At 70.6% G+C, this 213,289-nt stretch carries 206 protein-coding genes, 2 tRNA genes and 1 riboswitch; of the genes, 66 read left to right on the forward strand and 142 right to left on the reverse strand.

The window, feature by feature from the left end; all coding sequences use genetic code 11:
• Positions 1-141 precede the first annotated feature (141 nt).
• The 6 genes from groL to DEI89_RS07385 all read right to left on the reverse strand — a co-directional run bounded on the left by groL (position 142) and on the right by DEI89_RS07385 (position 4,973).
• Entirely contained in the window at positions 142-1,764 is a 1,623-nt protein-coding gene (gene groL, locus DEI89_RS07360; protein ID WP_110903409.1) for a chaperonin GroEL, read from the reverse strand.
• A gap of 238 nt (positions 1,765-2,002) precedes the next feature.
• On the reverse strand, positions 2,003-2,206 hold the full coding sequence (locus DEI89_RS07365) for a cold-shock protein (RefSeq protein WP_056120541.1): 204 nt from the start codon (positions 2,204-2,206) through the stop codon (positions 2,003-2,005).
• A 243-nt stretch (positions 2,207-2,449) separates the two neighbouring features.
• Positions 2,450-3,049 (reverse strand): LytR C-terminal domain-containing protein, encoded by a 600-nt coding sequence (locus tag DEI89_RS07370; RefSeq protein WP_110903410.1) that lies wholly within the window; start codon positions 3,047-3,049, stop codon positions 2,450-2,452.
• Positions 3,046-3,345 (reverse strand): DUF3263 domain-containing protein, encoded by a 300-nt coding sequence (locus DEI89_RS07375; RefSeq protein WP_258366198.1) that lies wholly within the window; start codon positions 3,343-3,345, stop codon positions 3,046-3,048. Before DEI89_RS07375 ends, DEI89_RS07370 begins: the two co-directional genes overlap by 4 nt.
• 96 nt (positions 3,346-3,441) lie before the next feature.
• Positions 3,442-4,497, reverse strand: coding sequence for a DUF2332 family protein (locus DEI89_RS07380; RefSeq protein ID WP_110903412.1), 1,056 nt, complete (start codon positions 4,495-4,497; stop codon positions 3,442-3,444).
• Entirely contained in the window at positions 4,497-4,973 is a 477-nt protein-coding gene (locus DEI89_RS07385) for a GNAT family N-acetyltransferase (protein ID WP_220033144.1), read from the reverse strand. The genes DEI89_RS07380 and DEI89_RS07385 overlap by 1 nt, the downstream gene beginning before the upstream one ends.
• 73 nt (positions 4,974-5,046) lie before the next feature.
• On the opposite strand from DEI89_RS07385, the gene msrB reads away from it, so the two are divergent.
• Positions 5,047-5,448, forward strand: a complete 402-nt coding sequence (msrB, locus tag DEI89_RS07390; RefSeq protein WP_110903414.1) for a peptide-methionine (R)-S-oxide reductase MsrB — start codon at positions 5,047-5,049, stop codon at positions 5,446-5,448.
• 73 nt (positions 5,449-5,521) lie between these two features.
• Positions 5,522-5,594, forward strand: a tRNA-Thr gene (locus DEI89_RS07395).
• Positions 5,595-5,627: 33 nt separating this feature from the next.
• Here the strand turns inward: DEI89_RS07395 and DEI89_RS07400 are convergent.
• The 4 genes from DEI89_RS07400 to DEI89_RS07420 form a co-directional block, all read right to left on the reverse strand.
• Positions 5,628-7,007 carry a hypothetical protein gene (locus DEI89_RS07400; protein ID WP_110903415.1) on the reverse strand — a complete coding sequence of 460 codons (1,380 nt, stop codon included), beginning with the start codon at positions 7,005-7,007 and terminating at the stop codon, positions 5,628-5,630.
• Complete coding sequence (locus DEI89_RS07405; protein ID WP_146236706.1) at positions 6,988-8,322, reverse strand: hypothetical protein; 1,335 nt, start codon at positions 8,320-8,322, stop codon at positions 6,988-6,990. Before DEI89_RS07405 ends, DEI89_RS07400 begins: the two co-directional genes overlap by 20 nt.
• A 274-nt stretch (positions 8,323-8,596) precedes the next feature.
• The gene (locus DEI89_RS07415; protein WP_110903418.1) at positions 8,597-9,628 is read right to left on the reverse strand and encodes an aldo/keto reductase; all 1,032 of its coding nucleotides are present in this window, start codon (positions 9,626-9,628) and stop codon (positions 8,597-8,599) included.
• Positions 9,629-9,729: 101 nt separating this feature from the next.
• A complete protein-coding gene (locus DEI89_RS07420) occupies positions 9,730-10,515 on the reverse strand; it encodes an alpha/beta fold hydrolase (protein WP_110903419.1) in 786 nt (261 codons plus the stop codon).
• Positions 10,516-10,550: 35 nt separating this feature from the next.
• Here DEI89_RS07420 and DEI89_RS07425 point away from each other — a divergent pair, with 35 nt between their 5' ends.
• Positions 10,551-11,315, forward strand: a complete 765-nt coding sequence (locus DEI89_RS07425) for an NAD(P)H-hydrate epimerase (protein ID WP_110903420.1) — start codon at positions 10,551-10,553, stop codon at positions 11,313-11,315.
• A gap of 11 nt (positions 11,316-11,326) precedes the next feature.
• Here DEI89_RS07425 and DEI89_RS07430 read toward each other — a convergent pair whose 3' ends face one another.
• Positions 11,327-12,268: a 2-deoxy-5-keto-D-gluconate 6-phosphate aldolase domain-containing protein gene (locus tag DEI89_RS07430; protein WP_110903421.1), complete on the reverse strand. Its 942-nt coding sequence runs from the start codon at positions 12,266-12,268 to the stop codon at positions 11,327-11,329.
• A 161-nt stretch (positions 12,269-12,429) separates the two neighbouring features.
• Here DEI89_RS07430 and DEI89_RS07435 point away from each other — a divergent pair, with 161 nt between their 5' ends.
• Positions 12,430-13,323: a neutral zinc metallopeptidase gene (locus DEI89_RS07435; protein WP_110903422.1), complete on the forward strand. Its 894-nt coding sequence runs from the start codon at positions 12,430-12,432 to the stop codon at positions 13,321-13,323.
• Between the two features lie 22 nt (positions 13,324-13,345).
• Here the strand turns inward: DEI89_RS07435 and DEI89_RS07440 are convergent, their stop codons facing one another.
• Positions 13,346-14,371, reverse strand: coding sequence for a thioredoxin domain-containing protein (locus DEI89_RS07440; protein ID WP_110903423.1), 1,026 nt, complete (start codon positions 14,369-14,371; stop codon positions 13,346-13,348).
• A gap of 263 nt (positions 14,372-14,634) precedes the next feature.
• Here DEI89_RS07440 and DEI89_RS07445 point away from each other — a divergent pair, with 263 nt between their 5' ends.
• Positions 14,635-15,735 carry an ABC transporter ATP-binding protein gene (locus tag DEI89_RS07445; RefSeq protein WP_110903424.1) on the forward strand — a complete coding sequence of 367 codons (1,101 nt, stop codon included), beginning with the start codon at positions 14,635-14,637 and terminating at the stop codon, positions 15,733-15,735.
• 144 nt (positions 15,736-15,879) lie between these two features.
• Positions 15,880-17,166 (forward strand): DUF4032 domain-containing protein, encoded by a 1,287-nt coding sequence (locus DEI89_RS07450; protein ID WP_110903425.1) that lies wholly within the window; start codon positions 15,880-15,882, stop codon positions 17,164-17,166.
• A gap of 314 nt (positions 17,167-17,480) precedes the next feature.
• Here the strand turns inward: DEI89_RS07450 and rlmB are convergent, their stop codons facing one another.
• The 4 genes from rlmB to DEI89_RS07470 form a co-directional block, all read right to left on the reverse strand.
• Entirely contained in the window at positions 17,481-18,500 is a 1,020-nt protein-coding gene (gene rlmB / locus DEI89_RS07455) for a 23S rRNA (guanosine(2251)-2'-O)-methyltransferase RlmB (protein WP_110903426.1), read from the reverse strand.
• A gap of 28 nt (positions 18,501-18,528) precedes the next feature.
• The gene (cysS, locus tag DEI89_RS07460; RefSeq protein ID WP_110903427.1) at positions 18,529-19,938 is read right to left on the reverse strand and encodes a cysteine--tRNA ligase; all 1,410 of its coding nucleotides are present in this window, start codon (positions 19,936-19,938) and stop codon (positions 18,529-18,531) included.
• A 73-nt stretch (positions 19,939-20,011) separates the two neighbouring features.
• Positions 20,012-21,247, reverse strand: a complete 1,236-nt coding sequence (ispF, locus tag DEI89_RS07465; RefSeq protein ID WP_258368822.1) for a 2-C-methyl-D-erythritol 2,4-cyclodiphosphate synthase — start codon at positions 21,245-21,247, stop codon at positions 20,012-20,014.
• Positions 21,248-21,305: 58 nt separating this feature from the next.
• Entirely contained in the window at positions 21,306-21,788 is a 483-nt protein-coding gene (locus DEI89_RS07470; protein WP_017888066.1) for a CarD family transcriptional regulator, read from the reverse strand.
• Between the two features lie 205 nt (positions 21,789-21,993).
• On the opposite strand from DEI89_RS07470, the gene DEI89_RS07475 reads away from it, so the two are divergent.
• Positions 21,994-22,563, forward strand: a complete 570-nt coding sequence (locus DEI89_RS07475) for a hypothetical protein (RefSeq protein WP_110903428.1) — start codon at positions 21,994-21,996, stop codon at positions 22,561-22,563.
• A gap of 112 nt (positions 22,564-22,675) precedes the next feature.
• Here DEI89_RS07475 and DEI89_RS07480 read toward each other — a convergent pair whose 3' ends face one another.
• The gene (locus DEI89_RS07480; protein WP_110903429.1) at positions 22,676-23,356 is read right to left on the reverse strand and encodes a response regulator transcription factor; all 681 of its coding nucleotides are present in this window, start codon (positions 23,354-23,356) and stop codon (positions 22,676-22,678) included.
• A complete protein-coding gene (locus tag DEI89_RS07485) occupies positions 23,353-24,519 on the reverse strand; it encodes a cell wall metabolism sensor histidine kinase WalK (RefSeq protein WP_110903430.1) in 1,167 nt (388 codons plus the stop codon). Before DEI89_RS07485 ends, DEI89_RS07480 begins: the two co-directional genes overlap by 4 nt.
• 146 nt (positions 24,520-24,665) lie before the next feature.
• On the opposite strand from DEI89_RS07485, the gene phoU reads away from it, so the two are divergent.
• Both phoU and DEI89_RS07495 read left to right on the forward strand, forming a co-directional pair.
• Positions 24,666-25,337 carry a phosphate signaling complex protein PhoU gene (gene phoU / locus DEI89_RS07490; protein WP_110903431.1) on the forward strand — a complete coding sequence of 224 codons (672 nt, stop codon included), beginning with the start codon at positions 24,666-24,668 and terminating at the stop codon, positions 25,335-25,337.
• Positions 25,338-25,457: 120 nt separating this feature from the next.
• A complete protein-coding gene (locus DEI89_RS07495) occupies positions 25,458-26,000 on the forward strand; it encodes an AAA family ATPase (protein ID WP_110903432.1) in 543 nt (180 codons plus the stop codon).
• Positions 26,001-26,057: 57 nt separating this feature from the next.
• On the opposite strand, the gene DEI89_RS07500 is transcribed toward DEI89_RS07495, so the two are convergent.
• Positions 26,058-26,804: a phosphoglyceromutase gene (locus DEI89_RS07500; protein ID WP_110903433.1), complete on the reverse strand. Its 747-nt coding sequence runs from the start codon at positions 26,802-26,804 to the stop codon at positions 26,058-26,060.
• A 44-nt stretch (positions 26,805-26,848) separates the two neighbouring features.
• Here DEI89_RS07500 and DEI89_RS07505 point away from each other — a divergent pair, with 44 nt between their 5' ends.
• The gene (locus tag DEI89_RS07505; RefSeq protein WP_110903434.1) at positions 26,849-27,637 is read left to right on the forward strand and encodes a class I SAM-dependent methyltransferase; all 789 of its coding nucleotides are present in this window, start codon (positions 26,849-26,851) and stop codon (positions 27,635-27,637) included.
• A gap of 169 nt (positions 27,638-27,806) precedes the next feature.
• Here the strand turns inward: DEI89_RS07505 and DEI89_RS07510 are convergent, their stop codons facing one another.
• The 3 genes from DEI89_RS07510 to DEI89_RS07520 all read right to left on the reverse strand — a co-directional run bounded on the left by DEI89_RS07510 (position 27,807) and on the right by DEI89_RS07520 (position 29,944).
• Complete coding sequence (locus DEI89_RS07510; RefSeq protein WP_110903435.1) at positions 27,807-28,883, reverse strand: folate-binding protein YgfZ; 1,077 nt, start codon at positions 28,881-28,883, stop codon at positions 27,807-27,809.
• Entirely contained in the window at positions 28,883-29,485 is a 603-nt protein-coding gene (locus DEI89_RS07515) for an FABP family protein (protein ID WP_110903436.1), read from the reverse strand. Before DEI89_RS07515 ends, DEI89_RS07510 begins: the two co-directional genes overlap by 1 nt.
• A 153-nt stretch (positions 29,486-29,638) precedes the next feature.
• Positions 29,639-29,944: a hypothetical protein gene (locus tag DEI89_RS07520; RefSeq protein ID WP_110903437.1), complete on the reverse strand. Its 306-nt coding sequence runs from the start codon at positions 29,942-29,944 to the stop codon at positions 29,639-29,641.
• Positions 29,945-30,042: 98 nt separating this feature from the next.
• Between DEI89_RS07520 and DEI89_RS18050 the strand changes: the two genes are divergently transcribed.
• The 3 genes from DEI89_RS18050 to DEI89_RS07535 are packed head-to-tail and all read left to right on the forward strand — an operon-like array spanning position 30,043 to position 33,720.
• Positions 30,043-30,723 (forward strand): response regulator transcription factor, encoded by a 681-nt coding sequence (locus tag DEI89_RS18050; protein ID WP_110903438.1) that lies wholly within the window; start codon positions 30,043-30,045, stop codon positions 30,721-30,723.
• Entirely contained in the window at positions 30,723-31,544 is an 822-nt protein-coding gene (gene mshD, locus DEI89_RS18055; protein ID WP_110903439.1) for a mycothiol synthase, read from the forward strand. The genes DEI89_RS18050 and mshD overlap by 1 nt, the downstream gene beginning before the upstream one ends.
• Before the next feature lie 46 nt (positions 31,545-31,590).
• Positions 31,591-33,720: a serine/threonine-protein kinase gene (locus tag DEI89_RS07535; RefSeq protein ID WP_258368815.1), complete on the forward strand. Its 2,130-nt coding sequence runs from the start codon at positions 31,591-31,593 to the stop codon at positions 33,718-33,720.
• A gap of 302 nt (positions 33,721-34,022) precedes the next feature.
• Here the strand turns inward: DEI89_RS07535 and DEI89_RS07540 are convergent, their stop codons facing one another.
• The 9 genes from DEI89_RS07540 to DEI89_RS07575 form a co-directional block, all read right to left on the reverse strand.
• Positions 34,023-38,282, reverse strand: a complete 4,260-nt coding sequence (locus tag DEI89_RS07540) for an FtsK/SpoIIIE domain-containing protein (protein ID WP_110903441.1) — start codon at positions 38,280-38,282, stop codon at positions 34,023-34,025.
• Between the two features lie 69 nt (positions 38,283-38,351).
• Positions 38,352-39,713 carry an ABC transporter substrate-binding protein gene (locus DEI89_RS07545; RefSeq protein WP_110903442.1) on the reverse strand — a complete coding sequence of 454 codons (1,362 nt, stop codon included), beginning with the start codon at positions 39,711-39,713 and terminating at the stop codon, positions 38,352-38,354.
• Positions 39,710-42,463 carry a hypothetical protein gene (locus DEI89_RS07550; RefSeq protein WP_146236708.1) on the reverse strand — a complete coding sequence of 918 codons (2,754 nt, stop codon included), beginning with the start codon at positions 42,461-42,463 and terminating at the stop codon, positions 39,710-39,712. The genes DEI89_RS07545 and DEI89_RS07550 overlap by 4 nt, the downstream gene beginning before the upstream one ends.
• A gap of 178 nt (positions 42,464-42,641) precedes the next feature.
• Positions 42,642-43,091, reverse strand: coding sequence for a hypothetical protein (locus DEI89_RS07555; RefSeq protein WP_146236709.1), 450 nt, complete (start codon positions 43,089-43,091; stop codon positions 42,642-42,644).
• Positions 43,092-43,121: 30 nt separating this feature from the next.
• A complete protein-coding gene (locus tag DEI89_RS07560) occupies positions 43,122-43,523 on the reverse strand; it encodes a hypothetical protein (RefSeq protein WP_146236710.1) in 402 nt (133 codons plus the stop codon).
• A 26-nt stretch (positions 43,524-43,549) separates the two neighbouring features.
• Complete coding sequence (locus DEI89_RS17640; RefSeq protein ID WP_181421548.1) at positions 43,550-43,843, reverse strand: hypothetical protein; 294 nt, start codon at positions 43,841-43,843, stop codon at positions 43,550-43,552.
• Between the two features lie 59 nt (positions 43,844-43,902).
• Complete coding sequence (locus tag DEI89_RS07565; protein WP_146236711.1) at positions 43,903-44,352, reverse strand: hypothetical protein; 450 nt, start codon at positions 44,350-44,352, stop codon at positions 43,903-43,905.
• A 145-nt stretch (positions 44,353-44,497) separates the two neighbouring features.
• Positions 44,498-44,845: a hypothetical protein gene (locus DEI89_RS07570; RefSeq protein WP_146236712.1), complete on the reverse strand. Its 348-nt coding sequence runs from the start codon at positions 44,843-44,845 to the stop codon at positions 44,498-44,500.
• Between the two features lie 132 nt (positions 44,846-44,977).
• A complete protein-coding gene (locus DEI89_RS07575) occupies positions 44,978-50,332 on the reverse strand; it encodes a DUF6531 domain-containing protein (protein WP_181421549.1) in 5,355 nt (1,784 codons plus the stop codon).
• A gap of 228 nt (positions 50,333-50,560) precedes the next feature.
• On the opposite strand from DEI89_RS07575, the gene DEI89_RS07580 reads away from it, so the two are divergent.
• The 6 genes from DEI89_RS07580 (at position 50,561) to pstB (ending at position 58,166) form a co-directional block, all read left to right on the forward strand.
• On the forward strand, positions 50,561-52,726 hold the full coding sequence (locus DEI89_RS07580) for an RNA degradosome polyphosphate kinase (RefSeq protein WP_110903449.1): 2,166 nt from the start codon (positions 50,561-50,563) through the stop codon (positions 52,724-52,726).
• Positions 52,723-53,670 (forward strand): NUDIX domain-containing protein, encoded by a 948-nt coding sequence (locus tag DEI89_RS07585; protein WP_110903450.1) that lies wholly within the window; start codon positions 52,723-52,725, stop codon positions 53,668-53,670. The genes DEI89_RS07580 and DEI89_RS07585 overlap by 4 nt, the downstream gene beginning before the upstream one ends.
• Before the next feature lie 269 nt (positions 53,671-53,939).
• Complete coding sequence (locus DEI89_RS07590) at positions 53,940-55,058, forward strand: phosphate ABC transporter substrate-binding protein PstS (RefSeq protein ID WP_110903451.1); 1,119 nt, start codon at positions 53,940-53,942, stop codon at positions 55,056-55,058.
• Between the two features lie 174 nt (positions 55,059-55,232).
• Positions 55,233-56,183, forward strand: coding sequence for a phosphate ABC transporter permease subunit PstC (pstC, locus tag DEI89_RS07595; protein WP_110903452.1), 951 nt, complete (start codon positions 55,233-55,235; stop codon positions 56,181-56,183).
• An 18-nt stretch (positions 56,184-56,201) separates the two neighbouring features.
• Complete coding sequence (gene pstA / locus DEI89_RS07600; protein ID WP_110903453.1) at positions 56,202-57,287, forward strand: phosphate ABC transporter permease PstA; 1,086 nt, start codon at positions 56,202-56,204, stop codon at positions 57,285-57,287.
• A 99-nt stretch (positions 57,288-57,386) separates the two neighbouring features.
• Entirely contained in the window at positions 57,387-58,166 is a 780-nt protein-coding gene (pstB, locus tag DEI89_RS07605; protein WP_110903454.1) for a phosphate ABC transporter ATP-binding protein PstB, read from the forward strand.
• Between the two features lie 308 nt (positions 58,167-58,474).
• Here the strand turns inward: pstB and DEI89_RS07610 are convergent, their stop codons facing one another.
• The 3 genes from DEI89_RS07610 to DEI89_RS07620 form a co-directional block, all read right to left on the reverse strand.
• Positions 58,475-59,347 (reverse strand): anti-sigma factor, encoded by an 873-nt coding sequence (locus tag DEI89_RS07610; protein WP_258368816.1) that lies wholly within the window; start codon positions 59,345-59,347, stop codon positions 58,475-58,477.
• Positions 59,344-59,943: an ECF RNA polymerase sigma factor SigK gene (sigK, locus tag DEI89_RS07615; RefSeq protein WP_110903455.1), complete on the reverse strand. Its 600-nt coding sequence runs from the start codon at positions 59,941-59,943 to the stop codon at positions 59,344-59,346. The genes DEI89_RS07610 and sigK overlap by 4 nt, the downstream gene beginning before the upstream one ends.
• A gap of 691 nt (positions 59,944-60,634) precedes the next feature.
• Positions 60,635-61,264: a DNA-directed RNA polymerase subunit beta gene (locus DEI89_RS07620; protein WP_110903456.1), complete on the reverse strand. Its 630-nt coding sequence runs from the start codon at positions 61,262-61,264 to the stop codon at positions 60,635-60,637.
• 43 nt (positions 61,265-61,307) lie between these two features.
• Between DEI89_RS07620 and DEI89_RS07625 the strand changes: the two genes are divergently transcribed.
• The 3 genes from DEI89_RS07625 (at position 61,308) to DEI89_RS07635 (ending at position 62,609) form a co-directional block, all read left to right on the forward strand.
• Positions 61,308-61,380, forward strand: a tRNA-Lys gene (locus DEI89_RS07625).
• Between the two features lie 107 nt (positions 61,381-61,487).
• The gene (locus tag DEI89_RS07630; protein WP_110903457.1) at positions 61,488-62,126 is read left to right on the forward strand and encodes a TetR/AcrR family transcriptional regulator; all 639 of its coding nucleotides are present in this window, start codon (positions 61,488-61,490) and stop codon (positions 62,124-62,126) included.
• 162 nt (positions 62,127-62,288) lie between these two features.
• Positions 62,289-62,609, forward strand: a complete 321-nt coding sequence (locus DEI89_RS07635) for a hypothetical protein (protein ID WP_110903458.1) — start codon at positions 62,289-62,291, stop codon at positions 62,607-62,609.
• Positions 62,610-62,648: 39 nt separating this feature from the next.
• Here the strand turns inward: DEI89_RS07635 and DEI89_RS07640 are convergent, their stop codons facing one another.
• Positions 62,649-63,584 (reverse strand): aldose 1-epimerase family protein, encoded by a 936-nt coding sequence (locus tag DEI89_RS07640; RefSeq protein ID WP_110903459.1) that lies wholly within the window; start codon positions 63,582-63,584, stop codon positions 62,649-62,651.
• Positions 63,581-64,426: a DeoR/GlpR family DNA-binding transcription regulator gene (locus DEI89_RS07645; RefSeq protein WP_110903460.1), complete on the reverse strand. Its 846-nt coding sequence runs from the start codon at positions 64,424-64,426 to the stop codon at positions 63,581-63,583. The genes DEI89_RS07640 and DEI89_RS07645 overlap by 4 nt, the downstream gene beginning before the upstream one ends.
• A 63-nt stretch (positions 64,427-64,489) precedes the next feature.
• Between DEI89_RS07645 and galT the strand changes: the two genes are divergently transcribed.
• Together galT and galK are read left to right on the forward strand one after the other, a co-directional pair.
• Complete coding sequence (gene galT, locus DEI89_RS07650; protein WP_110903461.1) at positions 64,490-65,587, forward strand: galactose-1-phosphate uridylyltransferase; 1,098 nt, start codon at positions 64,490-64,492, stop codon at positions 65,585-65,587.
• Entirely contained in the window at positions 65,584-66,726 is a 1,143-nt protein-coding gene (gene galK / locus DEI89_RS07655; protein WP_110903462.1) for a galactokinase, read from the forward strand. The genes galT and galK overlap by 4 nt, the downstream gene beginning before the upstream one ends.
• A 157-nt stretch (positions 66,727-66,883) precedes the next feature.
• Here the strand turns inward: galK and DEI89_RS07660 are convergent, their stop codons facing one another.
• Positions 66,884-67,795 carry a bifunctional methylenetetrahydrofolate dehydrogenase/methenyltetrahydrofolate cyclohydrolase gene (locus DEI89_RS07660; RefSeq protein ID WP_110903581.1) on the reverse strand — a complete coding sequence of 304 codons (912 nt, stop codon included), beginning with the start codon at positions 67,793-67,795 and terminating at the stop codon, positions 66,884-66,886.
• A gap of 17 nt (positions 67,796-67,812) precedes the next feature.
• The gene (glyA, locus tag DEI89_RS07665) at positions 67,813-69,102 is read right to left on the reverse strand and encodes a serine hydroxymethyltransferase (RefSeq protein WP_375537613.1); all 1,290 of its coding nucleotides are present in this window, start codon (positions 69,100-69,102) and stop codon (positions 67,813-67,815) included.
• A gap of 69 nt (positions 69,103-69,171) precedes the next feature.
• Positions 69,172-69,257, reverse strand: a riboswitch (ZMP/ZTP riboswitch).
• Positions 69,258-69,295: 38 nt separating this feature from the next.
• On the opposite strand from glyA, the gene clpS reads away from it, so the two are divergent.
• From clpS to nagA, 5 genes are all read left to right on the forward strand, one after another.
• Positions 69,296-69,583 (forward strand): ATP-dependent Clp protease adapter ClpS, encoded by a 288-nt coding sequence (clpS, locus tag DEI89_RS07670; protein WP_110903463.1) that lies wholly within the window; start codon positions 69,296-69,298, stop codon positions 69,581-69,583.
• Complete coding sequence (locus tag DEI89_RS07675; protein WP_110903464.1) at positions 69,580-70,056, forward strand: DUF2017 family protein; 477 nt, start codon at positions 69,580-69,582, stop codon at positions 70,054-70,056. Before clpS ends, DEI89_RS07675 begins: the two co-directional genes overlap by 4 nt.
• A 151-nt stretch (positions 70,057-70,207) precedes the next feature.
• Positions 70,208-71,077 (forward strand): formyltetrahydrofolate deformylase, encoded by an 870-nt coding sequence (gene purU / locus DEI89_RS07680; protein ID WP_110903465.1) that lies wholly within the window; start codon positions 70,208-70,210, stop codon positions 71,075-71,077.
• Between the two features lie 8 nt (positions 71,078-71,085).
• The gene (locus DEI89_RS07685; RefSeq protein WP_110903466.1) at positions 71,086-71,493 is read left to right on the forward strand and encodes a YrdB family protein; all 408 of its coding nucleotides are present in this window, start codon (positions 71,086-71,088) and stop codon (positions 71,491-71,493) included.
• Positions 71,490-72,641 carry an N-acetylglucosamine-6-phosphate deacetylase gene (gene nagA / locus DEI89_RS07690; RefSeq protein ID WP_181421550.1) on the forward strand — a complete coding sequence of 384 codons (1,152 nt, stop codon included), beginning with the start codon at positions 71,490-71,492 and terminating at the stop codon, positions 72,639-72,641. The genes DEI89_RS07685 and nagA overlap by 4 nt, the downstream gene beginning before the upstream one ends.
• Before the next feature lie 16 nt (positions 72,642-72,657).
• On the opposite strand, the gene DEI89_RS07695 is transcribed toward nagA, so the two are convergent.
• Positions 72,658-73,155, reverse strand: a complete 498-nt coding sequence (locus DEI89_RS07695) for a MarR family winged helix-turn-helix transcriptional regulator (RefSeq protein WP_110903467.1) — start codon at positions 73,153-73,155, stop codon at positions 72,658-72,660.
• 86 nt (positions 73,156-73,241) lie between these two features.
• On the opposite strand from DEI89_RS07695, the gene DEI89_RS07700 reads away from it, so the two are divergent.
• Complete coding sequence (locus DEI89_RS07700) at positions 73,242-74,297, forward strand: LLM class flavin-dependent oxidoreductase (RefSeq protein WP_110903468.1); 1,056 nt, start codon at positions 73,242-73,244, stop codon at positions 74,295-74,297.
• 28 nt (positions 74,298-74,325) lie between these two features.
• On the opposite strand, the gene DEI89_RS07705 is transcribed toward DEI89_RS07700, so the two are convergent.
• A complete protein-coding gene (locus DEI89_RS07705; protein ID WP_110903469.1) occupies positions 74,326-74,808 on the reverse strand; it encodes a MarR family winged helix-turn-helix transcriptional regulator in 483 nt (160 codons plus the stop codon).
• A 70-nt stretch (positions 74,809-74,878) separates the two neighbouring features.
• On the opposite strand from DEI89_RS07705, the gene DEI89_RS07710 reads away from it, so the two are divergent.
• Positions 74,879-75,766: an NmrA/HSCARG family protein gene (locus DEI89_RS07710; protein WP_110903470.1), complete on the forward strand. Its 888-nt coding sequence runs from the start codon at positions 74,879-74,881 to the stop codon at positions 75,764-75,766.
• A 52-nt stretch (positions 75,767-75,818) separates the two neighbouring features.
• A complete protein-coding gene (locus tag DEI89_RS07715; protein ID WP_110903471.1) occupies positions 75,819-76,154 on the forward strand; it encodes a zinc-binding dehydrogenase in 336 nt (111 codons plus the stop codon).
• Between the two features lie 72 nt (positions 76,155-76,226).
• Here the strand turns inward: DEI89_RS07715 and DEI89_RS07720 are convergent, their stop codons facing one another.
• Positions 76,227-76,457 carry a hypothetical protein gene (locus tag DEI89_RS07720; RefSeq protein WP_110903472.1) on the reverse strand — a complete coding sequence of 77 codons (231 nt, stop codon included), beginning with the start codon at positions 76,455-76,457 and terminating at the stop codon, positions 76,227-76,229.
• Between the two features lie 55 nt (positions 76,458-76,512).
• A complete protein-coding gene (locus DEI89_RS07725) occupies positions 76,513-78,969 on the reverse strand; it encodes a GH92 family glycosyl hydrolase (RefSeq protein ID WP_258368817.1) in 2,457 nt (818 codons plus the stop codon).
• A gap of 178 nt (positions 78,970-79,147) precedes the next feature.
• Between DEI89_RS07725 and DEI89_RS07730 the strand changes: the two genes are divergently transcribed.
• On the forward strand, positions 79,148-80,332 hold the full coding sequence (locus tag DEI89_RS07730; protein ID WP_110903473.1) for a MalY/PatB family protein: 1,185 nt from the start codon (positions 79,148-79,150) through the stop codon (positions 80,330-80,332).
• 256 nt (positions 80,333-80,588) lie between these two features.
• Positions 80,589-83,504 (forward strand): NACHT domain-containing NTPase, encoded by a 2,916-nt coding sequence (locus DEI89_RS07735; protein WP_146236713.1) that lies wholly within the window; start codon positions 80,589-80,591, stop codon positions 83,502-83,504.
• Between the two features lie 368 nt (positions 83,505-83,872).
• Here DEI89_RS07735 and nagB read toward each other — a convergent pair whose 3' ends face one another.
• A complete protein-coding gene (gene nagB, locus DEI89_RS07740) occupies positions 83,873-84,658 on the reverse strand; it encodes a glucosamine-6-phosphate deaminase (RefSeq protein WP_110903475.1) in 786 nt (261 codons plus the stop codon).
• Between the two features lie 74 nt (positions 84,659-84,732).
• Between nagB and DEI89_RS07745 the strand changes: the two genes are divergently transcribed.
• Complete coding sequence (locus tag DEI89_RS07745) at positions 84,733-85,212, forward strand: NUDIX domain-containing protein (RefSeq protein WP_110903476.1); 480 nt, start codon at positions 84,733-84,735, stop codon at positions 85,210-85,212.
• 59 nt (positions 85,213-85,271) lie between these two features.
• Here DEI89_RS07745 and DEI89_RS07750 read toward each other — a convergent pair whose 3' ends face one another.
• The 4 genes from DEI89_RS07750 to DEI89_RS07765 all read right to left on the reverse strand — a co-directional run bounded on the left by DEI89_RS07750 (position 85,272) and on the right by DEI89_RS07765 (position 89,417).
• Positions 85,272-86,342, reverse strand: coding sequence for an ABC transporter ATP-binding protein (locus DEI89_RS07750; protein ID WP_110903477.1), 1,071 nt, complete (start codon positions 86,340-86,342; stop codon positions 85,272-85,274).
• Positions 86,339-87,118: an ABC transporter permease gene (locus tag DEI89_RS07755; RefSeq protein WP_258368818.1), complete on the reverse strand. Its 780-nt coding sequence runs from the start codon at positions 87,116-87,118 to the stop codon at positions 86,339-86,341. The genes DEI89_RS07750 and DEI89_RS07755 overlap by 4 nt, the downstream gene beginning before the upstream one ends.
• A gap of 110 nt (positions 87,119-87,228) precedes the next feature.
• Entirely contained in the window at positions 87,229-88,269 is a 1,041-nt protein-coding gene (locus DEI89_RS07760; RefSeq protein WP_258366194.1) for an ABC transporter permease subunit, read from the reverse strand.
• A 5-nt stretch (positions 88,270-88,274) separates the two neighbouring features.
• Positions 88,275-89,417, reverse strand: a complete 1,143-nt coding sequence (locus tag DEI89_RS07765) for an ABC transporter substrate-binding protein (RefSeq protein WP_110903479.1) — start codon at positions 89,415-89,417, stop codon at positions 88,275-88,277.
• 188 nt (positions 89,418-89,605) lie between these two features.
• Here DEI89_RS07765 and DEI89_RS07770 point away from each other — a divergent pair, with 188 nt between their 5' ends.
• Both DEI89_RS07770 and DEI89_RS07775 read left to right on the forward strand, forming a co-directional pair.
• On the forward strand, positions 89,606-90,043 hold the full coding sequence (locus DEI89_RS07770; RefSeq protein ID WP_110903480.1) for a YdeI/OmpD-associated family protein: 438 nt from the start codon (positions 89,606-89,608) through the stop codon (positions 90,041-90,043).
• 26 nt (positions 90,044-90,069) lie between these two features.
• The gene (locus tag DEI89_RS07775) at positions 90,070-90,924 is read left to right on the forward strand and encodes a hypothetical protein (protein ID WP_146236714.1); all 855 of its coding nucleotides are present in this window, start codon (positions 90,070-90,072) and stop codon (positions 90,922-90,924) included.
• A gap of 163 nt (positions 90,925-91,087) precedes the next feature.
• On the opposite strand, the gene DEI89_RS07780 is transcribed toward DEI89_RS07775, so the two are convergent.
• From DEI89_RS07780 to DEI89_RS07815, 8 genes are all read right to left on the reverse strand, one after another.
• On the reverse strand, positions 91,088-91,951 hold the full coding sequence (locus DEI89_RS07780) for an NAD(P)H-hydrate dehydratase (protein WP_110903482.1): 864 nt from the start codon (positions 91,949-91,951) through the stop codon (positions 91,088-91,090).
• Positions 91,944-92,690, reverse strand: a complete 747-nt coding sequence (locus DEI89_RS07785) for a histidine phosphatase family protein (protein WP_110903483.1) — start codon at positions 92,688-92,690, stop codon at positions 91,944-91,946. Before DEI89_RS07785 ends, DEI89_RS07780 begins: the two co-directional genes overlap by 8 nt.
• 144 nt (positions 92,691-92,834) lie before the next feature.
• Positions 92,835-94,151 (reverse strand): ice-binding family protein, encoded by a 1,317-nt coding sequence (locus DEI89_RS07790; RefSeq protein WP_110903484.1) that lies wholly within the window; start codon positions 94,149-94,151, stop codon positions 92,835-92,837.
• A 286-nt stretch (positions 94,152-94,437) separates the two neighbouring features.
• On the reverse strand, positions 94,438-97,491 hold the full coding sequence (locus tag DEI89_RS07795) for a glycoside hydrolase family 38 C-terminal domain-containing protein (RefSeq protein ID WP_110903485.1): 3,054 nt from the start codon (positions 97,489-97,491) through the stop codon (positions 94,438-94,440).
• Between the two features lie 33 nt (positions 97,492-97,524).
• Positions 97,525-98,355, reverse strand: coding sequence for a carbohydrate ABC transporter permease (locus tag DEI89_RS07800; RefSeq protein ID WP_181421559.1), 831 nt, complete (start codon positions 98,353-98,355; stop codon positions 97,525-97,527).
• Positions 98,356-98,423: 68 nt separating this feature from the next.
• A complete protein-coding gene (locus DEI89_RS07805) occupies positions 98,424-99,374 on the reverse strand; it encodes a carbohydrate ABC transporter permease (protein ID WP_110903486.1) in 951 nt (316 codons plus the stop codon).
• Between the two features lie 116 nt (positions 99,375-99,490).
• Positions 99,491-100,849, reverse strand: coding sequence for an extracellular solute-binding protein (locus DEI89_RS07810; RefSeq protein WP_110903487.1), 1,359 nt, complete (start codon positions 100,847-100,849; stop codon positions 99,491-99,493).
• A 181-nt stretch (positions 100,850-101,030) separates the two neighbouring features.
• Positions 101,031-102,317: an ROK family transcriptional regulator gene (locus DEI89_RS07815; protein ID WP_110903488.1), complete on the reverse strand. Its 1,287-nt coding sequence runs from the start codon at positions 102,315-102,317 to the stop codon at positions 101,031-101,033.
• A 106-nt stretch (positions 102,318-102,423) separates the two neighbouring features.
• On the opposite strand from DEI89_RS07815, the gene DEI89_RS07820 reads away from it, so the two are divergent.
• Positions 102,424-102,876: a GNAT family N-acetyltransferase gene (locus tag DEI89_RS07820; RefSeq protein ID WP_110903587.1), complete on the forward strand. Its 453-nt coding sequence runs from the start codon at positions 102,424-102,426 to the stop codon at positions 102,874-102,876.
• Entirely contained in the window at positions 102,876-103,340 is a 465-nt protein-coding gene (locus DEI89_RS18235; protein ID WP_110903489.1) for an MGMT family protein, read from the forward strand. Before DEI89_RS07820 ends, DEI89_RS18235 begins: the two co-directional genes overlap by 1 nt.
• Here the strand turns inward: DEI89_RS18235 and DEI89_RS07830 are convergent.
• From DEI89_RS07830 to purN, 6 genes are all read right to left on the reverse strand, one after another.
• On the reverse strand, positions 103,337-103,792 hold the full coding sequence (locus DEI89_RS07830; RefSeq protein ID WP_110903490.1) for a DUF805 domain-containing protein: 456 nt from the start codon (positions 103,790-103,792) through the stop codon (positions 103,337-103,339). The genes DEI89_RS18235 and DEI89_RS07830 overlap by 4 nt on opposite strands.
• Positions 103,793-103,910: 118 nt before the next feature.
• Positions 103,911-105,719, reverse strand: a complete 1,809-nt coding sequence (locus DEI89_RS07835) for an ABC transporter ATP-binding protein (protein WP_110903588.1) — start codon at positions 105,717-105,719, stop codon at positions 103,911-103,913.
• Positions 105,720-105,844: 125 nt separating this feature from the next.
• The gene (locus DEI89_RS07840) at positions 105,845-107,671 is read right to left on the reverse strand and encodes an ABC transporter ATP-binding protein (protein ID WP_110903491.1); all 1,827 of its coding nucleotides are present in this window, start codon (positions 107,669-107,671) and stop codon (positions 105,845-105,847) included.
• Between the two features lie 198 nt (positions 107,672-107,869).
• On the reverse strand, positions 107,870-108,037 hold the full coding sequence (locus DEI89_RS17645) for a hypothetical protein (protein ID WP_181421552.1): 168 nt from the start codon (positions 108,035-108,037) through the stop codon (positions 107,870-107,872).
• Positions 108,038-108,135: 98 nt separating this feature from the next.
• Positions 108,136-109,776, reverse strand: a complete 1,641-nt coding sequence (gene purH / locus DEI89_RS07845; protein ID WP_110903492.1) for a bifunctional phosphoribosylaminoimidazolecarboxamide formyltransferase/IMP cyclohydrolase — start codon at positions 109,774-109,776, stop codon at positions 108,136-108,138.
• On the reverse strand, positions 109,773-110,366 hold the full coding sequence (purN, locus tag DEI89_RS07850) for a phosphoribosylglycinamide formyltransferase (protein WP_110903493.1): 594 nt from the start codon (positions 110,364-110,366) through the stop codon (positions 109,773-109,775). Before purN ends, purH begins: the two co-directional genes overlap by 4 nt.
• Positions 110,367-110,527: 161 nt before the next feature.
• On the opposite strand from purN, the gene DEI89_RS07855 reads away from it, so the two are divergent.
• Positions 110,528-111,070 carry a hypothetical protein gene (locus tag DEI89_RS07855; RefSeq protein WP_110903494.1) on the forward strand — a complete coding sequence of 181 codons (543 nt, stop codon included), beginning with the start codon at positions 110,528-110,530 and terminating at the stop codon, positions 111,068-111,070.
• Between the two features lie 15 nt (positions 111,071-111,085).
• Here DEI89_RS07855 and DEI89_RS07860 read toward each other — a convergent pair whose 3' ends face one another.
• From DEI89_RS07860 to sucC, 3 genes are all read right to left on the reverse strand, one after another.
• Positions 111,086-113,074, reverse strand: a complete 1,989-nt coding sequence (locus tag DEI89_RS07860; protein WP_110903495.1) for a DUF6350 family protein — start codon at positions 113,072-113,074, stop codon at positions 111,086-111,088.
• 150 nt (positions 113,075-113,224) lie between these two features.
• A complete protein-coding gene (sucD, locus tag DEI89_RS07865) occupies positions 113,225-114,112 on the reverse strand; it encodes a succinate--CoA ligase subunit alpha (RefSeq protein ID WP_110903496.1) in 888 nt (295 codons plus the stop codon).
• An 11-nt stretch (positions 114,113-114,123) separates the two neighbouring features.
• Positions 114,124-115,293: an ADP-forming succinate--CoA ligase subunit beta gene (gene sucC, locus DEI89_RS07870; protein WP_110903497.1), complete on the reverse strand. Its 1,170-nt coding sequence runs from the start codon at positions 115,291-115,293 to the stop codon at positions 114,124-114,126.
• A gap of 232 nt (positions 115,294-115,525) precedes the next feature.
• Here sucC and DEI89_RS07875 point away from each other — a divergent pair, with 232 nt between their 5' ends.
• The 7 genes from DEI89_RS07875 to DEI89_RS07900 all read left to right on the forward strand — a co-directional run bounded on the left by DEI89_RS07875 (position 115,526) and on the right by DEI89_RS07900 (position 121,304).
• Complete coding sequence (locus DEI89_RS07875; RefSeq protein WP_110903498.1) at positions 115,526-117,157, forward strand: RecQ family ATP-dependent DNA helicase; 1,632 nt, start codon at positions 115,526-115,528, stop codon at positions 117,155-117,157.
• A gap of 338 nt (positions 117,158-117,495) precedes the next feature.
• Entirely contained in the window at positions 117,496-117,801 is a 306-nt protein-coding gene (locus tag DEI89_RS17330) for a hypothetical protein (protein ID WP_111195472.1), read from the forward strand.
• A gap of 37 nt (positions 117,802-117,838) precedes the next feature.
• Positions 117,839-118,675 (forward strand): oxygenase MpaB family protein, encoded by an 837-nt coding sequence (locus tag DEI89_RS07880; protein WP_181421554.1) that lies wholly within the window; start codon positions 117,839-117,841, stop codon positions 118,673-118,675.
• Between the two features lie 25 nt (positions 118,676-118,700).
• Complete coding sequence (locus DEI89_RS07885; protein WP_375537769.1) at positions 118,701-119,402, forward strand: hypothetical protein; 702 nt, start codon at positions 118,701-118,703, stop codon at positions 119,400-119,402.
• On the forward strand, positions 119,399-120,091 hold the full coding sequence (locus DEI89_RS07890; protein WP_110903500.1) for an NUDIX hydrolase: 693 nt from the start codon (positions 119,399-119,401) through the stop codon (positions 120,089-120,091). Before DEI89_RS07885 ends, DEI89_RS07890 begins: the two co-directional genes overlap by 4 nt.
• Positions 120,092-120,109: 18 nt before the next feature.
• Complete coding sequence (locus DEI89_RS07895; protein ID WP_110903501.1) at positions 120,110-120,745, forward strand: pyridoxal 5'-phosphate synthase; 636 nt, start codon at positions 120,110-120,112, stop codon at positions 120,743-120,745.
• A 55-nt stretch (positions 120,746-120,800) separates the two neighbouring features.
• Positions 120,801-121,304, forward strand: coding sequence for a GNAT family N-acetyltransferase (locus DEI89_RS07900; RefSeq protein WP_110903502.1), 504 nt, complete (start codon positions 120,801-120,803; stop codon positions 121,302-121,304).
• A gap of 7 nt (positions 121,305-121,311) precedes the next feature.
• On the opposite strand, the gene DEI89_RS07905 is transcribed toward DEI89_RS07900, so the two are convergent.
• Together DEI89_RS07905 and DEI89_RS07910 are read right to left on the reverse strand one after the other, a co-directional pair.
• Positions 121,312-123,777, reverse strand: coding sequence for an ATP-dependent helicase (locus DEI89_RS07905; RefSeq protein WP_110903503.1), 2,466 nt, complete (start codon positions 123,775-123,777; stop codon positions 121,312-121,314).
• Positions 123,778-123,813: 36 nt separating this feature from the next.
• Positions 123,814-124,836: a glycerophosphodiester phosphodiesterase family protein gene (locus tag DEI89_RS07910; protein ID WP_110903504.1), complete on the reverse strand. Its 1,023-nt coding sequence runs from the start codon at positions 124,834-124,836 to the stop codon at positions 123,814-123,816.
• Positions 124,837-125,134: 298 nt separating this feature from the next.
• Between DEI89_RS07910 and DEI89_RS07915 the strand changes: the two genes are divergently transcribed.
• Positions 125,135-126,052, forward strand: a complete 918-nt coding sequence (locus tag DEI89_RS07915; RefSeq protein WP_110903505.1) for a Bax inhibitor-1/YccA family protein — start codon at positions 125,135-125,137, stop codon at positions 126,050-126,052.
• Positions 126,053-126,661: 609 nt separating this feature from the next.
• Here the strand turns inward: DEI89_RS07915 and guaA are convergent.
• The 12 genes from guaA to DEI89_RS07975 all read right to left on the reverse strand — a co-directional run bounded on the left by guaA (position 126,662) and on the right by DEI89_RS07975 (position 139,490).
• On the reverse strand, positions 126,662-128,242 hold the full coding sequence (gene guaA, locus DEI89_RS07920) for a glutamine-hydrolyzing GMP synthase (protein WP_110903506.1): 1,581 nt from the start codon (positions 128,240-128,242) through the stop codon (positions 126,662-126,664).
• A complete protein-coding gene (locus DEI89_RS07925; RefSeq protein ID WP_110903507.1) occupies positions 128,239-128,685 on the reverse strand; it encodes a DUF3817 domain-containing protein in 447 nt (148 codons plus the stop codon). Before DEI89_RS07925 ends, guaA begins: the two co-directional genes overlap by 4 nt.
• Positions 128,686-128,695: 10 nt before the next feature.
• Complete coding sequence (locus tag DEI89_RS07930) at positions 128,696-129,538, reverse strand: SURF1 family cytochrome oxidase biogenesis protein (protein WP_110903508.1); 843 nt, start codon at positions 129,536-129,538, stop codon at positions 128,696-128,698.
• A gap of 5 nt (positions 129,539-129,543) precedes the next feature.
• Positions 129,544-130,971, reverse strand: coding sequence for a cation:proton antiporter (locus DEI89_RS07935; protein ID WP_110903509.1), 1,428 nt, complete (start codon positions 130,969-130,971; stop codon positions 129,544-129,546).
• 3 nt (positions 130,972-130,974) lie between these two features.
• Complete coding sequence (locus DEI89_RS07940) at positions 130,975-131,505, reverse strand: cation:proton antiporter regulatory subunit (protein ID WP_110903510.1); 531 nt, start codon at positions 131,503-131,505, stop codon at positions 130,975-130,977.
• 93 nt (positions 131,506-131,598) lie between these two features.
• Positions 131,599-133,470: a glycerol-3-phosphate dehydrogenase/oxidase gene (locus DEI89_RS07945; RefSeq protein WP_258368820.1), complete on the reverse strand. Its 1,872-nt coding sequence runs from the start codon at positions 133,468-133,470 to the stop codon at positions 131,599-131,601.
• Positions 133,471-133,534: 64 nt separating this feature from the next.
• Positions 133,535-134,653: a GuaB3 family IMP dehydrogenase-related protein gene (locus tag DEI89_RS07950; protein WP_110903511.1), complete on the reverse strand. Its 1,119-nt coding sequence runs from the start codon at positions 134,651-134,653 to the stop codon at positions 133,535-133,537.
• Positions 134,654-134,733: 80 nt separating this feature from the next.
• Positions 134,734-134,922: a hypothetical protein gene (locus tag DEI89_RS07955; protein WP_110903512.1), complete on the reverse strand. Its 189-nt coding sequence runs from the start codon at positions 134,920-134,922 to the stop codon at positions 134,734-134,736.
• 428 nt (positions 134,923-135,350) lie between these two features.
• The gene (locus tag DEI89_RS07960; protein ID WP_110903590.1) at positions 135,351-136,076 is read right to left on the reverse strand and encodes an ABC transporter ATP-binding protein; all 726 of its coding nucleotides are present in this window, start codon (positions 136,074-136,076) and stop codon (positions 135,351-135,353) included.
• Positions 136,077-136,153: 77 nt separating this feature from the next.
• Positions 136,154-137,083 carry an ABC transporter ATP-binding protein gene (locus tag DEI89_RS07965; protein ID WP_110903513.1) on the reverse strand — a complete coding sequence of 310 codons (930 nt, stop codon included), beginning with the start codon at positions 137,081-137,083 and terminating at the stop codon, positions 136,154-136,156.
• Entirely contained in the window at positions 137,076-138,062 is a 987-nt protein-coding gene (locus DEI89_RS07970; protein ID WP_110903514.1) for a branched-chain amino acid ABC transporter permease, read from the reverse strand. The genes DEI89_RS07965 and DEI89_RS07970 overlap by 8 nt, the downstream gene beginning before the upstream one ends.
• A 12-nt stretch (positions 138,063-138,074) precedes the next feature.
• Positions 138,075-139,490: a branched-chain amino acid ABC transporter permease gene (locus DEI89_RS07975; protein ID WP_258366187.1), complete on the reverse strand. Its 1,416-nt coding sequence runs from the start codon at positions 139,488-139,490 to the stop codon at positions 138,075-138,077.
• A 273-nt stretch (positions 139,491-139,763) separates the two neighbouring features.
• Here DEI89_RS07975 and guaB point away from each other — a divergent pair, with 273 nt between their 5' ends.
• Complete coding sequence (gene guaB, locus DEI89_RS07980; RefSeq protein WP_110903515.1) at positions 139,764-141,266, forward strand: IMP dehydrogenase; 1,503 nt, start codon at positions 139,764-139,766, stop codon at positions 141,264-141,266.
• 143 nt (positions 141,267-141,409) lie between these two features.
• On the forward strand, positions 141,410-142,279 hold the full coding sequence (locus DEI89_RS07985) for a hypothetical protein (protein ID WP_146236715.1): 870 nt from the start codon (positions 141,410-141,412) through the stop codon (positions 142,277-142,279).
• A 90-nt stretch (positions 142,280-142,369) separates the two neighbouring features.
• Here the strand turns inward: DEI89_RS07985 and DEI89_RS07990 are convergent, their stop codons facing one another.
• Positions 142,370-143,188, reverse strand: coding sequence for an SDR family oxidoreductase (locus tag DEI89_RS07990; RefSeq protein ID WP_110903517.1), 819 nt, complete (start codon positions 143,186-143,188; stop codon positions 142,370-142,372).
• Between the two features lie 248 nt (positions 143,189-143,436).
• Here DEI89_RS07990 and DEI89_RS07995 point away from each other — a divergent pair, with 248 nt between their 5' ends.
• Positions 143,437-144,774, forward strand: a complete 1,338-nt coding sequence (locus DEI89_RS07995; RefSeq protein WP_110903518.1) for an ABC transporter substrate-binding protein — start codon at positions 143,437-143,439, stop codon at positions 144,772-144,774.
• A 340-nt stretch (positions 144,775-145,114) separates the two neighbouring features.
• On the opposite strand, the gene rarD is transcribed toward DEI89_RS07995, so the two are convergent.
• The gene (rarD, locus tag DEI89_RS08000) at positions 145,115-146,077 is read right to left on the reverse strand and encodes an EamA family transporter RarD (protein ID WP_110903519.1); all 963 of its coding nucleotides are present in this window, start codon (positions 146,075-146,077) and stop codon (positions 145,115-145,117) included.
• A gap of 109 nt (positions 146,078-146,186) precedes the next feature.
• Positions 146,187-146,483: a co-chaperone GroES gene (groES, locus tag DEI89_RS08005; RefSeq protein ID WP_071292506.1), complete on the reverse strand. Its 297-nt coding sequence runs from the start codon at positions 146,481-146,483 to the stop codon at positions 146,187-146,189.
• Between the two features lie 160 nt (positions 146,484-146,643).
• On the opposite strand from groES, the gene DEI89_RS08010 reads away from it, so the two are divergent.
• A complete protein-coding gene (locus DEI89_RS08010; protein ID WP_110903520.1) occupies positions 146,644-147,846 on the forward strand; it encodes an SAM-dependent methyltransferase in 1,203 nt (400 codons plus the stop codon).
• Between the two features lie 79 nt (positions 147,847-147,925).
• Here the strand turns inward: DEI89_RS08010 and DEI89_RS08015 are convergent, their stop codons facing one another.
• The 4 genes from DEI89_RS08015 to tsaB all read right to left on the reverse strand — a co-directional run bounded on the left by DEI89_RS08015 (position 147,926) and on the right by tsaB (position 150,790).
• A complete protein-coding gene (locus tag DEI89_RS08015; protein WP_110903521.1) occupies positions 147,926-148,513 on the reverse strand; it encodes a DUF4190 domain-containing protein in 588 nt (195 codons plus the stop codon).
• Positions 148,514-148,591: 78 nt separating this feature from the next.
• Positions 148,592-149,647, reverse strand: a complete 1,056-nt coding sequence (gene tsaD / locus DEI89_RS08020; protein ID WP_110903522.1) for a tRNA (adenosine(37)-N6)-threonylcarbamoyltransferase complex transferase subunit TsaD — start codon at positions 149,645-149,647, stop codon at positions 148,592-148,594.
• Positions 149,634-150,173 carry a ribosomal protein S18-alanine N-acetyltransferase gene (gene rimI / locus DEI89_RS08025; protein WP_258366185.1) on the reverse strand — a complete coding sequence of 180 codons (540 nt, stop codon included), beginning with the start codon at positions 150,171-150,173 and terminating at the stop codon, positions 149,634-149,636. Before rimI ends, tsaD begins: the two co-directional genes overlap by 14 nt.
• A complete protein-coding gene (tsaB, locus tag DEI89_RS08030; RefSeq protein WP_110903523.1) occupies positions 150,170-150,790 on the reverse strand; it encodes a tRNA (adenosine(37)-N6)-threonylcarbamoyltransferase complex dimerization subunit type 1 TsaB in 621 nt (206 codons plus the stop codon). The genes rimI and tsaB overlap by 4 nt, the downstream gene beginning before the upstream one ends.
• A gap of 45 nt (positions 150,791-150,835) precedes the next feature.
• Here tsaB and DEI89_RS08035 point away from each other — a divergent pair, with 45 nt between their 5' ends.
• The 3 genes from DEI89_RS08035 (at position 150,836) to DEI89_RS08045 (ending at position 153,222) form a co-directional block, all read left to right on the forward strand.
• The gene (locus DEI89_RS08035; protein ID WP_110903593.1) at positions 150,836-151,411 is read left to right on the forward strand and encodes a uridine kinase; all 576 of its coding nucleotides are present in this window, start codon (positions 150,836-150,838) and stop codon (positions 151,409-151,411) included.
• A gap of 199 nt (positions 151,412-151,610) precedes the next feature.
• Positions 151,611-152,156, forward strand: coding sequence for an RNA polymerase sigma factor (locus DEI89_RS08040; protein WP_181421555.1), 546 nt, complete (start codon positions 151,611-151,613; stop codon positions 152,154-152,156).
• Positions 152,149-153,222 (forward strand): CU044_5270 family protein, encoded by a 1,074-nt coding sequence (locus DEI89_RS08045; protein WP_110903525.1) that lies wholly within the window; start codon positions 152,149-152,151, stop codon positions 153,220-153,222. The genes DEI89_RS08040 and DEI89_RS08045 overlap by 8 nt, the downstream gene beginning before the upstream one ends.
• Positions 153,223-153,273: 51 nt before the next feature.
• Here the strand turns inward: DEI89_RS08045 and DEI89_RS08050 are convergent, their stop codons facing one another.
• Together DEI89_RS08050 and DEI89_RS08055 are read right to left on the reverse strand one after the other, a co-directional pair.
• Complete coding sequence (locus DEI89_RS08050; RefSeq protein WP_110903526.1) at positions 153,274-155,892, reverse strand: polynucleotide kinase-phosphatase; 2,619 nt, start codon at positions 155,890-155,892, stop codon at positions 153,274-153,276.
• Positions 155,889-157,382: a 3' terminal RNA ribose 2'-O-methyltransferase Hen1 gene (locus DEI89_RS08055; protein WP_110903527.1), complete on the reverse strand. Its 1,494-nt coding sequence runs from the start codon at positions 157,380-157,382 to the stop codon at positions 155,889-155,891. The genes DEI89_RS08050 and DEI89_RS08055 overlap by 4 nt, the downstream gene beginning before the upstream one ends.
• 188 nt (positions 157,383-157,570) lie before the next feature.
• On the opposite strand from DEI89_RS08055, the gene DEI89_RS08060 reads away from it, so the two are divergent.
• From DEI89_RS08060 to DEI89_RS08070, 4 genes are all read left to right on the forward strand, one after another.
• Positions 157,571-158,182, forward strand: coding sequence for a hypothetical protein (locus tag DEI89_RS08060; RefSeq protein WP_110903528.1), 612 nt, complete (start codon positions 157,571-157,573; stop codon positions 158,180-158,182).
• Between the two features lie 69 nt (positions 158,183-158,251).
• Complete coding sequence (locus DEI89_RS08065) at positions 158,252-158,851, forward strand: dihydrofolate reductase family protein (RefSeq protein WP_110903529.1); 600 nt, start codon at positions 158,252-158,254, stop codon at positions 158,849-158,851.
• Positions 158,848-159,006, forward strand: a complete 159-nt coding sequence (locus DEI89_RS17650) for a hypothetical protein (RefSeq protein ID WP_181421556.1) — start codon at positions 158,848-158,850, stop codon at positions 159,004-159,006. Before DEI89_RS08065 ends, DEI89_RS17650 begins: the two co-directional genes overlap by 4 nt.
• 344 nt (positions 159,007-159,350) lie before the next feature.
• A complete protein-coding gene (locus DEI89_RS08070) occupies positions 159,351-160,679 on the forward strand; it encodes a glycoside hydrolase family 16 protein (protein WP_220034519.1) in 1,329 nt (442 codons plus the stop codon).
• Between the two features lie 65 nt (positions 160,680-160,744).
• On the opposite strand, the gene tsaE is transcribed toward DEI89_RS08070, so the two are convergent.
• From tsaE to glmS, 5 genes are read right to left on the reverse strand one after another with little or no spacing between them, the layout of a single operon-like run.
• A complete protein-coding gene (tsaE, locus tag DEI89_RS08075; RefSeq protein WP_110903594.1) occupies positions 160,745-161,200 on the reverse strand; it encodes a tRNA (adenosine(37)-N6)-threonylcarbamoyltransferase complex ATPase subunit type 1 TsaE in 456 nt (151 codons plus the stop codon).
• A 38-nt stretch (positions 161,201-161,238) separates the two neighbouring features.
• Positions 161,239-162,402: an alanine racemase gene (gene alr, locus DEI89_RS08080; RefSeq protein ID WP_181421557.1), complete on the reverse strand. Its 1,164-nt coding sequence runs from the start codon at positions 162,400-162,402 to the stop codon at positions 161,239-161,241.
• Complete coding sequence (gene alr / locus DEI89_RS08085; protein WP_110903532.1) at positions 162,399-163,502, reverse strand: alanine racemase; 1,104 nt, start codon at positions 163,500-163,502, stop codon at positions 162,399-162,401. The genes alr (DEI89_RS08080) and alr (DEI89_RS08085) overlap by 4 nt, the downstream gene beginning before the upstream one ends.
• Positions 163,499-163,897: a holo-ACP synthase gene (locus tag DEI89_RS08090; protein ID WP_110903533.1), complete on the reverse strand. Its 399-nt coding sequence runs from the start codon at positions 163,895-163,897 to the stop codon at positions 163,499-163,501. Before DEI89_RS08090 ends, alr (DEI89_RS08085) begins: the two co-directional genes overlap by 4 nt.
• Before the next feature lie 6 nt (positions 163,898-163,903).
• Positions 163,904-165,751: a glutamine--fructose-6-phosphate transaminase (isomerizing) gene (glmS, locus tag DEI89_RS08095; RefSeq protein WP_110903534.1), complete on the reverse strand. Its 1,848-nt coding sequence runs from the start codon at positions 165,749-165,751 to the stop codon at positions 163,904-163,906.
• A 70-nt stretch (positions 165,752-165,821) separates the two neighbouring features.
• Between glmS and DEI89_RS08100 the strand changes: the two genes are divergently transcribed.
• Both DEI89_RS08100 and coaA read left to right on the forward strand, forming a co-directional pair.
• A complete protein-coding gene (locus tag DEI89_RS08100) occupies positions 165,822-166,307 on the forward strand; it encodes a glutathione peroxidase (protein WP_110903535.1) in 486 nt (161 codons plus the stop codon).
• A gap of 113 nt (positions 166,308-166,420) precedes the next feature.
• Positions 166,421-167,365 carry a type I pantothenate kinase gene (coaA, locus tag DEI89_RS08105; RefSeq protein ID WP_110903536.1) on the forward strand — a complete coding sequence of 315 codons (945 nt, stop codon included), beginning with the start codon at positions 166,421-166,423 and terminating at the stop codon, positions 167,363-167,365.
• A 163-nt stretch (positions 167,366-167,528) separates the two neighbouring features.
• Here the strand turns inward: coaA and glmM are convergent, their stop codons facing one another.
• From glmM to DEI89_RS08155, 10 genes are all read right to left on the reverse strand, one after another.
• Complete coding sequence (glmM, locus tag DEI89_RS08110; RefSeq protein ID WP_110903537.1) at positions 167,529-168,902, reverse strand: phosphoglucosamine mutase; 1,374 nt, start codon at positions 168,900-168,902, stop codon at positions 167,529-167,531.
• Positions 168,903-168,924: 22 nt separating this feature from the next.
• Positions 168,925-169,410 carry a 30S ribosomal protein S9 gene (rpsI, locus tag DEI89_RS08115; RefSeq protein ID WP_110903538.1) on the reverse strand — a complete coding sequence of 162 codons (486 nt, stop codon included), beginning with the start codon at positions 169,408-169,410 and terminating at the stop codon, positions 168,925-168,927.
• A 38-nt stretch (positions 169,411-169,448) separates the two neighbouring features.
• Positions 169,449-169,895: a 50S ribosomal protein L13 gene (gene rplM, locus DEI89_RS08120; protein WP_110824221.1), complete on the reverse strand. Its 447-nt coding sequence runs from the start codon at positions 169,893-169,895 to the stop codon at positions 169,449-169,451.
• Between the two features lie 350 nt (positions 169,896-170,245).
• Positions 170,246-173,059, reverse strand: coding sequence for an ExeM/NucH family extracellular endonuclease (locus DEI89_RS08125; protein WP_110903539.1), 2,814 nt, complete (start codon positions 173,057-173,059; stop codon positions 170,246-170,248).
• A gap of 149 nt (positions 173,060-173,208) precedes the next feature.
• Positions 173,209-173,466: a hypothetical protein gene (locus DEI89_RS08130; protein ID WP_146236716.1), complete on the reverse strand. Its 258-nt coding sequence runs from the start codon at positions 173,464-173,466 to the stop codon at positions 173,209-173,211.
• Entirely contained in the window at positions 173,463-174,173 is a 711-nt protein-coding gene (locus DEI89_RS08135) for a hypothetical protein (protein WP_110903541.1), read from the reverse strand. The genes DEI89_RS08130 and DEI89_RS08135 overlap by 4 nt, the downstream gene beginning before the upstream one ends.
• On the reverse strand, positions 174,170-175,039 hold the full coding sequence (locus DEI89_RS08140; protein WP_110903542.1) for an ATP-binding cassette domain-containing protein: 870 nt from the start codon (positions 175,037-175,039) through the stop codon (positions 174,170-174,172). The genes DEI89_RS08135 and DEI89_RS08140 overlap by 4 nt, the downstream gene beginning before the upstream one ends.
• Positions 175,040-175,104: 65 nt before the next feature.
• Positions 175,105-175,533 (reverse strand): hypothetical protein, encoded by a 429-nt coding sequence (locus DEI89_RS08145; RefSeq protein ID WP_110903543.1) that lies wholly within the window; start codon positions 175,531-175,533, stop codon positions 175,105-175,107.
• 88 nt (positions 175,534-175,621) lie between these two features.
• Complete coding sequence (locus DEI89_RS08150; protein ID WP_110903544.1) at positions 175,622-176,368, reverse strand: MBL fold metallo-hydrolase; 747 nt, start codon at positions 176,366-176,368, stop codon at positions 175,622-175,624.
• 22 nt (positions 176,369-176,390) lie between these two features.
• Positions 176,391-177,344, reverse strand: coding sequence for a tRNA pseudouridine(38-40) synthase TruA (locus DEI89_RS08155; protein WP_258368821.1), 954 nt, complete (start codon positions 177,342-177,344; stop codon positions 176,391-176,393).
• Between the two features lie 97 nt (positions 177,345-177,441).
• Between DEI89_RS08155 and DEI89_RS08160 the strand changes: the two genes are divergently transcribed.
• On the forward strand, positions 177,442-178,443 hold the full coding sequence (locus DEI89_RS08160) for an ATP-binding cassette domain-containing protein (protein WP_110903545.1): 1,002 nt from the start codon (positions 177,442-177,444) through the stop codon (positions 178,441-178,443).
• A complete protein-coding gene (locus DEI89_RS08165) occupies positions 178,440-179,285 on the forward strand; it encodes an ABC transporter permease (RefSeq protein WP_110903546.1) in 846 nt (281 codons plus the stop codon). The genes DEI89_RS08160 and DEI89_RS08165 overlap by 4 nt, the downstream gene beginning before the upstream one ends.
• Here the strand turns inward: DEI89_RS08165 and DEI89_RS08170 are convergent.
• Positions 179,254-182,529, reverse strand: a complete 3,276-nt coding sequence (locus DEI89_RS08170; RefSeq protein ID WP_110903547.1) for a BTAD domain-containing putative transcriptional regulator — start codon at positions 182,527-182,529, stop codon at positions 179,254-179,256. The two genes, DEI89_RS08165 and DEI89_RS08170, sit on opposite strands and share 32 nt — an antisense overlap.
• Before the next feature lie 83 nt (positions 182,530-182,612).
• Between DEI89_RS08170 and DEI89_RS08175 the strand changes: the two genes are divergently transcribed.
• Positions 182,613-183,791, forward strand: coding sequence for a hypothetical protein (locus tag DEI89_RS08175; protein WP_110903548.1), 1,179 nt, complete (start codon positions 182,613-182,615; stop codon positions 183,789-183,791).
• 5 nt (positions 183,792-183,796) lie between these two features.
• Here the strand turns inward: DEI89_RS08175 and DEI89_RS08180 are convergent, their stop codons facing one another.
• The 7 genes from DEI89_RS08180 to infA all read right to left on the reverse strand — a co-directional run bounded on the left by DEI89_RS08180 (position 183,797) and on the right by infA (position 188,362).
• Entirely contained in the window at positions 183,797-184,987 is a 1,191-nt protein-coding gene (locus tag DEI89_RS08180; RefSeq protein ID WP_110903549.1) for an aromatic acid exporter family protein, read from the reverse strand.
• 136 nt (positions 184,988-185,123) lie between these two features.
• Positions 185,124-185,696, reverse strand: coding sequence for a 50S ribosomal protein L17 (gene rplQ, locus DEI89_RS08185; protein WP_110903550.1), 573 nt, complete (start codon positions 185,694-185,696; stop codon positions 185,124-185,126).
• Between the two features lie 64 nt (positions 185,697-185,760).
• Complete coding sequence (locus DEI89_RS08190; protein ID WP_110903551.1) at positions 185,761-186,756, reverse strand: DNA-directed RNA polymerase subunit alpha; 996 nt, start codon at positions 186,754-186,756, stop codon at positions 185,761-185,763.
• 188 nt (positions 186,757-186,944) lie between these two features.
• On the reverse strand, positions 186,945-187,343 hold the full coding sequence (gene rpsK, locus DEI89_RS08195; protein WP_110824227.1) for a 30S ribosomal protein S11: 399 nt from the start codon (positions 187,341-187,343) through the stop codon (positions 186,945-186,947).
• A 9-nt stretch (positions 187,344-187,352) separates the two neighbouring features.
• Positions 187,353-187,727 carry a 30S ribosomal protein S13 gene (gene rpsM / locus DEI89_RS08200; RefSeq protein WP_110903552.1) on the reverse strand — a complete coding sequence of 125 codons (375 nt, stop codon included), beginning with the start codon at positions 187,725-187,727 and terminating at the stop codon, positions 187,353-187,355.
• 226 nt (positions 187,728-187,953) lie between these two features.
• A complete protein-coding gene (rpmJ, locus tag DEI89_RS08205) occupies positions 187,954-188,070 on the reverse strand; it encodes a 50S ribosomal protein L36 (RefSeq protein WP_022903266.1) in 117 nt (38 codons plus the stop codon).
• 70 nt (positions 188,071-188,140) lie between these two features.
• Positions 188,141-188,362, reverse strand: coding sequence for a translation initiation factor IF-1 (gene infA / locus DEI89_RS08210; protein ID WP_017885509.1), 222 nt, complete (start codon positions 188,360-188,362; stop codon positions 188,141-188,143).
• A 332-nt stretch (positions 188,363-188,694) separates the two neighbouring features.
• Here infA and DEI89_RS08215 point away from each other — a divergent pair, with 332 nt between their 5' ends.
• Positions 188,695-189,969 carry an LCP family protein gene (locus DEI89_RS08215; RefSeq protein ID WP_110903553.1) on the forward strand — a complete coding sequence of 425 codons (1,275 nt, stop codon included), beginning with the start codon at positions 188,695-188,697 and terminating at the stop codon, positions 189,967-189,969.
• Between the two features lie 195 nt (positions 189,970-190,164).
• On the opposite strand, the gene map is transcribed toward DEI89_RS08215, so the two are convergent.
• From map to rpsJ, 23 genes are all read right to left on the reverse strand, one after another.
• A complete protein-coding gene (map, locus tag DEI89_RS08220; RefSeq protein ID WP_375537770.1) occupies positions 190,165-190,944 on the reverse strand; it encodes a type I methionyl aminopeptidase in 780 nt (259 codons plus the stop codon).
• A gap of 59 nt (positions 190,945-191,003) precedes the next feature.
• Positions 191,004-191,594, reverse strand: a complete 591-nt coding sequence (locus tag DEI89_RS08225) for an adenylate kinase (RefSeq protein WP_110903555.1) — start codon at positions 191,592-191,594, stop codon at positions 191,004-191,006.
• Complete coding sequence (gene secY, locus DEI89_RS08230) at positions 191,591-192,913, reverse strand: preprotein translocase subunit SecY (protein ID WP_110824231.1); 1,323 nt, start codon at positions 192,911-192,913, stop codon at positions 191,591-191,593. The genes DEI89_RS08225 and secY overlap by 4 nt, the downstream gene beginning before the upstream one ends.
• Positions 192,914-193,090: 177 nt before the next feature.
• Positions 193,091-193,555: a 50S ribosomal protein L15 gene (rplO, locus tag DEI89_RS08235; protein WP_110903556.1), complete on the reverse strand. Its 465-nt coding sequence runs from the start codon at positions 193,553-193,555 to the stop codon at positions 193,091-193,093.
• Positions 193,552-193,737: a 50S ribosomal protein L30 gene (gene rpmD / locus DEI89_RS08240; RefSeq protein ID WP_022906355.1), complete on the reverse strand. Its 186-nt coding sequence runs from the start codon at positions 193,735-193,737 to the stop codon at positions 193,552-193,554. The genes rplO and rpmD overlap by 4 nt, the downstream gene beginning before the upstream one ends.
• A complete protein-coding gene (gene rpsE, locus DEI89_RS08245; protein ID WP_110903557.1) occupies positions 193,737-194,609 on the reverse strand; it encodes a 30S ribosomal protein S5 in 873 nt (290 codons plus the stop codon). Before rpsE ends, rpmD begins: the two co-directional genes overlap by 1 nt.
• The gene (gene rplR / locus DEI89_RS08250; protein WP_110824233.1) at positions 194,606-194,983 is read right to left on the reverse strand and encodes a 50S ribosomal protein L18; all 378 of its coding nucleotides are present in this window, start codon (positions 194,981-194,983) and stop codon (positions 194,606-194,608) included. The genes rpsE and rplR overlap by 4 nt, the downstream gene beginning before the upstream one ends.
• 2 nt (positions 194,984-194,985) lie before the next feature.
• On the reverse strand, positions 194,986-195,522 hold the full coding sequence (rplF, locus tag DEI89_RS08255) for a 50S ribosomal protein L6 (protein WP_110903558.1): 537 nt from the start codon (positions 195,520-195,522) through the stop codon (positions 194,986-194,988).
• A gap of 6 nt (positions 195,523-195,528) precedes the next feature.
• Positions 195,529-195,927, reverse strand: a complete 399-nt coding sequence (rpsH, locus tag DEI89_RS08260) for a 30S ribosomal protein S8 (RefSeq protein WP_110903559.1) — start codon at positions 195,925-195,927, stop codon at positions 195,529-195,531.
• Positions 195,928-196,085: 158 nt separating this feature from the next.
• Complete coding sequence (gene rplE, locus DEI89_RS08265; protein WP_110903560.1) at positions 196,086-196,676, reverse strand: 50S ribosomal protein L5; 591 nt, start codon at positions 196,674-196,676, stop codon at positions 196,086-196,088.
• Positions 196,676-197,029 carry a 50S ribosomal protein L24 gene (gene rplX / locus DEI89_RS08270; RefSeq protein WP_110903561.1) on the reverse strand — a complete coding sequence of 118 codons (354 nt, stop codon included), beginning with the start codon at positions 197,027-197,029 and terminating at the stop codon, positions 196,676-196,678. The genes rplE and rplX overlap by 1 nt, the downstream gene beginning before the upstream one ends.
• A gap of 3 nt (positions 197,030-197,032) precedes the next feature.
• Positions 197,033-197,401, reverse strand: coding sequence for a 50S ribosomal protein L14 (gene rplN, locus DEI89_RS08275; protein ID WP_110903562.1), 369 nt, complete (start codon positions 197,399-197,401; stop codon positions 197,033-197,035).
• A 31-nt stretch (positions 197,402-197,432) separates the two neighbouring features.
• Complete coding sequence (rpsQ, locus tag DEI89_RS08280) at positions 197,433-197,717, reverse strand: 30S ribosomal protein S17 (protein WP_110903563.1); 285 nt, start codon at positions 197,715-197,717, stop codon at positions 197,433-197,435.
• A complete protein-coding gene (rpmC, locus tag DEI89_RS08285; protein WP_110903564.1) occupies positions 197,717-198,037 on the reverse strand; it encodes a 50S ribosomal protein L29 in 321 nt (106 codons plus the stop codon). The genes rpsQ and rpmC overlap by 1 nt, the downstream gene beginning before the upstream one ends.
• Positions 198,037-198,456 carry a 50S ribosomal protein L16 gene (gene rplP, locus DEI89_RS08290; RefSeq protein ID WP_110903565.1) on the reverse strand — a complete coding sequence of 140 codons (420 nt, stop codon included), beginning with the start codon at positions 198,454-198,456 and terminating at the stop codon, positions 198,037-198,039. Before rplP ends, rpmC begins: the two co-directional genes overlap by 1 nt.
• Before the next feature lie 2 nt (positions 198,457-198,458).
• Positions 198,459-199,271, reverse strand: a complete 813-nt coding sequence (gene rpsC, locus DEI89_RS08295; RefSeq protein WP_110903566.1) for a 30S ribosomal protein S3 — start codon at positions 199,269-199,271, stop codon at positions 198,459-198,461.
• Positions 199,271-199,663 (reverse strand): 50S ribosomal protein L22, encoded by a 393-nt coding sequence (gene rplV / locus DEI89_RS08300; RefSeq protein WP_110903567.1) that lies wholly within the window; start codon positions 199,661-199,663, stop codon positions 199,271-199,273. The genes rpsC and rplV overlap by 1 nt, the downstream gene beginning before the upstream one ends.
• Positions 199,664-199,688: 25 nt before the next feature.
• On the reverse strand, positions 199,689-199,970 hold the full coding sequence (gene rpsS, locus DEI89_RS08305; RefSeq protein WP_017885529.1) for a 30S ribosomal protein S19: 282 nt from the start codon (positions 199,968-199,970) through the stop codon (positions 199,689-199,691).
• A gap of 11 nt (positions 199,971-199,981) precedes the next feature.
• A complete protein-coding gene (gene rplB, locus DEI89_RS08310; protein WP_110903568.1) occupies positions 199,982-200,821 on the reverse strand; it encodes a 50S ribosomal protein L2 in 840 nt (279 codons plus the stop codon).
• An 18-nt stretch (positions 200,822-200,839) separates the two neighbouring features.
• On the reverse strand, positions 200,840-201,139 hold the full coding sequence (gene rplW, locus DEI89_RS08315; protein WP_110824245.1) for a 50S ribosomal protein L23: 300 nt from the start codon (positions 201,137-201,139) through the stop codon (positions 200,840-200,842).
• The gene (gene rplD, locus DEI89_RS08320; RefSeq protein ID WP_110903569.1) at positions 201,136-201,795 is read right to left on the reverse strand and encodes a 50S ribosomal protein L4; all 660 of its coding nucleotides are present in this window, start codon (positions 201,793-201,795) and stop codon (positions 201,136-201,138) included. Before rplD ends, rplW begins: the two co-directional genes overlap by 4 nt.
• A gap of 2 nt (positions 201,796-201,797) precedes the next feature.
• Positions 201,798-202,451 (reverse strand): 50S ribosomal protein L3, encoded by a 654-nt coding sequence (gene rplC, locus DEI89_RS08325; protein WP_110903570.1) that lies wholly within the window; start codon positions 202,449-202,451, stop codon positions 201,798-201,800.
• Positions 202,452-202,465: 14 nt separating this feature from the next.
• Positions 202,466-202,774, reverse strand: a complete 309-nt coding sequence (gene rpsJ / locus DEI89_RS08330; protein WP_110824248.1) for a 30S ribosomal protein S10 — start codon at positions 202,772-202,774, stop codon at positions 202,466-202,468.
• Between the two features lie 501 nt (positions 202,775-203,275).
• Between rpsJ and DEI89_RS08335 the strand changes: the two genes are divergently transcribed.
• Positions 203,276-204,073: a TrmH family RNA methyltransferase gene (locus DEI89_RS08335; RefSeq protein WP_110903571.1), complete on the forward strand. Its 798-nt coding sequence runs from the start codon at positions 203,276-203,278 to the stop codon at positions 204,071-204,073.
• 62 nt (positions 204,074-204,135) lie between these two features.
• Here DEI89_RS08335 and DEI89_RS08340 read toward each other — a convergent pair whose 3' ends face one another.
• The 9 genes from DEI89_RS08340 to DEI89_RS08380 all read right to left on the reverse strand — a co-directional run bounded on the left by DEI89_RS08340 (position 204,136) and on the right by DEI89_RS08380 (position 213,105).
• Positions 204,136-204,933 carry a DarT ssDNA thymidine ADP-ribosyltransferase family protein gene (locus DEI89_RS08340; RefSeq protein WP_110903572.1) on the reverse strand — a complete coding sequence of 266 codons (798 nt, stop codon included), beginning with the start codon at positions 204,931-204,933 and terminating at the stop codon, positions 204,136-204,138.
• A gap of 98 nt (positions 204,934-205,031) precedes the next feature.
• The gene (locus DEI89_RS08345; protein ID WP_110903573.1) at positions 205,032-206,009 is read right to left on the reverse strand and encodes a DNA topoisomerase IB; all 978 of its coding nucleotides are present in this window, start codon (positions 206,007-206,009) and stop codon (positions 205,032-205,034) included.
• 138 nt (positions 206,010-206,147) lie between these two features.
• Positions 206,148-207,335 (reverse strand): elongation factor Tu, encoded by a 1,188-nt coding sequence (gene tuf, locus DEI89_RS08350; protein WP_110903574.1) that lies wholly within the window; start codon positions 207,333-207,335, stop codon positions 206,148-206,150.
• Positions 207,336-207,483: 148 nt separating this feature from the next.
• The gene (gene fusA / locus DEI89_RS08355; protein WP_110903575.1) at positions 207,484-209,598 is read right to left on the reverse strand and encodes an elongation factor G; all 2,115 of its coding nucleotides are present in this window, start codon (positions 209,596-209,598) and stop codon (positions 207,484-207,486) included.
• Between the two features lie 87 nt (positions 209,599-209,685).
• Positions 209,686-210,156, reverse strand: a complete 471-nt coding sequence (gene rpsG / locus DEI89_RS08360; protein WP_110903576.1) for a 30S ribosomal protein S7 — start codon at positions 210,154-210,156, stop codon at positions 209,686-209,688.
• Between the two features lie 5 nt (positions 210,157-210,161).
• Positions 210,162-210,530, reverse strand: a complete 369-nt coding sequence (gene rpsL, locus DEI89_RS08365; RefSeq protein WP_058728453.1) for a 30S ribosomal protein S12 — start codon at positions 210,528-210,530, stop codon at positions 210,162-210,164.
• A gap of 250 nt (positions 210,531-210,780) precedes the next feature.
• The gene (locus DEI89_RS08370) at positions 210,781-211,929 is read right to left on the reverse strand and encodes a hypothetical protein (protein WP_110903577.1); all 1,149 of its coding nucleotides are present in this window, start codon (positions 211,927-211,929) and stop codon (positions 210,781-210,783) included.
• Positions 211,930-212,004: 75 nt separating this feature from the next.
• Positions 212,005-212,460: a DUF6121 family protein gene (locus DEI89_RS08375; RefSeq protein WP_110903578.1), complete on the reverse strand. Its 456-nt coding sequence runs from the start codon at positions 212,458-212,460 to the stop codon at positions 212,005-212,007.
• Positions 212,461-212,502: 42 nt separating this feature from the next.
• The gene (locus DEI89_RS08380) at positions 212,503-213,105 is read right to left on the reverse strand and encodes a hypothetical protein (protein ID WP_146236717.1); all 603 of its coding nucleotides are present in this window, start codon (positions 213,103-213,105) and stop codon (positions 212,503-212,505) included.
• Positions 213,106-213,289 lie beyond the last annotated feature (184 nt).

Consider the following 213,289-nt stretch of genomic DNA (forward strand, 5'->3'; position numbering starts at 1 on the left):
CGAGGACGACGACGAAGACGAAGACGACGTCCCGCCGCCGCCCGCTCGTGGCCCCCGTCGGCCCCGCCGCGCCCGCACCCGCGCACGCGGAAGGGCCCCCGCACGCGAAGCGTACGAGGGCCCTTGCCGAGCAGGTCCGGACTAGAAGTCCATGCCACCCGTGGGGTCGCCGGCCGGCATGGCCGGGTTCTTCTCCGGCTTGTCGGCGACGACGGCCTCGGTCGTGAGGAACAGACCGGCGATCGACGCAGCGTTCTGCAGCGCCGAACGCGTCACCTTGGCGGGGTCGATGATGCCCGTGGCGATCAGGTCGACGTACTCGCCGGTCGCGGCGTTGAGGCCCCAACCGGACTCGAGCTCGCGGACCTTGGCGGCCACGACACCCGGCTCGAGACCGGCGTTGAGCGCGATCTGCTTGAGCGGGGCGTCGATGGCGACGCGGACGATGTTCGCACCGGTCGCCTCGTCACCCTCGAGGGTGAGCGAGTCGAGCGCGACCTTGCCGGCCTGGATGAGGGCGACGCCACCACCGGCGACGATGCCCTCTTCGACGGCTGCCTTCGCGTTGCGAACGGCGTCCTCGATGCGGTGCTTGCGCTCCTTGAGCTCGACCTCGGTCGCGGCACCCGCCTTGATGACTGCGACGCCACCGGCGAGCTTCGCGAGACGCTCCTGGAGCTTCTCGCGGTCGTAGTCGGAGTCGGTCGCCTCGATCTCGGAGCGGATCTGACGGACGCGGCCGGCGATCTGCTCGGCGTCGCCGGCACCCTCGACGATCGTGGTCTCGTCCTTGGTGATGACGACCTTGCGGGCACGACCGAGGAGGTCGAGCGTCGCGTTCTCGAGCTTGAGGCCGACCTCTTCCGAGATGACCTGGCCGCCGGTGAGGATCGCGATGTCCTGCAGCATTGCCTTGCGGCGGTCGCCGAAGCCCGGCGCCTTGACGGCGACGGACTTGAAGATGCCGCGGATCTTGTTCACGACGAGGGTCGCGAGGGCTTCGCCGTCGACGTCCTCGGCGATGATCAGGAGCTGCTTGCCCGCCTGGATCACCTTGTCGACGACCGGCAGGAGGTCCTTGATGTTCGAGATCTTCGAGTTGACGATCAGGATGTAAGCGTCCTCGAAGACGGCTTCCTGACGCTCGGGGTCGGTGACGAAGTACTGCGACAGGTAGCCCTTGTCGAAGCGCATGCCCTCGGTCAGCTCGAGCTCGGTGCCGAAGGTGTTCGACTCCTCGACGGTGACGACACCTTCCTTGCCGACCTTGTCGATGGCCTCGGCGATGAGCGCGCCGATGGTCGGGTCAGCGGCCGAGATCGACGCGGTGGCGGCGATCTGGTCCTTGGTCTCGATCTCCTTGGCGTCGGCGAGCAGCTGGGCCGAGACGGCCTCGACTGCCTTCTCGATGCCGCGCTTCAGGGAGATGGGGTCGGCACCGGCGGCCACGTTGCGGAGGCCTTCGCGGACGAGCGCCTGGGCGAGCACCGTTGCGGTGGTCGTACCGTCACCGGCGACGTCGTCGGTCTTCTTGGCGACCTCCTTGACGAGCTCCGCACCGATCTTCTCGTACGGGTCGTCGAGCTCGATCTCCTTGGCGATGGAGACACCGTCGTTCGTGATCGTGGGGGCGCCCCACTTCTTCTCGAGGACGACGTTGCGGCCGCGCGGGCCGAGCGTCACCTTCACGGCGTCGGCCAGCTGGTTGAGGCCGCGCTCGAGGCCGCGTCGGGCCTCTTCGTTGAAAGCAATGATCTTTGCCATGTGAGTTCTTCGTCCCTCCCGGACGTCGTCATCGGGGTCGTTCTGGCACTCAGTGTGACCGAGTGCCAAGCCCGATTCTGGCACTCGCCACCCGAGAGTGCAACACAGTCGGGAGGCTCGCCCCGCTTCCACAGGTCGGCCCACCCGACACCCGCCCGCGCTGCGACCGGGACGACGGCCGCCAGACGACGAACGCGCCGCCCCGGAGGGACGACGCGTTCGTGAGCGGTTCTGCGACTCAGGCGGGACGGACCGACTCGGCCTGCGGGCCCTTCGACCCGGTCCCGACGTCGAACGTCACTGCCTGGCCCTCCTCGAGGACCTTGTAGCCGTTCATGTCGATGGCCGAGTAGTGCACGAACACGTCCTGGCCCCCTCCATCCACGGTGATGAAGCCGAAGCCCTTCTCGGCGTTGAACCACTTCACGGTTCCGTTGGCCATGTTCCTTGCTCCCTGCGGTACTGCTGGTGCGAACGACGCCACCATCGCAAATGGTGCCGTCGGGTCCGAGGCCGTGTCGCCTCTCCTGATCTCGCGACATCCCCTCTGGAATGAGGACCTGTCGCGACCACGGGATGACCACTCGTGACTCTGACCGAGTGTCACGATTTCGGCAAGGGGTGTGACACGTATTTCACGGAGCGATCCACCATCCGCAACGTGCCGGAAACACAGAGCCCCGGATCAGCCGGTGTAGTCGGCCCCGAGGACGACCGACACGTCGGCGTTCGGGAAGGCCGCCGACTGCTGCACCGCGGAGGTCCCGAGCGACTGCGCGATCCCCTCCGCGAGCGCTGCCTGCGACTCCTGCTGGTAGTAGACGATGGTCTGCGTCGACCCCGTGGTGCCGGCGTCGCCCGTGGAGGTCACCTTCCACCCGGCGCCGGTGAGCTTCGTGGAGGCGTTCGCGGCGAGGCCCGTGGTCGAGGTCCCGTTCAGCACCACGAGGGTCGTCGCGCCCTGGTCCGAGGGGGACGCAGCGGCAGCCGGCGCGGAGCTGGACGCCTCGCCCGACGGCTCCGGACTGGCCGACGCACCGCCGGTCGGGGTCGAGGACGCCGACGACGACGGGGCCGCCGTCGCTCCGCCACTGCCCTCGGTGAACTGGAAACTGCCGTTGGCGAGTGCGAGCACGAGCACACCGACGCCCACGAGGACACCTGTCGCGAGGGCCGCCCACGCGAACACGATCCATCCACCACCCCGACGGGCAGCACCGCGGTGCGCCCCGACCCGGGGGCCGTCGGTGACGTCGTCGAACCGGTCTCGCGGGAATCTCGTCATCGTTCCTCTTCACGTCCTTCGTGGTCGGCCGGGGGCGCGACGAAGCTGCGGGCAGCGCGGGCACTCGTCCGGGCCCGGCGGAGACGCTGCAGCCGGGTGACCAGCTGCGGGTCGTACGCCAGGGCAGCCGGAGAGTCGATCACCCGGTTCAACACCTGGTAGTACCGCGTCGGCGACATGTCGAACTCGACGCGGATCTCCGCTTCCTTCGTCCGGTCGTGCCGTGCCCGCTCGTGCTCGAACGCGAGCACGTGCTTGGCGAGCTCGGTGAGCTCGTCGGTGGGGAGGGCGGTCACTGTGGTTCCGATCGCGGACGGGTTGCAGGTCTCGCACATCGTAGGGGCGCTCGGCAGGTCGACCCTGGCACGGCGCTGGACTGTCGCGGAACCCGCTCAGCGGAGCGTGCGGCCGAACCACCGGACCCGGGTCCCGAAGGCGTCCGACACGGCGAGCGCCCGGCCGTCGAGGGACAGCGTCGCGAACGCGTCCGGGTCCGCGGGGTCCACGTCCTCCGGCAGCGTCGCGGCGACCCCGGCGAGGATGCCGGTCCGCTCCAGCGCCACCCACCGCACGTCGCGTTCACGGAGCCGGTCGACCAAGCGCTGCCGTCCGGCGCCGGGCACGTAGACGAGCGTCCCCGTCGTGAGGACGACCGGTTCGCAGTCGTCCGGCAGCGCATCGAGCGCCCGGTCCAGGTCCTCCGGCACCCTGCCACGGATCCGGACGGGAGGCTCGACCACCGTCGCCCGCAATGCCTCCGCCATCAGGGCGGTCCGGTCCGTCGCCTCGGGCGGGACGGCCTCGGCGAGTCGCTCGAGCGCTCCCGGTGCCGTCGGGTCGATCGGGTTCGGGTCGAGGGCGATGCGCGCACCGATCCGGATCGACGTCGCGGCGGGGTCCGGCGGCGTCCCGGTGACGTCCGCGACGAGGTGCACCGCCGGCCCGGGCACGGCGGTGTGCATCCGGACGAGCGGGTCGAGCGCCCCGGTACGGACGTCGCGCCCCATCACGAGGGGGCGCGACGTCCGTTCCGGGGCGCGTTGCCGGTGGTCGAGCGTCACCCGGTCCGGGATCGAGCAGAGCCCGGCGGCGGCTCCGACGTCGACCAGCCCGAGCGGCCGGTCGGACGCCGCGGCGAGCGCAGCGAGCACCGGGACGACGGGGGCGAGCCGACGCGGGTCGTTGGCCTGCACGGTGGCGGTGGTGAGGGCCGCGACCAGGGCGGGGCGGGCCTCCCGGCCGAGTGCGCGGAGCGAACCGGCGTCCATCGGGTCGGCGCCGAGCCGTCGTGCGACCGCGAATAGCAGTTCCGGCTGACGCTGTGTCTCGGGGACCTCGTCCAGGAGCGCGACGAGGTCGTCGTCCAGGGAGTCGGCCCAGCCGGCGTAGGCGGGCGAGACGGACGCGATCCGGTCCGCGTAGGTGCGGTAGCGCTCGCGGGTGTCCATCAGGACGCCGGGCGGTACATGCCGACGTGGGTGATGCCGGCCTCGTCGTAGGGGACGCCGAAGCGGACGAAGCCGTGGCGTTCGTAGAGCGCGGCGACGTACTGCTGGGCGTGCAGCACGAACGCCTCGTGCCCGTGTTCGGCGAGCGCTGCGGCGACCAACCGGCCGGCGACGCCCTGGCCGCGGTGGTCCGGGTGGGTGGCGACCCGGCCGATCACCCGGGTCGGGGCATCGGTGCCGTCGGGGTGCGGCTCGTCCCCTGCCGGGCGGACCAGGCGGAGGTAGCCGGTGGCCGGCGCGTCCGGGGTGCCGGACCACCAGTGCTCGGTGTCGGGCTCGCGGTCGCGGCCGTCGAAGTCCTCGGCGGTGACCCGTTGTTCGAGGGCGAACACCCGGTTCCGCAGCCGCACGATGTCGTACAGTTCGTCGGTCGTCAGGTGTTCCCAGCGAGCGTGGTGGACGGAATGACCGGACATCCCCCGGAGTTTACTGATCTGACGCACGATGACCGGTGGACACGAGTCCCGGTCGGAACCAGGAGGTACGCACATGGCATACAACGTCGACAAGTCCGACGCCCAGTGGCGCGAGGAGCTCTCGCCGGACCAGTACGCCGTGCTCCGCCAGGCCGGGACGGAGCGCCCGTGGACGGGTGAGCTCCTCGACGAGGAGCGTGCCGGGGTCTACACGTGTGCGGCGTGTGGCGCGGAACTGTTCAAGAGCGGCACGAAGTTCGACTCCGGCTGCGGCTGGCCCTCGTTCTACGAGTCGGTCGACCCGGCAGCGGTGCAGCTCATCGAGGACAAGTCCCTCGGTATGGCGCGCACCGAGGTCCGCTGCGCGAACTGCGGCGGGCACCTCGGCCACGTGTTCCCGGACGGCTTCGGGACCCCTACGGGCGACCGCTACTGCATGAACTCGATCTCGCTCAACTTCTCGGCGGAGGAGTAGCGAACAGGCGACGGCGCCCGGGCTGCGGCTCGGGCGCCGTCGTCGTGTCCTGCCCGGTACGATGGGCGGGTCAGCCGGCATGGCGCAATTGGTAGCGCACCGTACTTGTAATACGGGGGTTGCGGGTTCAAGTCCCGCTGCCGGCCCTCAGGTCCACGCGCGCGGTCCCCGTCCGACGGTCACCGACGCTGCAGGTACCCGCACGTCAGCGTGACGGTCCACGGCGATCGGTCCGGCGACTGTCGGAGCAGTGCGGTCCCCCGTCCGTCGGCGCCGCGGCTCACACACGTGGCGCGCGCGGCGGGCACCTGCGACGTGATCGTCGGGCCGTCGGACCGGGTGGCGTGGCCGGTGTCGTGGACGTTGACCACGAGCGGGACCGCGACCGCCAGGGCGACCACGACGGCCGCGCCGCGACGGATCCATGCCCGGCGCTGGCCCCGATCCGGGACACGAGCACGGGCCGGGCACCACAGCGCGTCGGCGGTGACCACCAGTGCGAGCAGCAGGAACCCGGAGCTCACCGTCGCGTAGCGGATCGTGCCGAAGTGAGCGACGTGGTCCGCCACACCCTCGGTGAACGCGAACCCGCCGGCCGGGGTGACCAGGAGCGCGGCCGACCAGAGCGCCGCCGCCCCGAGGACCGTCGCGGGGACGAGCCACCGGTGCACCACACCACCGCAGACGATGCCCGCCACGGCCACCGCGACGCAGACGACGGTGAGCACGACGATCGGGGTCATCCCCGAGGCGCTGATCAGGCCGCCCACCGACCCGAGCCGGGTGGTCCACACCGTGGTCAGCGGGACGGTGACGAAGCCGACGACGACGTCCGCGAGCGTCACGGGCGTCGCCGACCCGTAGCTGATCGACGGGCGGGGGTACTGCACCGCCGTGACGACCTGCGCGGCGCCGGCCAGGAGGAACGCGGCGGCGACCGGCCACTTCTCGCGTCGGCGGATCCCGGCCAGGAGCAGCGGGGCGAAGAGCAGCGCCTGCGTCTCGCTGAGCACGACGACGGCGACCAGGACGGCGGTCGCGGCCGACGTCCACCAGGACCGCGGCACGACCAGGAGGACGACGGGGACCAGGAGCAGCAGGAACGAGTGCAGGTTGTTCATCGTCCCGAGCGCCTCACGTGGCGCGGTCGGGATCAGCGGGGGCACGGCCGCGAGCAGGAACGTTGCCACCGGGCTCCGCAGCATCGTGCGACCGTACAGGTACAGCAGCGCGCTCACGGCACCGACCACCGCACACGAGAGCAGCGTGACCGTCTGGGCGAGGTGCTCCGGGCGGGCGATCGTGCTGCTGACCGCGGCGACGAGGCGCGGGACGACCTGCAGGTAGCCGCCGAACGGCCGGAAGAGGGTGGCGCCGAACCCGTCGACCATGTCCGCGGAGACGAAGTCCCGGCCGTCCTCTGCCCACAGCGTCGCCCGTTGCACCGGGTCCAGGCGGAACCAGGCGGTGGCCGTCGCGAGCACCAGCACGACCAGTGCGACGACCGCGGCCCGGATCGGGCGGCCGGCTGGGGACGGGCTAGTGCTCGAGCCGAGCACAGGGCACCTCTGCCGTCCACAGGCGCGGACGCGGCGACGCTTCGATGCGCACCGTCCCGTCCGGGTCGGCTGAGCAGACGGCCGCGCCCTGTCGCTGCACCTGGGTGGACCAGACCGGTCCGTCAGCCCGTCGGGTCTCGGCGTGGACGTTGAGGACGCCCGCGGCGACGACGCTCGCGACGAGGACCCAGCCGAGCACCGGCAGCACCACACGGCCGCGGCCGATGCAGACGTCCGCGGCGACGACGACCGCGGCCAGCAGGAACATCGACGCCGCGGCGGCGTACCGGTAGGGGCCGAACCGCTGGAACGAGGCCTCGTTCCACTCCGCGAACATGCTCGGGACGGCGTTCACCCGCAGGGCAGCGACCCAGAGCACGGCGGGCGCGGCGCCGAGCGCGACGATCATCCACCGGCTCGCTCCTCCTCGTCGCACCAGTCCGAGGACGAGCACCGCCAGCACCACGACCGCCGGCACGACGACGACCCACCACCCGAGGTGCACGATCGTGACGCCGACCTCCCGCACGTCCCCGTTCCACGAGCCGGCGACGGGTTGCGCGAGGAACCCCGCGGCGATGTCGAGCGGGCTCGCGTCGCTCGGGGTCCGCGGACGCGGTGCCTGGAGGGTCGTGGCGGCCTGCGCGGCGAGCCCCAGGAACGCGGCGGCCAGGACCGGGACACCCCGGCGGCTCCGGAACCCGAACAGGAAGAGCGGCACGAAGAGGGCCGCCTGTATCTCGGTCAGGGTGATGGCGAGCGCGGCGACGGCCATGCTCGCGCTGCTCCACCAGGACCGCGGCCGGAACGCGAAGACCCAGGGCGCCAGGAAGAGCAGGTACCAGTGCAGGTTCGCGGTGTTGCCGGCGATCTCGACGACACCCATCGGCGCGATCGCGGGCACGACCGCCAGGAGCGCCCGGAGCGGTGCCGACCGGACGACGTCCCGCGCCAGGACGAACACGGTCACGCTGACGATGCCGATCACGCAGCAGGACAGGGCCGTGACGACCATCGCGTAGTCCTCGATCGGCCAGAGCGCGACGGCCGCGTCCACCACGATCCGCGGGACCAGGTGCAGGTAGCCGCTGTACGGGTGGAGCAGCGACGGCACGGCACCGAGCTCCAGCCGCTCGTTGAGGAAGACGCCGGAGTCCTCGGCCCAGGCGATCCCCCGGGTCGGCCAGCCGAGCCGGTGCCACATCCACAGGCTCGAGGCGACAGCGAGCACGGCTGCGACGACCCACGTCAGGATCGGGTGCGTCAGGGCGCGCCGACGACGGACGTCGACCGGGACGGGGGTCGTTTCGAGCACCACAGGACGCTAGCAGCCGCCCGGCCGCGAGGAGCGCCCATGCATGAGCAGCACCCTGGCATGAGCAGAGCCCCGAGCGACCAGGTCGCTCGGGGCTCCGGCGCGGTGGAACACGGATCAGGGGCGTTCCCGGCGCTCGGCGCGGTAACCAGCCGGCCGTGCGTCGATCCTGACATCCGCAGGACCACCGGGTCCACGCCGCCGGACGACATCAGCGGTTTCCCGCATCATCCGGCGGGCAGCACCGCGGATCCGCCCTGCCCGGGGCGCCTGTTCAGCGGCCGCCGCTGATCTTCCGCTCGCGCTGCGCGACGCCGGCCGTGCCGTACGGGTAGTCGTCCACCCGGGGTGCGCTGGCGTCGGTGAGGGCCCGGAGCTCGGCGTCCTCGAGCACCAGGGCCGCTGCACCGAGGTTGTCCTGCAGCTGCTCGACCGTCCGGGCACCGAGGATGACGCTGGTCACGGCCGGGCGGGCGAGCAGCCAAGCGAGGGACACCTGGGATCGCGAGGCACCGTGCGCCTCGGCGACGCCGGACACCACGTCGAGCACCTGCCAGGTGCGCTCGTCGGCGTTGCGGGCCTCCCACGCCTCCATGCCGCGCTTCGGGTCCTCCCCCAGACGCGTCGAGCCGGTCGGGGCCTCGTCACGCTGGTACTTGCCGGACAGCCAGCCACCGGCGAGCGGCGACCACGGCAGCAGGCCGATGCCGGCGTCGAGGCAGGCGGGCACGACCTCGTGCTCGATGTCGCGGACGAGCAGGTTGTACTGCGGCTGCAGGGTGACGGGGGGTGCCCAGCCGTGCGCCTTCGCCTCGTAGACGGCCTTCGTGACCTGGTAGCCGAGGTAGTTCGAGAACCCGTAGGACCCGATCTTGCCGGCCGAGACGGCGTCGTCGAGGAAGCGCAGGGTCTCCTCGATCGGGGTCAGGGCGTCCCACGCGTGCATCTGGTAGAGGTCGATGTGGTCGACGCCGAGCCGCTCCAACGAGGCGTCGAGCGCGACGCGCAGGTGTCGGCGCGACAGGCCGAGGTCGTTCGGACCGTCGCCCTGCGGGAAGCGGCCCTTGGTGGCGAGGACGACCTGCTGCGCCTCGGTGGGGTGTGCCTGGAGCCAGCGGCCGATGATGCGCTCGGACTCGTTGCCCGAGTACACGTCCGCGGTGTCGATGAAGGTGCCGCCGCCGGCCACGAAGGCGTCGATGATGGCGTGGGAGGTGGGTTCGTCGGCTTCGCTGCCGAACGTCATGGTGCCGAGGGTCAGCGATGACACCACTGTCCCGCTGTTGCCGAGGAGTCTGTGTTCCATGCGGCGGACGCTACGCCGCGCGGCCTCCGCAGCGGGAGGGCCCACGAGTACCCGTCAGCTGCCGCCGGACAGGCCGTCGCCCAGGAACGCGATCGCCGGCGTCAGTCCTGTTCCCCCAGGAACGCGATCGCCGCCTCCCGGAAGTGCCGCGACGTCGGGGCGTTGAAGTGGTTCCGCCCCGGGATCTCGAAGAAGGTCGCGTGCGGCGCCGTCTCGGCGAGCCGCAGCGCACTGTCCTTGATGCCGTCCGCACTGCCCGCGGCGAGCAGCAGCGGCTGTGTCGGCGCGTTCTCGGGCGTCGGCTCGATGCTGTCCCGCATCCCCTCGACCATCGCGACGAGCGCGCGGAGGTCGTTGCCCTCGATGCCGGCCGCCATGGTCAGGTACCCGTCGGTGACGCGGTCCGCCACCGGTGTGCCGTCGGTGATGAACGCCCGGGCCTGGTCGACGCGCACGCGCCGCATGGGGTCGGCGTCGGGGATCCCGCCGAGCACGGCGCGCGAGATCCGGTCGCTCATCCGTTCGGCGGTGTGCCAGCCGACGCGGGCGCCGAGCGAGTACCCGAGGAACGCGACGTCGTCGAGCAGGTACGTGTCGATGACGGCGGAGACGTCGTCGACCAGCAGGTCCATCGAGTAGCTGTGCGGCTCGTGTGGCTTCCCGCTGGCGCCGTGGCCGCGCTGGTCGAACGCGATCACCCGGCGTCCGGCGCGGACCAGGTCGCGGGTCCATCCGGAGGCGTGCCAGTTCAGCAGCGCTCCGGAGGCGAATCCGTGCACGGCGACGACCGCTGGCGCGTCCGGGTCACCGAAGTCGTAGGTGGCGAGCGGCAGGCCGTCCGGGGACATGACCACCCGGGGGCGGGGCGCTTCGGGGACGAGTGACATGGCCTGCCCAGGGTACCGGGGGCACAGTGGCTGGCATGGACGGCTACGGCGGCGATCAGATCCGTGCGGCGGAACGACCGCACCTGGAGGCGGGCGAGCCCCTCATGCAGCGGGCCGCGGACGGGTTGGCGACGATCGTCGGCGATCTGCTCGACGACCCGGCGGTGCGTCCGGGTGACGGTCCGGGGTCGGTGCTGGTCCTCGCCGGCAGCGGTGACAACGGCGGGGACGCCCTGTTCGCAGGTGCGCGCCTGGCGACGGCCGGGAGGCGCGTCACGGTCCTGCGCGTCGGCTCACGCGTCCACGAGGCGGGCCTGGCAGCGGCCCGCGAGGCCGGGGCGCACCTCCTGGAGGACCCGGTCGCGGACGGGGCGTCCGGTTCCGCAGCGGGTGCTGCGGACATCCTGCACGCGGCGACGCCCCCGGTCGGTGAGCGGCTGGCGCAGATCGCCCGCGAGGCCGCGCTGGAGGCGGACCTGGTCCTCGACGGCGTCCTGGGCATCGGCGGCGGCGGACCCCTGCGGTCGCCGGCGCGTGAGGTCGTGGCGGGCCTCCGCGAGTTGGCGCGGGAACAGCGGGCGCCGTTCGTGGTGGCGGTGGACGTGCCGAGTGGGATCGACGTGGACACCGGCGGCATCGCGGACGACCACGTGCTGCACGCGGACGTCACCGTCACGTTCGGCGGGGTGAAGGCCGGGCTGCTCCGGGGCCCAGCGGCGACGCTCGCCGGACGGATCGAACTCGTCGATGTCGGGATCGGTGCGGACCTGGCGGCGGTGGAGCCGCTGATCCGCACCTGACCTGTCCCGCGTCAGACCGCGCCGGCGTCGACCCCGTGCTCGACGTCGCCACGGGCCTCCAGCCAGGTGTCGACGAAGTGCCGGTAGTTGGCTGCGATGAGCTGCTCGGCCGCCTCGGTGTCCAGGTGCTCGCGGACCACGTCCTCGAGCGGCTCCTCCCAGTTGCTCCGGCCGATCGCGAACCCGACGAAGCCGTCCACCGGTGCAGCGGTGCGCAACCACGCGTCGAGCTGCTCCTGCGGGGCGTCCCGGCCGAGGACGATGCACTGCACGCTGTCGCGGCCACCGCGGCGGGCGGTCGCGACGACGCGTTCGGCGTCCTCTCGACGGTCCAGGCCCTCGAGCTTCCAGACGTCCGCCTCGACCCCGTGGTCCTGCAGGAACTCGAGCACCTGGACGACGAGGTCCGGGCGGAGGTCACGGTCGTAGTCGTCGACCGATGCCGTCTGCTCGTCGGTGCCCGGCACGAGGAGCTCCACGAGGAACGGGCGACCGGCGTCGTGCAGGGTGGCCGCGACGTCGGCGAGCGCGCGCGCCTGCTGCTCACGGGAGTCGGCGTCGAACGCGGGGTTGTCCCGGACCAGCACCTTCACCCAGTCCGGGTCGAAGGCGTCGACGTGCGCGACCCAGTCGTCGCCGTACTCGAGTTCGAACCACTCGCGGCCGGATCGTTCGATCGGCATGGCGAGCTGCAGCCCGGCTTCCTTGACCAGTCGGGCGACGTCGGCGCCGTACAGCTCATCGACCAGCACGCCGGTGCGCTCCCGGGAGGCTCCTGCGGCGAGGGCGGTGAGGACCCCGCGGTAGACGAGCTGCTTGCCGGCGCGGACCCGTTCGGCCTCGGCCTCGTCCGCGGGCTCACCCGAGTCCTCGTCGTACGTGTGCTTCAGGAGCGAGGACCGCTGGTCCATCGCGAGGAGGAACAGGGGGTGGGTCTCGTCGAGGATCGGCATGTGCCCCGGTCTACTCCGTCGGCGCTCCCCCTCGGTTCGGGTCGGAGTGGTTCCGGGCGGCGTCGTGGTTCCGGGCGGCGTCGTGGTTCCGGGCGGCGTCGTGGTTCCGGGCGGCGTCGTATTTCCGGGCGGCGTCGACCGATCGTCCGTACGTTCGGAGCATGACGTTCAACGACGACACCCGGCTGCAGGGCGGCAAGGTCAAGCGCCGCGGGCGCAACACGGCCATCGGCGGCGGCGCGGCCGGAGTCACCGCGATCGTGGTGTTCCTCATCGCGCAGTTCACCGGCGTCGACATCGGCGGGTTGGTCGGCGGCGGGAGCGGTCTCACCCCGATCCAACAGGGCGGCGTCGAGGCCACACCGATCACCGAGTGCCAGACCGGCCGCGACGCCAACGCCGACGTCGAGTGCCGGATGGAGGGCGCCGCCGAGTCGCTCGATGCCTACTGGAGCTCCGAGTCGCAACAGCTCGGGACGTCGTACTCGACACCCGACTTCTTCCTGTTCGACGGGTCGACCGACACCGGGTGCGGCACCGAGTCGGCGGCGACCGGGCCGTTCTACTGCCCGCCGGACCGGGCGATCTTCCTGGACACCGCGTTCTACGACGACCTGAAGTCGACCTACGGGTCCTCGGGCGGTCCGCTCGCACAGATGTACGTCGTCGCGCACGAGTGGGGCCACCACGTGCAGCAGCTCCAGGGCACCTTCGCCGACACCGACCGGAGCGGCACCGGCGCCTCGTCCGGCAGCGTCCGAGTCGAGCTGCAGGCGGACTGCTACGCCGGGGCGTGGGTCGGGGACGCGGCGACCACGAAGGCGGCCGACGGTTCGACGTTCTTCGAGCCGGTGACCCGCGCCCAGATCGCCGACGCCCTGTCCGCCGCCAGCGCCGTGGGTGACGACAGCATCCAGGAGAAGGCGACCGGACAGGTCGACCCCGACTCGTTCACGCACGGGTCCAGCGCGCAGCGGCAGCGGTGGTTCGAGCGCGGCTACGAGCGCGGGGCGACGAGCTGCGACACCCTGAGCGTCGCCGGCTCGTCGCTCTAGGTCGGGCGGCCGGCCGGGCCGGTCAGTCCGAGGTGGCGGAGGCGGACGGGGTCTCCGACGACGAGCTGCTCGGCGTCGGGGTCGGGGTGGACTCGGTGCTGCCGGCGGCCCCGACCACGAACGTGCGGAACTCGTCGTTCGTCGACGCGGTCGTGTACTGGTACTGCTGACCGTTGACGAGCACCAGCGGGGTCCCCGGGAAGGTCGTCAGATCGGAGCCGGGGATGTCCCCACCGGTCACCGCGGTGGTGCGCTCGTCGACCCACTTGCCGTAGCGCTGGTCGTCGATGCAGGACTCGATCGTGGAGCCGTGCCGGACACCCGGGACGCTCGTGATCACCGAGGCGAGCTGCTCGTCCGTCAGGCCCGGCGTGCCCTCTTCCGGCTGCTTCGCGAACAGGGCCTTGTTCACGGCGAAGAACGAGTCAGGCGACTCCTGCGCCACGCAGGCCGCCGCGTTCGCCGCACGGAGCGAGTACTTCGTGCCCTGCGAACGGTTCGACAGGATCGCGACGGGGTGGATGTCGATCGTCGCGGCCCCCGAGTCGACCAGGCCCTCGATGTACTCGCTGTTCGTCGACTCGAACGCGCCGCAGATCGGGCAGAGGTAGTCGACGTACAGGGTGATCCGCACCGGGTCCGCCGAGGCGGTCTCCCCCGCGGACGGCCCGCTCGACGCGGCGCCCGGGTCGACGGCCTTCAGACCGGTGCTGATGGTGATGCCACCGTCGGCCATCGTGTCCGGGCCGGGGCCGGCGGGACGCGAGGAGTTCACGAGGACGAGCGTCACGATGGTGGCGGCGGCGACGAGCACCACGCCGAGTCCGATCTGCAGCCCCAGTCGGGCACCACGCTGGCGACGCTTCTGCTGGGCTCGGGTGCGCTGGGCTCGCTCGCGGGCAGCGGCACGACGAGCGTTCCGTTCGGCACGAGCGGCACCGGCGCGGTCCTCGCGAGGGCGGTCGTCGCGAGCACGCTCGTCGCGAGCACGGTCATCGCGAGCATCGTCGTCGCGAGCGCGGTCGTCACCTTCAGGGCGGTTGGTCATCGGGCGGCTGTCCTCCTGGTCGGTGTCCGCTCGGCCTCCCCCCGGTCGGCGGACGGACCCGCCGATTGTAGTGGCGGCCGATGGGAACCACCCAACCAGCAGGGAATGCCCGGGGTACCGGCAGCTGCGCACTGGCGCCGGTCCGAGAACTCGTGTTGTATGAGCAGCGATGGTCGACGGCGACCATCCGCCGGCCCTCGCGGGTCGTCGCTTCACTACGGATCGTCCGGCACGTACCTGCCGGTGGAGAGGACCGAACGCTCATGGCGTCCGTCACCTATGACAAGGCAACCCGTCTGTACCCCGGAGGCAACCGCCCCGCGGTGGACTCCCTCGACCTGGACGTCGCCGACGGCGAGTTCCTCGTCCTCGTCGGCCCCTCGGGCTGTGGCAAGTCCACGTCCCTGCGCATGCTCGCCGGCCTCGAAGAGGTCAACTCCGGCGCCATCCGCATCGGCGACCGCGACGTCACGGACGTCCCGCCGAAGGACCGCGACATCGCGATGGTGTTCCAGAACTACGCGCTGTACCCGCACATGACCGTCGCCGAGAACATGGGCTTCGCGCTCAAGATCGCCGGCGTCGGCAAGGAAGAGCGCGCGACCCGCGTGCAGGAGGCAGCCAAGCTGCTGGACCTCGAGCAGTACCTCGGCCGCAAGCCGAAGGCGCTCTCCGGTGGTCAGCGTCAGCGCGTCGCGATGGGCCGCGCGATCGTCCGTCAGCCGCAGGTGTTCCTCATGGACGAGCCGCTGTCGAACCTCGACGCCAAGCTCCGCGTCCAGACCCGCACGCAGATCGCGTCGCTGCAGCGTCGCCTCGGCGTCACCACGGTCTACGTCACGCACGACCAGACCGAGGCGCTGACCATGGGCGACCGCATCGCGGTGCTCAAGGACGGCATCCTGCAGCAGGTCGGCACGCCGCGCGACCTCTACGAGAAGCCGAACAACGTGTTCGTCGCCGGCTTCATCGGCTCGCCGGCCATGAACCTGCTGCCGGCCTCCGTGGTCGAGGGCGGCATCACCTTCGGGTCGCTCAACCACCCGATCGACCGCGACACCCTCTCGAACGCCCGCTCGGGTTCGGTGACGGTGGGCGTCCGCCCCGAGGACATCATCGTGTCCCAGTCCGGTGAGGGCCTGCCCGTCACGGTCGACGTCGTCGAAGAGCTCGGCGCCGACGGCTACCTCTACGGCCACGCCGACGTGAACGGCACGCGCACCGACATCGTCACGCGCGTCGACGGTCGCAACCACCCCTCGATCGGTGACACGATCGTCGTGAGCCCGAAGCAGGGTCACGTGCACGTGTTCGACGCCGAGTCGGGCGAGCGCCTCGACGACAAGGCCGTCATCAGCGCCTGATCCGCACCACCGGGAGCCCGCCAGCCGCCGCACCAGGCGGGTGGCGGGCTCCCGCCGTTCCCCCTGTGGGACGGGAGGCGCGGTGCCGGCCCGCACCGCGCCTCCCGTCCTGCAGACCCACCGCCGAGCACCTGAGGACCCGTCGTGCCCGACTCCATGACCATCACCGCCGCCACCGTCGACCCCGGCCTGCTCGACCTGCCGTGGGACCTGCCCCTCGAGGCCTGGCCGGACGAGACGATCGTCGCGCTGCCGAAGGGCATCTCGCGGCACCTGGTGCGGTTCGTGCACCTCAGCGGCTACGTCGTCGCGGTCAAGGAGACCAGCGCCGAACTCGCGCGCTCCGAGTACGACATGCTCCGCACCCTGCAGCGCATGGACGTCCCGTGCGTCGACCCGGTCGCGGTCATCACGAACCGCGTCGGCCGCGAGGGCGAGGAACTCCAGCCCGTCCTCGTCACCCGGCACCTGCGTTTCTCGCTCCCCTACCGCGCCCTGTACTCGCAGACGTTGCGGCCCGACACCGCCACGCGGCTCGTCGACGCGCTCGCGCTCCTGCTCGTCCGCCTGCACGTCATCGGCTTCTACTGGGGTGACGTCTCGCTGTCGAACACGCTGTTCCGGCGGGACGCCGGCTCGTTCGCGGCCTACCTGGTCGACGCCGAGACCGGCAAGCTCTACCCGGGCGGCCTGTCGAACGGGCAGCGTGAGAACGACCTCGAGGTCGCCCGCGTCAACATCGCCGGGGAGCTGCTGGACCTCGAGGCCGGCGGACGGCTCGACGAGAACGCCGATCCGGTCGACGTGTCGAACCGGATCGTGGCCCAGTACCGCACCCTCTGGACCGAGCTCACCGGCCCGGAGCAGTTCGACGCCGGCGAGCGCTGGCGGATCAACGACCGGGTCGAGCGCTTGAACGCGCTCGGCTTCGACATCGAGGAGTTGTCGATCCGCACGGCCGAGGCCGGCGCCCAGGTCCGCATCCAGCCGAAGGTCGTCGACGCCGGCCACCACCAGCGCCGACTGCTGCGCCTGACCGGGCTCGACGCCGAGGAGAACCAGGCCCGACGACTGCTCAACGACCTGGACGCCTACCGTGCCCGCAACGGCCGCGAGGAACTCGACGAGGAGATGGTCGCGCACGAGTGGGTCTCGCGGGTGTTCGAGCCCGTCGTCCGTGCGATCCCCCGGGACCTGCGTGGGCGACTCGAACCGGCCGAGGTGTTCCACGAGCTGCTCGAGCACCGGTGGTTCATGTCCCAGCAGGAGGAGCGTTCGGTCTCCCTGCCCGAGGCCACCACCGCGTACATCAACGACGTGCTGCGGCACCGCCGGGACGAGCGCACGCTCATCAACCCGCCGACGTCGTCGATCGCGCTGCCCCTGGACGACGACGAGGACGACGTCGACGACTGGCGCGCGTCGGTCTGAGTCGCGGTCGCACGACGTGCCGCCGGTGCAGCGCCGAGGTCGCAGAACGTGCCGCCTGCCGACCGGAGAGACGACAGAACGTGCGACGTCGGCACGCGGCCGTCCCGGGCGAGCCCGAGGTCGCGAGACATGGCGAGCGCTCGCTGCCGAGGTCGCAGAACCTGCCGCCTCCCGGCCCGCCGGGCGGCAGGACGTGCGACTTCGGCGACGGGTTCGCGGGCGACGGGCGGGAGGGCAGACGGGCAGACGGACGGGAGGCCCGGTGCCGGTCTCGTGGACCGGCACCGGGCCTCCCGGGTGTCGTCTGGTGCGCGCTACGCGGAGCGACGGCGCCGCGCGACCTCCCACAGGGTGACGCTCGCGGCGATGCCGGCGTTGAGCGACTCCGTCGCGCTGGAGATCGGGATCGACACGATCGCATCGCACGTCTCGGTGACCAGGCGGGACAGGCCCTTGCCCTCGGAACCGACGACGATGACGATCGGCCGGTCGGCGAGCTCGAGGGCGTCGAGCTCGACGTCGCCGTCCCCGTCGAGTCCGAGCACGAACAGGCCCATCGACTTCAGCGACTTGAGCGTCTGCGTCAGGTTCGGGGCCATCGCGACGGGTGTGCGTGCAGCGGCACCGGCGGAGGTCTTCCACGCCGACGCGGTCACACCGACCGAGCGACGCTGCGGCACGATGACACCGTGCCCGCCGAACGCCGCCGTGGAGCGGATGATCGCTCCGAGGTTGCGCGGGTCGGTGATGCCGTCGAGGGCCACGAGGAGCGGCACCTGGTCGCGGGAGAACGCCCGCTCGACCAGGTCCTCGGACACGGCGTACTCGTACGCCGGCACCTTGAGCGCGACGCCCTGGTGCACGCTGTCGTGCCCGGTGATGCGGTCGAGCTCCGGGCGCATGATCTCCATGATCGGCACACCGCGGTGGTTGGCGAGCGTCAGGATCTCCTTGACGCGGTCGTCGACCTCGATGCGGGCCGCGACGTAGAGCGTCGTCGAGGGCGTCTTCGTACGGAGCGCCTCGAGCACCGAGTTGCGTCCGGTCACGAGCTCGCTGTCGTCGGTCTTCCGCGCGGGCGGACGACCGCCGGTGCGGGTCTGCGGTGCCGAGGCACTGCTGCCGCCGCGACGCGTGCGGGCCGCTTCGAAGCGCTCCTTCGCGGCCTTGCGCTTGCCGGCCGGGTGGTAGGGGCGGTCCTCGGCCTTGGGGGTCGGCTTGCGACCCTCGAGCGCCTGGGCGCCCTGGCCGCCGGAGCCGACCTGCTTGTTGCCCTTGCGGCCGGCACGGACAGCGCCCGGACGACCCTTCTTGCTCCCCGAGACGTTCTTCATGCAGTTCTCCTGTTCGGCACTGCCGTGTTCAGGCGATGCTCCAGCGTGTTCCGGATGGTGTGTCCTCGATCGTGATGCCCGCGCCTGCGAGATCGTCCCGGACGCGGTCGGCCGTGGCGAAGTCCCGTGCGGCCCTGGCGTCGGCGCGCTCCTGTACGAGGCGTTCGACGAGGGCGGCGAGCGGTGCTGCGGAGGTGTCGTGCCCACCACCCGACCAGTGCGGTGCACGCGGGTCGATGCCGAGCACCTCGACCATCGCAGCCACCTGATGGTACGCGACCCCGAGCGCTTCCGCATCGTCGGCGTCGAGTGCGGCGTTGCCGGACCGGACGGTCTCGTGCAGCACTGCCAGCGCCTGGGGCACCGCGAGGTCGTCGTCCATGGCGTCGGCGAACCCCTGCGGAACGGCCGGAGCGTCGCTCAGCCGGACCCCTTCGAGGCGCGTGGCGGCCCGTGACAGGAAGCCGTCGATGCGGTCGAGTGCGGCTTCGGCCTCGGCCAGGGACCCGTCGTGGTGGTCGATCGTCGAGCGGTAGTGCGCGGCACCGAGGAAGTAGCGGACGACGACCGGACGTGCGGACTCGAGGAAGTCGGCGGCGAAGATCGAGTTGCCGAGCGACTTCGACATCTTCTGCCCAGCGACGGACACGAGTCCGTTGTGCAACCAGTACGACGCGAAGGCGTCCCCGGCAGCGGTCGACTGCGCCAGTTCGTTCTCGTGGTGCGGGAAGCGGAGATCGAGGCCACCGCCGTGGATGTCGAACGCGGGCCCGAGGTAGCGCCGGGACATCGCGGAGCACTCGATGTGCCACCCGGGACGACCCGCACCCCACGGGGAGTCCCAGCTCGCGGTCGAGGGCTCCCCCGCCTTGCTGCCCTTCCAGAGTGCGAAGTCCCGGGCATCACGCTTGCCACGGGGATCGGCATCGGTGGCGTCGACCATGTCGTCACGTCGCTGTCGGGTGAGCGCGCCGTACTCCGGCCAGCTCGCGGTGTCGAAGTACACGTCACCACTGCCGTCGGCGGCCGGGTACGCGTGCCCGCGCTCGATGAGCCGCGTGATGATGTCCTGCATCTGCGGGATGCTCGCGGTCGCGCGGGGCTCGTACGTCGGCGGCAGGATGCCGAGTGCCGTGTACGCGGCGGTGAACTCGAGCTCGACGCGGTACGCCCGCGCCCACCAGGGTTCGTCGGTGCCCGCGGCCAGGTCGAGGACCTTGTCGTCGATGTCCGTGACGTTCCGCACCAGGGTCACGCGGTACCCGCGGTGGCTCAGCCAGCGACGCCAGATGTCGTAGACCAGCGCGGACCGGAGGTGCCCGATGTGCGGCGACGACTGCACCGTCGGGCCGCAGACGTAGATGCTGACCTGTCCGTCGACCAGGGGCACGAGGTCGACGACGTCGGCGGCGCGGGAGTCGTACAGGCGAACGGTCACGCGACAAGCCTAGAGGGCCGTACCCGCGGTGACACGGGGCCACCCGGAGCCTGTGGAGAACGAGGCGACGGTCTCAGGGCGCGGGCGCGGATCGTACTACTGCCGTCGCGATCGCGGTCAGCCCCTCACCCCGCCCGGTGAAGCCGAGGCCGTCGGTCGTCGTCCCGGACACCGCCACGGGAGCGCCGACCGCGGCGGCCAGGGCGTCCTGCATCTCGTCACGACGGGCACCGATACGCGGGCGGTTGCCGATCACCTGGACGGTGACGCGGACGGGCTCGAGTCCGGCGCCCTGCAGGAGTGCGACGGCACCCCGCACGAAGACGTCCCCGGCGGCGCCGGCGAAGACCGGGTCGGCGGTGCCGAACCGGCTCCCGATGTCCCCGAGGCCACCGGCCGAGAGCAGGGCGTCGCACACCGCATGGGCGACGGCGTCCCCGTCGCTGTGCCCGGAGAGGCCGGGCTCGCCGGGGAAGTCGAGCATTCCCACACGGCACGGCACGGCGGGGTCGAAGGCGTGCACGTCGACACCCAACCCGACACGCACGTCGGACCCGACCGGGACGTCCGACCCCGCCCGCCCGTCGAGCGTGCGGGCGGCCGCTCGTTCGGCGACGACGGCCTCGGCCCGACCGAGGTCCCACCGCGTGGTGATCTTGAACGCGTCCGGGTCGCCCGGCACGGTGCGGACGACACCGCCGGCCGCCTGGAACACCCCGGCGTCGTCGGTCTCGGCCCGCTCCGCGACGGCGTACGCCCGACGGAGTGCGGCGAGCGGGAAGCCCTGCGGCGTCTGCACCCCGACCAGTGCCGAACGGTCGACGGTCTCGACGACGACGTCCCCGGCGATGCGCTTCACGGTGTCGGTGACCGGAAGCGCCGGCACCACGCCGACACCACCCTGCGCCGGCCCGTCCGCCGAGTCGCCGGCGACCGCGGCGAAGACCCGCTCGAACTGCGACGCCGGCGTGAGGCACCGCGCTGCGTCGTGCACGAGCACGGTCTCGACGGAGTCCGGCAGCACGGCCAGCCCGGCCTGGACCGACGCGTGGCGATCCGCGCCTCCCGGCACGACCGACGTGAACGCCGCAGCCGCACCGGCCACGTCGGCGACGAGGGCACGGCACTCGTCCATCCGGTCGGACGGCGCGACGACGACCACGAGGGTCGGCTCTCGGAGGGTCAGGACGGTCCGCAACGCGCGGACCAGCATGCGCTCCCCGGCGACGGGGACGAACGCCTTCGCGGTGCCGATGCCGAGACGGGTGCCGGACCCTGCCGCAACGACGACGACCGCACGGGCTGCCAGAGCTGGGCTCTGCGCCGGTGCGGTCGTCGTGTCGTTCGTGGTGGTGCGCAAGCGGGCGTCAGGACGCGAGGACCTCGTCGAGGACGGTCGATGCCTTGTCCTCGTCGGTCTTCTCGGCCAGGGCCAGCTCAGAGATGAGGATCTGGCGCGCCTTGGCCAGCATCCGCTTCTCGCCCGCGGAGAGGCCGCGGTCCTGATCGCGGCGCCACAGGTCGCGGACGACCTCGGACACCTTGATGACGTCACCCGAAGCGAGCTTCTCGAGGTTCGCCTTGTAGCGGCGCGACCAGTTGGTGGGCTCTTCCGTGAACGGTGCCCGGAGGACCTCGAACACCTTGTCGAGCCCTTCCTTGCCGATCACGTCGCGGACGCCGACCAGGTCGACGTTGTCCGCCGGGACCTCGATCGTCAGGTCGCCCTGCGTCACCCGAAGCTTCAGGTAGACCTTTTCCTCGCCCTTGATGACGCGAGTCTTGACTTCAGAGATGGTTGCCGCCCCGTGATGGGGGTAGACGACGGTCTCGCCGACCTCGAATTGCATGTATCAGGCTCCGTTCCCAGACATCCAGTTTACCACAGGGGACGTTCGGGTAAGGGGAGCCTGACCCCCGGGCCCGCGCGGGACCCGCCCGGGCGCTGCCCACCCTGACCTCCGGCCCCACCGGGGCCTGGGTAGGATGATCGCCAGGACCGCTCGGTCCGCCATCGTGAACTTCCGGAGGAACCTCTTGCGAGCTCGGGTACTCGTGTCCGTCGCCGTCGCTGCGACCATCGCGTTCGGTGCGACCGGCTGCGAATTCTTGTCGCCGTCCCGCACCCAGGAGATCCGTCAGATCACCGACGGTGTCGATGTGTCCACCGGCACGATCGACGTGCGGAACGCCCTGCTCATCTCCGACAGCGGGAAGGACGCCCGGTTCGTCGGGACGCTGGTCAACACCGGCAACGGCGACCGCACCGTCACGCTCGAGGTGGACGGCGACGACCAGACCGTCGAGGTCGCCGGCAACTCGACGACCGTCCTCGCGGACGACGGCGAGCACGACACGGTCGACTTCGACGACGTCAGCGTGAAGCCCGGCTCGCTCGTGAAGATGTACTTCTCCTACGACGGTGCCGAGGGCGCCTCGGCCACGGTGCCGGTCCTGACGAGCGGGCAGGAGCAGTACCAGACGCTCGCACCGAGCCCCACCCCGACGTCGACGCCGACCTCGCCGTCGAACAGCGGTAGCGAGCCGACCGGCGGCGCCTCGGCTCCGGGCACGCAGAGCGGCTCGCAGACGGACTCCTCCGAAGGCGACAACGGCACGAACTGACCGCAGCGTGCCGTGCACGACCGCGCGGTGCAGCAGCGCCCGACGGGAGGCCCGGGGCCGGTTCCGATGAACCGCCCCCGGGCCTCCCGTCCGTCTGCCGTCCTGGTGGCGGCTACGCCTCGATGCGGTACCCGAGCCCGCGGACGGTGACGAGGACCTCCGGGGTGCTCGGGACGCGCTCGATCTTCGAGCGGATCCGCTTGATGTGCACGTCCAGCGTCTTCGTGTCGCCGAAGTAGTCCGAGCCCCAGACCCGGTCGATGAGCTGCCCACGGGTGAGCACGCGACCGGCGTTGCGGAGCAGCAGCTCGAGGAGCTCGAACTCCTTGAGCGGCATCGGCGTCTCGGACCCGTCGACCGAGACCGTGTGCCGCTCGACGTCCATCCGGATCCCGCCGACCTGCAGGATGCCCATGTCCCCCGGGTCGTCCTCGGTCCGGCGGCGGAGCACCGCACGGATGCGGGCGAGCAGCTCACGCGTCGAGTACGGCTTCGTCACGTAGTCGTCGGCGCCGAGCTCCAGCCCGACGACGATGTCCACCTCGGAGTCCTTCGCGGTGAGCATGATGATCGGGACGTTCGAGCGGGTGCGGATCTGCCGGCAGACCTCGGTGCCGGACAGACCCGGCAGCATCAGGTCCAGCAGGACGAGGTCCGGGTTCTCGGAGTCGAACTTCGACAGGGCGGTGACGCCGTCGGCCGCGACGGCGGTCTCGTACCCTTCCCGCTGCAGCAGGAACTCCAGGGGCTCGCTCAGTGCCGGCTCGTCGTCGACGATGAGGATCTTGGTCACGATGGCTGCTCTTCCATTTGCTCTTCGAGTGCTGTGGTCAGTTCGGGGTCGGCTTCGGGGATGCGGATCGTGAAGGTCGAACCCTTGCCGGGCTGCGACCAGACGCGGACGTCACCGCCGTGGTTGCTGACGATGTGCTTCACGATCGCCAGACCGAGCCCCGTGCCGCCGGTGGCACGGGAGCGGGCCGGGTCGACACGGTAGAACCGTTCGAACACGCGGTCGAGGTCGGCCTCCGGGATGCCGACGCCCTGGTCGGTGATCGCGATCTCCACGAAGCCCTTGGTGCCGCGGACGCCGACGCCGACGCGGGTGTTGTCCGGGGAGTACTTCACGGCGTTCGCGATGAGGTTCGACACCGCCACCTGGAGCAGGCCCGGGTCTCCCATCACGCGGAGCTTCGACTTCTTGGCACGGATCAACTCGATGCCCCGGGCGCGGGCGACGACCTCGTTGCCGTCGATCGCGGCCTGTACGACCTTGTCGATACCGGTCTCCTCGCTGGCCTCGAGCGCGTCGACGGACTGCAGCCGGGACAGCTCGATGATGTCCTTCGTCAGCGCACCCAGCCGTTCCGACTCGGTGACGAGCTGTGCGGCGAACTTCCGGACGTGCGCCGGGTCGTCGGCTGCGATGACGAGGGTCTCGGACAGCAGGCCGATGGCCCCGATCGGGGTCTTGAGCTCGTGCGAGATGTTGGCGACGAAGTCACGCCTGACCTCGTCGATGCGCCGGCTCTCGGTCAGGTCGTCCGCCGTGACGAGCACGTACCGGTTGCCGAGCTGCGCCGCGCGGAAGCTGAGGTAGCCCATCACGTCACCCCGACCGCCGCGGGGCAGTTCGAGGTCCTCGGCGCCCATCTCCCCGCTGCGCCGGACCCGGTCGACCAGAGCCGCCAGTTCGTCGTGCACGAGCTTCCGCCGCACCACCAGACCGACCGCCAGCGCCTGCGGCGACGCGGCGACGACGGTGTTCGAGGGGTCCACCACCACGGCCGGGTTGTGCATGGTGGCGATCACGGCGGCGACCCCGTCCGGCAGGCTCCGTTCCGCCACGTCGGCTGCACGTGCCGTGCGCTCGGCGGTGATGATCAGCACCACGACGCCCGCGCCGAACACACCGCCGAGGAGCATCGACAGTGGCACGAGCCACGCGTTGTCCATGCCGCCAGTGTAGGAGTGGTCACACGCGGTTCGGACGCCGTTCACGCCCCGGAGCAGGCCGGATCGCGAACCGTTCAGCCGCAGGTCACCGACCGTTCACCTGGGCTGACGACACTCGTCCGGTACGCAGAGAGAGGCCCTCCCCCATGCGCGAAGTGTTCCAGCAGGAGCTCCAGGACGTCCAAGAGCGTCTGACCGAGATCGCCGGGCTCGTCGAGTCCGCCATCACCCGAGCCACCGAGGCGTTCAGCGAGTCGGACGTGGCCCTCGCCGAGGAGGTCATCGCCGACGACGCGAAGATCGACGCCGCCGCGTCCGCCCTGGACGAGGTCGCCATCGACATCCTCGCCCGCCAGGCTCCCGTCGCCCGCGACCTCCGGGTCGTCGTCACCGCCCTGCGTGTCAGCTCGTCGCTCGAGCGGATGGGCGACATGGCCGAGCACATCGCCCAGCTCGCGCGTCAGCGCTTCCCCGAGAAGGTCGTCCCGAAGGGCCTGCGCGGCACCTTCAAGCAGATGGGCGCGCACGACGTCGCGATGTCGCAGAAGCTCACGCGGCTGCTCGCGACCGAGGACATCGCCCTGGCCGCCGAGATCCGCGACGAGGACGACGCCGTCGACGAGCTGCACGCCAGCGTCTTCGACTTCGTGCTCGGCGAGGCGTGGAAGGGCGGGCCGGTCGACACGGTCGACGCGACCCTGGCCTCCCGGTACCACGAGCGGTTCGCCGACCACGCGGTCTCGATCGCGAAGAAGGTCGAGTACCTGGCGACTGGCGACTGGGCCGGCGCGGCCAACGTCACGACGTCCCCGGCCTGAGGCCGGCGGGCTGCCCTCAGGGTCGGTCCCGCAACACGCAAGGTGGGCGGTTGCTCGCAGCGGTACTCCGTTGCGGGGAGCCGCCCACCTTGCGTTTCGCGGAGGTGGGAGGATCGAGGCATGGCCCAGGTCGCGATCATCGTCAACGGCATGCCCGGTTCCGGCAAGAGCACGGTGGGCGCCGCCCTCGCCGAGGTGCTCGGCTGTCCCTTCCTGTCGAAGGACCGGGTGAAGGAACCGCTGGCCGACATCGCCGGACCCATGATCCCCTCGCGCACGCTCGGTGGCATCGCCATGGACACGGTCTGGGCGATGGCCGGAGCGGTCGAGAACGGGGTCGTCGTCGACGCCGTCCTGCTGCCGACGCGTGACCGGGCCTTCCTGGAGGCCGGACTCACCGCCGCCGGGTCGCCGCGCGTCGTCGAGGTGTGGTGCGACGTCGACCGTGCGACCGCCGAGGAACGACTCCGCGACCGGTACGAGCCCGGCACGCTGCCGACGCGGCACGAGGTGCACGGGGACCTCGCGGAGATCCTGGCGTTCTGGGACGAGCACGAGGCGTCCGCCGCTCCGGTCGGTGTCGGCCCCGTCGTGCGGATCGACACCGCTCGGCCGTACGACGTCGGCGTCCTGGTGCAGGAGATCGCGTCGCACTTCGCGTGACGACGACGGCCCCGCCCCGCCGAAGGGACGGGACCGTCGTGTCGCGCGGCGCTGCTGTTACTTCTTGGCGCCCTGGGCAGCGACCGCAGCCGCACCGGCAGCGGCGGCCTCGGGGTCGAGGTAGTACGCCGGCTTGGTCGGCCGGAAGTCGTCGTCGAGTTCGTACACGAGCGGGATGCCCGTCGGGATGTTGAGACCCGCGATGTCGTCGTCGGAGATGCCGTCGAGGTGCTTCACGAGTGCCCGCAGCGAGTTGCCGTGCGCCGTGACCAGGACGGTCTTGCCCGCGCCGAGGTCCTTCGTGATGTCCGACTCCCAGTAGGGGAGCAGCCGGTCGATGACGAGCTTCAGCGACTCGGTCCGGGGCAGCTCGTCGCCGAGGTCCGCGTAGCGACGGTCACCGTGCTGCGACCACTCGGCGTCGTCCGCGATGGGGGGCGGCGGGACGTCGAACGAGCGGCGCCACTCCATGAACTGCTGCTCGCCGTACTGTTCGAGCGTCTGGGCCTTGTCCTTGCCCTGCAGGTCGCCGTAGTGCCGCTCGTTGAGGCGCCAGTCGCGCTTGACCGGCAGCCAGGCCAGGTCGGCCTCGAGCAGGGCGATGTCGGCCGTCTGGATCGCCCGGGTCAGCAGCGAGGTGTACAGGACGTCGGGGACGATGCCGGACTCGGCGATGAGACTGCCGGCCCGCTTCGCCTCCTTCTCACCCAGCTCGGAGAGCCGGACGTCGACCCAACCGGTGAACAGGTTCTTCTGGTTCCAGTCACTGTTGCCGTGACGGAGCAGGACGAGCGTGGAGGTCATGCGGCCGAGTCTACCGAGCAGTGCTCCACCCGTACCCTGGTCCCATGCCCGGGAACTCCTCGCCGATCGGCACCGTCACCCGCGGGACGACCGGGCACAACCGGCTCCGCAGGGTGGACCGGTGGATCGCGGCCCTCCCGGTCCTCCGGCGGACCGACGACCCCCTCGTCGCGGACGTCGGCTACGGCGCGAGTCCGACCACGACGCTCGAGCTCCGCGACCGGTTGGCCCAGGTCCGACCCGACGTCGAGGTCACCGGGATCGAGATCGAGCCGTCGCGGGTCGCCCTCGCGAACGCCGGGACGCGGGACGGCGTCGCCTTCCGGCTCGGCGGCTTCGAGACCCCGACGCCGGGCGGCCGACGACCCGCGGTCATCCGGGCCTTCAACGTCCTGCGGCAGTACGACGAGTCCGCCGTCGTCGGGTCCTGGCGGATCATGCAGGACCGGCTGCAACCCGGCGGGCAACTCGTCGAGGGCACCTGCAACGAGGTCGGTCGGGTCGCCTCGTGGGTCACGCTCGACCGGGAGGCCCCGCACACCTTCACCGTCGCGCTGCGGTTGGCCGGACTCGACGTCCCGAGCATCGTCGCCGAACGGCTACCGAAGGCGCTCATCCACCGCAACGTCCCCGGCGAGCGGGTGCACGCGTTCCTCCGCGACCTCGACCTGGCCTGGGCGGTCGCCGCTCCGCTCGGCACCTACGGCCCGCGGCAGCGCTGGATCGCAGCGGTCCGCGGGATGCGCGACCGCGGCTGGCCGGTCCTGCACGGCACGAGCCGCTGGCGGCTGGGCGAGCTCAGCGTCCCCTGGTCGGCGGTCGCTCCCGCCTGACGCACCCGGCTCCGGCGGTCCACATCGCGGCCGGCCGGGAGGCACGGCTGGACACCGGTGTTCGTCGAACGCGCCGCGGACGGTCACGGCGCGACGGACGAACACCGGTGTCTTGCAGCGATCACCAGCCACACGGGGCGCGAACGGAGCGCGGCCAGCGCCGGGTCGGTCAGCCGCGGCGGACGGCCCCGAGCCGCGGGAGCCGCGGCACGTCGGCGGTGGCACCGGCGCCCGGCGGCACGATGACCTGCTGCGCCGCGGTCACGACGACGTCATCGGTGGTCAAGGACAGCACGGCCGACGGGTCCAGGGACCGCTTGACGACCGCCAGCCCGATCGGCCCGAGCTCGTGGTGCGTGGCTGAGGCCATGAGCCGCCCGACCTCGGTGCCGTCCAGCGTCACGGGCGTCCCCGGTGCGGGGACGACCCCGTCGGAGCCATCGAGGTGCAACATCACCAGACGCCGCGGCGGACGTCCGAGGTTGTGCACCTTCGCGACGGTCTCCTGTCCGCGGTAGCAGCCCTTCGACAGGTGCACGGCGGAACGGAGCCAGTCGAGTTCGTGCGGGATCGTCCGCTCGTCCACGTCGGACAGCGACGGACGCCAGGCGGCGATCCGCAGGGCCTCCAGCGCCAGGAGACCCGCGGCGGGCACGTCCGACGCGGCCGCCTGGGCAGCGGTGTCGGGGGTGACCACGGCGATGCGGAGGGTCCAGTCGGTGCCGGGGTGGGCCTCCAGGTCGGCGTAGCCCCACCCACCGGGCGTCACGGACGACCACGGGTCGACCCAGGTGACCAGCGGCGACGCATCGTGCAGCGGGTCGGCGCCGTCGAACCACCCGAGCGTCGCGAACTCGGCCGAACGGTCGGTGACCTCCACCCGGAGCATGAACCGCATCGAGGACAGCCAGGCGGCGAGCGGCTCGGCGTCCTCCGGCTCGGTGAGGAGCCAGGCGGTCTCGCCGTCGTCGACGACCCGTGCGGCGTGCTCCACCCGACCGGAGGCGTCGAGCACCAGCGTCTCGGTGCTCACCCCCGGTGCCAGGCCGAGCAGCAGCTGGGACGTGATCGAGTTCAGCCAGGACAGGCGGTCCGGACCCGACACCGTGACGACACCGAGTCCGAGTTCCACGACCGCGCGACCGCGGGCGAGCAGACGCTGCTCCCCGAGCGGGTTGCCGAAGTGGGCCGCGGGCCCGGCAGCGGAGGCGACGAAACCGTCACGCGCAGTGAACGGCGAGGCCATCAGTCGACCTTCGCGAGCTGCCCCGAGGCGTGCGAGGTGAGCTCACGGCCGAGGGCGGCGATGTCCCACGCCCAGAAGAGCTTGCCCTCGACCAGGCCGTACATTCGCGTCGCAGCCGAGTACTCCTTGGCGTTGGCGGAGCGCATCACGGCGTCGGTGGCGAGGTCGATGCGACCCTGCTTGACGCGACCGACGTAGAGCTCGTTGACGCCCGTCGGGTGGATGATCGCCGCTTCGACGTCGAAGCCGTTCGTCTGGTTCCGCAGGGTCTCGACACTCTGCGTGGTCGAGAACGGCACCGGGCCGTCGCCGAGCAGCAACGCGGGACCGCGGTCGCCCGGTTCGGACGGACGGTCGAGCCGCCAGTAGCCCATCTCAGCAGCGAGCGGCGTGTGGTCGTCGTCGAGCAGCCACGTCGTCGACGAGTAGTTGAGGTACGGCAGACCGTCGTGGCTGAAGCTCACACGCTGCCCGAACTCGTACGTCCGGACGTCGTCGTCCTCACCCACGGGGTACTCGACGACTCCGGTGCCTTCCCAGACGCCGACCAGCCACGACAGCGGGACCAGTTCGGCGGAGAGGCCCTCGGGGAGTTCGATCACCGCTGGCCCTTGAAGAGCTTGACGACGACGGTCACCGAGATGAAGGCGATCGCGAGCGACGCCAGGCCCAGCAGGCCCACGTAGAAGAGCTCGAGCGCAAGCAGCGAATCCATGCCGGAAGTCTACGCGGCCCGGACCGAGAAGCCAGGGACCTCAGCGCACGAGCAGGATCAGCGCCGTCACGAGCACGACCACGAAGGACCCCGACGACGCGATGCTGATCCGCTCCACCAGGCCGTCCTTCGTCTGCGTCGCGAGCTGCAGGACGAAGCTGACGAACACCGCCGCGACGAACACGAGCAGCAGCCAGGCGAACGAGTCCTTCTGCGTCAGGGTCAGGACGAGGACCGCTCCGACGACCGCGAGCAACCACACCGGCACCACCGACGTCAGCCGCAGCCGTCGCTGGCTCGGCACGACCACCGGGTCGGGACCCACGGGGTCCGTCGTCTCACTCACGTCCCCATCATGACAGCCGCGTGCTGCACCGTCCGTCCGGGTCGGTTCCGCGGGCTCACTAGAATGGCGCAACGACGTCATCTGCCTCTGGAGGTCCTGTGGCACAGCTCCTGGTACTCACCTCGGCCGCGCCCGGCGACGTCCTGCCGAGCCTCGGCCTGCTGAGCCACCGGATCCGGCACGTGCCCGCCGAGGCCGCACAGCTCGTCAACGCACCGCAGAGCGACCTGATGTTCGTGGACGCCCGGACCGATCTGGTCAGTGCGAAGGCCCTCTGCAAGATCCTCGCCACGAGCGGCTCGACGACACCCGTCGTGCTGGTGGTGACCGAGGGCGGCCTCACCGCGGTGACCACCGAGTGGAGCATCGACGACGTCGTGCTCGAGTCCGCCGGCCCCGCCGAGGTCGACGCCCGCATCCGCCTCAACGCCGGACGCGCCTCGAAGAACCAGACCGGGTCGAAGATCCAGGCCTCCGGCGTCGTCATCGACGAGGCGAGCTACTCCGCGAAGGTCCGCGGCCGGCCGCTCGACCTGACCTTCAAGGAGTTCGAGCTCCTCCGCTTCTTCGCCACCCACCCGGCCCGGGTGTTCACCCGTGAGCAGCTGCTCAGCGAGGTCTGGGGCTACGACTACTTCGGCGGCACCCGCACGGTCGACGTCCACGTCCGACGACTGCGTGCGAAGCTCGGGGACCTCGAGTCCCTCATCGGCACGGTCCGCAACGTCGGGTACCGCTTCAACGTGCATGACGACGACGACCGCTCGCAGGGCCAGTAGTGCTCGCGATCGTCGAACAGCTCGCCGACGCCGCGATCGCGGACGGCGAGGCTCCCCCCTTCTCCGACCAGACCCTCGTCGACCTGCGTGCCGGCCGCGCCCACGTCCTCGGTGACGACACCGGTGTCGCGGTCGTCCGGGACGGTGAGGTCGAGGTCTTCGTCCGCCGGGAGGCCCGGGGTCGCGGCATCGGCACGCGTCTCGTCGAGCAGGTGCTCGCCCTGGCGGACCCGCCGACGCGGGCCTGGGCACACGGTGACCACCCCGCCGCCCGTGCCCTCGCGGCCCGATCGGGATGGTCGGCGGAGCGGACGCTGCTGCAGCTGCGCGCCCCGGTGCCGACGACGGCGGCCGACCCGGGCCTCCCGGACGGCTACCGACTCGACGCGTTCCGGGCCGGCTCCCCGCGGGACGAGGCCGACTGGCTGGCGCTGAACGCCGCGGCCTTCGCGTCACACCCCGAGCAGGGGCGGATGACGCTCGACGACCTGCGCGCCCGCGAGTCCGACGCGTGGTTCTCCGGCGACGACCTGGTCCTGTTGCGTGACGCCGACGGCGAGCTGGCCGGCTCCTGCTGGCTCAAGGTCGAGGACGGCGTCGGCGAGTACTACGCCGTCGCGGTCCGGCCGGACCTGCAGGGCAGGGGCCTCGGCGGGGTCCTCATGCGCGCCGGCGCCGCGCGACTCGTCGACCGTGACCTGCACGCCGTCGCGCTCTACGTCGAGGGCGACAACGCGCCCGCGCTGGCGCTCTACCGCCGGCAGGGGTTCGTCGACCACACCGTCGACGTCCAGTACGCGGCGCCGACGACCGGCCGGTAACATGGAGCGTCGGTGTCGCACCGACGTTCGTGGGTTCGGGGGATCTGTGACGGAGTACGGGCAGCACGCGCAGCGCTCCCAGTACGGCAAGGGGGAGCCGCTCGGCGCGTCCTACCGGCTGGTCGATCTCCTCGGCACCGGCGCGTCCGGCGAGGTCTGGCGGACCGAGCACACCGCGACCGGTGAGCAGTTCGCGGCGAAGCTGCTGCGGGCGGAACTCGCTGCCGAACCGGACGTCGTCGAACGGTTCGTCCGCGAACGCTCGGTGCTGTTGGCACTCGACCACCCCTCGATCGTCCGGGTCCGGGACCTCGTCGTCGAGGGCGACCGGCTCGCCATCGTCATGGACCTGGTCGGTGGCGGCTCGGCCCGTGACCTGCTGCTCGCCGTCGGCACGCTGCCGCCGAGCGACGCCCTGACCATCACCGCCGAGACGCTCGACGCCCTGGCCGTCGCGCACGAGCGTGACGTCAGCCACCGGGACGTCAAGCCCGACAACGTCCTGCTCGACCACGAGTGGACGGCCGGCAGCACGGGCGACGTGCGGGTGTCCGACTTCGGGATCGCCTCGGTCGTGGCCGAACGGGACCGGAAGACCACCGGACTCCTCGGCACGCCGCAGTACATGGCGCCCGAGTCGATCAGCCAGGGGCGCTCCGGTCCCGCCGCGGACGTGTACGGCGCCGGTGTCATGCTCTACGAACTGCTCTCCGGCCGGACGCCGTTCGCCGGCCCGGGCACGGACTTCGCGGTCGCGTACCGGCACGTGACCTCCACCCCGCCGCGACTCGACGTGCCGGACGCGCTCTGGGCCGCGCTGTCGTCCCTGCTGGCGAAGGAGCCCGCTGCCCGCCCGTCAGCGGTCGACGCCGCCGCGACCCTCCGCCGCCTGGCCCGCTCGCTGCGGGACACCCCGGCCCTGGAGCGGGTCGACGACCCGGACGCGTTCGACGAGGTCGAGCGCCCCGCGACGGTCGTGCGTGGTGGGGTCGGTGCTGTGAGCACCGGGACCGCCGTCGCCGAGACCGGCTCCGGCGGTTCCGGTGGTTCTGCGCTCGTGGCTGCCGAGGACGGGGCGGTCGAACCGGGTCCCGACCTCGGACCCGCCGCCTCCCAGACCGTCATCCGACCGTTGGCTCGCCCGGTCCTGCCCGCCGCACCGGCCGAGGTCGAGAGCACCCGACGCCGCTTCACCCGACCCGACTGGTTGACGAACCGGATGCTGCTGCTCGGGATCGTCGGGATCGTGCTGGTCGTCGTGCTCGTCATCGCGGCCGTCGTCTGGCTGCCCGGTGCCGGGAAGAAACGCCCCGGGGGCAGCGCGACCGGAGCGCAGAGTGCCAGTGCCTACCAGCAGGACCGACCACTGCCGACCGGGTTGACCACCACGCGCAAGGCCGTGGTCGACGCCTCGGCCGGCACCGTCGAGCTCTCGATCACATACGCCGCGCAGACCGCGCCGCTGACCGGGCCCCTGCTCGAGGTGCTGCCGGCCGCGGCGAAGGGCGCCGACTGCCCCGCCGTCACCTGGAGCGGCGAGGGCATCACGGCGAAACGGAACCAGCCGTCGCTGACCGGCGTCGACACCGCCTGTGCGTGGAGCCTGTCGGGCGTCGACGTCGAGGCCGGTGGGTCCGTGACCGTGCAGGCGACGGTGCCCGTGGACGCGATCGAGTCGGGGACCGGGTCCGGGTCCGGGTCCTCTGGCTCCGGTTCTTCGGAGGCCGCCGGTTCCGGGTCGGGTGGCTCGGCGCTGCAGGAGTGGCTCGACGGCGTCGGCGCCGCGACCACCGCCGCCGTGACCGACCAGTCCGTGAGCGGCACCGCGTACCCGGTTCAGCGGTTGCAGGGCATCGACGTCCGCACCCCGGACCGCACGGTCAGCCAGACCGCCCTGCCCGTCACGCTCGTCCCGGTGTGGCCGAGCGGTGCGGACGACCTCAACCCGCTGTACCGCAGCCCGAGCACCGGTCGGCCGTCCGAGATGCTCGTCGACATCGCCGGCGGAGAGTCCGGCGTCCGGTTCGCTGACGGCTGCTCGGGAGCGTTGGCGGTGTCGTCCGACGGGCTCGTCGTGACCGCACTCTCCGTGGCACCCACCTGCACGGTGCGGGCCACCGTGGGGAACTTCACGAACCTCGAGAGCGACCCGTTCGGGATCACCACGCGCGACTGACGTCGGTGGCGGGTCTGGCGAGTCCGGCGGCCGGGAGGCGCGTGGCCGTGCCGCCACGCGCCTCCCGTCCGGCGGTCTGCCCCGCGAAAGCGACAGATCAACGCGGACTGTCGGCGCAGAACTGTCGCTTTCGCACACTGAACCGGCACCCGTGGGCGCGCGCGGGTGAGCCGCCGCCGGCCGGCGGTCTGCCCCGCGAAAGCGACAGATGAGCGCGGACTGTCGGCGCAGATCTGTCGCTTTCGCGTACCGAACCGGCGCCCCTGGGCAGGCGCAGGCGCAGGCGTGCCGCGGACCGGCGGTCAGCTGGCGGCGGAGGCGGTCTGCACGAGGCGGACCGCGCCTCCCGAGGCGGCGTACCCACGGCCGACGGTCAGTGCCACCGGCGATCGGCGCGGCAGGGTCACGCCGAGGAGCTCGCCGTCGTAGTCGACGTCCGGCTGCAGGAGCACCCCGCACCGGGATTTCCGGACCGCCCGCGTCCAGTGGCTGTACATCGAACGGAGGTCGGCGGACCGGCCGGATGCCACGACGCAGAGGCCAGGACGCTCGGTCGACAGCAGCGACGCGATGCTCTGGTCGCCGTCGTCGAACCGTTCGGCGTCGTCGATGAGCAGCAGGACCGGGCCGCGCTCGAGGCGGATGCCCGCGAGGAGCGCCGGGACCTCGTCCGCCCCGACGGCGATGCGGTCGAACGAGCCGGTGGCCAGGGGTGAGCGACGGTCGCAGATCGCCCACACCGACGGTCGGACGCCCTCCGTGTTGCGCGCCGACTCAGCCAGGGCGAGGAGGACCGACGACTTGCCGGAACGTGCCGGGCCTGCGACCAGGACGTGCTCGCCGTCGTACACCTCGAGGACGGCGGTTCCGAGGTCGTCCTCCGCGATCCCGATCGGCATCTGCCACGGTTCGGTGTCGAAGCGAGCGGGGACACCGAGGTCTGCGACCGACACCGCTCCGGGAAGGCGACCGACGGCGCTGGCCTTCGGCGCCGTACCGGGCCAACGCTCGGCGACGGCACGGACGGCCTCAGCCAGGGTCCCGCCCGGGGTGCCGACGTGGGACTGCAACTTGCTGATCGAGTCGATGAAGCGTCCCGGGACCGGCGGCGGGACGTCCTTCGGGCGGACGCCGATCGTCGCGTAGTCGTACGGGTCGGCGAGGCGGAAGAGCCACTTCTGTGTGGTGACCTCGTCCATGGCGGACGGGACGGCCTTCGCACGGGTGGTCGAGACCGCGAACGAGATGCCGAGAGCGGGCCCCTCGGCGTACACGCGGTAGAGGGCGTCGAGGAGTTGCTGGCCCTCGAAGTCCTGGTACTCGTCACGGAGCGCGGCGAGGCCGTCGAGCAGGACGACCGCGCGGCGACCACCGGGGGCCGCACGGCGACGGTCGAGTTCGGTCCGCAGGTAGCGGAGCATCCGGGCCTGCAGCTCACCGGCACCCGCTCCGGAGCCGACGTACGCGCTGGTGTGCGGCAAGTCGGCGAGCGGGGCCAGGTCGCCGGCGCCCATGTCGAGCACCAGGAGGTCGAGGTCCTCAGGGCTCGTGGTCCGTGCGAGTTGCAGTGCGATCGACGCCAGCGCGGTGCTCGTCCCACTGCCGGGGATGCCCATGAGCATGAGGTTGCCCTCGGTCCGGTCCCAGCCGGTGGTGACCTGCCGCTGGTTGTCCGGGTCGTCGGCGAGGGCGACCGGGACCGTGCTCGCTGCGCCTGCGGTGTCCGTCGGGACCAGCGTGTCGAGCGGGACGGACGCGCCCAGGGCCTCCGGCCAGATCGGACGGGGCGGGGCGTACCCGGCCTCGTCGTTCGCAGCCGAGATGGCATCGATGAGGACGTCGAGGTCGGTCAGGTCGGAGGCGGCCGGAGCGGCGAAGGCCACCGGAGCCGGCACGCCGAAGACGTCGGTCGGGCGCACGGTGACCGGCTGCTCGGCGCGGAGGTCGCGAGCGCGGCCGGTGACCAGCGCGGTCTGCACCGGTGTGATGTCGTCCTGCCCGAGCTTCACGTAGGCGCGACCGGTCTGCTGGCGGCCGATGCCGGCTGCCGAGGGGACGCCGATGACGTTCGTCGAGTCCTCACGGCTCTGCACACGGAGTGCGACACGCATGTTGGTGTTCGCGAGGATGTCCTCACTGACGACACCGGCCGGTCGCTGGGTCGCGAGGATCATGTGGACGCCGAGGGTGCGACCGACCGCGGCGATCGCCACGAGCGAGGTCAGGACGTCCGGGAAGTCCTTCGCCAGCATCGCGAACTCGTCCACCACGAAGAGCAGTCGGGGCATCGGCTCCGCCGGCTTCGTCGCCAGGTACGCGTCGAGGTTGTCGATGTCCGCACCCGCGGCGGCGAACACCCGCTGGCGACGACCGAGTTCGGCTTCGAGGGCACGGATCGCCCGGTCGGCGAGCTGCTCGTCGAGGTTGCTGATCGTGCCGATGGTGTGCGGCAGACGCTCGCAGGCGGCGAACGCGGCGCCGCCCTTGAAGTCGACGAGCAGGAAGTTGAGCCGTGTCGGGTCGTTGCGGGCGGCGAGGCCGGCCACGAAGGACCGCAGGAACTCGCTCTTGCCGGAACCCGTCGTGCCACCCACCAGGCCGTGTGGGCCGTCGCGGACCAGGTCGATCTCGAGAACGCCGCTCTCGGACGAGCCGATCGGCGTCGAGAAGCCGGTGCGGGCCTCCCAGGCGGCCCGGATCGCGGCTGCGCCGGAGAGCCCCCCGGCGGTGTCGGCGCTGGTGAGCAGGTCGGGGAGCCGGACGAGCGCTGGCAGCGACGCTCCCGGCACCAGGAGCTCGGGGTCGTCGAAGTGGGCGACGTGGCGGGCGCAGAGCTCGGCGGCCTCGGGCGACAGCCCGGCGAGCACGACGTCCTCGACGCGGGTCCGGTCCTCGGGGCGGTAGACGGTCGCTGCGGCGTCTGCGCTGACCGTGATGATCGTGGTGCAGGCCGCGGGGAGCTGCTGCTCGTTCGTCGCGATGACGATCCCGCTCACCCTGCGCGGACGCTCGCCCGGACGGCGCACCTGCCCGAGGGCACTCCGGCCGTGCCCGAGCAGGCTGCGGGCCGGGGCGTCGCGACCCTCGGTGAGGACCTCGGAGTCGATGAGGACGAGGAGCTCCGGGGTCGGCAGCTCGTCGATGGACTCGCGCAGGCCGCGGAGCACCGCGGCGCCCTGGTCACGCTGCGCCGACATCCACCGCTGGCCGGTGCTGCTGCCCGCCACGCGGGCGTGCGGCAGCCAGGAGGCCCAGGACCAGTCGTCCTCGCGGCCCCGGTCGCAGAAGACGCCGACGGTCAGGTCGGCCGGGCCACAGTGCACGGTCGCCTGGACCAGGAGGCTGCGGGCCAGGGCGAGGGCGCCCTCACGGTCACCCACGATCCCGACCACCCCGGCGTCGCTCAGGTCGGCGACGACGGGCGCGGCGGTGAGCTTGCTCGACTCGATCGCGGCCTTCGCGTCGTCCTCGAGCTTCGTCTGCGTCGCGCGCGAGTCCAGTTCCGGCCGCCACGGTGCGTCACCCGTGCCGGCGTGCAGGCTGAGGAAGTCCACGTCGTCGGCCCGACGCTGCCAGAGCGTCGTGGCCGGCAGGAGCGCGCGCCGCACGACGCTCGCCGGGTCCGGCACGAGTTCCTGCCGGCGCGCTGCCTCGATGGCGGCGGCCGCGGTGATCTCGCCGCTGAAGCCGCGGACCGCCTCGGCGAAGCGCTCGTCCTCTTCCTTGAGGTTCCGCGCCCGCCGGTGCTTCTGCTCGAACCACATGCCGATCGCCGTCACCGGGCTGAGGAGGGCGAAGAGCGCGAACCGGGCGTCTCCGAGCAGGAGCACCATCGCCCCGGCCAGCACCAGCGGAGCCGCGACCGTGATCCAGCTGAACTTCGACGCGGGCGGCACGTCGCGCTTCGTTGGCGGGGACACCGGCTCGACCGCGGTGTTGCGTCCGGGGCGCGGCGGACGGTTGAAGGGAGCCGTCGCCGCCGGGGTCAGGTTCGGCAGGGACCCGGGCGCAGGCACCGGCGTTTCGTGCAGGTCCGGGCGGACGAGCAGGACCGCCCCGCCGACGATGACACTCGTGCCGACGGTGACGAGCACCCCGTCCTCGTCGAGCCGCTCCCCCGCGACCACCGTGCCGTTCGTCGAACCGGCGTCACGGATCCGGACGCCGTCCTCCTCGAGCTCGAGCGTGCAGTGCTCCCACGAGGCGCTCTCGGTGGGCAGGACCAGGTCGGCCTGCGGGGCGCGGCCGACCACGAGCCTCCGGGACCGCGGGACGGACACCACCGCGCCGGTGACGAGGCCTCCCGCCAGGGTGACCGTCCACCCGTCGACCAACTGCGGGCGCTCCTCGGGGGTGCGGGCGATGCGTGAGCCCTCGAGCAGGACCAGGTCACGGAGGGGCGTGTCGACGCTCGTCCGATGCCCGTCGACCGCGAGGGTCGTGCCGGGTTCCAGCGCCAGGCCCGTCGCCGACTCGACCAGCTCACCCAGGCAGCTGGCGTTCGCCCAGCCGTCGACCTCCACCGCTTCACGTCGGTCGTCGAGCTCGATCAGCAGACGCATGCGCGCTCCTCCTCGTCCGTGGGGTGGTGGGGTGTTGCTCGTCCCCGTCGGTCCCGCTGGCCCGGTGGGTCAGCGGGCCGTCGAGTCCTGGAACCAGACGAGCGATGCGGTCTGCTCGGTCGTCGCCGGACGCAGCCCGAGCGTCTGCGAAGAGGCCGCGAGGACGGTCGCATCGGCGCGGAGGGCCTGCTGCTGCCGGAAGTCGAGTGCCGGACCGGCGAGGCCGTCCGACGCATCGAGGCGCAGCGTCGAGAGTGCGTCAGCGACTGCCGACGGCTCGTCGCTGCGCGCGGCGCCGACGGCGCGGACGAGCGCGACGACCGCGTCGTGGCTCCGGGAGTCGGCCGCCCACGCGACCGCGCTGAACGGCTGATCGGCCGTGAGGTTCTGCGCTTCCGCGTCATCGGACAGGACCCGGACCCCGCCGAGGAACGCGGACATCGAACGGCCCTGGGCGTCCGAGGTCAACGCGCGTGCATCGTCCGTCGCGACCCCCGTCGAGACGAAGGTGCCCGACAGGCTGCCGTTCGCCGCGGCGAGGGCGGTGCCGAACGCCGGGCTCGTCGCATCGGGGGTGAGCACGACCGGGACGGTGACGTCGGCGGACTGCAGCGCCGCGACGAACGCACCCTGCCGTGCCGCCGGACCGCTCACCACGACCGCGTCGGAGTCGGGCTTCGTGGCCTCGGTGTCCGTCGTGTCGGCGGTCGCATCCGACGTCGCGGTGGTCATCGGGGCAGCACCGGTCCGCCGGGCCACGGTCGTCGCGAGCGCAGCGTCGTCTGCCGCGTCGTCGGCGTCCATCACGTGGGCGAACCGGATACCGGACGGAGCACCGCCGCCCAGGTCCACGAGCAGCGGGGAGTCAGCGCCGCGGATCGCACGCTGCATCGCCGCGCTGACCGAGGCCCGGGAAGGTGCGGTCGACCAGGACCCCTCCCCGCCGTCGGCGTACGGGAGCACCACGGGGACGCCAGCGTCGGATGCCGCGTCGAGCGCGCCCGAGACGTGCGCCCCGGACGAGGCGACGACGATGCCGGCAACGCCGCTGTCGACGAGCTGCTCGACGGCGCGCTTCGCTCCGCTCGCGCTGCCGCCGTCGTTCCGGGTGACGAGTTCCACGTCGGTCCCACCGAGGGTCAGACGCTTCGCCGCCACGAGGGCTCCCTGCGCGGCTTCGTCCCACTCGGACCCCTCGCCGTCGCCGAGCGTCACGACGACGCCGATCTTCGTGCCGTCGGGCACGTGCGCCACCCGGATCGGCACCGGGACCGTCGCCGGGACGGCTTCGGCAGCCGGGGTGTTCCGGTCGATCACGAAGACCACCACGGCCAGGACCACGGCGATGACGAGGACCGCCAGGGCAACGACGACGAGGGGCTGCCGCGGCCCGCCGGCGCTCTGCTGGTCCTCGACGGCCTGGTGCGTCATCGTGCCGCTCCGATGGTGAAGGCGTACAGCGTGGTGGAGGTCGCGCCCTTCGGCACGTCCATCCGGAACGCGGGCAGGGCGGTCGCGGCGTCGAGCGAGGCCCGGAACTGCTCCTGCTGCAGCAGGATGCCCGCCACGTCCTCGGCGCGGACGTTGGCGTACCCGGCAGCGTTCTGCGATGCGAGGGCCAGCTGGTAGTCGGCAGAGTCCGACTTCGCCGCGCTCGTCGCCATCGCGCCGAGGATGCCGGACCCGTTGACCTTGCGGTCTCCCAGGTCGAGCATCACGCGGTTGAGGTCGCCGGTCAGCAGCGTGCTCGCGCCCTCGACGTCACGGGTCGACGCAGTGGTGCTCGCGTCGATCCGGGCGAGGCTCTGCTTCGTCTGCTCGTCGACGGCGCTCGCCAGGGCGGCGTTCTCACGCTCGAGCTTGCCCTTCTGGCCGTCGATCGTGCCCTTGGCGCCCGCCGTCACGTCCTTCGAGGTGGAGCGGAGGCCGGCGACGGACTGGTCGAACGCCTTGATGACCGCCGCGTTGCTCGCACTTGCGGTCCCCGACACCTTCCGGATCTGAGTATCAATCGCTGCCCGAACTTCCGCCGCAGATTCCGTGCTCGCGGTATCAAAAGCGTCGGTCACAGCTTGCTGCAAAGCCCTCTGCTGCTTGCTCACTTCGACCAGCTTGTCATTGATCGTTCCCGCCCGGACCGACGCGGCATCCACGTCCCGCTTCAGCGCTTCGACCTTGGTGCCAGTCATCGCGTCGTCCTTTTCCAGCGCCTTCCGCACGTCCGACACCGCTGTCTGCACCACTCCTACGTCGTTCCGGAGCTTGCCGAGCGCGCCGCCGATCCCAGTGCTCGATCTCATGTCTGTAGCGGCGATGACCGCGTCCCAACGCTCCGTCTGGTCGGTGAGTCGATCGTCCAACGGGGTATCGAACCCCAGTCCGGGCGCGAGAGTCTCCTCATCAGAAGCGCCAGGGCAAGGCTTTGCCGTCAGGTAACCACGCAGCCGGTTGGCGTCGTCGTCGTCGAGTCGCCCAGTCGCAGCCAGGAGGCAGAGCCGGTCGGCCACGGTCCGATTCTGAGCCTGCATCGACCCGTTGAGGGCGTCACCAGCGTCGCCCACGAAATCGCGGGCGTGCTGCGCATCTTCGTGCACGGACGACACCTGGTCCTCGGTTGTCTGCAAGCTCTGAGTCGTGGTCTCGAGTGCGGCGTCGAGTTGCTGCAAAGCTGCTTCGACCTCAGCCGAATCACTGGCATCGAGTCCGTCGACCTGCGTTGCGATCGCCGCAAGCTGACTTTTCAAGTCGGAGGAGGTTCTGATCGCGTCGTCCGCGAGATCAGGGTTGAGATCGTCCGCGAGCTTCTTGCCCTTTACCACCAGGCCGACGATCGATTCGTTGACGGTGACCGACGACTTGAAAAGTGCGCAGGTCAGGGACGATTCATTCGAGGCAAGCGCGCAACTGGCAGCGTCCGGCTCAACCGGTCCGACCGACTCCGCAAGCTGCGTGCTGACCTGCTGCTTACAGGCCTCGCTCGCTTCGGCGTACCCGGCCAACTGAGCGGACACGCGCAGCAGGTTGCCGTACACGCTGGCGCCGCCCGCAGCGGGCTGCGGCTCTGCGGCACACCCCTGGCCGTCGATCGCCGGGGCTGGTGCAGTGGCAGAGGTGTCACCGAGCAGGCCGTCGAGACTCGTCGTCGTCTCCTGCAGCTGCTGCAATACCGTGGACTGCGTCGCGCTCACCGTCGACCCGAGGTCGCCCTTGAGCGAGCCGAGCTGACCCGAGAGCGACTTCATCGTGCTGGCCAGCGACGAACTGCTCTCCTTGAGCCGCTCGGCCGTGCGGACACCGAGGGTCGCGGAGGTGGTCTCGAGGTTCGAACGGACCTCGGTGATCGTGCCGCCGGCGCGCGCGAGGACCTCGTTGACCTGGGAGATGAGGTCGATGGTCCGTCGCTGCAGCGCCAGCTCGGAGTCGGTGTCGGACCCGAAGGCCGCGTCCACCACACCGGTCGAGGAGAGGTCCGTCGAGATGCCCGGCTGTGCGGCCATGTCGAACGAGGGTGCCGCGAAGTCGTCGACGTTCGCGACGAGGTGCAGGGTCGTGCTGGCGCCGGACGTCGGCGGCGCGAGGAGTCGTCCCCACTGCACGACCGCGTCGCCGTCGCCGTTGGCGCTGACGACACCGTCCGTCGCGGTGGCGTCGTCGGACGTGTCGGTGACGATGTTGCTGGGCTTCGTCCCGGGCAGCACGGTGGACGCCGCGATGCTGAAGGGCGCACCGACGAGAGCCGGAGTCGTCCGGGAGGCGCCTGCCACGTCGTACGTGAGGTTGCGGGATCGAACGGTCAGGTTCTCGACGGTCAGGTCGATCTCGACCCGACCGGAGTAGCCCGCCAGGTCGGCGAGGTCGGTGCCGCTCTTCTTCGCCGTCGTGTACTGCGTCGTCACGCGGAGTGGCAGGTCGGCCGCCGCCTTCGCCGTGTCGTGCTCGGTGACCGCCGACGAGGACCCGTCCGTGCCGACCGAGATCGCGGTGTCGGAGATCGCGGTGATCGACCCGTCTGCCGCCAGCTTCGTGTCGACCGTCTGCAGCACACGCGACGGCTTGTCGACCGTCCGGTCCGACGAGGTGCACCCCGAGAGCACCAGCGCAGCAGCACCTGCCACCGCGACCACGGCGAGCGCGCGGCCGTTCCTCGTTCGTACCCCTGGATGCAGCATGCGCAACGACATTGACGACCGTCCCCCTCAAGAACCGACAAGCCTCTCGATCTTAGCCGGGCAACGTACCGCCCGGGTTCCGTTCTCCACAGGCTCGGGACTCCCCCGTTCGGGCCACGTGGGGCACGAACCATGCTTCGCGGGCCCTCACCGTTGCCGGCGGCGTCCCAGATGCAAAAGGCGCCCTGGTTCAGCGCTGCTCGCTGCACCCGAAGACGACCACTCGCTCACGCACACTGACGAGGACTTCGCGGAAGCGGAACGAAGCCGCGCCGATCTCGCAACGGCTTCGGCCTCCTGCTTCGAGCCGAGCAGCGATCGCTTCCTCGTTCTCAGCCGTGACCCCTCGCCGGAGCACGAGCGGGCCGCATTCCTTCGTCGAGACCTCGACTTGGTCGAACGACGATCCGATCCCCTTGCCGGAGGTGCTCGAACCGACGTCACCCTCGGCAGCTGTCACGGCGCACGCGACGGCGATCACGTGGGACCGGTCGTAGGCCTGCAACGCGTACGACCCACCGAGGACCAGCACCGTGATGAGAGCCATCACGATCAGCGTGAGGACGACGAGGAAGCGACCTCGTCGACGTCCGGGCTTCGCGGCAGATTCGACTCCGGCACTCATGGCGCGCTCAGCCACGCCTCACCTTCCATGATGACCATCGACAGGTCACGCGGCCCGGTACCCGAGCAGTTCCGGAGATGCGCCGAACACTCGCAGCAGACTCCGCATCGTCAGGGATCCGTCACCGACCTCGTGTTCGTACGTAGTTCCACTCTCGAAACTCGATGCGATGTCACCGCTGTTGTCCTTCGTGACTCCTTCACGCAGGACGAACTTGCCACACTCGCGTGACTCGATGACGACCTGTGGTCTCGATGCGCCGACGCCCTTCGTCGAGCGCGAAGATCCGGTGCTCGCTTCCGCGGAAGAGACCATGCAGGCCAACTGCACGCGGTGCGCGTCGTCGTAGGACCGGAGCACCGTGGGCCCGGCGAGGAAGAACGAGCTCACGAAGACGATGACGGCCGCCCACAGCACGAACAACACCCACGCCATGGGCTTCGACATCTTGCGCTTCCGCACACGCATGATGGTCACCGACCTCGCGGAGCTCGCCAGCGGAGGGAACGCAAGTGACCGCCGAGCACCGCGCTTCCGAAGGTACTCGGGATGAAACTCGGTATGCGGATCAGCCATGTCCCACCGATATGACGACTGGTGAAGATCACGGCGAGCATCAGTATCACCAGCACCGGCGACCCGACGCTCGCAGGGCAGAGACAAAGCAATCCGCCGATGATCAGCAGCCCACCAGCAGTACCGATGAGAGCAATGGGCAGAATCCCCGCAACACGGCTTCCGACTGAGACGACCGGAACCTCGTTCATGCCTCTCCCCTCGCGATCGGCTGACGTGCCTGTGGCGTTCGTGCGGGTATCAGATCGGTTCAGTTCCCGCCGTCCGCACGCACGGCGGTGACGTCGGGAGCCACGCCAACAGCTTGGAACAACCCGCGGAGGCGTGCAGAACCTTCACCGATCCGAAACTCATAACGCTCACCTCGGACGATCTCAGCAGCTCTCTCCTCCGCCAGCTCAGCAGTGATCCCTCGGCTCAACACGAGAGTGCCGCAATCTGACGACCGATACTCCACTTGGGGCAACGATGTGCCTCCCCCCTTCAGCGACCGAGTTGAAGCCGAGCCAGCGTAGGCGGCTGTCACCTTGCAACTGATCGTTGTCACGTGCGCCTTGTCGTACCTGGTGAGGATGTCGGGTCCGATCAGAAACACGAAGAGCACGATCGCGAAGAGCGCCAACACCAGCAGCGACGCCACCCACTGCACAGGCCTCGAATACTTCCGTGCGCTCTCACCGTTTTGGTTCAAGGAGTCCACATCTCATCCTGTCGTCATCCCGTTTCCGGCGATCCGGGCCCCCGCTCCGGAGCATCACGCAGCCTGAGGACGTGCTCTTCGGCTGCTGCAGGAAAGGAACATCAGCTGGATGTGGCCAGGCCCGCGGCAGCGACGCAACTCGAACTCACGCGCGTCGGAACTCCTTCACGAACACTGCCTGCCGAATGGTGTTCAGGAAGGGATGCAGCTGGTATGAGCCCGCCCCGACCTCGAACCTCCACGTCGTCCCGGCCGCGAAGCCATCAGCGATGGATTCCTTGTTGTCCGCCGTCACGCCCCAACGCAGCGTGAGCGTCCCGCAGTCCGACGTCTCGATCACGACCTGGTTGCTCGACGAACCGACACCCTTGACCGAGCGCGACGACCCCACACCGGTGTGGGCAGAGCGCACCTCGCAGGTCACCTCGGTGCGGTGGGAGGCGTCGTACGCCTTCAGGGTGATCGGGCCGACGAAGATCACGAGCACCGGCACCAGAACCACCAGCACGAGGATCCCGATCGCGACGAGACGATCCCGACGCTTCGAGCGCCTTGGCTTCGTGCGGGCATCGGTCTTCGATGAGGCCACCGTCATTCTCCTCGTCCTTCCGGTCACTGGCGGGCGTCAGTGCAGCGGACTCGTCGATCCGCCGGCACCGGAGAAGGTGCCGTTGATCCCGTCCTGGAGGTAGTCTCCAGGATCCTTCCCGACGAGGACGTCGTTCACGACGCTGGCCGCTCCACCCGCGACGTGGTCCACGACCCCGTCGACCGCGGTGTTCCAACGAGCGACGTTCGGCGCGATGGCGTGTTCGGCGATCTGCACGTGGCGTCCCGACGGGACCGGGAACCGCGGCTCGATGTCGAGACGGTCGAGAACCGTGCTGCTCGCCTTTCCAGACCCCAAGTTGAAAGCGGCTCCGGTACCGAACCCGACCGCAGCGTTCTGGACGTACCCGCCGACCGTCTGGTTCTCGCCGTTGAAGGCGTAGTCGGTCATGTTGGAGGCTGCACCGGAGGTCCCCGCAGCGATCGTTGATCGTCCCACCGTCGAGAACACCGGCGCCACCGCGCGTTGCACCACCTGCCCTCCGACGCTGCCGGCCGCTGGCGCCAGCTTCGACAGCCCGAGGGCAGCGCCGCCTCCGGCTGCGCCACCGACGCCGCCGATCACCGCGTCGACTCCGGCTTTGCCCCAGTCGACGGAGCCGTTCTGCAGTTTCTGGGTCCCGACCGAGATGCCGCCGGAGATGAAGGCTCCGGACGCCGCCATGAGGGCGACGCCTGCGGGTCCGCCGACACCGGTGCACATGAGGGCAACGCCGACGACGATCGCGGCCCCCGCTATCAACACGGCGTGCTCGTCGGCCCATGTCTTGAGGGACCCCTGGTGCGCATCCCGGTACGCCTGCAGGTCCTTGTCCGTCGCCGGCCGCAACCCCAGCGGGTCGACCGCGTGCAGCGGGTCGTTCCCCGCGTAGGAGTACGGGTTCCCCGCCCAGCCCGCGCCGACGATCGGTGCGAGCGGGTCCGTCGACAGGAAGCCCTTGGCCAACGGGTCGTACACCCGGGCCCCGAGCCACTCCATGCCCCCGATGCTCAGGCTCCCACCGGGGGTCAGCCCGATGCCTGTCGGCAGCTCCGCTCGAACTGCAGCCCCGACCGTCGACGCCAGGAGCGCCCACGGGTCAGCTGAGTCGTTGGCCCGTTCTCCGCGCCATCCCGATGCCGTCCAGTCGCCATCGAGGGCGACGACGCCGCCCGGCAACTCCAGCACGGGCGTGGCCCCGACCGAGGTCAGGGACGGCACACCCGCGGCGGTGTCCCACCAGACCTCGGCCCCGCCCGCCTCGGCGACCTCGCCCAGGGCGTCGGTCCAGACCTCGATCCGGCCGTTCTCGCCGTAGGACGCATCCCGCTCGACGACGCCGGCCAGGAAGCCGAGGTCCGACCACGCGTACTCGGTGGTGGATCCGTCCGGAGCAGTCCGTCGGACGCGACGCCCCAGACCGTCGTGGACGTACTCAGTCCGGGACCCGTCGGCGGTGGTGGTGACGAGCAGCTGCCCGGCAGCGTCGTACTCGTGCCGCTGTCCGGCGCCGTCGACCGTCTCGGCGACGAGACGCCCGGCCGCGTCGTACTGCCAGGTCCGTCCGGAGCCGGTGTCGTCGAGGGCGCTGACGAGTTGCGCCGCCGCGTCGTGACCGTAGACGACGCGACCGTCCGCACCGGCGATCGCGCTGATGCGGTCGTCCACGTCGCGCTCGATCCGGGTCGTCGTGCTGCCGACCGGCGTGGTCACGGTGTGCTCGACGAGCGCCCCGCGCTCGTACGACCACGACTGGATGACGTCACCGGTCGACGCCTGGACGATGCGGCCCAGCGCGTCGGAGGTGAACACAGCCGGGGTGAGGCCGTCCCGCTCCACGGCGACGATCCGGCCCAGGGCGTCCCGACGCCACGTCGTGCGCAGCCCGTCTGGGTCCGTGCGCGCCGTGCGGCGTCCGTCGGGGTCGTACTCCCACGACGTCGCCCGTCCACCGCGGCTCCGCCGGACGAGCAGACCGCGTCGGTCGAAGCAGAGTTCGTGCTCGGTGTCCCGGCCGGGGCCGCGGCTGTGGTCGGTGAGGACGACCGTGCGCCGAACACTGTCGTACGTGGTGTCCGCGATGACGGTGCCGTCCACCGAGAGCTGCTCTTCACGCCCCGCCGCGTCGTACGCCCAGCGGAGCACACGGCCATCCGGGTCGGTCTGCTCGGTCCGGCGGCCGGCGGCGTCGTACCGCGCGGTCGTGCTCCGGCCGAGCGGATCGGTGATCCCGGTCAACCGGCCGGACCGGTCGTAGCCGTACCGGATGATCCCGCCGAGCGGGTCGGTCGCGCCGACCAGGTGCCCGTCGGCGTCGTACGTGTAGGTCGTGACCCCGCCCAGGCCGTTCTCGGCCTCGACGAGCTGACCCGCGGCGTCGTAGCGGAACCGACGTCGGCCGTGACGGGTGTCGTGAACGGAGACGAGCCTCCCGGCCGCGTCCCAGCGGTAGCGAGCCGTTCCCTCTCCCGGTGTGGTCCGCGCGACGACGCGTCCGACGACGTCGTACTCGGTGCGCTCGACGTCACCCGTGGGCAGGGTCCGTGCGATGACGCGCGACTCCGCGTCGTAGGTGACCGTCGTTCGGTTCCCGAGCGCGTCGGTCGCGGCCGACGGACGACCGCAGGCGTCGTACTCGTAGGTCGTCCGCTGGCCGCTCGGTGCGAGGATCGCGACGATCCGACCAGCCAGGTCACGCTCGAGGCGGGTGAGCCCGCCCTCGCCGTCGACCAGCTCGACCGGCCGACCGCAGGCGTCGTAGGTGACGAGCTCGGATCCGGTCTCGTCGGAGGTGACCTCGACGGGGCGTCCGAACTCGTCCGAACGGACGGTCGTGGTCGCGAACGCATCCGCGAGGGTGGCGATGCCGGTGGTCGGGTCGTCGGAGAACTCGCGTCGGACGCCGGTGGGATCGGTCACCGCGCGCAGGTCGCCGTTGACTCCGTACTCCCGCCGCCAGACGGAGCCGGTCGGGTCGACGACGGACTGGAGGCGCGACAAGGCGTCGTGCGCGAACGTCCAGGACGCGCCGCTCGGCAGGGTGACCTGCAGCGAGTTGCCCTGGTCGTCGTACGTCCGGCGCGTCGTCCGACCGAGCGCATCGGTCGTGGCGGCGAGCTCGCCGTCCGCGCCCCAGGCGAGGGCGGTCCGCGCTCCGGTCGGATCGGTGACGGCGCTCACGCGCCCGCCGACGGTGTACTCGGCCGTCCAGGTCGCACCGTCGGGGTCCAGGCGGGCGACGACCTGCCCTGCCGCGTCGTGGCGGTACTCGGTGCGGGCGCCGGTCGGACTGACCGAGGCGACGGCACGGCCGGCGCTGTCCCGCTCGATCCGTGCGGTGTCCCCGACCGCGTTGGTGACCGCGACGAGCTCACCGGCCGTGTCGTGGTCGAGGTCGAGGGTGACGCCCGTGGGGTCGACGACGCGGACGAGCAGGCCGTGCTGCCAGCTCAGCTCGGTGCGGCCGCCCATCGGGTCGATGATGACGGCCGGGTCACGCTCGTCGCCGTCGTACTCGTACGTGACGACGCTGCCGCCCTCGGTGACGACGGTGGTGACCCGGTCGGCGTCGTCGTACCCGTAGGTCAGGTCGCCGCCGGTCGGCGTCACCGTCCGGATGCGTCGCCCCCGCCCGTCGAAGGCGTGCACGGTCACCGAACCGTCGCGTTCCGTCGCGGACACGAGGTTGCCGTGCGGGTCGTAGCTCATCGACTGCCGACGGTCGTCGGAGTCGATGACCCCGACCAGGCGTCCCTTCGGGTCGGCGATCCAGCTGTTCGACCGTGTGCCGTCGTGGTCGGACACCACGGTGACCCGACCGGGCAGGTAGGCGAAGCGGACCCGTCGACCGTGGGGGTTGATCTGCTCGACGACGCGACGGTGCGCGTCGTAGGTGTTGTCGACCTCGAGCACGCCGTCCGCGCTGGTGACCGTCACGACGAGGTCATCGTCGTCCCAGCCGTACGTCCTCGTCCCCAGTGCCGTCGTCGCCGACACCAGTCGGCCCCGGTCGTCGTACCCGTACTCGACCAGGCGTCCGTCGGAGGCACGCAGCACGGCCACACGTCCGTCGACGTACTCGACGTCGACGGAGCGTCCGCGTTCGTGCCACAGTCGGAGGACGGTGTCATCGGCGTCCCGTTCCACGTGGACGGCGGTGCCCGGTCCGGCGCTCTCGCCGAGCCAGAGTCCGGCCGGCGTGAAGTCGATGCGGCCGCCCTCGTTGTCCCGCACGACCAGCAGGCCGTCCTCTGCCGCGAGCCACCGGTTCTCGCCGCCGCCGCGTGCCCAGCCGCCACCGGCCCGGGGGAAGCGGATGAGCCGACCGTCGGCGCCGACGAAGGACGCCCCCTCGTCGTCGAGGAGCAGACGGGTGTCGAGGACGGATGCCCAGCCGGGGCCGAAGAGCCCGACCCGTCGGTCGAGGGAGTTGTACATGCGCGTGAACCGGAGCGACGCGGACGCACCGTCGTGCGCGAGGTCGAGCTCCGGCTCGAGGAAGTTGCCGGTCGTCGTGTTGACCGGGTCCATCGAGTAACCGGTCGTCGGCTGCGCGCCGTAGGCGGTGGGCGGATCGATCTGCAGGTCGGTCCGGTTCGCCGACACGCCCGCGGCCTGCAGGGCTGCGCCGAGCGCTGCGTCGGACACGGTCGAGACCGCGCCTTCACCCCCGGCGGCGGCGAAGGCGTCGGCGATGGTCTTCGCCCAGGCGACGTCCTGGTCGTTGGCTGCAAGCCACCGCTCGAAGCCGGCGACGAGCCCGTCCGCGTTGATCGTGCCCCATGAGCACCGGGACGCGAAGTCGGACAGCTTGCCCCGGAGCACCCCGGGTCTCCCGGACAGCTCCGAGTTCAACGACGTCGAGCCCGTGGCGAAGGAGCGGAGGTCTTCTGGCTTCGCGGACGACGTCCCGCCCCCGCCGCCACCCGGGCCCGGTGACGGCGTCTGCCTCGGCTTCGGCTGCATCTCCGCGGGGCCGAAGGGAGGCGCGGGCTTGTTCTCGATGTCCGGCGGGTTCCCCCAGCCGAAGAAGTCGTCCCGCCACTTCTCGAACCCGTTGCGGTCGGCCTGCTGCTCCTGCCACTCACGGGCCTGGCGACGGCGTTCGCGTTCTTCCGCGGCAGCCGTCTTCATCTGGTCGACCCAGCCGGCAACCGTGCGCATCATGTCGGAGATGGTCGTGCCGTCGCTCTTCGCGACGCTCGCGTTCTCGGTGAACAGCTCCGAGAAGTGGCCGCGGAACTCCTGCGATGCCGTCGACACGTACGACTGACGGCTTCCGACCTGCCCGTCGATCGCACTGGCTGCGCTGCGCATGGCACTGCCGAGCGCATCAGCGGTCGCGACGTCGAACTCGATCGGATCGGTGTTGGCGTGCAGCTGGTCAGCCATGGTGACTCGTCCCCCCGGAGAAGTGGTGCTGGTCGTGATGGTCGACGAGCCTCCGCAGCGGATCCCCCTGGAGGCTGTGACCCCGACCAACATACCGATTCGTCCACCCGCTCGGTGCTGCCTGTGGACACCCGCACCGTCCTCCACATCCCCGCCCGTTCACCGCCCGTCTCCACAGGCGCCACCCGGGCAGCCCCCGGTGCAGGGTGCTGGTGGCAGGATGTGGCCATGGACACCGAACCGCAGCTCGACGGCGACTCCGTCGCGAACGACCTCGACGACTTCGACGAGGTCGTGGAGATCGAGCACGAGTCGCTGCCCTCCGACCGGTACTTCGACCGCGAGCTCAGCTGGCTCCGCTTCAACCAGCGCGTGCTCGAGCTCGGTGAGGACCGGACGCAGCCGCTGCTCGAGCGGGCGAACTTCCTCGCGATCTTCGCCTCGAACCTCGACGAGTTCTTCATGGTGCGGGTCGCGGGCCTGAAGCGCCGCATCGACACCGGCATCGCGGTCCCCACCAACGTCGGTCGAGCGCCGAGTGACGTCCTGCGCGACATCGCGATGAAGGCGCACGAGCTGCAGGAGCGGCACGCGAACGCCTTCATCGGGTCGCTCAAGCCGGACCTCGACGCCGCCGGCATCCACGTCGAGCACTGGTCCGACCTGGGCGAGGACGACCGCCTCCGCATGCGCGAGTACTTCAGCGAGCAGATCTTCCCGGTGCTCATGCCGCTCGCGGTCGACCCGGCGCACCCGTTCCCCTACATCTCCGGCCTGTCACTCAACCTGGCCGTCCGGGTGCGGAACCCGAAGTCGCAGCGTCAAGAGTTCGCGCGCCTCAAGGTGCCGCAGAACTACCCGCGCTTCATCAAGCTGCCGGACGACAACTCCGGGCGGCTGCGCTTCATCCCGCTCGAAGACCTGATCGCGAACCACCTCCCCGATCTGTTCCCGGGGATGGAGGTGCTCGAGCACCACGTGTTCCGCATCACCCGCAACGAAGACGTCGAGATCGAAGAGGACGAGGCAGAGAACCTCATCCAGGCGCTGGAGCGTGAACTCCTCCGTCGTCGCTTCGGTCCGCCGATCCGTCTCGAGATCACCGAGGACATGGACCCGGTGACGCTCGACCTACTGGTCCGCGAACTCGACATCACCGAGCAAGAGGTCTACCGCCTGCCGTCGCCGCTCGACCTCGGCGGACTGTTCGAACTGGCGAAGCTCCCGCGCCCGGACCTGCACTACCCGCGCCACGTGCCGACGACCCCGGTGCAGTTCCAGCCGGGTGAGCCGAACACGAAGCCGGACCTGTTCCGCGCGATCGCCACTCGGGACGTCCTGGTCCACCACCCGTACGAGTCCTTCGCCACCAGCGTGCAGGCGTTCCTCGAGCAGGCCGCCGCAGACCCGAACGTGCTGGCGATCAAGCAGACGCTGTACCGCACCTCGGGTGACTCCCCCATCGTCGAGGCCCTCATCGACGCCGCCGCGGCCGGCAAGCAGGTGCTCGCCCTCGTCGAGATCAAGGCACGGTTCGACGAGCAGAACAACATCACGTGGGCGCGCAAGCTCGAGAAGGCCGGCGTGCACGTCGTGTACGGCCTGGTCGGGCTGAAAACGCACTCCAAGCTCGTGCTCGTCATCCGCCAGGAGGGCGGGACGCTCAAGCACTACAGCCACATCGGCACGGGCAACTACAACCCGAAGACCTCGCGGATCTACGAGGACATGGGGTTGTTCACTGCGGACGACACGGTGGGCAAGGACCTGACGCGTCTGTTCAACGAGCTGTCGGGCTACGCGATCGAGAAGAAGTTCAAGCGCCTGCTGGTCGCGCCGCTGCACCTGCGCAAGGGCCTGGTCAAGCGCATCCAGACGGAGGCGCAGAACGCCCGCGAGGGAAAGCCCTCGGGCATCCGCATCAAGGTGAACTCGATGGTCGACGAGCAGATCATCGACGCGCTGTACCTGGCGAGCCAGGCCGGGGTTCCGGTCGACATCTGGGTCCGGGGGATCTGCTCCTTGAAGCCGGGCCTCGAAGGCGTGAGCGAGACGATCCGGGTCCGCAGTGTGGTCGGGAGGTACCTCGAGCACTCGCGGGCGTTCGCGTTCCACAACGACGGCGACCCCGCGGTGTTCATCGGCAGCGCTGACATGATGCACCGCAACCTCGATCGTCGCGTCGAGGCCCTCGTCCGCCTCACCACCCCGGCGCACATCACCGAGGTGCAGGAGATGTTCGACCTGGCGATGGCCGAGACGACCAGTTCCTGGCACCTCGAGTCCGACGGCGAGTGGAGCCGCCACTCGACGGACGACGACGGACGCCCACTCGACGACGTGCAGAATGTCCTCATGCGGACCATCTCGGCACGGAAGCGTTCCACTCGGTGACCGGTGGGCAGTCGGGCCCGGTCATCGCGGCCGGCGCCGTGGTGTGGCGTGAGCAGGACGGCCAGCCGCTCGTCCTCCTGATCCACCGCGAGCACCACAAGGACGTCTCCTTCCCCAAGGGCAAGGTGGACCCGGGCGAGAGCATCCCCGAGGCCGCCGTACGCGAGATCGACGAGGAGACCGGGTACCGCGTCCACCTCGGCGCTCCCCTGGGCCGGGCGGAGTACGTCCTGCCGAGCGGCCGTGACAAGGTCGTGCACTACTGGTCGGCCCGGGTCTCCCGCAAGGAGGCCGAGCGTGCGGGTCAGTTCCGCCCGAACGACGAGGTCGCCGCCGTCGAGTGGGTGTCCATCGACGACGCCCGCGCCCGGCTGACCTACGAACGTGACGTCGCGATCCTCGACCGGTTCGCCGAACGCGCCGCCGCGGGCGAGCACGACACGTTCGCCCTGATCGCCCTGCGGCACGCCAAGACGGTCCCCGGGTCTGACTGGGACGGCCCCGACGCCACGCGTCCGCTCCTCCCCCTCGGCCGCGCGCAGGCGAAGGCGGCTGCGGCTCCGGTCGCGGCGTTCGGGCCGAAGAAGATCGTCAGCAGCACGGCCGCCCGGTGCCTGGCGACCGTGGAACCCCTGTCGGCGCGGACGAAGGTGGGGGTGTCCGACACCCCGGACATCAGCCAGGACGCCCACGAGCGTGGGATTGCCGACGTGAAGGGCGTCGTCCGGAAGCGCCTGGACAAGGCGAAGACCGCGGTGCTCTGCTCGCACGGCCCGGTCCTGCCCGACATCGTGGCGCGGATCGCGACGGACACCGCGGACGACGCGGCGAAGTTCGACCTGCGTCGCGCCGCCATGCTCTCGGTCGGCGAGTTCGCCGTGATGCACATCGCCGGACGCAAGCTCATCGCCGTCGAGACGCACCGCAACACCGTCAGCGCCTGACCCGAGCCGACCCGGGAGCCGGCGCCAGCGCAATCAGCGGAGCAGCGCCAGCGGTCAACAGCACCGCTCGGTGGGCAGCGTGCCCCGATCCTGCTCCTGACCCCTGCCCGGTGTCCGGCGACCCGCACCGGGTGAACCCCGCGTTCACCTCCCGTTCACCGGAGAGCGTCATCCCGGTCACCTCTCGTCCCTACAGTCGCTCCCGGGTCAGCACCGGCCCGGGGACCACACAGCGGTCCCACTGCACTTACATTCCCGAAGGGACCCCTGTGAACATCAAGCGAATCGGCTCGGTCGCGGCAATCGCGATCGCCGGCGCCGTCGTGCTCTCCTCCTGCGCGGCGAACGAGGATGCTGGCAACGGCGGCAACTCGTCGTCGCCCGCCGCCTCCTCGGGTGTCGACTACTCGAGCCTCTCCGGCACGCTCACCGGTTCCGGCTCCTCCGCACAGCAGACCGCCGAAGCGACCTGGGCCGCCGGCTTCCAGGGTCAGGCTTCCGGCGTCACCGTGAACTACTCGCCCGACGGTTCGGGCGCGGGCCGCAAGAACTTCATCTCGGGTGCCGCGGACTTCGCCGGCTCCGACGCCGCCCTGTCCGAGGAGGAGCTCGGCGGCACGTTCGCCGCGTGCGCCGCGGACTCGAAGGCCATCGACATCCCGGTCTACATCTCCCCGATCGCGATCGCCTACAAGGTCGACGGCGTCTCGGACCTGACGCTCGACGCGAAGTCCATCGCGGGCATCTTCTCCGGCAAGATCACGAAGTGGAACGACTCCGAGATCGCGTCGCTCAACGACGGCGTGAAGCTGCCGGACGCGAACATCACCGTCGTGCACCGCTCCGACGACTCCGGCACGACCGAGAACTTCTCCGAGTACCTGTCGGAGAACGCGGGCGACGCCTGGGGCAAGGAGCCGAGCCAGACCTTCCCGTTCCAGGTCGGTGACGCGGCGGCGAAGACCTCCGGTGTGGCCTCGGCCATGCAGGGCGCCTCGAACGCCATCACCTACATCGACGACTCCGGCGCCGGTGACCTCGACAAGGCCAAGCTCATGGTCGGCGACAAGGCCACCGAGATCTCGGCCGAGGGTGCTGCGAAGGTCGTCGCCGACTCCGACGTCGCCTCGGGCCGCGAGGACAACGACCTCGCCATCGAGATCGACCGCAAGGACACCGCGGAGAACGCGTGGCCGCTGGTGCTCGTCTCCTACGCCATCGCCTGCCAGGAGTACAAGGACAGCGACAAGGCCGACCTCGTGAAGGCGTACCTCGGGTACGTCGTCTCGGCTGACGCGCAGAAGGCCGCAGCGACGGAGGCCAAGTCGGCCGCCCTGTCGTCCGACCTGGGCGAGAAGGCCGCCGCGGCGGTCGAGTCCATCAAGTAAGTCCGCTCAGCGCCCGGACGCCGGTCCCACCCATCTGACCGGCGTCCGGGCTCTCGCCCGTCGTGACGCGAGCTGCCGACGCCTGCTGCATCCCGCGCCCGTCACGACCCTGACGCTCCACCTCTCCCCCGAACCCCTCGCGCTCACCCGGCGCGATCCTCCGACAGGAGCCCCATGACGACCGCACCGGTCCGAGACCAGGACATCGCCACCCCGTCCAAGCCGAAGGCCGTCGTCCGCATCGGCGACCGGGTGTTCTCCGCCGCCTCCGTCGCGGCCGGCAGCCTGATCCTCTTCGTCCTCGTCCTCGTGGCCGCGTTCCTCGTCTGGCAGAGCATCCCGGCCTTCAACGCCGAAGCCGGCACCCTGCCGAACAGCGCCGCGAACTTCTGGACCTACGTCGGCCCGCTCGTCTTCGGAACGGTGTGGTCGGCCTTCCTCGCGCTGATCATGGCGGTGCCGCTGGCGATCGGCATCGCGCTCTTCATCTCGCACTACGCACCGCGCCGGTTGGCTCCGGTCCTCGGCTACGTCATCGACCTGCTCGCCGCGGTGCCGTCGGTCGTCTACGGTCTCTGGGGCATCGTGGTCCTGGCCCGCCTGGTGAAGCCGTTCTACGCGTTCCTCAACGACCACTTCGGGTGGATCCCGCTGTTCTCCGGCCCGCTGTCCGGGACCGGGCGCACGATCCTCACCGCATCGATCGTCCTCGCGGTGATGGCGATCCCGATCATGACCGCCGTGATGCGCGAGATCTTCCTGCAGGCGCCGACGCTGAACGAGGAAGCGGCCCTGGCCCTCGGTGCGACGCGTTGGGAGATGATCCGGATGTCGGTCCTGCCGTTCGCCAAGTCGGGCATCGTGTCCGCGATCATGCTCGGCCTCGGTCGGGCGCTCGGCGAGACGATGGCGATCGCCCTGGTGCTCTCGGTGTCGACGAACGTCACCTTCCAGCTCCTCACCCCGCTGAACCCGTCGACGATCGCGGCGAACATCGCCCTGCAGTTCGCCGAGGCCTCCGGGACGGCCCTGAACGCGCTCGTCGCGTCGGGCCTGATCCTCTTCGTCATCACCCTGGTCATCAACATGCTCGCGCGGTACATCGTCCGCAAGCGAGTCTCCTGACGGGAAAGGTCGAACCCGATGTCCCTCGCACTCCGTCAGCCCGCCACCGCCGGCAACGTCTTCGCCAACGGCAAGCTCCACAAGTCCGTCCCGTGGCTGCTGCTCGTCGGCAGCTGGGTCGCCCTCGGCCTGGTCTTCGCCCTGCTGAACGCCGGCGGCGCCACCAAGGACTTCAACGTCGTCGCCGCGGTGTTCCTCGGCACGGTCCTGTTCGACGTCCTCATCGTCGTGGTCTCCCGCATCGTGGAGGGTGGCCGCAAGGCCGTCGACCGCCTGATCACCTCGCTGGTCATCACCGCCTTCGTGATCGCGGTCCTGCCGCTGGTGTCCCTCCTCTGGACGGTCCTGGCGGACGGTCTCGCGCGTTTCGATGCGCAGTTCTTCTCGTACTCGATGCGCGGGGTGATCTCCGAGGGCGGTGGCGCGGTGCACGCGCTGATCGGCACGCTCGAGATCACCCTGTTCGCGGCGCTGATCAGCGTCCCGATCGGTCTGCTCACCTCGATCTACCTGGTGGAGTACGGCAAGGGCGTGCTGGCCCGCGGCATCACCTTCTTCGTCGACGTGATGACGGGCATCCCCTCGATCGTCGCCGGTCTGTTCGCCTACTCGCTGTTCGCGCTGTTCCTCGGCCCGGGTGCCCGCTTCGGCCTGGTCGGTTCGGTCGCCCTCGCGGTGCTGATGATCCCGATCGTCGTGCGCTCCACCGAAGAGGTCCTGAAGATCGTGCCGATGGAGCTCCGCGAGGCCTCGTACGCCCTGGGTGTGCCGAAGTGGCTGACGATCATGAAGGTCGTCCTGCCGACCAGCCTCGCCGGCATCACGACGGGCGTCATGCTCTCGATCGCCCGCGTGATCGGTGAGACGGCACCGCTGCTCGTCACCGCCGGGTTCACGTCGAGCATGAACTACGACCTGTTCAAGGACCCGATGATGACGCTGCCGGTGTTCGCGTACACGCAGTACTCGCAGCAGGGCGCCAACCCGGTGCCGTTCGTCGACCGGGCCTGGACCGCGGCGCTGCTCCTCATCCTCATCGTGATGCTGCTCAACCTGCTGGCCCGCTTCATCACCCGCCTGTTCGCGCCCAAGCTCCCCCGCTAGGGAGAGGCACTGCCTCCCCCGCCAGGGAGAGGCACTGCCTCCCCCGCCAGCGCGCGGACGACCAGTAACCCGACGACCACCCAACCCAGAAGGATCCACGTGTCCAAGCGCATCGAGGTCGACGGCCTCAACGTCTTCTACTCGAAGTTCAAGGCGGTCGAGGGCGTCGACATGACGATCGAGCCCCGCACCGTCACCGCTTTCATCGGCCCGTCCGGCTGCGGCAAGTCGACGTTCCTCCGCACACTGAACCGCATGCACGAGGTCATCCCCGGCGCGTACGTCGAAGGTTCCGTCAAGATCGACGGCGACGACCTGTACGCTCCCGGCGTCGACCCGGTCATCGTCCGTCGCCAGGTCGGCATGGTCTTCCAGCGGCCGAACCCGTTCCCGACGATGTCCATCAAGGACAACGTGCTGGCCGGCGTGAAGCTCAACAACAAGCGCATCTCACGGTCGGAGGCCGACGACATCGTCGAGCGTTCGCTGCAGGGCGCGAACCTCTGGAACGAGGTCAAGGACCGCCTCGAGAAGCCCGGCATGGGCCTGTCCGGCGGTCAGCAGCAGCGTCTGTGCATCGCCCGCGCCATCGCGGTGCAGCCCGACGTGCTGCTGATGGACGAGCCGTGCTCCGCGCTCGACCCGATCTCGACCCTGGCCATCGAGGACCTGATCGAGGACCTGAAGAAGGAGTTCACGATCGTCATCGTGACGCACAACATGCAGCAGGCCTCGCGGGTCAGTGACAAGACGGCGTTCTTCAACATCGCCGGCACCGGTCAGCCGGGTCACCTCATCGAGTACGACGACACCGCGACGATCTTCTCGAACCCGTCGGTCAAGTCGACCGAGGACTACGTCTCGGGTCGCTTCGGGTGATCGGTGCCCGCGCGGTCGCCTGACGGCTCTGCCGATCCGGACTGGAGGCCCGGTGCACGTCCGCCACGGACGGCACGGGGCCTCCGTCGTACCGTGGACACGTCCCGTCGTACCGTCGACACGCCCCCGTCTGTCCGCGACGCCCCGTGCTCCACGAGACGCCGCCGGAGCACGGGGCGTCTCGGCAGGTCGGCGGCGCCAAAGAGAGACGGAGGCGTCTCGGTGTGCAGGACGAACGCCGCACACGACGACGCCCCCCGTGACCGACGTGGTCACGGGGGGCGTCGTCCTGAACCGTCAGGGGCCGGTCACGCCTCGGACGTGGGGACGGCGACGACCGGGTCGGAGGTCGGCTGGTCCGAGCCACCAGTCGGCTCGACCGTGATGCCGATCGTGTCACCGGCGCCCATCGTGCCGCGGAGGACCGCCGAACGGACACCGCCGTCGACGTCGTCCATCAGGCCGGCCGCGGTGATCGTGCCGCCGGACTCCTGCGACCCGATGTACCAGAGCTCGTACGTCTTGTCCTTCGGTGCCGCGTCGACCCCGTCGAGGATGACCGCGGACCGCTGCAGCTGGCCGGACCACACGACCGTGGCCGTGCCGCCGCCCTTGACCTTCGCGGTGCTCCGCTGGAAGTCCGGGGCCGCGTAGATCTGGTCGAGGCCGGAGGCGGCCTGCGTGGTCGCCGGCGCTCCGCCGTCGTCCTGGAGCAGCGAGCCGCCGACCCCGAAGCCGACGCTGAGGAGCACGACGGCACCGGCTGCGGCGACGCTGAGCATCGCGGCCGGACGCTGGAACCACCGGGCCCGGGCGGTCGACGCGGCACGGCCGGGAGCGGACTGCAGGTCGGTGACCGACGCTGCCGGCGTGACGAGCGGGGCGGACGCGGGGCGGGCCTCCCGGACGGGCTCCGGTGTGACACCAGCGTCGTCCAGAGCGGGCAGCTGCGGGGTCGCTTGGATCTTCGCCATCAGCGAGGTCTTCAGGGACGCGGAGGGTTCGACGGGCGACACGGCGAAGGCGAGGGCCAGTGCGGTCTCACGGAGCGAGTCGGACTCGCGCTGCAGCTCCGGGGAGTCGGACAGCGCCCGCTCGACCGCGGCGCGCTCGTCGTCGGTCAGCGCGTTCAGCGCGTGCGAGCCGGTCATCAGCTCGGGGTCGTCGTGACGGTCGGTCATGACGTCACCCCCATCTCGTCGCGGAGTCGGATCATCCCGTCGCGGAGACGGGTCTTGACGGTGCCGATCGGCACCCCGAGCTTGTCGGCCATCTCGCTGTGCGAGAAGCCGCCGTAGTAGGCGAGCTGCACGGCCTGACGCTGGAACTCGGTGAGTCGGGACAGTGCCCGGCTGACGCGTTCGTGTTCGAGCCGGATCTCGACGGACTCGGAGACGGAGTCGAAGTCCGTCTCGAAGTCGCGGATGCCGATCTTGGTGTCGCGGTCGCGGGACGACTGCGATGCCCGCACCCGGTCGACCGCTCGACGGTGCGCCATGGTGAGGACCCAGCTCGCAGCGCTGCCGCGGGCCTGGTCGAAGCGGGTGGCCTGCTGCCAGACCTCGAGGAAGACCTCCTGCGTGACCTCTTCGGACTGGGCGCGGTCACGGAGGAGCCGCGTCACGAGACCGAGGACCCGGCCGGACAGCTCGTCGTAGAGGTCGGCGAAGGCAGCCTGGTCACCGGTCGCGACCCGACTGAGCAGGTCGTCCGCCGACACCGGTTCCGGGGCGGCGGGAGTCCAACCATCCATGTCGCCTTCCACGAGAGTGAGCATTGCAGGTTTTCCTCCTTCCCGGGTGTTCGGCGTCCACCGCGCGCTCTGGACAGAGCCCTCGGCGAATGCGGTCACGGTGGTCATCAGCTGGAGTCCCGTTCGGATCGGGTCCCGGCAGCGATCGCTGCGCGGGTGGCGCGGGTACATGTGGCGAGGCCCCGGACGACCCACAGGGAATTGACCCGCGAGCGGGCCCGGGTCGTCCGGGGACCTCGTGTGAGACGTCTTGCGACGGTCACGCTGATGGTTCGGCACCGTCGCCCGGTCGGATTGGGTCAGGGCGGGATTCCGTGACGATCGGTCCAGCCTCGGCGGGCCGACGACCGGAGCCGGGACGTGCATCCCGTTCGGCGTCGTCCCCATGTCACGGCACGCCCGGTGCCGGATCTGTCCACCGAGAGTGAACACCTGGGTACGACGCGGCAGTCGTCTCGTACACTTGGACGTGCCGGGCCGCAGCAAGCCCCGGGCTCCAATATTCGCCGCTCCGAGCGGCCTCGCGCCGAGAGGCGCTTCTGCGGCCCGGTCTTTGCATGTCCGGATGCGGACGGCGCTGCAGGCCACGGCCAGGAGGCGCGTCAGCGGTCCGACGGTCGGGTCACCGCCGTCGGCGGCGAGCGGCCGTGACGCCGGTGCCAGCCCACCCGTGTCAGTCCGCCGACATCAGCCCGTCGGCGTCGGTCCGTCGGCGTCAGTCGAGGCTCTCACGGCGCCAGAGAGCCGCTGCGGCCGACAGGTCCTCGGCGAGTTCCGCGAGTCGGAAGGCACGGGTCGTCAGCGCCGACGCGCGCTCCTCCGCCGAGACGTCCGAGTCGTCCGCCACCGAGGTCGCCCCCGCCGCGGTCAACCGCGCGAAGGCCGCACCACGCTCGAGCGCCACCGCGAAGTCCCCCGTGTACAGCCCGTGCAGGATCCGGTCCGACAGCGTCAGGATCTCCGCCGGGCCCGTCGGTTCCTCGGCACCCGCGACCGCCTGGTCGATCGTGCCGATGAGCTGCGTCCCCCGCTCGAAGAGGTACGCGATCTCCTCCGGGTTCTGCCGGATCACCGTGCGGACCAGGTAGATGCGCCAGAGGGCCCCCGGCAGGGTGTGCGGTCCCACGCGTGCCCAGAGTTCCGCGATCGCGTCGATACCGTGCACGTCCGTGTAGGTGACCAGGCGCTCGACGACGGCCGGGTCCGGGTCCTCGCGCACCCGGTGCAGCAGCGCGTTGGCGGTGTCGTGCGCGACGCGGTTCACCAGGGCCGGGTCCTCACCGCCCTTGATGGCGGCGAACTCGGCATCGGTGAACTGGACGGGACGGTGGTGTTCGCGAGGCACCGCGACAGTGTAGGCGCTGCTCGCCCGATACCCTTGTGTGCGAGGGCCTCTAGCTCAGTTGGTAGAGCACCGGACTTTTAATCCGAGGGTCGTGGGTTCGAGCCCCACGGGGCCCACTCTCTCGTCAGCCCGGAGTGGGCGGGGGTGCACCCGTTTCGCACACCGGACAGCATGCTCGTTGTGGGGGTACCCCGTCGCGCTGCCGATGTGATGTGGTGCTGACATGCCCAGCCCCGACATGGACTCCGCACCGCACGACGACGTCTTCACCCGTACGCAGATCGTCGACGCGATGATCCGGGTGCTCCACGAACTGCCCCTGCACGAAGTCACCCCCGCCCGCGTCGCCGACGAGGCGGACGCCACCATCGCGACCCTCGAGGCGTCGTTCCCCAGCTGGGACGGCCTGCTCCTGGCGGCCATCGACCGGTGGAACGACCGCCGGACGACCCCGCTGACGTCGATCGCCGCCGATCTGGGGACGATCCGGTTCCTCCGCGCGATCGTCACCGCCAACATCGAGGACCCGTCGTTGATGCGCTTCCTCACCTCGATGCTGAACATCGCCGCCGCCCCGAAGCACCCGCTCGCGCCGATGCTGCACGCCCGCTGGCGCCGGTTCCACGGGTTCGTGCAGCAGAGCCTCGTGCAGGACATCGCCGCCGGTCGGGAGCCGCACACGATGGAGCCGTCCCGTGGCGCCGAGCAGCTCCTGGCCACGTACGAGGGCCTGCAGCTGCAGTCGATGGTCCGCCCGGAGATGGACCTGCTCGAGTCGTTCGACCGCGCGGTGACGCGTCTGCGCGAGGGGTGGTCCCGCGAGTACGTGCCGCCGGTGTGGGACCTGGGCCGCGCCAGCTGACCCCTCGGGGTACAAGTCGTCCCCAGACGATCCATGGCCGGCGCTCTGTCCACATCAGTGCACCGCTCAGCCGACTGTTGGATTCCCATCGATATGGTCGTTCTTGGTTCCGCTCACCGCGGGACGCCAGCACCGAACGAACCACACCGAACGGGGTACATCGTGATCGAGCCCATCGACGCCACGCAGACCAGCTCCACCGGTGACGCGCGCCGCCTCGTGGAGCTCGCCGCCGCCACCGGGACGACCATGAGCGACGACCTCCTGCTCGACGCGCTCCGCCGCGGAGCCAAGGTCAGCGTCCGCCACATCCGCAAGGACTTCACCGAGGTCGCGACCGCCACGGCCGTCCTCGGGTACGTCGTCCGCCAGCGCAAGGACTTCCTCGCGCTGCGCGGCGACGACCCGGCGTGGGCGCAGGAGATCGGCCGCTACCCCAGCGAATCGCTGGCGGTCGAGGCCCTGCGGATGCGGCGGGCCTGACCGGACCGGCGGCCGGACCGGCTGCCGCAGCGACGGACGTCAGGACCAGACGCGGCGGATCCCCCACGAGCCCGTCCAGGACTCGTCGGCGTCCAGCCATCGCAGCCCTTCACCGGAGTTGAGCGCGTCGGCGGGCGCGGTCATCGGTTCGACGGCGACCGCCAGTCCCTTGCCGCCACCGCGGGGGAACTCGCGGGACGTGAAGACCTGCACGTAGGGGAACGACGCGTCCTGCCACAGCTCGACACCGTCGCCCTCGGGGCCGTGCAGCGTCGTGCGACGGATGCCCTCGGCGTCGGGCGTCACGTCGGTGTACGCCGTGTCCAGGTCCGAGTCGCCGGCGCGACGCCCCTGCCGCAGGTCCACGTCCGTGCCCTCGACCGGCCGGGTGCCGTTCGGGATCTTGCGCTCGTCGACGGTGAAGGCCGTCGCGGCGTCGAGCCGGATGACCAGGTCCTCGGCAGGGGTGTCGCCGGCCCGCAGGTACGGGTGCGATCCGACCGCGAACGGGGCCGGACGACCCGACCGGTTCGTGATGGTGTGCGTGATCCGGATGCCGTCCTCGACCAGCTCGTGGTGCACCCGTGTCTCCAGGGTGAACGGCCATCCGTGCTGGGGGTGGATCGTGGCCTGCTGCTCGATCGACGACTCGGTCTGGTCCACCACCCGGTACGGCGCGAACCGGAGCAGCCCGTGCGAGGCGTTGCCGTACTTCGGCTCCGAGATGTCGAGCTGCTGGGTCTTCCCGTCGAGCTGCCAGGCACCACCGGCGACCCGGTTCGGCCACGGCGCGAGGACGATGCCGTTGGCGCCGGCCGGAGCTTCGCTCGCGGGGAACGGCTCGGTGAGGTCGAAGCCCGCGACGCGGAGTTCGCGGAGGCCGGCGGCCACCTCGGTGACGACGGCCTCGACGACACCGTCCGGGCCGGCGTGCCGCAGGTGGTACTGACCGCCGGTGGGGGCCGCTGTGCTCATGGTCTCTGCTTCCTCTCCGATGTGCGGGTCCCGCCCGCTGGTGCATCCGCGACGACCACGTGGACACCGGCCGCCCGGATCGGGGCGACCGCCTCCGCGCTGACGCCCGCGGTGACGACGACGTCGACGTCCTGCAGCGTGCTCACCACGCCGATGTCGGCCCGGCCGAACTTCGACCCGTCCGCGACCACGACGGTACGCCTGCCCGCCGCCGCGAGGACCCGCTTCGCCTCGGTCTCGGGCAGGTTCACGTTGGTCAGCCCGTGCGCGACGTCCAGACCGGTCCCGCCGAGGAACACGAGGTCGGCGGACAGCATCGGCAGCAGGGTCGCGTTGAACGGCGCGACGAGCGAGTGCTGCAACGGTCGGAGCGTCCCGCCGGTGACCACGACGGTGAAGCGCGGGATCGCACGTTCGAGCGCGAGTGCGGTGGTGAGTGAGTTCGTGACGACGGTGACGTCGACCAGGTCCTCGCGGGCGACCAGGGCCTCGGCGACCGCTGCGGGTGTGGTGCCGACGTCGAGGACGATGCACTGCCCGGAGCGCACCAGGTCCGCCGCCGCCCGGCCGATCGCGGCCTTGGCGGTGCTGTTCTCGACGGCGGTCTCCTCGAGCGGCCGTTCGCGCGTGCCGGCCCCGAGGCGGACGGCGCCGCCGTGCACCCGACGGACCCGGGCCTCCCGGTCGAGGGCGGCCAGGTCCTGGCGGACCGTCACCTCGCTCGTCCCGACCGCCGCTGCGAGGGCTGCGGTCCGGACCATGCCCGGGGCACCGTCCAGGAGCGCGACGATGCGGTCCTGGCGCAGCAGCGCCGGCAGGACGGGAGGCTCCTCAGACGTCACAACACGAGTTTCGTCTGCTTCCACTTGCTTTCGCAACCCTTCGCGCGAGGGTAGAGTGCAGCGGTGATCACGAAACGTGCGACGACGCTCGCGGACGGCCGCGACCTCTTCTACTTCGACGACGCCGACTCGACGCTGCCCGCGGAACGCAGCATCGACGAGCGTGTCCTGGACCCTCGGCCGGCGACGGCCCGGATGCGGCAGGACGTCCTGACCGGTGAGTGGGTGTCGATCGCGAGCGCTCGGCAGAACCGTGTGTTCCTGCCGCCCGCCGACCAGGACCCGCTCGCACCGCAGACCGCTGCGAACCCGTCCGAGATCCCGAGCCGGTACGACGTCGCCGTGTTCGAGAACCGCTCGCCGTCGTTCGGGCCGGACCTGGTCGGCGACGATGCACCGTCGTCGCTCGAGTCGCTGTCGGACGTCGGACTGAACCGGCAGCTCCGGTCGGTCGGGCGCTGCGAGGTGGTCTGCTTCTCCCCGGAGACCAGCGGCTCGTTCGCGTCCATCTCCGAGTCGCGTGCCCGCACCGTGGTCGAGGCGTGGGCCGACCGGACCGCCGCACTGTCAGCGATGCCCGGCATCCAGCAGGTGTTCCCGTTCGAGAACCGCGGCGAGGCGATCGGCGTCACCCTGCACCACCCGCACGGACAGATCTACGCCTACCCGTACGTCACCCCGCGCACGCAGCGACTGCTGTCGTCGATCGAGCGCTTCGGGCCGGACCTGTTCGAGCAGCACCTGGCCAACGAGCGCGGTTCCGAGCGGGTCGTCCTCGCCGGTGAGCGCTTCACCGCCTTCGTGCCGTTCGCCGCACGCTGGCCCATCGAGATCCACATGTTGCCGCACCGTCACGTGCCGGACTTCGCGGGCCTCACCGACGCCGAGAAGGACGAGCTCGCACACATGCACCTGCGCCTGACCCGCGGTCTCGACGCCCTCTACGGTGACCCGACCCCGTACATCGCCGCGTGGCACCAGGCGCCGGTGCACACCGGACGCGACACCGTCCGGCTGATGCTGCAGATCACGTCGCCGCGTCGATCGGCGGACAAGTTGAAGTTCCTGGCCGGCAGCGAAGCCGCGATGGGCGCCTGGATCGGGGACCTGGTCCCCGAGAAGGCGGCCGAGTTCATCCGAGGAGGGATCGAACGAGCATGACGTTCCAACAGGTGTTCGGGTACGAGCCGACGGTGCGGTACTCCGCCCCCGGCCGCGTGAACCTGATCGGCGAGCACACCGACTACAACGACGGGTACGTGCTGCCCTTCGCGATCGACCGGCGGACCACGGCTGACATCGCTCCCCGCGAGGACCGGGTCATCCGCGTCGCGTCGTCGTTCGACGAGTCCGGCGGTGCCGTGACGCTGTCCCTCGACGACCTCGACCCGTCCCGCATGGACGGCTGGTCGGCGTACGTCTTCGGCATCGCCTGGGCGCTCCGGGAGCAGGCCGGCGCCTCGCTCGACAGTCGGACCGGGTTCGACGTCTTCATCGACTCGGATGTGCCGGTCGGTGCGGGTCTGTCGTCGAGTGCGGCGATCGAGTGCGGCGTGGCCCTCGCGTTCAACGACCTGTGGGAGCTCGGCCTCGACCGCAAGACCCTGGCCCGCGTCGGCCAGTACTCCGAGAACCACGCGGTCGGCGCTCCGACGGGGATCATGGACCAGTCCGCGTCGCTCCTCGGCGAGCAGGACGCCGTCGTGTTCCTCGACTGCCGCACGCTCGACACCGCCGTGGTGGACCTGGCGCTCGAGGCGAACGGTCTCGAGGTCCTCGTCATCGACACCCGCGTCGAGCACGCTCACGCCACCGGCGGCTACAAGGCCCGTCGCGACTCGTGCGAGAAGGGCGCGCAGGTGCTCGGTGTCCCGGCCCTGCGCGACGTCGCGGTCGAGGACCTGCCGCGCGCGCAGGAGCTCCTCGACGACGAGACCTTCCGCCGGGTGCGCCACATCGTGACGGAGGACCAGCGCGTCCTCGACACCGTCCGCACCCTGCGTGAGCAGGGACCCCGGGCGATCGGTTCGCTGCTGGTCGCATCGCACGCGTCGATGCGCGACGACTTCGAGATCTCGGTGCCGGAACTCGACCTCGCGGTCGAGACCGCCGTGGCGAACGGCGCGGTCGGCGCACGCATGACCGGCGGCGGCTTCGGTGGTGCGGCCATCGCGCTCGTCGACCGGGAGGCTCGTGAACGCATCGCCGCGGCCGTCACCGCCGCCTTCGCCTCGGCCGGGTACCGCGAGCCGAACGTGTTCACGGTGCACGCGGCGCAGGGCGCGCGACGCGACGCGTAGCCCACGCGGCTGCCCGCGGCCAGGAGGCGCGTGCCGGGGCGGCACCGCGCCTCCCGGCCGCGCCGTCCCCGACGCGGAAGCGACAGATGTGCGCGCGTCTCCCGCGCACATCTGTCGCTTTCGCGTACCGGACCGCCGCCGTGCCGGGCCGGCGCGGCTAGCGCAGGCGGCGCTCCGCCGCCTCGACCACGTTCTTCATGAGCATCGCGCGCGTCATCGGGCCGACGCCACCGGGGACCGGCGACATGAACCCGGCGACCGCCGCGACGGCCGGGTCCACGTCACCGCGTAAGCGCGCCTTGCCGGTCTCCTCGTTGACGACCCGGGTGATGCCGACGTCGATCACGGCCGCACCGGGCCGCACCCAGTCCGGCTTGACGAGTCCGGCGACCCCGGCGGCCGCGATCACGATGTCCGCCCGACGGCATTCGGCCGCGACGTCCGCCGTCAGGGAGTGGGTGAGGGTGGCGGTGGCCTCGAGACGGGTCAGGAGCAACCCGAGCGGCCGACCGACAGTGAGCCCTTGACCGATGATCGTCACGTGCTTCCCGCGGATCGGGATGTCGTACGCACGGAGCATCTCGACGATGCCGCGCGGGGTGCACGGCAGGGGCGCGTCGATCGAGCCCGCACCTCCCGGGACGGCGAGCACGAGCTCCCCGAGGTTCGTCGGGTGCAGGCCGTCGGCGTCCTTCGAGGGGTCCATCAGCTCGAGCATCGGCGTCGGGTCGATCCCCGACGGCAGCGGGAGCTGCACGATGAAGGCGGTGACCCGGGGGTCGTCGTTCATCTGCAGGATCGCGGCACGGATGTCAGCAGCCGAGGCGGTCGTGGGCAGGTCCAGGCGGATCGACTCGATGCCGATCTGCGCGGAGTCCCGGTGCTTGCCGGCGACGTACGACAGCGAGCCGGGGTTCTCGCCGACGAGGATCGTGCCGAGGCCAGGGTGGATGCCCCGCTCGTGCAGACGGTCGACGCGGACACGGAGTTCCTCGAGCGTGCGGGCAGCGAGGGCGGTGCCGTCGATGCGCACGGCCGAGTCCTCCCCCGCCCACCGAGCAGTGGGCAGGGGAGCCACGGCGCTGCTCACGCGTAGAGCGGGAACGCGTCGGTCAGGGTCTTCACCCGGGCCGAGAGTGCTGCCACGTCGGGGTCCGGCATCAGCGTCAGCGCGATGATGTCCGCGACCTCGGTGAACTCGGCATCGCCGAACCCGCGGGTGGCGAGTGCCGACGTGCCGATGCGGACACCCGAGGTGACCATCGGCGGACGCGGGTCGAACGGCACGGAGTTGCGGTTCACGGTGATGCCGACCTCGTGCAGGCGGTCCTCTGCCTGCTTGCCGTCGACCTCGGACGAGCGCAGGTCGACGAGCACCAGGTGCACGTCGGTGCCACCGGTGAGGACGTCGATGCCGGCGGCCTTCGCGTCCGGCTGGGTCAGGCGCGCCGCGAGGGCCTGGGCGCCGCGGATGGTGCGCTCCTGGCGGTCCTTGAACTCGGGAGTGCCGGCGAGCAGGAACGCGGTGGCCTTCGCCGCGATGACGTGCATCAGCGGGCCACCCTGCTGCCCCGGGAACACGGCGGAGTTGAGCTTCTTGAACAGCGTCTCGTCGTTGGACAGGATGATGCCCGAGCGGGGTCCGGCGAGGGTCTTGTGCACGGTCGACGACACGACGTGGGCGTGCGGGACGGGCGAGGGGTGCAGCCCCGCGGCGACGAGACCGGCGAAGTGCGCCATGTCGACCCAGAGCTTCGCGCCGACCTCGTCCGCGATCTCGCGGAACTTCGCGAAGTCGAGCTGACGGGGGTAGGCGGACCAGCCGGCGATGAGGACCTTCGGCTGGTGCTCGATGGCCTTCGCGCGGATGTCGTCGTAGTCGACCTCGAAGGTCTCCGGGTCGACGCCGTACGAGACGGCGTTGTAGATCCGGCCGGAGAAGTTCAACTTCATGCCGTGCGTCAGGTGTCCGCCGTGCGCGAGCTCGAGGCCGAGGATGGTGTCACCGGCCGACGCGATCGCGTGCAGGACCGCGGCGTTGGCCGTGGCGCCGGAGTGCGGCTGGACGTTGGCGTACGCGGCACCGAAGAGCGCCTTCGCGCGGTCGATGGCGAGCTGCTCGGCGACGTCGACGTACTCGCAGCCGCCGTAGTAGCGCTTGCCCGGGTAGCCCTCGGCGTACTTGTTCGTGAGGACGGAGCCCTGGGACTCGAGGATCGCGCGGGGCACGAAGTTCTCGGACGCGATCATCTCGAGGAAGTCGCGCTGACGGCCGAGCTCCTGCTGCAGGACGGCGGCGATCTCCGGGTCGACCTCGGAGAGGGGGGCGTTGAAGGACGACTGGGTCGCGGCGGGCGACAGGTCGGTGATGGACACGGGACTCCTCGTTGTCTGGCGCGCCGGAGCGCGACACCGCCGAGCAGACGCGCGACGGGGTGGACGATTGGTTGCGGCCCAGGCGTACGGCCGCGCACCGTGTCAGGTGTCGCTCCCCGATGGTGACCCATCCAACGCCAGTCGCGACCACCCGATCGTACCGAGGCCACCGGTTCGTGTCACCCTTGACTCCATGACCATGCTGAGTCCGGACGTCGACGAGCGGACCTCGGTGCGCGCCGACGTCCCGTGGACGACGGTGGTGTGGGACGACCCGGTCAACCTGATGTCGTACGTCACCTACGTCTTCGAGTCCTACTTCGGCTTCCCCCGAGCGAAGGCCGAGCGCCTGATGCACCAGGTCGACTCCGACGGTCGGGCGATCGTCGCGACCGGGCACCGCGAGGAGATGGAGCGCCACGTGGAGGCCATGCACGGCTACGGCCTGCAGGCGACCGTCGATCGGGCACCCGCCGCGTGATCCCCTTCGTCCGCCGCGCCGACGGCGTGCACCTCGGCCTGGCCTCCGGCGAGCGCGCCGTCCTCACCTCGCTGGTCGAGCAGCTGCGCCAGGTCCTCGACGAGGACCTGGCGACGGACCCGGTGGCGGTCCGGATGTTCCCGGACGCGTACCCGGAGGACGACGAGGCCAGCGCCGAGTTCCGCCGCTACACGCAGGAGGACCTGCGCACCGCCAAGTCCGCGAACGCCGCCGTTGTCCACGAGTGGCTGACGGGTGCTCGCGACGGCGCGTTGACCCGGGCCGACGAGCAGGCGTGGCTCCGATCCCTCACCGACCTGCGCCTGACGATCGCGGACCGCCTGGGCATCGTGGACCGCGCGACGGCCGACAACGGGCTGGACGGGGACGACGGCAGCGTCGGACTGCGGGACGTCTACGACTGGCTCGGGTACGTGCAGGAGCACCTGGTCGTCACCATCTCGTCCCGCTGACGGCCGGGAAGCCCGCCCGCCTCCGCCCCGCGGCGCACGTCCGTCGCCTCCCGCACCAGCACCAGCCTCTCTGCACAACGACCCGCCGGAGCCGCACCGGGCCTCCCGTCCGGACGCGCGGAGGCGTGCACGGCCCCGGTACCCTGATCCGGTGACCGACCCGAGCTCCGCGAACCCCACGCACTGGACCCTCACGCTGGTCTGCGACGACCGGCCGGGCATCGTGCACGCCGTCTCCGGAGCCGTGGTCGCGGCCGAGGGCAACATCACCGAGTCGCAGCAGTTCTCGAGCGCGGACACGAACACGTTCTTCATGCGCCTGCAGGTGATGGCCCCCGTCGACCGCCAGACCTTCCAGGAGGCCCTGGCACCCGTCGTCGAGCGGTACCGCATGCGCGTCCAGCTCGACGTCGTCGGCCGGCCGATGCGCACGCTGGTCCTGGTGTCGAAGGCCGGACACTGCCTCAACGACCTGCTCTACCGGCAGCGCGGCGGGCAGCTGCCGATCGACGTGCCGCTCGTGCTGGCGAACCACCCGGACCTGGCCGGACTGGCGTCGTTCTACTCGGTGCCGTTCGAGCACCGTCCCGTCACCGACGCCGACTCGAAGGCCGCGATGGAGCGCCGCATCCTCGAAGCGGTCGAGGAGCACGACATCGAGCTCGTCGTCCTCGCCCGCTACATGCAGATCCTCTCCCCCGAGCTGTGCGCGGCCCTCGCCGGTCGTGCCGTGAACATCCACCACTCGTTCCTGCCCGGCTTCAAGGGCGCGAACCCGTACCGGCAGGCGCACGCCCGCGGTGTGAAGCTCATCGGTGCCACCGCGCACTTCGTCACGAGCGACCTGGACGAGGGCCCGATCATCGAGCAGAACGTCGTCCGGGTCGACCACACGAAGGAACCGGCCGAACTCGTCTCGATCGGGCAGGACGAGGAGTCCCGCACCCTGACCCAGGCCGTGCGCTGGATCGCCGAGGACCGCGTGCTCCTCGACGGCGCCCGCACGATCATCTTCAAGTAGGCCCGGCGATGCACGACGCACCCCGCAGCCCGATCGACCCCGGCGACGACCACGCACCGGCGACGCCTGCCGCAGCAGGGCGACGGTTCGATGTCTGGAGCGCCCTCCGCTTCCTGGTCTGCGCCTTCGGTCTGCTGTCTCTGGCGTACTGGGGGTACCTGACCTGGCCGTACCCGTTCCCCGCGCTGTTCTTCATCGTCGGCGCCCCGCTGTTCGCCGCCCTGGTGTGGTTCTTCTTCCGCTCACCGAACTCGCCGGTCGAGACCGACGTCGTCGGCAAGACCATCGTCGAGGTCGCCCTCGTCGTCGCGGCCGGCGCGACCTGGATCTCGCTGGGCCACCCGGCCGTCGGACTCGTGTTCGTCGTCGTGGCCGCCGTGAGCGGGATCGTCGCGGCCCGGCGGGAGACCGCGTGAGCACCGCCGGACGGGAGGCCCACCGCACGCTGGTCCGCGCCGCCCGCCTGGTCGACGTGGCCGGCTCCGCGCCGGACGGATGGGTGCTCCTCGGAGGGGACACGATCCTCCAGGCCGGGACGGGAGTCGCACCGGACGCCGACGAGGTCGAGGACCTCGGTGACGCGACCCTGGTGCCCGGTCTCCTCGACCTGCACGGACACGGCGGCGCGACCCAGGCGTACGAGGACGACGACTTCAGCGCAGCCCTCGCAGCGCACCGCACACACGGCACCACCCGCTCGGTGGTGAGTCTGGTCGCGAACCCGGTGCCGGAACTCGCCCGGTCGCTCGACCGGATCCGCACGGTGACGGCGACCGATCCCCTCGTGCTCGGAGCGCATCTCGAGGGGCCGTTCCTCTCCCCGCACAACAAGGGGGCACACAACGAGGACCACCTCGTCGCGCCGACCCCGGCGGACGTCGACACCCTGCTCGAGGCCGGCGAGGGCGTCCTCCGGCAGATCACGATCGCGCCCGAGCTGCCCGGCGCGCTCGACGCCGTCCGTCGGTTCGTCGCCGCCGGGGTCACCGTCGCCGTCGGGCACACGGTCGGGACGTACGAGCAGGCGCGCGCCGCGTTCGACGCCGGTGCGACCGTCCTGACGCACGCGTTCAACGCGATGCCGGGGCTGCACCACCGCCGTCCGGGGCCGATCGGTGCCGCGGTGGACGACGACCGGGTGACCCTCGAACTCATCCTCGACGGTGTGCACGTGCACCCGGCCGCAGCACGCACGCTGTTCCGCGCTGCGCCCGGTCGGGTCGCGCTCATCACCGACGCGATGGGTGCCGCGGGGGCTGCCGACGGCCCCTACCGACTCGGCTCGCTCGACGTCACCGTCACGGACGGCGTCGCGCACGTCACCGGGACGGACACGATCGCCGGCTCGACCCTGACGCAGGACGTCGCGCTCCGGAACGCCGTGCGGCTCGCGGGTCGGTCACTGCCGGAGGCCGTCGCCGCGCTGACGAGCATCCCGGCGGAGGCCCTCGGGCTCGGCGACCGGTTCGGGCGTCTCGCGCCCGGGTTCGCTGCGGACCTCGTCGCGCTGTCGCCGTCGCTCGAGGTCGAGCGCGTGTGGGGTGGCGGGCGGGAGCTGCGCTGACGACGGACGCGGCCTGTCAGCCTTCGGGTGCCGGTCGCCCGGCGTCGAGGTGGCGGTGCAGGGCCGCCGTGAGCACCCGCATGTCCTCGAGTTGCTCGGCGGTGAACGCGTCGATGAAGACGTCGCGGACGACACGGAGGTGCGCGGCGGAGGAACTGCGGAACACCCCCGCCCCGGTCGGGCTGAGCGTGATGGCCGCACCGCGAGCGTCGCCACCGACCGCGCCCCGGAGCACGAGCTGCCGTGCCTCCATGCGCCGGAGGTGGTGCGAGAGCCGACTCCGTTCCCAGCCCACGACCACGGCGAGGTCCGACGACCGCAGGGTCCGGTCCGGAGCTTCGCTCAGCGCCAGCATCACCGAGTAGTCGCCGGGCGAGATCCCGGAGGTCTCCTGGAACGCAGCCCCCAGGGTGCGCTTGACGCGCTCGGAGGTCTCGACGTAGTCCCGCCAGACCGCCAGCTCGGACGCACGCATCGACCGCTTACCGGCACGTTGCTCCTGCGGTTCACCCATGTGTGTCCTCCTGTTGACAACGCGACGGTACCGCACATTATTGACGCGTCAACCATGTGGTTGATGTGTCAATCACGTGAGGGACCATGCCCGACATCATCTTCGGCCTCGACACGTTCGGCGACGTCCCCTCTGACGACACCGGCGTGCAGGTCAGTCACGCCCGGTCGATCCGGCAACTCGTCGACGAAGCCGTCCTGGCCGACGAGCTCGGCGTCGACGTCTTCACCGTGGGCGAGCACCACCGCCCGGAGTACTCGGTCTCGTCGCCGGAGACGGTGCTCGCGGGGCTGGCCACGGCGACCGAGCGCATCCGCCTCAGCTCCGGCGTCACGGTCCTCAGCTCGGATGACCCCGTACGGGTGTTCCAGCGGTTCGCGACCGTCGACGCCCTGTCGAACGGGCGGGCCGAGGTGATCCTCGGGCGCGGCTCCTTCACCGAGTCGTTCCCGCTCTTCGGCTACGACATGGCCGACTACGACGTGCTGTTCGAGGAGAAGATCGAGCTGTTCGCCCGACTGCTGCGGGAGACGCCCGTCACCTGGTCCGGGACGACCCGAGCGCCGCTCGTCGACGCCGACGTGTTCCCGAAGACCGAGCACGGCCTGACGACCTGGGTCGGCGTGGGCGGATCCCCGGAGTCGGTCGTGCGGACCGCACGGTACGGCTTCCCGCTCATGCTCGCGATCATCGGCGGCCAGCCCGAGCGCTTCGCACCGTTCCTCGACCTCTACCGTCGTGCGACCGAGCAGTTCGGGACGCCGCGGCACCCGGTCGGGATGCACTCCCCCGGATTCGTCGCGGACACCGACGACGAGGCCCGGGAAGCGTGGTTCCCGCACTACAAGGTGGTGCGGGACCGCATCGGCGCGCTCCGTGGCTGGCCGCCGGTGACCCGGGCCGAGTTCGACCGCGAGGTCGAGTCCGGGTCGATGTACGTCGGGTCCGCCGAGACCGTTGCACAGCGGATCGCACGCAGCGTGCACACGATGGGCGTCGGGCGTTTCGACATGATCTACACCTCGGGTGCCCAGTCCATGCGGTCGCGCCTGCGGTCCGTCGAGCTGTACGGCAGCACGGTCGTCCCGCGCGTCCGCGAGCTGCTCGCCGGCATGCCCTCGTCGCCCGCGCTGGACGCCTGAGTCGACTGTCCGCCCGTCCGCCCGGACGTCAGTGCCCGGCGGCCAGGTGCGCGGGTGCAGCTGCCAGCGAGGCGTCGAGCCGGGCCAGGAGACCCCTGAGCTGGTCCTGCTCGGCCTGGTCCAGTCCCGCGGTCGTCGCCGCCTCGAGGGTCGCCCACACGGCCATGACCGGCGCTTCGAGCGCCCGGCCGGCATCGGTCAGGGACACCAGGAGCACGCGACGGTCGGACCCGGAGCGTTCACGGGTGACCAGCCCGAGGTTCTCGAGCCGGGCCAGTGCCTTCGCACTGGTCGGCGGCTCCACCATCAGCTGCCGCGTCAGGTCAGCCTGCGACTGCGGTGACTCCTGCCACAGGAGCATCAGCACGAACTCCTGGCCGGCGGCGAGACCCAGGTCCTGCAGCAACGAGCCGGCGAGCTTCCGATGTGACTTCGCCACGGCCGGGATCAACGAGCTGATCGGCACGACGGCCGGTGCCGGGATCGGCTGTGAGTCTTCCGCGTGGTCCATGACACACCTTCCGGGAATGTTCTTAGCCGGCTAATGATTGAGACCGAGACCGACCACGAAGGAGTCAACCATGAGCACCCAGACCACATCGACCACGCCGACCATCGCCGTCTTCGCCGCCACGGGCAGTCAGGGCGGTGCCGTCACCGATGCCCTGCTCGCGGCGGGCGCCCGGGTCCGCGCACTCCTGCGGGACACGACCTCGGAGAAGGCGACGGCCCTCGCCGGACGCGGGGTCGAACTCGCGCAGATCGACGTCCACGACCCGTCGTCCCTGGTGACCGCACTGCAGGGCGTGGACGCGTTCTGGTTCATGACGACGCCCCCGGGAGGCATGCAGCAGCCCGACACGGAGGGCGAGACCGCGCAGGGCATCGCACTGGCCGACGCTGCCGCCACCGCGCAGGTGCCGCACGTCGTCTTCAGCTCCGTGGGCGGCGCGGAGCGCGACTCCCACGTCCCGCACTTCGAGTCCAAGTACCGCGTCGAGCAGCACCTCGCCACGCTGGGGCTCCACGTGACCGTGGTCCGGCCGGTGTTCTTCACGGACAACTTCCACGCGTTCGCACCGACCCGGGAGGACGGCACCCTCGTGCTCCGGCTGCCGTTCCCCGACGGGATCCCGCTGCAGATGATCGCGACCCGCGACGTCGGCGCGATCGCGGCCACCGCGCTGCTCGACCCGACAGCAGTCCCCGCCGAGATCGAGATCGCCGGGGACGCCCTGACCGGGAGCGAGATCGCCGCGGCCTTCGCCGAGCAGACCGGCACGCCGACCCGGTACGAGGCCCTGCCCCTGGCGGTCCTGGACGGACAGGACGACATGCAGGCGATGTTCCGGTGGTTCGCCGAGACGCCCGCGTACCAGGCCGACCTCGAGCAGGTCCGCCGGATCGCCCCGACCACGTGGACGCTCGCCCAGTGGCTCGAGACCGCCGGCCCCACCCGGGCCTCCTGACCCCGCTCCACCACCCCGTCATCCGCTCGGGGCGACGCCCGTCACCTACGGCGTGGGACTCGTCGACCGCGTCCGGGCGGCCGCACCGGAGGGTGTGGACGGTGCGCTCGACCTGTCCGGAGCCGGAGTCATCGCCGACCTCGTCGCGTTGGTCGGCGACCCGCAGGAGGTGATCTCGATCTCGGACTTCACCGCCCCGGCGCTCGGCGCCCGCGTCTCGACCGACGCCGGGCGGACGACCGATCCCCGCGACGGGTTCGCGGAAGCCGCGGCACTCGCCGGGTTCACACTGCAGATCGAGCGCCGGTACGCACTGGACGAGGCTGCTGCCGCGCACCGGGCAGCGGAGGGCGGTCACACGGTCGGGAAGCTCGTGGTCGTCCCGTAGCTCGACGGGGCTCCGGACCCGCCGGTCCGCGAGGGCGACGCGGACCGACCAGTCGTCACCGGGGGCTCCGTGCTAGCGGCCCTGGCCCCGAGTCCCGCGGCGCCGCGCGAGGACACCCTGCACTGCCCACACGACGAGTCCGACCGCGCCGACGACCGTCCCACCCAGCATCAGCGCGCCCGCACCGATGTTCGCGTCGCCCGCCGGACTGGTCGCGTTGCTGAACCCGCCGACCACGACCATCACGAGCCCGCAGGCCAGCAGGATCATGCCGACGAGGGCGATGGGACGACGACGCTGCATGCCACGAACACTAGTGGCGGGCGCAGGAACGTCGCGCCTCGACTGCCGGAGGCGCCTACCGGTCCTGCGGCCGGTCGCGCGGAGCGGTCGCCCACTTCGTGTCCGGAGTGCTCCCGACCCGGAGCGACAGCGTGCCACCCCGGTTCACGAAGGACGCCGGCACCCACGACTTCGTCAGGGTCCGACCGTCGAGCCGTGCGCCCTGCACGTACTGTTCGGTGCCCGAGGACCGGATGACGATCCGCTGGCCGCTCGACCGCCGGATGTCGACCGTGCTGAACGTCGGGCTGCCGATGAGCATTTCGGCACGGCCCGGCGTCTGCGGGAAGAGTCCGATCGAGGCGAAGACGTACCAGGCGCTCATCGTGCCGAGGTCGTCGTTCCCCGGCAGCCCGCCGGGCCCGGTGCCGTAGGCGTCGTCGATGACCCGGCGCACGGTCTCCTGCGTCTTCCACGGCTGTCCGAGCGCGTTGTACATCCATGGCGTGTGGATGTCGGGCTCGTTCGTCGGGTCGAACTTCGTGGCGTCGCCGCCGGTCACCGCGAAGTTCCCCGCTGCGTCGTGGAAGAACGCGTCGAGTCGGGCCACCGCGGCGGCGTCGCCACCCAGCGCGGCGGAGAGCCCGCTGACGTCCTGCGGCACGAGCCAGGTGTACTGCGCGCTGGTCCCCTGTGCGAAGCCGGTCCCGGTGGACGGTGACCACCCGGGCGCCCACGACCCGTCGGCCTGGCGCGCTGCCTGGTACCCGACGGCCGCGTTGAACGTGTTCTTCCAGTACGTCCCGCGTTCCGCGAACATCCGGGCGTCGGAGCGCAGCCCCATGGATCCCGCCCAGGAGCCGAGCGCACTGTCGGAGATCGAGTCCTCGAGCGTCTCGGCGGCCCCGCCCCAGCACGAGCAGTCGTCGTTGGCGGCGTACTGCCGCTGCAGGTACTCGTCGAGCGCGGGTCGTTGTGTCAGGCACTGCCCCGGGCAGCCGATCTCGCTCTCGGCGTCCGCGTTCTCCACGGTCGCCTGCCGCTTCAGCGACTGGTACGCGGCTTGTACGTCGAAGTTCCGGACGCCCATCGCGTACCAGGTGGCGAGCGTCGCGGCCGAGGGGTCGCCCGTCATCACGTGGGTCGGAGCGCCGAGGTGCAGCCACCGGTCCCAGACGCCGCCGTTCTGCTGGGCGAACCGCAGCATGGACTGGGCCATGTCCCCGGCGACGTCCGGTCGGAGCAGGGCGAGCAGCTGGATCTGCGCCCGGTACTGGTCCCACCCGGAGTACGTGCCGTAGACGGCCGCGTGCCCGTGGTCGATGCGGTGCACCCGCATGTCCGGCCCGAGGTAACGGCCGTCCCGGTCGTTCAGCGTGTTCGGCTGCATGAGCGCGTGGTACACCGACGTGTACAGCTGCGTGGTCCGGTCAGCGGTGCCGCCGCCGACCCGGATGCGGGACAGTTCGCGGTTCCAGGAGGCCCGTGTCCCCGCCGCGACACTGGCGACCGTCGCGTGCCGCCGCACCTCGGCGTCGCGGTTCGCGACCGCGCCGGCGGCGCTGACGTACGAGATGCCGATCTTCGCGTGCACGGTGGCACCGCGACGCGCGTCGAACCCGACCCATGCGCCGGAGCCACGTCCGGCACGGTCGGCCCCGGTCAGGTAGCCCTCCCCGCCGGAGGCGCGCGTGCCTCCCGGCTGGACGGTGCCGTCCTTCCAGGTGCCGGTGCTCGTGAAGTCGCGGTCGAAGGTGGCGGTGAAGTAGAGGCGGTAGTAGCTGCGGCGGTCCGGGTTGGTGGCGCCGCCGCCGTTGCCGCGACGGCTGCAGAAGCCACCGGTCAGGACGCTGCCGCTCACCGTGCGGGTCCGGGCGTCGACGCGGGTGTCGGCGGCTTCGCTGCCGTTGATCGAGTTCGAGGTGCGGAACAGCAGGTTCGCGTCCTCGCCGGCGGGGAAGGCGAACTCGCCGATGCCGGCACGCGTGGTGACCGCGAGGTCGGTGCGGACGCCGTTGTCGAGCTGGACGCCGTAGCGGCCGGGGCTCGCCGACTCCTGGTCGTGGGAGTACCCCGCGGCGTAGACGGCGTCGGTGGTGTCGGCCGACGGCGAGGCCGTGACCGCCGTCGTGATCGGCATGATCGGCACGTCACCCGCGGCTCCCGGCGCACAGCCGGCGCCGTTGAGGTGCGTCAGGCTGAACCCGCGCAGGCGGTTGACGTCGTAGGAGTAGCCGTTCGCGACCGGGGTCGAGGTCTGGTCGCCCCTGGTGCCGGTCGGGCTCCACTGCAGCATCCCGAACGGCGCGGTCGCGCCCGGCCAGGTGTTGCCGTCGTGGCTGGTCCCGATGAACGGGTCGACCGATGCGGCGGGGTCGGTCACCGGCCGGGAGGCCGGGCTCGCCACGGTCGCGGAGGCCGCGGACGCGGGGGCCGCCACCACCCCGGTGCCGAGGAGCGCGGCGATCGTGGCCGCCGCGGCGAGCGGGACCGGACGGAGGAGCGGGCGACGGTGCACGCGGGAACGGGTCACGAGGGCGACGCTAGCCCCCTCGGACGGGGGGCGCACGCGGTGTCACGGAGCGGTCGGGTGCTGTTCACGTGGTCGTCGCCCGGCGCTCCGGCCGGTGTCGCGACCCCGGTCGTCGGCCGGTCACGGTGGTGCGATCGCCCCCTGGTCGACCGCGGCCCGTCCTGCGAGGATGACCCGCATGAGCGTCATGGTCTCCGTGTTCGATGCCCGCCGGACCCGCACGAGCGAGAAGTACACCGCCTACGGGCCGGAGGTCCTGCCGATGTTCGTCGCCGAGATGGACTGCGCCCTCGCCGAGCCGGTCCGGGACGCCCTGGTCCGGGCCGTCACCGACGGGGACACCGGGTACGTCGGGCACGGCCGCGCCCTGCCGGAGGCCTTCGCCGACTTCGCCGCCGACCGGTGGGGGTGGACGGTGGACCCCGACCTCGTCCGGACCACGACGGACGTCTCCGTCGCCGCGGTCGAGACGCTGCGCCGGGTCATCGAGCCCGGCGACCAGGTGGTCGTCATGCCGCCCGTGTACGCACCGTTCTGGGAGTACGTGACCGAGGCCGGCGGCTCCGTCACCGAGGTGCCGCTCCTGGCCCCCGACGGACCGGCCGACCCGTACGACACGACGGCCGGGTGGCGGATGGACCTGGACGGCCTCCGGCGTGCGTTCGCCGAGGGCGCCCGCACGGTGCTGCTCTGCAACCCGCACAACCCCCTCGGCCTGGTGCACGACCGGGAGTCCCTGGCGGCGCTGGCACGGCTCGCCGCGGAGTGGGACGCCGTCGTGGTGTCGGACGAGATCCACGCCCCGCTCGTGCACGCCGACGCGACCTTCACGCCGTTCCTCGCCTCGTGCCCCGAGGCCGCGGCCGTCGGTGTCGCCCTGACGAGCGCGAGCAAGGCGTTCAACCTGGCCGGGACGAAGTGCGCGCTCATGGTCGGGGCGTCGGACCGTGCCCGCGGGTGGTTCGACGCCCTGCCGACGGAGGTCGTCGAGCGCACCGGCATCCTCGGGTACACGGCGAGCGTGGCGGCCTTCACCGAGGGCGGCCCGTGGCTGGCGTCCCTGCTCGCCGAACTCGCGGCCAACCGACGGGTCCTGGCCGAGGAGCTCGGCGGAGCGCTCCCCGGAGCGGGCTACCGGCAGCCGCAGGCGTCGTACCTGGCGTGGCTCGACCTGCGGGCGCTGCCGTGGGGCGACGACCCGGCCCTCCGGCTCGTGGACGAGGCGCGGGTCGCGCTGTCGAACGGGCGGGACTTCGGGCGGCAGGGGGTCGGGCACGCCCGGCTCAACTTCGGCTGCTCCGAGGAGACCCTGCGCGAGGGGTTGGCGCGCCTCGCCGCCCCGGTTGCTCTTCCTGACCGGTGACGGCTCACCACCGCCAAAAACACCCGCGCCAGCTGAGCGCAAGCGAGGGCCCACTAGCGAACAAGCTTGCGCTTGCATCCGTCCACTTCGGGCCGCTCAACGCACCGGAAACAGACAACGCCCCTTTCTACCTCCCCGGTTGAGTTGCAGGTGCCAGATCGATATGGTGTTCGACGGGATTCTCCCTCGCTTAGGCTGACCAAGATAGGCACTCTCAGCCGTCAGCCCAGGCGCTGAAGCCTCAAGAAAGGTCATTGTGGACCAGCTTAGCTTGCAAGCGATCGGATCAGCCGCTGATCCGATCCTTGCAAACCTCGTCTCTGACGCAGTTTCTACGACGATCCAACGCGTGGGTCGAGTTGCCGCCACCCGCTTCAAGGGGAACCGCCTCACGCCGGATATTCTTCAGCTCCTTGATTGGAGCGCCAACAGCTTGCAACCATCTGGTATTGCTTTGGCTGCTGCCGCTGGCGTGACTACCGACTCCCGTACAATAACTGCCGCCCTCGCGACTCCTACTGGTCGCACCATGCTGCATCAACTTGCAGCCGCGACCTTCCTCGACAAGTATGAAGAAAGAAAGTCGAGCCTCAGCAGGCTACTAAAGGAGCTTTTGGACGTCGAATCGACGTCCTTGACGGAGGCAGAGACACACTCACTCCTAGACGCGTTGCATTCGTCTATGGAGCCCGCGCTCATTGACGCCAACCGGACACCAGAATCGAACGCGCTGGCTCAGATTCGTGCCGCTTCGCTCCTTCTGCAACAAACAGTCGACAGCATTGAACGCGATGTAGCGGCGATCGATAAATCAGGCCGCCGCGATGCTGCTACGGATCAAGCATGGTTAGCTAAATTCAAGCAACAGTGCATGCGGAAACATGGCATTATAACGCCGCCCGATAACACCAAGCGAACACCAATCCCTCTTGATGACATTTATGTCCCCGGTCGGATCACTAGCGACAAGCTCGAGGCTTCAGTCACCGTCTACGACATGATTGACCGAGTTGACCGCACGGTGATCTTGGGAACTCCCGGGGGCGGAAAGTCAACCGCAACAAATGCAATCGCGCATCGCCTCGCGAGTTCCATCGAAAACCGCGTTCCGCTCGTCGTCATCCTCCGCGATTACGCGAAGAGCATGGACTCCAGCTCTCTGGCTAACTACATCGAAGTGAGTATTGCCCCACGCTATGAAAGCACGGCGCCGCCTGCAGGTCTGATTGAGTCTATATTACGTGAAGGGAAAGCGTTTGTTCTCCTCGATGGGCTCGATGAGTTGCTCGATCCGACGGCTCGGCGAACGATGGCAGAAAAGGTTGAGCTCTTCTCCGCCGCCTTTCCGTCGACTCCTCTTTTGGTTACCTCCCGAAAGGTTGGGTATAACGAGGCGGCACTCGATCGGGCAGTTTTCGAGGCAGTCGAGCTAACCAGCTACAACGAAGACGACGTCATTTCGTATACCACCAAATGGTTTGAATTGAATGCCGTCGAGTTGCAACTTGACGATGGCAAGACAATGGACCAGGTCTGCAACGCTTTTCTTAGTGAGAGCGAGTCGATTACTGAACTCCGTACCAACCCGCTTCTGCTCTCGCTTCTTTGCATTATTTATCGCGGTCAAAATTACCTTCCGCGGCACCGGATTGGTGTCTACGAGAAGTGCACCGAGCTTCTCTTCGAGACTTGGGATCGAAGCCGCGGGCTTACTTACGACTTTGACTTTGACGACCTCATCGAGGAAGCCCTCAAGCACCTTGCTTACTGGATATTCACTAATGACGAGGGTGGCGTTGGAGTCGCGGAAGGGCCACTCGTAGAAGAGATTGCGTCGTTCTTCAGCGAGCATGCATACGATAGTGAAACAAGATCGCGAGCAGCCGCGAAAGAATTTATCCGGTTCTGCAAGGGCAGAGCTTGGGTCCTCACGGAAGTCGGACTCAGTCCTGACGACGAACCCCTCTTCGCTTTCGTACATCGGACTTTTCTAGAGTATTACGCCGCAGCGCAGTTCACCCGCATTTATCCAGATCCTCAAAAGCTGGCGCTGGCCCTTGTCAAGCGCGTCGCTCGCAATGAGTGGGACACCGCGGGACAACTGGCGGTACAAATAACCAATCGGTCCGTTCTCCGGGGCGCCGAGCGTGTTCTCGAGCGGTTGATGGAGTCCGCGGCGGGGAAAAACCGTTCAGTTGATTATCGCGCGAACGTGCTGACCTTCGTCGTTCGATGCCTCGCGGACATGCCCTCGACCCCCGGCCTCCTACGCAAGACATTTGCCATGATGTCCGATCTGATCGAGGTGAACTTCGCGGACGATGCCGTCCACTCGGTGCTGAACTACTCAATGAGAGCGCTTTACGCCCTCGATCGCAGCGGTGAATACGTCCTGCTCACTGAATTGCAGAACTACGTTGACGCGAAAATCGCATCAGGAATCACTGGTCGCCGCGACGCCCTTCGACTCACGGCGAGTTGCCTCTCAGAAGCCAACGGCCGAGAGCGAAGGTTTTTCCGAAGCCGCTTCATTGAAACGTGGGGCGAGGGGGAGGAACATGACTATGACGAGCTTTTGACTGGGTACTTTGCTGGCTGCGTCGACGCCGACGAGATAGTGGATTTGACCATTCGGCGCGGCGGTGCGCCACTAGACTTCCTGTTCTACAAGACTGGGAGGCAAATCCCGCCCCTCACCGATGATCGATACCATTGTGTCGCCTTTGCAATGGTTGCAAGTTATCGAATCTGGACACCTGCGATGTTTGAGCAATTCGACAAAGAATCGGGGCGATGGCTGGGCACCCTGTTGGAAGATCTCGAGCCCCTAATGAACAGTATAACTGGGCCTTTTGCTTCGGCAGGCCTTACCCAGCTTCACTTGCACCTTGACCCCTTTGGTCGGCGAAGAAACGACGACGCTCCTGTCCTATCAAATCGCCAGTGGGCAATGATTGCGGTGCTCAGTTGCGTGATGGCTGAAATGAAGGGGGGCGAACCATTCACGGAAACAGCAATCAACTCCCTGTCAGTCCTACAAGACGCTCTCGCGGCCGCGCGCGACGGCCAGTGGGGCCCTGAAAGCGCCTTAACTCGCATCCAGAACGACAATCTTCAGGATCGACTTCAGGTTTGGGCGTCATCAGCTGGCCACGGTTTTCTTAGGTACTGATCTCGGGGTACAAGTGCCCCTAATCCAGCAACCATCGGCGGTTATTCATACATCAGTACGCACGCGATCTCGAACGAGAGATGTCCTGTCTTGTAGAAGCGTAGCCACTCTGCGGGCCCAGTCGTAGCCGCAGTGCGGAGAAGGCCCTCACTCTTGGTGTAGTCCTACGTTGTAGGTTGCGCAATTTGCCAATCAAGCGGTGCAAGCGTGCAACCGACGTCCCTCACGCAAATCGTTACACCTTGACTCGCATCGCGGGCAGGGGCCATGGCCGTTTATTGCGTTGATAGGTCCGTTCGACGCAGAACACCGGCGACCGCGCCGACTCGGCGAAGAAAAAGCCGCCGGACTTGGGCCGGCGTCTCGGGCTACTCGAAGCGCTGCCACTCCGGCTTGTTCGCGTACGTGTAGCGGTAGTAGTCGGCGAGCCGGAGGCCCGCGGCGGCCTCTTCGTCGACGACGACCGTGGCGTGCTCGTGCAGCTGCAGCGCGGAGCCCGGCACGAAGGAGGACAGCGGCCCCTCGACCGCGGCGGCGATCGCGTCCGCCTTCGCCGAGCCCTGGGCGACGAGGACGAGCTCGCGGGCCTCGAGGATGGTGCCGAGCCCCTGCGTCATGCAGTGCGTCGGCACCTGGTCGGGCGAGTCGAAGAACCGGGCGTTCGCCTCGCGTGTGGACGGCGCGAGGGTCTTGATGCGGGTCCGGGACGCGAACGAGGACGTCGGCTCGTTGAACCCGATGTGCCCGTTCGCGCCGATGCCGAGGATCTGCACGTCGACACCGCCGGCGGCTCGGATGGCGGCGTCGTACTCCTTCGCGGCGAACGCCAGGTCCCCGGCACGGCCGTCCGGCACACGGACCCGGGTCGGGTCGAAGCCGAGCGGCCCGACGACGTCGCGGGCGATGACGCTGGCGTACGACTCCGGGTGTTCGAGGGGGATGCCGACGTACTCGTCGAGCGCGAACCCGCGGGCCTGCGCGAACGACAGCTCGCCGGCCTCGACACGACGACGCAGGTCGGCGTAGATGCCCTCGGGGCTCGAGCCCGTGGCGAGTCCGACGACCGCGGACGGCTTCTCCGTGACGACCGACGCGATCTTGGCCGCGGCGACGCGACCGACCTCCGCCGGAGTGGGCAGGATGATGATCTCCACACCGTCAGCCTACTGGTCATGACCAGTGGGCGACAGGGGTCGGACGCTCCGGGCGACCCCGGTAGCGTGGCGGCATGCCCACCCCCGACTTCGTCCTGTCCCTGCGCGAGAAGGTCGGCACCGAGCTGCTCTGGCTCACCGGCGTCACCGCGGTCGTCACCCGCGGCGACCGCGACGACCGCGAACTCCTCGTCGTCCGCCGCGCCGACAACGGCGCACTCACCCCGGTCACCGGCATCGTGGATCCCGGTGAGGAACCCGCCGTGGCCGCCGAGCGCGAGGTCCTCGAGGAGGCCGACGTCGTCGCCGTCGCCGAGCGACTCGCGTGGGTGCAGACGCTCGAACCGATGACCTACCCGAACGGCGACCGGGCCCAGTACATGGACCTCGTCTTCGCCTGCCGCTGGGTCTCCGGGGACCCGTACCCGGCCGACGGCGAGAACACGGAGGCCTTCTGGGCACCGGTCACGAGCCTCCCGGACATGCCCGAGAACATGCGCCGACGGGTCGACGCGGTCCTGGCCGACGAGGTCGCGGCGCGCTTCGAGCGCTGACCGGACGGGAGGCACGCCCCACCCCCGCCGCGTCCCCTGCAGTCAGGAGACGGCTGCGATCAGGAGACGGGTGCCACCGCCACCGGAGCGCCGAGCAGCCGGACCGCCACGGGCTCACCGGACGCGCGTCGGTCACCGACCTCGTGCTGGACCGTGACGATGGTGTCGTCGTCGAGCCGGACCGTGGTGCGCCGGATCGACCCGAGGAAGCTCGAGGAGACGACGGTGCCGGTGACGCCCTCGGGAGCGAACGCGATGTCCTCCGGCCGGACGTAGGCGAGCACGGGACCGTCCGCCACGGAGAGGTCGAGTGCGGGGACCCGGAACCCGTAGACGAACACGTCGCCGCCGCGCAGGTCACCGCCGAGTCGGTTCGACTGCCCGACGAAGTCCGCCGTGAACGCCGACGACGGGGAGCGGTAGAGCTCCTCGGGCGTCCCGATCTGCTCGATGTCGCCCGCGTTCATCACCGCGATCCGGTCGGAGACGGCGAGCGCCTCCTCCTGGTCGTGCGTGACGAAGACCGTGGTGATGCCGAGGTCGGACTGGATACGGCGGATCTCCTCGCGGAGGGACACCCGCACCTTGGCGTCGAGTGCGGACAGCGGCTCGTCGAGGAGCAGGACGCGGGGACGGGTGACGAGCGCGCGGGCGAGTGCCACGCGCTGCTGCTGCCCACCGGAGAGCTGGTGCGGGAACCGGTCGGCGAAGTCGGCGAGGTGCACCATGTCGAGCGCGTCGACGACCCGGGACTTCCGCGCGGACGACGGCACCCTGCGCATCTCGAGGCCGAACGCCACGTTCTGCCGCACGGTCATGTGCGGGAACAGCGAGTACTGCTGGAAGACCATCCCCATGTCGCGCTTGTTCGCGGGGGTGTTCGCCACGTCCTCGCCGTCGATGCGGATCGCGCCGGCGTCGATGGCCTCGAGCCCGGCGAGGGCACGGAGCGCGGTCGTCTTGCCGCACCCGGAGGGGCCGAGGAGCGACAGGAACTCGCCCGGCTCGACGCGCAGTGACAACCCGGCGAGTGCCCGGTGGGCGCCGTAGCGCTTCTCGACCGCCTCGAGTTCGACGACGGCGCCGGTGCCGGACAGGGACGCGGGGGCCGCGGGTGCGGTGGTGGTCATGCGGGGTCCTTGGGGTGGGAGCGACGGACGCGCGTGCGGCGCTGCCCGATCCGGCCGATGGCGACGAGCAGCAGGAAGCCGAAGACCAGGGCGCCGAGCGAGAAGATCGCCGCGACGTACGGGTCGGTCCCCTGCACGAGGAGCAGCGCCGTCTGGAAGGTGGTGCGGGAGAGGAACGACGCCAGGGTGTACTCGCCCAGGACGACCGTGATCGTGAGGAAGCACGCGGCGAGGATCCCCCGTCGCAGGTTCGGCAGGAGCACCCGCCAGGTCACCGTCCACCACGAGGCGCCGAGGGATCGAGCGGCCTCGGTCAACGTGATGAGGTCCATCGCGGTGATCGCGGCGGAGATCGGACGGAAGGCGAACGGCAGCGCGACGACGCCGATGGCGAAGGAGAGCGTCCAGGCGCCGGACCCGAAGAGCTGGGCCACGACCTGGTAGACGGGCACGAACCCGACGACGAGGACGACCACCGGCACCGTGATCGGCACCAGGCAGACGAACTCCAGGATGCGTCGGAGCCGCGGGTGGTGCAGGGCGGTGATGACCTGTGCGGGCAGGAGCACGAGCACGACGATCGCGACGGCGATGACCGCGATGACCAGCGAGGCCCCGAGGCCGTCGAAGACCGGCTGGTAGGTGCCCGCGTTCGCCGGGTCCGCCAGGGCCCTGTAGTGCGCCGTGCTCAGGCTGCCGTCGGTGCCCCGGCGGAACGTGAACTGGGCCAGCGCGGCCAGCGGCACGGCGAAGAGGAGTCCGACGACGACCAACACGACCGCTGCGGTGCCCCGTGACGGGGCCGCGCCGAACTGTGGGACGCGGGCCGGGCCTCCAGTCCGAGCGGGACGTACCGGACGTGCCGGACGTGCCGGCGCTCCCGCGCTCATCGTTGCCACCGGGCCGCTCGGCGCTGCAGCAGCGAGTACGCCGTCATGACGACCGCCATCACGACGACCATGCCGAGCGCCAGGACCCCGGCCACGTTCTGCAGGCCGATGATCGTCTCGCTGGTGAGCTGCGCGCGGATCGTCAGCGGGACGATGCCGCCCTGCGAGATGAGCGCGGCGGCGGTCGCGAACGACGAGAACCCGTTCGCGAACAGCAGCAGCAGCGATCCCCAGAACGCCGGCGCGAGCACGGGCAGCGCCACGCGACGCCAGTAGGTGGCGCGCGATGCTCCGAGCGTCGCCGCGGCCTCGCCCCACTGCGTCTTGACGCCCTCGAGTGCGGGCATGAAGGTGAGGACCATGAGCGGTACCTGGAAGTACACGTAGGGGATCACCAGGCCGGGCACCGTGTAGAGGAAGGCGCCGTCGGCGTTGAGGTCCCAGTGGAAGGTGGACACCAGCCACGCCGTGACCAGTCCCTGCGTGCCGATCGTCGCGATGAACGCGAAGGCGAGCATCACACCGCCGAACTGGGCCAGCACGCTGGCAGCGGAGTCGATCATCGACCGGACGATGCCGTCCGGCCGGAGCGCGGCGAGCGCCCAGCACACGAGCGCACCGATCACCGCGCCGATCACGGCCGAGGCTGCGGACAGCCCGAACGAGCCGCCGAAGGCCCGCAGCACGCTGGAGTCGCCGAGCGCGGCCAGGTTCGCGAGCGTCGGGTGGCCCGACGCGTCGAAGAACCCGGACCCGACGGCGATCAGCGCCGGGACGGCGAGGAAGAGCAGCACGTACGCCGCGAACGGGGTGAGACCGAGCCACGCGACGCCGCCGCGGCGCCGGACACGGGGTCCGGCGCCGCGGCGGGCGGTGGCATCGGCCGTCGTGCCCGCGCGGGTCGCGGTCGCCTGCTCGCTCGTGACGAGCGTGGCGGCCGGGACCGTGGCGGCCGGGACCGTGGCGCCGGGGACCCCGGCGGCGGACACCCCGGCGGCCGGGACTCCGGCGGTGCCGGGGGCCGATGCGGTGGTCATGCTGCTCAGGAGCCCATCGTGGACGACCACTCGGCCGCCAGGACCTTCGCGGCCGCGGTCACCTGCGCGTCGGTCAGCTCGACGGAGTCCTTCGGTGCGCCACCGGCGGCCTGCAGCGCGTCCTCGTCGACCTTGCCCGACTCCTGGAGCGCGGCGAGGGTGGACGGGAACGCACCGGCCTGCAGGTACAGGTTCTGGGCGTCGGGGCTTGCGATGTACTCCTGCCACAGGCGGGCGGCCGCGGGGTGCGGGGCGTCCTTGTTGATCGCCTGCGAGTAGTAGGAGCTGAGCGCCTGCCCCTCGGGGACGACGGTCTTCCAGTGCTCGTTGCCGCTCGCGCCGGCTGCCGGGCCCCAGGCCAGGTTGTTGTAGGACCACTGGACGACGACCGGGGTCTCACCCGAGGCGACCGTGGCCTGCGTCGGCAACACGTTCTGGAAGTTGCCGGCCTGCTTGAGCTCGCCGAAGTAGTCGACGCCCTTGCTGATGTCGTCGGCCGAGCCGCCGTTCTCGAGCGCCGCGAGGTAGACCGCGCTGGCGGCCTGGTTCGCCTGGGTGGGGTCACCGGCGATCGAGACCTTGCCCTTGTACTCGGCGCCGAGCAGGTCGTTCAGGTCCTCCGGTGCGTCCGTGATCTTCGACGAGTCGTAGCCGATCGACATCAGGCCCGTGTAGTCCCGGGTCCAGGCGCCGTCCTTCTCCTTCAGGTCCGTGGGGATGTCGCTCCAGTTCGCGACCTTGTAGTCCGTCAGCAGCCCGAGGTTCTGCTGCAGCACGGCGTTGCCGAGGTCGAGCACGTCGGGAGCCGTCGACTGGCCCTTCTGCGACTTCACGGCGGCGACCTCGTCGGCGCTCGACCCGTTCGGGTTGGCGGAGTTGATCTTGATGCCGTACTTCTTCGTGAAGCCGTCGATGATCTCGCCGTAGTTCGCCCAGCTCGGCGGGAGCGCGATGACGTTGAGCTGCCCCTCCGCCTTCGCGGCCTTCACCAGGGCGTCCATGCCGCCGGCGCCCTCGGCGCTCGTGGCGGTCTTCCAGCTCGCGTCGCCGCTGCTCGTCGAGGCGGAGCTCGTGGCCGAGCAGCCGGCGAGGGTGACGACGGCCGCTGCGGCGAATGCCAGGCCGGTGAGGGTGCGCTTGTACTGCACGGGGAAGCCTTCCGTGTTCGGGTCCGACCCGTCGGGCCGGTCCGGCTGGGAGCGCCGGTCGGGACGATCGTGGACGCGGCCGGTTTCCGGTCCGTGCTCGAACGGTGAACGGTGGCAGAACAGCGCGTGCGCCTGTACGGTTCTGCGTGATCTCGGTCCGCCGGTGATCGAGCAGCCGGGAGGCCCGCATGGAGTTCACGACGACCGTCCTGCAGGCGCGGGTCAACGCCACCGGCCTGCCCGTCCCGCCCGAGGTGATCGAGGCGCTGGGCTCCGGCGGGCGCCCGGCCGTCGTGGTCACCATCGACGGTGGCTACACCTACCGCTCGACGGTCGGCGTGATGGGCGGACAGGCCCTCGTCCCGCTGTCCGCGGAGCACCGGACGGCCTCGGGCATCGTCGCTGGGCAGACCGTGACGGTGTCGCTCGAGGTGGACACCCTGCCGCGGACCGTGGACGTGCCGGACGACCTGGACCAGGCGCTCACAGCCGCCGGGGTCCGTGCCGCGTTCGACACGCTGTCGGCGTCACGGCAGCGGGCGCTCGTCGACCCGGTGACACGGGCGAAGGCGCCGGAGACCCGCGCGCGGCGGGTCGAGAAGGCCGTGGAGTCGCTTCGCGGGTGACTATGTCGACTGGCATGATGTACCACATGCCAGTACCGCTCGGGGTGGTCCGTTTCCGCGCCTACCGCCGCTACGAAGCCCTCCGAGTCGAAGCCAGCAACGCCCTCATGGGGCTTCTCGCAGGCGCACAGCTCTCGAACCACCTCCTCCAGCTGAACCGCGGTTCTGACCGGCTCCTGCCCGAGGTGTACCCGAACGTGCCGCACATCCGCCGCTTCAACCTCACGGCCGAGGCAGCGAGCGACATCCTCGCCGAGGCCGACGTCCACCTCGGCGCGATGAGCATCGCCTACGTCCTTGCGCTCCACGAGGACTCCCTGAAGACCTGTCTGGGCATGGCTGCAGACGCCGAGCTCGTCTCACGCCGACGCGCTCGAGAGACGCCGTCGGCCGGGCAGCACGAGGCACTGCAGCAGGCGTGCGGGTCGCGCATCGACGGCCTCCCTCTCGAACAGTTGGCGGTCCTGCGCAGGATGCGGAACGCGGTCATCCACGATGGCGGTCGGGTGGACCAGGGTCTCGTGGACGCCGTGTCCGCCCTCTCCCCGGCGGCGGTGCTGGCCTGGACGAAGGCCTCGGGGAGCGATCCCACACGGCTGGCGAAGGGCGACGTACTCCGGCTGGGCCACGGTGAGATGCTGCTGGCGCTCGCCGTCACCAAGGCGATCGATCGAGCGTGCAACGGTCTGCTGCAGATCGGGCTTCCACGAGACCATTGGATCCGTGAGGCGGTCGAGGACGCCCTGACCGAGCACCCGCAAGCGGGGCATGCTGCCACGGTGCTACGGAAGTGCCATGGGTTCGCCCGTCATCACTACGGGCCACTCAGGCTCGCCCGCGCCGAGGTCGAGTCCGAACTCGCTCGTCGCCGCGAGGGCTGAAGGCAAAACGGGGCTCTACTCGTTGAGCTACGTGCCAGGACTTGCACCTGGGTCTCCGCGTTTCTGTGGGGATTCCGGTCGTGATCCGGAAGCGGCCTGCACCGATCTCCTGCTTGGAACGGTACCAGCATCGTCGCCACCTGCCAACGCGGTGGACGCCGCCTCAGGCACCGAACTCGACCAGGACGCGCGGGATCTCGCCGAGCAGTTCGCTCGCCAGGTAACCCATCGGCCCGACCTGCACCGCCAGTCGGTCCCCCGCGGCGGCGTGCACCTGTGTCGCCCACACGGTCGCCTGCGCGACGTCGGCACCGCGAGCGAGCAGACCGGTGATCGCACCGGAGAGGACGTCCCCGCTGCCACTGGTCCCCAGACCCCCGGCGCCGGTGCCCTTCGCCCACGCCCGACCGTCCGGGGCGGCGATGATCCCGCCGAGGGAGACGACCGCCCCGAAGCGCTCGGCGATCTCCGCCGCGTCGGTGTGGTCGTCGGAGCAGTCCCGGCCGAGCAGCCGTTCGGCCTCGCCGGAGTTCGGTGTCATCACGAGCCGGCCACGCAGCGGGGCGAGCTCGTCCACCAGGTCGGCGGCGACCCCGAGCGCGAAAGCGTCCAGGACGACGATCGTCTCCTCGCCGACGGCCGCGGCGAGTCCGGCGACGAGGTCGCGGCTCCCCTCGGGTTCGTCGAGCCCCGGGCCGACGAGCACCGCGTCGGCTGCGGCCAGGTCGTCCGTCAGGCTCTGGATCGCGCCGACGGCCACGTGGCCGCCCTCGTCCTCGGCGAGGGGCTGCACGCCCGACTCGGGCAGGGCGACGGCGACGTGTGGTGCGACGCTGCCCGCGACGGCGAGCGTCAGGCGTCCACCGCCGACACGGAGGGCTGCGGTCGCGGACAGCATCGCCGCGCCGGGGGTCTTCGCGGCGCCACCGACGACGAGCACCTGGCCGCGGCCGTACTTGCTGCCGCCGACCTCCGGCAGGGACCACTCACGGAGCAGGTTCGGGGTGACGGGGATGGGCTCAGACACGGGCGTCGTCCTTCCGGCCTTCGTGTTCGGTGACGGCCGCGTCCGGGTCCTCGTCGAGGTGTCCGGTGCCGGAGAACTCCTCGAGCGTCCACGGGGCGCCGAATGCGTCGCGGCGGAGTCGGGTGAGTGAGGCGTTCGCGACGGTGTGGTCCTCCGCGAAGGCCATCAGTTCGGGCTCGTCGAGGTCCAGGCACACGGCGATGGCGAGCATGACGACGGCATCGTGGGCGGCGATCACCAGACGGTCCGCGTCCACGATGCGGTCGACGTCGGCGAAGAGCGTGCGCAGTCGGAGCATCACGTCGACCCAGGACTCGCCGCCGGCCGGCCGGTGGTAGTACTTGCCGAGCCACTGCCGACGCTGCTCCTCGTCGGGGTGCAGGTTCGCGGACCCGGTGCGGGTGAGCCGGTCGAGGACGCCGAGTTCCCGGTCACGCAGGCGTTCGTCGACGCGGCGCGGGGGTTCGGTGAGGCCGCCGGCCTCGAGCGCGATGCCGATCGTCTGCTGCGCTCGACGGTAAGGCGAGACCCAGAGCACGACCGGCACGTCGTCGACCCCGCGCTCGGCGAGTTCGGCACCGAGCGCACGGGACTGCTCCTCGCCGAGGGGGCTCAGCGGGACGTCGGCGTCCCGGTGGTCGACCTCGATGACGTCGGCGCCCGCAGCGTCGGCCTCGGCTGCTGCGACGTTCGCGGTGGACTCGCCGTGACGGACGAGCCAGATCTCGGTGACGGCCATGGTCGTGACGCTAGCCGGGAGGCGCTGGACCGGTTCACGGGCGGCCGCCGCCGGCGGCCACCCACGACCACGGCGGACAGCACACGGCACCGCCCGTCCGGAGACGAGCGGTGCCGTGTGTGGTGCGGGTGGTGTGACCCGGCGTCAGACGCGGGCTGCGCGACGACGGCGGGCGACGACGGTCAGGCCGATGCCGGCAGCCAGCAGCACTCCGGCGATTCCGAGCGGGACCGTCGGGTCACTGCCGGTGAAGGCCAAGGTCCCGGTCGGCGTCCGGCCGTTGCCGGAGACCACGCCTGCGGTGGTCGGGCTGTCGGTCGGGGTCGTGCCGACGGACGTGCCAGCAGTCGGTGTCGGTGCCGGGGTGGTGGGCGTCGGCGAGGGGACCGGAGCGGTCGGGGTCGGCGTGGGCGTGGGGGTCGGCGTCGGCGTGGGGGTCGGTGTCGGCGCCACGACGCGGACCGTGACGACCTGGGTGTCGGCCGGTCCGGTGCCGTTCGAGGCGGTGATCGTCACGGTCGAGGAACCCGTGGCGGTCGGGGTGCCCGAGATGACGCCGGTGGTGCTGTCGATCGTCAGACCGGCGGGCAGCCCCGTCGCGGTGAAGGTCGGCGTCGGCGTCCCGGTGGCGGTCACGGTGTAGCTGTAGGGCTGTCCGGTGGTCGCGGCCGTCGGCGTGCCGGAGGTGATCGAGGGTGCCACGGTCGGGGTGGGCGTCGTGGGCGGCGGGCAGCTCTGCGCCGGGGTGATCGTGTTCGTGTCGAGCGTCACGGCGGCGTCGAGCGCGATCAGGCGGCCCTGGACGGTCGCGCCGGTGACCGCGGTCACGGACGTCCTCGCGAGGACGGTGCCCTGGAACTGCGAGCTGGTCTGGATGGTGGCCGAGCTGCCGACCTGCCAGAACACGTTGCAGGAGCTCGCCCCACCGGTGATGAGGATCCGCGTGTTCGTCCCGACGACCAACGACGAGGCTGCCTGGAACACCCAGGTCGACTGGGCGTTGCCGTTCAGCGTGAGCGTGTTGTTGTCCGACAGGTTGAGTGCGCCACCCGAGTAGACGCCCGGCACGAGGGTCCCGACGTTGTCGAGGTTGCTGACGTCGACACCGGTCGGCGTGAGGGAAGCCGCCACGTTGAAGGCGTTCCGAGCGTCCTGCTGCGCCAGCGCCGCTTCGGTCGGGGTGCGGACGGTGCCCGTGACCAGGCCGTTCGGCAGTCCACCGAACCCGCTGATCTTGGAGCTGGGGGGACCGCCGAGGTCGCCGTTGACGACGGTCGGTCCGGTGTTGGTGATGGCCTGGCTGGCGAGCACCCCGTAGGTCGCCGCAGTCCCGAGCTTCACGGGCCCGTCGATCTCCGTCGCGGCGGAGGCGGCGGAGGTCGCCATGAGGACGAGCGACGCCGAGAGACCGAGCACGGCACCACCCGTCAGGACTCTGCGGAGGAACGGGGACGTCGCCATGGGAGACACCTGACTGAGAGGGAGAGGCACAGTGCGATCGTCGACGACGGGCGCATGATCTCCGTCGTCGCAGTATGCACTCCAGGCGCTCTGATCAGGGGCGATCGCCTGAAAACGCTCTGTCTACCCGCCGGACTCCCAGCCTGAGCAGTCTGGAAGGCGGACCCAGGCGCATCCGCACCCCCAGTAGTGGGGTCGGCGTGGCGACGGGCCGCCGTACCCCCGCAGGAGCGACGCCGGACGAGTGCACCCAAAGCCTCGCCCGGCGTCGCGGTCCCCCGCCCGGTCAGGCCCGTCGGACCCGCAGGGTGACGAGCTCGAACGGGCGCATCGTCAGGACGACCGGTTCGCCGTCGTCCCGGGAACCGTCGTCGAGTGGTCGTTCGAGCAGGTCGACCCGGGTCACCCCGGCGACGTCGAAGCCGAAGTCGACGCCGACGTCGGTCGCCCGGCCGCCGAGTGCTTCGTACAGCCGCACGACGACGTCGCCCGAGCGGTCCTCGGCGAGCTTCACGGCCTCGACGAACACCTGCGGCGACGACACCGAGACGAGCGGTTCCACGACCGTGTCACCGGGAACGGCCCGCACCGGCAGGTTCAGCCGGTACCCGGAGTCCGCGGCGTCGAGCACCGAGGCACCGACGCGCAGGACCGTGCGGAACACGTGGTGGCCCTGGTCGGCCTCGGGGTCGGGGAATTTCGGCCCGCGCACCAGCGACTCGCGCACCTGCGTCGTGGTGCCTCCGTCTGCACGGGTCCGCCGCGTGACGTCGTGCCCGTAGGTGGAGTCGTTCGCGATCGCGACGCCGAACCCCGGCTCGGCGACGTGCACCCAGCGGTGGGCGCTCGTCTCGAACCGGGCGAAGTCCCACGAGGTGTTCTGGTGCGTCGGCCGGTCGATGTGCCCGAACTGGATCTCACTCGAGGCCTGGTCGGCCTTGAGGTCGAGCGGGAACGACAGCTTGAGGAGCTTCTGCTGCTCGTGCCAGTCGGCCTCGGTCTCGACGACGAGCTCCGGCTGCCCCTCGGTCGCCGTGTAGCGGGTGGTGACGGTGGAGCGGCCGAACGGGCGGACCACGACGAGCGCCTCCCCCTCGACGGTGACGCTCGTCGCCTGCAGCACCGACCCGTGCCGCTGGTAGGCGCGGTCGATGTCCCACGCCTCCCATTGGTTCGGGGTGTCACGGAAGACGGTGTACTCGGCGGCGGCTTCCCCCGGCGCGACGGCGTCGCGGCCGGTGCCGCGGTCGACGAGCGAGACGACGTGTCCGTCGGCGTCGACGGTGGCGACGACGACGCCGGTGTCGAAGACGAAGCGGTCGCCGTCGCGGACGGGAGGCACGGCGCGCGCCGCGTCGACCGGCTCGGCCCCCAGCGCGCGGACCCCGTCGGCGAGGACCGGGGACGCGTTGAACCGGACGTGCGAGGCGGCGGAGGTCGAGCCTCCCGGCCGGTCCACGCCGCTGTCCGGACCCGCGCCACCGGTGGCGAGGGCCGTCGTCGCGGTGCCGATCAGCTCCTCGAGCACCGCGGCGATCCGGGCGTACTCGGCCTCGGCGTTCTCGTAGACCCAGGCGATCGACGAGCCGGGCAGGATGTCGTGGAACTGCTGCAGGAGCACGGTGTGCCAGGCCGAGTCGAGCGCGTCGTACGGGTACTCCCGGCCGAGGCGCACGGCGGCCGTCGTCGCCCAGAGTTCGGCCTCGCGGAGCAGGTGCTCGGAGCGGCGGTTGCCCTGCTTCGTGCGGATCTGCGACGTGTAGGTGCCGCGGTGGAACTCCAGGTACATCTCGCCGGACCACACACCGGGCGTGGGCAGGGCGCGCTCGAGCTCCTCGAACACCCGCGCCGGTGTCCCGAGTTCGACCCGGGGTGAGCCGTCCAGGTCGTGCTGCCGATGCGCCGCGGCGACCATCTCGCGGGTGGGACCACCACCACCGTCACCGAAGCCGTAGAGCAGCATCGAGGTGTTCGCGACGCCGCGCTCCTTGTTGTTCCGCTCCCCACGGTGCAGGTCGGCGGGCGAGACGTCCGAGTTGTACGTGTCTGCCGGGGGCAGGTGGGTGAGGACGCGGGAGCCGTCGATGCCCTCCCAGAGGAACGAGGTGTGCGGGATGACGTTCGTCTCGTTCCACGACGGCTTCTGCGTGACGAACCACTTCGACCCCGCGGCCCGGACGATCTGCGGCAGCGCGCCCGTGTAGCCGAACGAGTCGGGGAGCCATGCCTCGGGGGTGTCCACCCCGAACTCCTCGAGGAAGAACCGCTTGCCGGCGACGAACTGGCGGGCCAGGGCCTCGCCGCCGGGCAGGTTCGTGTCGGACTCGACCCACATGCCGCCGACCGGGATCCACCGGCCCTCGGCGACGCGCTGCTTGATGCGCGCGAAGACCTCGGGGTACTCGTCGCGCATCCACGCGTACTGCTGTGCCGACGAGCACGCGAAGGTGAAGTCGGAGTCCCGGTCCATCAGGTCGAGCACGTTCGAGAAGGTCCGGGCGCACTTGCGCTTCGTCTCGCGCACCGGCCAGAGCCAGGCGGAGTCGATGTGTGCGTGTCCGACGGCGATGGCCCGGTGCGCCGAGCCGCTGGCGGGGACGGCGAGCGCCCCGGCCAGGACGGCACGCGCGTCGGCGGCGGTCCCGGCGACGTCGTCGGGGTCGAGCGCGTCCGCGGCCCGTTCGAGCACCCGGAGGACGTCGGCACCGCGGGTGCCGTCGGTCGGCAGTTCCGCCATCAGCCCGCGGAGCACCCACAGGTCCTGTTGCAGCTCCCACACGGTGTCGTCCCGTTCGACGACCTCGAGCGCGCGGAGCCGGTAGATCGGGGCGTCGCCCGCGGTGTGCTTGGAGCCGAGCGGGGTGGCACCCTGGAACGAGTCACCGCCGATGTCCGGGTTGGCGCCGGCCTCGATGTACAGCTCGAACGACTCCCCCGGGGCGACCTGCAGCGGGACGCTGTCGTTGCGCGGCTCGATGGCCTTGATCGTGGAGCCGTCCGGACGCCAGGCGAGCCCCTCGGCCTGGAACCCGGCCTGGCGCTTGGTGAACCCGAGGTCGACGTGCAGCTCGGCGGTGGTGCCCTCGGCGGTGCCGAAGTCGGCCGGGACGGTGCCGGTCACCCGGAACCAGGTGGTGCCCCAGGGCCGACCGCCCCACGGGGAGCCGACGGTGAACGGTTCGTAGTGCTGGGTCACGGCCTCGGCGAAGGGCACGGGTTCGTCCGGGACCTGCCACGCCTCGATCGTGACCGGCGATGCCCGGCGGTGGACGTTCGGGTCGACGCGGTCCCGCACGAGTCGCGCGATCCGGGCCTCGACGAGGGGTTCGTCCTGGTGCATGGAGATGGGTTCCTTCCCAGCGGTGGAGTTCGGTCAGCCCTTGATGCCGCCGGCGAGGGCGTTGCCGCCGCCGAGGCCTCGCGACACGAGCACGTAGAGCGCGATGACGGGCACGGAGTAGACGATCGAGAACGCGGCGAGCTGCCCGTAGGCCACCGCCCCGTTCTGCCCGAAGAAGTTGAAGATGCTCACCGCGGCGGGCACCTTGTCGGGCGAGAGCAGCAGGACGAAGGGGACGAAGAAGTTCCCCCACGCCTGGATGAACACGAAGATGAACACCACGGCGATGCCCGGTCGCATCAGTGGGATGACGATCCGCCACAGCGTCGTGAACATCGACGCCCCGTCGGTCCAGGCCGCTTCCTCGAGCGAGATCGGGACCGCGTCCATGAAGTTCTTCGCCATCCAGATCGCCATCGGCAGGCTGGTCGCGGCGAGGAAGAAGATGCAGCCGTAGACGTTGTCGATGAGGTTGAGCGACACGAACAGCGCGTAGACGGGCACCATCATCGCGGTGATCGGCAGGCCGGTGCCGAACAGGATGCTGTACAGGAACGGCTTGTTGACGCGCATCTTGTACCGGGACAGCGGGTACGCGGCGAGGATCGCGACGACGACCGTGACGACCGCCGTCCCGCCGGAGAGCAGCAGGCTGTTGCCGAGCGGGATGAACGACAGCTCCGGGGTGAGCACCGTCGTGAAGTTGCCCAGCGTGAACTGCGACGGCAGCTTCACCGACAGCGACGCCTGCGCGTCGAACGAGGCGAACACGAGCCACAGGAGCGGCACCGCGAAGCAGACCGCGATGACGAGCAGCACGACGTTCGACACCCACCGCATCGTCCGACCTCGGGGCGAGGTCATGTGCAGGGACCCCGGCGCGGTGATCGAACGGGTCGTGGTCTGGTCGAGGGACGGGGCTGTGATGGCCATCAGTCCACCTCCGGCTTGAGCGCTCTGATGTAGATGATCGAGAAGACCGCCCCCACCACGAGCAGGATGGTCGCGATCGCGGTCCCGAAGCCGAGCTGCGAGAACTTGAACGCCTCCTGGTACGCCAGGATCGGCAGCGTCGAGGAGTTGGTGCCCGGCCCGCCACCGGTCATCACGAAGATGAGGGTGAAGACCGACAGCGTCTGCAGCGTCGTCAGCATGAGGTTCGTGGAGATGCTCCGGCGGATCACCGGCAGCGTGATGTACACGAGTCGCTGCCACCCGGTGGCGCCGTCCACCTCGGCGGACTCGGTGATCTCCTCGGGGACCTCCTGCACGGCGGCGGAGTAGACGAGCATCGAGAACGCGGTGCCGCGCCAGATGTTCGCCAGGATGATCGCGACCATCGGGTACGTGTAGAGCCAGTTCGCACCGGTGATCCCGAAGACCGCCAGGAACGAGTTCAGCGTGCCCTCGTCGTTGAAGAACGCGTACGCCGCGAAGGACGCGACGATCTCGGGCAGGACCCACGCCGCGACGACGAAGGTGCCGACGATCGAGCGGACGACCTTGTTCGCCGACCGCATGAGGAGCGCCAGACCGAGTCCGAGCACGTTCTGTCCCACGACCGCCGAGGCGAGCAGGAACACCACCGTCAGGATGACGGACTTCGGGAAGTCCTTGTCCTGGAACAGGTCGACGTAGTTCTGCAACCCGATGAACTGCTGGTCGGCCGCGCCGGCTCCGGTCAACGCGGAGTTCGTGAACGACCCGTAGAACGACGAGATCACGGGGCCGAGCAGGAAGACGAGGAGGAGGACGACTGCCGGCAGGAGCGGGACGGCTCGGCCGACGTTGCGGAGCGGCTTGCGCTTCCGAGGGACGGGAGGGTCGGTGCGTCTCGGCGCACCGGGCGCCGGGACCACCGGCGCGAGGGGAGTGCTGGTCATGCTGGGTGCCTTCCAGGACAGCTCACGGTGATGAGTGGGGACGGACGGGAGGCGCGGTGCGGGCTCGCACCGCGCCTCCCGTCCGTCACACGGTCGCGTCGGACCGGACGGACGCGTCAGCGCGCGGAGACCGTGTTCTCCTTGCCGACGACGCCGACCACGGCATCGTCGTAGGCGGCGGCGGCTTCCTTCGGCGACTGCTGGCCGGTCATCACCGACTCCATGGCGACCTGGATGGCGTTCGAGATCTGCGAGTAGTCACTCGTCGCGGGGCGGAAGTTGGTGTTCTCCACCAGACCCGAGAAGAACTTGAACGTCGGGTTCGCGCCGGTGTACTCGGGGTCGGCGGCGACGTCCTTGCGCACCGCGATCTGGCTGTTCTCGGAGTCGTACTGCAACGAGCCGTCCTTGTCGAGGAAGCTGGTGATGAAGTCGAACGCCGCCTGGGGGTTCTTCGACTTCGCCCCGACCGCGAGCGTCCAGCCTCCCGACATGCTGTTGTAGCCCGGGGCCTGCCCGTTCTGCGTCGGCATCGGTGCCTGACCCATCACGTCGTTCCACTCGGCCCACGGGGCGGTGCCGGTCTTCAGCCACGTGCCGGACTGCCACGAGCCGTCGAGGTCGATCGCGAGCTTTCCCTTCGGCAGCCACGTCTGCGTGATGGTCGTGCCGACGTTGGTGTCGAGTGCCTGCTGCGGTGTCGGGCCGAGGCCGCCCTGGTAGACGTCCTTCACGAACTGCAGCGAGTCCTGGAACTGCTTCGAGCCCGTGACCCACTTCTTGTCCTGGTAGAGCGTGTTGCCGGGGCCGTCCGCGCCGTACAGGAGCATCTCGAAGCCCTGCATGGTGGACGCTTCGCCCTGCGCCTTGCCCGAGTACATGTTGAAGGGGATCAGGTCGGGCTTCTCGTCCTTGATCGTCTTGGCGGCAGCGAGCACGTCGTCCCAGGTCTTGGGCTGCCACGGAACGGGCAGGCCGACCTCCTTGAAGATGTCCTTGTTGTACCAGAGGGCACGGGTGTCGGTGCCCATCGGGACGCCGTAGGTCTTGCCGTCCTCGCCCTCCCCGGCTTGCTTGGCGTTGTCGAAGAACTGGTCCCACTCGTCCCACTTCGCCGTGTACTCGTCGAGCGGCAGCAGGTACCCGGCCTCCGCGTCCGCCTTGACGAGGAACGTGTCCTCGTACATGACGTCGGGTGCGGTGGCGGGCGCCTTGTTCATCAGCGCGAGCTTGGTGGCGTAGTCGCCCTCCTGCGCCTGGATCGGGACGAGCGTGACCTTCTTGCCCGGGTTCGCCTTCTCGTACTCCTTCTTGACGACCTTCATCTGGGCGTCGAGCTGCTGGAAGGCGCCGAACTTCTGGTACGCGATCTTGATGGTGTCACTCGAGGCGGACCCCGAGCTCGAGCAGCCTGCGAGACCCACTGCGGCGACTGCCACGGCTGCGAGTCCGGCGATGATGCGGGTGCGTTTCATCGGTGCTCCTTTGCACGGGTGAAGGTCGCGGACTCCGTTGCCCGCGTTGCGCAGTTAGTCCACCGTATGGACTTAAACGTTGTCAAGACATGGGCGCAAAGTGCGCCCGGTTCGTGACCTGCAGCCCGCGCGACGGTCCGGGCGCAGCCCCACAGGCGGCAGCCGCGCGGGCGGCAGCCGATCAGTGGGCGATGAGCATCGTGCTCGCTCGCGGCGACAGGGCAGCGTCGAGCACCAGGCAGGCCGCCCCGACCGCGGCCACGTCGGTCCCCCGTCGGCTCTCGACGACGGTGACCGGGTGTTTCGGCACCAGGATCGGCGAGCCAGCGATCGCCGCGGTGGCAGCCGGGAGGGCCGCGCTGCTGATCCGCGACCAGAACGGTCCGCCGAACACCACCCGGTCGAGGTCGAGCAGGTTCACGATGACGACGACGGCCCGCCCCATCACGGTGCCGATCTCGGCCGCGAGGGCCTGCGCCGCCGGGTCCTCCGCCGCGATCGCTGCGGCGAGTGCGTCCCACGCCCGGTCGACCGCCGCCAGGTCGACCGCGATGTCGGCACCGTCGGCAGCAGCCGTCCCGGCGACGGGGACTCCGTCGCCCAGGGCGATCCCCCGCTCGACCGCGATCCGCACCAGGCGGTCGGGCATCACCGTCGCCCCGACCTCACCGCGCGTGCCGTCTCCGTCGCCGTTCCCGGCGAGGGGCCCCTGGTCGACCATGATGTGCCCGGCGTCGCCCGCGTTCGCCCCGGATCCGCGGACGGGCTCGTGGTCGATGACGAGCCCGACCCCGAACCCGGTGCCGAAGTACACGAAGGCGAAGTCGCGGGCCGCCGCACCCCGCTCGAGGAACATCTCGCCGACGGCCGCCGCCGTGACGTCCTTCTCGAGGAGCACCGGGTAGCCGGTGGCGTGACCCAGGGCGTCCCGGAGCGCGACGTCCCGCCACCGGGGCAGGAACGGCGGGTCGAGCACGACGCCGGCCGCCGCGTCGATCGGCCCCGGCGAGGCGATGCCGACGCCGAGCACGCTGTCGGGCGCGACCCCGGAGCGGCGGACCAGCCCGTCGACCGCGGCCGCCATCGTCCGGACGACCTGGTCCGGGTCCTCGGCGTTCGGGGTCGAGGTGGTGGCCTCGGCGACGACCGCACCCGCCAGGTCGAGCAGCACGTAGGTGACGACCGCGGGATCGACGTGCACCCCCACGGCGAACCGGCTGCGGGCCTCCAGTCGGAGGATCGTGCGCGGCTTGCCCCGACCCGCCACGACCGTGCCGGACTCGACGATCATGCCGGCGTCGATGAGGAACCGGGTGACGTTCGAGACTGTCTGCGGACTGAGGCCGGTCCGCGCGGCGAGCTCGACGCGGCTCAGGCCGTCCCGGGACCGGCGGACGGCGTCGAGCACGACCGTGCGGTTGAACCCGCCCAACGACGGCAGGTTCGCCCCGCGCCGATGCTCCGCCATCTGGCGACCATACCGCCGGTGACATGCGCGGTGCGACGCGCACGGGGTGACCGTCACCGGACCGATCGCTGGCTTCTCACCCGCCTGCACCGTTACCCTGACCGACATGACGGACCTCCGCCTCGAAGAACTCTCCGCAGCGACCGCCGCCGCGGCCAACTCGCTGACGCTGAAGCCGGGGCAGGAGCAGTTCGTCCAGCCCACCTCGTACGCGCAGGCCGAGTCGGACGTCAAGCCGAGCGCCTCCTGGCCCCGCGTGGTCCTCGACGGGGACGAGGTCGTGGGCCTCATCATCGGCAGCTTCGACGCCGAGAACGCGCAGGAGGAACTCCGCAGCTGCATCTGGCGTGTCAACGTCGCGGCCAACGCGCAGGGGCGCGGGGTCGGTCGTTTCGCCGTCCACGGGCTGGCGGAGGAGGCCCGCAAGCGCGGCTTCGAGCGCCTCACCGTCGTCTACGAGCCGGGCACCGGCAGCCCCGAGGCGTTCTTCGAGGCCATCGGCTTCACCGTCGTGGGTGAGACGCAGTACGGCGACCACTTCGCGGCCCTGACGCTGTAGTGCCGGCGCGGCCCCGCGCCTCCCGGTCGGCAGCCGGCGTTCCGGAGCCAGCCGATCGGGCGCCAGCACATCCGGCGCCTGCCGATCCGGCGCCAGCAGGTCCGGAGCCAGCCGTTCCGGGTGCCGCCGACTTCGGTGCCCAGGTCGCCGCGGTCGTCCGGTCCATCCCGCCCGGGCACGTGATGACCTACGGGGACGTCGCCGCGGTGCTCGGCTCGCGGGCCTCCCGCGCGGTCGGCAAGGTGATGGCGCACGAGGGCTCGGATCTGCCGTGGTGGCGGGTCGTCCGTTCCGGCGGGCTGCCGCCGGTCCACCACGAGGCGCGTGCGCTGGAGCACCACCGAGCCGAGGGCACGCCCCTGCGGTGGTCGCGGGACGACGCCTCCTGGAGGATCGACATGCCCCGCGCGCGCTGGTCACCGACCGACGACGGCTGGTCGGCCGACGACGGCTGGTCGGACTAGAGGCGTCCGCCGGCCGTCACGCCGGGCCGGAGGTCGAACCGGGTGCCCTTCGCGTTCGGCGGCAGCAGGAACATCACGAACAGCGCGAGCGACCCGATGCCCGGCAGCACGTGCAGGAACTGCCAGAACCCGGACAGGTTCGCGTCGTGCAGCCGCCGAGCGCCGAGTGCCAGCCCGCCGATGAGGGTGATCAGCGCCCAGAGCACGAACAGGTAGGACCCGACGGGGTTCTCGAGCAGCGGCGCGTCGGGGGTGAAGACCTGCGGCACGAGCTGCAGCACCAGACCGATCGCGAACGAGGTCAGCCACCACCACCAGAACTCGGAGCGCGAGGCCCGGCCGGTGAACACGGTGTACTTCCGCCAGAACCGTCGGACGGCCTCGGCGAAGGGCGCGCCGTAGAGGGGATCGCGGAGGGCGACACCGCCCGGCTGCACGTCGTTGTCGCTCATCCCCCCACCCAACCACGCCGTCCCGCCGGACTCCGGACGGGACGCGCCCCCGGACGCACATCGCGCCCCGTCGGAGCGGGGCGCGATGTGCGTGGCGGGGCGCGAAGCGCAGCGGTCGTCAGACCAGCGAGTCCCGCCAGGCCGCGTGCAGCTGGGCGAACCGTCCGGTGCCCGCGATGAGGTCGGCGGGCGTGCCGTCCTCGACGATGCGGCCGTACTCCATCACGAGCACCCGGTGGGCGATCGCGACGGTGGACAGTCGGTGCGCGATGATCACCGCGGTGCGGTCGGCGAGCAGGGTCTCGAGGCCCTCCTGCACCAGGCGCTCCGAGGGGATGTCGAGCGACGCCGTGGCCTCGTCGAGGATGAGCACCTTCGGGTCGGCGAGGAACGCCCGGGCGAACGACAGCAGCTGGCGCTGCCCGGCCGACACCCGGCCACCGCGCTTGTTGACGTCGGTGTCGTACCCGTCCGGCAGCGCCATGATGAACTCGTGCGCGCCGACGGCCTTCGCCGCCGACTCGATCTCCGCTCGGGAGGCTCCCGGTCGACCGAGCTCGATGTTGTCCGCGACGGAACCCGAGAACAGGTACGCCTCCTGCGTCACCATCACGATGGCGCGGCGCATGTCCTTCGGATCGAGGTCCCGCAGGTCCACGCCGTCCAGGGTCACGGTGCCCGAGGTCGGGTCGTAGAACCGGGCCATCAGCTTCGCGAGCGTCGACTTGCCGGCACCGGTGGACCCGACGAGCGCGATCGTCTGACCCGAGGGGATGTGCAGGTCGAACTCCGGCAGCACGACCCGGTCGGCCGTGTACGCGAACTGCACGTGGTCGAAGTCGATGCGGCCCCGGGCGTCGGGCAGCTTCGTCGGCTTCGCGGGGTCCGGCACGCTCGGCCGCTCCTCGAGGACGCCGGAGATCTTCTCCATCGCCGCGGATGCCGATTGGTAGCTGTTGTAGAACATCGCCAGTTCCTGCGCCGGGTCGAAGAACCGCTTGGCGTAGAGCGCGACGGCGAGCAGCGCGCCGATCTCCAGTGATCCACCGACGACCCGGAAGCCGCCCACGATGACGACGGCAGCCAGGGTGGCGTTGCCGATGAGGACCAGGCCCGGGTCGAAGATCCCGAACAGGTTGAACACACGGGCGTTCGCCTGCCGGTTCGCCTCGACCTGGACGCCGTACTCGGTCTCGTTGCGGGACTCCTTGCGGAACGCCTGTACCGCGCGGATGCCGGTCATCGTCTCGACGAAGTGCACGATGACGCGGGCGCTGGTCGTCCGGGTGGAGCGGAACAGCTGCTGCGAGCGCTGCTGGAACCACCGCGTCAGGAACCACAGCGGCACCAGGGCGATCGCGAGCACCAGGCCCGAGGTCGGGTCGAGGAACACCAGCGCCACCGCGGTGAACACCATGTACAGGACACCCTGGATGAGCTGGTTCAACCCGGAGTCGAGCAGCTCCCGGATGGAGTCCAGGTCGCTCGTCTGCCGGGAGATGATCCGCCCCGACGTGTACGTCTCGTGGAACTCCAGCGACAGCCGCTGCGTGTGTAGGAACACCCGCTTCCGGAGGTCGAACAGGATCGCCTGACTGATCCGGGCCGCCAGCACCGTGTACCAGGCGGTGAGGACCGCCCCGACGATCGCGATGGTGATGTACAGCCCGACGACGAGGAACGCCGGCATCCAGTCGTCACGGTCGAGCACGGCGGGCAGGGCGTTGTCGATGCCCCACGCGATGAGCGTCGGGCCGGCGACCTGTCCACCGGTGGAGAGCACCACGACGACCGCGATGCCCCAGAGCCGGGCCTTGAGCGGTGCCGCGAGGGAGCTGAGCAGCGTCAGTGACCGGCGGCGCAGCCGACGGCTCTCGGCCTTCGTGAAGTCCTCACGCTCCTCGCCACGTGTCCCGTGGACGGTGATGGACGCGGTGACCGGAGCTGCCGCCTCGGCCGCCTGCGTGCCGGTGCCGACCTGCGCCACCGGCACCGAGCCTCCCGTCGGTTCCTGGTCGACGGTCAGGGGCTGATCGTGATCGGTCTCGTTGCTCATGCCATCGCCTCCTCTCGGTCCTCGGCGTCGTCGTCGTCGAGCGACGAGATGACGAAGCGGTAGTGCTCGTTGGTGGCCATCAGCTCCGAGTGGGTGCCGACGGCGGTGACGCGGCCGTTCTCCATGAGTGCCACGCGGTCGGCGAGGGTCACGGTGGACGGGCGGTGGGCGACGATCAGTGAGGTCGTCTCGGCGAGGACTCGGCGGAGCCCCGCTTCGACGCGTGCCTCGGTGTCGACGTCGAGCGCGGACAGCGGGTCGTCGAGGACGAGCACGCTCGGCCGCGCCGCGATGGCCCGGGCGAGCGCCAGGCGCTGTCGCTGACCGCCGGAGAGGGACAGCCCCTCTTCGCCGACCCGGGTGTCGACGCCCTCGGGCAGGTCGTCCACGAAGGACGCCTGCGCGATGTCGAGCGCCTCGCGCATGACCCGCTCGGCCTCGTCCCCGGACAGGTCGGGCCGACCGAGCAGGACGTTGTCCCGCACGCTCGACGAGAACAGGGTGGCGTCCTCGAACGCGACGCCGACGTGCCGACGGAGCTCGGCGCGGGACAGGTCGCGGACGTCGACGCCGTCGATCGTCACCGATCCCCCGGTCACGTCGTACAGCCGCGGGACGAGCGCCAGCAGGGTCGTCTTGCCCGAGCCGGTGAGGCCGACGAGCGCCATGGTCTCGCCGGGACGCAGCTGCAGCTCGACGCCGTTCACCAGGTCGGGGAACTGCGCCGGGGAGTCCTGGTAGCGGAAGTGCGTCGCGTTGAAGGCGAGTGCACCGTGGGGTTCTGCGATCGTCTTCGGCGCTGCCGGGTCCGTGATCGTGTTCTCGGAGTCCATGACCTCGAAGAACCGGTCCACGGCGGTGCGGGTGTCGAACGTCATCGACAGGAAGAAGCCGATCGACTCGATCGGGAACCGCAGCACGGTCGCCGTCGCGAAGAACGCGAACAGCTGGCCGACGCTCAGCTCCCCCTGGCTGGCGAGCCAGATGCCGGCGAGCAGACACAGCGCGAACGCCACGTCCGGCACGAGCAGCAGCCAGAACCAGATCGCCGCGATCGCCTTGGCCTTCTCGATCTCGGTGCCGCGCAGCTGTTCGGCCTGCTCGGCGAACTCGTCGAGCTTGTACCGACCACGGCCGAACGCCTTGAGCACGCGGATGCCGTGCACCGACTGCTCGACGCTGGTCGCGAGGTCCCCGACCTGGTCCTGACTGCGTCGGGCGACGACCGAGTACTTGCGCTCGAACAGCACGCTGTTCACCCAGACCGGGATCGAGGCCACCAGGAAGATCAGGCCGAGCTGCCACCCGAAGGTGAACAGGACACCGAACCCGATGACGATCGTCACGACGTTGACGACGAGCAGCACGATGCCGAAGGCGAGCCATCGGCGGATCAGCGACAGGTCGGACACCGATCGGGACAGCAGCTGCCCGGACTCCCACCGGTCGTGGAAGGCGACCGGCAGGTCCTGCAGCTTCGCGTACAGCGCGTTGCGCATGCTCGCCTCGATCCGGGTGGACGGCTGCATGACCATCTTCCGTCGGGAGGCGATGAAGAACGCCTCGAGGACGCCGAGCGCGAGCACGCCGAGTCCGGCGGGCCAGATGCGGCTGCCGTCACCGGACGCGAGCGGTCCGTCGACGAGCGCCTGCAGCACGTAGGGGATGACGAGCGCGACGACGGAGGCGCCGAGCGCCGCCAGCATCCCGCCGAACAACCGCCATCGGTACGGCTTGACGTAGGGCCAGATGCGCCCGATGGCGCGGGCGGTGGAGGGGCGCGCCGGTGTCGGCGCCGGTTCCCGGTGGGGTACCTGGGACATGCGTGTGCGTCCTCGTGCTTCGTACGGGCGCAGGTGCGGTCAGGTTGCGTCTGACCGGACGGGAGGCCCGGGGTGCGTTGCGTGGTCTGGTCGGCCGGGTGCCCGCTCGGGCACCACGACAGCGCGCGGAGTCCCTCGGGTTCCGTCGGCGCCGCTGGGACGACGTCGCCCGTGGGGCGGGTGGGGCCGGTCGTGCGCCTAGGCGGACGGCGGTGTCGGGACGCCGGGAGCGGCCGTGTCGATGGACGTCGATCGCGTCCGGGCAGCCGTTGCGGTGGTGCCGGTCGTCGTGTCCATCGTCACTCCAGTCTCGTCGTCGTCACCGTCGTGCCCGCGGTGCTGCCGACCTGAGAAGTCGTCAGCCATGAGGTCGCGGAGCCTTGCAGACTATCGGCAGCGGCTCTCAGGACGCAACCAGGATCTCGTGCTGGTTGCGCCCTGGTCGACGCGGAGTCGAACTGGACTCAGTGGAAGAAGTGCCGCTCGCCCGTGAAGTACATCGTCACGCCGGCAGCAGTCGCAGCCGCGATGACCTCGTCGTCGCGGACGCTCCCGCCGGGCTGGGCGACGGCGCGGACACCCGCCTCGAGCAGCACCTGCAGGCCGTCGGCGAACGGGAAGAACGCGTCGGACGCCGCGACCGAACCGGCAGCACGGTCCCCGGCCCGGTTCACCGCGAGGTGGCACGAGTCGACCCGGTTGACCTGCCCCATCCCGACACCGACGCTCGCGCCCTGGTTCGCCAGGAGGATCGCGTTCGACTTCACCGCGCGGCTGGCCTTCCACGCGAACGCCAGGTCCGCCAGGGTCTGCTCGTCGGCCGGCTCGCCGGAGACGAGCGTCCACGTGGACTGGTCGAACGCCGTGAAGCGGTCGGCGTCCTGCACGAGGAACCCGCCGGAGATCTGCTTGACCTCTCGCTCGGCGAGCGCGAAGTCACCCGGCAGCGTGAGCAGACGGATGTTCTTCTTGCGGGACAGGACCTCGAGCGCCTCCGGGTCGAAGGCGGGAGCGACGACGACCTCGGTGAAGATGTCGGCGATCGTCTCGGCCATGCCGCGGGTCACCGTCCGGTTCGCCGCGATGACGCCTCCGAACGCCGACAGCGGGTCGCAGGCGTGGGCAGCCGCGTGCGCCGAGGCGATCGGGTCACCCGCGTCAGGGGCCGCCACCGCGATGCCGCAGGGGTTGGCGTGCTTGATGATCGCGACGGCCGGCTCGGTGAAGTCGTACGCGGCACGGACGGCGGCGTCGGCATCGACGTAGTTGTTGTACGACATCTCCTTGCCGTGCAACTGCGTCGCCTGGGCGATCCCGGTGCCGTTCGTGCTCGTGTAGAGCGCCGCGGACTGGTGGGCGTTCTCGCCGTAGCGGAGCGTCGCGGTGCGGTCCGCGGACAGCGTGAGTTGCTCCGGGAACGCGCTGGGGGCCTCCTGGCCGTCGTGCTCTGCTGCCGCGGACGTTGCCGACGGGGCGACGACCTCGGACGCGAAGTAGCTGGCAACCGCGGTGTCGTACGCCGCGGTGTGGCCGAACGCCTGCGCGGCCAGACGCTTGCGGAGTTCCAGGGTCGTGCCGCCGGCACGGACGGCTTCGACGACCTCGTCGTACGACGACGGCGACACCACGATCGCGACGTTCGGGTGGTTCTTCGCGGACGCGCGGACCATCGCCGGGCCGCCGATGTCGACGTTCTCGACCACCGTGGCCGCGTCGGCACCCGAGGCGACCGTCTCGACGAACGGGTACAGGTTCACCACGACGAGCTCGAACGGGGCGATCCCCAGGTCAGCGAGCTGCTGCTCGTGCGACTCCAGCCGCAGGTCGGCGAGCAACCCCGCGTGCACGGCCGGGTGCAGGGTCTTCACGCGGCCGTCGAGCGACTCCGGGAAGCCCGTGACGCTCGCTACGTCCGTGACGACGTACCCGGCGTCACGGATGGTCTGCGCGGTGGAGCCCGTCGAGACGAGTTCGACGCCGGCGTCGGCGAGCGCGCCGGCGAGCTCGAGCAGCCCCGACTTGTCGCTCACCGAGATGAGGGCTCGACGCACGGGCACGACGTCCCGGTCGCGGTACAGGCTGGGGTCGGCGGCGTGCACGCTCATGCGGGGGTGGTGCCCTTCAGGTCGATGTGTCCGTTGGCGATGTCGAGGACGGTCTGGATGAGCAGCCGACGCTCGACGGGCTTGATGCGGTCGTGCAGGGTCGACTCGGTGTCGCCGGGCAGGACCGGGATGCGCTCCTGCGCCAGGACCGGACCGCTGTCGACACCGTCGTCCACCGCGATGACGCTCGCGCCGGTCTCGGTGACGCCGGCGGCCAGCGCGTCCCGGACGCCGTGCGCTCCCGGGAACTCCGGCAGGTACGCGGGGTGGGTGTTGATGACCGACGGGCCGAACTCGGCGACGACCGCGGGCGGGAGCAGGCGCATGAGCCCGGACAGCACGAGCAGGTCGGGCGACCACGGGCGGATCTGCTCGGCGAGCGCTGCACCCCACTCGGCGCGGGTGGCGTACCGGGTGTACGGGACCGTGAAGGTCGGGATCGAGTAGTGCTCGCCGAGCTGCAGGCCCTCGGCGTCACGGTCCGCCCCGATCGCGACGACGCGGGCGGGGTACTCGGCATCGCGGGTCGCCTCGAGCAGGGCTCGGAGGTTCGACCCGGTACCGGAGATCAGGACGACCAGTTCGAGCACGGGGACAAGCCTAGCGGGGGCGGGTGCTGCCGGGCGTGCGGGCAGGCTGATCGTACGGCGTCCATCATCATCGCCGGTCGTCCGCAGTGACATCTGGTACTGGAGTGTGTAGCGTCAGGTCCTCGCCCAACTCGTCCTCGACGCAACGATCCGGAGTCATCGTGATCCTTTCCCTCCCTCCTCTCGCCATCGCCGGTCTCGCGGCCGTCGTCTCCTTCGCGGGCGCACTCGTGCCGACGCATCCTGCCGACGCCGCATCCGTCATCGACACTCCTGCCGCCGCTGCTGCAGCAGCAGCCGCACAGGAGGCGGACCCGGTCCTCAGTGCGCTGCAGGCTTTGGAAGGGAAGCAGTCCGCCGCGGAGATCGATCGGATCGTCGACACCGGACACGTGGTCGCCACGTACACCGAAGGCACCTCGTCGACGATCGTCGCGGCCGTGGACCTCGGGCCGGCGTCTCGCGGACTCTCCTTCGTCGCACCCGGCTGCAGTGCCGACAGCCTGTGCATGGTGAACACGAGCAACTCGCCGAGCGCCTACACCGGCGTGGGATCGCTCACCGGAACGTGGAAGCGCATCAAGAGCGCCGCCGCCCGAGGCCGCAATGCCCGCTTCACGTGGAGCGGCGGCGCGCTCACCGTCGGCGCCGGGCAGATCAACTACTTCGGCTCACCCGTCACGATGACGAAGGTCAGCAGGTGACCGGCTGACCTTCGCTCAGGCGTCGTCGTCGCCCTTCGGCTTCCGCCACCAGGGCAGCTCGTCCTCGGGGATCTGGTCCGTCGTGTCCCAGGTCGTCGCCCGCGGCGCGGGTCGCGCCGGCGGTTCCGGGTCGACGTCGTCACGGCCGGCGACGAACTCCTCGGTGCTCCACGGGAAGGCCGGCTGTTCGTCCGTCCGCGGGACGGGAGGCGCCTCCCGCCGTCCCGCGGGACCGGCGGGCGCCTCCGCGGACGACCGCTCCCCTGGACGACCGGCACCGCCCGCACGGTGGCGCAGGTCGTCCGCACGGTCGCGGAGGCCACTCGCACGGTCGCGGAGGTCACCGGCGCGGTCGCGGGCACCGGACGCGGCAGCCCGGAGGCGTGCCCGCATGCTGCCGACGGCCGGCGCTGCTGCCGCCCGGTCGTCGACGCGCTCTGCCGCGACGGCGTCGGTCCGTGCCCAGTCGGGCAGGTCGACGTCGGTGGCGACGGCAGCGGTCGAGACGGGTGTGGGTGTGGGCGCGGGTGTGGCTGCGGGCGCTGCCTCCGCCACGCGGTCGTCCTCGTCCTCGTCGACGGCGTTCGGCGATCGGTCCGTTCCCGCGTGCGCGGTCGTCACCGCGTCGTGCTGCTCGTCGACCGAGAACCGATGGACTTCGGTGGTCCGCCCGGCTCCGGCGGACTCGAGCGCGGCGATGAGCGAGCCGTGCTCCGGAGTCGCGTCGGCGGTGGCGAGGTCGTCCTCGGTCTCGTGCCAGCGCTCGCCGATCCACGAGCGCTCGGGCAGCCGGACCAGGTCGCTGCCGATCGCGAGCGCGATGAGGGCGGGGATGCCCACCTCGAGCGCGGCGAACCCGCCCACGGCCAGCGCATGCGGTCCGACGTCGGCCAGGCGCCCGGGTCCGACGGAGCCGGACGACATCCAGGCGAGGCCACCGATGACGACGCCGGCGACGAGTCCGGTCACGACACCACCGATCGCCCGGTACAGCGCCGAGTCGGCGGCACCGAGCATCCGCACCAGGCGCGGCCGCATCAGCCCGCCGACCGCGAAGCCCGCGACGACGGGGACCAGGATCCAGACGAGTCCGAACGTGTGCCCGGAGGTCGGCAGCGCACCGAGGACGGGGATCGCCGGCACCGGCCCCAGTGCCGTGCCGATCGGGGACACTGCGGAACCGGTGCCGATCGCGAAGCCCGGGCCGACGAGCCAGGCCGTGGCCCAGGCGACGAAGTCGGGGATGAACGCGAGTTGGCCGACGGTCAGGGCGAAGCCGCCGACCAGTCCGGCGTGCGAGCGTTCGTAGAGGGTGATGACCTCGGCGAACGAGACCAGCAGCACGAGTCCGACGAGCACTGCGGCGACGGCGACGACGCATGCGGTCGCGACCGTGCCGGCGCGCAGGCCGAAGCCGACGACGACCCGCCACAGTGTGGGGATCCGGTCGACCAGGTCGACGATGCGCGCGGTGACCGGGTCGGCGGCCAGGCCTCGGCGTCGGCGGCAGACCTCGGCGGAGACGACCGCGGGGATCCCGAACCAGAGCGCCGGTGCGACGACCGCCTGCCAGGTGGTCGGGTGCGTGGCCGCGCTGGTCGAGCTCAGTGCGACGAGGAGCCCGAGGACGGCGACAGCGGCCGTCCCGACGAGGATGCCGGTCACGCGGTGCTCGGTCTCGGCGAACCGACGTCCGGCGCGCGCGCCCAGCCAGGCGGTGACGACGGCGAACCCGAGGGCGGCGAGACTCACCCCGATCGGCGCGGAGGCTCCGGACAACCCGGTCGCCTTCGCCGCGGCGGCCCCGAGCGTGAACGTCACGTCGACGCCGTGTCCGATCAGCCAGACGTTGCCGGCAGCGGTCCAGAACACGTCCCAGTCGACCTGGAGCCCGTACTCGAACGCCCACAGCAGGGTGAGCGGGACGAGCGCGATGCCCACGCCGACGCCGACCGTCACGATCGCTTCGATCACGGCGAGCAGAGCGGTTCCCAGGCGGTTCATCGCAGCGAGGATACGGCGGCCACCTCCGCGCTCGCGGGTGCCGCGCGGCTCCCCCGGCAAAACACCGGTGGACGGACCAGCCCGACCACGGACGGACGGGAGGCGCGGTGCCAGCCGGCACCGCGCCTCCCGTCCGCAGGGGGCCTGCGACTACTTCGCCGCGACGACCTCGCGCAGCAGCGCGGCGGTCTCGGACGGCGTCTTGCCGACCTTGACGCCGGCAGCCTCGAGCGCCTGCTTCTTCGCCTCGGCCGTACCGGCGGAACCGGACACGATCGCGCCGGCGTGGCCCATCGTCTTGCCTTCCGGGGCGGTGAAGCCCGCGACGTACCCGACGACCGGCTTCGTGACGTGCGCCTTGATGTAGTCGGCGGCCCGCTCTTCGGCGTCGCCACCGATCTCACCGATCATCACGATGGCCTCGGTCTCGGGGTCGGCCTCGAACGCGGCGAGCGCGTCGATGTGCGTCGTCCCGATGACCGGGTCGCCGCCGATGCCGATGGCGGTCGAGAAGCCCAGGTCACGCAGCTCGTACATCATCTGGTAGGTCAGGGTGCCGGACTTCGACACGAGACCGATCGGGCCCTTTCCGGTGATCGTCGCCGGGGTGATGCCGACGAGCGACTCCCCGGGGGTGATGATGCCGGGGCAGTTCGGCCCGATGATCCGGGTCTTCGCGCCGAGGGCCTTGGCGTGCGCCCAGAACTCGGCGGAGTCCTGCACGGGGATGCCCTCGGTGATGACGACGACCAGCGGGATCTCGGCGTCGATGGCCTCCATCACGGCGTCCTTCGCGAACGCCGGCGGGACGAAGACGATCGAGACGTCGGCACCGGTGGTGTCGATGGCCTCGCGCACCGAACCGAAGACGGGCAGCTCGACGTCGCCGTGGGTGACGGTCGTGCCGGCCTTGCGGGCGTTGACACCGCCGACGACGTGCGTCCCGGCCTTGAGCATGAGGGCCGTGTGCTTCGTGCCCTCACCGCCCGTGATGCCCTGGACGATGACCTTGGAGTCCTTGTTGAGGAAGATCGACATGGTCAGTCCCTTCAGGCCGCAGCGGCGGCGAGTTCGGCGGCCTTCTCGGCCGCGTCGTCCATGGTCGCGGCGACGGTGACGAGCGGGTGCGCTGCCTCCGCCAGGATCCGTCGGCCTTCTTCCACGTTGTTGCCGTCCAGGCGGACGACGAGCGGCTTCGTGGCCGCGTCGCCGAGGATGCCGAGGGCGGCGACGATGCCGTTCGCGACGGCGTCGCAGGCGGTGATGCCGCCGAAGACGTTCACGAAGACGCTCTTCACCTGGGGGTCACCGAGGATGACGTCGAGGCCGTTGGCCATGACCTCTGCTGAGGCACCACCACCGATGTCGAGGAAGTTCGCGGGCTTCACGCCGCCGTGACGCTCACCGGCGTAGGCGACGACGTCGAGCGTCGACATGACGAGCCCCGCACCGTTGCCGATGACGCCGACCTGGCCGTCGAGCTTGACGTAGTTGAGGCCGTGGGCCTTCGCCTTGGCCTCGAGCGGGTCCTCGCTGGCGGTGTCCTCGAGTGCCCCGTGTCCCTCGTGGCGGAAGTCGGCGTTCTCGTCGAGCGTGACCTTGCCGTCGAGCGCCAGGATCTGACCGTCACCGGTGCGGACGAGGGGGTTGACCTCGACCAGGGTGGCGTCCTCACCCGCGAACACGTCGTAGAGCTTCACGAAGACGCTCGCGACCTGGTTGACCAGCTCGTCCGGGAACCCGGCCTGGCGTGCGATGTCGACCCCGGCCTCCTGGTTGATCCCGGTCAGCGGGTTCACCTCGACCCGTGCGAGGGCTTCGGGCTTCTCCACCGCGAGCTGCTCGATCTCCATGCCGCCCTCGACGCTGACGAGCGACAGGTAGGAGCGGTTCGCGCGGTCGAGCAGCACCGAGAAGTAGAACTCCTCGGCGATGTCAGCGCCCTGCGCGACCATCACGCGCTGCACGGTGTGGCCCTTGATGTCGAGGCCGAGGATCGCCTGTGCGTGCTCGAACGCCTCGTCGGGGGTCTTCGCGACCTTGACGCCGCCGGCCTTGCCGCGACCGCCGACCTTCACCTGCGCCTTGACGACGACGACTCCGCCGATCCGCTCGGCCGCCGCCTTCGCCTGCTCGGGGGTGTCGGCGATGATGCCCTGCAGCACAGGGACGCCGTAGGACTCGAAGAGGTCCCTGGCCTGGTACTCGAAAAGATCCACGCTGTTCTTCTTCCCGCACGGTTCGTGCGATCGGCATCGGTCATCCGGTCGCGTCCTCCTCATCGAGGGTCGCTCGATGTCGAGACGACGGCCGCGACCGAGCCTAGCGCTGGCAGGTGGACGTGCGGTGCCCGGTGGAGAACGCGCTGCCGGCACCGCCGCCAGCCCCGTGTCGTCCGGGGTACGCCGTCTCCGGGCGACCGACCAGGCCGTATCGTGCACCGTCGATCGGGTGCAGAACGATCTCCGTACCCGTGCCGCCGACGTCTTCGGCTGGGAACTCCGCGACGCCCAGGCGACCGTGGTCGACGCGGTCCTCGCCGGGCGCGACGCCCTGGCGCTGATGCCGACCGGTTCGGGCAAGTCCGCGATCTACCAGGTCGCCGCCCTGGCCCTCGACGGCCCGGTCGTCGTGGTCTCGCCGCTCGTGGCCCTGCAGGAGGACCAGGTCGTCGGCATCGAGGACCACCCGGACGCGCCCCGCGCCGTCACGATCAACGCCACCCGGGCGCACCGGGAGCTCGAGGACGCGTGGGAGGCAGTCGCCTCCGGGGCTGCCCGCTACGTCTTCCTCGCCCCGGAACAACTCGCCAAGGACGACGTCGTCGACCGACTCCGTGAGGCCGGCGTCGCCCTCGTCACGGTCGACGAGGCGCACTGCGTCTCGAGCTGGGGGCACGACTTCCGCCCGGACTACCTGGTCCTCGGCGAGGTCATCGAGCGCCTCGGCCGCCCTCCGGTGCTCGCGATGACGGCGACCGGCTCGACGCCGGTCCGGAAGGAGATCGTCGAACGGCTCGGGATGCGCGACCCACTCGTGCTCGCCACCGGGTTCGACCGGCCGAACCTGCGCTTCGAGGTGCAGCGACACACGGACGAGGACGAGAAGCGCGAAGCCGTCGTCGCCCAGGTCGTGGGGCTCGAGGGTGCGGGCATCGTCTACGTCGCGACCCGCGCCGAGACCGTGCTCTACGCCGACGAACTCGTCGAGAGCGGCCGACGGGCGAAGGCATACCACGCGGGGCTCCGGGTGCGGGACCGCGAGCACGTGCACCACGAGTTCCTCGACGGCGATCTGGACGTCGTCGTCGCCACGAGCGCGTTCGGCATGGGCATCGACAAGCCGGACGTCCGCTTCGTCGTGCACGCCGACGTCCCCGAGTCGGTCGATGCCTACTACCAGGAGGTCGGCCGGGCCGGACGGGACGGCGACGTCGGTCTCGCGACCCTGCACTACCGGTCGGAGGACCTCGGGCTACGCCGGTTCTTCGCCTCGGGCTCGCCCCGTACGGCATCGCTCCGCGCCGTGTTCGACGCGGTGCCCGCCGACGGCACCGTCGCCCGCTCCGAGGTCGCCGAGCGGGCCGGGCTCGCCGCACGCACCGCGGGACGGGTCGTGAACACCCTGGTCGACGCCGGTGCGCTGGTCGACGACCGGGACGGCCTGCGTCGGGCACCGCACGGACCGGCGGACGCCGCCGCGGCCGCCGAGCTCGCCCGGGCGCACGCGAAGGAGCGGGAGCGGGTCGAGGAGTCCCGGATCGAGATGATGCGTCGCTTCGCCGAGACGAACGGCTGCCGTCGACAGTTCCTGCTCGGCTACTTCGGTGACGAACTCCCCGAGCCGTGCGGCAACTGCGACACCTGCTCCGCCGGCACCGCCACCGATGCCGACACACACGGCGCGGACGGGTCGCACGATGCCGAGTGGCCGCCGGACGCACCGGTCGAGCACTCCGAATGGGGCCGCGGGACCGTGATGAGCACCGAGGACGACCGGCTGACGGTGTTCTTCGAGTCCGCCGGCTACCGCACGCTCGCCCTGGCCGACGTCACCGAGCGGCACCTGCTCGAACGGGTCTGAACCAGCTGCAGCGAGCAGTCCCCGGGGGGAAGGCGCGGTCGCTCGACCACCCGTCGGCGACCGCGCTCCACTCCCCCGAGCACGTGCAGTAGACACCGGGAGTGTGACCCGTCGGTGTCCACCGGGTGAACGGTGCGCGAACCGGCCACGATCGGTCACGCGCGGTTCCGACGGTGCGCCGAGCGACCCGGTGCGTCCCCCGACCACCGCGCACACTCCCACCGGCACCCGGGTACCAAGGACCGGTGGGCAGGACGGCACGCCGCAGACGGCGCACCACAGACGCGCACCGCACATCCAGCCCACACGCATCACCACGACGACCGACAGGAGCGACCATGTCCGACCCCGGCATCACCCCAGGCGACGAGTTCAGCGACGGCGTCAGCGACTCCGACGACGAGGGCCGCGCCGACGACGTCGACCGCGAGTACGTCGGCGGCTTCGAGACCGACGACGCCGAGGAGGCGCTCGAGACCGTCACGAACGACGCCGTCGCCGGCGAGACCGTCGAGCCCCAGCTCGGTGACGGCACCGACGACGGCCCGACCGGCGGCGCACCGAACGAGGGCTCTCCGGACATGTGGGAGCACGGCGACGAGCGCCCCGACCTCGGCGGCGACCTGGGCACGAAGCCGCTCTGAGCTGCCCCGACGCCGAGCTGACCCGACGACGCTGACCGTGACCGGACGACGGGCGGGAGGCCCGGTGCACGACGTGCGCCGGGCCTCCCGCCCGTCCCCTGCTCGCGACCAGAGCCGCGCGCTCCGCCGGTTCCTCGCCGACAGCACGCCCGTCGTGGCGGGCGGCCGCGCGATCCTGCTGCAGATCGCCGATCCCGTGGTGGCGGCCGGGGTCCGGCGCCACTCGGACTTCGCCAGGCGACCGCAGCAGCGCCTGGCGCACACCCTGATGTACGTCTACGCGGTCGTGGTCGGCACCCCCGATGACGCTGCCGTCGCATCCTCGTTCGTGGCCCACGCGCACCGCCCGGTGACCGGCGCCGACGACCCGGACCGGCAGCTCTGGGTCGCGGCCACGCTCGTCGACTCGGCGATCCGGACCCACCGCCTGCTCGGCACCCCCGTCGACGGCGCACGGGCCGAGGACGTGCTCCGTGCCTACGCACCGATCGCGACGGCCCTGCGGGTCCCGGCCGAGCGGTGGCCGGACTCGATGCCGGCGTTCGAGCAGTACTGGGCCGCGTCGCTCGCGCAGCTCCGGGTGACGGACGACGCCCGCGGTGTCGTGCGCGACCTGCTGCACCCGCGACACGCGCCGGCATGGGTGCGCGCGGCGATGCCGGTCGTGCGGATCGTCACGGTGGGGATGCTGCCCGCGGCGGTGCGGTCGCAGTACGGCTTCGCCTGGGGACCGCGCGAGGCTCGACGCTTCCGCCGGACCGTGACGGGCCTCCGGTTGTTCCGCGCGGTGCTGCCCGGCGCGCTGCTGCGACTGCCGGGGCCGCTGCTCATCCGCGCGATGCACCGGACCGCCCGCCGGTACTCCGCGCACTGAAGGAGGGCTCAGCGACGGCTTCGACGTGTTCAAGGTGCTCACCGAGGTGCTCCCGCAGCTCGAGGACCACATCACGGCCCGCGACGGCAAGCTCGTCATCCGCCCGGACTCCGGCGACCCGGTCGACATCGTCACCGGCACCATGCACGGCGTCGACGAGGCCGAGCTGTTCGCCGCCGGCCGCAGCGACGAGCAGAAGGGCGTCGTCGAACTCCTCGACGAGCTGTTCGGCCACACCGTCAACGAGCGCGGCTTCAAGGTCCTCGACCAGCACATCGGCGTCATCTACGGCGACAGCATCACCCCCGACCGTGCCCGCCGGATCTACGAACGCCTCGCCGCGAAGGGCTACGCCAGCGACAACGTGGTGCTCGGCATCGGGTCGTACACCTACCAGTTCATGACCCGCGACAACCTCGGCAGCGCCGTGAAGGCCACCTGGGCCCTGGTCGACGGCCAACCGGTCGACATCCAGAAGGACCCGAAGACCGGCAGCGGCAAGAAGAGCGCCAAGGGCCGGATCGCCCTGCACCGCGACGCGACCGGCGAGATCCGGCAGACCGACCAGGCCACCCTGGAGGACGAGGCGACCAGTCTGCTCCAGCCGGTGTGGGTCGACGGGCGGTTCACGGTCCTCCAGTCCTTCGCCGACGTCCGTGAGACGCTCCGTCGTGAGCGGGCCGACCGTGCCGCCCGACGTGCGGCCGCGGGTACGGCGGCGGCGTGAGCGGGGCCGCTCCGGCGGCGGTCCGCGACCAGCCGCTCATCGCCGTGGACGTCGTCCTCGTCGCGTTCGACGGCACGGGCGACGGAGTCGATCCGGGCGGCCTCCGGGTCGCCACCGCCAGGCGGCGGTACGAACCGTTCGTCGGACGGGAGGCGCTGCCCGGCGTCCTCCTGGACGGTCCGGAACTCCTCGCCGACAGTGCGCGACGCGCGCTGCGGACCAAGACCGGGACGGACGCGGCGGCGGTCCGGCACCTCGCCCAGATCGGGGCGTTCGACGGACCCGAGCGGGACCCGCGGAGCGCTGCGATCAGCATCGCGTTCCTCGCGGTCACCGCCGGCACGGCTGCTGTCTCCGACGCCGTGGTCTGGCACGACGCGGTGGGGCTGCCGCTCGGGCTGCCGTTCGACCACGACCGGATCATCACGGCAGCGCTCGACCACGCGCGGACCCGGCTCTGGTCGGATGGACCACTGACCCGGGCGCTGCTCGGCGAACGGTTCACCACACCGGACGCCGCACGGCTCGTCGTCGCCCTGACCGGGGTGGCACCGGACCCGGGCAACCTCAACCGGGCGCTCCGCACGAACCCGGCACTGACCCGGCTCGACGCCGCGGTGGAACCGGTCGTCCGTTCCGGTGCCGGGCGGGGCGGGCGTCCCCCGGCAGCCTGGACGTGGACGGACTGAGCGCGGTTGAGTGGGCGCATGTCTGCTTCGCTGTCCGGGGAAGAGTCCCTGCACCTGCCCGAGTTCGACGCGCCTCCCGCATCGCCGCTCGACCTCGCGCGCCTCTGGCTCGACCAGGCCGGTGAACACGAGGTGTCCGAGCCGCTGTCGATGACGCTCGCGACCGCCGGCGCCGACGGCCGGGTCAGTGCCCGGACCGTCGACGTCAAGCGCATCGAGGACCGCGGGCTGGTGTTCGGCACCTCCGCCGAGAGCCCGAAGGGCCGCCAGCTCGCCGAGAACCCGCACGCCGCCCTGCAGGTGTACTGGCGTGAGACGATGCAGCAGCTCCGGTTCGAGGGCCGGGTGGTGCAGCTCTCCGACGAGGAGTCCGACGCCCTGTTCGCCGACCGCTCGCCGAAGTCCCGCGCCGCCACCGCGATCGCGGACCAGTCCGCGGTGCTCGAACCGCGGACGCTGCAGGACCTGATCGACGACGCCAACGAGCTGCTCGCCGAGTCCGACGACGACGTGCCCCGGCCGCCGCTGTGGGACGCGTGGCGCCTGGAGCCCGACACGGTCGAGTTCTGGCACGGCAGCCGCGACCGCATGCACCGCCGTCTGCAGTACGTGCACGCCGACGGGAGCTGGACCGCGACGCGGCTGCAGCCGTAGCGCAGCGGTCCGTTCGCGAGCAGGGCTCGGAACGGCACTGCGGTAGCGTCGGACCATGACGGCCGCAGCACGCATCACCGTCCGGACCGCCGTGGAAGCGGACGCACCGGGCATCGCCGACGTGCACGTCCAGGCCTGGCGCGAGGCGTACGCCCACCTGCTGCCCGCCGCGTTCCTGTCCTCGCTCGACCCAGTCGCCCGCACCACCCGATGGCGGCGGACGATCGCCGGCGCGGGCGCGGCCGGTACCAGTGTCGCCGTCGCCGAGCATGACGGCGTCGTCGTCGGCTGGGCGACCGCCGGGCCGGGGCGTGACGAACACTCCGTCCGGGACGTCGAGCTCACCGGCATCTCCGTCCTCGCCTCCGCGTACGGGTCCGGGGCCGGCCAGATGCTCCTCGACGCGGTGCTCTCCGACGCGCCGGCGTTCCTCTGGGTCGCGGACGACAACCCTCGTGCGCAGGCGTTCTACGCCCGCAACGGGTTCCGCCGAGACGGCGCGACGAAGACCGAGCACCTCGGCGACAACGCCCTCGTCGCGGCACGCATGGTCCGCTGACGTCCGGCTAGAGCTTCTCGATCGGCGCGATCTTGATGAGGAGCTTCTTCCGCCCCGCGGTGTCGAACGCGATCTCGGCGATCCGCTTCGCACCCTGACCGGTCACCGCCGAGACGGTCCCCTGCCCGAAGTCGACGTGCGAGATCCGGTCACCGGCAGCGAGTTCCATGTCCCCGTTGTCCCGGACCTGCCCGGACACCCGGTTCGCCCACTCGGTCTTCGGACGGGTCTTCGCGGCAGCAGCAGCACGGTCGTAGGAACCGCTGCCCCAGCCGCCACCGCCGCGGTAGCCGCCCCCGGTGCCGCCGCCCGAACCGCCGAACCCACCGTCACGCTTGGCGTTGATCGCGCGGGGCTGCGTGCCACCACGACTGTTCGCCATGCCCGGTGACTGCTTCCACTCGATGAGCCCCTCGGGGATCTCCTGCAGGAAGCGCGAGGGCATCGCCACGTTGACGTCGCCGAACTGTGCCCGGGTCATCGCGAGCGACAGGAACAGGACCTTCTTCGCGCGGGTGATGCCAACGTAGAACAGACGGCGCTCCTCCGACGGGCCACCGGGCTCGTTCGCGGACATCCGGTGCGGCAGCAGGTCTTCTTCGACGCCGGTCAAGAACACCGCGTCGTACTCCAGGCCCTTCGCGGTGTGCAGCGTCATCAGGGACACCGTGCCGGAGGAGTCGTCGAGCTCGTCGGCCGCGGCCACCAGCGAGACCTCGGTCAGGAAGTCGGAGAGCGTGCCCTCGGGGTTGTTCTTCTGGAACTCCCGCGTCACGGCCACGAGCTCGTCGATGTTGTCCGCACGGGCGGCGTCCTGCGCATCCGGCGACTTCCGGAGCTGTTCGAGCAGCCCGGACCCGTCGAGCAGCTGCGTGAGCGTGTCCACGACGGGCTGGTCCGCGGCCTTCGCGGAGACGTCGTCGAGCAGCATCGCGAACGAGGTGATGGCGGTCCGGACCTTAGGTCCGAAGCCGAGCTCGTCGGCGTGCCGCAGGGCCTCGCGCATCGAGACCTCGTGCTCGTCGGCGTACCGCTGCAGGGTCGTCTCGGTGACGGCGCCGATGCCGCGCTTCGGCACGTTGAGGATGCGGCGGAGCGACAGCGGATCGGCCGGGTTCGCGACCGTGATCAGGTAGGACATCGCGTCCTTGATCTCGGCCCGCTCGTAGAACTTCGTGCCGCCGAGCACCCGGTACGGGATCGCCGCCCGGATGAAGATCTCCTCCAGCGCACGGGTCTGCGAGTTCGTCCGGTAGAACACCGCCATGTCGCGGTAGTCCATGCCGTCCTCGTGCAGGCGCTGGATCTCGTCCGCGACGAACTGGGCTTCGTCGTGGCCGGTGTACCCGGTGAAGCCGACGATCTTCTCGCCGGCGCCGACGTCGGTGAACAGGCTCTTCGCCTGCCGGTCGAAGTTGTTGGAGATGACGGCGTTCGCGGCGTCGAGGATGTTCTGCGTCGATCGGTAGTTCTGCTCGAGCAGGATCACCTTCGAGTTCGGGAAGTCGCGCTCGAACTCGACGATGTTGCGGATGTCCGCCCCGCGGAACGCGTAGATGGACTGGTCGGAGTCACCGACGACCGTCAGCGAGGCACCGGCGATCGATCCGTCGGTCTCCCGCATCCGGGCGACGTGCTGCCCCTGGTCCTCGAGGCGGTCGACCTGCTCGACCGGCACCGGCCGGGTGAGTTCGCGGATCAGCGAGTACTGCGCGTGGTTGGTGTCCTGGTACTCGTCGACCAGGATGAAACGGAACCGACGCTGGTACAGCGCAGCCACCTCCGGGAACGCCCGGAACAGGAACACCGTCTGGCCGATGAGGTCGTCGAAGTCGAACGCGTTCGCCCGCCGCAGCTCGTTCGTGTACCGACGGAACACCTCGGTGAACATGACCTCCTGCGGGTCGCTCGCGTTGATGTTGCGGGCGTAGGTGTCGATGTCCTGCAGCTCGTTCTTGAGCTTCGAGATCTTCGCCGCCGCGGCTCCGACCGTCAGCCCGAGGGTGTCCGCCTCGAGGTCCTTGATGATCCGCTTGAGCAACGCCCGGGAGTCCGCGGAGTCGTAGATCGTGAACGACTGCGGGAACCCGAACCGTTCGGCTTCACGCCGGAGGATCCGCACGCACGCGGAGTGGAACGTCGAGATCCACATGCCGTCGGCGGCCTGGCCGACCAGGGCCTGCACGCGCTCGCGCATCTCGGCCGCGGCCTTGTTGGTGAACGTGATCGCCAGGATCTGGGACGGCCAGGCTTCTCGGTTCGCCAGGAGCAGCGCGATGCGACGGGTGAGCACGCTCGTCTTGCCCGAGCCGGCACCGGCCACGATGAGCAGGGACTCGCCGCGGTACTCGACGGCTTCCTTCTGCTGGGGGTTCAGGCCCGCGGTGAACGGGTCCTCGTAGGCACGGTCACGCGCACCCGCGCCGTCGGTGCGGCCGGGCGTCGGGTCGGAGGGGTCGAGCACGATCGTCATGTCCGAGACAGTCTAGGCGCGACCCCCGACGTCCGATCAGGCCCGGTCGGACCGTTCCGCGACGAGCGATCGGGCCCGGACGGCCAGGTCGGCGTGGTCCGCGAAGACCCCGTCGACGCCCGTGCGGAGGACCGACGTGAACCACCGTTCCCAGTCCCCGAGCGCTGCCAGCTCGCCGCCACGACGGAGGGCAGCGGGCAGGAACCGGTTCTCCGGCCGCAGGGTCCACGTGGAGACGGCGAGGCCGGCCGCGTGTGCCCGCTCGACCACGTCGCTCCGCACCGGGCCGGGATCGTCGACCGCCCGGGTGTCGACGCCCGCCATCAGCGTCGGCAGGTCGACGCTGATGCCGTCGAACTCTGCCGCGAGCCCCGCGAGCGCGGCGTCGGTCCGCTCGTCGGCATAGGTGGTGGCGGCGGGACCGGCGGCGGCGACCTCGTCAGCGGCCGCACCACGGGCCTCCTGGAGGTACACCAGCCGCCCACCGGTGCCCTGTTCGGCGACCTGCCGGAGGACGCCCTTCTCGAACGACTCGACCGTCAGCCGGTCGTCACCGCGCCACCCCGCGGTACCCAGGACGCCGTCGAGGAGCGAGGCCATCGGGAACCCGGCCGCGGCGAACGCGCTGGCGTGCTTCACCTCGGCGACGAGCCCGACCCGCCGCGGCGCGGCGTCCAGGATCGCCAGCAGGTCCTCCAGGCGCAGGACCGTGTCCTCGCCGTCGTGCTGCCGGGAGGCGCGGCGCAGCTCCGGCAGGCGCTCGCGGGTCCGCAGGGTTCGCAGCTCGTCCCAGGTGAAATCCTCGGTGAACCAGCCGGTGAACCGGTGCCCGTCGATCGTCTTCGTGGTGCGGCGGGCGCGGAACTCCGGACGGTCGGCGACGTCGGTCGTCCCGGAGACCTCGTTCTCGTGCCGGAGGACCAGGACACCGTCCTTCGTCGGCACGAGGTCCGGCTCGATGGCGTCCGCGCCGAGCTCGATGGCGAGCTCGTAGGCGCTGCGGGAGTGCTCGGGGCGGTACCCGGAGGCTCCGCGGTGGGCGATGACGAGCGGCTGCATGCAGGCGACGATACGGAGCGCGGGTGAACGCAGTGTCCTCGAGACCGAGGCCCGCTCGGACGTTCAGCGAGCATGCGGAGTTCCCACGGTGGACCGACAGTGACCGTCAATAAACTGCCGCGCAGGAGCACGGACGCCGGTTCCGCTTCCCGCGGATCCTCAGCCATCGAACCCTCACGGCCCGTAGGCTGTGAGGACACGAAGGAACGGCACCGCCGCACTCCGTCACGAGCCCACGAACCGATGCCACCCGGGTACCGGATCCACGACTCCACACCAGAGGAAATCAGAGGACACCATGGCCTTCAAGCCCGGTTTCGACCAGTCCCCCGCCTTCAACGACGCGGGCCGGAACGCATGGGGCGCCGGCTCGAACGCACCGCGGGGCGCCTACCCGCAGCAGGGGTACCCGCAGCAGGGCGGCTACCCGCAGGCCCCGTACGGGCAGACCGGCTGGGGCCAGGCGCCGCAGCAGCCCGGCATATCGCCCGACCAGCTCCGGGACATGTACGACCGCCCCTCGGCCGACAAGGTCGACACCGGTCGCATGTCGTACGAGGACACCATCGTCAAGACGCTCCTGGCCTTCGGCGTGCTCCTCGTCGGCGCGGTCGCCGGCTGGAACCTGCCGCCCGTGGTCTGGATCGTCGGCGCATTGGTCGGGTTCGTCCTCGCGCTGGTGAACACCTTCAAGAAGAAGCCGTCGCCGGCACTCGTGCTCGCGTACGCATTCTTCGAGGGCCTCTTCGTCGGTGGCATCTCGGGGATGTACAACACGATGTGGGACGGCATCGTCACGCAGGCGGTGTTCGGCACCCTCGGTGTCTTCGCCGTCACGCTGCTGCTGTTCTCGTCCGGCAAGGTCCGTGCCACCCCCAAGCTGACCCGGTTCTTCCTGGTCGCGATGGTCGGCTACATGGCCTTCTCGCTCGTCAACATCGTGCTCATGTTCACCGGTGTGACCCAGAGCGCGTTCGGGCTCCTCGGCGTCTCGCTGTTCGGCATCCCGCTCGGTGTCCTGATCGGCATCTTCGTGGTGCTGATGGCGGCGTACTCGCTGATCCTCGACTTCGACCAGATCAAGACCGGCGTCGAGCGCGGCGCTCCGCGCGTCTACGCATGGACCGCGGCCTTCGGTCTCATCGTCACGCTGGTCTGGCTGTACCTCGAGATCCTGCGCATCCTGGCGATCGTCGCGAGCAGTTCCCGCAACTAGCGTTCCGCACCGCGAAGGGTCCCGGCTTCCGCCGGGGCCCTTCGTCGTTCCCGGGCGGGCGGCGGGCGCGGGCGGCGGCGGGCGCCCGACCGGTCACAACACCCCGCTCACCTCCGCCGAGCGGTCACGGATCGTCGCTCACCACCCGCCAGAACGACGACGTGTAACCGGTCGGCGGAAGGCAGCCGGGCGCGGCAGGCGGGCCCGGCCCGCGCCTCCCGTCCGGGCACGTCTGCCCGCCGACGTCGCGCAACACGCCGCAGCCGGTTCGCCGAGGTCGCTCAACCCGCCGCCATCCAGCCGCCCGAGCGGCAGATGGTGCGACCCCGAGAGCGCCGGCAGCATCCCCCGCACGCCAGCCCCGTCCGCCGCCAGGTCGCACGACATGCCGCAGCCGGTTCGCCGGGGTCGCAGGAACTGCCGTCAGCGAGCCGGCCCGACGGCAGAACGTGCGACCTCGGCGGCCGGGCTGGGCGGGCGACGGCAGAACGTGCGACCTCGGCAGACGGGCTGCGGGCGCGCGACGGCCGGGAGGCCCGGCTCGACCCCGCAGGACGAGCGAGGGCCCGGTACGCAGCGCGTACCGGGCCCTCGGGCGTCAGGGGAGGATCACTCCCACTCGATCGTCCCCGGCGGCTTCGACGTGACGTCGAGCACGACCCGGTTGACGTCGCGCACCTCGTTCGTGATGCGGTTCGAGATCTTCGCGAGCACGTCGTACGGCAGGCGCGTCCAGTCCGCGGTCATGGCGTCCTCGGACGAGACCGGACGGAGCACGATCGGGTGCCCGTAGGTGCGGCCGTCGCCCTGGACCCCGACCGACCGGACGTCGGCGAGCAGGACGACCGGGCACTGCCAGATCTCGTCGTCGAGGCCGGCCGCGGTCAGCTCGGCGCGCGCGATGGCGTCGGCGGCACGGAGGATCTCGAGCCGCTCGGCGGTCACTTCACCGACGATGCGGATGCCGAGGCCCGGGCCGGGGAACGGCTGGCGTCCGACGATGACCTCCGGGAGCCCGAGCTCGCGACCGACCGCGCGGACCTCGTCCTTGAACAGGGTGCGCAGCGGCTCGACGAGTTCGAACGTCATGTCGTCGGGCAGCCCGCCGACGTTGTGGTGCGACTTGATGTTCGCGGTGCCCGATCCGCCGCCGGACTCGACGACGTCCGGGTACAGGGTGCCCTGCACGAGGAACTTGACCTCGGCGTCGCCGTCGGATGCCCGCGCTTCGAGGACGAGCGCTTCCGCTGCGGCTTCGAACGTGCGGATGAACTCGCGCCCGATGATCTTGCGCTTCTGCTCCGGGTCGCTGACGCTGGCCAGGGCGTCGAGGAACTGCTCGCGGGCGTCGACCGTGACCAGGCGCACGCCGGTGGAGGCGACGTAGTCCTCTTCGACCTGCTTGCGCTCGTCGGCGCGGAGGAGCCCGTGGTCGACGAAGACGCAGGTGAGCTGGTCGCCGACGGCCTTGTGCACGAGGGCTGCGGCGACGGCGGAGTCCACACCACCGGAGAGCCCGGCGATCACACGGGAGGACCCGATCTGGGCGCGGATGCGCTCGACCTGCTCCTCGATCACGTTCGCGGAGTTCCAGTCGCCCGGGAGCCCGGCGGCACGGTGCAGGAAGTTCTCGAGGACGGCCTGACCGAACGCGGAGTGCTTGACCTCCGGGTGCCACTGCACGCCGTAGAGCTTGCGCTCGTCGGAAGCGAACGCGGCGACCGGGGTGGACTCGCTCGAGGCGAGGACCTCGAAGCCCTCGGGTGCCTTCGATACGGCGTCCCCGTGGGACATCCACGTCGTCTGCGCTGCGGGCTGACCGCCGAGCAGGACGCTGTCGGTGCCGCTGACGGTCACCGCGGTGGCACCGTACTCGCGGAGGCCGGTGTTGGCGACCTCACCGCCGAGCGACTTCGCCATGGCCTGGAAGCCGTAGCAGATGCCGAGCACGGGGATGCCGAGGTCCAGGATCTCGCCGTCCAGGGACGGTGCGCCGTCCTCGTAGACGGAGGACGGGCCTCCGGACAGGACGATCGCGGCCGGGTTCTTCGCCCGGATCTCGTCCGCCGTGACGGAGTGCGCGACGATCTCGCTGTAGACGTTGGCCTCGCGGACACGACGTGCGATCAACTGCGCGTACTGCGCGCCGAAGTCGACGACGAGGACGGGACGCTGTTCGGTCTCGCTCACCGAGCGCTCTCCTTCTCCCGCGACTGCTGCGCGGTCAGCTCGTGGTAGGTGGTCATGGCGGCCTGCTGCATGCGGTGTTCGACCACGAACGACATGAACGGGATCACGCCGCCGAGTGCGATGAGCAGGAAGCGCGTCGGACGCCAGCGCATGATGCTCCACAGACGGAAGTCCGCGAACAGGTAGACGACGTACAGCCAGCCGTGTGCGATGAGGATCGCGATCGACAGGTTGAACGTGCCGGGTGCTTCACCGGCGGTGCCGTTGGGGACGAAGAACGCGCCGCCGCCGAGCTGCATCTCACGCTGGATCGGGGTGTACTTGATGACGACCTCGACGACCAGGGCGAGCAGGAGCACGCCGGTGACGTACGCGGAGATGCGGTAGAACCGCACGGCCCCCGGGATCTTGGGGATGTCGCGCGTCCGGACGGTCAGAGCCATGTGGTCGATCCTACCGGCGACCCGGCTCGGCCCGGGCGCCGTCCACCGGGACCGCGGGCTCGCCCACAGGCTCGACGTCGTCGTCAACAGGATCGGCGGCAGCGGCCTCGGCGGCCTCGGCAGCCTCGTCCTGCTCGCGCTCCCATGCGTCCTTCACGAAGCGGTACCAGAGGAAGACGGCGAACCCGGCGAACACGACCCACTCCACCGCGTAGAAGAGGTTGAGCCAGTCGAACTGGACCTCGCGCGTCGGTGCCCGGTCGGCGATGGTGCCGAGGTCGGCCGCGTCTGCGGTGGTCCGGTCGGCGACGACGTAGCCGCCGTACATCCGGTCGTCGAACGCCTTCCACGTGTTCACGAACCGGGCCGGTGCCACGGCCGAGTACTCGTGCTGCTCGAAGGTGTCCTGGTCGGGCGACTCCGCCGGGTAGTACCGGCCGCGGATGGTCATCGTCGCGTCACCGGCCAGGCGGTCGCCACCGGCCACGGCGGCGGAACGCTGATCGGACCAGCCGATCACGACCGGGAGGCTCGCCCCCGTCGCGTCGTCGACCAGGTGGCCGACGGTCTGGAACTCCCCACCCCCGCTGCGGCCCGTCAGGACCGTCGTGTCACCGGCGACGAACCGCCCGGAGACCGTCACCTTCTGCCCGGCGAGGGCCGACCCGACCGGCTTCTCCGGGGTGGTGACGTCGTCGAGCGTCTTCCGTGTCTCGGTCGACGCCGGCAGTGGCTTGCCGTTCTCGATGCTGCGCTCGAGCTGCCACTTGCCGAGTGCGGCGAACACGCCAGCGAGGATGATCGCCAGCAGCAGCAGCGCGATCCACCTCGGTCGTCGGGCAACGGCCCACATCTGAATCAGTACTCCGGATCACGTACGCGGGCCGGGCGTTCGGGACGCTCGGCGGGGACCTCGATCGACGACGTGCTCGCGCTCACGGGTTCCGGCGTGACCGGCTCCTCGCGCGACGGCGTCGTCTCTGGTGCACCATTGTCGCGCTCTTCCCTGCCCGCAGCCTCCACGAGGGCGATCTCCTCGGCGAACTTCGCGTCCCGCTCGGCCTTGCGTGCGGCGGCGGCCTGGGCGGCGGCGAGTTCGCGGCCACGGAGCTTCCGCACCCGACCCGGGCGGAGCACCAGTCGGCCGATGCGGTCGGAGTTCACGGCGAGCAGCGGTCCCAACACGGCCATCACCAGGACGTAGAGGCCCGCGAAGGCGGTGATCCGTTCCTCCAGTCCGGCGGCCGCCGACAGGGTCGCCAGGATGAGCGCGAACTCGCCCCGGTTCACCAGGATGACGGCGGTGTTGATGCCCTGCTGGACGCTGAAGCCGTTCATCCGAGCGACGAGCTGCCCGGCGACCGCGTTGAGCACGACGGTCATGCCGATGGCACCGGCGACGGGCCAGAGCACCTCGCCGAACGTCGACACGTCGAGGCCGAGCCCGAAGTTGACGAAGAAGAACGCCGCGAACACGTCGCGCATCGGCAGGGCCAGCTGCTCGATGCGGTCCCGGTAGCGGGTGGCACCGCACAGCAGTCCGATCACGAACGCGCCGATGGCGTCGGTCACCCCGAGCAGGTCGCCGATGCCGCCGAACATGACCGCGAGCCCGAAGAACAGGATCGTGAAGAGCTCGTCGTCGCGGGTCGCGAAGATCTTCGAGACCTGCTTGCCACCCCAGCGCGCCAGGCTGAACATCACGATCAGGAAGCCGAACGCCAGCCCGAGCTTGCCGATCACCGCCCACAGGTTCGTGTCGCCGGAGAGCACCACGGAGACGATCGCCAGGTACACGGCGATGAACACGTCCTCGATCACGGTGACGCCGAGGATCATCGGGGTCTCGTCGTTGGCCAAGCGCCGGAGCTCGATGAGCAGCTTCGTCACGATCGCGCTCGACGACGTCGCCGTCATGCCGGCGATGATCAGGGCTTCTCGGGTGCCCCAGCCGAGCGAGAACCCGAACGCGAAGCCGACGCCCATGTTGATCGCGACGTAGGTGCCGCCGGAGACCAGGAGCTTGCCGGCGTTGCCGTAGAACTCCTCTTGATCGAACTCCAACCCGAGGTTGAAGAGCAGCAGGATGAGGCCGAACGTCGCGATCAGCTCGATCGTGTGCGACTCGACGCTCAGGCCGATCCACGGGGTGTGCGGGCTCGCGATGAGCCCGACCACCATGTAGACCGGGATCGCCGGCAGACCGATGGTCTTGCCGAGCCGCCCGAGGACGTAGGCGATGAGGAACAGGCCGCCGATGGTCAGCAGCTCACCACCCAGGTGCATCCCCTAGCTCCGGGGCGGCGCCTCGGCAGCGGCCGCTGCCAACTGACCGCTGCGGTAGAAGGAGAAGGCCTTCGCGACCTTCTCCGGCGCACCCGCGACGACGATCGTGTCCCCGGGGAACACGACGAAGTCCGACGAGGGGGCCGGGTTGGCGCTGTCGCCACGCACGACCGCGACGACGGTCAGGCCGATGAAGCCCGAGTCGTGCAGGTCGCCGAGGGGCTTGCCCGCGATGGCGTCGTCGTAGTCGACGCTGAACCAGTCGATGGAGAGGCCGGGGATCTCGTCGAGCTTGTCGAGGCCCTCCGTGATGCGCGTGCCGCCGAGGAGTTCGGCGAGGGTGTGCGCTTCGTCCTCACTGAGGCGGAGCGAGACCTTCTCGGACTTGTCCGCGCCGTCAGCGACGTCCGCGAACGAGATGAGGTCGGAGTGACCCGACCGGTGCGTGATGACACCACACTTGCCACCGTCGTCGGTGTAGAAGCTGTGCAGCACGCCGACGCCGGGGAGTTTGACGCGATGGACGTCGACCATGATGGCTCCCTTTCCCAGGACTCCCATGCTAACCACCGGCAGGGCCTGTCCATTCCGTTGTCCACAGGTCGTCCGGACCGGGGTCAGCTGAGGTCAGCTGGGCTCGGTAGTCTTCTCGCCGACGACCTGCTCGTCGTCCGCCGTGGCGCCCTCGGCGCCGCTCGAGCGGCCTCCGCCGACGACGACGTCGTCTTCCTCGAAGCCGAACGCGATGTCGGGTGCCTCGAGCCGGACGCGGTCGGCGGACTCGTCGTCGGGCTGGAGCTGCGACTCCCGCTCGGCGGCGACGCGCTTGAGGTAGTTCGACACCTCGTTCTCGGTCGTCTCCTGGTCCCAGCCGAGCACCCCGGCCATGAGCCGCGCGGCGACGGGCGCTGCGGACTCGCCACGGTCCCACGCCTCGATCGAGATGCGGGTGCGGCGGGCCAGGACGTCCTCCAGGTGCAGGGCGCCCTCGTGCGAGGCCGCGTACACGACCTCGGCCCCGATGTAGTCGTCAGCCCCGGGCAGCGCGTCGGCCAACGAGGGGTCGTCCTCGACGAGCTGCAGGACCTCGGTCGCGAGCGTGCCGTACCGGTTCAGCAGGTGCTCGATGCGGACCTTGTGCACGCCGTACGTCTTCGCGGTGCGTGCCCGCTTGTTCCAGGCGGCGGGGTAGCCCTCCGCGCCGAGGAGCGGGATGTCCTGCGTCGTCGACTCCGGGATCTTGCCGTCCATCGCGGCGGCGGCCTCGTCGATGGCGTCCTTGCCCATCACGCGGTAGGTGGTCCACTTGCCGCCAGCGACGACCACGAGACCCGGGGCGGTGTGTGCGACGACGTGCTCGCGGCTGAGCTTCGACGTCGCCTCGGACTCCCCCGCCAGCAGCGGCCGGAGTCCGGCGTAGACGCCTTCGACGTCCTCGCGGGTGAGCGGGACGGCCAGCACCTCGTTGACGTGCTCGAGGATGTAGTCGATGTCCGCCGCGGTCGCTGCCGGGTGCGCCTTGTCGAGGTACCAGTCGGTGTCGGTCGTGCCGATCAGCCAGTGCCGACCCCACGGGATCACGAACAGGACGCTCTTCTCGGTGCGGAGGATCATGCCCGAGTTCGACTGGAACCGGTCGCGCGGGACGACGAGGTGCACGCCCTTCGACGCGCGGACCTTGAACTGCCCACGGGTGCCGACCATCGCCTGGGTGTCGTCGGTCCAGACGCCGGTCGCGTTGACGACCTGCTTCGCCTTGATGTCGAAGTGCTCACCGGTCTGGATGTCGTGCGCATGGGCACCGACGACCCGCTCACCGACCTTGATGAAGCCCTCGATCCGGACCCGGGAGGCAGCGTGCGCGCCGTACGAGGCCGCCGTGCGGACGAGTGCGGCGACGTAGCGCGCGTCGTCGACCTGGGCGTCGTAGTAGGTCATGCCGCCGACGAAGGCGTCCTTCTTCAGGGACGGCATCGAGCGGAGCACCTGCGTCCGGGTGAGGTGCCGGTGGTGGGGCACCCCGGGCGGACGGCCGCCGGACCAGCTGAACACGTCGTACATCGCCATGCCGATCCCGATGTAGAAGCGCTCCCACACCCGGTGGTTGAGCGGGTAGAGGAAGCGCACCGGCTTCACCAGGTGCGGGGCGATGCGCTGCAGCAGCAGGCCGCGTTCGATGAGGGCCTCGCGGACCAGGGTGAAGTTGAGCTGCTCGAGGTAGCGGATGCCGCCGTGCACGAGCTTCGACGACCGGCTCGACGTGCCCGAGCCCCAGTCGCGGGCCTCCACGATCCCGACCGACAGGCCGCGCGTGACGGCGTCGAGCGCTGCGCCACCACCGACGATGCCGCCGCCGACGACCAGGACGTCGAGCTCGGTGGACTTCAGCGTCTCGATGGCGGCGTCGCGTTCATCGGGGCCGAGCTTCGTCGCGGGGTCGAACCCCGCCGTGCTGGGTGCTCCGCGGGGTGCCTTCTCGCCCGTGACCGTGCTTGTCATGCTCGCCTCCGTCGCCGATCGGCACCGGAGCGGCACCCGCAGGACCTCCGCGGGCGCACCGCCGTCAGCGGTGGTACGGCGCCACGACCACTTCTACTCGCTGGAACTCCTTGACGTCGGAGTATCCGGTGGTCGCCATCGAGCGACGCAGGGCGCCGACCAGGTTGGCGCGGCCGTCCCACGACGGGGTCGGGCCGTTCAGGATGCTCTCGAGCGAACCGATCGTGCCGACCTCGACCCGACGGCCACGGGGCAGCTCCGGGTGATGCGCCTCGGCACCCCAGTGGAAGCCGCCGCCCGGCGCTTCCTGCGCACGGGCCAGGGCCGTGCCGAGCATGACCGCGTCGGCACCCATCGCGATCGCCTTGACGACGTCGCCGGCGGTGTCGAGGCCGCCGTCCGCGATGACGTGCACGTAGCGGCCGCCGGACTCGTCCATGTAGTCGCGACGGGCACCGGCGACGTCCGCGACCGCGGTGGCCATCGGTGCGTGGATGCCGAGGGCCGCACGGGTCGTCGAGGCCGCACCGCCACCGAAGCCGACGAGGACACCCGCGGCACCGGTGCGCATGAGGTGCAGCGCCGCCGTGTAGGTCGAGGCGCCACCGACGATCACGGGGACGTCGAGCTCGTAGATGAACTTCTTGAGGTTGAGGGGCGCCTGGTTCTGCGAGACGTGCTCGGCGCTGACGGTGGTGCCGCGGATGACGAACAGGTCGACACCGGCGTCCACGACGGTCTGCGAGAACTCGGCGGTGCGCTGCGGGCTGAGCGAACCGGCGACCGGGACGCCGGCGGCACGGATCTCGGCCAGGCGGCGGGTGATCAGCTCGGCCTTGACCGGCTCGGCGTAGATCTCCTGCATGCGCTTCGTGACGTTGCCGTCGGTCAGCGAGCGGATCTCGGCCAGGTACGGCTCCGGGTCCTCGTAGCGGGTCCAGAGGCCTTCGAGGTCCAGGACCCCGAGGACGCCGAGACGCCCCATCTCGATGACGGTGGCGGGCGAGGCGACGGAGTCCATCGGCGCCGACAGGATCGGCGACTCGAAGGTGAACGCGTCGATCGACCACTGGACGCTGACGTCACGCGGGTCACGTGTCCGTCGCGAGGGGACCACCGCGATGTCGTCGAACGCGTACGCCCGACGTCCGCGCTTGCCTGCACCGATCTCGACTTCGCTCACCCGGCAACCCTACCGGGCGGGCTGCGCGGGTGGCACGGCCGGACGGTCCGGGGGGTTCGGCGGGAGCGGTGACCGGGGGCTCACCGGGGAGGTCGAGCCGCACGACCCCGGCGGAGCACCCGGAGCGTCAGCCCCAGGAGCAGCGCCAGCACGATGAGGACGACGAGCAGCGCTGCGGCCACCTTGACGAGCAGGGCCGCACCGATGAAGAGGACGACGAACACCACCCACACCAGGGCGTCCATCGCGCGGTCCGCGAAGCGTTGCACGCTGGAACGGTACCGGACGCGTCCGACGCGGGGCGGGCCTCCCGTCCGGGCTGGAGGCGGGTGCGCGTCCCACGAGGCGCCACCGTCAGCGGGCGGTGCCGGTCACGCGGTACGCCGGCGTCGACGAGCGAGACGCCCACGTCCGTGAGCAGCGCCGCCGTGTGGGCGTGACGTCACCGGATTCCGCGGCGTCGCAGTGACTGCGGGGCGTCCCGAAGAGACGGAGGCGTCTCGAGCAGACGGAGGCGTCTCGAGCAGACGGAGGCGCCTGGAGCAGACGGAGGCGTCTCGACGAGACGGGGGCGTCTGGCCCCGCCCGTCCCACCACCGGGAACGAGAGCGGGGCCGTGCGGCGCGCACGCGCAGCCAGCACGGCCCCACCGGTCGCGGGTGCTGCCCCCACAGCGGCACCCGCGATGTCGACGGGCTCAGCGAGCGTCGTCGACGTCCTTGGCGAGCGTCCCGAGGTAGAGCTCGATGACCTTGGGGTCGTCGGCGAGCTCCTTCCCGGTGCCCGAGTAGGCGTTCCGCCCCTGGTCGAGGACGTAGCCGCGGTCACAGATCTGCAGGCAGCGACGGGCGTTCTGCTCGACCATGATCACGGAGACGCCGGCCTTGTTGATACGGCGGGTGCGGATGAAGGTCTCGTCCTGACGCACCGGCGACAGGCCCGCGCTCGGCTCGTCGAGCAGCAGCACCTTCGGGTCCATCATCAGCGCCCGGGCCATCGCGACCGACTGCCGCTCACCGCCCGAGAGCGACCCGGCACGCTGGCCCTTGCGCTGCCCGAGGACGGGGAACAGGTCGTAGATGACCTCCAGCCGCTCGCTGAACTTCTTCGGCCGCAGGTACAGCCCCATCTGCAGGTTCTCCTCGATGGAGAGCGACGGGAACACGTTGTTCGTCTGCGGGACGAAGCCGACGCCGGCCTGCACGAGCTTGTTCGCCTTGAGGTTCGTGATGTCCTCGCCCTGCAGCGTCACGGACCCCTCGCGGACGTTGACCAGGCCGAACAGCGCCTTGAGGAGCGTCGACTTGCCGGCACCGTTCGGGCCGATGATGCCGATGAGCTCGCCCGGGTAGCAGACCAGGTCGCAGCCGTTGAGGATGTTCACGCCCGGCAGGTAGCCGGCGACCAGGTCGCTGGCCCGCATGACCGGTTCCACGGTCGCCGTCGCACCGGCACCCGCACTGGAGGCCCGGCTCACGCCCGCCTCGTTCGTCGCGTCCGTCATCGGGTCGCCTTCCCTTCGTCGGCGGCGTCCGCCGCGTCCTCGTCTGCGACCTCGTCGGCGAGTTCCTCGTAGGTCTCCTCGGTGAGGAGCGAGTCGTCACCCAGGTCGGTGTCGTGGTGGGCGCCGAGGTAGGCGTCGATCACGGCCTGGTCGTCCATCACGGTGGCGGCCGGGCCCTCGGCCACGACCTTTCCCTCGGCCATCACGACCACCCAGTCGGAGATGTGCCGGACCATGTGCATGTCGTGCTCGACGAACAGCACGGTCATGCCGTCGTCGCGCAGCGACTGGATGTGCCCGAGCAGCGACTGGGTCAGCGCCGGGTTCACGCCGGCCATCGGCTCATCGAGCATGATCATCGTCGGGTCGGACATCAACGCGCGGGCCATCTCGAGGAGCTTGCGCTGGCCACCGGAGAGCGACCCGGCGTAGTCGTCCTTCTTCTCGAGGAGCTTGAAGCGGTCGAGCAGGTCCTCCGCCTTCGCGGTGATCTCCTTCTCGCGCTTCGACCACACCGGCCGGACGAGTGCGGCGAAGAAGTTCTCCCCCGGCTGGTCCTTCGCGCCGAGCAGCATGTTCTGCATCACGGTCAGGCGGGACAGCGCCTTCGTGAGCTGGAACGTGCGGACCATGCCGGCACGAGCGACCTTCGCAGCACCCGTGTTGCCGAGCGTCCGCCCGTTGAACTGCCACCGAGCGTCCTTCCCGCTCGACGGCTTGTCGAAGCCGGTCAGCAGGTTGAAGAACGTGGTCTTGCCGGCACCGTTCGGGCCGATCAGGGCCGTGATCTGGCCGCGCTGCACCTCGAGGTGGTCGACGTCGACCGCGGTCATGCCGCCGAACTTCCGGGTGATGTTGTCGACGGTGAGGATGGCGTCGGGCTTCGCGGCACCCGGGACGCGCTGGATGGTGGTCGGGTCAGACACTGAACGTCAGCTCCTTCTTGTTCCCGAGGAGTCCCTGCGGGCGGAAGACGATGAGGAGCATGAGCGCGACGCCGACGAGCACGTAGGAGAACTGCTCGGCCTGCTGCGCGTTCATGATCGAGTTCGGGATGAAGTCACCCGCGAGCGTGCGGATGAAGAGCCGGAGGACGAAGAACAGCACCGACCCGAGCACCGGGCCGAACACCGTCGCCGCGCCGCCGAGGATGAGCGCCGTCCAGATGAAGAACGTCATCGACCGGCCCATCGCGTCCGGCTGCACCGAACTCGGCAGGACGTAGATGATGCCGCCGAGCGCGCCGAGTGCGCCACCGAAGACGAGCGCCTGCATCTTGTACGAGTAGACGTTCTTGCCGAGGGAGCGGACGGCGTCCTCGTCCTCGCGGATCGCCTTCACGACGCGGCCCCAGGGGCTGCGCATGAGCAGGAACAGCACGAGGGTGAACAGGGCGACGAGGCCCCAGCCGACGATGCGGATCCACCAGCCGTTCACCCCGTTGTTCGAGTACGTGAACCAGAGGATCGTCGTGGTGCCGTCCGGCAGGAAGCTCAGCGCGTTGAAGGGTTCGCGGTAGCTGGAGCCGGTGATGCCGTTCGAACCGCCGGTGGTGTCGGTGAGCAGGCTGGACCGACCGACCATGCGGATGATCTCGGCGCCCGAGATCGTCACGATCGCCAGGTAGTCCCCGCGCAACCGCAGGGTCGGGATGCCGAGGATGATCGCGAACACGATGGCGATCGCGAGCGCGACGAGCACCGCCAGGCCGAGGGGCAGGCCGTTCGTGATGGAGATCGCGAAGCCGTACGCGCCGAGCAGCAGGAACGCCGCCTGACCCATGTTGACCAGGCCGGTGAGGCCGAAGTGCACGTTGAGGCCGATCGCGGCGAGGGCGAACGCCGCGGTCGTGGGGGCGAGGGCTTCCTGCGTCAGGGAGCTGAGGAGTTGGAGGATGTAGTCCATGCGGGTGCTCCCTTAACCGATCCGCTCGGCACGGCCGAAGATGCCCTGCGGCCGGAACAGCAGGATGAGGATGAGGATGACGAGGGCGGTGGCGTACTTGAAGTCACCGGGCAGCACCAGGTTCGTGAGCTCCACGACGATGCCGATGATCATCGAACCGACGAGTGCGCCGTAGGCCGTGCCGAGGCCACCGAGGGTCACCGACGCGAACATCAGGAGCAGGAGCTGCAGACCGGTCTGCCAGTTCACGCCGTTGAGCACCAGGCCGAGCATCACGCCGGAGAGCCCGGCGAGACCGGCGGCGAGCGTCCACACGAAGCGGATCACCCGGTCGACGTCGATGCCGGAGGCCGCGGCGAGCGCCGGGTTGTCCGACACGGCGCGGGTGGCGCGGCCGAAGCGGGTCTTCGCGAGGAACAGCCCCGTGCCGATGAGGACCACGAGCGCGATGCCCATCGCGACGTAGGACTGCACGGTGAGGGTGATCCCGGCGAAGGTCACCGTCTCGGGGTTGCCCTGCTGGATGCGGACGGTCGAGGCGCCGAAGAAGTACTGGAAGGCGTACTGCGCGGCGATCGAGAGGCCGATCGTCACGATCATGAGCTGGGTGAGGCTGATCCGGCGCTTGCGGAGCGGCTTCCAGATGCCGGCGTCCTGCAGGTACCCGGAGGCGGCGCAGAGCAGCACCGTGACGATCCCGGCGAGCCAGATGTTCCATCCGAGCTGGTTCGCGAAGACGTAGGCCAGGAGTCCGCCGAGGGTGACCTGCTCGCCGTGCGAGAAGCTCGACAGCCCGGTCGTGCCGTAGATCAGCGAGAGGCCGATCGAGGCGAGGGCGATGAGCAGGCCCAGGCGGATGCCGGAGGCGAACTGCTGCCAGAACCGGGCGGCCGTGACGCTGGTGGTGGCGGTGTCGGTCGTGGCGCCCTCCTGGTCGGAGAGCTGGAAGATCGTGCCGGCGTTGGCGTTCAGGTTCCCCTGGACGGTGCGGGCGGCGTCCTTCGCATCGGTCAGGTACTGCCCCTTCGGCAGGGAGTCCTGGTCGACCTTGACCGTGTACGACCCCGCTGCCGGGATGCTGACGGACCAGCGTCCGTCGGCGTTCGTGGTCGAGGAGCCGGTGAACGAGCCGGGTCCGGTGACCGCCACGGCGACGCCCTCGGTGGGCTTCCGGTCGGAGTCGAGGATGGTGCCCTGGATGCAGCCGTTCGAGGTGCTGACGACGCAGGGCCCGGTGCTCGCGGGCGCGCTGCTGGAGCTGGGGCTGCTGGTCGCTGCGTCGGCGACGGGTGTGAGTGCCCAGTCGACCGCGAAGGTGGCGAGGAAGGCGAGGAAGAGCACGGCGGCGAGGACCAGGCGACGGCGGCCTGGTGCCCCGCGGCGGAGTCGGTGCGCGAGCACTGACCCCGGCGGAGTGATGGAACCCACGGATGAGCCTCTCGTTCGGATAGTCGAGGACCCTAGGGATTTTTTGTGTCCCCCGTGTTTCCGGCACGTTCCCTGCACAAATCGTGCCGGAACCGTGATGTTGCTCAGGCGCGTCGATTTGCAATCCCGAGACGAGCCTCCCGTCTGGCCGGTACAGCGACTTCGGAGGCGACCGGAATGGCGCGCGCAGCCCGCGCGTTACCATGTCCTATCCGGAGCCCACCGCAGCGTTCCCGGTGTCTCGACCACTTGTCGCGCCCACGAAGGGGACCCATGGACCAGCCGGATCCGTTCGGATTCATCGGACTCACGTACGACGACGTCATGCTCCTGCCGGGGCACACCGACGTCATCCCGAGCGAGGCGTCCACGGCGTCCCGGCTCACCAAGCGGATCTCGGTCAACGTGCCGCTGCTCTCCGCCGCGATGGACACCGTCACCGAGTCGCGCATGGCCATCGCCATGGCGCGCCAGGGCGGCATCGGGATCCTGCACCGCAACCTGTCGATCGCGGACCAGGCGGCCTACGTCGACAAGGTCAAGCGCTCCGAGTCGGGCATGATCACCAACCCGGTGACCACCACGCCCGACGCCACCGTGGCCGAGGTCGACGCGCTCTGCGGGCAGTTCCGCGTCTCCGGTCTGCCGGTGGTCGAGGCCGACGGCACGCTCGTCGGCATCATCACGAACCGGGACATGCGCTTCGTCGCCTCATTCGAGCAGGCCACCACCTCCGTGCGCGACGTGATGACCAAGGCGCCGCTGATCACCGCGATGGAGGGCATCGACCCCGAAGAGGCGATCGCCATCTTCGCGCAGCACAAGATCGAGAAGCTGCCGCTGGTCGACGCCGAGGGCAAGCTCCGCGGCCTCATCACCGTCAAGGACTTCGACAAGAGCGAGCAGTACCCGGACGCCACGAAGGACGACGAGGGCCGACTCCGCGTCGGTGCCGCGATCGGCTTCTTCGGGGACGCCTGGCAGCGTGCCGAGGCTCTGCGTGACGCCGGCGTCGACGTGCTCGTCGTCGACACGGCCAACGGCGAGAGCGAAGGCGTGCTCGACATGGTCCGACGCCTGAAGGCCGACCCGACGTTCGACGCGATCGACGTCATCGGCGGCAACGTCGCCACCCGCGCGGGTGCCCAGGCGCTCATCGACGCCGGTGTGGACGCCGTCAAGGTCGGCGTCGGCCCAGGCTCGATCTGCACCACCCGCGTCGTCGCCGGTGTCGGTGTGCCGCAGGTGACCGCCGTGTACGAGGCCTCCCTCGCCGCACGCGAAGCCGGTGTGCCGGTCATCGCCGACGGTGGCCTGCAGTACTCCGGCGACATCGCGAAGGCCCTGGTGGCCGGCGCCGACACCGTCATGCTCGGCTCGCTGCTGGCCGGCACCGACGAGTCCCCCGGTGACCTGGTGTTCGTGGGCGGCAAGCAGTTCAAGGCCTACCGCGGCATGGGGTCCCTCGGGGCCCTGCAGACCCGTGGCAAGAAGACCTCGTACTCGAAGGACCGCTACTTCCAGGCCGACGTGCCGAACGACGACAAGCTCATCCCCGAGGGCATCGAGGGCCAGGTGCCCTACCGCGGTTCGGTCGGCAACGTCGTCTACCAGCTCACCGGTGGGCTGCGGCAGTCGATGTTCTACGTCGGCGGCCGCACGATCCCCGAGCTCAAGGCCCGTGGCAAGTTCGTCCGCATCACCGCCGCGGGGCTCAAGGAGTCCCACCCGCACGACGTCCAGATGGTCGTCGAGGCGCCGAACTACCGCGCCTAGCCCTTCCGCGAAACGCAACGTGGGCGGCGCTCCGCAGCGGTATTCCGCTGCGAAGTGCCGCCCACGTTGCGTTTCGCGAGAGGACTTTCCACAGATCGAAGCGACGAGGCTCACTGCGGCGGTAGCGCTCGCACAGTGGGGTGATGGACGAACCCCCACGACTGCTCCTGCTCCGCTCCAACGACAGCGAGTCGCAACACCGCATCCGGCGCGGGGAACTCGTCCGCGTCACCCACGGCGCCGCCGTCGACGCGACCGCGTGGGAGCGCGCGTCGGTCCGGGAACGCCAACGACTGGTCCTGGAGGCCGTGGCCACCACCGTGGGCGAGTGGCGCGCGCTGTCCCACCGCTCCGCCGGGCTGCTCTGGGGCCTGCCCGACGTCGACCGGCCCGACCCACGGGTGCACGTGACCGATCCCCTCATCGGCACGACCCACTCCGGGCGCCGAGTCGTCCGACATGCAGCGCCCCTGGAGTCCGCTGCCGTGTCGACCGTCGATGGACACCGCGTCACGTCACTCCTCCGTACCGTCGTCGACCTGGCACGCAGCACGTCGTACGAGAACGTCGTCGCGGTGCTCGACCACGTCCTGCACGAGCGCCTGCTCGACATCGACACCCGGCGCCGCGCCTTCGCCGACTGGCCCACGCCTCGGGGCATCACGCGCGCACGTCGAGCACTCCGGTTCGCCGATCCGCTGGCCGAGTCACCGGGTGAGTCGGTGAGCCGCGTCCGCCTCGACGAGGACGGCTTCGCACCGCCGGTCCTGCAGCAGTCCTTCGGGCGTTTCCGGGTCGACTTCTGGTGGCCGCGGTACGGCGTCGTCGGGGAGTTCGACGGGATGACGAAGTACGACGAGCCCGGGGCTGTGCGCGACGAGAAGGCCCGGCAGTCGGCGCTGCTCCTCCGGCACGATGTCCGGACGGTCGTCCGGTGGGGGTGGGTGGAGGTCCGCACCCCGGGTCGCTTGCAGGCTTTGCTGCGGGGTGCGGGCCTCCCGACCGGTCTGTGAGCCTGGCCCGGCCCGCAAAACGCAACCCCGGCGGCGAGGCGCCGCGGTACAACGCTGCGAGAAGCCGCCGAGGTTGCGTTTTGCGAGGGGCTACGCGCTACGCCAGTCGTTCGACGTGATGTGGCTGCCGCCGTGGGGGCCCATCTGCAGCATGCCGCCGTCGACGGGCAGCGAGACGCCGGTGATGTACGACGACGCGGGCGAGGCCAGGAACGCCACCGCGGCCGCGATCTCCCACGCGTTGCCCGGACGGCCGAGCGGCACCCCGGGACGGGAGATCGTGTGCGGGTCCTCGTCCTCGGCGCCGGTCATCCGCGTCGCGATCTCGCCCGGAGCGACGGCGTTCGCAGTGATCCCGTGCTCGGCGAGCTCGATCGCGATCGTCTTGAGCAGTCCGCCGAGCCCGTGCTTGGCGGCGTCGTACGCACTCGAGCCGTAGCGGGGCTGGTGCTCGTGGACGCTCGTGATGCCGATGATCCGGCCGCCGGTGCCCTGCGCGACCATGCGCCGAGCAGCAGCCTGGATCGTGACGAACGCGCCGTCCAGGTCGGTGGACACGGTGTGCCGCCACTGGTCGAGCGTCATGTCGAGGAACGGCGCGTTGTCGCCCGTGCCGGCGTCGGCGACGATGACGTCCACCCCGCCGAGCTGCTCCGCGAGCCGCTCGATCACCGCGCCGGCGCCGGCGAGGTCGGTGACGTCGATCTGCTCGACGAACGCCTGACGGCCCTCGGCGCGGATCTCCTCCGCGGTCTCCTGGGCACGATCGGGCTCGGACAGGTACGTGATGCCGACGTCCATCCCGGCAGCCGCGAGGGCGACGGCGGTGGCGCGTCCGATACCGGATTCGGCGCCGGTGACGATGGCCCGGGAGGGCCGGAACTGGGTGGTCGAAGATGGCTCGCTCATGTCTCGGGAACGTACGCCGGGCCTCCCTGACAGCCGTCCGGAACCGCGGAGACCGTCCAGACGGACTCCTCATCAGGGGTTCCGGTGAGGCTGTTCAGAAGAGTCACGGCTCTGTAACGAAACATCCAGGTGTGTACTTCCGTCACACGGGCGAAACACATCGACCCTAGTTTTCTCCACATCCCACGCGGAGACGCCGCGCTCGACCCGATGCGGTAGGGCCTCCGCGCAGAGAAAGGGTTCCACGGATGATCAGAACCACCCGCGCCACCACGGCGCTGGCACTGGCGGGAGCTGCAGCGGTGCTCCTCGCCGCCTGTTCCACCTCGAGCAACGCCGGTGGCGGCTCCTCCGAGTCGGCTTCGGCCGGCGGCGCGAAGAAGGACCCGGCCGCGAGCTGCCAGGCCCCCTCCTCGCCCAGCACCGACGCCCTGAAGATCGGCACGATCCTGCCGCTGACCGGATCGCTCGCCTACCTGAACCCGCCGGCCGAGTCCGGCGTCGGCCTCGCGGTCGAGGACATCAACTCCGGCGGCGGCGTGCTCGACAAGGACGTCACGATCGACCCTGCCACCGACTCCGGTGACAGCAACGACATGACCGTGTCGAGCTCGGCCGCGACGAAGCTCGTCAACGCCAAGGTCCCGGTCGTCATCGGTGCCGAGTCCTCGTCCGTCACGCTCAACGTGATCGACCAGCTCACCAGCAACTGCATCGTCCAGGTCTCGCCGGCCAACACCGCGACCGACCTGTCCGGGTACTCCTCGCACTACTACCGCACCGCTCCGCCGGACTCGGTTCAGGGTTCCGCACTCGGCCAGCTCGTCACGGGTGACGGCAACGCCAAGGTCGCGTTCCTCGTCTTCAACGACACCTACGGCACCGGCCTCCGCAACTCCGTCCAGGAAGCCGTCGAGGCCGCTGGCGGCCAGGTCGTCTACGGCGCCAAGGGCAAGGGCCAGGAGTTCCCGCCCGGACAGACCACGTTCTCGTCCGAGGTGACCGCGGCCCTCGCCGCGAAGCCCGACGCGATCGTCGTGCTCGCCTTCGACGAGACGAAGTCGATCATCCCCGAGCTCGTCTCGCAGGGGAACAAGGCGAAGATCTACATGTCCGACGGCAACACCGCGGACTACTCGAAGGACTTCGACAAGGGCACCCTCGACGGCGCCCAGGGCACCATCCCCGGTGCCAGCCCGAAGGACGAGCTGAAGCAGCGTCTGGTGGAGTTCTACAAGAAGTCCTCCGGCAAGGACCTCGCCGACTTCTCGTACGCGGCTGAGTCCTACGACGCCACCACCATCGCCGCCCTCGCCGCGGTGAAGGGCAAGGGCACCGATTCCGGCACCATCCAGGCCAACATGGCTGCGGTGTCCGGCGCCGACGGTGGCACCGAGTGCGCGACGTTCAAGGAGTGCAAGGCCCTGCTGGACGACGGCAAGGACATCCACTACACCGGTCCGTCCGGCATCGGCCCGTTCGACAAGAAGAACGACCCGTCGAGCGCCTACATCGGCATCTACAAGTTCGACTCGGACAACAAGCCGGTCTACCAGAGCGCCATCCAGGGCTCGGTCTCGAAGTAACCGCACCAGCACCACGACGGCCCCCGGGAGCAGCAGCTCCCGGGGGCCGTTCGCGTGCGCCGGGTGGTCCCTGCATGCGCGCGAGACGGTGGCGTCGCCAGAGGACGCCGCGATGCCGCCGAAACACCGCCGAACTCCGCGGCGTTTGACAGCGGTCGCGGCGTCTCGCAGCGGTCGCGGCGTCTCGCACAGACGAGGCCGTCCCAGACGGCCGCGTCTCGCACACACGGCGGCGTCTCGCACACACGGCGGCGTCTCGCACACACGGCGGCGTCTCGCACAGACGGGGGCGTCTCGGGCAGACGGCAGACTGGAGGCCCGGGGAGACCCGGTGGACCGCCTACGCCCCGGCGTCCGCCACCTCAGGCACCGGGGTGCGTCGCACACGCCGCGCCGCCGTGAACGAGTCCACCGTGAGCACCACGAGCGCGACCCACACGATCGCGAAGCCGACCCACCGCGAGCCCGACATCGCCTCGTGCTGGATCGTCACCCCGACCACGAGCTGCATCACCGGCGTCAGGTACTGCGTCAGCCCGAGCGTGGAGAGCGTCAGCCGCCGAGCGGACGACGCGAAGAGCAGGAGCGGCACGGCCGTCGCCGGTCCCGCGCCGATCATGATGAGCGTGTGCAGCCAGCCCTCGCCGCCGAGGGTCACGCCGCCGGCCAGACCCGTGGTGCCCAGGACGACGAGCGCCCCCACCGCGAGCGGCGTCAGCCACATCGTCTCGATCGTGAGTCCGCTGAGCGCGTCGACCGTGCCACCGACCCGCTTCTTCACGAGCCCGTACAGCCCGAACGAGAAGGCCAGGGTGAGCGAGATCCACGGGACCTGCCCGTAGCCGACCGCGATCACGACGACCGCCACCACGCTGATCCCGACCGCTGCCCACTGTGCCGGCCGGAGTCGCTCGTGGAGCAGGACGACACCGAGCGCGATCGTCACGAGCGGGTTGATGAAGTACCCGAGCGCGGCCTCGACCGTGTGCCCGGTCGTCGTCGCGGCGACGTACACGGTCCAGTTCACCAGGATCAGGACGGCGGCGAGTGCCAGGACGGCCATCACGCGGCGGTCGGCGAGCAACGCCCGGGTCCGGAGCCACGTCCGCGTCACGGCGATCGCGATCGCACAGAACCCGAGGCCGAAGACGATGCGCCAGGCGACGATCTCGAACGGCCCGGCCGGTGCCATCGCGGCGAACAGGAGCGGCATCAACCCCCAGAGACCGTAGGCGATGACGGCCTGCACGACGCCGACGGACGCCTCGCTGCGCGCGGGGCGCCTGGGACTCGGTTCACTCACGGAACCATCCTAGGAAGGCGAGCCGAGGTCGGGTGCTGGTGGCGGGCCTCCCGGCGGACGACGAAACGCCCCGTCGGCCAGGCCGACGGGGCGTTTCGTGGAGCGGGTGTCAGTGCTCGATGACCGCGAGGACGTCGCGGGCGGAGAGGACCAGCAGGTCCTCGCCCGAGTACTTGACCTCGGTGCCGCCGTACTTCGAGTAGATGACCTTGTCGCCGACGGCGACGTCGAGCGGCACGCGGTTGCCGTTGTCGTCGATGCGACCGGGGCCCACGGCGACGACCTCGCCCTCCTGGGGCTTCTCCTTCGCGGTGTCCGGGATGACCAGACCGGACGCGGTGGTCTGCTCCGCCTCCACCTGACGGATGACGATGCGATCTTCGAGCGGCTTGATGCTGACGGCCACGGTGACCTCTTCTTTCTCGGTACGTGTTCGGTACTGACGAAAACCGGGTTGGCACTTCCCTCGGGAGAGTGCCAACCCCAACTGTATGACGTCACTGGCACTCGGTCAATCCGAGTGCCAGTGCACCACGGTCGCGTCCGGCGCCTGGGAGGATCGGGGCATGGACGCCGCCGAACTCACCCAGCTGCTGACCCCGGCCGGGATGGACCTGCTCGACCGTACGCCCTCGGTCTCCGACGGCGGCGAGATCGTCCGGGTGGTGTCGCGGCTGCGGGCCGAGGGGCACGACCCGGCCCTGGTGGCGGCCGTCCTGACCCAGGCGAAGCTCCGGCAGAAGGCCCGCGGCAAGTTCGGCGAGTTCGCCGCGCGCATGCTCTTCACCGAGGCGGGCCTCGAGCAGGCCACCCGGCTGCAGGTCGCCGCGCAGCACGCCGGACGCTTCGCCGCTGCCGGTCTGCACCGGGTCGCGGACCTCGGCTGCGGGATCGGCGGTGACGCGTTGGCCATGGCCGCGCTCGACCTCGACGTCACCGCGGTCGACCGCGACGAGGTGACGGCGGCCGTCGCGACGCACAACCTGGCCCCGTGGCCGAACGCCCGCGTCGCGCTCGGTGACGCCGCCTCGTTCGACCTGTCCGCCGTCGACGGGGTCTGGATGGACCCGGCCCGCCGCACGAGCGGGCACTCGGACACCCGCCGTCTGGCCGACCCCGACGACTGGTCGCCCTCACTCGACACGGTGTTCGCGGCCGCCACGACGACCCCGACCGGGGTGAAGCTCGGCCCGGGCATCGACCGTGACCTGATCCCCGACAGCGCCGAGGCGCAGTGGACCTCCGTCGACCGGGAGGTCGTCGAACTCGCCCTGTGGTTCGGCCCCCTCGCCCGCCCCGGGATCCGCCGTGCCGCGACCGTCGTCGGCCCGCACGGCATCGCGGAACTGACGGGCGCAGCCGATGCCGAGGACGTCGAGGTCGGCGCGCTCGGTGCCTACCTGTACGAGCCGGACGGTGCCGTGATCCGCGCACGGCTGATCGGGGACCTCGCACGCTCGATCAACGGCCGGATGCTCTCCGAGGGCATCGCGTACATCACGTCCGACCGGGCCCTCGTCACGCCGTTCGCGCAGGGGTTCCGGGTGCTCGACACCATGCCGCTCGACGTCAAGCGCCTGGCTGCGCGTCTGGCCGCGGACGACATCGGCACCGTGGAGATCAAGAAGCGCGGGGTCGACGTGGACCCGGCCGAGTTCCGCAAGCGGTTGCGTCTGCGGGGCCGTGGGAGCGTGACGCTGGTGCTCACCCGACTGGAGGGACGACACACTGCCGTCCTGTGCGAACGGCTCACCGACGTGGCCAGCTGAGCAGAGGGCGCAGCACGCGGGGTCGGGCTCAGCCGACGGGGTCGGGCGCAGCCCACGGGTCGTCGCGCGAGCCCCGAGGTCAGGCGACGACGGCGCCGGTACCGCCGCCGGAGCCGTCCCAGCCGGTGCCGCCCGTCTGGGGGATCGATGAGGCGATGGCGATGATCGCGATGACGATCAGGACGAAGAGCGCGGTCAGGATCCAGCCGCCGATGATGCCGGCGAGTGCCAGGCCGCGGCCCTGCTCCCCCGTCTGCTTGATACGGCCGAGGGCGACGTGCCCCAGGATCGCGCCGACCGGGCTCGTGAGGATCACCAGCAGCGGGAAGACCAGGCCGCCGAACGCGAAGACGATCGACAGGATCGCGAGGGTGCTCGTCCTCTGCGGGGCGTACGGGTTGTGCGTGCTGGCCCGGTAGGGGTCGTGCACCCCGGGGTTGCCGTACTGCGGAGCGGCGTACGGGTCCTGCTGGGCGTACGGGTTCTGCTGAGCGGCACCGTACTGGCCGTACTGCTGCGACCGGCCGTACTGCCCCGGCTGGCCGTACTGCCCCGGCTGGCCGTACTGCCCCGGCTGCTGCCACCCCTGGCTCTGCTGCCCGGACGGGTACTGCTGCCCCTGCCGGGGCGTCTCGTCCGGCTTCGATCGGTCGTTCAGATCGGACACGTTGCACCCTCCTGACGGCCGCTCGACCGCCGTCCCCGATCCTCCCACACGGCGCCCGGAGGGACCCGGGCGTCGGGCTCAGACCTGGACGGTCGTCACCGGCAGGGTGGAGTCCGCCGCGATGCCCAGGGCACTCGGCGCGTGCCCCTCGGCGACGAGCCGTGCCCCGACGGCCGCGATCATCGCGCCGTTGTCCGTGCACAGGTCGAACGGCGGGATGCGCAGCGCGACACCGGCGGCAGCGCACCGTTCCTCGGCGACCTCCCGCAGCCGGGCGTTCGCGACCACCCCGCCGCCCAGCAGCAGCCGGTCGACGCCGGTGTCCCGGCAGGCGTTCAGGGCCTTGGTCAGCAGGACGTCGACCACGGCCTCCCGGAAGCTCGCGGCGACGTCGGCCACGGGAACCTCGCGGCCCTCGTCACGGCAGCGCTCGACCCAGCGGGCGACGGCGGTCTTCAGCCCGGAGAACGAGAAGTCGTACCGGTGCGCCGCCATGTCCTTCGGCAGCGTCAGGCCGCGCGGGAACCGGATCGCGGTGGGGTCGCCGTCCGCCGCGGCCCGGTCGATCTGCGGTCCGCCGGGGTAGGGCAGCCCGAGGAGTCGGGCGACCTTGTCGAACGCCTCGCCCGCCGCGTCGTCGATGGTCTCGCCGAGGAGCTCGACGTCGCCGACCAGGTCCCGCACGAGGAGCAGCGACGTGTGCCCGCCGGAGACCAGCAACGCCACGGTCGGCAGGTCGATCTCGGACCCGTCCGGCCGCAGGACGTCCGCGCCCACGTGACCGACCAGGTGGTTCACGCCGTACAGCGGCTTGCCGGTCGCCACGGCGAGCGCCTTCGCGGCGCCGACCCCGACCATCAGGGCACCGGCGAGCCCCGGACCCGCCGTCACGGCGACGGCGTCGAGCTCGTCGAGGGTGACACCGGCCTGTTCGAGTGCCTGCTGCAGGGTCGGGGTCATCGCCTCGAGGTGCGCCCGTGCGGCGACCTCGGGGACCACTCCGCCGTAGCGGGCGTGCTCGTCCATGCTCGACGCGATGACGTTCGCGAGCAGGGTGGTGCCGCGGACGATGCCGACGCCGGTCTCGTCGCAGCTCGTCTCGATGGCGAGCACCAGGGGTTCAGTCGCGCTCATCGAGCGCCTCCTGTCCGATCGGGCCCGGGGCGGACCGGGTCGCGGGCTCCAGCGCTGCACGCATCACCCACGCGTCGACCCCGTCGGGCTGGTAGTACCGGGGCCGGGTGGCGATGTGCTCGAACCCGAAGCCGGTGTACATGGTCTGCGCGACGGGGTTGTCGGCGCGGACCTCGAGGAAGACCTCGTGGACGCCGCGGCGTCGGGCTTCGTCGAGGAGCTCGGTGAAGAGCACCCGGCCGAGGCCCTTCCCCCGCTGCTCGGCGGCGACCGCGATGGTCTGCACGTCGGCGACCGGGTTGCCGGGCAGCGACGACAGTCCCGCGTACCCGACGACGGTCGGCGCCGTGCCCTCGTCGGTCGTCTCGACGACGACGTAGTACCCGTGCGGTGAGTACAGCTCTGCGGACATCTGCGACGTCGACCACGCGTCGGTCGGGAACGAGGCGCGTTCGAGCCACATGACGTCGTCGAGGTCCTGGGGGTGCGCCCGACGGATCCGCAGACCCTCCGGCAGCGCGGTCACCGAGCCACCCGCTTCGGCGCACCGGGCACCGTCACGTCGGGTTCGCGCAGGTACACCGGCGTGTCCGCGGCCAGGGGTGCGCCGGAGGTGAGCCGGTCCGCGGCGAGCACCCCGAGCCTCCCGGCCGGGATGGTGACGGCGGTGTGACGGGGCCAGTCGACGAGGTCGGGACGGGAGGCCCCCAGCACGTCGTCCAGGTCCGCCGGCCTGGCGAGACCCGGGCCGGCGACACGGACGCCGTCGGCGTCGTACGCGCTCCACGCGACCTCGCGGCGGCGGGCGTCCGTCAGGACGACGAGTGGACCCTGCTCACCTGCGGCCACGGCGTCGTGGCTGACCAACGGCAGGAACGGGACATCGCGGGCAGCGGCGAAGGTGCGGGCGGCGGCGATGCCGACACGGAGGCCGGTGAACGGTCCGGGGCCCATGCCGGCGACGACGCCCGTGACGTCCGTCGGCGTGATGCCGGCGGCACGCAGGACCTCGTCGAGGAACGGCCCGATCACCTCAGCGTGACGGCGGGTGTCCTCGGTCCCGCGCTCGGCGAGGACCTGGCGGGTCGCCGGGTCGACGACGGCGACCGAGGTCCCGGCGGAGGTGTCGATCGCGAGCAGCACCCGACCATCGTAGGCGCGGACGGACGCCCGCCCTACGCTGACGGGATGGACCGCGATGCCCTGATCGAGCACGTCCGGACACTCGGTGGATCGGCACGGTCGCCTCTCGTGATCGGGGTGTCCGGCCACTGTGGGCCCGGCAAGTCGACGCTCGCCCGTGCGCTCGTCGGCGCGCTGCCCGGGGCGGTCCGGATCCGCGGTGACGACTTCCTCGATCCGACCCGGTCGCACCGGCGGTCGACGGACTGGAACGGCGTGGAACGCCTGCGGCTCGCCGCCGAGGTCCTCGAGCCACACCGCGCCGGTCGTGCGAGCACGTTCCGCCGGTTCGACTGGTCGAGCCGTGCGCTCGGGACGCCGGAGCCGTTGCCGGCCACCGACCTGCTCGTGGTCGACCTGATCGGGCTCTTCCACCCGGAGGTCCGAGGGGCGCTGGACCTCACGGTCTGGTGCGACGTCGACCTCGACGAGGCGGCTCGGCGCGGGATCGCCCGGGACCACGAACTCGGACGGTCGCACGACGACCTGTGGCGGGATGTCTGGATCCCGAACGACCGCGACTTCACCGAGCGTTTCGCCCCGCGGGAGTCCGCAGACGTCCGGTACCGCTCGCGCGCCTGACACCCGCTCATCCGGACGCCCGAGAACGGGTGAAGCCGCCGTGACCCGAGGGACTACGACGGCTTCCAGAACCCGAGCAGCCTTTCGACTGCGGGACTATGCATCGACAGTAGCGTCACGCTCGAACGCTGACCGACACACTCGCGGCCTTCCGGGGACGAAGATGGAACTCCCCCACCCCGATCGGGCAACACCAATCGTGCCCAGCAACCATCCCCCGCCAGACGCCGCCGCCGAGCTCGGTCGCCAGTTCGACCTGCACGGCCGCCGCATCCTGCGCTACCTCGCCCGCCGCACCGACCTGCAGAGCGCCGAGGACATCCTCAGCGAGACGTTCGTCACGGCCCTGGTGCGGTGGGGTTCGTTCGACCCGGAGCGGCAGGAGCCGTTGCCGTGGCTGTTCGGCATCGCGACGAACCTGCTCAGCCGACACTGGCGCTCGCAGCGGCGGACGCTCCGGGCGATGTCCCGTTCCGCGACACCGGAGCACGTCGAGGACGAGACCGGCGACCGCGTCGACGTGCAGCGTGCCGTGCAGGCGGTGGTCCGGGAGCTCGACCGGATGCGCCCCGCGGTCCGGGACACCGTGCTGCTGTACGCGTGGGCCGAGCTCACCTACGAGCAGATCGCGGCGGCGACGGGCGTCCCCGTCGGGACCGTCCGCTCCCGACTGAACCGCGCCCGCACGGCCCTCCGTGCCGTCCCGGGCGCCGCCGACTCCCTGAACGGACCCCTCCATGTCTGATGACGACCTCTCCACCCTCCGTCTGCTGCGGCAGGACGACGTGCCGCCCGAGGTCCTCGACGCGGCGCTCGACCGTGCACGCATGCGGTTCGACGCCGTTGCGCAGGCCGCGACGGTGACCGCCCCGGGGACGGGAGGCGCGGGTCCGGCCCGCACCGTCCCTCCCGTCCGTCCCCGTCGTCGGTTCCGCCCCGTCCTGGTCGCCGGTGCCGCGGTGGTGCTCGCCGGCGGCCTGGTCGCCTCCGGGATCGGGATCACGCACTGGTCGTCGCCCGCGCCGGCTGCTGCGGCCACGTTGCGCGAGGCCGCCCGTGCCGCCGCCGACGACCGGGCACCCGTCGGCGCCTTCACGAAGGTGGTCGAGACCGAGCGGGCGCTCGGGTACGCGACCTCGGACGGGGAGCACTACGACGAGGGGTACCTGGCGCCGACGACGAGCACGACGTGGGTGCCGGCCGACGTGTCCGGCACCTGGGTCCGCGAGACGTGGTCGGGGCCAGCGACGACCTTCTACGGCGGCGCCGCTGCCCGGAAGGCCGCGGCGGACGACTACGCGGCCGAGGCGCACCGCGACGACCCCCGGTGGGAGCGTGCGGTCGGCGGGGACTTCACGGTCGGCGAGCTGGGCGGGGTCCGACCGGGCACGCTGACGGTGGCGGACATCGAGGGCCTGCCCCGCGATCCCGATGCCCTCGTCCGCCGGATCGAGGACGCGCCCCGAGCGGTGGACACGACGGACGCGGAGCACGTGTTCGACACCGTCCAGGAGCTCCTCCGGACCGGACTGGTGCCCGCCGACCTCCGCGCGGCGATGTACGAGGCACTGGCGACCCTGCCGGGCATCGTCGTCACCGAGGAGCAGGCGTCACTCGACGGTCGGGTCGGGACGGCGGTCGGGCTGCCGGCACGCACCGGTGGGGAACGCCAGGACGTGATCATCGACCGGACGTCCGGCACCTACCTGGGCGAACGGACCGTGCAGACGCAGCGGAACGGCAGCATCCCCGCGGGGACGCTGATCGACTCGGTGTCCGTCCGGGTCCTCCCGGTGGACGACCAGCCCTGACGGGTTCCGGGCGGGGGGCGGACGGGCGACCTGCTCCCGTCCGCCCACCGCTCACAACCGCGGGTCGACCGCCTCGGACTCCATCGCCAGCACCCCGAACACGGCCTGGTGCACGCGCCACAGCGGCTCCCCCTCGACGAAGCGTTCGAGCGACTCCAGCCCGAGGGCGTACTCGCGGAGCGCCATCGACCGCTTGTGCCCGAGGTCCCGGTCCTTCAGCCGCGCCAGGTTTCCGGGCTCGGTGTACTCCGGCCCGTAGATGATCCGCAGGTACTCCCGCCCGCGGACCTTCACGCCCGGCTGCACGAGCCCCTTCGGCCCCCGGGTCAGGTTCGACTCGGGCTTCACGACGGCGCCCTCACCGCCGGCGCCGGTGCGTTCCTGCCACCACTCGGTCCCGGCCGCGCAGCTGGCCTCGTCGCGCACGTCGACGAGCAGTGACCGGGTCGCGCGCACCACGTCCGGTGCAGCGGCAGCCAGCCGGTCGGCGATCGCCATGTGCCAGCCGTGCGGCTGGCCCGCGAACGTCCGTCCCTCGGCCGCGAGGACCTGGAACGGCGCCAACCGCACGTCGTCGAGGCCCGTCGCCGGGTCGGCGTACCGCCGGTAGGACTCGGTGTAGGCGGTCGCGTCGACCGCGCGCTGCTCGGTCCGGGCCAGCAGGTCGGTGACGTCGACCCCGCTGTCCCGGGCTGCGGCGAGCGCGGCCAGGGCGTCCGGGAACGCCCCGCCAGCAGCGGCGCCCACCTCGGCGTACCAGTCGCGGATCAAGCCCTCGGCCTTGACCGCCCACGGCAGCACCTCGCCGTCGAGCAGCAGCCAGTCGGTGTCGAGCTCGTCCCAGAGCCCGGCCGCCTGGACGGCCGCGTCGAGCCGTCCGAGGAAGGTCCGGGTGTCGGCAGCGTCGAAGAACGCCCGGCCGGTGCGGGTCGTGACGACGCCGTTCCAGTCGGCCGCAGCACCGAACCGAGCGGGGTCGCGTGCGAGCAGCACGGTCCCGCGGGAGCCCATGTGCTTCTCCTCCATCCGGACCTGGTCGACGCCCTGGCCCCGGTAGTAGGCGAACGCCTCGTCCGGGTGCTCCAGGTGGTCCGGGCGTGCAGAGGTCGCGACCGGGCTCATGGTCGGCGGCAGGTACGGCAGCCAGCGCGGGTCGACGGCGAAGCGGCTCATCACCTCGAGGGCGCCGGCGGCGTTCTCGGCGCGGATGCCGATCCGGCCGTGGTGCCGGGTCTCGACGATCTGTTTACCGGTGACGTCCTCGATCGGCAGCAGTCCGGGGACGCGACGCGGTGCGGCGGGGCCGGCCACGGGCCTCCCGGCCGGACTGGAGGCACGCCCCGCGTCCGCACCGTCGGCACCTGTCGTCGACGTGCCCGGTCCGCGCAGCGGCTCGAGCGGCTTGGCGGCTTCGTAGTGGACCCGCTCGGCGTCGACCTGGACGACCTCGCGCTCGGGGTAGCGCAGCGCGGAGAGCTTGCCGCCGAACACGCACCCGGTGTCGAGGCACATGGTGCCGTTGATCCACTCGGCGTCGACGGTCGGGGTGTGCCCGTACAGGACCATCGCCGATCCGCGGTAGTCGTCGGCCCACGGCAGGCGGACGGGCAGGCCGTACTCGTCGCTCTCCCCGGTGGTGTCACCGTAGAGCGCGAAGGACCGCACCCGGCCGGAGGCCCGGCCCTGGTACTGCTCCTTCAGCCCGGCGTGGGCGACGACGAGCCGGCCGTCGTCGAGCACCAGGTGGCCGACGAGGGCGCGGCAGAACTCGCGGACCTCGTCGCGGAAGGCGTCCGGCTCGGCGGCGAGCTGGGCGAGGGTCTCGGCGAGCCCGTGCGCGGTCTGCACCTTGCGGCCGTCGAGCGCGCGGACGAGCTTGTCCTCGTGGTTGCCGGGCACGGCGAGGGCGTGGCCGTTCCGCACCATGCCCATCACGAGGCGGAGGACGCCCGGGGAGTCCGGTCCGCGGTCGACCAGGTCGCCGAGGAACAGCGCCTGACGGCCCTCCGGGTGGACGGCGTCGACGGGGCGACCGAGGTCGTCGCGGACCAGGCTCCAGCCGAGCCGACCGAGGAGCGACTCGAGCTCGGAGCGGCAGCCGTGCACGTCCCCGATCACGTCGAACGGGCCGTGCTCGCCCGTCCGGTCGTTGAGCAGGGGCTCGCGGACGATCGTGGCGGCGGCGATCTCGTCCTCGCCGTGCAGCACGTGGACGCGGCGGAAACCCTCCTTGCCCAGGCCCTTGAGCCCGCGCCGGAGCTGTCCCTGCTGGCGGCGGATGACCTCGGGTCCGAAGTCCCGACCGGTGCGGGCGGCGTTCCGGGCGACGCAGACCGGCTCGGGGACGTCGAGGACGATCGCGACCGGCAGGACGTCGTGCGCGCGGGCGAGCTCCACGAAGTCGCGGCGGGCCTCGGCCTGGACGTTCGTCGCGTCGACGACGGTGAGCAGTCCGGCGCGCAGACGCTGCGCGGCGACGTGCTTCAGGGCCTCGAAGGCGGCCGGGGTCGCGGCCTGGTCGTCCTCGTCGTTCGAGACGAGGCCGCGGAAGAAGTCGCTCGACAGGGTCTCGAACCGGCCGAAGTGCTGCGCGGCGAACGTGGACTTGCCGGAGCCGCTCGTGCCGACGAGGAGCACCAGGGACATGGTGGGGACGGTCAGGGCGGTCATGCGGCGGTGCCTCCGGTCGTCGTGCTGATGGTCGTCAGGCTGCCGTTCGTCGGGCTGCTGGTCGTGTGGCGGCGGAACAGGGCGAGCTGCGTGGGTGGGCCGACCTCGGGCTCGTCGTCACCGACGGGCCGGTGCTCGACCGCGTAGCCGTGCCGGTCGCCGACGGCCTGCGCCCACGCGCGGAACTCGTCGCGGGTCCACTCGAACCGGTGGTCCGGGTGCCGGAACCTCCCGGCCGCCAACGAGGCGAAGCGGACGTTGTGCTCGGCGTTCGGGGTGGTCACGACGACGGCGGCGGGTCGGGCGGCCAGGAACACCGACGCCTCGAGCGCCGGCAGCCGCTCGGGGTCGACGTGCTCGACGACCTCCATGAGCACCACCGCGTCGAGTCCGGCGATGCGGTCGTCGGAGTACGTGACCGACGACTGCAGCAGCCGCACCCGGGCACGCTGCTCGTCGCTGACGTCGTCGAGCCGCAGGCGCCGCTCGGCCCGTGCGAGTTCGCGGGGTGCCACGTCGGTGCCGATGATCGTCGTGAAGGACCGGTCGGCGAACAGGTGTCGGAGCAGGGCACCCTCGCCGCAGCCGACGTCGGCGACGGTGTGGGCCTGCACGTCGGCGAGCGCCGTCAGGACGGCCTCGGCACGGCGCCGGTACAGGGGCGTCTCGCGAGCCGACGTCCCGTCGTCGTCCGCGGACGCCTCGTCGACGGGCGCGTCCACCGCCCCGCCGTCCCCGGCCGTGCCGTCGAGCCCCAGCAGCCGGGACGTCGCATCGTCCACGAGCGACCGCTGGTGCGCGAGCGACCGGGTGGTGATGAGCTCCCGGAGCGGGTGCTCGGCGAGCCACCCCTCGCCCCGGCGGAGCAGCATGCCGACCTCGTCGTCCCCGACCCAGTAGTGCTTGGCGTCGTCGAGCACCGGCAGCAGCACGGTGAGCTGCCGCAGCGCGTCCGAGAGCCGGACCCGCCCGCGGAGCCGCAGGCCGACCGTGGCGGCGTCGCCCCACTCCGGTCGCGTGTCGTCGAGCGGCCGCCGGGTCTCATCGACGTCCCAGCCGAGGGGCGCGAACAGCCGCGAGGCCAGGCCGACGCCGTGCTCGTCGACCTCGCTCGGCACGCTGGTCAGGGCGAGCTCCAGGTCCATCGGTGCGGCCGCGCGCTCCGGCCGGGAGGTGCTCCGACCACCCATGGCGCTGCGGAAGACCTGCCCGATCGCGAGGGCGAGCATCGAGGTGGAGGCGTACGGCCGGTCGTTCACGTACCGGGACAGGGCCTGCGCGTCCGCGCCGTACCGCTTGCTGCGCGCGAGGGCGATCGCGTCGACCTCGAGCAGCAGGGCGGCGGAGCACACGTCCGGGGTGTCCACGGGGTAGAAGACGTGCGCCGTGCCGACGCTGAGGTCGAAGGACTGTGCCCGACCGGGGTGCTTGTGCAGCAGGTGGGAGAGGTCCGGGGCCGCGTCGCCGCGGGTGGTGATGGTCACGAGCATGCGCGTGGCCTCCGATCGTCGTCGTCCGGCACCGCTGCCGGCCGGCTGGTCCGAGGCCGGAGAGCGAGCCTAGTACCAGCGAACGGCGCACAGGGAACGTCAGCAGACTGGGACGTCGACCGTCCCGCCGACCCCGGCACCGGTCCGCCACAGGAGACCCACGCCGGGTCCCGGACAGGAGGCCCGTGATGGTCGTCTACGACAGCCGCCCGACCCGACGTGCCCGGCAGGTCGTCGCCGACGTGCTCGTCCTGGTCGGCATGGTCCTGGCGGTGGTCATCGGCCGCGACGTCGCCGGTTCGATCGCGCGGCTCGCCACGATCGGAACGCGCGTGCAGTCCGAGGGGTCGGCGTTCCAGCAGCAGCTGTCTGCCACCGCCCGGGCACTGTCGCGGATCCCGCTGGCCGGCGACGCCGTCAGCACGCCACTCCGGAAGGCGAGCGAGCACGCGGGCGCCGTCGCTGCCGCGGGCGCCCAGCAGCACGACACCGCACTGCACCTCGCGCACCTGGTCGGCGGAGGCCTGACCGTCGTCGTCATCGCGCTCCTGCTGCTGGTGTGGACGCGGACCCGTGGGCGTTTCGTCCGGGTGGCGACCGCGACCAGTCGGGTCGACCGGTCGCCGGACGGGGCGGAGTTGCTCGCGCTCCGGGCACTCGTCCGCCGGGACGCGGTCGTCACCCTCGGCCCCGGTGTGGTGGACCGGTGGCGTGGGCGGGACCCGCAGACGGTGGCGGCGCTGGCGGACCTCGAGCGTCGGAGCTGTGGCCTCCGGACCCGAGCGGCGGCTCGTCGCTGAGCGGTCCGCTCGCCCTTGTCGGTGCTCTGCTGCGGCGCTACCGTCGAGACACCGACGAAGGAGTCCGCCGTGCCCGCTCGGTTCGTGTACTGGATGAACGTCTCGCTCGACCTGCTCATCGAGCGCGACCGTGACGACCACAGCGGCCTGGACGGCCCGGACTGGCTGCACATCGACGAGCCGCTGCACCGGGAGTTCAACGACCGGGCACGGTCCATGTCGATGTTCGTCGAGGGCCGGGTCGTCCGCGACTTGATGGACCCGTTCTGGCCCGACGCCCGGCACGACGATTCACTGCCGCAGTGGTTGCGCGAGTTCGGCGAGGTCTGGACCGACATCCCGAAGGTCCTGGTGTCCCGGACCCGGACGAGCGCCGAGCACCACACGCGCGTCATCGGCGGGGACGACGCGATCGAACAGCTCGCGGCCCTCCGCCGGGAGTCCCAGGGGGACATCGCGGTCGGCGGTGCCACCCTCGCCACGCAGCTGCTCGCCGCCGGGCTCCTCGACGAGCTGCTGCTCTACACGCACCCCGCGGTCCTCGGCACCGGCCGGCCGCTCTTCGACGAGCCGGTCGCGGAACCCCTGCTGCTCGACCTGCTCGAACAGCGTTCCTTCCACAACGGCGTGACCCTCACCCGGTACGCGATCACGGGATCCGCCACGTGAACGCCTTCCGGGCCGCAGCGTCCGGTGTCTCGGACGCGGTCCCCTGCGACGACGGCGGCGGGACGATGGACGGCACCGGGGTGTTCGTCCTGGTCGCCGTCGTCGTCGCAGTCGTGGTGCTGTTCGGCGTCGTGCTGCTCGGGCGCCGTCGCTGACGCGATGCCCGATGCTCCACCTGACCGGTGAGGTCGAGGGCGCCTGACTCGGGTTCGGGTCACGTGGCAGGCGCCCTCGCGCTACGACGCCGTCGGGTTCGACGTACGATCACGACGAGGCCGGCCCGGTAATGGGGGACGGGCATGCCGCGGCTAGGGACCGCGGAGTAGCGCGGGCGACGCTACGCGCTCCGTTCTCGATACCCAAGCGTTCTGAGATCATCGTCCGATCTCCGCGGGAACCGGACCGCGCTTGTCCGTCGATGTGCCGACTTGGCAGCCGGCCGCCGGGAGCAGGAGGCTTGCGCTCGTTCGACTCACGAGAGAAGGCAACGATGCCTCACATGACCATCACCCTGCGACGGGCGGCGCTCGCGTCGTTCGCGGTGTTCGCCGCCGCGGTCCTGCCGATCGCGTCCGTCACGGCGCCACAGGCCGCCCACGCCGCGATCCCGTCAGCACCCACGGGCTTCACGCAGACCTGGAGCGACGACTTCACCGGCGTCGACGGCACCGGACTCGACCAGGGGCAGTGGAAGTACGACACCGGACCGGGCAGCAGCTTCGGGACCGGTGAGATCGAGACCATGACGAGCAGCACGGCGAACGTCCGCCACGACGGTCAGGGCCACCTGGTGCTGCAGGCGCTGCACAGCGGCACGAACCCGTCGACCGGCTGGACCTCCGGCCGGGTGGAGACGCAGGCGGCCACCTTCGGGGCTGCTCCCGGCGGTGTGGTCCGGATCGAGTCCGTGCTGCAGCAGCCGAACGTCACCCCGGCGAACGGCATGGGCTACTGGCCCGCGTTCTGGATGCTCGGCGCGCCCCTCCGGTCCGGGGTCACCTGGCCCGGTTCCGGCGAGGTCGACATCATGGAGGACGTCAACGGCCGCAGTTCCGTCTTCAGCACCATCCACTGCGGCATCAACCCCGGCGGCCCCTGCAACGAGTCGACGGGCATCGGTTCGGGCGAACACGCCTGTGCCGGCTGCCAGACCGGGTTCCACGACTACGCGGTCGAGATCGACCGGTCGACGTCGCCGGAGCAGGTCCGCTTCTCTCTCGACGGAACGGTCTTCGCCACGGTGAAGGCGAACCAGGTCGATGCGACCACGTGGTCGAACGCCATCGACCACCCGTTCTTCATCATCTACGACCTGGCGATCGGCGGCGGCTTCCCGAACGCGTTCGGCGGTGGTCCGAACGCGTCGACCGCGTCCGGCGGTCAGCTCGTGATCGACTCCGTGGCGGTCTACAACAAGGGTCCGGTCGCCGGTGGTGGGACGGTCACCGGGCGGACCATCGCCGCGCCCGGGGGCACGTGCGTCGACGTCGCGGGTGACGACACCGGTGGTGACGGGTCCGCGGTGCAGCTCTGGGACTGCGCGGCGGCGGCGAAGGACCAGCACTGGACTGCCAGCGGGCAGACCCTGCAGACCCTCGGCAAGTGCCTCGACATCGCCGGAGGGGTGAGCGCCGCGGGCACGAAGCTCCAACTCGCGACTTGCAACGGCGGCGGCTACCAGAACTGGCTGGCGCAGTCGGACGGGTCGCTCCGGAACCCGACCAGCGGCCGGTGTGTCGACGCACCGGGCGGCGCCACGACGAACGGCACCCGGTTGCAGATCTGGGACTGCAACGGCACCCCAGCGCAGCGGTTCGTCCTCAGCTGAGCCGGGCCGGCCGGTCGGGGTACGCGAATCAGGGTCCGCGGGTCAGGGTCCCCGCTGGTCGGGCGTCAGAGCCTGATGCCCGACCAGCGGGGACCGGTGCCGGTCACCACCACTCGACGGGGTTCGTCGGGCACGTCGTCCGGATCGAGGTCGTCGCCGAGGTCGTCGCCACCGCCGGTCGGCCGGGTGATCTCGACGTCCAGGATGCTGTCGCTGACCCCGTCGACCATGCCGCGGCCCCACTCCACGACGACGATCGAGCCGTCCCAGTCGAGGTCCAGGTCGTCGAGTTCGACCGGGTCCGACAGCCGGTACGCGTCCACGTGCACCAGGTCCGGGCCGGCCGTGGTCGGGTGCGTCCGCGCGAGCACGAACGTCGGACTCGACACCTGCCCGCGCGCACCGAGCGCGGTGCCGAGGCCCCGCGTCATCGTGGTCTTGCCAGCGCCCAGCGGCCCGGTGAGGACGACCAGGTCGCCGGCCCGGAGCACCGCGGCGATCCGGGCGCCGAGCGCCCCCATCTCGTCCGTCGTCGCGACCGTGGTGTCGAGGAGGACGGTCACGAGCGTTCGCCCCGCAGGTACTCCCCCACCCGACCCTCGCCGGAGTGCCCCTCGTGGACGCGCTGGACCCGGCTGCCGATCCGACAGACGATCTCCTCGCCGATGGTGTCGAGCGCACGCCCCCACTCGAGCACCGTGGACTCGCCGTCCTCGCCGGTGCCGAACAGCGTCACGGTGTCGCCCACCCGGACGTCGTCGTCTCCGACGTCGACCAGGAACTGGTCCATCGCGACCCGGCCGGCGATCGGGTAGCGGGTGTCGTTGATCGCGACCTCGATGCGTCCCTGTGCCGCGCGGGGGACGCCGTCCGCGTAGCCGACGGGCACGAGCGCCAGGGTCGTCTCGGTGTCCGTGCGGTACGTGTAGTCGTAGGAGACGCCGGTACCGACCGGGACACGCTTCGTCTTCGCCACGGACGCCGTCAGGGTCATCACGGGCGTCAGGCCGAGGTCGGCGGCGGACACTCCGTCGGCACCGGGGATGCCGAACAAGTTGGCGCCCATCCGGACCATGTCCTTCCGGAACTCCTTGCGTTCCAGGCCCGCGAGCGACGCGGCGACGTGCTCCCACCGGATGTCGAGCCCCAGGTCCTCGGCCTGCTCGACCATCGCGTCGAAGTGCGCCACTGCCGCGGCGTCGTCGGCGTCCGAGGACTCCGCCAGGTGTGTGTAGGCGGCGACGACCTCGATCCGGCCGTCGCGCTGGGCGTCGCGCGCCAGTTCCACCAGCGCGGTCCAGTCCGCCGCCGTCGCGCCGTCACGGTGCAGACCGCTGTCGACACCCAGGTGCACGCGGGCCGGTCGCTGGTCCACCGCGTCGACGATGCGGCGCAGCTCGGCGACGTTCGAGACACCGAGGTCGACGGCGGAGTCGATCGCGTCGCGGAAGTCCAGCCCCGGGTCGTGCTGCCAGGTGAACAGGTGGACGTCCTCGCCGACGCCGATCGCGCGCAGCCGCAGCGCTGCCGGCACCGTCAGCACCCCGATCCACCGGATCCCCGCGTCGACCGCGGTCAGCGCGATCGGTTCGAGGCCGTGGCCGTACGCGTCGGCCTTCATGATCGCCATCACCTCGACCGGGTCCATCCAGGACCGGACGAGATCGAGGTTGGCACGGTAGGCGTCCAGGTCGATGACCGCCCGGCGCAGTCCTGCGCTCACGTCGTCCTCCGTTCGACGCTGCGGCCGACGCGGGCGACCACCTCGTAGTTGATGGTGCCGATCGCATCGGCCCACTCCTCGACCGCGGGGTCGCCGTTCGCCGGGTCGCCCCAGAGCACGACCTCGTCCCCGATCGCGACGTCCGCGTCCCCGATGTCGATGTGCATCGCGTTCATGGCCACCCGGCCGACGACCGGGAACCGGCGGTCCCCGATCCGCACCGAGACGTGGTTGCCGTAGGCGCGGTCGAAGCCGTCGGCGTAGCCGAGCCCGATGACCGCGAGCCGGGTGTCCTGCTCGGCACGCCAGGTGTACCCGTACGAGACGCCGTCCCCGGCGGGCACGGCGACCGTCCGCAGCACCGCGGCGGTCACCCGCATCGCCGGCCGCAGCCCGAGTTCAGCGGAGGTGCGGTCCGGGAACGGGCTGAGTCCGTAGAGCGCCAGGCCCACCCGGGTCAGGTCCCGTCGGGCCTCCGGCAGCGCCAGGCTGCCCGCGCTGGCCGCGAGGTGCACGACGTCGGGGCGGATGCCGACCGCCGCGAGGCCGTCGAGCGCCCGCTGCAGCGCCGCGTCCTGGTCCAGGTCGTCCGAGCGCGATGCGTTCGACAGGTGCGACATCACCCCCTCGATCCGGGTGCGGTCGCCGCCGCGGGACAGTGCGGCTGCGGTGGCGAACAACTCGGGCCACTCGGACTCCACCGCACCGTTGCGGCTGAGGCCGGTGTCCACGACCAGGTGCACCTCGGGGACGTCGGCGTCGGCCGCGGTGGAGAGCTGCTCGACGCTGGAGACCGCCGGGGTGATGCCGTACCGGGCCGCACGACGGAAGTCCTCGTCGGGGGCGTGCAACCACGCCAGGATCCGGACGCCCTCGTCGATGCCGGCCTCGCGGAGTGCCACCGCCTCGTCGAGGTCCGCGACCCCGAGCCAGTCCGCACCCGCGTCCACCAGGGCCCGGGCGACCTCGACGGCGCCGTGCCCGTACGCGTCCGCCTTCACCACCGCGACGACGCCAGCCGGAGCCACCTGTTCCGCGACCGTGGCGTAGTTGGCGATCAACGCCTCCCGGTCGACGGTCACCCCCGTGAACGCGCTCACGCGATCGGTCCTTCCGTTGCGGGCCGGTCCCGGCCCTCGATGACGACGAACGCCGTCGCGATCCCACCGTCGTGCGACAGCGAGAGGTGCACGTGCTTGACGCCGCGCTCGTCGGCGACCCGCTGGGCGCCCTGGTGCAGGGTGAGGGACGGGTTCCGCTGGTCGTCGGCGACGACCTCGAGTTCCCGCCAGCTCAGGCCGGCGCTCGACCCGAAGGCCTTGATCAACGCCTCCTTCGCCGCGAACCGGGCGGCGAGCGATGCCACCGGGCGCGGCTCACCGTCCCGCAGCTGCTCGGCGTCGGTGAACAGCCGCGACCGCATCGCGGGGGTCCGTGACAGGACCCGCTCGAACCGTTCCAGGTCGACCACGTCGACCCCGATGCCGATGATCATCGCCGACTACTCGACGGTGACCGACTTCGCGAGGTTGCGTGGCTGGTCCACGTCGAGTCCCTTCGCGGCCGCGAGCTCCATGCCGAACATGTGCAGCGGGGCGACGGCGAGCAGGGGCTCGAACAGCGGCGTCGCGAGCGGGATCCGCAGGACCTCGTCGGCGAAGGGCAGCACCGCGGCGTCGCCCTCTTCCGCGATCGCGATCACCCGGGCACCGCGGGCGCGGATCTCCTGGATGTTCGACACGACCTTCGGGTGCAGCGAGCGGGCGTCACGCGGTGACGGCACGATCACGAAGACGATCTGGCCGGGCTCGATCAGTGCGATCGGGCCGTGCTTGAGCTCACCGGCGGCGAAGCCCTCGGCGTGGATGTAAGCGAGCTCCTTGAGCTTGAGCGCACCCTCGAGTGCGATCGGGTACCCGACGTGGCGCCCGAGGAACAGCACGCTGCGGGTGTCGGCCATCCACTTGGCGAGCTCGGCGACCCCGGCGGCGTCCTCGATGGTCTGCTGGAGCTTGGCGGGCAAGCCCTCGAGCTCGGCGACCTGCTCGGCGATCTGCTCGGCGGTCAGCGTGCCCCGGAGTGTGGCGAGGTGCAGCCCGAGCAGGTAGAGCGCGACGCCCTGGGCCAGGAACGCCTTCGTCGACGCCACGGCGACCTCGGGGCCGGCGTGCGTGTAGATCACCGCGTCGGACTCGCGCGGGATCGTCGCGCCCTGGGTGTTGCAGATCGAGAGGACCTGGGCGCCCTGCTCGCGCGCGTACTTGACGGCCATCAGCGTGTCCATGGTCTCGCCGGACTGGCTGATCGAGACGACGAGCGTGCGGTCGTTCAACACCGGGTCGCGGTAGCGGAACTCGTGGGCGAGCTCGACCTCCACCGGGATCCGGGACCACTGCTCGATCGCGTACTTGCCGAGCATGCCGGCGTAGGCCGCGGTGCCGCAGGCGATGACGATGACGCGGTCGACCTGCTGCAACCGCTCGGCGATCGGGTCGAGGTCGGTCAGGGTGACCGCACCCTCGTGCACGCGGCCGAGGACCGTGTTGCGCACGGCCTCGGGCTCCTCGCTGATCTCCTTCGCCATGAAGGAGGACCAGCCGCCCTTGTCCGCGGCCGAGGCGTCCCAGTTCACCTCGAACTCGTTGCGGTCGGCGGGGGTTCCGTCGAAGTGGATGACGTCCACGCCGTCGGGGCGGATCGTCGCGATCTCGTCTTGCCCGATCGCGAGCGCGCGCTGCGTGTGGGCGACGAACGCGGCGACGTCGGAGCCCATGAAGTTCTCGCCGTCGCCCAGGCCCACCACGAGGGGCGAGTTGCGACGGGCGCCGACGACGACGCCGGGCTGGTCGGCGTGCACGACGAGGAGCGTGAAGGCGCCGTCGAGGCGGGCGACCGTGCGACGCATCGCCTCGGTCAGGTCGTGGGTGTCGCGGAACTCGCGCGCGACGAGGTGTGCCGCGACCTCGGAGTCGGTCTCGCTGTGGAACACGACGCCCTCGGCCAGCAGTTCGTCCTTCAGCGGGGCGAAGTTCTCGATGATGCCGTTGTGGATCAGCGCGAGCTTGCCGCCGTCCGCCAGGTGCGGGTGCGCGTTCTCGTCCGTCGGGCCGCCGTGCGTCGCCCAGCGTGTGTGGCCGATGCCGGTGCCGCCGTCCGCGATCGGGTTCGTGTCGAGCTCGTCGACGAGCATCTGGAGCTTGCCGGCCTTCTTCGCCGAGGTCAGGTCCCCGGACGGGTCGACCACGGCGATGCCGGCCGAGTCGTAGCCGCGGTACTCGAGGCGCCGGAGGCCCCCGAGGAGGACGTCCGTGCTGCTGTTGCTGCCGACGTATCCGACGATTCCACACATGGGATCGATCCTACGGGCAGCGCGGGGAGCACCCTGCGAACCGCACGGCGGGTGGGGATAACCTCCGGAGATGGGACGCTTCGACGACATCGAGATCACCACCATCAAGGGCGAGACCACCACGTTCGGCAGCTTCGGTGACAAGGCGGTGCTCGTGGTGAACGTCGCCTCGCGCTGCGGCCTCGCTCCGCAGTACGAACAGCTCGAGGAACTGCAGCGCACGTACGGTCCGCGGGGCTTCACCGTGCTGGGCTTCCCGAGCAACCAGTTCCTGCAGGAACTCGGCTCGTCCGAGGCCATCGAGGAGTACTGCTCGACCACCTGGGGCGTCAGCTTCCCGATGTCCGAGAAGGTCAAGGTGAACGGCCGCTCGGCGCACCCGCTCTACCGCGAACTCACCCAGGCTGCGGACGCCTCTGGCAAGGCCGGACGGGTCATCTGGAACTTCGAGAAGTTCCTCGTCGCCCCGGACGGCACGGTCACGCGCTTCCGCCCGACGGTCAAGCCGGACGCCCCCGAGGTGGTCGCCGCCATCGAGGCGGCGCTCCCCGCCTGATCGGCACCGGCACCGGCACCGGCACCGGCACACGCATCCTGACGGGAGGCCCGTCCACCGCCGTCGACGTCGCTGACCGGTGACGCGCCTCCCGGCTGAGTACGCTCGATCCCATGCCGATCCCGGAGACGACCGTCGCGCACCCCACCCCCTTCGTGGAGATCCCCCGGGACGAGTGGTCGCAGCTCGCGCCGAAGGAGCACCTCTCACTCACGGAGACCGAGATCGTGCAGTTGCGCGGCTTGGGCGACCGGCTCGACATCACCGAGGTGCAGGACGTGTACCTGCCGCTCTCCCGGCTGTTGACGCTGTACGCCGCCGGCGCGCGGGACCTGCACGCGGAGACCAGCCGTTTCCTCGGTGAACGCGCCGGCCGGACGCCGTTCGTGATCGGCGTCGCCGGGTCGGTGGCCGTCGGCAAGAGCACCGTCGCGCGTCTGCTCCGTGAGCTCACGAAGCGCTGGCCGGACACCCCGCGGGTGGAGCTCGTGACCACCGACGGGTTCCTGTACCCGAACGCCGAGCTCGAACGCCGCGGGATCATGGACCGGAAGGGCTTCCCGGAGTCGTACGACCGCCGCTCCCTACTGCGCTTCGTCAGCCAGGTGAAGAGCGGCGCCACCGAGGTCCGGGCGCCGTACTACTCGCACCTGGTCTACGACATCGTGCCGGACGCCGAGATCGTCGTGCGGCAGCCGGACATCCTCATCGTCGAGGGGCTCAATGTGCTCGCGCCGCCGGTGCACGGGCGGCTCGCGCTGAGCGACCTGTTCGACTTCACCATCTACGTCGACGCCAAGACCAAGGACATCGAGTCCTGGTACGTCGACCGGTTCCTGGCGTTGCAGGAGCAGGCGTTCTCGAGCCCGGACTCGTTCTTCCACCGCTTCGCCGCGCTGTCCCGGGAGGACGCGGTGCAGACCGCCACCGGGGTCTGGCGAGCGATCAACGAGCCGAACCTCCTCGAGAACGTGCTGCCCACGCGTTCCCGGGCGACCCTCGTGCTGAAGAAGGCCGCCGACCACAAGGTGACGAGCGTCCTGCTCCGCAAGATCTGACGCGCGGCGGCGCAGGTGGCCGCGGCCGCGCGGTGTCCGCCGTCTCCGCACAACAGAAGCCCGTCGGAACCACGCGCGTGCACGGTTCGGACGGGCTTCTGTTGTGCGGAGACGAACCCCGCCATCGGACGCCGGGCGCGGGCCGCAGGGCGCGGGCCGCGCGCTAGGCGGCCTCGAGCGTCAGGCGCTCCCGGACGACGTCCGCGAGCTCCTCGGCGACGCGCTGGGCGTCCTCCTGGGAGGCGGCCTCGACCATCACGCGGACGACCGGCTCGGTACCGGAGGGGCGCAGCAGCACCCGGCCGGTGTCGCCTAGCGCCAGCGTGGCGGCAGCGATCGCGTCCTGCACGCCCTGGTCCTGCAGTCCGTGCCGGTCCACGCCCTTAACGTTGAGCAGCACCTGCGGGAACACAGTCATGCACGCCGCCAGCTCGCCGAGCGTCTTGCCGGTGCGGGCCATCTCGGCGACGAGGTGGAGGCCCGTCAGGACCCCGTCGCCCGTCGTCGCGTAGTCGTTGAAGATGATGTGGCCGGACTGCTCGCCGCCGAGCGAGTAGCCGCCCTCGGTCATCTTCTCGAGCACGTAGCGGTCGCCGACACCGGCCTCGATCACGGTGATGCCCGCGTCCGCCATCGCCCGCTTGAGCCCGAGGTTCGACATCACCGTCGCGACGAGGGTGTCGTCGATCAGTCGGCCGCGTTCCTTGAGGGACAGCGCGAGGATCGCCATGATCTGGTCGCCGTCCACCGCGTTGCCCTCGGCGTCCACCGCCAGGCACCGGTCCGCGTCGCCGTCGTGCGCGATGCCGACGTCGGCTCCGGCCTCGAGGACCGCACGAGCCAGGTTGTCGATGTGGGTCGAGCCGACACCGTCGTTGATGTTGATGCCGTTCGGGTCGGCACCGATCAGCGTCACCTTCGCGCCGGCGTTGACGAACACCTCGGGCGAGACCCCGGAGGCTGCCCCGTTCGCGCAGTCGAGCACGACGTGGATGCCGTCGAGCCGGTGCGGCAGCGTGCCGAGCAGGTGCACGACGTAGCGGTCCTCGGCGTCGGCGAACCGCGTGATGCGCCCGACTTCGGCACCCGTCGGGGTGGGTGCGGACTGGTCGTGCATGGCCGCTTCGATGCGGTCCTCGACCTCGTCCGGCAGCTTGCGGCCGCCAGCGGCGAAGAACTTGATCCCGTTGTCCGGCGCCGGGTTGTGCGACGCCGAGATCATCACGCCGAAGTCGGCGTCGATGTCCGCGACGAGGTACGCCGCTGCGGGCGTGGGGATGACCCCGGCGTCGAGGACGTCGACGCCGGCGGAGGCGAGCCCGGCTGCAACGGCAGCACCCAGGAACTCGCCGGAGACGCGCGGGTCGCGCGCGAGCACGGCCTTGGGGCGCGTGCGACCGGACGCTCGACGAGCGTCCGCATGGTGTCCGTGCGTGAGCACGGCCGCGCTCGCCTGGGCAAGGCCCAGTGCGAGCGCGGCCGTCAACTCGCCGTTGGCGAGGCCACGAACGCCGTCGGTACCGAACAGACGCGGCATGCGATCTCCCGCCGTCAGGCGATCAGCGCTTCGAGAACTGCGACGCCTTGCGGGCCTTCTTGAGACCGGCCTTCTTGCGCTCGATGACGCGGGCGTCACGGGTGAGGAAGCCGGCCTTCTTGAGGGCCGCGCGGTTGTTCTCGCGGTCGATCTCGTTCAGGGTGCGGGCGATGGCGAGACGCAGTGCGCCGGCCTGACCCGAGGGGCCGCCACCCGTGATGCGGGCGGTGACGTCGTACGAGCCGAGGAGCTCGAGGACCTTGAACGGGTCGTTGATCAGCTGCTGGTGCAGCTTGTTCGGGAAGTAGTCCTCGAGGGAGCGGCCGTTCACGACGAACGTGCCGGAGCCCGGGACGAGACGGACGCGGGCGATGGCCTCCTTGCGGCGACCGACGGCACCGCCCGAGACGTTGAGGATCTGACGGGGAGCCGCCTCCGACGCGACGGGCGCGCTCTCGGTGGTGAAGGTCTCCGGGGTCTGGTCGATGGAGTCAGCGATCTGAGCCATGAGTGTTTTCTCGTTCCTGGAAGTCGTCGTGGCCGCTGTTACTGCGAGACCTGGTCGAAGGTGTACGGCTTGGGCTGCTGCGCCGCGTGGGGGTGCTCAGCGCCTGCGTAGACCTTGAGCTTCTTGAGCTGCTCGCGACCGAGGGTGTTCTTCGGCAGCATGCCTCGGATCGCCTTCTCGACGGCGCGGGTCGGGTGCTTCTCCAGCATCTCCGGGTAGGTGGTGGCCGTGAGGCCGCCCGGGTAACCGGAGTGGCGGTAGTAGACCTTCTTGGCGAGCTTCGACCCGGTCAGGGCGACCTTGTCGGCGTTCACGATGATGACGTAGTCACCCATGTCCATGTGCTGGGCGAAGGTGGCCTTGTGCTTGCCGCGGAGGAGGGCGGCGACGTGCGAAGCGAGGCGGCCGAGCACGACGTCGGTCGCGTCGATGACGATCCAGTCGTGCTGGACGTCTGCCGGCTTCGGGGAGAACGTACGAGTCACAGGAGTACTGCTTTCGTGTCGAGGTGAGGAGTCCGTGAATCCCACTCCGGTGGGCGTTCCCGCGGGCAGATGCCCGGTGAACGACCCGGTGGAGGGCCCATCTGACTGTCTGGCGCAACAGAGCGCGCAGACCAAGAGATGAGCCTAGTCGACGCCGGAGCGTCGGGTCAACCGCGGCCACTCCACGGTGACGACGGACAGGAGGCTCCCCACCGGTCACGGCCGGCCCGCCGCTGGCGCGTCGCTCCGGAACCGGCCGGTGTGGGCCCAGGTGCGGGTCCGACCCGCACCGCACCTCCCGTCAGGTGGTCGCGTCAGCGCCACCTCCAGGTGGTCGCGTCAGCGCACCGTCACTCGGTGTCGCCGGCCGCCGACCGGCGGCGTCGGACCGCCAGGAGCCCGCCACCGGCGGCGAGGAGCGCGAGCGCCGCCGCGACGCCGCCCCCGATCTCCGCACCCGTGAAGGCGAGGCCACCCGTGCCCGGACCCGACGTCCCGCCGCTGCCGACACCGGCGCCGGGGAACAGCCCCGTGCCACCGGCACCGGAGCCGTCGACCGGCGTCGGAGCAGGCGTCGGCGCGGGGGTCGGGTCGGGCGTCGGCTCCGGGTCGACCGGCGCGTCGGCGACGTCGAACCCGACGAGGATCGGGTCGTGGTCGCTCGCGCGGTACACGTCGTTCGTGTACAGGTCCGAGACGTTGACGTTGTAGCGGCTGTACTCCAGGCCCACCGACTCGGTCGAGTTGATGTTCCAGATGTCCACGCCAGTCACGCTCGCGAGCGCTGCCGGGGAGGCCAGCACGTGGTCGAGCGACCCGCTCAACCCGCTGAACACGTACGAGTACTCGGTGCGGTCGCGGGCCGGGGCGAGGTCCGTGTACCCGGCGTCGCGGAGGACGACCATCGGGTCCTCCTCGCTGTAGGCGTTGAAGTCGCCGAGCATGAACACCTTGTCGGTGTCGTAGCGGTCCTGCATCGCGGTGGAGAACGTCGTCAGGGCCGTCGCCTGGCGGACGCGGTCCGCGTTCGACGCTCCCTGGCCGTCGCCCTGGTCGGCGTTCTCGCCGGTGCCGGAGCCCTTCGACTTGAAGTGGTTCGCGATGACCAGGAAGTCGTCGTCCGCGGTGCCGCCGACCGGGCGGAAAGCGTCCGCGACCGGCTGGCGGGCGTTCGTGAACGCGGGGTCGAGCAGGATCGTCGACTCGCCGGAGGGCGCGACGCGGGCCTTCTTGTAGATGAGGGCGAGGCGGATGACGTCCTCACTGCTCGGCAGGACGGACGGGGACGGGACGAAGGCCCAGGTGTCGGAGCCGGTCGCGGCGTTGAGCGCCGTGACGAGGGTGCCCACGGCGGCGTCGCGGTCCTGGCCGAAGCGGGCGGAGTTCTCGATCTCCTCGAGCGAGACGACGTCGGCGTCCAGCCCGTTGATCGCCTTGACGATCTTCACCTGCTGGCGGTCGAGGTCCTCCTGCTCGGCGGCACCGCGGGCGTCGCAGCCGGAGTTCACCGTGATCGGGTCACCGACGCGGTCCGTGTAGTACGTGCACCCGGTGAGCTCGTCGCCCGTGGTCGGGAAGTAGTTGAGCACGTTGAAACCGGCGAGCTTGAGGTCCCCGCCGACCGCGGCGGGCGCGGTGGAGCGGACGTCCGAGAACGACACCGGCAGGTCCGCCGCCGCCGTGGCACCGGTGACCGGCGTCGTCGGCTGGAACTTCCACGCGTCGTTCCGGAAGTCCAGGACGACCGGTGCCGAGAAGGTCGCGGTCGCGCCGACGGTCACCGGGCCGGCGTTCGTCAGCCACGGCACCGGGATCGACCGTGCGGACTGGTCGGCGCCGTCGCGGGGCAGGAAGTTCGTGCTCGCACCGTCGTCGAGCGTGACCGACCGGGCGGCGTTGTCGGCCGCGACCGCCGCGGCCTCGGCGCTGCCGGGGCGGGCGACCTCGGTCGGCTGCAGGAGTCGACCGGAGCCCGTCGCGAGCACGATCTCGCCGTACTGGTTCGTCGTGTAGTTGTCGGCGACCGTGTACCCGCCCTGCGGGGCCACGAGCATGCTCTCGAGCGTCTCGCGCTGCGCGTCGGTGCGCGGGAAGGCGACGGCGGCGGGCAGCGGTGCGACGGCCGGCGTCGTCAGCTCGGTCAGGTCCGCGGTGCTCGCCACGGTGAGCTCGGTGAGGCCGGAGAACTCGGACACGGCGCCGGTGACCTGCACGTGGTCGCCGATCGCGACGAGCCCGGCGGTCACGGCGGAGTAGACGTAGAGCCCGTCGGAGGCGGTCCGGTTGGCGGGGTCGACCGCGCCGCCCGTCCCCGGCGTCTGGATCGTGTACCCGTTCAGCCCTCCCGTCGCGTAGACGGCGGTGACGACACCGCTCGTGGTGACGGTCTTCCCGACGAGGGGCGACGTGTCCGTCGTGCCCTGGACCTCGGGGATCGTCGCGGCGACGGCCGGGGTCGGCGGCGGCGTGGTGCCGCCGCCCGGCGCCGGGGTGGTCCCGCCGCCGGCGGTCTGCCCGGCGGCGTTCCGCGGCGTCACGGTCGCGGTGACCGTGAAGTCGGTCGCGTTCACGTCGGTGTCCGCGGTGCCCTGTCGGACCAGGGCGTTCGGGACGGGGTTGCCGCCGTCGACGGTGCGGACCGCGCCCTCGTACGTGTTCGAGGCGCCGTAGCCGAGCAGGTCGACGACCCCCGCGGTGCCCGTGCCGACCGGGCCGGCGGGCAGCGTCAGCGCGGCCGTGCGGTCGGCGAGGACGAGCGTGCCGGTGGTGCCGGACGGGTTGAGCGACGCGGTGTCGTCCGCCGTGGGCAGGGCCGCGCCGACCGCGGTGGCCCCGCCGTTCCCGGCCATGGACACCAGGAACGTGCCGTTCGCCGGGACGGTGCCCTCGAGGGTGCTCGTGCTGAACGCCCCGGTGCCGGTGGCCGAGCGGTACTGCAGCGACCAGCCGTCGAGGCTGACCGGGACGGCGGTCGGGTTCGCGATCTCGACGAACTTCTCGTTGAAGAACGCGTTCGCGCTGCCGCCCTTGAGGTAAGCCTCGGCGATGACGAGCCCCGTGCCCGCGGGGTCTGCGGTCGCAGCGGTGACGGTGACGAGCGGTGCTGCGACGAGTGTCGCGGCAGCCGTGGCGCACAGCAGGGTGCGGCCGACGGTTCGTGGCATGGAGACCTCTGGTTCGGAGTCGGGAGGGACCTCGCCACGCTACGGACTTGTGGGGACGCTCAGGTTACGGGGACGTGAAGTTCTGCCCCCGCACGGGGGACAGAAGGAGCGGTCTCCAGATGCACGCGGACACCGCACGGAGCCACCCGTCACAGGTCGGAGAGCATGCGCAGCACGGTCGTCCCGACCGCAATGACGTACCACCCGACGAGGTTCCCGCGCTTCCGCGCGAGCACCAGCGAACACCCCATGACGACCAAGGTCGCTCCGGCCGCGATCCCGCGGATCACCAGGCTCTGGCCCGTCACGCCGATCACGCAGCAGCCCAGGGTCGCCAGCACCACCAGGAGCCCCAGTGCCGCTCTGCGGCCCCGGTCCCGACGGATCGGTCGAGGAGCCTCACTCACGTCGCCACCCGCTCCGCACGTACCCAGCCGGCCAGGACGGGGAGGACGATCCAGATCAGACCCGAGGTGACGGCGGGGAGGACATCGGCTTCACCCGTCAACCCGCTCTGCACCGTGCCGAACCGGATGTACGCAGTCCACGCCCCGAGCGCCGCGAGGACCACGTCGAGCACGAGCGTCACCGCGAGCACACTCACCAGCCCGAGCGGGAGCGAACGCGACGTCGCGCCGATGCCGAAGCCGGACACCGCGGACGAGAACGTCAGAGCAGCCAACTGCACGACGGGATGGACGGCTTCCAGCGACGCGGCTCGACCGCCGAGCAGGACGGCCACCCCGGCCCCGACGACCCCGACGAGTACGGCGAAGAGGACCACAGCGGCGATGAGCACGCCACACGCTGCGAGTCGCGCGAGGTACATGGCCGACCGGGATCGTCCCGCCAACAGACCGTCGCGCTCACCGCCGCACGAGGCGTCGCCCACACCGACCACGACCCCGACCACCGATGCAGCCAGCGCGACGGGGAGCCCGGTGGTCACCAGGACCTCCCCGACCGTGAAGCTGGCCGCACGCGTGACGAGCGACACACTCAGAGCGCAGCACACGACGACGAGCAACGCCAGCACACCGAAACCGACCAGGGCGCCCACCGTGTCGACACGCTTGCGGACCTCGAGCGTCGCGACACCGACGAAGCCGATCACGCGACGACCTCCGACTCGAACTCCGCCGTGGAGACCTCGTCGTAGAGCGCCTGCAGAGACCTCCGGGCCGGTACCACCGAGAGGACGTCGACGCCGACCTCCGCTGCCATTCGCACGGCTTCCGCCGCACTGATCGGGAGGTGGACCACGCGGCCGTCGACGACCGGCTCGATCCCTCGCTCGGCCACGGCCTCCAGGAAGTCCGTCGCGTTCCCGACCCGTACCTCGCAGGCCTCGGTCTCGACGGACACCACCGGCTCGACGCGGACGACCCTCCCCTGGCTCACGATGACGGCGACGTCGATCATCGTCTCGAGTTCACCGAGGAGGTGGCTCGACACGACGACCGTCACTCCGGCGTTCCGGAGGTCGGACACGACAGCCCGGAGCCACCCGATGCCGTTCGGGTCGAGTCCGTTCATCGGCTCGTCGAAGAGGACGAGGGACGGTGATCCGAGGAGCGCCACACCGATCGCGAGTCGCACCTTCATACCGAGCGACAGCGCCTTGACCCGACGCCCCAGGACGGCGTGGAGACCCACGCGACGCGCCGTCTCGTCGACCGCTGAGCGATCGCTGCCCACGAAACGGGCTCGGAGCAGCAGCGTCTCCCGGACGGTCCTGCCGCGGTGCAGGTCTCCGTCCCCGAAGACGGCCCCGACCGCCTCGCCGCGCTGCCACGGCGATCCGGTGAGAGCACCGTGGTCGATGCGCACGAGGCCCGCGAGGACGGCGAGGAGCGTGGACTTCCCGGCGCCGTTCGGGCCGACCAGACCGTACACACGGCCTGGCTGCAGTTCGACGGACACGTCCTGGAGACGAGGTCGGTCGTGGCCACGAAGGCGGACGTCCCGGAGTTGGATCATTGCTCGTTCCTTCCGACTCGGGGCGGCGGCCCGGGCTGGCCCGGACCGCCGCTCCCGAGCGCAGATCAACCGAAGAAGTAGTTCCAGAGAGCGCTGAACAGCTCCTGGACGGTCAGGTGCGCGAGCGCGTTGATGCCGGCGCGGACCCAGCCCGCCAGCCCGTTCCACCAGTTCTTGAAGGCGTTCAGTCCGTTCCGGAGCGCGGTCTTGAGCGCGGGGATGACGGACGAGGCGTTGCGCTTGAGCCAGTCGACGATCGGCCTGATCGGGACTCCGTCAGTGGAGGACCCACTGGTCGTTCCGGCCGGTCCGGTCGGTCCGGTCGTGGACGGAGACGACGCCGCGGGAGGCGCGACGGCGATCGCCGATGAACTGACGGCGCTGGACGAACTCGAGCTGACCGGTTGCGCTGAAGCAGCGGTCGCCCCGATCGTGCCCAGCATCGCTCCGCCCAGGATCGCTGCGACGACCGCACTCGTACGGATCTTCTTCATGGTGGTTCCCCTCGTGGAGGGCGGCTCCTTCACCACCGCTGAATCCACCATTTCAGATACCGAACTGGAATACCAATGAGAGGAGCTGTCAGCTCCCGATCGGCACCCACTCCGCCCCCACCCGGTACACCGCCGGCCCGTGCCCCGGCAGCACGATCGCCGGGTACGGCAGCACCCGCGCCGACTCCACGGCGAGCGCCTGGTCCGCCGTGAAGAACGGCGTGATCATCCGCGGCCGCGGCGCCCAGGACGCGGGCTGCGTGTCGTGGTGCGTGACGACCGCGTCCCCGGTGACGAGGGCGTCCGCGGCCGGGAGCAGGTACGTGGTGGACCCGGCGGTGTGCCCGGGTGCCGGCAGGGGGGTCATCGCACGGCCGTCGAAGTCGCGGGCCGTGAAGGCGCGGGCGCTCGGAACGGTGGTGGGTCGGAGGGCGTCGGACGCGACCGCGCGGGCGAGCCAGCGGAGCACGCGCGGTGCGGCGAGCCGTCCGCCGATCTCCGCCGGGGTGACCTGCTGCCGGTCGGGGCCGCGGACGTTGTCGACCTCGTCGGCGTGCGCGAGCACCTCGACGTGCGGGAAGCGCTCGAGGATCCCGGGCAGGCCGCCGACGTGGTCGACGTGCCCGTGCGTGACGTAGACGCGGCGGAGGTCCTCGAGGTCGTGTCCGGCGAGCAGCACGCTGTCGAGCACCAGGTCCGTGTCGGCCGGGTAGCCCGCGTCGATGAGGGCGACGCCGTCCTCCTCCGCCAGGACGACCCAGTTCGACACCGGCCCCTCGACGAAGACCACACCGGGTGCGACAGAGACGACGGAGCGCGGAGCACGAGGAGCCATCCCCCGACGCTACCGCCAGGCGCTAGCGCCCGCCCTCGTCCGACAGGTCGCCGGGCCGGTGTCCCTCCGCGTCGCGACGGGCGCGTGTCTGGATGGCCCGCGCCTCCAGGGCGTCGTCGTCCGGGTACCCGACCTCGGTCAGGGTGAGTCCGCGGGCCGGGGCGGTGGTGAAGGCGCTGGTGCGTTCCGCCGCGACGCGGAGCCCGTCGAGTTCGTCCGGCGTCAGCCGGCCCTCGCCGACGGCGAGGGTGCCGCCGACCATCGCGCGCACCATGGAGTGGCAGAAGGCGTCGGCCTGGAGGCTCGCCACCAGCACGCCGTCCGGCTCACGGTCCCAGCGGAACTCCTGCAGGGTCCGGATCGTGGTCGCGCCGACCCGCGGCTTGCAGAACGCCGCGAAGTCGTGCAGCCCGAGCAGCCGCAGCGCACCGCGCTCCATCGCCGCCGGGTCGAGGCGCCCCGGGTACCAGGTCGTGTGCCCGCGGCGGAGGGGGTCGCGGAGGGCGTCGACGTCGGCGACCCGGTACCGGTAGCGCCGCCAGAGCGGGGAGAACCGGGCGTCGAACCCGGCCGGGGCGACGCTCACGCGGCGGACGACGACGTCCCCGTCGGCGCCGGCGAGCCCGTTGAGCCGTCGGACGAGCCCGGCGAAGGGGTCGCGGACGGTGCCGTCGGCGCTCGGACGCTTCGGCCGGGTCAGGGCGGCCCACTGGTCCGGGCTGAGGTCGAAGTGTGCGACCTGTCCGGTGGCGTGCACGCCGGCGTCGGTGCGCCCGGCGACCGTCAGCTGGGGTGGTTCGCCCCACCGGGTGAAGACGGTGGCGAGGGCGTCCTCGAGCACGCCCTGCACGGTCCGGAGTGCGGGCTGGCGTGCCCACCCGGAGAAGCCGGAACCGTCGTACGCCAGGTCGATCCGCAGTCGCACGCCGGTGTCGTCTGCGCCGGTGTCGTCTGGTGTCCGGGCCGTGTCGCTCACGTCCTCCACGGTACCGATGTCAGCGCCGCGTCAGTGCCGCGTGAGCGCTGCTCGGCAGTGTCCTCCCCGTACACGACGTCGACGGAAGGACACGACGATGACCACGACACCGCTCGCGGTGGAGGCCACTGGCCTCGTGAAGACGTTCGGCAGCAACCGGGCCGTGGACGGGGTCGACCTCCGCGTGGAGGCCGGCACCGTCTACGGGGTGCTCGGACCGAACGGTGCCGGCAAGACCACCACGATCAGCATGCTCGCGACCCTGCTCCGCCTGGACGGTGGCCAGGCGCGGGTGTTCGGCCACGACGTCCGCCGGGAGCCGCACGTGGTGCGGCAGCTCATCGGTGTGACCGGCCAGTACGCCAGCGTCGACGAGACCCTGAGCGCGACCGAGAACCTCGTCGTCTTCGGCCGGCTGCTCGGGCTGTCCCGGACGGAGGCGAAGCGGAAGTCGACGGAGCTGCTCGAGCGCTTCGGGTTGAGCGAGGCCGCACGACGACCGCTCCGCGGGTTCTCCGGCGGCATGCGTCGACGGTTGGACCTGGCTGCGAGCCTCATCGCGCAGCCGCCGCTGATCTTCCTCGACGAACCGACGACGGGTCTCGATCCCCGGACCCGGGCGCAGATGTGGGACACGATCCGGGAGCTCGTCGCGACCGGGTCGACGGTGCTGCTGACGACGCAGTACCTCGACGAGGCCGACCAGCTCGCGGACCGCATCGCGGTGATCGACCGCGGCCGGGTCGTGGCCGAGGGCACGAGTGACGAGCTGAAGGCCTCGATCGGCACCGCGTCGCTGCAGCTCCGGCTGGCCGACTCGACGTCGGCACGACTGGCCGAGGCGTCCGACCTGGTGCTCCGCGTGCTCGGGACCGCGGCGGTGGCGAGCCCGGAGGGCTCCCGCCTGACCGCGCCGATGGCGGACCCCGACCGTGTCACCGACCTGCTCGTGTCCTTGCGGGACGCCGGCATCTCCCTCGCCGAGATGAGCGTGCAGAAGCCGACGCTCGACGAGGTCTTCCTCACCATCACCGGCGAGGGGGTGGGCGCTGCCACGCCTGCACCCGCCGCCCGCGCGCTCGAAGGGAGCAACGCATGAGCACGCTCACCACCCCCGACCTGGCCGCCGCACCGTCGGGCACCCCGCGGGTCGCCCCGCGGCCGGGTGTCGGCGGATCCGGCCTGGCCGCGACCGTCCGGCAGTCGCTGACGATGGCGTACCGCGGCCTGGTCAAGGTCCGACGGACGCCCGAGCAGCTGTTCGACGTGACGCTCATGCCGATCGTCTTCACCGTGATGTTCACGTACATCTTCGGCGGCGCGATCGCCGGGGACGTCAGCAGCTACCTGCCGATCATCATCCCGGGCATCCTCGTGCAGACGAACATCACGTCGTCGATCGTCACCGGCGTGCAGCTCCGTGAGGACATGGACAAGGGCGTGTTCGACCGCTTCCGGTCGCTGCCGATCGCCCGGATCGCCCCGCTCGCCGGAGCGCTGCTCGCCGACACGGTCCGCTACGCGATCGCCACCACCATCACCTTCACCGTCGGGTTCATCATGGGGCTGCGTCCCGCCGGTGGCATCGGCGCGGTGCTGGTCGCCGGCCTGCTCGTCGTCGTCGTGGCGTGGGCGATCAGCTGGGTCTTCGCCTACTTCGGCGTCGTCGCCCGCACGGCGTCGAGCGTGTCGGGCATCTCGAACCTGGTGCTCTTCCCGCTGACGTTCCTGTCGAACGCGTTCGTCCCGGCGGACACGCTGCCGGACTGGCTGCACTGGTTCTCCGACGTGAACCCGATCTCGCACCTCATCACGGCGGTCCGCGACCTGGTCAACCACGGCACGATCGGCGGCGACCTGTGGTTGAGCCTGCTCGGCGCAGCGGTCGTCGTCGCGGTGTTCGCCCCGCTCACCGTCCGGGCCTACATGCGGAAGGCCTGACCGCCTCGAGCGCCGCTCGCGCGGCAGCGACGGCCTCGGCCCGGGACATCCCGGCCGAGGCCGTCTCGGCGTCCACCACGAGGGCCTCGCCGACCGCGGCCACGACCAGCGGCCGGAGCCGTCCGTGACGGAGGACCGCGAAGTCCTGTCGGGCACCCAGACGGAGCGCACTGCCCCAGGCAGCGGCGACGAGGGCCGAATCGACTCCGCGGTCGATCGCCTCGAGCGCGGCGCCGACGACGGCCGTCCCGACGACGGGCAGGTCGTTCCACAGCGACGGCATGCGGAGCGCGACCAGGGCACTCACCCGGACCTGCCGGGCGAGGTCCGCACGGGCCTCCCGACCGGCGTCCTGGAGGCCCGCTGCGGCCCCGGCGGACCGGGCCTGCGCCGCCTCGTCCTGCGCGGCCAGGAGCGCCGCACCGATGACCATCACCCACTGGCTCGCCTCGCGCCGGTGCGGCACCGCCTGGTCCCAGGCCCGCCGGTACTCGACGACCGCGCGGGCGGGGTCCCCCTCGGTCCGTGCGACCTCGGCCCGGACCGCGTGCGCGAGCAGCGTCATCTGTGCCCGCTCCCCGCCGGGGCCGCCACCCGGGCCACCGACCGGTCCGGAACCGGGGGACGCCGGGAGCGCGGCGAGTTCGGCCGCCAACGAGCGGGCGCGGTCGACGTCCCCGGTCGCCGCGGCGCTCAACCCGACGCTCCACCCGACCTCGACCAGGTCGTCCTCGGCGCCGAACTGCTCGAGCCGTTCCCGGGCTGTGGCCGCCGCGGCGAGTGCCTGCTCGTACCGACCGAGTTGCCCGGCGAGCTGCGTCACCGAGACGGCCGCGGTGCCCGAGGTCCAGACGTCACCGGCCTGCTCGGCGAGCAGCCGCGCGCGGGTCGAGAAGCCGAGGGCGCGTTCGAGCTCACCGTCGTTCTCGGTCAACGGCGCGCTGAGCAGGTGCGCCAGGCACGCCACTCCGGTGTCCGGGTCCTCGCGGAGTCGGGTCAGGGCGGTCTCACCCGCGGCCCGACGGCCGAGGGTGAGGAGCAGCTCGGCCTGGGCGTCGACCACCGGGACGCCGGTCACGCCGGCCCGGTGCAGGCGGCGGAGCGCGGCGCGGGCGCGCACCGAGGTGCGGCGGTCGGAGAAGGCGGCGGTCGCGCAGGCGATGACGAGGCCGAGGACGGCGGCCGTCCGCACGCCGGTCGCGGGCTCGGGCTCGGGCTCGGGTGGGACGGTGCGGAGGACGGCCACGACGTCGGACGCGATCGCCGCGACCTCGCCGTGCGCCCCACGGAACGACCAGTACCCGGCGAGTGCCGAGAAGAGCGGCGCGACCGCGACGGCGTCCTCGGCGCGCAGGTTCCAGCGCAGCATCGTGACGAGGTTGTCGGCCTCGCGTTCGAGCACCCGGAAGCGCACGACCTGGTCCGTGGTCCGCACGATGAACAGGTCGTGCTCGGCCGCGGCCCGGCAGGCCCAGCGGGTCATCGCGGCGCGGACGTCCCCGGTGGCGCCGGACTCCTCCAGCCGTGCGGCACCGAACTCGCGGACGGTCTCGAGCAGGCGGTAGCGGACGGGCTCGCCCTCCTGCTCGACGAGCTGCACGAGGGACTGCTCCACCAGTTCGGCCAGGTCGTCGAGGGCGTCGTGCACCCGGGACGGTGCGGCGACCGCTTCGACGGCGTCGACGGACAGGCCGTCCGGGAAGAGTGTGAGTCGGGTCAGCAGGTCCCGGGCCCCGTCGTCGAGCAGTCGCCAACTCCACTCGATGACGGCGAGCAGGGTCCGGTGCCGTTCCGGGGCCGACCGGTCGCCACCGCGGAGCAGCGCGAAGCGGTCGTCGAGTCGTCGTTCGATCTCGTCGACGCTCATCCCGCGGATCCGCGCGGCGGCCAGCTCGATCGCCAGCGGGGACCCGTCGAGCCGGGTGCAGATCCGGCGGACCGCGTCGACCGGCAGCACCGCACCCGGTCGTGCCGCGCGTGCCCGGTCGGTGAACAGGCGGACGGCGGCCCCGTCTGCTTCGACCGGCAACGGCGCCAGCGGCGCGACGACCTCGCCGGCGACCGCGAGCGGCGCGCGCGAGGTCGTCAGGACCCGCAGTCCGGGCAGCTCCGCGAGCAGGTCGGCGGTGATCGCGGCGACGGGTTCGAGGATGTGCTCGCAGTTGTCGAGCACGAGCAGGGTGAGTTCCTCGCCGAGCGCTCGGACCACCCGGCTCCGCAGGTCGGCCACCACGGCGTCCCGCAGGCTCCGTGCGCTGCGGACCTCGGCGATCCCCAGCAGCGCACCGATCGCGGGCACCACGTCCTCGCCGGTGGTGAGCGGCGCGAGCTCGACCACGACGACACCGCAGGCGGGCGGGACCGTCGTCGCCGCGGCCTGCGCGAGTCGCGTCTTGCCGAGACCGCCGGCACCGAGGATCGTCACCAGCCGCGCCTGGGACAGGAGGCGCGTGACGGTGGCGAGGTCGGCCTCCCGTCCGATGAGCGCATTCGGCGCGGCCCGCAGCCCGACCCGCCGGACCGAGCCGCTGACGGGACCGGTGCTGCGGAGCACCTCGGCGTTGAGTCGCACCAGGTCGGCGGACGGATCGGCGCCGAGTTCGTCGGACAGCCGGTCGCGGTGCGCGGCGAAGACGGCGAGCGCCTCGGCTGCCTGTCCGGCACCGGCGAGGGCACGGACCAGCCCGGCGACGGCTGCCTCGTCGAACGGGTCGGCCGCGGCCTCGTCGCGCCAGAGGGCTGCGGCGGCATCCGGGTCGCCACTGGACTGGAGGACCGTGGCGAGTCGACGACGGAGGTCCCGTCGGACCGCGCCCGCCCGGTCGGCGAGCTCCCCGGCGACGGAACCCTCGAGGTCCCCTCCGGGCTCGCCGCGCCAGCGGTCCAGGGCCGCGCGCAGCACCGGCGCGTCCGGGGTGCCGCCGAGCATCCGTTCGGCCGCACCGAGGTCGGTCGCGTCGGTGTCCACGCCGAGGACGTACCCGGACGGGGTGGAGACGACGAGCCCGTCGGCGGTGGCGCGGCGGAGGCGCGAGACGAGCGTCTGCAGGGCCGCGCGGGCGCCCCTGGGTGGTTCGTCGGCCCACAGGTCGTCGATGAGGGACTCCGTGGTCACGGCGCGGCCGCGCGCCAGGACGAGCGCGGTGAGGAACGTCCGAGCCAGCGTCCCGGGGACCGGGACGAGGGCACCGGTCCGGTCCTCGGCGAGCACCGGACCGAGGACGGCGACACGGAGCTCGGGCACGCTCGGAGTCTAGGCGCGCCTCGTCACGCGATCGTGATGGGAACGGCCTCTGCTGCCGTCGTGCCCGCCCGTACCCTGAGCATGTGTCCACACGCTTCCGCCGCATCACGACCGCCGCCGTCGCGGTCACGGTCGTCCTCGGTCTGACGGCCTGCTCCGGCACCGACTCGTCGTCCGCGCCGGGTCCGACGTCGGGAGCTGCGAGCGGGACGACCTCCACGCCGGACACCGGGGCTGCCGGGTCCGACCAGGACGGTGCCGACCAGCGGGTCTCCTTCGGGCGCACCCCGGACAGCGCCGGATGGCCGAGCTGTGCGCAGCTGCTGCCGGGTGGCCTGGTCGAGGCGGTCGTCCCGGGCGTCGCCGTCGAGGACCCGCTCACCGGGCAGGCGCACACCCTGGGCGCGTGGGCGTTCCCGCAAGCCGCCGGTGGCGCGTCCTGCTGGGCCACCAACGGGGTGTCCACCCTCGATGACGTCGCGGAAGCCCGACGGGACGACCCCGTGTTCCAGGGCGTCCACGTGTCGGTGCTCCCCGACGCGGGCCCCGATTTCCGGGCTGCGGGCGGGAGCGACGCGGCCAGTGCGGGCATGTCCGTGACCGAGGTCCGCTGCGACGCGTCGGATGCCGCACGGGTGCAGTGTCAGGGTGGCGTCCTCGCCGGTGACGCCTGGGTCGACGTCACGGTCGTCCGGGCGCAGGACAGCGCCGCTGCGGTGCCCGAGGCCGTGCTGCCCGCCTTCCGGACGCTCCTCGGACACGTGCAGCAGGACGTGGCGAGCTCCGCCGGAGCGTCGGTGTCCACCGGTCATGCCGCAGCGAGCAGCCGACTGACGGTGTGCGACAGCAGCCGGGTGGACGACGTCAGCGACGTCGACCTCTCGACGCCGTCCGACGTCGCCACCGACACCGCCGCCGAACTCGGCGACTTCGCGATGCACCGGGTCGAAGGCGCCGTGTGCGTCTTCCGGTACGACGGCTCGGGGCGCTACCCGCTGACCGGTGCCACATACTCCGCACTGCCCGACGGCGGGTGGGTGCTCGAACAGCGGCTCGGCAACGGCACGGTCGACCGGTCCGGCCGACTCGACCTCGACGGACTCGAGAGCGGCGACGCAGCCTGGCGTACCTGCGACGACACGCTCTGCTCGGTGGACGTCCTGCGGGGCGGCAGCTGGGAGCACTTCGGGCTCTGGCGTGCGGTCGCGCCGGACACCACCTCGGCGGTCGTCCGCTGGGTGGAGGCCTCGCTGGCCGCCTGAGCCGCCTACCGCTCCCGGCGCCGCTCCGGACGGGCCGCACGGAGCCGCCACCCGATCCCGGTGCTGACCCGCTGGGGAACTGGCGACCGGTCCGTGTCGTCCGAGGGCCCGGTCGCGGTGTCCAGGTCCTGCGTCGCCTGGCGCTCGGACTCGACGATGCCGCGGAGCGACACCAGCGCGGACGAAGTCACCGCCACGTCCGACGGGTACTCGCGCGATGCGTCGAGCGCCCGTTCGAGTTCGGAGATCGCCCGGTCGCCCTCCTCCGGCGGGTGGTCACCCCGGACCATCGCCGCCACCTGCCGGACCGCCGTCGTGAGCGGCACGGTGAACGCCTCGTCCGGCCGACCGAGGTTCGACGACACCGGCCCTGAACGGGCGACGAGTTCGGTGAGGTCCGTCGTGTACCAGGCGACCCGCTCGAGTGCGCGGAACCGGGAACCGTCGCGCTGCAGCCGCGCACGCGATCCCCGGAGCGCTCCGCGGGGGTTGATGCGACGACTCTCCTGCGCGATCGACACCCGGCTCCGGACGTCGGCGATGGCACGGTCGAGGCGGTCCTGCGCGCGGTCCCACGCCCGCTCGTCCCGCTCCCCCTGCTCGAGCACGTCGGCCAGTCCGTCGAGGTGTTCGGCCAGCACGCCGTTCACCTGGTCGATCCGACGTTCGGCGTCCCAGAACCGCAGGGGTGGGAACACCAGGAAGTTCACCAGCAGGCCGACGAGCACACCGACCGTCATCTGCACGAGGTACCCGAGCGAGTACCCCTCGGCGTGGGCGCCACCGACGAGCAGAACGAAGAGCGCCGCCGTGGAAACCCACGAACTGCCCTCGCCGAGGATCCGGAACCCACCGACGAGCACACCGACGCCGACCGCGAGGGCGACCGCCAGGACTCCCGAGTGCCCCACCCACATCGTGAAGGCGGCGACAGCGATGCCCAGGGCGATGCCGACCAGGGTCTGCACGCCGCTGCGGAGGCCGGCGAACACCGTCGTCTGCATGGCGACCACCGCACCGAGCGGGGCGTAGTACGGGTAGTCGGACGCGACGCCCGGGACGTGCCGGGCGATCATCCATGCGAGCGCTGCGGCGGCGGCGGCCTTGCCGGCGTGCAGCAGGCGCGGCTGTGTTCCGGAACTCCGGCTCCACCGCCACACGCGCGTGCCGACCCCGGCGATGTGCTGGAACTGCATGGGTGCTCTCGTCTCGTCGGCCGGCACCGTGGCGGCGGGCGCTGGGCGTGCCTCCCGGCCGCGCGGGTCCACGCACGAACACCGGAGGGCCCCCACAGCCTGCGCTGCGAGGGCCCTCCTGTGTGGTGCGGTGCGACTACTTGGAGGCGTCCGCGGCGTCGTCCGACTTGGCGGCGGCGTCGGCCTCGACCTCAGCGGCAGCGTCGGTCGTGGTCTCCTCGGCGACCGGCGTCGACTCCTCGGTGGTCTCGGTCTCCTCGACCGGGGCCTCCGTGGTGTCGGACTCCGTCGCGGCCGGCGCTGCGGCGGCCGGAGCAGCCGTGCGCGAGACCGGAGCCGGCGTGCTCGACACGGGCTCGAGGACGAGCTCGATCGAGGCGAGCGGCGCGTTGTCGCCCTTGCGGAAGCCGAGCTTCGTGATGCGGGTGTAACCGCCCTGGCGGTCGGCCACCTGCGGCGCGATCTCGGTGAACAGCGTGTGCACGACGGTCTTGTCGCGCAGCGCTGCGATCACACGACGACGAGCGTGCAGGTCGCCACGCTTCGCGAACGTGATGAGCCGCTCGGCGACCGGGCGGAGGCGCTTGGCCTTCGTCTCGGTCGTGGTGATGCGGCCGTGCGTGAACAGGGCGTTGGCGAGGTTGCTCAGGAGCAGGCGCTCGTGGGCGGGACCGCCACCGAGGCGGGGGCCCTTGGTGGGCTTCGGCATGTCAGTTCTCCAGTGGTGATGGTGGTGCGCCCCGTGTCAGGAGCGCGTGCGCGTGAGCGCGAGGTCAGTTGCTGGACTCGTCCTCGTCGTACCCGCTGTAGAAGTGGGCACCATCGAATCCGGGGACGGTGTCCTTGAGGGACAGGCCGAGCTCGGTGAGCTTGTCCTTGACCTCGTCCACCGACTTCTGGCCGAAGTTGCGGATGTTCATGAGCTGCGTCTCCGAGAGGGCGACGAGCTCGGACACCGTGTTGATGCCCTCGCGCTTCAGGCAGTTGTAGCTCCGGACCGACAGGTCGAGGTCCTCGATCGGCGTCTGCAGCTCGTTCGAGAGCACGGCGTCGACCGGCGCGGGGCCGATCTCGATGCCTTCAGCCGCCGTGTTGAGCTCGCGGGCGAGCCCGAACAGCTCGACGAGCGTGCGACCGGCCGACGCGATGGCGTCGCGCGGCGTGATCGCGGGCTTCGACTCGACGTCGACGACCAGACGGTCGAAGTCCGTCCGCTCACCGGCACGCGTCGCCTCGACGCGGTAGGTGACCTTGAGCACGGGCGAGTAGATCGAGTCGATCGGGATCTGACCGGCTTCGCTGAACTCCGAACGGTTCTGCGTCGCCGAGACGTAGCCGCGGCCACGCTCGATGGTCAGTTCCAGCTCGAAGCGAGCGGCGTCGTTCAGGGTCGCGATGACGAGGTCCGGGTTGTGGATCTCGACACCGGCCGGCGCGGAGATGTCCGCAGCGGTGACCTGTCCGGCGCCCTGCTTGCGCAGGTAGGCCGTGATCGGCTCGTCGTGCTCACTGGAGACGACCAGGCTCTTGATGTTCAGGATGATCTCGGTGACGTCCTCCTTGACACCGGGAACGGTGCTGAACTCGTGGAGGACACCGTCGATGCGGATGCTCGTGACGGCAGCACCCGGGATGGACGAGAGGAGCGTGCGGCGCAGCGAGTTGCCGAGGGTGTACCCGAAGCCCGGCTCGAGCGGTTCGATGACGAAGCGCGAGCGGAATTCGGAGATGGACTCCTCGTTCAGGGTGGGGCGCTGTGCAATGAGCACTGTGGAATTCCTTTCGGCGAAGTGTCCGCTATATGACACTTGGCGGTACGACGGGGCCGGCCGGGCCCCGACGGGTCTGTTTCAGTTGTGATCACGCGCACAGGAGTGCGCGATCGAACGACCAGGAATGGCCGCCCCCACTCGTCCCGGTCAGGGAACGAGCGGGGAACGGCCGGTTGCTCCTCGCGTCAGACGCGGCGGCGCTTCGGCGGGCGGCACCCGTTGTGCGCCTGCGGCGTCACGTCGTTGATCGAGCCGACCTCGAGGCCAGCGGCCTGGAGCGAACGGATCGCCGTCTCGCGACCCGAACCCGGGCCCTTGACGAAGACGTCGACCTTCTTGACGCCGTGCTCCGCTGCCTGGCGGGCAGCCGACTCGGCGGCGAGCTGCGCCGCGAACGGCGTCGACTTGCGCGAGCCCTTGAAGCCGACGGCCCCGGAGGACGCCCAGCTGAGGACGGCACCCGACGGGTCGGTGATGCTGACGATGGTGTTGTTGAACGTGCTCTTGATGTGGGCCTGGCCCACAGCGACGTTCTTCTTCTCCTTGCGGCGCGGCTTGCGCGCGGCGGTCTTGGGGGTAGCCATCGTGATCTCCTATCGAGCCTTCTTCTTGCCTGCCACGGTGCGCTTCGGGCCCTTGCGGGTACGAGCGTTCGTCTTGGTGCGCTGACCGCGCACCGGGAGACCGCGACGGTGGCGGAGACCCTCGTAGCTACCGATCTCGACCTTGCGGCGGATGTCGGCGGCGACCTCACGGCGGAGGTCACCCTCCACCTTGAAGGTGCCCTCGATGAAGTCACGGAGGGCGACGAGCTGGTCGTCGGTGAGGTCCTTGACGCGGATGTCGCCGGAGATGCCGGTCTCCGCGAGCGTCTGGACGGCGCGGGTACGGCCGACCCCGTAGATGTAGGTGAGTGCGATCTCCACGCGCTTCTCGCGCGGGATGTCGACGCCTGCTAGACGTGCCATTGTGCTGGCTGCTCCTGTTGTCGATGGAGGTGTGGCGCAGTGCCGGTGCCCGGGCCTCCGACCCGAGGTGTCCCCCGACCGCTGGTGCGGATGGGATCTGACACTGCGTTGTCGATGTTCAGTTGTGGGTCGTGCTCGAGCCGCTGGCAGTCTCTCGACTGGCGGCCCCGGTCGTGCAACCGGACCGGAGTCCGTTCCGGAGCAGCTCTCGCTGGTCCGTCAGGGACTAACCCTGGCGCTGCTTGTGACGCGGGTTGCTCTTGCAGATCACCATGACGCGGCCCTTGCGGCGGATGACGCGGCAGTGCTCGCAGATGGGCTTGACGCTGGGGTTGACCTTCATTGTTCGTTCCTCGTGCTCGCTGGCTTCGTGCTCGGCGGGTTCGCCTTGCCGTTCCTTTCCAGCTCGCGGATCACTTGTAGCGGTAGACGATCCGGCCGCGGGTCAGGTCGTACGGGCTCAGCTCCACGATCACGCGGTCCTCGGGGAGGATGCGGATGTAGTGCTGGCGCATCTTCCCGGAGATGTGCGCGAGGACCTTGTGTCCGTTGGTCAGCTCAACGCGGAACATCGCGTTGGGCAGAGCTTCGAGCACCGAGCCTTCGATCTCGATGACGCCGTCTTTCTTGGCCATAGCCTCACTGTCGCTTGGTTGGATTACCGGTGTGATCCCCGAGCCGGTCTGCGGGTTCGGGCGCCACGCCAGAAGGCATGGCACACCAAAGATCGATCTTATGTGGTAGTCGGCGGATTGCCAAGTGCGGGTTCCGTGCTGCGCGCGTCGGGCCCCGGTCCGGCGCGCGGCGAGCACCCCGTGCGGCAGGGGCCGAGCACCCCAGTGCAGGGGGTGGATCGTCCGTCCGGGTCCGCGGATGCGCTGTTCCACAGGGATCTCCTGGCCACACCGTCGTCGCCACCGAGCCCGGAGCCGTACGGTGACGGGAGCAGTGACCGAAGGAGAACCCCGTGCCCGACGCCCCCGGCCGCACGCGCCCTGCCGCGCGACACGGTCGCCTCCCCCGCCGACGCGGGTGGACGACCCTGCTCACCGTCGTCGCCGCCGCCGCCGCGGTGGTGCTGGTCAGCGGCACCAGCGTCGCCACCATCGCCGCAGCGCAGCTCGCCGCCGCACCGCGGACCGTGCAGCTGAGCACCGACGACCAGAGCACCGCGAAGACCGCCGACGTCACCGCGATCAAGGGCGGTGCGAACATCCTGCTCATCGGCAGCGACACCCGCATCGGACAGTTCGACTCCGACGAGGACGTCGAGGGCGCCCGGAACGACGTCACGATGCTCATCCACGTGTCCGAGGACCATCAGCAGCTCACCGCCGTCAGCTTCCCCCGGGACCTCATGGTCCCGATCCCGGCCTGCACCAACCCGGAGACCGGCACCACCTACCCGGCGGCGTCGTCCGCGCAGTTCAACACGGCGCTCGGGAACGGTGGTGTCTCCTGCGTCGTCGACACGGTCGAGAACCTCACCGGTCTGACGGTCCCGTACGCCGGACTCATCACCTTCGACGGCGTGATCGAGATGTCGAACGCCCTCGGCGGGGTCGACGTCTGCGTGGCCTCCCCGATCGACGACACGTACACGGGGCTGCACCTCAGCGCCGGCGCCCACTCGCTGCAGGGCTCGGACGCCCTCGCCTTCCTGCGGTCCCGGCACGGCGTCGGTGACGGCAGCGACCTGGCGCGGATCAGCTCGCAGCAGGTGTTCCTGTCGGCGCTGCTCCGCCAGGTGACGTCGAACGGCACGCTCTCGAACCCGATCACGCTCTACAAGCTCGCCGGTGCGGCGCTGTCGAACATGACGCTCTCGGACGGCCTCGCCCAGACCCGCACCCTGGTCGGGCTCGCCTCCGCACTCCGGGGGATGAGCACGTCGAGCATGTTGTTCGTCCAGTACCCCGTCGTCGACGACCCGGCGGACTCTGCCCGCGTGATCGTCGACGAGGCGAACGCCCACACCCTCAACGTCGCCCTGCAGACGGACGAGCGGACGACGCTCAACGACTCCTCCACGGGTCGAGCCTCGCGGGAGTCGCCCGACACCGCGAGCCCGTCGGCCTCCGCGTCACCGTCGGCCCCCGCGACGACGCCCGGTGCTGCGACGACGGCTCCGGAGACACCCGCTCCGGAGACCACGACGACCAGCAGCCCGTCCTCGACGCCGCTCCCCTCGTCCATCACCGGCCAGAGCGCCGCCGAGCAGACCTGCTCGGTGGGGAACTGACCCCGACGGCCCACGGTCACGACGCGGCGCGACCACGACATGACGGGAGGCCCGTCGCCAGCAGGCGACGGGCCTCCCGTCATGTGGGCCGGTGCGTCGGCACGCCTCGGAGCACGACCCCGACGCGGGCGGAGTCGGGGAACCGTTCCGCAGCCCCGTGGACCGTGTGGCCGTCCGGCTCCCTGGCGCAGTCCGCTAGGGGACCGGGACCGGCGTCACGCCGAGCGGCTCGAGGCCAGCGGCACCACCGTCGGCCGCCGTGAGGACCCAGATCCCACCGGGATGGACCGCGACGCTGTGCTCCCAGTGGGCGGCGTCGGAACCGTCGAGCGTCCGCACGGTCCACTCGTCGGCGTCGGTCGAGCTGTCGATCGTGCCCGCGGTGACCATCGGTTCGATGGCGACGGCCAAGCCCGGCTTGACGGCAGGCCCGGCGCCACGGACCCGGTGGTTGAACACCGGTGGTTCCTCGTGCATCGAACGCCCGATGCCGTGCCCCGTGTAGTCCTCGACGATGCCCCAGTCACCGGTCTCGTCGATGGCGTCCTCGACCGCCGCGCCGACCTCGTGCAGGTGCTTCGCGTGCGCGAGGGCGGCGACCCCGTGCCAGAGCGCGCGTTCGGTGGTGTCGCAGAGCTTCTGACGCGCCGTGGCCGTGGTGGCGTCACCACCGGGCACGACGACGGTGAAGGCGCTGTCGCCGTTCCACCCGTCGACCTCGGCGCCGGCATCGACCGAGACGATGTCACCTGGCTCGAGGGTGCGGTCCCTCGGGATGCCGTGCACGATTTCGTCGTTCACCGAGACGCACAGCGTGTGTCGGTAGCCGGGGACCAGCTGGAAGTTCGGCACACCGCCGCCGTCGCGGATGGTGCGCTCCGCGATCGCGTCGAGCTCACCCGTGGTGACGCCCGGCCGGACAGCGGCGCGGACGGCGTCGAGCGCCTGCGCCGTGAGCAGCCCGGGGCGCACCATGGCGCGGAGCTCCTCGGGCGTCTTGTAGATCGATGGCTTCCGGAGACGCGACACGGAACTCAGACCGAGGCTGCGAGGCCGCGGGCAGAGAGCGCCGCAGCGATCCGGTCGCCGACCTCGTCGACCGCGCCGAGGCCGTCAACGTCCACGACCAGCCCACGCTCCTGGTAGACCGCCACGAGCGGAGCGGTCTGCTCCTGGTACACCTGCTGACGGCGGCGGATGGTCTGCTCGTTGTCGTCGGCGCGGCCCTGGTCGGCCGCACGGTTGAGCAGTCGCCCGACCAGCGCGTCCTGGTCCGCGACCAGCTGCACGACGGCGTCGATCCCGGTGCCCTGCTCAGCGAGCAACCCGTCCAGGTACTCGACCTGGGCCGGCGTCCGCGGGTAACCGTCGAGGAGGAACCCGTCAGCGGCATCCGACTCGGCGAGGCGGTCGCGGACCAGCTCGTTCGTCAGGTCGTCCGGGACGTAGTCGCCCGCGTCCATGATCGCCTTCGCACGCTGACCGAGGGGCGTGCCCTCGGAGACGTTCTTCCGGAAGATGTCCCCGGTCGAGATCGCGGGGATCCCGAAGGACGACGCGATCCGACCGGCCTGCGTGCCCTTCCCGGCTCCGGGAGGTCCGACGATGACGAGACGTGCGCTCAACGGAGAAGCCCTTCGTAGTGACGTTGCTGCAGCTGCGAGTCGATCTGCTTCACCGTCTCGAGGCCGACACCCACGATGATCAGGATGCTGGCACCGCCGAACGGGAAGTTCTGGTTCGCCCCGAACAGCGCCAGTGCTGCGAGCGGGATGAGCGCGATGAGACCGAGGTAGAGCGCACCGGGCAACGTCACCCGGGTCAGGACGTAGTCGAGGTACTCGGCCGTCGGACGTCCGGCACGGATGCCCGGGATGAACCCGCCGTACTTCTTCATGTTGTCGGCGACCTCTTCGGGGTTGAAGGTGATCGCGACGTAGAAGTACGTGAAGCCGACGATGAGCAGGAAGTACAGGACCATGTAGAACCAGTTGTCACCCGAGGTCAGGTTGCTCTGGATCCAGGTCACCCACGGGGCCGGCGCGGAGCCGTCCGAGGGCTGGTTGAACTGCGCGATCAAGGCCGGCAGGTAGAGAAGCGACGACGCGAAGATGACGGGCACGACGCCGGCCATGTTCACCTTGATCGGGATGTACGTGTTGTTGCCGCCGTACGTACGCCGCCCGACCATGCGCTTGGCGTACTGCACCGGGATCCGTCGTTGCGACTGCTCGACGAACACGACGGCCATCATGATCACCAGTCCGACCAGGATCACGAAGAGGAACAGCTCGAAGGACTGCGACTGCTCGATCGCCCACAGGGCCGACGGGAACTGCGCGGCGATCGAGGTGAAGATGAGCAGCGACATGCCGTTGCCGATGCCGCGCTCGGTGACGAGCTCACCCATCCACATGATGAGGCCGGTACCGGCGGTCAGGGTGATGACCATGAGCAGGATCGCGTACCAGCTGTCGTTCGAGATGATCGACGTGCAGGACGCCGAGGCGCTCGTGCCGAACAGCGCGCCCGAGCGGGCGACGGTGATCAGGGTGGTGGACTGCAGCACGCCCAGCGCGATGGTGAGGTAGCGCGTGTACTGCGTCAGCTTGGCCTGACCCGACTGGCCCTCCTTGTAGAGGGAGTCGAAGTGCGGGATGACCACGCGCAGGAGCTGCACGATGATCGACGACGTGATGTACGGCATGATCCCGAGCGCGAACACCGACAGCTTCAGGAGCGCGCCGCCGGAGAACAGGTTGATCAGGTCGTAGAGGCCGCCGGAGGACGACGCGGACGCCAGGCAGGCCTGGACGCTGGCGTAGTCGACGAACGGTGCGGGGATGTACGAGCCCAGGCGGAACAGCGCGATGATCGCCAGGGTGAAGCCGATCTTCTTGCGAAGATCTGGGGTGCGCATGATGCGCGCGACCGCTCTGAACACGAGTTACTCCGAACTTCTGTGACCGGTCGAGCCGGTCGAGCCGGGCGAGGTGCCCGTGGCCGGAAGCGCCGACCCCGTGGCCCGTTGACGCACGTCGAACGACGCAGTCTTGCCGGGCCTGCCATCAAGGAAACCGTAACGGCGGCCCGCGCGCAATGCGCGGGCCGCCGACGGGGACTACTTGGTGACGGTGCCGCCCGCCGCCACGATCTTCTCCTCGGCGGATGCCGAGACCTTGTCGACCGTGACCGTGAGCTTCACGCTGATGTCACCCTGACCGAGAACCTTGACCTTCTCGTTCTTGCGGACGGCGCCCTTGGCGACCAGGTCCGCGACGGTGACGTCGCCACCGTTCGGGTAGAGCTCCGCGATCTTGTCCAGGTTCACGGGCTGGTACTCGACGCGGAACGGGTTCTTGAACCCGCGGAGCTTCGGGGTGCGCATGTGCAGCGGCATCTGCCCACCCTCGAAGCCGACCTTGACCTGGTAACGGGCCTTCTGACCCTTGGTACCACGGCCGGCGGTCTTGCCCTTCGAGCCCTCACCGCGACCCACACGGGTGCGGTCCTTCTTCGAGCCAGCGGCCGGACGAAGGTGGTGCACCTTCAGGATCTGGACGCGCTCGTTCTTCTCGTCGCTCATGCGTCGACCTCCTCGACCTTCACGAGGTGCGCCACCGTGGCGACGTACCCGCGGTTCTGGGCGTTGTCCTCACGCAGGACCGTACGGCCGATGCGCTTGAGACCCAGGCTGCGGAGCGTGTCGCGCTGGTACTGCTTCTCGCTGATGACGGACTTCGTCTGCGTGATCTTCAGCATGGCCATCAGGCACCTGCCTTCTCGTTCGCGGCGGCACGCGCGGCTGCCTCGGCGTGCAGCAGGCGAGCCGGCACGACGTGGTCGACGGGGAGGCCACGACGTGCTGCGACGGCGCGGGGCTCCTCGAGCTGCTTGAGGGCCTCGACCGTGGCGTGCACGATGTTGATGGTGTTCGACGAGCCGAGCGACTTGCTCAGGACGTCGTGGATGCCGGCGCACTCGAGCACGGCGCGGACCGGACCACCGGCGATGACACCGGTACCGGCAGCGGCCGGACGCAGGAGGACGACGCCAGCAGCGGCTTCACCCTGCACCGGGTGCGGGATCGTGTTGCCGACGCGGGGGACGCGGAAGAAGTTCTTCTTGGCCTCTTCGACGCCCTTCGAGATGGCGGTCGGGACCTCGCGGGCCTTGCCGTAGCCGACGCCGACCAGACCGTTGCCGTCACCGACGACGACGAGCGCGGTGAAGCTGAAGCGACGACCACCCTTGACGACCTTGGAGACGCGGTTGATGGTGACGACGCGCTCGAGGAACTGGCTGTCGCCACCCCGCCCGTTGCGGTCGCCGCCACGGCCACCCTGCTGGCGGTCACGGCCGCCACCGCTGCCGCCACCACGGCGACCACGGTTGTCGACGGAGTCGCGGTTGTTCGAAGCCGAACCCGCCGCGGTCTCGACGGGACGCTCGACGACGGGGACCTCGGGCTCCTTGACCGCGGGGGCCTTGGCGTCTGCGTCGGTCGTCTCGGCAGCGTCGGTGCTCTCCGTGGCGGTGTCCGCCTCGGTCGGCGCCGCAGCGGTCGTGTCGACCTCGGCGTCGGTCGTGGCCTCGGCCTTGACCTCGGCGTCGTCGTTGGTGTTCGCGATGTCGCTCACAGGTTCAGCCCTCCTTCACGGGCACCGTCGGCGATCGCGGCGACGCGACCGGCGTACTTGCTACCACCGCGGTCGAAGACCACGGCCTCGACGCCAGCCGACTTCGCGCGCTCGGCGACGAGCTCGCCGACACGACGGGCCTTGGCGGTCTTGTCGCCGTCGAACGAGCGGAGGTCGGCCTCCATCGTCGATGCGCTGGCGAGGGTGTGACCCTTCGCGTCGTCGATGACCTGGACGAACACGTGACGTGACGAACGGGTGACGGCGAGGCGGGGACGGGTCTCGGTCCCGGTGATCTTCTTCCGGAGACGGTTGTGGCGGCGGGCCTTGGCTGCCGCCTTGCTCTTGCCTCGAGTACGAGTTCCGATGGCCATGATCACTTACCTGACTTTCCGGCCTTGCGGCGCACGATCTCGCCGGCGTAGCGGACACCCTTGCCCTTGTAGGGCTCGGGCTTGCGCAGCTTGCGGATGTTGGCCGCGACCTCACCGACGAGCTGCTTGTCGATGCCGTTCACGGTGACCCGGTTGTTGCCCTCGACGGCGAAGCTGATGCCTGCCGGCGGGTTGACCGTGATCGGGTGGGAGTACCCGAGCGCGAACTCGAGGTCGCTGCCCTTGGCGGCCACGCGGTAACCGGTACCGACGACCTCGAGGCCCTTGGAGTAGCCCTGGGTCACGCCGATGATCTGGTTCGCGATGAGCGACCGGGTCAGGCCGTGCAGCGCGCGGGAGGAACGCTCGTCGTCCGGACGGCTGACGAGGACCTGGTTGTCCTCGACAGTGGCCTGGATGGGCTCAGCGATGACGAGCGTGAGCTCGCCCTTCGGGCCCTTGACGGCGACGTTCTGGCCGTCGACCGAGACGGTCGCTCCGGCCGGGATGTCGATGGGGAGACGTCCGATACGAGACATGATCGATCACCAAACGTAGGCGAGGACTTCCCCACCCACGCCCTTCTGCTCGGCTTCGCGGTCGGTCAGGAGCCCCGAGGAGGTCGACAGGATCGCCACGCCGAGGCCACCGAGGACACGGGGCAGCTCGGTCGACTTCGCGTAGACACGGAGGCCCGGCTTCGAGACGCGCTTGATGCCGGCGATCGAGCGCTCGCGATCGGGGCCGTACTTGAGTTCGATGGTCAGGGTCTGCCCGACACGGGCGTCCTCGACCTTCCACTCGCTGATGTAACCCTCGCGCTTGAGGATGTCAGCGATGGTCTGCTTGAGCTTGGAGCTCGGAAGCGAGACGGCGTCGTGGTGCGCCGAGTTCGCGTTCCGCAATCTGGTCAGCATGTCTGCGACCGGATCGGTCATCGTCATGATGCGTATCCGTTCTTCGTCCGGTTTCGATCACCCGTTCCACGAGTGCCGACCTCGACGATCGATGTGATCCCAGGGCGGTTCCCCGGGATCGGTGTGACTTCGTGCGTGCGGGCCGGAGGAGATCAACTCCTCCGGCCCGCACCGCCCGGAGTAGCTTAGACCGTCTGCTCACCCGAACGGAACGGGAAGCCGAGCTGGCGGAGCAGCGCGCGGCCTTCGTCGTCCGTCTTCGCGGTGGTCACGACGGTGATGTCGAAGCCACGCACGCGGTCGATGCGGTCCTGGTCGATCTCGTGGAACACGCTCTGCTCCGAGAGACCGAAGGTGTAGTTGCCGTTGCCGTCGAACTGGCGGTCGCTCAGGCCACGGAAGTCGCGGATGCGCGGGAGCGCCAGCGACAGCAGGCGGTCCAGGAACTCCCACGCACGGTCACCGCGGAGGGTGACGTGTGCGCCGATGGCCTGGCCCTCGCGCAGCTTGAACTGCGCGATCGACTTGCGGGCCAGCGTGACCTGCGGCTTCTGACCGGTGATCGCCGTGAGGTCCTTGATGGCACCCTCGATGATCTTCGAGTCGCGCGCGGCCTCACCGACACCGGTGTTGACAACGACCTTGACCAGGCCGGGGACCTGGTTGACGTTCGCGTAACCGAACTGCTCGGTCAGCGCCGCCTTGATCTCGTCGCGGTACTTCTGCTTGAGGCGCGGCTGAACTTTCTCAGTCGTCGCGGCAGTCGTGTCAGTCATCAGAGCTTCTCACCAGACTTCTTGGCGTAGCGGACGCGGACGGTCTTGGTGACGCCGTCCTTCTCCACCTCTTCGTTGCGGAAACCGACGCGGGTCGGCTTCTTGGTCGTCGGGTCGACGATCGCGACGTTGGACACGTGGATCGGAGCTTCGTGCTGCTCGATGCCACCGGTCTTCGAACCGCGCTGGGTCTGACCGACGCGGACGTGCTTGGTCACGAAGTTGATGCCCTCGACGACCAGACGGTCGCCGCGGACCTCGATGACCTTGCCCTGCTTGCCGCGGTCGCCGCCACGCTCCTGCGTGGCACCGGTGATGACCTGGACCAGGTCACCCTTCTTGATGTTCGCCATGGCTTACAGCACCTCCGGCGCGAGCGAGATGATCTTCATGAACTTCTTGTCACGGAGCTCGCGACCGATCGGCCCGAAGATGCGCGTACCGCGCGGGTCGCCGTCAGCCTTGAGGATCACTGCCGCGTTCTCATCGAACTTGATGTAGGAGCCGTCGGCACGACGGGTCTCCTTCTTGGTGCGAACGATGACCGCCTTGACGACGTCACCCTTCTTCACGTTGCCGCCGGGGATGGCGTCCTTCACCGTGGCGACGATGACGTCACCGAGGCCGGCGTAGCGACGACCCGAGCCGCCGAGAACACGGATGGTGAGGATCTCCTTGGCGCCCGTGTTGTCAGCCACCTTCAGGCGGGATTCCTGCTGAATCACTGCTGTCTCCTATTCCGAAGCGGGCCGAGGCCTACTTGGCCTTCTCGAGGATCTCGACCAGGCGCCAGCGCTTCGTGGCGCTGAGGGGACGGGTCTCGCTGATGACGACCAGGTCGCCGATGCCGGCGGAACCCTGCTCGTCGTGGGCCTTGACCTTCGACGTGCGACGGATGACCTTGCCGTAGAGGGGGTGCTTCACGCGGTCCTCGACCTCGACGACGATCGTCTTGTCCATCTTGTCGCTCGTGACGTAGCCACGACGGGTCTTGCGGTAGCCGCGGGTGACGGCGGCGGAGTCCTTCTCTTCGGTGGCCATCAGTTCTCCTCGGCGGTCGCGGCCTCGGTCGACTCAGCCGGCTTCTCGGCCTTCTTCGACGACTTCTTGGCCTTCGGGGCGGTCTCGACGGGCGCGGGCGTGGCACGGATGCCGAGCTCGCGCTCACGGAGCACGGTGTAGATGCGCGCGATGTCGCGCTTGACGGCACGGAGACGGCCGTGGCTCTCCAGCTGGCCGGTGGCCGACTGGAAGCGGAGGTTGAACAGCTCCTCCTTGGCCTTCTTCAGCTCGTCAGCGAGACGCTCGTTCTCGAACGTGTCGAGCTCCGTCGGACGGAGCTCCTTGGAACCGATCGCCATTATGCGTCGCCCTCCTCGCGCTTGATGATGCGTGCCTTGAGGGGCAGCTTGTGAATTGCACGGGTCAGTGCCTCGCGAGCGACGTCGTCGCTCACACCGGCGAGCTCGAAGAGCACGCGACCCGGCTTGACGTTGGCGACCCACCACTCGGGCGAACCCTTACCGGAACCCATTCGGGTCTCAGCCGGCTTCTTGGTCAGCGGGCGGTCCGGGTAGATGTTGATCCACACCTTGCCGCCACGCTTGATGTGACGCGTCATGGCGATACGAGCGGACTCGATCTGACGGTTGGTCACGTAGGCCGGGGTGAGCGCCTGGATTCCGTACTCACCGAAGGAGACCTTCGTGCCACCGGTCGCCTGACCCGAACGCTTCGGGTGGTGCTGCTTGCGGTGCTTGACTCGACGGGGGATAAGCATGGTTACGCCTCAACTCCTGCGCCGGCCGGCGCGTCCTGCGGGGCCTGCTGCTCGCGACGGTCGCCACCGCGGTCGTTGCGGTCGCCACGGGGGCCGCCGCCACGACGGTCGTTGCCGCCGCCACGACGCTCCGGGCGGGACGAACGCTGGTTCGCCTGCTCGCGAGCGAGCTCCTTGTTCGTGATGTCGCCCTTGTAGATCCAGACCTTCACGCCGATGCGGCCGAACGTGGTCCGGGCCTCGTAGAAGCCGTAATCGATGTTCGCGCGGAGGGTGTGCAGGGGCACGCGGCCCTCGCGGTAGAACTCCGAACGGGACATCTCGGCGCCGCCGAGGCGGCCCGACACCTGGATGCGGACACCCTTGGCACCGGCGCGCTGTGCACCCTGCAGGCCCTTGCGCATGGCGCGACGGAACGCGACACGAGCGGAGAGCTGCTCGGCGATGCCCTGCGCGACGAGCTGGGCCTCGGTCTCGGGGTTCTTGACCTCGAGGATGTTGAGCTGGATCTGCTTCTTGGTGAGCTTCTCGAGCTCGCTCCGGATGCGCTCGGCCTCGGCGCCGCGGCGACCGATGACGATGCCCGGGCGCGCCGTGTGGATGTCCACGCGGACGCGGTCACGGGTGCGCTCCAGCTCGATGCGGGCAACGCCCGCGCGGTCGAGGCTCTTCGTCAGGAACTGACGGATCTTGACGTCCTCGGCCACGAAGTCGGCGTAACGCTGACCCTTCTTCGTGCTGTCGGCGAACCAGTGGGAGATGTGGTCCGTCGTGATCCCGAGACGGAAGCCGTACGGGTTGACCTTCTGGCCCATTACTTGCTCGCCTTCTTGCTCGTCGCGGCGGCCTCGGCCTCATCCGGCGTCGCGAGGACGACCGTGATGTGGCTGGTGCGCTTGTTGATGCGGAAGGCGCGGCCCTGGGCGCGCGGCTGGAACCGCTTCAGGGTCGTGCCCTCGTCGACGAAGACGCTGCTCACGTAGAGATCGCGCTCGTCGAGGAAGCTGTTCGTCGAGTCCGCCTTGACCCGTGCGTTCGCGATCGCCGAGGCGACCAGCTTGTACACGGGCTCCGAAGCGCCCTGGGGGGCGAACTTCAGGATGGCGAGCGCCTCGTGGGCCTGCTTGCCGCGGATCAGCTGGATGACGCGACGGGCCTTCTGAGGCGTGACGCGGATGTGTCGCACGCGTGCGATCGACTCCACCATTTCGTTCCTCCTCTTCGTCGCCGCCTTAGCGGCGACGGCCCTTCTTGTCGTCCTTCACGTGGCCGCGGAAGGTGCGGGTCGGCGCGAACTCGCCGAGCTTGTGACCGACCATCGACTCGGTGACGAACACCGGGATGTGCTTCCGGCCGTCGTGCACCGCGATGGTGTGACCGAGCATGTTCGGGACGATCATCGACCGTCGCGACCACGTGCGGATCACGTTCTTGGTGTTGGCCTCGTTCTGCGTGACGACCTTGCGGAGCAGGTGCTCGTCGACGAAGGGGCCCTTCTTCAGACTGCGTGGCATCTTCGGAACTCCTACTTGCGCTTCTTGCCGGCGTTACGGCGACGGACGATGAGCTTGTCGCTCGGCTTGTTCGGCTTGCGCGTACGGCCCTCGGACTGGCCCCACGGGCTGACCGGGTGACGGCCACCGGAGGTCTTGCCTTCACCACCACCGTGCGGGTGGTCGACCGGGTTCATCGCGACACCACGCACCGTTGGGCGGACGCCCTTCCAGCGCATGCGGCCGGCCTTGCCCCAGTTGATGTTCGACTGTTCGGCGTTGCCGACCTCGCCGATCGTGGCGCGGCAGCGGGCGTCGACGTTCCGGACTTCACCCGACGGCAGACGGAGCTGCGCGTAGGGGCCGTCCTTGGCGACGAGACGCACCGAGGCGCCGGCGGAGCGGGCGAGCTTGGCGCCGCCACCGGGGCGGAGCTCGATCGCGTGCACGACCGTACCCACGGGGATGTTGCGCAGCGGCAGGTTGTTGCCGGGCTTGATGTCGGCGCCGGGGCCCGTCTCGACGACGTCGCCCTGCTTGAGCTTGTTCGGCGCGATGATGTAGCGCTTGGTGCCGTCCACGAAGTGCAGGAGCGCGATGCGCGCCGTGCGGTTCGGGTCGTACTCGATGTGTGCGACCTTCGCGTCGACACCGTCCTTGTCGGCACGACGGAAGTCGATCACGCGGTACTGGCGCTTGTGGCCACCACCGATGTGACGCGTCGTGATGCGACCCGAGCTGTTCCGGCCACCGGTCTTCGGCAGCGGGCGCAGCAGGGACTTCTCCGGGGTGGAACGGGTGATCTCGGCGAAGTCGGCGACCGAGGAGCCGCGACGACCGGGGGTCGTGGGCTTGTAGTTACGAATAGCCATGATTTATCCCTCTGGTCCTCAGCCGACAGCCGTGAAGATGTCGATCGAACCGGACTTGAGCGTCACGATGGCGCGCTTGGTGTCCTTGCGCTTGCCGATCCCGAACTTGGTCCGGCGGGTCTTGCCCGGACGGTTCAGCGTGTTGATGCCGGCGACCTTGACGTCGAAGATCTTCTCGATCGCGAGCTTGATCTCGGTCTTGTTCGCACGGGGGTCCACGAGGAACGTGTACTTGCCCTGGTCGATGAGGCCGTAGCTCTTCTCCGACACGACCGGCGAGATGATGATGTCGCGCGGGTCCTTGTTGAAGCCGCTCATGCGGTGATCTCCTTCGCGGTCTTCGACGCGATGAAGGCGTCGAGGGCGCTCTTGCTGAAGACGACGGCGTCCGCACGGAGGACGTCGTAGGCGTTCAGCTGGCCGTACGAGAGCGCGTGGACGTTCGGCAGGTTGCGGACGCTCTTGAGCGTCAGCTCGTCGCCCGACTCGAGCACGATGAGCACGTGCTTGACGGGTGCGACCTTCTCGAGCAGCGTGCGGGCGGTCTTGGTCGACGGCAGTTCTGCCTCGACGAAGCCCTCCACAGCGGAGATGCGGCCACCGCGGGCACGGTCCGAGAGCGAGCCGAGCAGAGCTGCGGCGATCATCTTCTTCGGGGTGCGCTGCGAGTAGTCACGCGGGGTCGGTCCGTGGACGACGCCACCACCGGTGTGCTCCGGGGCGCGGACCGAACCCTGACGGGCGCGGCCGGTGCCCTTCTGCTTGAACGGCTTGCGACCGGCACCGCGGACTTCGCCACGGTTCTTGGTCTTGTGGGTGCCCTGACGCGCGGCGGCGAGCTGCGCGGTGACGACCTGGTGGATGAGCGGGACGTTGGTCTCGACGTCGAAGATCGCTGCGGGGAGCTCGACGGAGCCGGACTTCACGCCCGAGGCGTCGAGGACGTCGATCGTGGTTGCGGTCGTGGTGGCCATGATCACTTACCCTTCACGGCGGTGCGGACGAAGACGGAACGGCCACGAGCACCGGGGACGGCGCCCTTGACGAGCAGCAGACCCTTCTCGGCGTCGACGGCGTGGACCGTGAGGTTGAGGACGGTCACGCGGTCGCCACCCATACGACCGGCCATGCGCATGCCCTTGAAGACACGCGACGGGGTCGAGGAGGCGCCGATGGAACCGGGCTTGCGGTGGTTGCGGTGCGAACCGTGCGAGGCGGAGACACCGGCGAAGTTGTGACGCTTCATGACACCGGCGAAGCCCTTGCCCTTGCTGGTGCCGACGACGTCGACCTTCTGGCCGGCCTCGAACGTGTCGACGGTCAGCTCCTGACCGAGCGAGTACTCCGCGGAGTCGTTCGTGCGGATCTCGGTGAGGGTGCGTCGCGGCGTGACACCGGCGGCCTCGAAGTGGCCAGCGGCCGGCTTGTTCACCTTGCGGGGGTCGATCTGGCCCGCGGCGATCTGGATCGCCTCGTAGCCGTCGCGCTCGATGTTGCGGATCTGGGTGACCACGTTCGGGCCGACCTCGATCACGGTGACGGGGATGAACTTGTTGTTCTCGTCCCACACCTGGGTCATCCCGAGCTTCTTGCCGAGGAGGCCCTTGACGGTCTTGGTTGAGTTCGCCATGAGTTCCAGCCCCCTTACAGCTTGATCTCGATGTTGACGTCGGCCGGGAGGTCGAGACGCATGAGCGAGTCGACGGCCTTCGGCGTCGGGTCGACGATGTCGATGACCCGCTTGTGCGTGCGCTTCTCGAAGTGCTCGCGCGAGTCCTTGTACTTGTGAGGGGAACGGATCACGGGGATCACGTTCTTCTCGGTGGGGAGCGGCACCGGGCCGACCACGGTCGCACCGGCACGGGTCACCGTGTCGACGATCTTCCGGGCCGACGTGTCGATGACCTCGTGGTCGTACGACTTGAGCCGGATGCGGATCTTCTGTCCCGCCATGTGTTTTCCTGTCCTCTCTGCGCCGCGCACCCTCAGGCCGCCTGACGCCGCCGGGGCTCCGCTGTCGCGTGCCCGGCTGTTTACGTGAACCACCGGCTCCATCCGCAGGGATGACCGCTGTTCTCCTGTCAACCGCGCGAGTACCCGGGGCACACGCGTGGGCATGTCGTCACCCGCACACCGTGGTGCTGGCGGATGTCGAGCGTGTTCTGCTGCCTGCGGCCCAACCCAGCCCTGCTGAACAGGGGGGTTGTGCACTGCCAGAGCAGTGACCCCACGGGCGCGAACGCCCGCGGAATTTCGGAACCGGATAAGTCTCGCATAGGCCATGCCTCCGTGCAACCCGGGCGTGTCGCGATCTCGACGGCGTGTTGCGGAGCGCGTGACGAGCCTCCCGGCCGGGCTCCCACTGCCGGTCCGAAGTCCGGACTGGAGGCACTGCCCGCGCCTGCCAGGTCGGCCCCCGTCGGGCCCTCGGAACGCCGCTGCTAGCCTTCGCGCATGCCCGATCTCGATGTGCTCGCCGATCCTTCCGACCCCGCCGTCCAGCGGCTCAGCGACCTCGCCAAGCCCGCCCGCGGGGCCGTCCGGACCGCGATCATCGAGGACCAGGAGCCGCTCGTGCAGGCCCTCCGCGCGGGAGTCCGGTTCATCGAGGTCTACGGCGAGTCCACGCGGGAGTTCCCCGACGACCTCGCGGCTCTCTGCGCCGAGCTCCGGGTGCCGGTCCGGCTCGTCGAGCCGGCCGTGCTCACCAAGGTGTTCCGCAGCGAGAAGCGCCCGAAGGTCTTCGGCGTCGCGAACATCCCCGCACCGGCCCGTTTCTCGGCGCTGGCAGAGGGCACCGGCGATGTGCTGGTCCTCGACGGGGTGAAGATCGTCGGCAACATCGGCGCCATCGTCCGGACCGCCGTCGGCCTCGGCGCACGCGGGGTCGTCCTCGTCGACAGCGACCTGCCGACCATCGCCGACCGCCGGGTCGTCCGCGCGAGCCGCGGTCACGTGTTCTCGGTCCCGGTGCTGCTGGAGTCACGGGAGCGGGTCGCCCGCTGGCTCGCCGAGTCCGGCCTGCGGGTCGTCGACGTGGACATGGACGGCTCGCTCTCGCCCGAGTCGCTCGGCGAGCTCGAGGGTGACGTGGCCCTGCTGCTCGGTGCCGAGAAGACCGGCGCTTCGGACGTGCTGCAGGCCCTCGCGGCGGACACGGTCTCGGTGCCGATCGACAGCCGCGTCGAGTCGCTCAACGTGTCCGTGGTCGCCGGCATCGTCCTCTACGCCCGCAGCCGACGCAGCGCCTGACCCCGGACACCACGACGCCCCGGCCCGCACGTGCGGTCCGGGGCGTTCTGTGCATCCGGGGATCAGTCCTCGGGCAGCGGCGGGACGAACCACGGCGGGAAGACGGCCACACGCGGAGCGGGCCCACCGTGTTCGGCGAAGACGGCCTTCACCTGCTGACGGACCTTGTCGTTCGGCACCCCCACCAGGGCGACCGAGGACATCGGCACCTGTGGGCCGGCGAGCAGCTCCACGCCGTGCATCGACGGGTCGGTGATGTCGGTGCGGCGGAGCAGGTTGGTCGCTGCATCCGGCCCGACGGCGAAGCGCACGTCCGGGTCGTCGGCGTCGGTGTCGGCCAGGATCACGGACGCACCGAAGGCGGTCGTCGGGACCACGAGGACGACGAACTCGGTCGCGCGGGTGCGCCGGGCGGCGTCGGACCAGCGGTCCTCCTCGGCTCCGGAGCGCAGCTCGTCCCACCGGCGGGCGTCGGGCGAGAGGGTGAACGGGACGTGGCCGGCCACGCTCGAACCGTCTGGGGCGGTGGCCGCACCACGGGCCTCCCGGGTGGCGGCGGAGCTGACGTCCACGGCCGGCGTGGCCTGGTCCGACGCGAGGATCGCGCCGTCCGCCACGATGCCCGCCAGGTTGTCGATGTGGGTGACGTGGTGCGCGCGGAGCGCACCGAAATCCCGGGTCGCCGGCAGCACCTGCTCGGGGACCTTGCCGCCCGGCGTCGACGGGGTCGACCGCAGTGACGTGGTCACGCGGGTCCGACGCGGCGTCGGGGTCTTGATGATGTCCTCCGGATCACGCTGCCGTGGGGAGCAGATGTCGCAGAGTTCGATGGGGAAACCGTGGATGCACTCGTCGGTCACGACTGATGGGTCCTTCCGTGCCTCGTGGGGTGGGCGGGCACGACCACCAACGCTACGTCATCACGGCACTGCCTGCGACCGTTCACCACTCCACCACGTCATTGTCGGTAGAGCAGCGCCCGGACCTCGGACTCGGCCGCGTGCAGACGTTGGGGGTCGATCGTCTCGCCGTGCTCGTACGCGTCGAGCAGCCTGGGGTCGATGTAACTCTGTCTCGCGACGGTCGGTGTGTTGCCCAGGACATCGCTCGCGGCCTTGACGGCGTGCGAGACGGCCTTCTTCCGCTTCGCCTGACTCGACAGTACGCCGGTCTGGGCCAGGTCGACGGCGGCCGCGACCGTCCCGTGCAGCGTCCGGAAGTCCTTCGCGGTGAAGTCCTCCCCCGCACGCTCCTTGACGTAGGCGTTGATGTCCTCAGCGGTCACCGGCTCCCAGTCGTCACCGCGGCGCTCTCGGAACGAGAGCAGGCGGGCGTTCGGACCGCGACGCTTCATGCCGACGAGCACGCGCGCCAGGTCCGCGTCGTGGATCGTCGACGACCACGCCTGGTGGCTCTTGCCGGGGAACTCGAGCTCGATGTCATCGCCCGAGATGTGGGCGTGCGTGCAGAGGAGCGTCGACAGGCCGTGGCTGCCGTGCTCGGTGGCGTACCGCTCGGACCCGACGCGCAGGGAACCCTGGTCGAGCATCCGGAACGCCGCGGCCAGCGCACGGCGTCGGTCCGGCTCCGGACGGCGCAGGTCCTGTGTCACCATCCGTCGCGCGGCTGGCAGGGACTCAGCCAGGGCGAGCGCACGGTCGTACTTGATCTTGTCCATGCGATCGCGCCAGGACGGGTGGTACATGTACTGCCGTCGTCCGGCGCCGTCGACGCCGGTCGCCAGGATGTGCCCGTTCTCGTACGGCGAGATCCACACGTCGTCCCACGCCGGCGGGATGACGAGGTCCTCGAGACGCTGGCGGACCTCCGGATCGGTCACGGTCGTACCGTGCGGGTCCTTGTACGAGAAGCCCTTGCCGCTCCGAACGCGGTGGTAGCCCCGACCCTTGGTCGAGGAACGGCGCAGACGTGTCACGTTCCTGATGCAACACCATGGGGGCTGCCCGACTGAGCAGGAACGTACCCCGGTGCGCGTGCTGGCCCGGACGGCCGGGCCGAACGGAAAGCGGGGCCGGACCCGAAGGTCCGACCCCGCTGACGCAAGTGACCGGAGTTACTTGATGATCTTCTCGACCGTGCCGGCGCCGACCGTACGACCACCCTCACGGATGGCGAAGCGGAGGCCCTCTTCCATGGCGATCGGCTGGATCAGCTCGACCGTCATGGCGACGGTGTCACCGGGCATGACCATCTCGGTGCCCTCGGGCAGCGTGATGACGCCGGTGACGTCCGTGGTGCGGAAGTAGAACTGCGGACGGTAGTTCGCGTAGAACGGGTTGTGACGACCGCCCTCTTCCTTGTTCAGGATGTACGCGTTCGCGGTGAACTCGGTGTGCGGCGTGACCGAACCCGGCTTCACGACGACCTGGCCGCGCTCGACGTCCTCGCGCTTGAGGCCACGGATGAGCAGACCGGTGTTGTCACCGGCGACTGCCTTGTCCAGCAGCTTGCGGAACATCTCGATGCCCGTGACCGTGGTCTTCTGGGTCGCCTTGATGCCGACGATCTCGACCTCGGAGTTGATGTCCAGCTCGCCACGCTCGACGCGACCGGTGACGACGGTGCCACGACCGGTGATCGTGAAGACGTCCTCGATCGGCATGAGGAACGGCTGGTCGGTGGCGCGCACCGGGTCCGGGACGTTCTCGTCGACGGCGGCCATCAGGTCCTGGACGGACTTGACCCACTTCTCGTCGCCCTCGAGCGCCTTGAGCGCCGAGACCTGCACGACGGGGGCGTCCTCGTCGAACTCCTGCGAGCCGAGGAGCTCGCGCACCTCGAGCTCGACGAGCTCGAGGATCTCCTCGTCGTCCACCATGTCGGCCTTGTTCAGCGCGACGACGATGTACGGGACGCCGACCTGGCGGGCGAGCAGCACGTGCTCACGCGTCTGGGGCATCGGGCCGTCGGTGGCGGCGACCACGAGGATCGCGCCGTCCATCTGGGCCGCACCGGTGATCATGTTCTTCACGTAGTCAGCGTGACCAGGAGCGTCGACGTGCGCGTAGTGGCGCTTCTCCGTCTGGTACTCGACGTGCGAGATGTTGATCGTGATGCCGCGCTGGCGCTCTTCGGGAGCGTTGTCGATCTGCGCGAAGTCGCGGGCCTCGTTGAGGTCCGGGTACTGGTCGTGCAGAACCTTGGTGATCGCCGCCGTGAGCGTGGTCTTGCCGTGGTCGACGTGACCGATGGTTCCGATGTTGACGTGCGGCTTGGTCCGCTCGAACTTGGCCTTGGCCACTGTGGGTCCTCCTCAGGACTCGGATGCGTCGCCCCCAGCAGGACCTGGTCGGTCCTGCGCTGTTGGCGCGCGGTGTGTGTGTCTCTACTTTACTTGGTGGCGAGGGGCCCGTCGCCGGGCACCCTCGCCTGGGGATGACGCGGGAGCGTCAGGCCCCGGTGCTCTTCTGGATGATCTCGTCCGCCACGTTGCGCGGGACCTCGTTGTAGGTCTCGAACACCATGGAGAAGACAGCACGACCAGAGGTCTTGGAGCGCAGGTCGCCCACGTAGCCGAACATCTCGGACAGCGGGACGCTCGCACGGACCACCTTGACGCCGGACGCATCCGTCATCTCGGAGATCTGGCCACGACGCGAGTTCAGGTCGCCGATGACGTCGCCCATGTACTCCTCGGGCGTACGGACCTCGACGGCCATGATCGGCTCGAGCAGCACGGGACCGGCCTTGCGGGCCGCTTCCTTGTACGCGATCGAGCCGGCGATCTTGAACGCCATCTCGGACGAGTCGACGTCGTGCGCCGCGCCGTCCTTGAGGGTCGCCTTGACACCGACGGTCGGGAAGCCGGCGAGGACGCCGACCTGCATCGCGTCCTGGATGCCCGCGTCGACCGAGGGGATGTACTCACGCGGGACGCGACCACCGGTCACGCCGTTCACGAACTCGTACACCTTCTCAGCGGTGACGGGCATCGGCTCGAGCGCGATCTGCACCTTCGCGAACTGACCGGAACCACCGGTCTGCTTCTTGTGGGTGTAGTCGTAGCGCTCGACGACCTTGGTCAGGGTCTCGCGGTAGGCCACCTGCGGCTTGCCGACGTTCGCCTCGACCTTGAACTCACGCTTCATGCGGTCGACGAGGATGTCGAGGTGGAGCTCGCCCATGCCCTTGATCGTCGTCTGACCGGTCTCGGCGTTCTGCTCGACGCGGAACGTCGGGTCTTCTTCAGCGAGCTTCTGGATGGCGACGGAGAGCTTCTCCTGGTCGGCCTTCGTGTTCGGCTCGATCGCGACCTCGATGACCGGCTCCGGGAACGTCATCGACTCGAGGACGACCTGGTTGGACGGGTCGCACAGGGTGTCACCCGTGGTGGTGTCCTTGAGGCCGATGACCGCGTAGATGTGACCGGCGGTGACCGAGTCGACCGGGTTCTCCTTGTTGGAGTGCATCTGGAAGATCTTGCCGATGCGCTCCTTCTTGCCCTTGGTCGAGTTGATGACCTGGGCACCGGAGTCGATGTGACCGGAGTACACGCGGACGTAGGTGAGGCGACCGAAGAACGGGTGCACCGCGACCTTGAACGCGAGCGCCGAGAAGGGCTCGGAGGACTCCGGCTTGCGGATGATCTCGACCTCTTCGTCCTTGACGTCGTGGCCGATCATCGGCGGCACGTCGAGGGGCGAGGGGAGGTAGTCGATGACCGCGTCGAGCATCGGCTGCACACCGCGGTTCTTGAACGCCGAGCCGCAGAGGATCGGGTACACCTCGGAGTTGATCGTCAGCTTGCGGATCGCAGCCTTGATCTCGGCCTTGGTCAGCTCTTCGCCACCGAAGTACTTCTCGAGCAGTGCATCGTCGGTCTCCGCGACACGCTCGACGAGCTTGGCGCGGTACTCCTCGGCACGCTCCTGGAGGTCCGCGGGGATCTCCTGGACCTCGTACTGGGCGCCCATGGTGACGTCACCCTTGGCATCACCCGGCCACACCTTGGCGTGCATCTCGATGAGGTCGATGACGCCGGTGAAGTCGTTCTCGGCACCGATCGGGAGCTGGAGCACGAGCGGCTCCGCACCGAGGCGGTTGATGATCGTGTCGACGGTGAAGTAGAAGTCAGCGCCGAGCTTGTCCATCTTGTTGACGAAGCAGATGCGCGGGACGTTGTACTTGTCCGCCTGACGCCACACGGTCTCGGACTGGGGCTCGACGCCCTCCTTGCCGTCGAAGACGGCGACCGCGCCGTCGAGGACGCGGAGCGAACGCTCCACCTCGACCGTGAAGTCCACGTGACCCGGGGTGTCGATGATGTTGATCTGGTTGTTGTCCCAGAAGCAGGTCGTCGCGGCCGACGTGATCGTGATGCCGCGTTCCTGCTCCTGCGCCATCCAGTCCATCGTGGCAGCGCCGTCGTGGACCTCACCGATCTTGTGCGTGATGCCCGTGTAGAACAGGATGCGCTCGGTCGTCGTGGTCTTGCCGGCATCGATGTGCGCCATGATGCCGATGTTGCGGACCTTGTTCAGGTCGGTGAGCACGTCCTGTGCCACAGGTTCCTCCGGGAGAGTTGTAGGAGAGGGTGGCGGCCGTCCGGGTGCCGCGGCTCTTGGCCGAGGCACCCGGGCGGTGCCGGATGACTACCAGCGGTAGTGCGCGAAGGCCTTGTTCGACTCGGCCATCTTGTGGGTGTCCTCACGGCGCTTGACCGCGGCACCGAGACCGTTCGACGCGTCGAGGATCTCGTTCATGAGACGCTCGGTCATCGTCTTCTCGCGACGGCCCTTGGCGTACGAGGTCAGCCAGCGGAGCGCGAGGGTGTTCGCGCGGTGCGGCTTGACCTCGACCGGGACCTGGTAGGTCGAGCCACCGACGCGGCGGCTGCGGACCTCGAGGGTCGGTCGGACGTTGTCGAGCGCCTTCTTGAGCGTGACGACGGCGTCCTGGCCGTTCTTGGAGGAGACCCCTTCGAGCGCGTCGTAGACGATGCGCTCGGCGAGGCCCTTCTTGCCGTCGAGGAGGATCTTGTTGACGAGCTGGCTGACGACGGGGGCGCCGTAGACCGGATCGGCGACGACGGGGCGCTTCGGGGCGGGACCCTTACGAGGCATCTAACTCAACCCTTCTTCGCACCGTAGCGGCTACGAGCCTGCTTACGGTTCTTGACGGCCTGGGTGTCCAGGGCACCGCGGATGATCTTGTAACGCACACCCGGGAGGTCCTTCACACGACCGCCGCGGACGAGCACCATCGAGTGCTCCTGGAGGTTGTGGCCCTCACCGGGGATGTAGGCCGTGACCTCGGTGCCGTTCGAGAGCTTCACACGAGCGACCTTGCGCAGGGCGGAGTTCGGCTTCTTCGGGGTGGTGGTGTAGACGCGGGTGCACACGCCACGCTGCTGGGGGTTCGCCTTCAGTGCCGGCGCCTTGGTCTTGACGACCTTGGGCGTACGACCCTTGCGAACGAGCTGCTGGATGGTAGGCAACTGTTCTCCTGGTTCTTCGCTCGTGCTCTCTGGCCGACGCGGTCCGTCGGCTTCCTCATCCCACGCGGACCAACGCCTGACGGCGGAGGGAGATGGGGGATGGAGTGATCGGGAGGCCAGAGGCCTGCAAGATCTGGGCGCGCCCGAAGGCGCACACCCGGAAGAGCCTAGCCGTCGCGACAGACGAGGTCAATCCGTGATAGGTCGGACACCGGCGCGTCCGCTGTGGGCGTGACCGGGGTCGTCGACGTCAGGACCCGGAGTCGGACTGGCCGTTGCCGACGGCCGACACGAAGGTCGCTCCGTCGTCGCTGAACGCGGTGATCCACCCCGAGGCGTTCACCGTGATCGGCCCGGCGGTGGCGGTGCCCCGGCCGGCCGGACCGGTGAACTGCGCCCGGAACGTCGCCGATCCCGCCGAACGGGTCTCGACCGCCCATCCCTTCGACGCCCAACCCCCGACGGCGACCGACGGCCGCGCATCGAGCGTCCATTCCTGGTCGGAGTAGGTGTTCGCCGGGTCCTCGCCGTAGGCGTAGAAGCTGCAGCCGTCGGGAGCTGCGGAGGTCGAGGCAACACAGGCGTCCACCCACGCGTCCACGGCGGTCGACGCCGCCTGTGCCCCCGCGTCGGTCAGGGTCGTCGCCACCACGACCGGGGTGCCGGCAGCGCCGAAGCCCGGGACCGCCGCGGTCGAGTCCGTCGCCGTGAACCACTTGCCCCCGTCGAGGTGCACCCCGTACGAGCCCGGGAACGCGCGGAGGTCAGCAGCACCGGAAGCGTCGGTCCGGACGTCGACGCCCGCGACGTGCACGGTGCTGCGTGGCGGCCCCTGCACGACGACCTGCACCGACCCCAGCGCCGGCGCCCGCAGCGACCAGACGGGGAAGACACCCCAGTCGGTGCCCGACCGCTCGAGTTCGAACGTCGCCGGGACGATCCGGCCCGCCTGGGTCAGCACGGCCTGGACGGTCGCCCGGTCCGACCCCTGCTGGACGGAGGTGATCCGGTGCGCCGTGATCTTGTCCCCGGCACGCGCGTAGGCCGCGTCCGTGAGGAGCACGTCGTCGCGGCCGCGGTCGATGCCGGCGGTCCGGAGGGCGTCGGCGAGGTGGCCGTGCTCGACGTCGTCCAGGAAGGACTCCACGGGCCGCTCGGCCGAGTGGCTGTCCGATCCGACCGACCACCCGATGCCCCCGGCGACGACGAGCAGGACCACTGCTGCGACACCGGCCACGATCCCGACGACAACGCCACGGCGCATCGGTCGACGTCCGCCGCTCGAGGTCGGCGACGACTGGGTGAGGGTCATGGCGGGCGGCAGCACACGGTCGCCGTGCAACGACTCGTCGTCCGGCACCGACTCCCAGCCCGGCGTGCGGTCAGCTCGGTCGGTCATCGGTCCCCCATGGTGCATCGGTCAGCGCTTCCCCGGAATCGTACCGGCCGGGGCGGGGGTGGGCCGCGCCTCCCGTCAGTCCTGTGGACGGACCGGCGGCCGCTGTGACCCCTGTGGATGACTCGCCTGCCAGCGCACCGCGGAGATGCCGCCGACGACGGTCAGGAGGGCGACGACGACCGCACCCACCACGAAGGGACTGAGGGCGTAGCCCGCGGGGAACACCAGGAGCTCGGCGACGTCGGACCGGACCAGGGAGTAGCCCACCGCACCGACCCCGAGCATGACGAGGTAGGTGGTCGCGGCGGCGACCAGACCGGTGACGCCGGGGTTGCCCTCCCGGGCGCCCATCGCGGTCGAGAGGAACACGACGAGTGCGGCACCGACGACCATTGCCGGGCCGAGGTACGGGGTCGCGTCGGGCTGGCGGATCGCCTCGGCATCGGCGAGCAGGGCTTCGAAGCCCGCCACCGCGATGACGAGCGCGATGAAGAGGACGGACGTCATCGTCGCCACCAACCACCGGGACATGGGCCGATCGTAGCCCTCCCCTGCTGACGGGCAGCGACGCGGCTACGGGGCGTCGGCGCGTTCCGGCTCGGGGGCGTGGCCGGCGGGCCGCGGGGTCGTGTCGTGCCGCGTCCGGTGCTGCTGGGTCGTGTGCTGCGGGCCCGTGTGCTGCTGGGCCGTGTGCTGCTGGGTCGCGGCTCGGACGAGGGCGAGGGCGATCGTCGCGGTGATGACGGGGACGGACTCCGTCATCGGGGTGGGGGCATCGGTACCGGTGCCGGTTCCCGTTCCGGGCACGGGCACGGCCACGGCCGGGAGGCTCGGGGCCGCGTCGTCGACGGACGTCACGTCGTCGTCGTGGTCGCGGAGCGCGGGACCGATGACGGGGAGGACCGCGGTGGTCGTCGGCAGTTCGGCGTGGAGGTCGGGGCGACGATTCTCAGACGATCCGGTCACGCGGCGGCGGGCTCGGCGCAGACCCATCCGGACCAGGACGACGGCCGCGACGACCGCCCAGATGCCGTTGACGATGGTCGACGGCACGGCGTGGTGCGCGGCGACGTTGACCGCCACGGAGACTCCTCCGACCAGGTTGAACAGCTGGTACACCGGGCCGTTCGGGATCTTGCCGAGCGAGAAGAGCAGGTAACCGGCAAGAACGGTCACTGCTCCGAACCATCCGAGGAACTCGATGACACCGACGAACACGCGCGACTCCGGGCACGACGAGGAGCGCCCGTTTCGAGGGGCGTCCGAGAGGGAGATGGGCAGCCGCGAGCGCGGGCCCGAGCAGCATCGTAAGGGGAGCCGGCGGCGCGGCGGAAGTGGGAGCTGTCTCTTATACACATCT

Source organism: Curtobacterium sp. MCBD17_030 (genome assembly GCF_003224255.1).
Taxonomy (GTDB): Bacteria; Actinomycetota; Actinomycetes; order Actinomycetales; family Microbacteriaceae; genus Curtobacterium.

Coding starts and splice junctions, on each gene's coding strand:
- groL (WP_110903409.1), bottom strand. CDS start 1,764: ATGGCAAAGATCATTGCTTTCAACGAAGAGGCCCGACGCGGCCTCGAG.
- DEI89_RS07365 (WP_056120541.1), bottom strand. CDS start 2,206: ATGGCCAACGGAACCGTGAAGTGGTTCAACGCCGAGAAGGGCTTCGGC.
- DEI89_RS07370 (WP_110903410.1), bottom strand. CDS start 3,049: ATGACGAGATTCCCGCGAGACCGGTTCGACGACGTCACCGACGGCCCC.
- DEI89_RS07380 (WP_110903412.1), bottom strand. CDS start 4,497: ATGGACACCCGCGAGCGCTACCGCACCTACGCGGACCGGATCGCGTCC.
- DEI89_RS07385 (WP_220033144.1), bottom strand. CDS start 4,973: ATGTCCGGTCATTCCGTCCACCACGCTCGCTGGGAACACCTGACGACC.
- msrB (WP_110903414.1), top strand. CDS start 5,047: ATGGCATACAACGTCGACAAGTCCGACGCCCAGTGGCGCGAGGAGCTC.
- DEI89_RS07415 (WP_110903418.1), bottom strand. CDS start 9,628: ATGGAACACAGACTCCTCGGCAACAGCGGGACAGTGGTGTCATCGCTG.
- DEI89_RS07420 (WP_110903419.1), bottom strand. CDS start 10,515: ATGTCACTCGTCCCCGAAGCGCCCCGCCCCCGGGTGGTCATGTCCCCG.
- DEI89_RS07425 (WP_110903420.1), top strand. CDS start 10,551: ATGGACGGCTACGGCGGCGATCAGATCCGTGCGGCGGAACGACCGCAC.
- DEI89_RS07430 (WP_110903421.1), bottom strand. CDS start 12,268: ATGCCGATCCTCGACGAGACCCACCCCCTGTTCCTCCTCGCGATGGAC.
- DEI89_RS07435 (WP_110903422.1), top strand. CDS start 12,430: ATGACGTTCAACGACGACACCCGGCTGCAGGGCGGCAAGGTCAAGCGC.
- DEI89_RS07440 (WP_110903423.1), bottom strand. CDS start 14,371: ATGACCAACCGCCCTGAAGGTGACGACCGCGCTCGCGACGACGATGCT.
- DEI89_RS07445 (WP_110903424.1), top strand. CDS start 14,635: ATGGCGTCCGTCACCTATGACAAGGCAACCCGTCTGTACCCCGGAGGC.
- rlmB (WP_110903426.1), bottom strand. CDS start 18,500: ATGAAGAACGTCTCGGGGAGCAAGAAGGGTCGTCCGGGCGCTGTCCGT.
- DEI89_RS07470 (WP_017888066.1), bottom strand. CDS start 21,788: ATGCAATTCGAGGTCGGCGAGACCGTCGTCTACCCCCATCACGGGGCG.
- DEI89_RS07485 (WP_110903430.1), bottom strand. CDS start 24,519: ATGGACAACGCGTGGCTCGTGCCACTGTCGATGCTCCTCGGCGGTGTG.
- phoU (WP_110903431.1), top strand. CDS start 24,666: ATGCGCGAAGTGTTCCAGCAGGAGCTCCAGGACGTCCAAGAGCGTCTG.
- DEI89_RS07495 (WP_110903432.1), top strand. CDS start 25,458: ATGGCCCAGGTCGCGATCATCGTCAACGGCATGCCCGGTTCCGGCAAG.
- DEI89_RS07500 (WP_110903433.1), bottom strand. CDS start 26,804: ATGACCTCCACGCTCGTCCTGCTCCGTCACGGCAACAGTGACTGGAAC.
- DEI89_RS07505 (WP_110903434.1), top strand. CDS start 26,849: ATGCCCGGGAACTCCTCGCCGATCGGCACCGTCACCCGCGGGACGACC.
- DEI89_RS07510 (WP_110903435.1), bottom strand. CDS start 28,883: ATGGCCTCGCCGTTCACTGCGCGTGACGGTTTCGTCGCCTCCGCTGCC.
- DEI89_RS07540 (WP_110903441.1), bottom strand. CDS start 38,282: ATGCGTCTGCTGATCGAGCTCGACGACCGACGTGAAGCGGTGGAGGTC.
- DEI89_RS07545 (WP_110903442.1), bottom strand. CDS start 39,713: ATGACGCACCAGGCCGTCGAGGACCAGCAGAGCGCCGGCGGGCCGCGG.
- DEI89_RS07550 (WP_146236708.1), bottom strand. CDS start 42,463: ATGTCGTTGCGCATGCTGCATCCAGGGGTACGAACGAGGAACGGCCGC.
- DEI89_RS07560 (WP_146236710.1), bottom strand. CDS start 43,523: ATGTCGAAGCCCATGGCGTGGGTGTTGTTCGTGCTGTGGGCGGCCGTC.
- DEI89_RS17640 (WP_181421548.1), bottom strand. CDS start 43,843: ATGAACGAGGTTCCGGTCGTCTCAGTCGGAAGCCGTGTTGCGGGGATT.
- DEI89_RS07575 (WP_181421549.1), bottom strand. CDS start 50,332: ATGGCTGACCAGCTGCACGCCAACACCGATCCGATCGAGTTCGACGTC.
- DEI89_RS07580 (WP_110903449.1), top strand. CDS start 50,561: ATGGACACCGAACCGCAGCTCGACGGCGACTCCGTCGCGAACGACCTC.
- pstC (WP_110903452.1), top strand. CDS start 55,233: ATGACGACCGCACCGGTCCGAGACCAGGACATCGCCACCCCGTCCAAG.
- pstA (WP_110903453.1), top strand. CDS start 56,202: ATGTCCCTCGCACTCCGTCAGCCCGCCACCGCCGGCAACGTCTTCGCC.
- DEI89_RS07610 (WP_258368816.1), bottom strand. CDS start 59,347: ATGACCGACCGTCACGACGACCCCGAGCTGATGACCGGCTCGCACGCG.
- sigK (WP_110903455.1), bottom strand. CDS start 59,943: ATGCTCACTCTCGTGGAAGGCGACATGGATGGTTGGACTCCCGCCGCC.
- DEI89_RS07630 (WP_110903457.1), top strand. CDS start 61,488: ATGCCCAGCCCCGACATGGACTCCGCACCGCACGACGACGTCTTCACC.
- DEI89_RS07640 (WP_110903459.1), bottom strand. CDS start 63,584: ATGAGCACAGCGGCCCCCACCGGCGGTCAGTACCACCTGCGGCACGCC.
- galK (WP_110903462.1), top strand. CDS start 65,584: ATGACGTTCCAACAGGTGTTCGGGTACGAGCCGACGGTGCGGTACTCC.
- clpS (WP_110903463.1), top strand. CDS start 69,296: ATGACCATGCTGAGTCCGGACGTCGACGAGCGGACCTCGGTGCGCGCC.
- DEI89_RS07685 (WP_110903466.1), top strand. CDS start 71,086: ATGCACGACGCACCCCGCAGCCCGATCGACCCCGGCGACGACCACGCA.
- DEI89_RS07695 (WP_110903467.1), bottom strand. CDS start 73,155: ATGGGTGAACCGCAGGAGCAACGTGCCGGTAAGCGGTCGATGCGTGCG.
- DEI89_RS07700 (WP_110903468.1), top strand. CDS start 73,242: ATGCCCGACATCATCTTCGGCCTCGACACGTTCGGCGACGTCCCCTCT.
- DEI89_RS07705 (WP_110903469.1), bottom strand. CDS start 74,808: ATGGACCACGCGGAAGACTCACAGCCGATCCCGGCACCGGCCGTCGTG.
- DEI89_RS07710 (WP_110903470.1), top strand. CDS start 74,879: ATGAGCACCCAGACCACATCGACCACGCCGACCATCGCCGTCTTCGCC.
- DEI89_RS07720 (WP_110903472.1), bottom strand. CDS start 76,457: ATGCAGCGTCGTCGTCCCATCGCCCTCGTCGGCATGATCCTGCTGGCC.
- DEI89_RS07730 (WP_110903473.1), top strand. CDS start 79,148: ATGAGCGTCATGGTCTCCGTGTTCGATGCCCGCCGGACCCGCACGAGC.
- DEI89_RS07745 (WP_110903476.1), top strand. CDS start 84,733: ATGCCCACCCCCGACTTCGTCCTGTCCCTGCGCGAGAAGGTCGGCACC.
- DEI89_RS07750 (WP_110903477.1), bottom strand. CDS start 86,342: ATGACCACCACCGCACCCGCGGCCCCCGCGTCCCTGTCCGGCACCGGC.
- DEI89_RS07760 (WP_258366194.1), bottom strand. CDS start 88,269: ATGACCACCGCATCGGCCCCCGGCACCGCCGGAGTCCCGGCCGCCGGG.
- DEI89_RS07770 (WP_110903480.1), top strand. CDS start 89,606: ATGGAGTTCACGACGACCGTCCTGCAGGCGCGGGTCAACGCCACCGGC.
- DEI89_RS07775 (WP_146236714.1), top strand. CDS start 90,070: ATGCCAGTACCGCTCGGGGTGGTCCGTTTCCGCGCCTACCGCCGCTAC.
- DEI89_RS07785 (WP_110903483.1), bottom strand. CDS start 92,690: ATGGCCGTCACCGAGATCTGGCTCGTCCGTCACGGCGAGTCCACCGCG.
- DEI89_RS07790 (WP_110903484.1), bottom strand. CDS start 94,151: ATGGCGACGTCCCCGTTCCTCCGCAGAGTCCTGACGGGTGGTGCCGTG.
- DEI89_RS07795 (WP_110903485.1), bottom strand. CDS start 97,491: ATGCACCAGGACGAACCCCTCGTCGAGGCCCGGATCGCGCGACTCGTG.
- DEI89_RS07800 (WP_181421559.1), bottom strand. CDS start 98,355: ATGACCTCGCCCCGAGGTCGGACGATGCGGTGGGTGTCGAACGTCGTG.
- DEI89_RS07805 (WP_110903486.1), bottom strand. CDS start 99,374: ATGACCAGCACTCCCCTCGCGCCGGTGGTCCCGGCGCCCGGTGCGCCG.
- DEI89_RS07810 (WP_110903487.1), bottom strand. CDS start 100,849: ATGAAACGCACCCGCATCATCGCCGGACTCGCAGCCGTGGCAGTCGCC.
- DEI89_RS07815 (WP_110903488.1), bottom strand. CDS start 102,317: ATGGCGGAGCATCGGCGCGGGGCGAACCTGCCGTCGTTGGGCGGGTTC.
- DEI89_RS07820 (WP_110903587.1), top strand. CDS start 102,424: ATGACGGACCTCCGCCTCGAAGAACTCTCCGCAGCGACCGCCGCCGCG.
- DEI89_RS07830 (WP_110903490.1), bottom strand. CDS start 103,792: ATGAGCGACAACGACGTGCAGCCGGGCGGTGTCGCCCTCCGCGATCCC.
- DEI89_RS07840 (WP_110903491.1), bottom strand. CDS start 107,671: ATGTCCCAGGTACCCCACCGGGAACCGGCGCCGACACCGGCGCGCCCC.
- DEI89_RS17645 (WP_181421552.1), bottom strand. CDS start 108,037: ATGGCTGACGACTTCTCAGGTCGGCAGCACCGCGGGCACGACGGTGAC.
- purH (WP_110903492.1), bottom strand. CDS start 109,776: ATGAGCGTGCACGCCGCCGACCCCAGCCTGTACCGCGACCGGGACGTC.
- DEI89_RS07860 (WP_110903495.1), bottom strand. CDS start 113,074: ATGAACCGCCTGGGAACCGCTCTGCTCGCCGTGATCGAAGCGATCGTG.
- sucD (WP_110903496.1), bottom strand. CDS start 114,112: ATGTCGATCTTCCTCAACAAGGACTCCAAGGTCATCGTCCAGGGCATC.
- DEI89_RS17330 (WP_111195472.1), top strand. CDS start 117,496: ATGTCCGACCCCGGCATCACCCCAGGCGACGAGTTCAGCGACGGCGTC.
- DEI89_RS07895 (WP_110903501.1), top strand. CDS start 120,110: ATGTCTGCTTCGCTGTCCGGGGAAGAGTCCCTGCACCTGCCCGAGTTC.
- DEI89_RS07900 (WP_110903502.1), top strand. CDS start 120,801: ATGACGGCCGCAGCACGCATCACCGTCCGGACCGCCGTGGAAGCGGAC.
- DEI89_RS07905 (WP_110903503.1), bottom strand. CDS start 123,777: ATGACGATCGTGCTCGACCCCTCCGACCCGACGCCCGGCCGCACCGAC.
- DEI89_RS07910 (WP_110903504.1), bottom strand. CDS start 124,836: ATGCAGCCGCTCGTCATCGCCCACCGCGGAGCCTCCGGGTACCGCCCC.
- DEI89_RS07915 (WP_110903505.1), top strand. CDS start 125,135: ATGGCCTTCAAGCCCGGTTTCGACCAGTCCCCCGCCTTCAACGACGCG.
- DEI89_RS07925 (WP_110903507.1), bottom strand. CDS start 128,685: ATGGCTCTGACCGTCCGGACGCGCGACATCCCCAAGATCCCGGGGGCC.
- DEI89_RS07930 (WP_110903508.1), bottom strand. CDS start 129,538: ATGTGGGCCGTTGCCCGACGACCGAGGTGGATCGCGCTGCTGCTGCTG.
- DEI89_RS07935 (WP_110903509.1), bottom strand. CDS start 130,971: ATGCACCTGGGTGGTGAGCTGCTGACCATCGGCGGCCTGTTCCTCATC.
- DEI89_RS07940 (WP_110903510.1), bottom strand. CDS start 131,505: ATGGTCGACGTCCATCGCGTCAAACTCCCCGGCGTCGGCGTGCTGCAC.
- DEI89_RS07945 (WP_258368820.1), bottom strand. CDS start 133,470: ATGACAAGCACGGTCACGGGCGAGAAGGCACCCCGCGGAGCACCCAGC.
- DEI89_RS07960 (WP_110903590.1), bottom strand. CDS start 136,076: ATGCGGGCCAGCGACCTGGTCGCCGGCTACCTGCCGGGCGTGAACATC.
- DEI89_RS07970 (WP_110903514.1), bottom strand. CDS start 138,062: ATGGACTACATCCTCCAACTCCTCAGCTCCCTGACGCAGGAAGCCCTC.
- guaB (WP_110903515.1), top strand. CDS start 139,764: ATGGACCAGCCGGATCCGTTCGGATTCATCGGACTCACGTACGACGAC.
- DEI89_RS07985 (WP_146236715.1), top strand. CDS start 141,410: ATGGACGAACCCCCACGACTGCTCCTGCTCCGCTCCAACGACAGCGAG.
- DEI89_RS07990 (WP_110903517.1), bottom strand. CDS start 143,188: ATGAGCGAGCCATCTTCGACCACCCAGTTCCGGCCCTCCCGGGCCATC.
- DEI89_RS07995 (WP_110903518.1), top strand. CDS start 143,437: ATGATCAGAACCACCCGCGCCACCACGGCGCTGGCACTGGCGGGAGCT.
- DEI89_RS08010 (WP_110903520.1), top strand. CDS start 146,644: ATGGACGCCGCCGAACTCACCCAGCTGCTGACCCCGGCCGGGATGGAC.
- tsaD (WP_110903522.1), bottom strand. CDS start 149,647: ATGAGCGCGACTGAACCCCTGGTGCTCGCCATCGAGACGAGCTGCGAC.
- DEI89_RS08035 (WP_110903593.1), top strand. CDS start 150,836: ATGGACCGCGATGCCCTGATCGAGCACGTCCGGACACTCGGTGGATCG.
- DEI89_RS08045 (WP_110903525.1), top strand. CDS start 152,149: ATGTCTGATGACGACCTCTCCACCCTCCGTCTGCTGCGGCAGGACGAC.
- DEI89_RS08050 (WP_110903526.1), bottom strand. CDS start 155,892: ATGACCGCCCTGACCGTCCCCACCATGTCCCTGGTGCTCCTCGTCGGC.
- DEI89_RS08055 (WP_110903527.1), bottom strand. CDS start 157,382: ATGCTCGTGACCATCACCACCCGCGGCGACGCGGCCCCGGACCTCTCC.
- DEI89_RS08060 (WP_110903528.1), top strand. CDS start 157,571: ATGGTCGTCTACGACAGCCGCCCGACCCGACGTGCCCGGCAGGTCGTC.
- DEI89_RS08070 (WP_220034519.1), top strand. CDS start 159,351: ATGACCATCACCCTGCGACGGGCGGCGCTCGCGTCGTTCGCGGTGTTC.
- tsaE (WP_110903594.1), bottom strand. CDS start 161,200: ATGGGGGCGCTCGGCGCCCGGATCGCCGCGGTGCTCCGGGCCGGCGAC.
- DEI89_RS08090 (WP_110903533.1), bottom strand. CDS start 163,897: ATGATCATCGGCATCGGGGTCGACGTGGTCGACCTGGAACGGTTCGAG.
- glmS (WP_110903534.1), bottom strand. CDS start 165,751: ATGTGTGGAATCGTCGGATACGTCGGCAGCAACAGCAGCACGGACGTC.
- DEI89_RS08100 (WP_110903535.1), top strand. CDS start 165,822: ATGGGACGCTTCGACGACATCGAGATCACCACCATCAAGGGCGAGACC.
- coaA (WP_110903536.1), top strand. CDS start 166,421: ATGCCGATCCCGGAGACGACCGTCGCGCACCCCACCCCCTTCGTGGAG.
- glmM (WP_110903537.1), bottom strand. CDS start 168,902: ATGCCGCGTCTGTTCGGTACCGACGGCGTTCGTGGCCTCGCCAACGGC.
- rpsI (WP_110903538.1), bottom strand. CDS start 169,410: ATGGCTCAGATCGCTGACTCCATCGACCAGACCCCGGAGACCTTCACC.
- DEI89_RS08125 (WP_110903539.1), bottom strand. CDS start 173,059: ATGCCACGAACCGTCGGCCGCACCCTGCTGTGCGCCACGGCTGCCGCG.
- DEI89_RS08140 (WP_110903542.1), bottom strand. CDS start 175,039: ATGATCCAACTCCGGGACGTCCGCCTTCGTGGCCACGACCGACCTCGT.
- DEI89_RS08145 (WP_110903543.1), bottom strand. CDS start 175,533: ATGAAGAAGATCCGTACGAGTGCGGTCGTCGCAGCGATCCTGGGCGGA.
- DEI89_RS08150 (WP_110903544.1), bottom strand. CDS start 176,368: ATGGCTCCTCGTGCTCCGCGCTCCGTCGTCTCTGTCGCACCCGGTGTG.
- DEI89_RS08160 (WP_110903545.1), top strand. CDS start 177,442: ATGACCACGACACCGCTCGCGGTGGAGGCCACTGGCCTCGTGAAGACG.
- DEI89_RS08165 (WP_110903546.1), top strand. CDS start 178,440: ATGAGCACGCTCACCACCCCCGACCTGGCCGCCGCACCGTCGGGCACC.
- DEI89_RS08180 (WP_110903549.1), bottom strand. CDS start 184,987: ATGCAGTTCCAGCACATCGCCGGGGTCGGCACGCGCGTGTGGCGGTGG.
- rplQ (WP_110903550.1), bottom strand. CDS start 185,696: ATGCCGAAGCCCACCAAGGGCCCCCGCCTCGGTGGCGGTCCCGCCCAC.
- rpsK (WP_110824227.1), bottom strand. CDS start 187,343: ATGGCTACCCCCAAGACCGCCGCGCGCAAGCCGCGCCGCAAGGAGAAG.
- rpsM (WP_110903552.1), bottom strand. CDS start 187,727: ATGGCACGTCTAGCAGGCGTCGACATCCCGCGCGAGAAGCGCGTGGAG.
- rpmJ (WP_022903266.1), bottom strand. CDS start 188,070: ATGAAGGTCAACCCCAGCGTCAAGCCCATCTGCGAGCACTGCCGCGTC.
- infA (WP_017885509.1), bottom strand. CDS start 188,362: ATGGCCAAGAAAGACGGCGTCATCGAGATCGAAGGCTCGGTGCTCGAA.
- map (WP_375537770.1), bottom strand. CDS start 190,944: ATGGTGCGCCCCGGGCTGCTCACGGCGCAGGCGCTCGACGCCGTCCGC.
- rplO (WP_110903556.1), bottom strand. CDS start 193,555: ATGAGCGACGAGAAGAACGAGCGCGTCCAGATCCTGAAGGTGCACCAC.
- rpmD (WP_022906355.1), bottom strand. CDS start 193,737: ATGGCCATGCTGAAGATCACGCAGACGAAGTCCGTCATCAGCGAGAAG.
- rplR (WP_110824233.1), bottom strand. CDS start 194,983: ATGGCCATCGGAACTCGTACTCGAGGCAAGAGCAAGGCGGCAGCCAAG.
- rplF (WP_110903558.1), bottom strand. CDS start 195,522: ATGTCTCGTATCGGACGTCTCCCCATCGACATCCCGGCCGGAGCGACC.
- rpsH (WP_110903559.1), bottom strand. CDS start 195,927: ATGACGATGACCGATCCGGTCGCAGACATGCTGACCAGATTGCGGAAC.
- rplE (WP_110903560.1), bottom strand. CDS start 196,676: ATGACTGACACGACTGCCGCGACGACTGAGAAAGTTCAGCCGCGCCTC.
- rplX (WP_110903561.1), bottom strand. CDS start 197,029: ATGGCGAACATCAAGAAGGGTGACCTGGTCCAGGTCATCACCGGTGCC.
- rpsQ (WP_110903563.1), bottom strand. CDS start 197,717: ATGGCCACCGAAGAGAAGGACTCCGCCGCCGTCACCCGCGGCTACCGC.
- rpmC (WP_110903564.1), bottom strand. CDS start 198,037: ATGGCGATCGGTTCCAAGGAGCTCCGTCCGACGGAGCTCGACACGTTC.
- rplP (WP_110903565.1), bottom strand. CDS start 198,456: ATGCTTATCCCCCGTCGAGTCAAGCACCGCAAGCAGCACCACCCGAAG.
- rpsC (WP_110903566.1), bottom strand. CDS start 199,271: ATGGGCCAGAAGGTCAACCCGTACGGCTTCCGTCTCGGGATCACGACG.
- rplV (WP_110903567.1), bottom strand. CDS start 199,663: ATGGTGGAGTCGATCGCACGCGTGCGACACATCCGCGTCACGCCTCAG.
- rpsS (WP_017885529.1), bottom strand. CDS start 199,970: ATGCCACGCAGTCTGAAGAAGGGCCCCTTCGTCGACGAGCACCTGCTC.
- rplB (WP_110903568.1), bottom strand. CDS start 200,821: ATGGCTATTCGTAACTACAAGCCCACGACCCCCGGTCGTCGCGGCTCC.
- rplW (WP_110824245.1), bottom strand. CDS start 201,139: ATGAGCGGCTTCAACAAGGACCCGCGCGACATCATCATCTCGCCGGTC.
- rplD (WP_110903569.1), bottom strand. CDS start 201,795: ATGGCCACCACGACCGCAACCACGATCGACGTCCTCGACGCCTCGGGC.
- rplC (WP_110903570.1), bottom strand. CDS start 202,451: ATGGCGAACTCAACCAAGACCGTCAAGGGCCTCCTCGGCAAGAAGCTC.
- rpsJ (WP_110824248.1), bottom strand. CDS start 202,774: ATGGCGGGACAGAAGATCCGCATCCGGCTCAAGTCGTACGACCACGAG.
- DEI89_RS08335 (WP_110903571.1), top strand. CDS start 203,276: ATGCCCGATCTCGATGTGCTCGCCGATCCTTCCGACCCCGCCGTCCAG.
- rpsG (WP_110903576.1), bottom strand. CDS start 210,156: ATGCCTCGTAAGGGTCCCGCCCCGAAGCGCCCCGTCGTCGCCGATCCG.
- DEI89_RS08370 (WP_110903577.1), bottom strand. CDS start 211,929: ATGACCGACCGAGCTGACCGCACGCCGGGCTGGGAGTCGGTGCCGGAC.
- DEI89_RS08375 (WP_110903578.1), bottom strand. CDS start 212,460: ATGTCCCGGTGGTTGGTGGCGACGATGACGTCCGTCCTCTTCATCGCG.